Source organism: Myceligenerans crystallogenes, from assembly GCF_039529775.1.
GTDB classification, from domain to species: domain Bacteria; phylum Actinomycetota; class Actinomycetes; order Actinomycetales; family Cellulomonadaceae; genus Myceligenerans; species Myceligenerans crystallogenes.
Genome location: NZ_BAAANL010000003.1, coordinates 420,593 through 633,549, shown reverse-complemented (window position 1 = coordinate 633,549; position 212,957 = coordinate 420,593). Strand labels below are relative to the sequence as shown.

The 212,957-nt window shown below is 71.8% G+C and carries 165 protein-coding genes and 2 pseudogenes (1 of these 167 cut by a window edge); 72 read left to right on the top strand and 95 right to left on the bottom strand.

The window, feature by feature from the left end:
• Positions 1-1,094, bottom strand: a pseudogene (locus ABD208_RS10310) (hypothetical protein); the annotation flags it as partial.
• 289 nt (positions 1,095-1,383) lie between these two features.
• On the opposite strand from ABD208_RS10310, the gene ABD208_RS10305 reads away from it, so the two are divergent.
• Positions 1,384-2,877 carry a DivIVA domain-containing protein gene (locus ABD208_RS10305; RefSeq protein WP_344102258.1) on the top strand — a complete coding sequence of 498 codons (1,494 nt, stop codon included), beginning with the start codon at positions 1,384-1,386 and terminating at the stop codon, positions 2,875-2,877.
• Positions 2,878-2,985: 108 nt separating this feature from the next.
• On the opposite strand, the gene ABD208_RS10300 is transcribed toward ABD208_RS10305, so the two are convergent.
• The 3 genes from ABD208_RS10300 to ABD208_RS10290 form a co-directional block, all read right to left on the bottom strand.
• The gene (locus tag ABD208_RS10300; RefSeq protein ID WP_344102255.1) at positions 2,986-3,795 is read right to left on the bottom strand and encodes an alpha/beta fold hydrolase; all 810 of its coding nucleotides are present in this window, start codon (positions 3,793-3,795) and stop codon (positions 2,986-2,988) included.
• A gap of 163 nt (positions 3,796-3,958) precedes the next feature.
• The gene (locus tag ABD208_RS10295) at positions 3,959-4,714 is read right to left on the bottom strand and encodes an alpha/beta hydrolase (protein WP_344102253.1); all 756 of its coding nucleotides are present in this window, start codon (positions 4,712-4,714) and stop codon (positions 3,959-3,961) included.
• 181 nt (positions 4,715-4,895) lie between these two features.
• On the bottom strand, positions 4,896-5,195 hold the full coding sequence (locus ABD208_RS10290; protein WP_344102250.1) for a hypothetical protein: 300 nt from the start codon (positions 5,193-5,195) through the stop codon (positions 4,896-4,898).
• Positions 5,196-5,329: 134 nt separating this feature from the next.
• Here ABD208_RS10290 and ABD208_RS10285 point away from each other — a divergent pair, with 134 nt between their 5' ends.
• Both ABD208_RS10285 and ABD208_RS10280 read left to right on the top strand, forming a co-directional pair.
• Positions 5,330-6,373 (top strand): FKBP-type peptidyl-prolyl cis-trans isomerase, encoded by a 1,044-nt coding sequence (locus ABD208_RS10285; protein ID WP_344102248.1) that lies wholly within the window; start codon positions 5,330-5,332, stop codon positions 6,371-6,373.
• Between the two features lie 94 nt (positions 6,374-6,467).
• Positions 6,468-8,873 carry a glycosyl hydrolase family 95 catalytic domain-containing protein gene (locus ABD208_RS10280; protein ID WP_344102246.1) on the top strand — a complete coding sequence of 802 codons (2,406 nt, stop codon included), beginning with the start codon at positions 6,468-6,470 and terminating at the stop codon, positions 8,871-8,873.
• A gap of 116 nt (positions 8,874-8,989) precedes the next feature.
• Here ABD208_RS10280 and ABD208_RS10275 read toward each other — a convergent pair whose 3' ends face one another.
• Positions 8,990-9,778, bottom strand: a complete 789-nt coding sequence (locus ABD208_RS10275) for an ABC transporter permease (protein ID WP_344102243.1) — start codon at positions 9,776-9,778, stop codon at positions 8,990-8,992.
• A complete protein-coding gene (locus ABD208_RS10270) occupies positions 9,775-10,659 on the bottom strand; it encodes an ATP-binding cassette domain-containing protein (protein ID WP_344102241.1) in 885 nt (294 codons plus the stop codon). The genes ABD208_RS10275 and ABD208_RS10270 overlap by 4 nt, the downstream gene beginning before the upstream one ends.
• A gap of 133 nt (positions 10,660-10,792) precedes the next feature.
• On the opposite strand from ABD208_RS10270, the gene ABD208_RS10265 reads away from it, so the two are divergent.
• From ABD208_RS10265 to ABD208_RS10255, 3 genes are all read left to right on the top strand, one after another.
• A complete protein-coding gene (locus ABD208_RS10265) occupies positions 10,793-11,725 on the top strand; it encodes a TetR/AcrR family transcriptional regulator (protein WP_344102239.1) in 933 nt (310 codons plus the stop codon).
• A 190-nt stretch (positions 11,726-11,915) separates the two neighbouring features.
• Positions 11,916-13,313, top strand: coding sequence for a family 43 glycosylhydrolase (locus ABD208_RS10260; RefSeq protein ID WP_344102237.1), 1,398 nt, complete (start codon positions 11,916-11,918; stop codon positions 13,311-13,313).
• Entirely contained in the window at positions 13,310-14,875 is a 1,566-nt protein-coding gene (locus tag ABD208_RS10255) for a family 43 glycosylhydrolase (protein ID WP_344102235.1), read from the top strand. The genes ABD208_RS10260 and ABD208_RS10255 overlap by 4 nt, the downstream gene beginning before the upstream one ends.
• 135 nt (positions 14,876-15,010) lie before the next feature.
• Here ABD208_RS10255 and ABD208_RS10250 read toward each other — a convergent pair whose 3' ends face one another.
• On the bottom strand, positions 15,011-15,565 hold the full coding sequence (locus tag ABD208_RS10250) for a hypothetical protein (protein ID WP_344102234.1): 555 nt from the start codon (positions 15,563-15,565) through the stop codon (positions 15,011-15,013).
• A 241-nt stretch (positions 15,566-15,806) separates the two neighbouring features.
• Here ABD208_RS10250 and ABD208_RS10245 point away from each other — a divergent pair, with 241 nt between their 5' ends.
• On the top strand, positions 15,807-16,709 hold the full coding sequence (locus tag ABD208_RS10245) for a DUF2797 domain-containing protein (RefSeq protein ID WP_344102232.1): 903 nt from the start codon (positions 15,807-15,809) through the stop codon (positions 16,707-16,709).
• 34 nt (positions 16,710-16,743) lie between these two features.
• Here the strand turns inward: ABD208_RS10245 and ABD208_RS10240 are convergent, their stop codons facing one another.
• Entirely contained in the window at positions 16,744-17,040 is a 297-nt protein-coding gene (locus tag ABD208_RS10240; protein WP_344102230.1) for a hypothetical protein, read from the bottom strand.
• Between the two features lie 966 nt (positions 17,041-18,006).
• Between ABD208_RS10240 and ABD208_RS10235 the strand changes: the two genes are divergently transcribed.
• The gene (locus ABD208_RS10235) at positions 18,007-18,918 is read left to right on the top strand and encodes a DNA adenine methylase (protein WP_344102228.1); all 912 of its coding nucleotides are present in this window, start codon (positions 18,007-18,009) and stop codon (positions 18,916-18,918) included.
• Here ABD208_RS10235 and ABD208_RS10230 read toward each other — a convergent pair.
• Positions 18,884-20,401, bottom strand: a complete 1,518-nt coding sequence (locus ABD208_RS10230) for a hypothetical protein (protein WP_344102226.1) — start codon at positions 20,399-20,401, stop codon at positions 18,884-18,886. The genes ABD208_RS10235 and ABD208_RS10230 overlap by 35 nt on opposite strands.
• A gap of 370 nt (positions 20,402-20,771) precedes the next feature.
• A complete protein-coding gene (locus ABD208_RS10225) occupies positions 20,772-21,254 on the bottom strand; it encodes a hypothetical protein (protein WP_344102224.1) in 483 nt (160 codons plus the stop codon).
• A gap of 61 nt (positions 21,255-21,315) precedes the next feature.
• Between ABD208_RS10225 and ABD208_RS10220 the strand changes: the two genes are divergently transcribed.
• The 10 genes from ABD208_RS10220 to ABD208_RS10175 all read left to right on the top strand — a co-directional run bounded on the left by ABD208_RS10220 (position 21,316) and on the right by ABD208_RS10175 (position 31,560).
• Positions 21,316-22,581, top strand: coding sequence for a helix-turn-helix domain-containing protein (locus ABD208_RS10220; RefSeq protein ID WP_344102222.1), 1,266 nt, complete (start codon positions 21,316-21,318; stop codon positions 22,579-22,581).
• A 168-nt stretch (positions 22,582-22,749) separates the two neighbouring features.
• Entirely contained in the window at positions 22,750-23,610 is an 861-nt protein-coding gene (locus ABD208_RS10215; protein WP_344102220.1) for an HAD family hydrolase, read from the top strand.
• A gap of 213 nt (positions 23,611-23,823) precedes the next feature.
• Positions 23,824-24,483 (top strand): hypothetical protein, encoded by a 660-nt coding sequence (locus tag ABD208_RS10210; protein WP_344102218.1) that lies wholly within the window; start codon positions 23,824-23,826, stop codon positions 24,481-24,483.
• Positions 24,477-26,420, top strand: a complete 1,944-nt coding sequence (locus ABD208_RS10205; protein ID WP_344102216.1) for an aminotransferase class I/II-fold pyridoxal phosphate-dependent enzyme — start codon at positions 24,477-24,479, stop codon at positions 26,418-26,420. The genes ABD208_RS10210 and ABD208_RS10205 overlap by 7 nt, the downstream gene beginning before the upstream one ends.
• On the top strand, positions 26,417-27,466 hold the full coding sequence (locus ABD208_RS10200) for a phosphotransferase family protein (RefSeq protein ID WP_344102214.1): 1,050 nt from the start codon (positions 26,417-26,419) through the stop codon (positions 27,464-27,466). The genes ABD208_RS10205 and ABD208_RS10200 overlap by 4 nt, the downstream gene beginning before the upstream one ends.
• Complete coding sequence (locus ABD208_RS10195; protein ID WP_344102212.1) at positions 27,463-28,146, top strand: TylF/MycF/NovP-related O-methyltransferase; 684 nt, start codon at positions 27,463-27,465, stop codon at positions 28,144-28,146. The genes ABD208_RS10200 and ABD208_RS10195 overlap by 4 nt, the downstream gene beginning before the upstream one ends.
• Complete coding sequence (locus ABD208_RS10190) at positions 28,143-29,084, top strand: LLM class flavin-dependent oxidoreductase (RefSeq protein WP_344102210.1); 942 nt, start codon at positions 28,143-28,145, stop codon at positions 29,082-29,084. The genes ABD208_RS10195 and ABD208_RS10190 overlap by 4 nt, the downstream gene beginning before the upstream one ends.
• 183 nt (positions 29,085-29,267) lie before the next feature.
• Positions 29,268-30,380 carry a tryptophan--tRNA ligase gene (gene trpS / locus ABD208_RS10185; RefSeq protein WP_344102208.1) on the top strand — a complete coding sequence of 371 codons (1,113 nt, stop codon included), beginning with the start codon at positions 29,268-29,270 and terminating at the stop codon, positions 30,378-30,380.
• A 185-nt stretch (positions 30,381-30,565) separates the two neighbouring features.
• Positions 30,566-30,940, top strand: a complete 375-nt coding sequence (locus ABD208_RS10180) for a signal peptidase I (RefSeq protein ID WP_344102206.1) — start codon at positions 30,566-30,568, stop codon at positions 30,938-30,940.
• Positions 30,937-31,560, top strand: a complete 624-nt coding sequence (locus ABD208_RS10175) for a DUF7878 domain-containing protein (RefSeq protein WP_344102204.1) — start codon at positions 30,937-30,939, stop codon at positions 31,558-31,560. The genes ABD208_RS10180 and ABD208_RS10175 overlap by 4 nt, the downstream gene beginning before the upstream one ends.
• An 18-nt stretch (positions 31,561-31,578) precedes the next feature.
• On the opposite strand, the gene mobF is transcribed toward ABD208_RS10175, so the two are convergent.
• Positions 31,579-35,298, bottom strand: coding sequence for a MobF family relaxase (mobF, locus tag ABD208_RS10170; RefSeq protein WP_344102202.1), 3,720 nt, complete (start codon positions 35,296-35,298; stop codon positions 31,579-31,581).
• Between the two features lie 99 nt (positions 35,299-35,397).
• On the opposite strand from mobF, the gene ABD208_RS10165 reads away from it, so the two are divergent.
• Entirely contained in the window at positions 35,398-35,526 is a 129-nt protein-coding gene (locus tag ABD208_RS10165; protein WP_344102199.1) for a hypothetical protein, read from the top strand.
• Between the two features lie 613 nt (positions 35,527-36,139).
• Here the strand turns inward: ABD208_RS10165 and ABD208_RS10160 are convergent.
• The 7 genes from ABD208_RS10160 to ABD208_RS10130 all read right to left on the bottom strand — a co-directional run bounded on the left by ABD208_RS10160 (position 36,140) and on the right by ABD208_RS10130 (position 43,984).
• Entirely contained in the window at positions 36,140-36,370 is a 231-nt protein-coding gene (locus ABD208_RS10160; RefSeq protein ID WP_344102197.1) for an excisionase family DNA-binding protein, read from the bottom strand.
• A 124-nt stretch (positions 36,371-36,494) separates the two neighbouring features.
• Positions 36,495-37,787 (bottom strand): tyrosine-type recombinase/integrase, encoded by a 1,293-nt coding sequence (locus tag ABD208_RS10155; protein WP_344102195.1) that lies wholly within the window; start codon positions 37,785-37,787, stop codon positions 36,495-36,497.
• Positions 37,788-38,152: 365 nt separating this feature from the next.
• Positions 38,153-39,133 (bottom strand): class 1b ribonucleoside-diphosphate reductase subunit beta, encoded by a 981-nt coding sequence (gene nrdF, locus ABD208_RS10150; protein ID WP_344102193.1) that lies wholly within the window; start codon positions 39,131-39,133, stop codon positions 38,153-38,155.
• 62 nt (positions 39,134-39,195) lie between these two features.
• Entirely contained in the window at positions 39,196-41,301 is a 2,106-nt protein-coding gene (gene nrdE, locus ABD208_RS10145; RefSeq protein WP_344102307.1) for a class 1b ribonucleoside-diphosphate reductase subunit alpha, read from the bottom strand.
• Between the two features lie 26 nt (positions 41,302-41,327).
• Positions 41,328-41,780, bottom strand: a complete 453-nt coding sequence (gene nrdI, locus ABD208_RS10140) for a class Ib ribonucleoside-diphosphate reductase assembly flavoprotein NrdI (protein ID WP_344102190.1) — start codon at positions 41,778-41,780, stop codon at positions 41,328-41,330.
• Between the two features lie 26 nt (positions 41,781-41,806).
• Entirely contained in the window at positions 41,807-42,049 is a 243-nt protein-coding gene (nrdH, locus tag ABD208_RS10135; RefSeq protein WP_344102188.1) for a glutaredoxin-like protein NrdH, read from the bottom strand.
• A gap of 486 nt (positions 42,050-42,535) precedes the next feature.
• A complete protein-coding gene (locus ABD208_RS10130; protein WP_344102186.1) occupies positions 42,536-43,984 on the bottom strand; it encodes a GH1 family beta-glucosidase in 1,449 nt (482 codons plus the stop codon).
• Positions 43,985-44,169: 185 nt separating this feature from the next.
• Between ABD208_RS10130 and ABD208_RS10125 the strand changes: the two genes are divergently transcribed.
• Entirely contained in the window at positions 44,170-44,409 is a 240-nt protein-coding gene (locus ABD208_RS10125) for a hypothetical protein (RefSeq protein WP_344102184.1), read from the top strand.
• 82 nt (positions 44,410-44,491) lie between these two features.
• Here the strand turns inward: ABD208_RS10125 and yicI are convergent, their stop codons facing one another.
• The 5 genes from yicI to ABD208_RS10100 all read right to left on the bottom strand — a co-directional run bounded on the left by yicI (position 44,492) and on the right by ABD208_RS10100 (position 52,280).
• Positions 44,492-46,834, bottom strand: coding sequence for an alpha-xylosidase (gene yicI / locus ABD208_RS10120; protein WP_344102182.1), 2,343 nt, complete (start codon positions 46,832-46,834; stop codon positions 44,492-44,494).
• A gap of 103 nt (positions 46,835-46,937) precedes the next feature.
• Positions 46,938-47,831, bottom strand: a complete 894-nt coding sequence (locus ABD208_RS10115) for a carbohydrate ABC transporter permease (RefSeq protein WP_344102180.1) — start codon at positions 47,829-47,831, stop codon at positions 46,938-46,940.
• Positions 47,828-48,793, bottom strand: coding sequence for a carbohydrate ABC transporter permease (locus tag ABD208_RS10110; RefSeq protein ID WP_344102178.1), 966 nt, complete (start codon positions 48,791-48,793; stop codon positions 47,828-47,830). The genes ABD208_RS10115 and ABD208_RS10110 overlap by 4 nt, the downstream gene beginning before the upstream one ends.
• A gap of 1 nt (position 48,794) precedes the next feature.
• Positions 48,795-50,123, bottom strand: a complete 1,329-nt coding sequence (locus ABD208_RS10105; RefSeq protein ID WP_344102176.1) for an ABC transporter substrate-binding protein — start codon at positions 50,121-50,123, stop codon at positions 48,795-48,797.
• Complete coding sequence (locus ABD208_RS10100) at positions 50,124-52,280, bottom strand: beta-galactosidase (RefSeq protein WP_425561089.1); 2,157 nt, start codon at positions 52,278-52,280, stop codon at positions 50,124-50,126.
• Positions 52,281-52,435: 155 nt separating this feature from the next.
• Here ABD208_RS10100 and ABD208_RS10095 point away from each other — a divergent pair, with 155 nt between their 5' ends.
• From ABD208_RS10095 to ABD208_RS10080, 4 genes are all read left to right on the top strand, one after another.
• Positions 52,436-53,425 carry a LacI family DNA-binding transcriptional regulator gene (locus tag ABD208_RS10095; RefSeq protein ID WP_344102172.1) on the top strand — a complete coding sequence of 330 codons (990 nt, stop codon included), beginning with the start codon at positions 52,436-52,438 and terminating at the stop codon, positions 53,423-53,425.
• 282 nt (positions 53,426-53,707) lie between these two features.
• The gene (locus ABD208_RS10090; protein WP_344102170.1) at positions 53,708-54,751 is read left to right on the top strand and encodes an ABC transporter permease; all 1,044 of its coding nucleotides are present in this window, start codon (positions 53,708-53,710) and stop codon (positions 54,749-54,751) included.
• A gap of 16 nt (positions 54,752-54,767) precedes the next feature.
• Entirely contained in the window at positions 54,768-55,700 is a 933-nt protein-coding gene (locus tag ABD208_RS10085; RefSeq protein WP_344102167.1) for a carbohydrate ABC transporter permease, read from the top strand.
• 81 nt (positions 55,701-55,781) lie between these two features.
• Positions 55,782-57,533 (top strand): type 2 periplasmic-binding domain-containing protein, encoded by a 1,752-nt coding sequence (locus tag ABD208_RS10080; protein ID WP_344102165.1) that lies wholly within the window; start codon positions 55,782-55,784, stop codon positions 57,531-57,533.
• 157 nt (positions 57,534-57,690) lie between these two features.
• Here ABD208_RS10080 and ABD208_RS10075 read toward each other — a convergent pair whose 3' ends face one another.
• Positions 57,691-58,338 (bottom strand): DUF624 domain-containing protein, encoded by a 648-nt coding sequence (locus tag ABD208_RS10075; RefSeq protein ID WP_344102163.1) that lies wholly within the window; start codon positions 58,336-58,338, stop codon positions 57,691-57,693.
• Between the two features lie 208 nt (positions 58,339-58,546).
• Here ABD208_RS10075 and ABD208_RS10070 point away from each other — a divergent pair, with 208 nt between their 5' ends.
• Entirely contained in the window at positions 58,547-61,192 is a 2,646-nt protein-coding gene (locus ABD208_RS10070) for a glycoside hydrolase family 3 C-terminal domain-containing protein (RefSeq protein ID WP_344102161.1), read from the top strand.
• 134 nt (positions 61,193-61,326) lie between these two features.
• On the opposite strand, the gene ABD208_RS10065 is transcribed toward ABD208_RS10070, so the two are convergent.
• From ABD208_RS10065 to ABD208_RS09995, 15 genes are all read right to left on the bottom strand, one after another.
• Complete coding sequence (locus ABD208_RS10065) at positions 61,327-61,950, bottom strand: ribonuclease FAU-1 family protein (protein ID WP_344102159.1); 624 nt, start codon at positions 61,948-61,950, stop codon at positions 61,327-61,329.
• Between the two features lie 12 nt (positions 61,951-61,962).
• Entirely contained in the window at positions 61,963-63,369 is a 1,407-nt protein-coding gene (locus ABD208_RS10060) for an N-acetylglucosamine-6-phosphate deacetylase (RefSeq protein ID WP_344102157.1), read from the bottom strand.
• Between the two features lie 164 nt (positions 63,370-63,533).
• Positions 63,534-64,229 (bottom strand): endonuclease NucS, encoded by a 696-nt coding sequence (nucS, locus tag ABD208_RS10055; protein WP_344102155.1) that lies wholly within the window; start codon positions 64,227-64,229, stop codon positions 63,534-63,536.
• Positions 64,230-64,422: 193 nt separating this feature from the next.
• Positions 64,423-64,833: a DUF2550 domain-containing protein gene (locus ABD208_RS10050; protein WP_344102153.1), complete on the bottom strand. Its 411-nt coding sequence runs from the start codon at positions 64,831-64,833 to the stop codon at positions 64,423-64,425.
• Positions 64,834-64,843: 10 nt separating this feature from the next.
• Positions 64,844-65,104 (bottom strand): F0F1 ATP synthase subunit epsilon, encoded by a 261-nt coding sequence (locus ABD208_RS10045; protein ID WP_344102151.1) that lies wholly within the window; start codon positions 65,102-65,104, stop codon positions 64,844-64,846.
• 90 nt (positions 65,105-65,194) lie between these two features.
• Positions 65,195-66,667, bottom strand: a complete 1,473-nt coding sequence (atpD, locus tag ABD208_RS10040; RefSeq protein WP_344102149.1) for a F0F1 ATP synthase subunit beta — start codon at positions 66,665-66,667, stop codon at positions 65,195-65,197.
• 62 nt (positions 66,668-66,729) lie between these two features.
• Entirely contained in the window at positions 66,730-67,626 is an 897-nt protein-coding gene (locus tag ABD208_RS10035; RefSeq protein ID WP_344102147.1) for a F0F1 ATP synthase subunit gamma, read from the bottom strand.
• A 2-nt stretch (positions 67,627-67,628) separates the two neighbouring features.
• Positions 67,629-69,251, bottom strand: a complete 1,623-nt coding sequence (gene atpA / locus ABD208_RS10030) for a F0F1 ATP synthase subunit alpha (RefSeq protein ID WP_344102145.1) — start codon at positions 69,249-69,251, stop codon at positions 67,629-67,631.
• A 52-nt stretch (positions 69,252-69,303) separates the two neighbouring features.
• On the bottom strand, positions 69,304-70,116 hold the full coding sequence (locus ABD208_RS10025) for a F0F1 ATP synthase subunit delta (RefSeq protein WP_344102142.1): 813 nt from the start codon (positions 70,114-70,116) through the stop codon (positions 69,304-69,306).
• Positions 70,116-70,724, bottom strand: a complete 609-nt coding sequence (locus ABD208_RS10020) for a F0F1 ATP synthase subunit B (RefSeq protein ID WP_344102140.1) — start codon at positions 70,722-70,724, stop codon at positions 70,116-70,118. The genes ABD208_RS10025 and ABD208_RS10020 overlap by 1 nt, the downstream gene beginning before the upstream one ends.
• Complete coding sequence (locus ABD208_RS10015) at positions 70,724-70,960, bottom strand: ATP synthase F0 subunit C (RefSeq protein ID WP_192861434.1); 237 nt, start codon at positions 70,958-70,960, stop codon at positions 70,724-70,726. Before ABD208_RS10015 ends, ABD208_RS10020 begins: the two co-directional genes overlap by 1 nt.
• 162 nt (positions 70,961-71,122) lie before the next feature.
• Positions 71,123-71,872: a F0F1 ATP synthase subunit A gene (atpB, locus tag ABD208_RS10010; RefSeq protein WP_344102137.1), complete on the bottom strand. Its 750-nt coding sequence runs from the start codon at positions 71,870-71,872 to the stop codon at positions 71,123-71,125.
• A gap of 347 nt (positions 71,873-72,219) precedes the next feature.
• The gene (locus ABD208_RS10005) at positions 72,220-72,660 is read right to left on the bottom strand and encodes a Cg1360 family ATP-synthase-associated protein (protein WP_344102134.1); all 441 of its coding nucleotides are present in this window, start codon (positions 72,658-72,660) and stop codon (positions 72,220-72,222) included.
• Positions 72,653-73,897: a glycosyltransferase family 4 protein gene (locus tag ABD208_RS10000; RefSeq protein ID WP_344102131.1), complete on the bottom strand. Its 1,245-nt coding sequence runs from the start codon at positions 73,895-73,897 to the stop codon at positions 72,653-72,655. The genes ABD208_RS10005 and ABD208_RS10000 overlap by 8 nt, the downstream gene beginning before the upstream one ends.
• The gene (locus ABD208_RS09995; protein ID WP_344102129.1) at positions 73,894-74,565 is read right to left on the bottom strand and encodes an L-threonylcarbamoyladenylate synthase; all 672 of its coding nucleotides are present in this window, start codon (positions 74,563-74,565) and stop codon (positions 73,894-73,896) included. Before ABD208_RS09995 ends, ABD208_RS10000 begins: the two co-directional genes overlap by 4 nt.
• Positions 74,566-74,759: 194 nt before the next feature.
• Between ABD208_RS09995 and rpmE the strand changes: the two genes are divergently transcribed.
• From rpmE to ABD208_RS09970, 5 genes are all read left to right on the top strand, one after another.
• A complete protein-coding gene (gene rpmE, locus ABD208_RS09990; RefSeq protein WP_344102127.1) occupies positions 74,760-74,975 on the top strand; it encodes a 50S ribosomal protein L31 in 216 nt (71 codons plus the stop codon).
• 129 nt (positions 74,976-75,104) lie between these two features.
• A complete protein-coding gene (gene prfA, locus ABD208_RS09985) occupies positions 75,105-76,205 on the top strand; it encodes a peptide chain release factor 1 (protein ID WP_344102305.1) in 1,101 nt (366 codons plus the stop codon).
• A gap of 2 nt (positions 76,206-76,207) precedes the next feature.
• Positions 76,208-77,104, top strand: coding sequence for a peptide chain release factor N(5)-glutamine methyltransferase (prmC, locus tag ABD208_RS09980; RefSeq protein ID WP_344102124.1), 897 nt, complete (start codon positions 76,208-76,210; stop codon positions 77,102-77,104).
• Positions 77,105-77,155: 51 nt separating this feature from the next.
• Positions 77,156-77,515 (top strand): excisionase family DNA-binding protein, encoded by a 360-nt coding sequence (locus tag ABD208_RS09975; RefSeq protein WP_344102121.1) that lies wholly within the window; start codon positions 77,156-77,158, stop codon positions 77,513-77,515.
• Positions 77,505-78,158, top strand: a complete 654-nt coding sequence (locus tag ABD208_RS09970) for a hypothetical protein (RefSeq protein ID WP_344102117.1) — start codon at positions 77,505-77,507, stop codon at positions 78,156-78,158. The genes ABD208_RS09975 and ABD208_RS09970 overlap by 11 nt, the downstream gene beginning before the upstream one ends.
• Positions 78,159-78,354: 196 nt before the next feature.
• On the opposite strand, the gene rho is transcribed toward ABD208_RS09970, so the two are convergent.
• The 6 genes and pseudogenes from rho to secA all read right to left on the bottom strand — a co-directional run.
• On the bottom strand, positions 78,355-80,343 hold the full coding sequence (rho, locus tag ABD208_RS09965; protein ID WP_344102114.1) for a transcription termination factor Rho: 1,989 nt from the start codon (positions 80,341-80,343) through the stop codon (positions 78,355-78,357).
• A 386-nt stretch (positions 80,344-80,729) separates the two neighbouring features.
• Positions 80,730-81,683 (bottom strand): homoserine kinase, encoded by a 954-nt coding sequence (gene thrB, locus ABD208_RS09960; RefSeq protein ID WP_344102303.1) that lies wholly within the window; start codon positions 81,681-81,683, stop codon positions 80,730-80,732.
• Between the two features lie 130 nt (positions 81,684-81,813).
• Positions 81,814-82,929: a threonine synthase gene (gene thrC, locus ABD208_RS09955; protein WP_344102112.1), complete on the bottom strand. Its 1,116-nt coding sequence runs from the start codon at positions 82,927-82,929 to the stop codon at positions 81,814-81,816.
• 2 nt (positions 82,930-82,931) lie between these two features.
• Entirely contained in the window at positions 82,932-84,215 is a 1,284-nt protein-coding gene (locus tag ABD208_RS09950) for a homoserine dehydrogenase (protein WP_344102110.1), read from the bottom strand.
• 13 nt (positions 84,216-84,228) lie between these two features.
• Positions 84,229-84,492, bottom strand: a complete 264-nt coding sequence (locus ABD208_RS20460; RefSeq protein ID WP_425561094.1) for an SEC-C metal-binding domain-containing protein — start codon at positions 84,490-84,492, stop codon at positions 84,229-84,231.
• A gap of 252 nt (positions 84,493-84,744) precedes the next feature.
• Positions 84,745-87,234, bottom strand: a pseudogene (secA, locus tag ABD208_RS09945) (preprotein translocase subunit SecA); the annotation flags it as partial.
• A gap of 183 nt (positions 87,235-87,417) precedes the next feature.
• On the opposite strand from secA, the gene ABD208_RS09940 reads away from it, so the two are divergent.
• From ABD208_RS09940 to ABD208_RS09915, 6 genes are all read left to right on the top strand, one after another.
• On the top strand, positions 87,418-89,061 hold the full coding sequence (locus ABD208_RS09940) for a cation:proton antiporter domain-containing protein (RefSeq protein WP_344102106.1): 1,644 nt from the start codon (positions 87,418-87,420) through the stop codon (positions 89,059-89,061).
• Positions 89,062-89,118: 57 nt separating this feature from the next.
• On the top strand, positions 89,119-89,871 hold the full coding sequence (locus tag ABD208_RS09935; RefSeq protein ID WP_344102104.1) for a ComF family protein: 753 nt from the start codon (positions 89,119-89,121) through the stop codon (positions 89,869-89,871).
• 215 nt (positions 89,872-90,086) lie between these two features.
• Positions 90,087-90,743 (top strand): ribosome hibernation-promoting factor, HPF/YfiA family, encoded by a 657-nt coding sequence (gene hpf, locus ABD208_RS09930; protein WP_344102102.1) that lies wholly within the window; start codon positions 90,087-90,089, stop codon positions 90,741-90,743.
• Positions 90,744-90,874: 131 nt separating this feature from the next.
• Positions 90,875-91,555 (top strand): MtrAB system response regulator MtrA, encoded by a 681-nt coding sequence (mtrA, locus tag ABD208_RS09925; RefSeq protein WP_344102100.1) that lies wholly within the window; start codon positions 90,875-90,877, stop codon positions 91,553-91,555.
• Positions 91,555-93,303 (top strand): MtrAB system histidine kinase MtrB, encoded by a 1,749-nt coding sequence (mtrB, locus tag ABD208_RS09920; RefSeq protein ID WP_344102098.1) that lies wholly within the window; start codon positions 91,555-91,557, stop codon positions 93,301-93,303. Before mtrA ends, mtrB begins: the two co-directional genes overlap by 1 nt.
• Entirely contained in the window at positions 93,303-95,084 is a 1,782-nt protein-coding gene (locus ABD208_RS09915) for an LpqB family beta-propeller domain-containing protein (RefSeq protein WP_344102096.1), read from the top strand. Before mtrB ends, ABD208_RS09915 begins: the two co-directional genes overlap by 1 nt.
• 52 nt (positions 95,085-95,136) lie before the next feature.
• Here ABD208_RS09915 and ABD208_RS09910 read toward each other — a convergent pair whose 3' ends face one another.
• From ABD208_RS09910 to ABD208_RS09885, 6 genes are all read right to left on the bottom strand, one after another.
• The gene (locus ABD208_RS09910; protein ID WP_344102094.1) at positions 95,137-96,468 is read right to left on the bottom strand and encodes a DUF58 domain-containing protein; all 1,332 of its coding nucleotides are present in this window, start codon (positions 96,466-96,468) and stop codon (positions 95,137-95,139) included.
• 10 nt (positions 96,469-96,478) lie between these two features.
• Entirely contained in the window at positions 96,479-97,534 is a 1,056-nt protein-coding gene (locus ABD208_RS09905) for an AAA family ATPase (protein WP_425561093.1), read from the bottom strand.
• 137 nt (positions 97,535-97,671) lie between these two features.
• Complete coding sequence (locus ABD208_RS09900) at positions 97,672-98,946, bottom strand: DUF4350 domain-containing protein (RefSeq protein ID WP_344102092.1); 1,275 nt, start codon at positions 98,944-98,946, stop codon at positions 97,672-97,674.
• A complete protein-coding gene (locus tag ABD208_RS09895; RefSeq protein WP_344102090.1) occupies positions 98,943-99,584 on the bottom strand; it encodes a DUF4129 domain-containing protein in 642 nt (213 codons plus the stop codon). Before ABD208_RS09895 ends, ABD208_RS09900 begins: the two co-directional genes overlap by 4 nt.
• Positions 99,581-100,813: a hypothetical protein gene (locus ABD208_RS09890; protein WP_344102088.1), complete on the bottom strand. Its 1,233-nt coding sequence runs from the start codon at positions 100,811-100,813 to the stop codon at positions 99,581-99,583. Before ABD208_RS09890 ends, ABD208_RS09895 begins: the two co-directional genes overlap by 4 nt.
• Positions 100,814-101,005: 192 nt before the next feature.
• Positions 101,006-101,842 (bottom strand): RDD family protein, encoded by an 837-nt coding sequence (locus ABD208_RS09885; RefSeq protein WP_344102086.1) that lies wholly within the window; start codon positions 101,840-101,842, stop codon positions 101,006-101,008.
• A 78-nt stretch (positions 101,843-101,920) separates the two neighbouring features.
• On the opposite strand from ABD208_RS09885, the gene ABD208_RS09880 reads away from it, so the two are divergent.
• Positions 101,921-102,910, top strand: a complete 990-nt coding sequence (locus tag ABD208_RS09880; protein WP_344102085.1) for a stage II sporulation protein M — start codon at positions 101,921-101,923, stop codon at positions 102,908-102,910.
• Between the two features lie 246 nt (positions 102,911-103,156).
• Positions 103,157-104,671 carry a S8 family peptidase gene (locus ABD208_RS09875; protein WP_344102083.1) on the top strand — a complete coding sequence of 505 codons (1,515 nt, stop codon included), beginning with the start codon at positions 103,157-103,159 and terminating at the stop codon, positions 104,669-104,671.
• 90 nt (positions 104,672-104,761) lie between these two features.
• Here the strand turns inward: ABD208_RS09875 and ABD208_RS09870 are convergent, their stop codons facing one another.
• On the bottom strand, positions 104,762-106,861 hold the full coding sequence (locus ABD208_RS09870; protein WP_344102081.1) for an acyltransferase family protein: 2,100 nt from the start codon (positions 106,859-106,861) through the stop codon (positions 104,762-104,764).
• Positions 106,862-107,102: 241 nt separating this feature from the next.
• Between ABD208_RS09870 and ABD208_RS09865 the strand changes: the two genes are divergently transcribed.
• Entirely contained in the window at positions 107,103-109,355 is a 2,253-nt protein-coding gene (locus tag ABD208_RS09865; RefSeq protein ID WP_344102079.1) for a glycosyltransferase, read from the top strand.
• Positions 109,356-109,421: 66 nt separating this feature from the next.
• Here ABD208_RS09865 and ABD208_RS09860 read toward each other — a convergent pair whose 3' ends face one another.
• From ABD208_RS09860 to ABD208_RS09845, 4 genes are read right to left on the bottom strand one after another with little or no spacing between them, the layout of a single operon-like run.
• Positions 109,422-109,757 (bottom strand): hypothetical protein, encoded by a 336-nt coding sequence (locus ABD208_RS09860; RefSeq protein WP_344102077.1) that lies wholly within the window; start codon positions 109,755-109,757, stop codon positions 109,422-109,424.
• A 30-nt stretch (positions 109,758-109,787) separates the two neighbouring features.
• Positions 109,788-111,110 carry a sulfate adenylyltransferase subunit CysN gene (gene cysN, locus ABD208_RS09855; protein WP_344102076.1) on the bottom strand — a complete coding sequence of 441 codons (1,323 nt, stop codon included), beginning with the start codon at positions 111,108-111,110 and terminating at the stop codon, positions 109,788-109,790.
• Positions 111,110-112,012: a sulfate adenylyltransferase subunit CysD gene (gene cysD / locus ABD208_RS09850; protein WP_344102075.1), complete on the bottom strand. Its 903-nt coding sequence runs from the start codon at positions 112,010-112,012 to the stop codon at positions 111,110-111,112. The genes cysN and cysD overlap by 1 nt, the downstream gene beginning before the upstream one ends.
• Positions 112,013-112,015: 3 nt before the next feature.
• Positions 112,016-112,924, bottom strand: coding sequence for a 3'(2'),5'-bisphosphate nucleotidase CysQ (locus tag ABD208_RS09845; protein WP_344102073.1), 909 nt, complete (start codon positions 112,922-112,924; stop codon positions 112,016-112,018).
• 159 nt (positions 112,925-113,083) lie between these two features.
• Between ABD208_RS09845 and ABD208_RS09840 the strand changes: the two genes are divergently transcribed.
• Together ABD208_RS09840 and cysC are read left to right on the top strand one after the other, a co-directional pair.
• Complete coding sequence (locus ABD208_RS09840) at positions 113,084-114,106, top strand: sulfite exporter TauE/SafE family protein (protein WP_344102071.1); 1,023 nt, start codon at positions 113,084-113,086, stop codon at positions 114,104-114,106.
• On the top strand, positions 114,103-115,371 hold the full coding sequence (gene cysC, locus ABD208_RS09835) for an adenylyl-sulfate kinase (RefSeq protein ID WP_344102069.1): 1,269 nt from the start codon (positions 114,103-114,105) through the stop codon (positions 115,369-115,371). The genes ABD208_RS09840 and cysC overlap by 4 nt, the downstream gene beginning before the upstream one ends.
• 6 nt (positions 115,372-115,377) lie before the next feature.
• On the opposite strand, the gene ABD208_RS09830 is transcribed toward cysC, so the two are convergent.
• From ABD208_RS09830 to ABD208_RS09795, 8 genes are all read right to left on the bottom strand, one after another.
• Entirely contained in the window at positions 115,378-116,286 is a 909-nt protein-coding gene (locus tag ABD208_RS09830) for a glycosyltransferase (RefSeq protein ID WP_344102066.1), read from the bottom strand.
• Positions 116,262-118,154 (bottom strand): polysaccharide pyruvyl transferase family protein, encoded by a 1,893-nt coding sequence (locus ABD208_RS09825; RefSeq protein ID WP_344102064.1) that lies wholly within the window; start codon positions 118,152-118,154, stop codon positions 116,262-116,264. Before ABD208_RS09825 ends, ABD208_RS09830 begins: the two co-directional genes overlap by 25 nt.
• A 124-nt stretch (positions 118,155-118,278) precedes the next feature.
• Positions 118,279-119,346: a glycosyltransferase family 2 protein gene (locus ABD208_RS09820; RefSeq protein WP_344102062.1), complete on the bottom strand. Its 1,068-nt coding sequence runs from the start codon at positions 119,344-119,346 to the stop codon at positions 118,279-118,281.
• A gap of 10 nt (positions 119,347-119,356) precedes the next feature.
• Positions 119,357-120,991, bottom strand: a complete 1,635-nt coding sequence (locus tag ABD208_RS09815) for an ABC transporter ATP-binding protein (protein ID WP_344102060.1) — start codon at positions 120,989-120,991, stop codon at positions 119,357-119,359.
• Positions 120,984-121,925, bottom strand: coding sequence for an ABC transporter permease (locus ABD208_RS09810; RefSeq protein WP_344102057.1), 942 nt, complete (start codon positions 121,923-121,925; stop codon positions 120,984-120,986). Before ABD208_RS09810 ends, ABD208_RS09815 begins: the two co-directional genes overlap by 8 nt.
• 93 nt (positions 121,926-122,018) lie before the next feature.
• Positions 122,019-124,748 carry a glycosyltransferase family 8 protein gene (locus ABD208_RS09805; RefSeq protein ID WP_344102055.1) on the bottom strand — a complete coding sequence of 910 codons (2,730 nt, stop codon included), beginning with the start codon at positions 124,746-124,748 and terminating at the stop codon, positions 122,019-122,021.
• Positions 124,749-124,795: 47 nt separating this feature from the next.
• Complete coding sequence (locus tag ABD208_RS09800) at positions 124,796-125,992, bottom strand: glycosyltransferase family 2 protein (protein ID WP_344102053.1); 1,197 nt, start codon at positions 125,990-125,992, stop codon at positions 124,796-124,798.
• Positions 125,989-127,074 carry a glycosyltransferase family 2 protein gene (locus ABD208_RS09795; RefSeq protein WP_344102051.1) on the bottom strand — a complete coding sequence of 362 codons (1,086 nt, stop codon included), beginning with the start codon at positions 127,072-127,074 and terminating at the stop codon, positions 125,989-125,991. Before ABD208_RS09795 ends, ABD208_RS09800 begins: the two co-directional genes overlap by 4 nt.
• 59 nt (positions 127,075-127,133) lie before the next feature.
• On the opposite strand from ABD208_RS09795, the gene ABD208_RS09790 reads away from it, so the two are divergent.
• From ABD208_RS09790 to ABD208_RS09780, 3 genes are all read left to right on the top strand, one after another.
• Positions 127,134-128,237, top strand: a complete 1,104-nt coding sequence (locus tag ABD208_RS09790; protein WP_344102049.1) for a glycosyltransferase — start codon at positions 127,134-127,136, stop codon at positions 128,235-128,237.
• Positions 128,238-128,314: 77 nt separating this feature from the next.
• Positions 128,315-129,496: a glycosyltransferase family 4 protein gene (locus ABD208_RS09785; protein ID WP_344102047.1), complete on the top strand. Its 1,182-nt coding sequence runs from the start codon at positions 128,315-128,317 to the stop codon at positions 129,494-129,496.
• The gene (locus ABD208_RS09780; protein WP_344102045.1) at positions 129,493-131,277 is read left to right on the top strand and encodes a glycosyltransferase family 2 protein; all 1,785 of its coding nucleotides are present in this window, start codon (positions 129,493-129,495) and stop codon (positions 131,275-131,277) included. The genes ABD208_RS09785 and ABD208_RS09780 overlap by 4 nt, the downstream gene beginning before the upstream one ends.
• 98 nt (positions 131,278-131,375) lie before the next feature.
• Here the strand turns inward: ABD208_RS09780 and ABD208_RS09775 are convergent, their stop codons facing one another.
• The gene (locus tag ABD208_RS09775) at positions 131,376-132,710 is read right to left on the bottom strand and encodes a hypothetical protein (protein ID WP_344102043.1); all 1,335 of its coding nucleotides are present in this window, start codon (positions 132,708-132,710) and stop codon (positions 131,376-131,378) included.
• 156 nt (positions 132,711-132,866) lie between these two features.
• Between ABD208_RS09775 and ABD208_RS09770 the strand changes: the two genes are divergently transcribed.
• A complete protein-coding gene (locus ABD208_RS09770; protein ID WP_344102041.1) occupies positions 132,867-135,128 on the top strand; it encodes an acyltransferase family protein in 2,262 nt (753 codons plus the stop codon).
• A gap of 22 nt (positions 135,129-135,150) precedes the next feature.
• Here the strand turns inward: ABD208_RS09770 and ABD208_RS09765 are convergent, their stop codons facing one another.
• Positions 135,151-136,392 carry a hypothetical protein gene (locus tag ABD208_RS09765; RefSeq protein WP_344102040.1) on the bottom strand — a complete coding sequence of 414 codons (1,242 nt, stop codon included), beginning with the start codon at positions 136,390-136,392 and terminating at the stop codon, positions 135,151-135,153.
• A 46-nt stretch (positions 136,393-136,438) separates the two neighbouring features.
• Positions 136,439-138,658 carry an acyltransferase family protein gene (locus tag ABD208_RS09760; RefSeq protein ID WP_344102037.1) on the bottom strand — a complete coding sequence of 740 codons (2,220 nt, stop codon included), beginning with the start codon at positions 138,656-138,658 and terminating at the stop codon, positions 136,439-136,441.
• A 325-nt stretch (positions 138,659-138,983) separates the two neighbouring features.
• Here ABD208_RS09760 and ABD208_RS09755 point away from each other — a divergent pair, with 325 nt between their 5' ends.
• Complete coding sequence (locus ABD208_RS09755) at positions 138,984-139,913, top strand: ATP-grasp fold amidoligase family protein (protein WP_344102035.1); 930 nt, start codon at positions 138,984-138,986, stop codon at positions 139,911-139,913.
• 200 nt (positions 139,914-140,113) lie between these two features.
• On the opposite strand, the gene ABD208_RS09750 is transcribed toward ABD208_RS09755, so the two are convergent.
• Together ABD208_RS09750 and ABD208_RS09745 are read right to left on the bottom strand one after the other, a co-directional pair.
• Positions 140,114-140,305, bottom strand: coding sequence for a Trm112 family protein (locus tag ABD208_RS09750; protein WP_425561088.1), 192 nt, complete (start codon positions 140,303-140,305; stop codon positions 140,114-140,116).
• A 20-nt stretch (positions 140,306-140,325) separates the two neighbouring features.
• Positions 140,326-141,795 carry a phosphomannomutase/phosphoglucomutase gene (locus ABD208_RS09745; RefSeq protein WP_344102031.1) on the bottom strand — a complete coding sequence of 490 codons (1,470 nt, stop codon included), beginning with the start codon at positions 141,793-141,795 and terminating at the stop codon, positions 140,326-140,328.
• A 161-nt stretch (positions 141,796-141,956) separates the two neighbouring features.
• Here ABD208_RS09745 and ABD208_RS09740 point away from each other — a divergent pair, with 161 nt between their 5' ends.
• Positions 141,957-143,324 carry a cell wall-binding repeat-containing protein gene (locus ABD208_RS09740; protein ID WP_344102029.1) on the top strand — a complete coding sequence of 456 codons (1,368 nt, stop codon included), beginning with the start codon at positions 141,957-141,959 and terminating at the stop codon, positions 143,322-143,324.
• Positions 143,325-143,387: 63 nt separating this feature from the next.
• On the opposite strand, the gene ABD208_RS09735 is transcribed toward ABD208_RS09740, so the two are convergent.
• Positions 143,388-145,556 (bottom strand): acyltransferase family protein, encoded by a 2,169-nt coding sequence (locus tag ABD208_RS09735; protein ID WP_344102027.1) that lies wholly within the window; start codon positions 145,554-145,556, stop codon positions 143,388-143,390.
• Between the two features lie 261 nt (positions 145,557-145,817).
• Between ABD208_RS09735 and ABD208_RS09730 the strand changes: the two genes are divergently transcribed.
• The 3 genes from ABD208_RS09730 (at position 145,818) to ABD208_RS09720 (ending at position 150,312) form a co-directional block, all read left to right on the top strand.
• Positions 145,818-148,145, top strand: a complete 2,328-nt coding sequence (locus ABD208_RS09730; protein ID WP_344102025.1) for an acyltransferase family protein — start codon at positions 145,818-145,820, stop codon at positions 148,143-148,145.
• A gap of 102 nt (positions 148,146-148,247) precedes the next feature.
• On the top strand, positions 148,248-149,525 hold the full coding sequence (manA, locus tag ABD208_RS09725) for a mannose-6-phosphate isomerase, class I (protein WP_344102023.1): 1,278 nt from the start codon (positions 148,248-148,250) through the stop codon (positions 149,523-149,525).
• Positions 149,526-149,580: 55 nt separating this feature from the next.
• Entirely contained in the window at positions 149,581-150,312 is a 732-nt protein-coding gene (locus ABD208_RS09720; RefSeq protein WP_344102021.1) for a class I SAM-dependent methyltransferase, read from the top strand.
• A gap of 31 nt (positions 150,313-150,343) precedes the next feature.
• On the opposite strand, the gene ABD208_RS09715 is transcribed toward ABD208_RS09720, so the two are convergent.
• Genes ABD208_RS09715 through ABD208_RS09705 form a run of 3 tightly spaced genes read right to left on the bottom strand, consistent with a single transcriptional unit; the run spans position 150,344 to position 153,716 of the window.
• Positions 150,344-151,300, bottom strand: coding sequence for a lysylphosphatidylglycerol synthase domain-containing protein (locus ABD208_RS09715; RefSeq protein WP_344102019.1), 957 nt, complete (start codon positions 151,298-151,300; stop codon positions 150,344-150,346).
• Positions 151,297-152,619, bottom strand: coding sequence for a glycosyltransferase (locus ABD208_RS09710; RefSeq protein WP_344102017.1), 1,323 nt, complete (start codon positions 152,617-152,619; stop codon positions 151,297-151,299). The genes ABD208_RS09715 and ABD208_RS09710 overlap by 4 nt, the downstream gene beginning before the upstream one ends.
• The gene (locus ABD208_RS09705; protein WP_344102015.1) at positions 152,616-153,716 is read right to left on the bottom strand and encodes a glycosyltransferase family 2 protein; all 1,101 of its coding nucleotides are present in this window, start codon (positions 153,714-153,716) and stop codon (positions 152,616-152,618) included. The genes ABD208_RS09710 and ABD208_RS09705 overlap by 4 nt, the downstream gene beginning before the upstream one ends.
• Positions 153,717-153,977: 261 nt before the next feature.
• On the opposite strand from ABD208_RS09705, the gene ABD208_RS09700 reads away from it, so the two are divergent.
• The 4 genes from ABD208_RS09700 to ABD208_RS09685 all read left to right on the top strand — a co-directional run bounded on the left by ABD208_RS09700 (position 153,978) and on the right by ABD208_RS09685 (position 158,127).
• Positions 153,978-154,355 carry a DUF3499 domain-containing protein gene (locus ABD208_RS09700; protein ID WP_344102013.1) on the top strand — a complete coding sequence of 126 codons (378 nt, stop codon included), beginning with the start codon at positions 153,978-153,980 and terminating at the stop codon, positions 154,353-154,355.
• A 79-nt stretch (positions 154,356-154,434) separates the two neighbouring features.
• Positions 154,435-154,923: an RNA polymerase sigma factor gene (locus ABD208_RS09695; RefSeq protein ID WP_344102011.1), complete on the top strand. Its 489-nt coding sequence runs from the start codon at positions 154,435-154,437 to the stop codon at positions 154,921-154,923.
• Positions 154,924-155,024: 101 nt separating this feature from the next.
• Positions 155,025-156,218: a hypothetical protein gene (locus ABD208_RS09690; RefSeq protein ID WP_344102009.1), complete on the top strand. Its 1,194-nt coding sequence runs from the start codon at positions 155,025-155,027 to the stop codon at positions 156,216-156,218.
• Positions 156,219-156,342: 124 nt separating this feature from the next.
• Complete coding sequence (locus tag ABD208_RS09685) at positions 156,343-158,127, top strand: glycosyltransferase family 39 protein (protein ID WP_344102007.1); 1,785 nt, start codon at positions 156,343-156,345, stop codon at positions 158,125-158,127.
• 1,392 nt (positions 158,128-159,519) lie between these two features.
• On the opposite strand, the gene ABD208_RS09680 is transcribed toward ABD208_RS09685, so the two are convergent.
• Positions 159,520-161,223, bottom strand: coding sequence for a DUF2142 domain-containing protein (locus tag ABD208_RS09680; RefSeq protein WP_344102005.1), 1,704 nt, complete (start codon positions 161,221-161,223; stop codon positions 159,520-159,522).
• Between the two features lie 136 nt (positions 161,224-161,359).
• Between ABD208_RS09680 and ABD208_RS09675 the strand changes: the two genes are divergently transcribed.
• A complete protein-coding gene (locus ABD208_RS09675) occupies positions 161,360-161,818 on the top strand; it encodes a metallopeptidase family protein (protein ID WP_344102003.1) in 459 nt (152 codons plus the stop codon).
• Positions 161,819-161,866: 48 nt separating this feature from the next.
• Here the strand turns inward: ABD208_RS09675 and ABD208_RS09670 are convergent, their stop codons facing one another.
• The 7 genes from ABD208_RS09670 to ABD208_RS09640 form a co-directional block, all read right to left on the bottom strand.
• Positions 161,867-162,145, bottom strand: coding sequence for a hypothetical protein (locus tag ABD208_RS09670; RefSeq protein ID WP_344102001.1), 279 nt, complete (start codon positions 162,143-162,145; stop codon positions 161,867-161,869).
• A gap of 127 nt (positions 162,146-162,272) precedes the next feature.
• Complete coding sequence (locus tag ABD208_RS09665) at positions 162,273-163,151, bottom strand: IS1634 family transposase (protein ID WP_344101999.1); 879 nt, start codon at positions 163,149-163,151, stop codon at positions 162,273-162,275.
• 1,735 nt (positions 163,152-164,886) lie between these two features.
• A complete protein-coding gene (locus ABD208_RS09660) occupies positions 164,887-167,028 on the bottom strand; it encodes a glycoside hydrolase domain-containing protein (protein ID WP_344101997.1) in 2,142 nt (713 codons plus the stop codon).
• A gap of 235 nt (positions 167,029-167,263) precedes the next feature.
• The gene (locus tag ABD208_RS09655) at positions 167,264-167,809 is read right to left on the bottom strand and encodes a peptidoglycan-binding domain-containing protein (RefSeq protein WP_344101995.1); all 546 of its coding nucleotides are present in this window, start codon (positions 167,807-167,809) and stop codon (positions 167,264-167,266) included.
• A 217-nt stretch (positions 167,810-168,026) separates the two neighbouring features.
• Positions 168,027-169,547: an LCP family protein gene (locus tag ABD208_RS09650; protein ID WP_344101993.1), complete on the bottom strand. Its 1,521-nt coding sequence runs from the start codon at positions 169,545-169,547 to the stop codon at positions 168,027-168,029.
• A gap of 11 nt (positions 169,548-169,558) precedes the next feature.
• Entirely contained in the window at positions 169,559-170,860 is a 1,302-nt protein-coding gene (locus ABD208_RS09645) for an LCP family protein (RefSeq protein ID WP_344101990.1), read from the bottom strand.
• An 86-nt stretch (positions 170,861-170,946) separates the two neighbouring features.
• On the bottom strand, positions 170,947-171,681 hold the full coding sequence (locus ABD208_RS09640) for a TIGR03089 family protein (RefSeq protein WP_344101987.1): 735 nt from the start codon (positions 171,679-171,681) through the stop codon (positions 170,947-170,949).
• Between the two features lie 250 nt (positions 171,682-171,931).
• Here ABD208_RS09640 and ABD208_RS09635 point away from each other — a divergent pair, with 250 nt between their 5' ends.
• The 3 genes from ABD208_RS09635 (at position 171,932) to ABD208_RS09625 (ending at position 177,780) form a co-directional block, all read left to right on the top strand.
• Positions 171,932-172,258, top strand: coding sequence for a WhiB family transcriptional regulator (locus ABD208_RS09635; protein ID WP_344102298.1), 327 nt, complete (start codon positions 171,932-171,934; stop codon positions 172,256-172,258).
• Positions 172,259-172,348: 90 nt separating this feature from the next.
• Positions 172,349-176,062 carry a glycosyltransferase gene (locus tag ABD208_RS09630; RefSeq protein ID WP_344101984.1) on the top strand — a complete coding sequence of 1,238 codons (3,714 nt, stop codon included), beginning with the start codon at positions 172,349-172,351 and terminating at the stop codon, positions 176,060-176,062.
• Positions 176,059-177,780 carry a DUF5719 family protein gene (locus ABD208_RS09625; protein WP_344101982.1) on the top strand — a complete coding sequence of 574 codons (1,722 nt, stop codon included), beginning with the start codon at positions 176,059-176,061 and terminating at the stop codon, positions 177,778-177,780. The genes ABD208_RS09630 and ABD208_RS09625 overlap by 4 nt, the downstream gene beginning before the upstream one ends.
• 152 nt (positions 177,781-177,932) lie before the next feature.
• Here ABD208_RS09625 and purE read toward each other — a convergent pair whose 3' ends face one another.
• From purE to ABD208_RS09605, 4 genes are all read right to left on the bottom strand, one after another.
• The gene (gene purE, locus ABD208_RS09620; RefSeq protein WP_344101979.1) at positions 177,933-178,448 is read right to left on the bottom strand and encodes a 5-(carboxyamino)imidazole ribonucleotide mutase; all 516 of its coding nucleotides are present in this window, start codon (positions 178,446-178,448) and stop codon (positions 177,933-177,935) included.
• 138 nt (positions 178,449-178,586) lie between these two features.
• Positions 178,587-179,834, bottom strand: coding sequence for a 5-(carboxyamino)imidazole ribonucleotide synthase (locus tag ABD208_RS09615; RefSeq protein WP_344101977.1), 1,248 nt, complete (start codon positions 179,832-179,834; stop codon positions 178,587-178,589).
• Positions 179,835-179,896: 62 nt separating this feature from the next.
• Positions 179,897-180,652, bottom strand: a complete 756-nt coding sequence (locus ABD208_RS09610) for a response regulator (protein ID WP_344101974.1) — start codon at positions 180,650-180,652, stop codon at positions 179,897-179,899.
• Positions 180,649-182,040, bottom strand: a complete 1,392-nt coding sequence (locus ABD208_RS09605; RefSeq protein ID WP_344101971.1) for a sensor histidine kinase — start codon at positions 182,038-182,040, stop codon at positions 180,649-180,651. Before ABD208_RS09605 ends, ABD208_RS09610 begins: the two co-directional genes overlap by 4 nt.
• 172 nt (positions 182,041-182,212) lie before the next feature.
• Here ABD208_RS09605 and ABD208_RS09600 point away from each other — a divergent pair, with 172 nt between their 5' ends.
• Both ABD208_RS09600 and ABD208_RS09595 read left to right on the top strand, forming a co-directional pair.
• Positions 182,213-182,896, top strand: a complete 684-nt coding sequence (locus tag ABD208_RS09600; protein ID WP_344101969.1) for a response regulator transcription factor — start codon at positions 182,213-182,215, stop codon at positions 182,894-182,896.
• A gap of 4 nt (positions 182,897-182,900) precedes the next feature.
• The gene (locus tag ABD208_RS09595) at positions 182,901-184,256 is read left to right on the top strand and encodes a sensor histidine kinase (protein WP_344101967.1); all 1,356 of its coding nucleotides are present in this window, start codon (positions 182,901-182,903) and stop codon (positions 184,254-184,256) included.
• Between the two features lie 63 nt (positions 184,257-184,319).
• Here ABD208_RS09595 and ABD208_RS09590 read toward each other — a convergent pair whose 3' ends face one another.
• The 3 genes from ABD208_RS09590 to ABD208_RS09580 form a co-directional block, all read right to left on the bottom strand.
• On the bottom strand, positions 184,320-186,932 hold the full coding sequence (locus tag ABD208_RS09590; RefSeq protein WP_344101965.1) for an ABC transporter permease: 2,613 nt from the start codon (positions 186,930-186,932) through the stop codon (positions 184,320-184,322).
• The gene (locus ABD208_RS09585) at positions 186,929-187,741 is read right to left on the bottom strand and encodes an ABC transporter ATP-binding protein (RefSeq protein WP_344101962.1); all 813 of its coding nucleotides are present in this window, start codon (positions 187,739-187,741) and stop codon (positions 186,929-186,931) included. Before ABD208_RS09585 ends, ABD208_RS09590 begins: the two co-directional genes overlap by 4 nt.
• A 261-nt stretch (positions 187,742-188,002) precedes the next feature.
• Positions 188,003-189,598: a ricin-type beta-trefoil lectin domain protein gene (locus ABD208_RS09580; protein ID WP_344101959.1), complete on the bottom strand. Its 1,596-nt coding sequence runs from the start codon at positions 189,596-189,598 to the stop codon at positions 188,003-188,005.
• A gap of 459 nt (positions 189,599-190,057) precedes the next feature.
• On the opposite strand from ABD208_RS09580, the gene ABD208_RS09575 reads away from it, so the two are divergent.
• The 3 genes from ABD208_RS09575 to ABD208_RS09565 all read left to right on the top strand — a co-directional run bounded on the left by ABD208_RS09575 (position 190,058) and on the right by ABD208_RS09565 (position 193,706).
• Positions 190,058-191,353, top strand: a complete 1,296-nt coding sequence (locus tag ABD208_RS09575) for an ABC transporter substrate-binding protein (protein WP_344101957.1) — start codon at positions 190,058-190,060, stop codon at positions 191,351-191,353.
• A gap of 72 nt (positions 191,354-191,425) precedes the next feature.
• Positions 191,426-192,289 carry a carbohydrate ABC transporter permease gene (locus ABD208_RS09570; RefSeq protein ID WP_344101955.1) on the top strand — a complete coding sequence of 288 codons (864 nt, stop codon included), beginning with the start codon at positions 191,426-191,428 and terminating at the stop codon, positions 192,287-192,289.
• Positions 192,290-192,425: 136 nt separating this feature from the next.
• Positions 192,426-193,706 carry an ABC transporter substrate-binding protein gene (locus ABD208_RS09565; protein WP_344101953.1) on the top strand — a complete coding sequence of 427 codons (1,281 nt, stop codon included), beginning with the start codon at positions 192,426-192,428 and terminating at the stop codon, positions 193,704-193,706.
• 98 nt (positions 193,707-193,804) lie between these two features.
• Here ABD208_RS09565 and ABD208_RS09560 read toward each other — a convergent pair whose 3' ends face one another.
• Entirely contained in the window at positions 193,805-194,209 is a 405-nt protein-coding gene (locus ABD208_RS09560; RefSeq protein WP_344101951.1) for a hypothetical protein, read from the bottom strand.
• Between the two features lie 346 nt (positions 194,210-194,555).
• On the opposite strand from ABD208_RS09560, the gene ABD208_RS09555 reads away from it, so the two are divergent.
• Entirely contained in the window at positions 194,556-194,804 is a 249-nt protein-coding gene (locus tag ABD208_RS09555) for a WhiB family transcriptional regulator (RefSeq protein ID WP_123813288.1), read from the top strand.
• Between the two features lie 125 nt (positions 194,805-194,929).
• On the opposite strand, the gene ABD208_RS09550 is transcribed toward ABD208_RS09555, so the two are convergent.
• On the bottom strand, positions 194,930-196,420 hold the full coding sequence (locus tag ABD208_RS09550; RefSeq protein ID WP_344102296.1) for a sensor histidine kinase: 1,491 nt from the start codon (positions 196,418-196,420) through the stop codon (positions 194,930-194,932).
• A 213-nt stretch (positions 196,421-196,633) separates the two neighbouring features.
• Here ABD208_RS09550 and ABD208_RS09545 point away from each other — a divergent pair, with 213 nt between their 5' ends.
• The 3 genes from ABD208_RS09545 (at position 196,634) to ABD208_RS09535 (ending at position 200,046) form a co-directional block, all read left to right on the top strand.
• The gene (locus ABD208_RS09545) at positions 196,634-197,155 is read left to right on the top strand and encodes a DUF2505 domain-containing protein (protein ID WP_344101945.1); all 522 of its coding nucleotides are present in this window, start codon (positions 196,634-196,636) and stop codon (positions 197,153-197,155) included.
• 310 nt (positions 197,156-197,465) lie between these two features.
• Positions 197,466-199,004 carry a GH1 family beta-glucosidase gene (locus tag ABD208_RS09540; RefSeq protein WP_344101943.1) on the top strand — a complete coding sequence of 513 codons (1,539 nt, stop codon included), beginning with the start codon at positions 197,466-197,468 and terminating at the stop codon, positions 199,002-199,004.
• A gap of 25 nt (positions 199,005-199,029) precedes the next feature.
• Entirely contained in the window at positions 199,030-200,046 is a 1,017-nt protein-coding gene (locus ABD208_RS09535; RefSeq protein WP_344102294.1) for a LacI family DNA-binding transcriptional regulator, read from the top strand.
• Between the two features lie 82 nt (positions 200,047-200,128).
• On the opposite strand, the gene ABD208_RS09530 is transcribed toward ABD208_RS09535, so the two are convergent.
• Positions 200,129-204,016: a proline dehydrogenase family protein gene (locus tag ABD208_RS09530; RefSeq protein ID WP_344101941.1), complete on the bottom strand. Its 3,888-nt coding sequence runs from the start codon at positions 204,014-204,016 to the stop codon at positions 200,129-200,131.
• A gap of 274 nt (positions 204,017-204,290) precedes the next feature.
• Between ABD208_RS09530 and ABD208_RS09525 the strand changes: the two genes are divergently transcribed.
• Complete coding sequence (locus ABD208_RS09525) at positions 204,291-205,064, top strand: helix-turn-helix domain-containing protein (protein ID WP_344101939.1); 774 nt, start codon at positions 204,291-204,293, stop codon at positions 205,062-205,064.
• 158 nt (positions 205,065-205,222) lie between these two features.
• Here the strand turns inward: ABD208_RS09525 and ABD208_RS09520 are convergent, their stop codons facing one another.
• Positions 205,223-205,672, bottom strand: coding sequence for a MaoC family dehydratase (locus tag ABD208_RS09520; RefSeq protein ID WP_344101936.1), 450 nt, complete (start codon positions 205,670-205,672; stop codon positions 205,223-205,225).
• Positions 205,673-205,866: 194 nt separating this feature from the next.
• Between ABD208_RS09520 and ABD208_RS09515 the strand changes: the two genes are divergently transcribed.
• From ABD208_RS09515 to ABD208_RS09505, 3 genes are all read left to right on the top strand, one after another.
• Positions 205,867-206,484, top strand: a complete 618-nt coding sequence (locus ABD208_RS09515) for a biotin transporter BioY (protein ID WP_344101934.1) — start codon at positions 205,867-205,869, stop codon at positions 206,482-206,484.
• A gap of 484 nt (positions 206,485-206,968) precedes the next feature.
• Positions 206,969-208,273, top strand: a complete 1,305-nt coding sequence (locus ABD208_RS09510; protein ID WP_344101932.1) for a Glu/Leu/Phe/Val family dehydrogenase — start codon at positions 206,969-206,971, stop codon at positions 208,271-208,273.
• A gap of 132 nt (positions 208,274-208,405) precedes the next feature.
• Positions 208,406-209,281 carry a methyltransferase gene (locus ABD208_RS09505; protein WP_344101929.1) on the top strand — a complete coding sequence of 292 codons (876 nt, stop codon included), beginning with the start codon at positions 208,406-208,408 and terminating at the stop codon, positions 209,279-209,281.
• Between the two features lie 54 nt (positions 209,282-209,335).
• Here ABD208_RS09505 and hemQ read toward each other — a convergent pair whose 3' ends face one another.
• From hemQ to ABD208_RS09490, 3 genes are all read right to left on the bottom strand, one after another.
• Positions 209,336-210,136, bottom strand: a complete 801-nt coding sequence (hemQ, locus tag ABD208_RS09500) for a hydrogen peroxide-dependent heme synthase (RefSeq protein ID WP_425561087.1) — start codon at positions 210,134-210,136, stop codon at positions 209,336-209,338.
• Complete coding sequence (locus ABD208_RS09495) at positions 210,133-211,323, bottom strand: ferrochelatase (RefSeq protein WP_344101927.1); 1,191 nt, start codon at positions 211,321-211,323, stop codon at positions 210,133-210,135. Before ABD208_RS09495 ends, hemQ begins: the two co-directional genes overlap by 4 nt.
• 107 nt (positions 211,324-211,430) lie before the next feature.
• A complete protein-coding gene (locus tag ABD208_RS09490; RefSeq protein ID WP_344101924.1) occupies positions 211,431-212,324 on the bottom strand; it encodes a LysR family transcriptional regulator in 894 nt (297 codons plus the stop codon).
• 73 nt (positions 212,325-212,397) lie between these two features.
• Between ABD208_RS09490 and ABD208_RS09485 the strand changes: the two genes are divergently transcribed.
• Positions 212,398-212,957, top strand: partial view of an MFS transporter gene (locus ABD208_RS09485; protein WP_344101922.1) — the beginning only. 715 nt of this gene lie beyond the right edge of the window; only the first 560 of its 1,275 coding nucleotides appear in the window; it begins with the start codon at positions 212,398-212,400; its stop codon lies off the right edge, out of view.

Below are 212,957 nucleotides of genomic sequence, written 5' to 3'. Positions count from 1 at the left end.
GGGCCCGCGGGCACCGGCTGCGCGCCGGTCTGCGGCGCCGGGCCGGACGGCCCGTACGCCGCGGGACCGGAGCCCTGCTCGGGCCGGCCGGGAGCCCACGAGGCCGCGGCGGGTTCGGCCGGGAACGACGACGGCGCCGCGGCGGGAGCCTGGCCCCGGCGCCGGCCCGGCGCCGGGGCGGCGTCGGCGGGCGGGAAGACCGCGGTGCCCGGGCCCGCGCCCGGCCCGGTATCCGGGGCGGACGGGAAGGCCGCCACGCCGGGAACCGGCACGTCGCCCGCCTCGTCGCCGCGCGAGGGCGGGAACGGCGGGTCCGCCGGGTCGGTCCGGCGGGGCAGGTCGTCCTGGTGGGTGAGCGGGGCGCGCACCGTGCGTGCGGGCTTGCGGCCCTTCGCTCCCTGGGGCCCCTTGGACCTGCGCGAGCCGAGCAGGAGGAAGACACCCAGCAGCACGAGGAACACGCCGCCGATGACGCCGGGCCACAGGTACGGGGTGGTGACGGGCCGGGGCCAGGTCAGCTCGACCGTGGGGGCCTCGGCGCCCTTCCCGACGCCCGCGGCGAGCAGGCTGTAGGGACCGGGCTGCTCGGTGTAGCGCAGCGTGACGCTCGTCTCACCGCTCACCTCGGAGACCCAGAGGTCGGAGCCCGCGGGTTCCGGGCCGCTCGCGGGCTTCTCGTCCTGCTTCGCGGAGCCCTCGGCGCCGGCCTCCCCCTCCTTGCCCTCCTCGGCGGGGGCGGACGCGTCGCCGGACGGCTCCGCCACGCCGCTGCCGGGTACGACCGCGAGTCTCGTCCAGTCGGTCATGCCGGTGACGGAGTCGTACGGGTCGTCGCCGACCCAGCCGAGCACGTCGGTCTCGGTGCCGACGGCCAGGGTGACCTTCTGCCCTTCGGGGACCGAGGCGCGGACCGTCACGCTGTCGTCGACCATCCCGAGCACGCCCGGGGCCGTGACCAGCATCGTTCCGTCACCGCTCGGGGTCGCGGTCGCGACCACCGTGTCGGATTCACGGAGGATCGTCGCGGTCGCGATACCGTACCCCGCCCCGCCGAGACCGGCGAGGATCAGGAGGATCGCCAGGAAGCGTTGCACCACCCGTTCCCTTCGTAGGTGCCTGAGGACCGACAGTCCAGCATAGAGTCGTCGGCTGCCGAGGATTCCAGGGGCCGTGGCCGGGAGCGGGCACAGCGAGGATCGTCACGCATCCTTCACGCGTCGTCTTCACGACCCGCGCGGCGGGCCACCGATCCCATTGCAGCAGCGGCTATCCAGCGGCGCGCGCGACGCGTATCCTGGGCGCCGGACAGGCCGCGTATCGCGGCATCCCCTGGCTCAAACTCCAGTCCAGGGTACCCACGGTCTTGCCACGGAGGTCTGCACAGTGTCCGACGAGCGTTCGCTCTTCCCGACCGTCATGCGCGGCTACGACCGCGACCAGGTGCACAGCCACCTCGACCGGCTCAACGCCGCCCTGGAGGAGGCGCGACGGCAGGTCGAGACCTCGGACGGCAGGTCCGTGCAGCTGCAGCAGGACCTCAACGACGTCAAGCGCAAGCTGGCCGAGACCGACAAGCCCTCGTACGCGGGGCTCGGGTCCCGGATCGAGATGCTGCTGCGGTCGGCCGAGGAGCAGTCGTCCGACATCCTCACCCAGGCGAACCAGCAGGCCGCGGACATCATGGCGCGCGCGAAGCTGTCGGGCGGCCAGATCCGCTCGCGCGCCGAGTCCGAGGCCGCGGAGCTCCTGGCGAGCGCCCGCCGCGAGGCCGAGGAGATCCGTACCACGATGGCCGCCGAGGCCGAGGGCCACCTGGTCGGCGCGCAGCGCCGCGCCGAGGAGCTGGTGGGTTCGGCCGAGCGCGAGGCCGCGCTCATCACCTCCGGCATCGCCACCGAGGAGTCGGAGCGCCGCTCCAGCCTGGAGCGCGAGCTCGGCACGCTGCGGTCCACCGTCGAGCGCGAGACCACCGAGCTGCGCGTCAACACCGAGCGCGACGCCGCCCAGCTGCGCGCCAAGGTCTCGGCCGAGACCGCCGCCCAGCGCGAGTCGGCCGAGCGCGAGTCGACCGACCTGCTCGAGCGGGCCCGGCGCGAGGCGGACCAGCTCGTGGCCGACGCCAAGCGCGCCGCCGCGGAGGCCGCGAACGCCGTCACCTCGGACCTCGAGGAGCTGCGGGAGCAGGCGCGCACCGCGCTGGCCCAGGCGGACCTCGACATCGCGACCCGCAAGGAGCAGGTCGAGACCGAGCTCTCCGAGCGCCACAACAAGGCCAAGGAAGACACGGACAAGCTCGTCAAGACGGCGGAGAAGCACGCCGCCGAGGCCGAGAAGCGCGTCGCGGTCGCCCTGGAGCAGGCGGAGAAGGTGCGCTCGGAGTCCGACGTCTACGTCAAGGACCTCGTCGCCGACTCCCGCCGCACCGCCGACCGGATCGTGGCCGAGGCCCGCGAGTTCGCGGACCAGACCATCACCGACGCCCGCGAGGAGGCGGAGCTGCAGCGCGCCGCCGCCCAGAACCAGCTCGAGGACCTGACCCGCCAGCACGACTCGATCAACGGCTACCTCGAGGAGCTGCGCGGCATGCTCGGCGGCCCGGGGAACGGGTCCGGCAAGAACGAGGGCGCGTCCGGCCTGCTCCCCGCGTCCAGCGGCAGCGGCCTGACCCCCGCCCAGCAGGCGCGCTTCGGCGTCGTCGGCGCGGGCGCCGCGTCCGACGACGAGCCCGCCTCGGACGCCAAGCCGGTCGCGATCCCGCCGCGTTCGCCGAACCCGGCGCCGTCGGCCGACGAGGTCAGCACAGCGACCGTCGTCGTCCCGCAGGTCGAGGAAGACGCCGACGAGAAGGACGACGCGAAGGCCGAGGCGAAGGCCTGACCAGCGCGAACGCCTGACGACAAGGGCCCGCGACCTGACGCGCTCCGGTGACCGGAGCCGCGTCCGGGCCGCGGGCCCCGTCGTCTCGCCCGGCGGCGCGGCCCCGGCCTACGCCGCGCAGACGCGCTCGTGCAGCAGCGACAGGGCGCCGGCCACCGCGGCCGGGTCCTCGACCGGGGCCATGTGGCCGGCGTCCGGGACGGCGGTGAGCGTCACGTCGCCGCCGCCCCGCGTCGCGGCGGCGGCCATGTGCTCGGCCTGGTCGAGCGGCGCCAGCTTGTCCTCCACGCCGACGACGACGGCGACGGGCGCCTCGTACTTCTCCAGCACCGCGGTCCGGTCCGGCCGGGCCGCCATCGCGCGCTGCACCCAGGCCACCCCCGCGGGCGACTGCGCGCGGATCCACGCCTCGAGCGTCGGGACGAGCGTGCGGCGCTCGGCGAGGCTCCGCGCCGACAGCAGCGCGGCCGGCATGCCGAGCACCGCGTCGACGGTCTGGTCCCGTTCCACGGTGCCCGCGATCCGGTGCCGGTTGGCGAGCGCCTCGGTGCCGTCGGCCGTGGACTTGGTGTCCACCAGCCCGAGCCCCGCGACGAAGCCCGGGTAGAGATCGGCGAGCGCCAGGGCGACGTACCCGCCCATCGACAGCCCGACGACGATCGCGTTGCCCACGCCGAGCCCGCGGAGCGTGTCGTGCACGCGCTCGGCGCTGTGCTCCAGCGCGGGCGCGGCGCCGGGATCCAGGTCGGAGTGCCCGGCTCCCGGCAGGTCGACGCCGATCGCGCGGATCCCGGGCGCCAGCGCCGCGGCGCACGTGGCCCACATGCGCAGGTCCAGCGGGAACCCGTGCAGGAGGACCAGCGGCAGCCCGCCGCCCACCCGCAGATCGACGGTGTTCAGCGGTGTGTTGCCGGTCATCGCAGCCCCTCCTCGCACGGGGCGAGGGTCGCCCCCTTGACCCAGGTTATTCCCGGCCCCGGCGCCGGGTCACCCCCGGACGGGCGGCCGCGCCGGGCGCTGCCGCACGGTCCCGTGTCACCGCACCTTCAGGCGAGCGGCCCGGTCAGCCGCTCCGCCGCGGTCAGGCGAGCGGCCCGTCCCAGTGGGTGGGGAGCGGCAGCGGGTGGTCCGGGAGCACGTGGCCGACGATCTCGTCCAGCACCCGGCGCACCGCGGCCTCCCCCACCCAGAGGTGCTTCGCGCCGTCGACGCCGATCACCTCGGCCTGCGGCACGCGCGCGAACCGCCGGCGGGCCTCGTCGGGCCGCAGGTAGTCGTCGAGCTCGGGCACGACGACGACGAGCGGCTTGCCGAACTCCGCCCACCGGTCCAGGTCCGCGTCGGTCGCGCGGTGCAGCGGCGGCGAGAGCAGGATCGCCCCCGTGATCGCCGGGTCCGCGCCGTGCTTGAGGATCAGCTCCGTGCCGAACGACCAGCCGACCAGCCACGGGCTCGGCAGCTCGCGGAACTCCGCCAGCTCGACGGCCGCCGCGACGTCGTACCGCTCCCCCTCGCCGCCGTCGAACGCGCCCTCGCTGGTGCCGCGCGGGGAACTGGTGCCGCGCGTGTTGAACCGCAGCACCGCGAGGTCCGCCATCGCGGGCAGCCGCCAGGCGGCCTTGCGGTACACGTGGGAGTCCATGAACCCGCCGTGCGTGGGCAGCGGATGGAAGGTGAGCAGCGAGGCCGACGGTGTGCGCGGGGCGCCGTCGGGCCCCACGGGGAGCGCGAGCTCCCCGACGAGCGTCAGGCCGTCGGCGGTGTGCAGCTCGACGTCCTCCCGCTGCGCGGGCAGCACGGTCGTGGCGCGGATCTCATGCGGTGCCTGGGTGTTCATCGCGTCCATTGTCGCCGACGACGGCGCCGGGGCGGAGCCGGTCCCGGCCCGCTCCGGGCGGGGCTGCGCCAACGCGCTTCAGACGGTGCCGGCGGCGGCACAGCGGCGGCAGCGTGGCGACGGCAGCGTGCCGGCCATCGCGCGCCGGCCACCGCGCGCCGGCCACCGCGCGCCGGCCGAGTCAATGAAGCCGGGTGCGCCTGCTCCAGCAGCTCGAGTGCCAGTGGCGGCGCGCCGACAGCCCGGCGTCCGCGCCCCCGATCGCGTCCGAGCGCCAGGCGACGACGTGCGCCGTGCCCGGCGGCACGTCCTGGCGGCAGGCCGGGCAGACGTACGTCTTCTCCGAGGAACGCACCTGCTGGACCACCCATTCGCCGTCGGACGCCGACTCGCTGCGCCGGCCGCCGGACGCCCGGTCGAGGTCGAGCGGGCGGTGCTCCGTCCCGTAGGGGCGCTTGCTGGATCGGCGGCTCGAGGGCATATCCATATTCTTCCAGCTGATTCGTGGGTGAATCGTGTAGCGCCCGCGACGATCTCATTGCCTCCAGCCGTTTCCAGGTTCGGACCGTTACAGTGTGCCGGTCTGCCCCAACGGAACCGACCGAAGGACACAACGTGAAGCAGCGCACCACCGCCGGCCTGGCGGCGTTCGCCCTGGGCTCGGCCCTCGTGCTCGCCGGATGCGGGACCGGTGATTCGAGCGGCGGCGACGCCTCGGCATCGGCGTCGGGCTCCCCTGCGGCCAGCGCGTCCCCGGTGGTCGCGGGCGGTACCTGTGAGGCCCAGGAGCAGCCGGCCCCGGAGCAGCCGGCGCCGACCGACGCGGACCAGAAGGCCGTCGAGGCCATCGAGGTCGAGGGCAAGCCCGGCGAGGAGCCGGAGGACGTGAGCTTCAAGACCCCGCTCACCCTCGAGGGCGCCGGGTACAACGTCCTCGACAAGGGCGACGGAGCGGCGATCGAGGAGGGTGACGAAGTCACGTTCCACGACTACACCGTCAACGGCGCCGACGGCAAGGCGCTGCCGAGCTCGACGTGGGAGAAGGGCGCCGAGCCCACGGTCATGACCTTCGGCGACCCGACCTTCCCCCCCGTGCTCACCGAGCCGTTCACCGGCATCAACGTCGGCGCGCGCCTCGTTGTCGCCCTGGCGGGCCAGGACGGCTCCGTCCAGGTGCACGTGCTCGACGTCGTGGACGCGAAGGCCAAGGAGCCGACCCCGACGAAGGCCGAGGGCGAGCCGGTCGAGCCGGTCGAGGGCCTGCCGACGGTCGAGCTCGCCGAGGACGGCGCCCCGACCCTCACGATCGAGGACTCCTTCGAGGAGCCCTCCGAGCTCGTGGTGCAGCCGCTCATCGAGGGCGACGGCGCGAAGGTGACCAAGGAGGACGAGGTCACGGTGCAGTACCTCGGCTGCCTCATCGACGGCACGTCGTTCGACTCCTCGTGGGGCCGCGGCGCGCCGGCGTCGTTCCCGCTGAACGGCGTCATCCCCGCCTGGACCAACGGCCTGGACGGGCAGACGGTCGGCAGCCAGCTGCTGCTCGTCGCGCCCCCGGCCGACGCCTACGGCGAGGACCCCGCCGCCCACGAGCTCGGCGGCAAGACGCTGGTCTTCGTGGTCGACATCCTCTCCGCCAAGAAGGCGGCCCAGGGCTGATCGCCTGACCCGGGGCCGGCGACGCCGGGGAGTACGCGCCCAGGGCGCGCGCTCCCCGGCGTCGTCGTTCCCCGCGAGCTCCGGAAGGACACGGATGAACACCGGCCGTCACGAACTGACCTTCACCACGCCCGCCCGGGCGTGGACCGAGGCGCTCCCGCTCGGCAACGGGCACATCGGCGCCATGGTGCACGCCGCCACGCACGGGGTCCGGCTGCAGATCAACGACGACACCTGCTGGTCGGGCTCCCCCGCGGCCAACGACCGTGAGCCGCTGATCGCACCTGAGGTCGCGCGGCAGATCATGGCCTCCGCCCGCGCCGCCGTGCTGCGCGGCGACCACGCCGAGGCCGGCGCGCAGGTCCAGCGGCTCCAGCACCGTCACACGCAGAGCTATCTTCCGTTCGCGGACCTGCACGTGGAGGTCACCGCCGGGGACGGGCCGCCGTCCGCGTTCCGGCGCCGCCTCGACCTCGCCGACGCCGTCCACGAGACGCGCACGGCGGGCGACGGCTGGTCCGTCACGCAGACGACGCGGGTCAGCGCTCCCCACGACGTCCTCGTCCACGAGCTCGTCGCCTCGGCCGCGATCGACGTCGTCGTCACGCTCTCGTCGCCGCTCCGCACGATCGCCTCGGGGCGGGACGGCACGGAGCGCTCGCTCCTCGTCCGGATGCCGGACGACGTCGCGCCGTCGCACGACGACGCCGACGACGGAATCGTCTGGGCCGACGGCGAGAGCCTCCAGGGCGCGGCGGTGCTGCGCGTGATCCACGACGGGACGCCCGTGGCGGACGGCGACGGCGACGGCGACGGCAACGGCGACTGCAGGCTCGTCCTTGCGGGCGTGACCCGGCTGGCGGTGGTCTACGCGTCCGCGACGACGTTCACCGGCATCGGGCGCGCGCCCGAGGGCGACGCGCACAGTGCGTACGACGCCGCCCGGGCGCGCGTCGACCGGGCCCTGGCGGACGGGCTCGACGTCGTCCGGGAACGGCAGGCCGCCGACCACCGGTCCCTGTACGAGCGGGCCGAGCTCGTGCTCACGGGCGACGAGGACGCCACCCTGGACGCGCGCCTCACCGCCGCCAACCGCGGCGAGACCGCCGACCTCACGACCGATCCCGCCCTCGCGGCGCTGATGTTCCACTACGGGCGCTACCTGCTGATCTGCTCGTCGCGGCCGGGCACCCTCCCGGCGAACCTGCAGGGCATCTGGAACGACTCGATGCGCCCGCCGTGGAGCTCCAACTACACCACGAACATCAACCTGCAGATGAACTACTGGGCCGCCGACGTCGCCGGCCTGCCCGAGCTCGCCGAGCCCTACCTGGATCTCGTGGAGGCGCTCGCGCGGGAGGGGCGGCGCACCGCGACGGAGCTGTACGGGCTCCCGGGCTGGGCCGCGCACCACAACTCCGACGCCTGGGCGTACACCCGGCCCGTCGGCGGCGGCACCCACCACCCGAAGTGGTCGTTCTGGCCGCTCGCCGGGCTGTGGCTGTGCCGGCAGTACCTCGACGGCGCGGCCTTCCGGGGCGAGCCGGCCGACCTCCTCCGGCGAGCGTTCCCCGTGCTGCGGTCCGCGGCGGAGTTCGCTCTCGGGTGGCTCGTCGAGACCGGCGACGGCTACCTGGGGACCGCGCCGTCGTCGTCCCCCGAGAACGACTTCCTGACGCCCGACGGCGCGATCGGCGAGGTGGCGGTCTCCTCGACGCTCGACGTCACCCTCGTCGGCGATCACCTGCGGTCCCTCGTCCGGGTCGCCGCGTCGCTGGGGATCACCGGCGACGACGTCGTGGAACGCGCGCGGGAGGCCGAGAAGCGGCTGCCCGGCATCCCGGTCGGCCCGTCCGGCGCGGTGCTCGAGTGGCGCGACGCGTTCGAGCAGGCCGACCCGCACCACCGGCACGTCTCGCCCCTGCTCTTCCTCTACCCGGGCGACGGCGCGGTGACGCCGGACCAGGAGCGTGCGGCGCGGGTCTTCCTGGACGAGCGCGGCGACGACTCGACCGGATGGTCCCTCGCCTGGAAGCTCGCGCTGTGGGCGCGCCTGCGCGACGGACGACGCCTCGACGACCTGCTCGCGCTGGTCTTCCGGGACCTGACCGTGGACCGGGGCCCGGAGGTCGGCGGCGTCTACCCGAACCTGCTGGCGGCCCATCCGCCGTTCCAGATCGACGGCAACCTCGGGTTCGTCGCGGGCGTCGCCGAGGCCCTGCTGCAGTCGCACCGGGGCGAGATCGAGCTCCTGCCCGCCCTGCCGCCGTCCCTCGGGGACGGCAGGGTCCGCGGGCTCGTCGCGCGGCCGGGCGTCGGCGTCGACCTCGCCTGGGAGAACGGTCAGGTCGTCGAGGCGACCTTGACCGCGCTCCACGCCCGCGCGCTCGGCGGACACACCGTCAGGTGCTCCGGCCGCACCGCCGCCGTCGAGCTGACCGCGATCGGTGAGCCGGTGGCCGTGGAGGTACGGCAGCTGCGGCAGCCCGGGCGGGCATGACGCCCCTCCGGCCCGGGAACGACGACGGCCCTCGCGCGCCGTCGTGAGAACCGGCGCGGGGCCGGGACCGCGGATTTCTCGCCGCGGTCCCGGCCCCGTCCGTCAGCGCCCGTCCGTCAGCGCCGGCCGGCCTTGCGCCGGAACAGCCACGCGCCCCACACGGCGGCGACCAACAGGATGCCCGCGCACCAGACCACGGCCACGAACGGGTCCGATCCGGGGTCCCGGCCGAAGAGGAGCGCGCGGATGGACTCGATGACCGGCGTGACCGGCTGGTGCTCGGCGACCCCCTGCATCCAGCCGGGCATCGTGTCGATCGGCACGAACGCGCTGGACACGTACGGCAGGAACAGCAGGATGAAGCCGTAGCCGCTCGCCGCCTCCGCGGAACCCGCCGCGAGCCCGATGGCCGCGAAGAGGTACGTGATCGCGAGGATCCACAGCGCGATGACGCCGACGGCGCCGAGCCAGCCGAGCAGGTCCGCCTCCGGGCGGAACCCGATGAGCAGGGCGACGCCGAACACGACCGCCGTGGCCAGCAGGTTCCGGGCCAGGCTCGCCACGACGTGCCCGGTGAGCACCGCACCCGCCCGCAGCGGCATGGTGCGGAACCGGTCGATGATCCCGGCCTTCATGTCGCCCGCGACGAACGACGCCGTCGTCGCCGCGCCGAAGCCGGCGCACGTGAGGATCGTGCCCGGCACGATGTAGTCGACGTAGTCGCCGCTGGGGTCGATCGCCCCGCCGAACACGTAGGTGAACATCAGCATGAGCACCACGGGCAGCATGATCGACATGAGCAGCGACTCGGCGTCGCGCACGGAATGCCGCAGGCTGCGGCCGATGAAGACCAGTTCGGCGGTCAGGCCGCCGGGGGCCGGGCGGGCGAGGTCGAGGGTGGTCATGCGGCGTGCTCCTTCTCGGGGGTGGGGGCGGTCAGGGCGAGGAAGGCGTCGTCGAGGCTGGGGCGGTCGATGGCGACGACGCCGTCGAGGCCCGCGGCGTCGAGCTCGTCGAGCGCCCCGCGCAGGCCGTGGACCGTCCCGTCGGTGGGGATCTCGCGGACGAGCGTTCCGTCCGGGGCGGTCAGGCGCACGATGTCGCCGCCGACGCGGGCCTTGAGCGCGGCGGCCGTGCCGAGCGCGGCGACGCGGCCCTCGTGCAGGACGGCGATGCGATCGGCGAGCTGATCCGCCTCCTCCAGGTACTGGGTGGTGAGGAACACCGTGGTGCCGGCGTCCGCGAGCGAGGCGATGACCTGCCACAGCTCGCGCCGGCTGCGGGTGTCCAGGCCCGTCGTCGGCTCGTCGAGGAACAGCACCTGCGGCTGGACGACGAAGCTCAGAGCCAGGTCGAGCCGGCGGCGCATGCCGCCGGAGAACGTCCCCACGCGGCGCCGGGCGGCGTCGGCGAGGCCGAACCGTTCGAGCAGCTCGTCCGCGCGGGAGCGCGCGGCACGGCCGGGCACCCCGGACAGCCGGCCGAACATCACGAGGTTCTCGCGCGCGGTGAGCACCTCGTCGACGGCGGCGGCCTGGCCGGTCAGGGCGATGCGCCGTTTCACTCCGCCCGGATCACGCACGACGTCGTACCCGGCCACGCGGGCCGTTCCGGCGTCGGGCCGCACGAGCGTCGTGAGCACGTTGATCGCCGTCGTCTTGCCCGCGCCGTTGGGGCCGAGCAGCGCGAAGATCTCGCCGGGGTGGACCTGCAGGTCGAGTCCGTCGAGCACGGTGTGCGAGCCGAACCGCTTGCGCAGTCCGCGCACGTCGATGGCGTGAGTCATGGATCCGTTCCCTTCCGTGGGCGTCTGGGGTAGCTCCGGAGCGGTTCTGTGTATCGCAGAAACAGTGTATGGCCAACACTGTGTATGACAGTAACACACTGTGTATGGCGTAGACATGCCTAGGATCGTGCTCATGACCGACGACCTTGACCTGCCCCGCGGTGTCGCCCTCGCCTGGGGAATCGCCGCGAACCCGCAGCGCGGGCCGAAGCGCGAGATGAGCGTGGAGCGCATCGTGGAAGCCGCCGTCGAGCTGGCGGACGCCGACGGTCTGGGCGCGGTGTCGATGGCCGCGGTCGCCAAGAAACTCGGCTTCACGCCGATGTCCCTGTACCGGTACGTGACCGCGAAGGACGACCTGCTCCTGCTCATGCTGGAGGAGGGCACCGGCGTGCCGACGCACGCGTGGCGCGAGACCGACGGGTGGCGCGCGAAGCTGGCCGTGCTGTACCGCGAGCAGGTCGGCCTCTACCTGCGCCACCCGTGGCTGCTCGCGATCCCCGTCACGGGATCACCTGTGACGCCCAACAGCTCGGAGTGGATGGAGGCCGGGCTCACCGCGCTCGACGACACGCCGCTCACCCCCGAGGAGAAGCTCGCGGTCACGCTCGCCATGACGGGGCAGGCCCGCTGGACCGGCATCGTGCTCACCGGCTACGCCGAGGAGAGCAGGCGCTCCGGCCGGTCCGACGACGAGATCGCGGCCCGGGAACAGGCCCTCTACGAGGCGCTCATCACGCCCGAGGCCTTCCCCCGGCTGCGCGCCGCGGCCGAGACGGGGGTCTTCCGCTCCCGGTTCAACCCGTTCACGTTCGGGTTCGAGCGCACCCTCGACGGCGTCGAGTCCTACATCGCCGGCCTCGAACGCGGCGAGCCGCACCAGCGCACCGACGAGTGGATCACGCTGGACGACGCCGAGGTCGCCGACGACAAGCGCTACCGCCAGGCCGCCAAGGCCGCGGCGGAGGCCGAGAAGGCGGTGCTGCAGGCGGAGAAGGCGTTGCGCCAGGCGCGTAAGTTGCAGGCCCAGGCCCTGAAGGAGGCCCGGGCCCGGGCCGGCATCTGACCGGATCGCCCTCACGGCGCGCGGTACCGGCCGGCACCACTGCTTCCGACGGGGGCGCGAGCACGCGGCGAAATGCTTTTCGCAGCCCGCCTCGCGCCCCTCATGTTCCAACCGTGAGATGTGAGCGCTAACATGGATCATGTCCGGCAGCGAAGCCGGCCATCGCCCGCGGTCCTCGAAGGAGAGAACCATGCGACGCACCTCGATCGCCGCCCTGGTGGCGGCGGCTTTTCTTGCCCCATCCCTGCTGTTGCCCGCGGCCCAGGCGGCACCCACCACGGTGGCCCTGGGCCGGGCCTCGCTGGAGTCGGTGAACTACGCCGGGCGGTTCGTCCGGCACCAGGACTACCTCGGCCGGATGGATCCCGTCACGTCGTCGAGCGACAGCCGGCTCAGGAGTGACGCGACGTTCACGGTCGTGCCCGGCCTGGCGTCGTCGTCGTGCTACTCGTTCCAGGCGGTGAACGGCATGTTCCTGCGGCATCGCGACTACCGCGTGCGGCTGGAGACCAACGACGGGTCGGCGACCTTTCGCGCCGACGCGACGTTCTGCGCGGAGACGGGATCCGTCTCGGGGTCGACGACGTTCGCCTCGTACAACTTCCCCGCGCGCAAGCTCCGGCACAAGAACAACGAGCTGTGGATCGACCCGGCGGAGGACACCGCACTGTTCCAGGCCGACAGCTCCTTCTACCTGCGCGCGCCGTGGGTCGCGAAGAGCACCGCGAACCCCGTCGTTCCGGGGCTGTTCGCCGATCCGCACCTCACCCACGCGGGCGGGCGGTACTACCTGTACCCGACCACCGACGGCTATGCGGGCTGGTCCGGGACCGCGTACACGGCGTGGTCGTCGGCGGACCTGAAGTCGTGGACGTTCCACGGGAACATCCTCGATCTCGGACCGGGGGTCTCGTGGGCCGACAACTCGGCGTGGGCGCCCGCTGTCGTCGCGAAGAACGGCAGGTACTACCTCTACTTCAGCGGCGGGGCGGCGTCGGGCGACACCGCCAAGCAGATCGGCGTGGCCGTCTCCGACTCCCCCGCCGGGCCGTTCACGGACGCGCTCGGCAGGCCGCTCGTCGCCGCGGGCGCGTACACGGGCCAGGCCATCGACCCGATGGTCTTCACCGACACGGACGGGACGTCCTACCTGTACTGGGGTCAGGGCGCCCTGCGCGTCGTGCCGCTGAACGCGGACATGACGTCGTTCGACGCCGCCCGGGTGCGCGCGATCACGCCGTCGGGCTACAACGAGGCGCCCTTCATGTTCCGGCGCAACGGAACCTACTACCTGATGTGGTCCGAGAACGACACGCGCTCGGAGGACTACCGCGTCGCGTACGCGACGTCGTCGTCCCCCATGGGGCCGTTCACGAACCGCGGCGTGATCCTGAGCAAGAACCTCGGCCTCGGGATCAAGGGCCCGGGACACCACTCGGTCGTGAGGTCGCCGACGAGCGACACCTGGTACATCGCCTACCACCGGTTCGCGGTACCGGCCGGGAACGGCACGAACCGTGAGGTCGCGATCGACCGGCTCACCTTCAGTTCCGACGGGGCCATCGCCGTCGTCGTCCCGACGCCGTGACGACAGGGCACGTCCCGTACGACACCTACCGGCAGGAGATCGAACCGATGACTCAGGAACGACGACGACGGCGCGTCGCGCCGGCCGTGCTGGCCGCACTCGCCACCCTGGCGGCGCTTCTCGTGCTGCCCTTCGCGGGGGGCGGCGGCAACGCGGCCGCCGCACCCGGGAGCACCTTCCAGAACCCGATCGTGGGAGCGCCGAACAGCGCCGACCCGTGGCTGGGGTACCACGACGGGAACTACTACTACGCGGCGACGACGTGGACCGGGAGCATCTACCTCCGCAAGTCGCCGACGCTCGGCGGGCTGAGGACGGCGGCCGAGACGCGGGTGTTCCAGATGTCGCAGACCAACGCGACGTCGAACATGTGGGCGCCGAGCCTGCACCTGCTGAACGGGCGCTGGTACCTGTACTACTCGGCGGGGCCGAGCGCCTGCTGCGGCGGGCAGCGGCAGCACGTGCTGGAGAGCGCCGGGTCGGATCCGATGGGGCCGTACACCTACAAGGGCAAGCTCAACCTGCAGCCGAACGACGGGTGGGCGATCGACGGGTCCGTGATGACCGTGGGCGGCGCGAACTACTTCGTGTACTCGGCCTTCACGAACAACGGGAGCTTCGAGACCGGCGCGACGCAGAACCTGTACATCACGCGGCTGACGAACCCGTGGACGCCCGCCTCGACCGGGACGCTGATCTCCCAGCCGACGTACTCGTGGGAGACGCAGGGGAACCCGGTGAACGAGGGGCCGACCGTGCTGCAGCGGGACGGGCGCACGTTCCTGACCTACTCCGCGAGTTTCTGCGGGACGCCGGACTACAAGATCGGGATGCTGGAGCTGACCGGGTCCGACCCGCTGGCGCGGAGCTCGTGGGCGAAGAAGAGCACGCCGTTGTTCCGGCGCAGCGACGCGAACGGGGTGTACGGGCCGGCGCATCACACGTTCTTCAGGTCGCCGGACGGGACCGAGGACTGGATCGTCTATCACGCCAACGCATCGTCGTCCGACGGGTGCGGCACGACGCGGACCAGCCGGGCGCAGCGGATCTCGTGGAACGCTGATGGGACGCCGAACCTGGGTGTGCCGGTGTCGACGTCTACCGTGCTGGCCGGGCCGTCCGGAGAACTCGGGAACCCGGGGGCCGTGCCGGTGCGGCGGATGCAGTCGTACAACTTCCCGGACCGGTACGTGCGGCACGCGGACTTCGGCGTGCGGATCGACGCGAACGTGAGCCCGGCGCTCGACGGGCAGTTCCGGGTGGTCTCCGGGCTGGCGAACGGCGGGGCGGGATACGTGTCGTTCGAGTCGGTGAACTACCCGGGGCACTACCTGCGGCACGAGGGGTACGTGCTGAAGCTGGCGCCGAACAACGGGTCGGCGACGTTCCAGGCGGATGCGACGTTCCGGCAGGTCGCGGGACTGGCGAACTCGTCGTGGGCGTCGTTCCAGTCGTACAACTTCCCGGACCGGTACCTCCGGCATGCCGACTACGCGCTGCGGATCGACCCGATCGGGACGGATGTGGCACGGCAGGACGCGACGTTCCGGCTGGTGAACTGACGGAGCGCCGAGTGACGGCGGTTCGGCCCCGTGCCGTCGCGGTGTGGTCGGCTCCTTGTCGCATGATCGGCCGCTCGAGGAGCCGATCTTGCGACATCGAGCCGACCACACCGCGCCTTCGCGGGCCGATCTGCTTCAGCCTGCGAGGTTCACCGAAGCAGGTGTGGGGGTCGGCGGCTTCGGCCCTGCGGTCTGGGCCTGAAGGGCTTCCAGCCGGCGGATGAGGCGCAGGACGATCCAGAGGGGGATCGCGCCGAGGGTGAAGGCCAGGTCGATCAACGTCCAGCCCCACGGGATGCCGCGGATCGGGCCGCAGATGAGGGCGAGCGGGATGATGCCCGCGCAGGCGATCAGGCCGAACTGGATCACCCAGATGTTGCGGACCGGGTCGCGGTACGGGCCCCAGAAGGCGGCGGCGATGACGAGGTGTGCGAACGCGAGCCAGTCGGTGCCGTAGAGCACGAACGGATAGCTCGCGTCCGTGGCGTCGAGGCCGGCGCGGACGTGGGAGATCCACTCGGCGAACGCGGGGAACCAGTCGCCGACGTGCCAGGCCGCCAGCAGCGAGTCGAGGAGCCGGACCTCTGAAACCAGGGGAAACGCTGTGGCGCCGCTGAGCACCAGGGCCACGACGAAGAAGATCAGCCAGGCACGGATGCGGCGCAGGAGGGCGGAAGCCTCGGTATTCATGGCCGGAGGATAGCTCCGCGCCAGGGTCCTTCAGTTGTTGATGGGATCCCGCGAACTGCAGGCTGGAGGTCCCGCAAGCTGGAAGTTGCATGCCCCGCGAACTTGCATGCTGGAGGGCCTGCGAACTGGAGGTTGAACGCCGCACGAACTGTAGTCTGGAAGCCCGAAATCGCAGGATCCTGCGGTTCCCGGTGCTGCTGGGCGGGCCCTGCACGACCTGTACGACCGAGGGAGCTGCACCATGAGCCGCACTACCGCGCCCCTGTGGCGGGCAACCGGGCTCGCCTGGGCCGAGACCGGTGCGCGGATGGAATGGCTCTCGGCGACGGGTGAGGTCCGGGCCGGCGAGATCGAGCTCGGTGCTGAGCTGGGGCTCGTCGTCGGACCGGACCGCCGCTGTGTCGGCGTCTGGGCCGCGGGGCGCCGCATCCCGTGCGCGACGAACACGTCCCTCGATCCCGCGGCGACCTCGGGACAGTGCGCCTCTTGCGCGGCCATGGCACGCTCCCGGTCGGTCGCGACCGATACGCAGCTCGACGACCCACGTGAGTTCTCGGTCTACCTCGCGCACCACGGATCCGTCGTCAAGGCCGGGATCACCGCCACCGAGCGCGGCCGGACCCGGCTGCTCGAACAGGGCGCCCTCGCCGCGGCGTTCCTCTCGGCAGGCAGCCTGCTGTCGGCACGGCGCTGCGAGTCGCTGCTGACCGCGGCGCTCGGGCTGCCGCAGCAGGTCAGGACGGCGCGCAAACGCGAGGCCCGCCGCTCCCCTGGCACGGCCGAGCAACGCGGCGGGGAACTGTCCGACGTCGTCGCACGAGCCCACGCCCTCGACTGGCCCGACGGGCAGACCCTCCGTGACCCCTCACCGTTCGACCTCACCGACACCTACGGGCTCCCGCCCGACGGCGTCCGGCCAGGACACGCCGTCGCGCCGTTGTCTCCCGGTCAGGTCATCACGGGCACCGTGATCTGCCGCATCGGCCGGGACCTCTACCTCGCCACCCCCGCTGGGCTCGTCCTGCTCGACACAGGACTCCTGCAGGGCTGGACGCTCGCCCGCCCCGACGACAGGACGGGCGTCACCGCGACCCTCACGCCGATCGCCACACACGAGGAGATCGCCCCCGATGCGCTCTTCTGAATTCTGTAACGCCGATGCCACGGGATCGAGCGGCTTACCAACCCATGTCTTGCGCGACGGCCAACTGCGCTTCGTCGATCTCGGCCTGGGTCATGCCCGGCAGGTCGGTCTCCGTCTCGAATCTCGTCAGCAGATCCATCAGCGCCTGCTTCTGCGCAGAGTGAGAGATCGGAACGGTGTCCAGGTCGACCGACATGAGCCAATCGAACAGAACTACTGCGTCGGCACGCCACAGGTTCACCTGCACGACAGGCAGCTCCGGGTCCATTTCGGCATCATGACAGACGCCGGGCACAGACGAGGCGCGGCCGCGGACGTCGACGTCGCGCACGGTCAAACCGTGTATTACATCAAGCCTGCAGCGCGACGGCGCTTTGTCGCCTGGTGCTTCGCTGAGAGAGGCGTGGGCGCCCACGGGTCGGCGTCAGCGGGTCTCTTCTCGCTCAGGCCTGGGGTACGCGTGACCTGGATGGCGGCCTTGGTCTCGGCGAGGTCAAATCTCCAGCATTGGCCCACCTTCATCCCGCGAAGTTCCACGGCATGCGTCCTCACCCACTGCGGGCTTCGCTTGAGGTAGTTCGCGAGCTCGTCCGCCGTCAGGAGGGGTTCGATGGCCGATCTGGCCGCTGCCGATGTCTCCGGAACCATACGGCGACGCTATCTCGGCGGGATGCAGACGGCATATGGCGGGTGTGGCACAGAGAAACCCGTGCGTCCGCCAGGTAAGTGCTGGTCGACAAGAGTGGCGGCACGGCTGCAGACGGTATCGGCCGGGATCGCTGGAATTCCAGGGATCCCGGCCGACAGCACGGGTTGTACAGAGCTGCGTGTGCTGCCGCGCCAAGTTCAGCGCGGCAGTACACGGTCACAGCCACGGCCAGAACGACTCTCAGAAGTCCCAGTTCTTGCCCGGAGGGGCTGGGAGGGGCGGAATCCTGCGGATTCTGCGGCGGCGGACCGGCCACGCGCCTGCTGCGTGCCACTCGTGACCGAGACTGATGAGCACGGCCTGGATCCAACATACAACCCTGCATGGAACATGTATCGGAACGTCCAGCCCGAGACAGCTGACCTCGGGTGTAACGGATAGAATCCGTTACATGGTGGATCTCCACGACATCAGCGATGCAGAACTCGCGGCCCTCTCCCGCGACCTACGCCAGGAGCGCCTACGACGGCGCGGCTCATGGATGACGTGCGCGCGATGCGGCGCGCGCCGGCTGGCTCGCCGGGATGCGAAATTTTGTTCGATAAGGTGCCGTGTCGCTGCTCATCGGACGCCGAAGCAGGAGGTCGCATGACACACATCGCGACAGCGCCCAGTACGGTCAAGATCCTGGCATCGCGCCGCTATGGGACCCTCTCCCCCTTGCGCTACCCGGGAGGAAAGGCGGCACTCGCCGGACTCTTTGCCGACGTGATCTCCTCTCTGAATCTCACCTCGGCAACTTATGTCGAGCCATACGCGGGAGGCGCGGGAGCAGGTATCGCACTCCTACGCCAGGGATTGGTCGATCGGCTCGTTATCAATGACTTCGACGTCGCTGTGCACGCGTTCTGGCGCAGTATCCTCGAACAGACTGAAGAGTTCGTGGAACTCGTGCGGACAGTTCCGCTCACGATTGACGAATGGCAGGTGCAGCGCGCGAAATATCGCGCGGCTGACACCAGCGACCCACTTTCGCTCGGCTTCGCATTCTTCTATCTAAACCGCACCAACAGATCTGGCGTCCTGCGCGGCGGAGTAATCGGCGGGCAGGCGCAAACCGGCAATTACAAGATCGATGCCCGATTTAACCGGACGACCCTTGCAGAGCGAATCACCGAAATAGGCAAACTCGCGGAACATATAACCGTCAACGATCGAGACGGCAGAACAATCATCAAGCAGTATGCTAAGAATCCTTCGGCGTTCATGTACATCGATCCACCCTATGTGCGGGCAGGTTCACGCCTTTATCTCAACGCGTTCGATGCGCGCGACCACGCGGAACTAGCCAAGGTTGTGTGTGACGTCGAGCAAGCGCATTGGCTCATGACGTACGACATCGCTCCAATGATCGAGGAGCTATATGTCAACAACTTTCAATGCAGATACGAACTCAACTATTCGGCACGTCACCCCGGGCTCACCGATGAACTAATGATCGCCTCAGAAGGCGTTGCAAGGTTTCTCAAGGCGCGGATGCAGGACCAGCAACCTGCGTAATTAGAAACCCGACTAGCGGCTCGAGTTGCAGCCATGCATCGCGCACATCCTGACCCTTGACCTCAAACGCCGCATCATGGCTCGCGGTATTAAACCAGTCGGCAGATCCTCGCTGATTGCGCGCCTGTTTCACCTTGCTAAGCAGGCCAACTGCGTTTCTCACCTGCGTGTGACTTCCATAGTCCGCCACCACCGGACCCAGTACGTCGCCCAGCTGGCGCTTACCTTGGAGGCGGGCAGGTTCCAGCCGATAATGGTACTTGATCGTTGCTTCAAGGACAAGCCTCATCAGCATGGTCGACGCCACAGGAAATCGGTCAACCGCAATTGCTCGCAGTTCGCCGAAGCGCTTCTGAAGCCCGCTCGGAACCTCCGAGTAGTCGACGGATATCACCAACGTAGTCTTTGTGTCAGGGTTGTTTGGTCCTCGCATGCTCCGAGACGCGGTCGGAGGTGACGTCTCCTCTCGGCTGTGCGCTGAATCCAGCCGCTGCGTTGCCCCCTCAAGTGGAGGTGCATTCGTTTCGGAACCTGACACAGCGGGTGTTGATATCGCGCCGGCTCCGGATGGAATGGGTGTTGCTGGGGCACCGCCCGTCGGATTCCAGGCGATCTCGCCGCGCAGGTACTTACGGAGGTAATCTATCCGCTCTTGATAATCGACGTCCTTAGTCTTCCTCGGAAACGTACGGGTGTTCAGCTCACGATCCATGAACAGGCCAACCAGACGCTCAAGTGCCGAAAGCTGATCAGGCGTACTCGGCTTCGAGGTCATCCGCCCGTCTTTGTCGAATTCGAGCCCGATGATCTCCCTCACTTCTGGGCTTCCGTATGCGTATTCGAATGCCGTCATCGGCAGACTGGATCCAGACGCGTACGTCGAAATCTTCGGGTTCTCAAAAGGCGCTTCACGCAGCATCTGGCGAATCCAGTGCTGCCGCACTTTATCAAGGGGATTTTTGATGCCGGGAAGTTCCCGGCGAATCCGTTCGATGGACCAGCCAGCCTCGATCTGTGCAACGACAAATCTAGCCTGCTCATCGACGCCCCATCGCTTCTTTGAGTTTCCGATGTGCAATCGCGCAAGGATGCTCGTTGCTTCCACGCGGCTCCCAATTATCATAACCCGGATCGCGGTCGGCAAACCCTGAGCCTCCGCCTCGAACCGTGTCAGGAGCCGCTCAATTTCAGCCTGGTGCGCTGGGACGAGCGAAGGGTCGAGCAAAGTCTGCAGGGCAGTCACGCGCCGATTTCCCTCGAGGACGACGTAGACACCGTCCTCCTGTACAACGAGAGGGACCTCGATATCGATGTAGCCCTCACGCAGTATTAGGGATGCGAGTTCAGGCACATCCTGCTCAACATACAGATGGTTTCTTACCGCCTGCTCGGATGGCTGAACCTCCTCGATTCGATAGTTCGCCTTGTCCAGATGAAGATCACTGAGTTCGACTTCGACAATCGGCGGCGCCTCGTATGCCATGCATCCCCACTTCAATCGACTGCAGGTCAGATCTAGTTCATTCAAGCGCGACCGAACACAATGCCACGAAAGGCAACCATGCGCCTCGGTCGCGCGCCATGTGTCGCCTGTACAAGCACCTTGACACAGTGCAGACGCGGGGTGCTCGGGACGGCTTTGGCCAGTCCGGAATATACCGGACGCACTGGTCAACGCGCAGGTAGTTCAGACGGCGCGCCAGGAACATTCACCCGCGGATGCTGTCGCGAACCTGCGAGGCGGCTCCCTCGTCGCAGGCTCGCTCCGTCGGGAAGAGGGCTTACCAGAAATGCCCCCATGGGCCAGCCTTAGCAGACGCCCGCGGGCGCGGGCGAGACTGCAGAGCGATGTCTCATCGTGAAGAGCGTCGGTTAGCGCCATCCGGCCAGATGACAACCGTCTGCTTGCCTGCGCGCCGTGCATACTGGACCGCGTGCCCCGTGCCGCTGTCTTGGCTGCCGTCCCAGACCGCGACGAGCGTCTTGCAACGGTCAACGAGGTGACGGCTTGCCGCGTCGTAGGCCTCCCGGTTGGCGGTCTCAAACGGCATCTGTTCGGTGGCGGCAGCACGCCGAAGGTACTCGTCGCATCGCCGACGGTCGACAGGATCTGTGACCCTGTCAAAATAGTCGGCGGCAGGGACGACTACATGAAGCGCGCCCCCAACGGCGAGCACGGCGTCCGCGAACACCTGATCAGCGCCACGCGCCAAGCACGTTAGCCCGGTCAGTTCGGTACCGCTGTGGCTGCTGAGTTCCTTGTCGAGTGCCGTGCGCACGAGCGCGAGTGTCGGTTCGGTGAGGTCGGAATGCCCTGTGACACCGACAACGGTCATGGCTTCGGAACCTCTCGATCGGGCGTTGTGGATGTGACCTGCAGAGCCTACGGTCTTCAGCATGGACCAGGGTCTGGAGTCTCGTCCGTCCGCCATTCGCGTCCCGCCGTTGACGACGGGCGAACGTGTCCGCCTGCTGCGTGAGTCCCAAGGCATGACACGCCCAGTGCTCGCCGGACTCGTGGGGCGGAGTACGGACTGGCTCAAAAAGGTCGAGACCGGATCCCGCCAACTGAACTCCTTGCCGCTGCTCTTGCAGATCGCTCGCGCGTTGAACGTCCGGGACCTGGCGGAGCTGACCGGCGAGACCCAATCGGTACCGGTGGGCTCGTGGAACGACGAGACGCATCACGTCGTTCCCGCGATCAGACAGGCGATGCGAGACGTCGCCTTCCCGAGCCCGAGCAACGAACCTCCGCTTCCTCCGGCTGACCTGGAGACGAAGATTCGCCGGCTGTGGATCCTGTGGCACACCTCGCCGCGGCAGCGCACCGACGTCGGCGTCCAACTACCTGCCCTGATCCACCAGACCCACCACGCGATCCGGTCCCACCGCGGTGTCGATCGTCGCCGAGCCAAGGCGGCGGGCGGCGACCTTTACCGCCTCGTCCAGCGGCTACTGGCCCACATCTGCGAGCCCGAACTCCACGCACTCGCGGTCGAACGCGGACGCGCGCTGTCCGAAGATGCCGACGAACCAATTTCACTGGCGTTGGCCGCATGGTCGACGTCGGTCAGCCTGTGCGCTTCAGGGCACTACGACGATGCGGTACACCTGGCCGACACCGGCGCCCGATACGTCACCCCGATGGTGCAAAGCCCCGGTCCCGTCGCGGACCACGCTTGGGGCGTACTCGGCGCGCTCCAGATGGAGGCCGCGGCCGCGCATGCACTCGCGGGTCGCGACGGCGACGCACACCGGTACCTTGACCTCGCGGATCAGACCGCATCGCGGATGACTCCAGGGGCGTGGCACGAACAGTCGGGGTTCGAGCCCGCCGGCGTGCGCATCCTGTCGGTCATCGTGACCTCGTGCCTTCGGCGCCACGGAGACGCGATCAGCCAAGCAGGGCGGATCGACCCCGCATCGTCCCCGTCGGTGGTGCGCTCCTCGCGCCTGCTGCTGGAGACCGCTGACGCCCAGCGACACAAGACCGACTACGCCTCGGCGGTACAAACGTTGACGGCCGCGGCGGACATCTCGAACGAGGCCGTCGCGCTCATCCCCTGGGCGCGCGAACTTGCCGATGAACTCGCTGAGAGCACTAGCGGCACGACGCGCGCCCACGCTTCCCGTCTCGCGGGTCGCCTGAAGGCTGTGCGCTGACGTTGCACTCGTAGGGGGACAATCTGTCCCCCTCGCGGTTCCCTACGCGCCATAGCGTCACCAATCACCGGGCCGCGTAGTCCGAGACTCATCTCGGCCACGTGATCCGGCGGTCAGTGAAGCCATCGACGCAGCAAGCACTCCAACAGGAGCGCTGCCGGGGGACCTATGACGACGAATCAACAGACCAGTCCGACCGCATCACAGCCGCGGTCGGCCGGGAGCACTCCTTTCCTCATCGCGCTCGACGTCGACGGCACCCTGGCCGACGGCGCGGGCCGGATCTCACATCGAACCCGCGACGCTGTTGCCGCCGCTCGCGGCGCAGGAAACCGCGTCGTCCTCGCAACGGGCCGGTCGTTGGTGGGTCTACCCCCGATCCTCGCGCAGCTCGAACTGGCCGATGGGTGGGCGGTCGCCTCGAACGGCGCACTCCTGGTCCGGATCGATCGGACCGCGCCGAGCGGCTACTTCGTCGAGGACGTTCACCTGTTCGACCCGGGTACGGTCATCCGGAGAGCGCTGGACTTGGTGCCCCATGTCATCGTCGGTGTCGAGGACGTCGGTGTCGGCTGGAGGTTCTCCCGGCTACTTCCCGCCTCTGCCGTGAACGGCCCGCAATTTCGGGCCTCGATCGCGGACTTGTGCGCGGTGCCGGCGACGAAGGTCGCGTTCAAGGCGCCCGGCATCTACCGCTTCGCCGATGCCCTGGCCGCGACGGGCGTCACGGTCACCACCATGGGTACCGACTGGCTGGACGTCGTCGGGCCCGGCGTCTCCAAGGCATCGACGCTCGAAACCGTCCGTAGCCATCTCGGTGTGCCGAGCACTGCGACGATCGCTGTCGGCGACGGCGCGAATGACGTCGCCATGTTCCGATGGGCCGCCACGTCGTTCGCCATGGGTCAGGCCCCGGCTGCTGTGAAGCAGGCGGCCACGGCCATCTGCCCCTCGATCGCCGACGACGGCGCTGCTGACGTACTGCTCTCCCTTGTCCCAACGAGCGCGCCGATGCCGTCGTTGCCCTGACTCGCGTACCGCCGACCGAGGAGAACCATGACGCTCCACGAAACGCACGACGCATCTATGACCGCGATCAGCCCAGTGTTCATGAGCAGGATCCCCGAGATCGTTTCCACCATCTCCGGCGCCGTGGCCGACGTCCCGCATGGTGGCCGCCAGTGGGTCTTCTACGGCAGCCTCCCACTCGGAGCAGGAACCGCGGCGAGTGACCTCGACGCGATGCTGCTGCACGACGACGTCGCAGGCGGGTCTCCGCAGCGTCGCGACGCCACGTGGGACGGGCGCCCGGTGACGGTGTACGTCCTGTCCCGACAGGATCTCGCCGACGACGCCACGACGCGGAAGTTCGGCGGGTACTTCGCGCTCAAGCTGTTCTCGCCGTTCTGCACCGACGTGCACGGCGGCACGGAGAGACTGATGGAGGTACCGGCACGGTTCCTGGGACAGCTGAGCATCAGCGACGCGTCCGCTGCGGGGCCGTGGACGGCAGACCAGCTTCTCGCCCGCGCGTACCTCGCGTTCGTGGCGCTGTACCCGGACTTTGGCAGCTACGTTGCCCGGCTGATCCGCGAGCCCGAACTGATGCGGCAGGTCTGGTCACACCAACGGGACGCCTACGTCACAGCTCTGCAGGCAGCCGGACTCGTCGAACCGATCCCCGGCGGCATGTGGGAGTACACCGGCCCGGCCGAGGAAGTCAACGAAGTCCGTGACCGCTGTACTGCCCGCTTCTGGGCCTTCGGAGCGGTCTGCCACGGTTCGGACATCGGGTTCCCCGACCTGTACTTCGCCAAGGCTGACGTCCGAGCAGACCGGTCCGAGCAGGATGCCGCCATCGGGTTCCTGCACGCGATCGCAGCGGCAGGTGCATCATGCTGACGACGGTCGAGGAGTGGCACGCCGCGTGCAATTCATCAACGGCACGCGACGAGTCCGCACGGGTACGCCAGTTCGGCCTACGGCCGGTCGCCTCCCACGACTCCCCGGCATTCCCGGGCGAGGTGTGGGCCTGGCAACGGACCACACCGAGCGACGCCCGGCCGTCGGGAACAGTTCGCGTCGGGTTCGCCGGCCGTCGACTGCACCTGGGGCACCTCGGTCTTGCCCGCTCGGTCGCCGAACTGGTCTCCGACGGCGGGCGGGTGCTCTTGTTCGATGCCTCCTCAGGCGCGGCCGCGCCAATCGATGCGTTCGAGCACCTGCTCGACAAGTTCGGAGCGGACAGGGCCCAAATCGACGTGGCCGACGCCGGCGCTGCACTGCGGCAGACCGAACGCGCCGCTCTCGCGACCCTGTCGCTGCGAAAACTCGAGCGGGTCTACGGGTGGGACGAGCACACGACCGGCGGCATGCTCACCGACCTGTCCGCCATGCTGGGTTTCTTCCTCCACGATTCCAGCACCGACGGCGTTCCAGACATAGCGTTCATCGATGCCAAGCAGGCGCCGCACTCGGTGGCACTCGCCCGCGCGAGTCGTGCCCTGGACCTGGCTGCCCCGGTACTGCTGTACCGTCGCCTGTTCCCGAGCCTGCGGAGCGCTACCGGCCGAGGCTCGGTGAAGAACCCGGACTCGACGATCTTCCTCGACGACGCACAAGAAACCGCCCGAGCCAAGTTCCTCAAGGCCACCACCGGCGGACGCGCAAGCACCGACGAGCAACGCCAACTCGGCGGTGAGCCCGCGCGATGTGCGGTCTTCTCCACCGTCGAACTCCTCGCCGGATCGACCGCCGTCCGCGAGACGCTCGCCGGGTGCCAGAGCGGCACGCTGCTGTGCGGCGACTGCAAGACGCGCAACGTCGAGCCAGTCCTCGCTCGCCTGGACGAACTGCGCAGCCGTCCACAGCGCGCCAGACAATCACCGGGCGTGGTGCTCGCGGTGACGGAGGCCGCGCGTGACCTGCACGCACCGCCGCCTCGTGACCCTCTCGCTCTGGAGGCAGCCATCGCGGCCGACCAAGGCGTCGAACCGGCGCAGGTCGTCGTCGGGAACGGCACGACCGAGGTCATCAACCACGCCTTCCGGATCGCGAAAGGACGCCGGGTCATCGCGACCTCGCCGACGTTCGAGCTCTACGCCGACCTCGCCGAGCACCACGGCCTCGACTACACGCCCGTGCCATGGAACGGCCGATTCGGCCACGACCCGTCCGTGCTCCAGAAGGCGGTCGGCGACGATCCGGCGGTCTGCGTCATCGACGTGCCCCACTCGGTCTCGGGCGTCGTCACGCCGGTCCAAAACCTCCAGGAGATCGCGGCCGCGCTCCCGGCTGATGCGCTCTTGCTGCTCGACCTCGTCTACGCCGACTACACACGAGAGCCGCTGCCCAGCACGGCCGAACTGCTGCAGCTACATCCGAACACCCTGGTGTGCCGGTCGTTCTCCAAGACCCACTGCCTGCTCGGAGCCCGCATCGGATACGGCGTCGCGCGGCGAGACCTTGCGAATCGCCTGCGCGCCGAACGCCTGCCGTACGCCCTGAGCGCCATGACCCTCGCGGCCGCGCATGCGGCACTTGACGACGCCGGCTCGATACAGCGCACGATCTCGGCGAGCCACGCCGCCCGAACGCTCCTGACCGGCACGCTGCACCGGCTCGGACTGCAGTACGCGCCGACCGAGGCCAACTTCCTACTCTTCGACCTCGGGCGCCACCACGGCCCGGTGACTCGACTGTTGCGTGATCGGTCCTTCCGGTACCGAGACGGGGACCCGTGGGGCCTGCCGGGGTGGATCCAGGTCCACCTCATCGACGAACTCACGCTCGCACCGCTCCTCGATGTGCTGGAGGCGCTGGAGGTGGAGGCGCCATGACCATCGCCGCTCCGCCAGACTCGCTCGCTACTCCGCAGATCGACCGCATCGTCCGGACCGGAAGCTCGGGAGCCGTCGTCGTCCTGGTCAACATCGGCGGGGCCATGCGGGCAGTCAAGACGTCCCACCGTCCCCGCGTGACGGCCGCGCAGCAAGCCCACGCACGCGCCCTGATCGCTCAATGGTTTCCGGGCCGGCTACCGGAAGTCCTGTTCGCCGGCCCCGCTCACAACCGAGACGTGCTGGTCACCCGATGCCCGTCCCCAGACACCCTCGCCGATCTGACCGCTACCGACCCGACGACGGCGCTCGACGTGTGGTCCGACATCGTCGACCACCTGACCGAGGTCTGGCAGGCCAGCGCCCGACAAGGCTTCGACCCTCGGGCAGCGACCCGCAGCCACGCGACCCGATGGGAACGAGGACGCGCGGGCCTGCAGTGGAGCCTCGCCCAGGTCGGCGTCGGCTCGATCGCAGGCCGTCGCCTCGTGGTCAACGACGTCGACCTCGGAAACCTCGACGCGCTCCTACAGCGCCTCCGAAACTTCCCATTGCCGCGGGCCCGCGTAGCTTGCCAAGGAGACCCCCAGCCACGGAACGTTCTCGTCGACCAAAACCACAGATGGCACCTCATCGACTGGGAGTGGGCCGGAACGCACCACGACTGGCGCATGCTGGTTAGCCACCTGCTCGGTTGGTGGCAGATCGAAACACTGCTGGCCACCGCCCACGGGACTATCACGACGACCCCGCGCGGTGACCTGAGCGTCGCCTACGAACAACCCGACGACGGCTCGGAGAGAGCGTTCGCGTCCGGCGCCCGAGCGTTCGACACCATGACGGCCACAGCGGACCGCGACAGAGACCTGACCGCGCTGGCCCGCCATCTCGCCATGCTCCACCTGCGAGAGATCCCGAAAGTCGCCAGAACCATGCCCTGGCGCGTCGCGCCACTGCTCGGACAAGCGGCTCATCTTGCCGCTGGCCCCACCGACGACCTACTTCAGCTCCTCACGCCGTCCAAGACCGACAGGAGACCTCGATGATCACGCTGCCGGACCCCACCGACGCCTTCCAGCACGAGCAGGACTTCCTGCTCACGTGCTCCCCGAGCCGGATCGGGAAAATCCTCGCCCTGCACCACCTCTACCAGCAGATCCTCACCATTCCCGGAGCAATCGTCGAGTGCGGCGTGTTCCGTGGCGGCTCGTTCACCACCTGGGCGATCCTGCGGAACCTCCTGGAGTCCGAGCACGTCCGCCCACTGATCGGCTTCGACACCTTCGACGGCATCCCCGCCGCCACGACTGCCGCCGACGGCAAACTGCTCGACCACTACGGTGACCTCGCCGGCACGAACTGCATCGGCGCTGACCAACTCCACCAGACCCTCGCCGACCGCGGCCGGGGCCTGGAGACGAACACGACCCTCGTACCCGGCGACATCTGCGCCACCGTGCCCAAGTACGTCCACGAGCACTCTGAACTGGCCATTGCGCTCCTGCTCATCGACACCAACCAGTACGAGCCCGGGACCACCTGCTTCGAGCATCTGGTCCCGCTCGTTTCGCCCGGCGGCATCGTGATCGTCGACAATTTCGGCACCTTCCCCGGCGAGACCCGCGCCGTCCGCGAATACCTCGCTGAACACCCCGACGTCGTCCTGGAACGCGCACCCCACACGGGCCACTTCACCTACTTCCGACCGGGCCCAGCTCGCTCATGACGACGTACGGACTCGCACTACCGCATTACGACGGACTCTTCCCCGATGCATCGACCTGGGGTGCCCGACGTACGCAGGCCACGCTCGCCTACGCGCGCCGCGCCGAGGACCTCGGCTTCGCGGAAGTCTGGGTCTCCGACCACCTGACACTCACGCTCGACGGCGGACCACGACGACGATCACCAGACTGCTGGACGCTCCTGGGAGCCATCGCCCAGCGGACCGACTCGATCCGACTTGGCTCCCTCGTGAGCAACGCGAGCCTGCGGCCTCCGGCCCTACTCGCGCATCAGGTCGCCACGGTCATCGACCTGGCGGGCACTCGCGTCGATGTTGGACTCGGTGCAGGGTGGAACGCGCAGGAGTACGTGTCGGCAGGGATCGCCTTCCCGGACGCAGGAGAACGTCTCGCTGCCGTTCAGCGCACTGCCGACGCGGTGCGGCAAGCCGCCGGCGAGGCCACGCCGCCGCTATGGATCGGCGGGAAACGGTCCGGCGCCCTCGCTATGGCCGGGAAGATCGGCGACGGATGGAACCTCGCCTGGGACCCCAACCCAGCCGCCTTCGATACACGCCGCGCCCAGGTGAACGCGGCCGCTGAAGCCGCGGGCAGACCCGCCCCGCGTGTGTCAGTCGGGCTCACGACCCTCGTCGGACAGGACGAGCCCGACCTCCGCCGCCGATGGGAACTACTACGCCGCCGGGTACCCGACGGCTACCTCGACCGCGTCACCTTCGACCAGTGGCGCACCAAAGGACTCATCGGGACTGTCGACGATCTCTCCGCCCGAGCCCGAACCTGGACCGACCGCGACGTCGACCACATCATCTGCGCCTTCGGCATGCCCTTCGCCCTGTTCGACGACGACCAGCTCAACCTCACGCGCCAAGCACTGAGCATCCGCCGATCATCCGAACAGGAGCCCACCGCGCTGTAGTGACGCGAAGCCGACCGCAGGCTATGCTCACCGGCATGACCCTGAGGCGAAACTGGTGGTGGCTGCACACGCAGCCGTGACCAGACGCGCCCACGCCGTCCCGAGCTGCTTGCCGCAGCCGGGACGTTCCCATTTCCAGGGAGTCTGACGGCGGTGGCAGGCCCGAACTTTCCAGGAGCCACCATGAACGCCAACCCCACCACCACGCCTGACCGCGAGCAGGTCCACTCGACCGAGTCCGTCCGCACCGCCCGCGAACGTTCCACCATCCTGGAACAGCGGATCGCCACTGATCCGAGCCGCTTCCGCGTCCTGACCGGCGAGCGCCCCACCGGCGCCCTGCATCTGGGTCACCTGATCGCTACGCTCGACAACCGTGTCCGCCTCCAGGCTCGCGGGGTGGAGATCTTCCTGATCGTGGCCGACTACCAGGTCATCACCGACCGCGACGTCGCCGGCGACCTGCCTGCCGTCGTCCGTGAGGTGCTGCTGGACTATCTCGCCGCCGGGATCGACCCTGACGCCGCGACGATCTTCACGCACTCCGCCGTCCCGGCCCTGAACCAGCTCCTGCTGCCGTTCCTGTCCCTGGTCACTGTCTCTGAACTGGAGCGCAACCCCACCGTCAAGGCCGAGACCGCTGCGGCGGAGAAGCGCGGCCGGCGCGGGATGTCGGGTCTGATGTTCACCTACCCGGTGCACCAGGCCGCCGACATCCTGTTCTGCCACGCCAACCTCGTCCCGGTGGGACAGGACCAGCTCCCGCACCTGGAGATCAGCCGCACGATCGCCCGCCGGTTCAACAACCGGTACTCCGCCGACCAGCAGTACTTCCCCGAGCCGGACGCGCTCATCGTCCCGACCCCGACGATCCTGGGGAACGACGGCGCGAAGATGTCGAAGTCCGCGGGCAACGCCCTGGAGATCCGAGCCTCCGAGGACGACACGGTGCGGTTCGTCAAGCGCGCCAAGACCGACTCCGAACGCCACATCACCTACGAGCCCGACCGCCGCCCCGAAATCGCCAACCTCCTGACCATCGGCGCCCACTTCGCCGGAACGACACCGGAAGCCCTGGCCGAGGAAGTCGGCGCGGCTGGCGCAGGACGGCTCAAGCAGGTCGTCACCGAAGCCCTCGTCGAAGGGCTCCGTCCGATGCGAACCCGCCGCGCTGAGGCAGCCGAGCGTGGACCCGATTACTTGCGAGACCTGCTGGCCCGCGGTAACGAGCGAGCCAACGAGATCGCCGACCGCACGCTGGACGACGTCCGCGGGCTCATGCAGATGCGTTACTGAACGCTGTCCCTCCTGCGGGCCCTCGTGGCCGGCTCGCAGGAGGTTCGCGTCGAACTCATGGTGGATAAGCTCACCCACGACGCGGCCCGCAGAGCAGGACCGTTCGCTCTGATCCAATGCCTACGCCGCCGCGCCGCCACCGGCGGGCACCGCGTCGATACCCCCGACATCGAAGTGGACCTGCGATGACAGACACCTGGTACGCCAGCAACGCCAACGACGACGCCGGCCAACACCGCGGCTGGCTCCTCGGCCACTTCATCGCTCCCGAAACACCCGGCTCCGCCGTCCGCAACACCGGCGACCTCGAAATCAAGTGGGGCATCCACCCCGCCGGACAGCAGCGCCCCGAATGGACCGCCGACGACCAGCGCACGACGCTGGTCCTGCTCGTCTCTGGTCGCTTCCGCCTCGACCTCACGGTTGGCTCCACCACGCTGCAGAAGCAGGGCGACTACGTCGTCTGGGGTCCCGGCATCGACCACTCCTGGCAAGCCGAAGAAGACTCCGTCGTCGTCACGGTCCGGTGGCCGTCGATCGCGCTCGTGAAGACGCCATGACCGAGGCAACCGGGGCTGCCGATCCCAGTGCGTGGCTTCACCTCGGTGCGCCGGATCTCACCGACCTGCGCGCCTTCCACACGACGGGCCGCCGGATCACTCCAGCCGAGCTCTTGCTCTATGTCGAGGCTGATCTCCAGATCCGCGACGGCGACGCAGTCCTTTTCAATGAGCCGCGGTTCGAGGTCGCCGAGCTGGCCGCGGAACTGGTCGCCTGGGTCGGTGACGGTTCCAAGCCAGCTGAGGGCTTCGTGCACAGTCCTGATGCGTATGCAGAGCCCGGCGTCATCCGGATCACACAGACCCGCCACGGATGGGTCGCAGGATCGTGCTTCACCACGGCGACGACAGCACCGCGCGACTGGGAGACCGTGAGGGATTCCATCGGCACGTTCATGGCCGAGGTTCGCGTGCTCACCGCGCGGTCGATGCTCGACGCCGGATGGTCACTCATCGAGACGATCGCGGCGCTGTGCCGGGGATTCGGGCTCTCGATCCCCGAGTCACGATCGATTGTTCTCCCCGTCAGCGGCCGAGAACGAGAGTTCTGGGACTTCCAGGAGCGGTTCTGGGACGCGGTGGAGACGTTCGGCGCCAAGGACGATCCGAAGAAGGCGTGATTTCACGCATCTGGGTAGTCACAAGCGAGGGCCGCTGTGCCCGTGCCGCTGCGACTCGTGGCGGACTCGCGGAACGTCACCGGTCACCAGGACGTTGCGGAGCTTGGATGCGAGGCGGCGCGCGTCGCGGCGCTGCGCGATGCTCGTTGGCTGGTCTCCAAGGGGTCGGTCAGTGGTGACACCGTAAACGTCGCGATAGGCAGCCACGGCAACAACCTGCTCCCGCCATGCCCGCTCCTCGCTGTAGGGCCGACGCGGCAGCTGCCGGGTCCAGGGCTCTCCGTGGCGGACGGCTTGCTCTGCGAGGTCGCGAGCACGACGTTCGATCAGTTCCGCACGCACGTCAAGGGCGTGGCGGACGTCGTCGGGCAGGTCTCCGCGCGCTTCAGGGATCAGGCCGGCGATGCGGGCCGGACGCCGTGTGGCGGGCTGGCGGGTGGCGTGAGCGAGGCGGTGGTGCAGGACGGCGACGACGTCGTCCGCATCTCCCAGGCTCCTGTCCGCGGCGACGTGAGGTAGGAGTTGGTCGACGTCGTGTCCGTCGGCTTCGGCGCGGCGGAGTTCTGCGCGCAGCGGTCCGAACGCTTCGGACGCCAGCGCTCCGGCGATGTCGCGATCGGGGAATCCCTGGCTGCGGAGCGTGGCAGTGACGAGGCGGGTCCAACGGGGTCGTTGGGCGTGCTGGGCGATGGTCTCGTACTCTGCGGCGATCCGGGCGATGGAACCGTACTGTTCCTGTTCCTCGCGGCGGGACTGGCGGGCGGACGTCTCGGCGCCGGTGCGGGCGAGGACGCCAGCGAGGATCGCCCTGGCGAGCACGGGCGGCGGGACGACTTCGTCGGGTGCCTGGCCGACGGCGTGCTCGTGATTTCCATCGCGGTCAGGTTGGTCGACAGGCAAGTAGAAGATGTTGTTGTCGGTGCCGCGGGTGGCGCCGACGTACGCCGCCTCCCGGGTCATGACCGGGGTGATGAGCACGTGCCCGGCGTGGGTGGTGATGCCTTCTGCCTTGTGGATCGTGGACGCGTAGCCCAGGTCGACGTGCTCGGCCACGTACGCGGCCGGTAGTCGCACCTGGCGCGGTTTCACCGATGCGGTTCCAATCGGGGTGTTTCCGCTGGTGCGCGTTTTGCGATCGTCGTGCTCGGGATCGAGGCGGCGGACCGTCAGCGACCTGTCGCCGTGGACCTCCTGGATCGTCCACAGGTTCCCGTTGCGCACCCATCCGTCTCGCCCGTAGCGCAGTCGCCGGTCGTTGCGGCGGGTCAGGATCACGTCACCCGCGGAGGCTTCGACGTCGTGGGAGAGGTGGACGGAGCGGCCGTCGTCCACCGTGCCGTTGAGGAGGAGTTCGGTGCGTGCGCGGCGGTTGAGGTCCGTGACGGTGGCGCCGTCGGCGGCCATGAGGATCGAGGTGCGCCCGGCCCGCTTGTCGGCCTTCCATGCCTGGTAGGCGGCCTCCTGCACCTCCTCAGTCGTACCGGCCACGATCCGGTTGTGCTCCTCGTACTCGGTCAGCACGCGAATGTCACCAGCGCGCAGGCGCAGGCTCGCGTTCTTCTCCCACTCGGCTCGGAACCGGTGGACCTCCACGAGTTCGGGTACGTCTGCCGTGGTGCGGTGGCGTTCGGTCACGAGGAGGTTGAACGCTCCACCGGCCTCGACCGCGGAGAGCTGGCCAGGGTCGCCGACGAGGAGCACCTTGGCGCCCATCTCCGCGGCATGAGCGCTGATGGCGTTGAGGGTGTGGGTGCCAGCCATCGAGGCTTCGTCGAGGATGATGAGCTGACCGGGCAGGAACATGGCGTGGCCGTCACGGTAGTCCCAGAGCCACTTGGCCGTGTTCTCGCACCCGATCCGCAGTTCGCCGGCCAGCACTTCCGCAGCCGCAGCGGACGGCGCCAGGCCGACGACGGAACCGGCGCCGTGGGCGTTCTCCCACGCAGCGCGTAGCAGGCGCATGGTGGTGGTCTTCCCGGTTCCAGCCGGACCCACCAGCACATCGACCACCCGCCCCGAGGTCGCGATCGAGACGACGGCGCCGGCCTGGGAACGCGAGACGATCCGCTGCGCGACCGCGTCATCGGCGACCTGGCCCAGCAGGCTCCCCGTGACGGCCGGACCGCTGGTGTCGGCGGCCAGAGTCAGGAGGTTCTCCTCGGCGCGCAGCACCGCCTCCGAGGTGAAGACCGTGGCATGCCGGGGGCGGAGCATCGACGTCCCGTCCGCACGCAGCAGGAACTCCGGGGTCGGTGCGAGGTCCGGCGGAGTCAGGGCAACGCTGGCGCCCTCCGCCGCTTTGACGACGGCCGAGACGACGGCGATGCGGTCTTCGGAGGTGGCGAATCGCCAGGTCTGCGTCTGACGTTCGGCTTCCGCCCGCAGATTCGCGTGCCGCCACGTGGACCGCTTGTCTCCCACCGCCTTCAGCACAATCGCGGCAGCTTCCTCGATCACCTCCGCCGGAACGTCGGTGGCCGCGTACAGGTGCTCTTTACCGGTGCCTGCGGTGTGGGCAACGTTGGCGAGCAAATCACGAACCCACTGGTCGGAATCGCATCCCAGGACGCTTGTGGCACGCTCGCGCCACGAGGTCGTGAGTTCCCCGAGAGACTTGAGGGTCTTGGGCGGGCGGGTCATCAGCGTCGCCTGCGCGCGGAGCTTCACCACCGTCCGCTTCGACGGCTCGCGACCATGCGTCCGCCGGTAGTCCTCGATCAGCACGTCCGCGCAGTGCTCGATCTCCGCCGACCGTGACGAGAACTCGGTCAGGAGGTCGTCAGGGACGCCGTCGATCTCCATCTGCGCCGTCCTGCCCTCGCCCCGCTCGCGACGTGACCACGTGACGCCGAGCGTCGCGGTGAGACGGTCGGCCAGGGCCGCGTTGTAGAACTCGCTGAACGCGACGTTCGCGTTGAACAGCGCCCGCGAATCCAGAGTCCGCCACTTCCCGTCAACCAGTGCTTTCGCCTTGTTCGCGACCACGACGTGGGTGTGTACCTGCGGGTCGTGAGCACGGGAGTCCCAGTGGTCGTACGCCATCGCCACGAGGCCTGTGACCTCGCCGAAGCAGATCGACCCGTCGCCGGCATCGGCGCCCGTCCGGGTCGCGGCGAACAGGTTCTCGATCAGTCCCAGCGTCTCGGCTGTCGCTTGGTGATGGGCGGCCAGGACGAGCGCCTGGGTGGTGCGATCGGAGAGTGCCCACAGCACCGACACGGACTTGGGAACGGAGAAGGTCAGGTCGAATCCGGCCGTGGCGTGCTTGTCGCCGACTCTGGCCTCATCGGCGGTGATCGTGTCCACCGCGGCCTGCCGCTCCGTCGGCGACAGGCCCGGGTCGAGCTGGGCAACGCGGTCCGCGATCCGTTCAGCGGTGGGCTTGTACTTCGGGTAGCGGCGACCCAGCGGCTTTCCCGTGATCGGGTCGAGTCCTTCGCCGAGCAGTCGTTCCAAGTGCTTCGTCGTCACCGCGTCGCCTGGGGCGAGTCCACCGTTGCCGAGGTCGGGCACGCCCCGACCGAGCCAGAACCCCGGCGGGGTGCCCGCCGCCGCGTAGTAGGCCGCGACCGGGTCGACCCACGATGCCTCTCGCTCTCGATCCTGCCCGCGCCCGCCCGGCTGATGGCCGGGCCTCGCGGGCCTGGACTGCGGGGCGTCCATGTCGGCGTTCCGCACGGAGTTGAGGAGGTACTTGTACCCGTCGCCCGCGCTCATCTTCCGCATCGAGACCGTCACGCCGGACCACCTCCGGCGCGGCGTGCGGCGGCGGTTCCGAGGGCGGTGACATCCGCTGCGACACCGACGGGCGCCACAACTGCCTGAGGTGTGCTGCCGGTGAGAAGAGAGGAGATGGAGGACGAGAAGGTGGAGGTGGAGGTGGAGGCGGAGGCGGAGGCGGAGGTGGACGAGCATCTCGATGAGGAGGCGAGCGAGGCGAGGTCGGACGAGAGAAGGACGGGATAGGCGGATGAAGGGACGGGGCGGGCGGGAGCGGACTTGAGCGAAGGGAGAGACCGGCTGAGGACGAAGCGAGTGGCGTGGAGAACAGAGGCGACGGCGGGGCCGCTGTGGGCAGTCGAGGCGGGGCCGGCCGGTGCGTTGTCGGGCAAGGAGCCGGACCCCGCATTGAGGCGAGCGGGCTGGAGCTGGTACCACTCGTCGCTCCGACACGCCGCCACCAAGAACTCCGGATATTCCGCCAGTGCTACAGTCGAAGGACTTCCGCGCAGAGCGGCGGTACACGGCGCCTTCGCCCACCAACACGAAGAGCCGATTCCGGCGGATTCGGTCAACGTGGGAGCCGTTGAGCCAACGGGACGGGACGATCTGGTCATCCTGGGTTCTGTTGAGTCAACATCACCGGAGGCATCGGGCAAGCCGCCCACGATGGGTGCGGTCCCGTTGACTCCGCAGGAGAAAACGGGCGCCACTCTTCCCGCCCGGCTCCGGAACGAAACGGAATTCTGTGGTTCCGGCAAATAGCCGGGGCGGGAGCCTCCAGGCGAACCGGGCACGCCAACGAGAGCCTGCGGCCACGCGGCGCTGCCGCCGCGCGAACCGGGCTCTCGCGCGGTCATCACACCGTCGGGATCTCAACGACCAGCGCGTCACGCACCTCGTCGAGGTCGACCCGCACCAGGCGCCCGACCCGGTACCCGCGAACGCTGCCGTCCGCGATCCTGCGTCGCAGCGTCTTGACCGACACGCTCAACGCCTCGGCCGCTACATCGAGCGCGACCAGACGCCCCTCACCGACCGTGCGGCCATCATGTACCTCGCGACGTGCCGCGCTTGTTCGAACAGCCATGATGCGCCTCCTGAGTGCAGCCCTCGTCACTCAGGTGTGCAGCGCTCCCCGGCAGCCCTCGTTACGCCCTCCGTTGGTGTGCCCGGCGGAGAACTACCGGGCACACCAACGGATCGCACAGCACTCAGGCGGCAGGGCCCTCGTCGGCGGCCGCGATCTTCGCCGCCGCCCGATCGCTCATCCGGTCCGCCAGCTCGCGGTCCCGCTCCATCGTGGCGTGCTGGTACCGGAGCACGACCTGGATGTCTGAGTGCCCGCCACGACGCATCAGCTCGGCAAGCGTCGCACCCTCCTGCGCGAAGATCGTCAGCCCGGTGTGCCGCAGGTCGTGGAACCGGAACCCCTTCGGCAGCCCGGCGACGGCGTCGCGAGCGTCGCTCCACGCGTATCCCCACCGCGTGTTCGACAGCGGCACACTGCCGCGCGACGACGTCGGGACGACGGGCGCCTTCGCCTCGGGCGCCACGTGGTCCCGCAGGTGCTCCTTCAACCGGTCCCGCATGATCTTCGGGACGCTGAGCGAGCGGTTGCCAGCGTCGCTCTTCGGCCCGGTGTAGTCCCCGGTGTTCGCGTTGAGCTGGCGGCTCACGTGCAGGGTCGCGGTGCCGTCGTCGTGCCACTCGATGTCCCGGCGCTGGAGTCCCAGCACCTCGCCGCGCCGGAGCTGGCACCACGCGGCCAGCAGGATCCCGATGGCGTAGGGCTGCGCCGTCGCCCGCCACAGCTCCTCGACCTTCTGAGGCTCCACCACGTCCTCACCGGGACGGTGGTCCGGCCCGTGCCGCACGGGCTTCTGCGCCGGGACCGAGACGGTCGGCACGGCCGCGATGACGCCGTCGCGCGCGGCCTGCCGCAGGATCATCATCAGGACAATGATCACCGGCCGGGTCACCCCGTTGTTCGGCGAGCGCAGGTTCGCGACCGCGGGGATCGCATCCAGGCGCGCCTTCAGCTTCTTGATCCGGTCGGCGTCGATGTCGCGGACCAGCGTGTCGCCGAACTCGGGCTCCAGGTAGCCGTCGATCTTGCTCCGGTAGGACCGGAGCGTGCCCGCCGCCCGCATCTTCCCGCTCCGGTTCGGCTGCTCGCGCACCATCGCGAGCCAGCGCTGCGCGTACTCGCGGAAGCCGATCGCACGCGCCTCCTCGGCGGCCCTCTCCGCCCGACGACGCTCGGCGGCGACGGCGGGCGGCTCCCACTCGTTGCGGGCGATCTTCGTGTGCATGGCGGAGAGCCAGACGCGAGCATCGGTCTTCGTCTCGAAGGTCAGCGGCTTGTCGTCCTCGGTCCGCGCCGAGTAGGTCTCGCCGTCGGGCGCCGTGTACCGCGCCTGCCAGCGGCCGGACGGGAGCTTGCGCAGCCTCCCCCATGCCTCGCGCCGGACGGCGGCCTTCTGCGGCTTCTTAGCGGTGCTCATCGCGACCTCCCGTGGACACGGCGGGCCCCTCGTGGACCGTCGTGCCCCTCCGTGCCCCTTGCGGTGCACGAGCGGCGGAATCCGCAGAATCCTGCGGCTCCCGCGCCCTCCGTGAGCCCGCGAGGGGCACGAAGGGGCACGGCCTCGGCGGTACCGCGGACCCGAATTCCGGTCCGCAGCACGCTTCGCGCTCCCCTGTCAGGTGCGCGCGTGCCCCCGGCGTGCCCCACCGGCTGGGTTCTGGTGTCCATCTCCGACCTCCTGTGTCCTACGGATGTCGGCACGCAGAAAGGCCCGGAACCGCAGAATCCTGCGGTTCCGGGCCCCTCACCAGCCCTACCGGGCTACGGGCTCCGAGAGAACTCTCAGAAGTCCCAGTCGTCGTCCTGTGTCTCTACCGCCTTGCCGATGACGTAGCTGGAGCCCGAGCCGCTGAAGAAGTCGTGGTTCTCGTCGGCGTTGGGGCTCAGGGCCGCCAGGATGGCCGGGTTGACGTCCGTGTCCTCCTTGGGGAACAGCGCCTCGTAGCCCAGGTTCATCAGGGCCTTGTTGGCGTTGTAGCGCAGGAACGCCTTGACGTCGTCGACCAGGCCGAGCTCGCCGTAGAGCGACTCGGTGTAGCCCACCTCGTTCTCGTACAGCTCGAAGAGCAGCTCGAACGTGTAGCCCTTGAGCTCGTCCCGCTCGGCCTGGCTGACCAGCTCCAGGCCCTTCTGGTACTTGTAGCCGATGTAGTACCCGTGCACGGCCTCGTCGCGGATGATGAGGCGGATCAGGTCGGCCGTGTTCGTGAGCTTCGCCCGCGAGGACCAGTACATCGGCGCGTAGAAGCCCGAGTAGAAGAGGAACGACTCCAGCATCGTGCTGGCGACCTTCCGCTTCAGCGGCTCGTCGCCCCGGTAGTACTTGAGGACGATCTCGGCCTTCTTCTGCAGGTGCGGGCTGCTCTCCGACCAGGCGAACGCGTCGTCGATCTCCTTGGTGGACAGCAGGGTCGAGAAGATCGACGAGTAGCTCTTCGCGTGCACCGACTCCATGAACGCGATGTTCGTGTACACCGCCTCCTCGTGCGGCGTCAGCGCGTCCGGGATGAGCGACACCGCGCCGACCGTCCCCTGGATCGTGTCCAGCAGCGTCAGCCCGGTGAACACCCGGGTGGTCATGACCTTCTCGGGCTCGCTCAGCGTGTGCCACGACTGGATGTCGTTCGACACCGGCACCTTCTCCGGCAGCCAGAAGTTCCCGACGAGTCGGTCCCAGACCTCAAGGTCCTTCTCGTCCTGCAGCCGGTTCCAGTTGATCGCGCTGACGCGATCGATGAGCTTGAGCTTTCCTGTGGGTGCCATGGTGCTTCTTCTTCCAGGTGTCCGACGACAATCGTGGCGGGGTCAGGCGGTAGAACCGCGGGTCACAGCATGCAGCTGACGCAGTTCTCCACCTCGGTGCCCTCGAGTGCCATCTGCCGCAGGCGGATGTAGTAGAGGGTCTTGATGCCCTTCCTCCAGGCGTAGATCTGCGCCTTGTTCACGTCACGCGTGGTGACCGTGTCCGGGAAGAACAGGGTGAGGCTGAGGCCCTGGTCCACGTGCTGGGTCGCCGCCGCGTACGTGTCGATGATCTTCTCGTAGCCGATCTCGTACGCGTCCTGGTAGTACTCCAGGTTGTCGTTCGTCATGTACGGCGCCGGGTAGTAGACGCGGCCGAGCTTGCCTTCCTTGCGGATCTCGACCTTGGCCGGCACCGGGTGGATCGACGACGTCGAGTTGTTGATGTAGCTGATCGAGCCCGTCGGCGGGACGGCCTGGAGGTTCTGGTTGTACAGGCCGTGCTCCATCACCGACGTCTTGAGGGCCTTCCAGTCCTCCTGGGTCGGGATCGCCACGCCGGCATCCGCGAACAGCCGCGCCACGCGCTCGGTCGCGGGCTTCCACTCCTGGTTCGTGTACTTGTCGAAGTACTCGCCCGTGGCGTACTTCGACTCCTCGAACCCGCCGAACGTCTGGCCGCGCTCCGTGGCCAGGCGGTTCGACGCCGCGATCGCGTGGTACGCGACCGTGTAGAAGTAGATGTTGGTGAAGTCGACGCCCTCCTCGGAGCCGTAGAAGATCCGCTCGCGCGCCAGGTAGCCGTGCAGGTTCATCTGCCCCAGGCCGATCGCGTGCCCCAGCTCGTTCGCGAGCTTCACGGACGGGACCGACTCGATCGACGTCTGGTCGCTGACCGCGGTCAGCGCGCGGATCGCGGTGTCGATCGTCGCCCCGAAGTCCGGCGAGTCCATCGCCTTGGCGATGTTCAGCGAACCCAGGTTGCAGGAGATGTCGCGGCCGACCTCGCTGTACGAGAGGTCCTCGTTGAACGACGACGCCGTCGAGACCTGCAGGATCTCCGAGCACAGGTTCGAGTGCGTGATGCGGCCCGCGATCGGGTTCGCCTTGTTCACCGTGTCCTCGAACATGATGTACGGGTACCCGGACTCGAACTGCAGCTCGGCGAGCGTCTGGAAGAAGTCGCGCGCGTTGATCGTCGTCTTGCGGATGCGCTCGTCCGCCACGAGCTCGTCGTACTTCTCGGAGATCGAGACGTCCGCGAACGGCTTGCCGTACACGCGCTCGACGTCGTACGGGCTGAACAGGTGCATGTCCTTGTTCTGCTTCGCCAGCTCGAACGTGATGTCCGGGATGACGACGCCGAGCGAGAGCGTCTTGATGCGGATCTTCTCGTCCGCGTTCTCCCGCTTGGTGTCCAGGAACCGCATGATGTCGGGGTGGTGCGCGTGCAGGTACACCGCGCCCGCGCCCTGGCGCGCGCCGAGCTGGTTGGCGTAGCTGAAGGAGTCCTCCAGGAGCTTCATCACGGGGATGACGCCCGAGGACTGGTTCTCGATGTGCTTGATCGGCGCGCCGTGCTCGCGGACGTTGCTGAGCAGCAGCGCCACGCCGCCGCCCCGCTTGGAGAGCTGCAGCGCGGAGTTGATCCCCCGCGCGATCGACTCCATGTTGTCCTCGATGCGCAGCAGGAAGCAGGACACCGGCTCCCCGCGCTGGGCCTTGCCCACGTTGAGGAACGTCGGTGTGGCCGGCTGGAAGCGGCCCGCGATCACCTCGTCGACGATCTTCTCGGCCAGCTGCTCGTCGCCGTCGGCCAGGCCGAGGGCGACCATGCTGACGCGGTCCTCGAAGCGCTCCAGGTACTTCTTGCCGTCGAACGTCTTGAGCGTGTACGACGTGTAGTACTTGAACGCGCCGAGGAAGGTCTCGAACCGGAAGTCCATGGCGTACGCCCGCTGGAACAGCGTCTTGACGAACGCGGGCGAGTACTTCGCGAGCACCGCCGGGTCGTAGTACTTGTTCTCGACGAGGTGGTCCAGCTTGGCCTCGAGGGTGTCGAACTCGACGGTGTTCGGCAGCACGTGCTGCAGGAAGTACTGCCGCGCGGCCTCACGGTCCTTGTCGAACTGGATCTTCCCGTCGGCGCCGTACAGGTTCAGCATCGCGTTGAGCGCGTGGTAGTCCATCGGCGCGCTCAGGGGTGCTCCCACGGTCAGGCCGAGAGCGGTACCTGCCGGGGCGGGGTGTGTGGTTGCTGTTGCCAAAATCGTGCCAATCCGTTGCGGACGCGTGTGACGTCCTGCGCTGTGCCCAGGAGCTCGAACGCGTACAGGTACGGGACGTCGCACTTGGCAGCGATGATGTCCCCGGCGATGCAGTACGCAGCCCCGAAGTTGGTGTTGCCTGCGGCGATCACGCCGCGGATGAACGACCGGTTGTGCTCGTCGTTCAGGAACCTGCGAACCTGGCGCGGGACCGAGCCACCCTCGTTGCCCCCGCCGTAGGTGGGGACCACGAGGACGTACGGTTCGTCGACGCGCAGGAAGCCGTCGGCCGGGCGCACGGGGATCCGGTGCACCGGGATGCCGAGCTCCTCGAGCCCGAGGCGCTGCACGAACCGGTGCGTGTTCTCCGAGACGCTGGAGAAATAAACCAGGGATCCCATCGTTCCGCCCCTGCCTTCGCTAGCTGTCAGGCGACGACCACCGGGGCAGCCGCGAGCGCCATGACCTTGTCCGGCCGGAAGCCCGACCAGTGCTCGTCGCCGGCCACGACGACCGGTGCCTGGAGGTACCCGAGGCCGCGCACCATCTCGAGCGCGTCGGCGTCCTGCGTGATGTCCACGACCGTGTACTCGATGCCCTTGCGGTCGAGCGCGCGGTACGTTGCGTCGCACTGGACGCACGCCGGCTTGCTGTAGACGGTGACGCTCATGTCCGCCCTCCCCTGGGTAGGTGTGACCTCGAAGAACATCGGTGGAACTACACCGATGTGGTTGCCGCGGGCGTCTCATCCACCCGCTGATCAAAACACTACACCTAGTGTCTGACACTCGCTCGGCAACGACATGTTGTGGTCGGCGGGTGTGACGCACCCGACGCACCGGCCGCGCGAGAGGGCCGGGCCAGGCTCGCGGACCATGCTGCCACGCCGGTACGACACTCTCCGGGAGGCGCGTCCGGACGGGCTGCGAGACGCGCGTCCACGCCCGTCACGTGCCTCACGAATGCCACCGGCGCGCCCTGTCCGACATAGCCTTGAAGTCGCCCGCGGCCGCCGTCGGACACGAGCCGACGACGACCGCGAGGCTGTCTGGAAAGCGGACGAACCACCCGCCAACTTCATGCGAACCCGAGTTGAACTCCCGGCGTGTCGCGACCGGTTGGGCGTGTCATCCGGAGCCTGGTCACCGGCTCGCGATCACCGGGGTCCGGCCTCGGTCACCTCCGGGAGCACGCCCGTCGTCGCGAGTCGGCGGTACCAGTGCGCGGAGTCCTTCCAGGTGCGCTCCTGCGTGTCGTAGTCCACGCGGATGATGCCGAACCGGCGGTCGTACCCGTACGCCCACTCGAAGTTGTCCAGGAGCGACCAGGCGAAGTACCCGCGCACGTCGGCGCCCTTGTCGCGGGCCCGGCCCAGGGCCTCGACGTGGTCGTGCAGGTACTGCACGCGGCGCGGGTCGTGCACCCGCTTGACGCCGTCGGTCTCGGTGACCTCGTCGTCGAACGCGGCGCCGTTCTCGGTGACCATCATGGGCAGGTCCGGGTACCGCTCGTGCAGCTCGAGCAGCAGGTCGGTGAGGCCGGCGGGCTCGATGTTCCAGCCCATCGCGGTGTGCGGGCCGGGCTGGGGCAGGAACTCGATGTCCTCGGCGCCGATCCACGGGCTGCCCGCGGAGTCCTTGTGGCCGTCCGCCTGCTGCCGTTCGCCCTCGCCGGACCAGGCGCGCACCCGCGCGGTCGAGTAGTAGTTCACCCCGAGCACGCCAAGCGGCTGCCGGATGAGCTCCAGGTCGCCGTCCCGCACGAAGGACCAGTCGGTGACCGACGCGGTGCGCTTGAGCAGGCCGGCCGGGTACGCGCCCTCCAGCAGGGGGCCGAGGAACGACTCGTTGGCGATCTCGTCGGCCTTGCGCTTGGCCTCGAGGTCGGCGTCCGACGACGGGTCGTCGGCGCGCACGACGTGCAGGTTCAGCGTGATCGAGGTCTTCGCGGACTCGCCGAGCACGTCCCGGATCGCCGTGACCGCCAGGCCGTGGGCCAGGTTCAGGTGGTGGATGGCCGCGAGCGCCGTGGCCGCGTCGGTGACGCCCGGCGCGTGCACGCCGGAGGCGTAGCCCAGGAGCGAGCTGCACCAGGGCTCGTTGAGGGTGGTCCAGACGTCGACGCGGTCGCCGAGCTCCTCGGCCATGCGGCGGGCGTAGACGGCGAAGGCCTCGGCGGTGGCGCGGTTGGCCCAGCCGCCGGCGTCCTCGAGCTCCTGCGGGAGGTCCCAGTGGTAGAGCGTTACCACGGGCTTGACGCCGGCGGCCAGCAGGGCGTCCAGCAGGTCGGAGTAGAACCGGATGCCCTCGGCGTTGAAGTCGCCGGTGCCGCCGGGCTGCACCCGGGGCCAGGCGATCGAGAGGCGGTAGGCGCCGAGGCCCAGGTTCTTGATGTGCTCGACGTCCTCGGGCCAGCGGTGGTAGTGGTCGTCCGCCACGTCGCCGGTGTCGCCGTTGAGGGTCTTGCCGGGGGTGTGGGAGAAGGTGTCCCAGATCGACGGGCCACGTCCGCCTTCGGTCGCGCCTCCCTCGATCTGGTACGACGCCGTCGCCGACCCCCACACGAAGTCGTCGGGGAACGTGCGGGCGTCACTCGTGGTCGTCATGCGAGCCTCCATGGAATCGATTCGACGGACGTCTGGTGAACGCCGTCGAGGTGCTGGGATCAGTGTCGGTGAGCGGGTCTATGGTCGCTCGTGGCGACCGGGTCGTGGAATGACCGGTGGCGGTTGTGGTGGGTGGGGGTTAGGATCGAACGTACGTGCTAATGACGGAGACGGAGGTGCACGGGATGTCTGCAACGGAAGCGGCCCTGGCCGCGGCGATCGACGCGGTGCTCACCACGCCGAGGATCACATACCGGCGCACGGATGCGACGCATCCCGTGCGGTCGGAGTTCGGCACCCGGTACGACGTCGTGGTGCGCCCTGCCGTGCTGCACGTGCCCGCCGGCCCGCCCCGCCCGGCGGGCACGCCGTCCGGCGCCGCGGTGCTGCACGGCGGCGCGGACCTGGACGCGCCTCCGTCCTGAGCCCCCCGGCGGGCCCGGCGAGCTCGGCCGCCCCCTGGTGGCCGAGTTCGCCGGACCCGCGGTCCAGCGGCCCGAGGTGGGTTCAGTCGCCCAAGGTGATCGCCACCTCGCCCGCGCCCGCGGCCCGGGCGGTACGCCCGGAAACCTCGACGCCCCAGCCGGCCGGCGCGTCGGTGGTGCTCACCCGCACGGTGTCGCCGGTGCGCCGCACCGTGAACGTCGCGGGTTCCCCGGTACCACCGGGGACGACGACGTCGCGCTCGTACCCGTCCGGGAGCTCGAAGCACCGCAGCGTCACGCCGTCGGCCCAGGCGTAGTCCGGCCGGTCGTCACGCGACCCCACCGGGATCACCGAACCGGGCCGCGCCAGCAGGGGAAGGGAGTCGAAGCCATGTTCCTCGGTCACCCAGCGGGAGCCCGGCACGGCCGGCCCGCCCGGCTGCAGCAGCCGGGTCCACTCCCCCGCCGGGAGGTAGTAGTCCACCCTGCCGTCGGCGCGGAAGACCGGCGCCACCAGCAGCGAGTCGCCCAGCATGTACTGGGTGTCGAGGGTGTGCACCGCCCGGTCGCCCGGGAACTCCAGCAGCATCGCGCGCATCATCGGCGTCCCGTCGGACCGCACCTGCTCGGCGGCACCCGCCAGGTACGGCATCAGCGACATCTTCAGGTGCGTGAACTTCCGCACCACGTCGACGGCCTCGTCGTCGAACGCCCACGGCACGCGATAGGACTGCGAGCCGTGCAGCCGGGAGTGCGAGGACAGCAGCCCGAACGCCGCCCAGCGCTTGAAGACCGCCGGATCCGGCGTGTTCTCGAAGCCGCCGATGTCGTGGCTCCAGTACCCGAACCCGCACAGGCCCAGCGACAGCCCGCCGCGCAGGGACTCGCCCATGGCCGCGAAGGTCGAGTCGCAGTCGCCGCCCCAGTGGACGGGCATCGTCTGGCCGCCCGCGGTCGCCGACCGGGCGAACACGACGGCGTCCTCGGCCCCGCGGCGCTCGACCAGCAGCCCGTGCACCGCCTCGTTGTACAGCTGGGCGTAGTAGTTGTGCATCTTGTGCGGGTCGGAGCCGTCGTGCCAGACCACGCCGTCCACCGGGACGCGCTCCCCGAAGTCCGACTTGAAGCAGTCCACGCCCTGGTCCAGCAGCCGGGCGAGCTTCGACCGGTACCACGCCGTCGCGTCCGGGTTGGTGAAGTCCACCAGCCCCATCCCGGCCTGCCACAGGTCCCACTGCCACACGCCGCCGTCGGCCGTCCTGACCAGGTAACCCGCCGCACGCGCCTCCTCGAACAGCGCGGAGCGCTGCGCTATGTACGGGTTGATCCAGGCGCACACCTTCAGCCCGCGCTCGTGCAGCCGCGCCAGCATGCCCTCCGGATCGGGGAACACCCGGGGGTCCCACTCGAAGTCGCTCCACTGGTACTCGCGCATCCAGAAGCAGTCGAAGTGGAAGACGCTCAGCGGGATGTCCCGCTGCGCCATCCCGTCCACGAACTCGTTCACGGTGGCCTCGTCGTAGTCGGTCGTGAACGACGTCGACAGCCACAGGCCGAACGACCACGCGGGCACCGCGGGCGGCCGCCCGGTGAGCGCGGTGTACCGCCGCAGCACGTCCTTCGGCTCCGGCCCGGCGATCACGTGGTACTCCAGCGACTGCCCCGCCACCGAGAACTGCACGCGGGTGTTCACCTCGGAGGCCACCTCGAACGACACCCGCTCCGGGTGCGCCACGAACACGCCGTACCCCTTGCTGGTCAGGTAGAACGGCACGTTCTTGTAGGCCAGCTCGCTGGCCGTGCCGCCGTCCTCGTTCCAGATGTCCACCACCTGGCCGTTCTTGACGAACGGCCCGAACCGCTCGCCGAGCCCGTAGACCTGCTCACCGGGTTCGAGCGTGAGCTGCTCGTGCACCCACGACGTCACGCCGTCGGGCCCGAGACCCGTGAGGCCCCGCGCGACGGCCGTGTCCGTGCGGTGCGCCCGCCCGGCCACGTGCATCACGCCCACCGACTTGGGCAGGCTCGCCGTCAGGTCCCGGCCCTCGCACGTGAACGCGGCGTTCCACGGCCCGCCGCGGCTCACCCGGACCGTGAGGTTGCCCGACGTCAGCTCACCGGCGTCGTCGTCGAGCTTCACGGCGGGGCGGAACCCCTCCTCGCCCGTGACGGCGAACTCCGGGCCGCGGCGCGCCCCGCCGCTCCAGTGCTCGACCTTCACGGTGACGACGCCCGGCGCGGGCGACGAGTACGTGACGGTGATCAGCGGCCGGTTGAGGGTGTCACCGCGGCCGCGGATCGTCGTCGTCGGCGCGTAGACCGTCATCGTCCCGGCGGCCTCGTCGACGCGGATGTCGTCCACCTCGACCGCGTACAACGCGTCGACCTCGGGGCGGGTGTGCCAGTAACCGTCTGTGAACTTCATGTAAGCCTCTCCCTCAGGACGACGACGCCGATGCCGCCGACGGTTGCTCTCATGGCCTCGTGGGCACGTGCACGCCTGCGCGCCCGGTCTCCCGCCCGGCCGCTCACTTCACCGCTCCCGCCGCCACGCCCCGGGTCAGGGTCCGCTGGAACACCAGGAAGAACAGCACCGCGGGGATCAGCGACACGAGCGCCCCCGCGTTGGTGGTCGGCGCATCCATCATCCGGTCGCCCTGCAGGGACGCGAGCGCGATGGGGATGGTCTGCGTGTCGTTGGTCGTGAGCATCACCAGCGGGATGAAGAACTCGTTCCAGGTCCAGACGAAGAAGAAGATCATCAGGACCGCGAGCGTGGGCCGCACCATCGGCACGACGACGCTCCACAGGATGCGCCAGCGCCCCGCCCCGTCCAGCCGCGCGGCCTCCAGCACCGACGGCGGGAACGTCCCCAGCACCGAGGCCAGCAGGTACGTGCCGAACGCCGACTGGATGACGGTGAAGATGATGATCACCGACCACTGCGAGTTGGACAGCCCGACGGACTGCGCCACCGCGAACAGCGGGTAGACCAGCACCTCCTGCGGCAGCATGTTCGCCAGCAGGAACACGGTCACGATCCACATCCGCCCCTGCACCCGCCCCACGCCGATCGCGTACGCGTTGAGCAGCGACAGCAGCGTGCCCGCGAGCGCCACGACCCCGGAGATGAACACGGAGTTCCACAGCTTGACGGGGAACTCGGTGCGTTCCCAGAAGGCGACGACGCCGTCCAGGTACAGCGACGTGGGCCAGGCCAGCGGCCCGTTGGCGGAGTAGTCCGCGGGGGACTTGAACGCGTTCAGGAGCATGATCCCGAACGGCGCGAGCACGGCCAGCGCCACGAGCACGGCGGCGGCGAGCACGAACCAGCGGGTCACGCCGCGGCGGTACCGGTTCCCGGTCACGGCCGCCGGACCCGGGGCCGCAACCGGAGCCGGGGCGGTGGTCGTCGTCGTCATCGGATCTCCTCCGCCCGCTCGGCCCGCGCCTGCAGCGCGAGGATCACCACGGCCACCACGACGATCACCGCGGTCAGCACGGTCGCCACGGCGGCCCCGTACCCCACCTGCGACTTGTCGAAGAAGTTCAGGTACGAGTAGTAGCTGGGCACCAGCGTCGAGCTCTCGGGCCCGCCGCGCGTGAGCACGTAGATCGGCCCGAACACCTTCAGGGCGGCGACGGTGCAGGTGAGCGTCACGACGAAGGTCTCCGGCCGGATCTGCGGCACGGTGATGTACCGGAACCGCCGCGACCACCCGGCGCCGTCGAGCTCGGCGGCCTCGTACAGCTCGGGATCCACCCGCTGCAGCGCCGCCATGAAGATGACCACGGGATACCCGATCTGCACCCAGATCAGCACGAGCATCACCGAGGGCAGCGCGGTCGAGGGGTCACCGAGCCAGTTGGGCGGGTCCTCGATCCCCGCCCCGCGCAGGATCGCGTTGAGCGCCCCGGACTGCGAGTTGAGGATCCAGTTCCACAGCACGCCCGCCACGGCGACGGGCAGGATCTGCGGCAGGTAGTAGGTCGCCCGCAGCACGGACGCCACCCGCGCCCCGAACCGCCGCCCGAGGTAGTCGAACAGCACGGCGGCGAGCACCAGCCCGATCAGCGTGGGCACCACCACCATCGCCACGACCATGGCCACGGAGTTCCCGAAGGACGTCCAGAAGTCGCCGTCGCCCAGGAGCTCGGCGTAGTTGCCCAGCCCGGTCCAGCGCAGCGGCGACAACCCGCCGCGCCACTCGAACAGGCTGAAGTACACGTTGGTCACGAGCGGGTACCCGATGACGGCGCCGAACGCCACCGCCCCGGGCAGCAGGTACAGCAGGTATCCCCGCTGCTCCGCCCGCCGCCGGCGGGCCCGGCGACGGCGAGCGCCGTCGTCGCCGGGCACGCCGGCGGCCGGATCACGGTTCATGTCACTCACCGACCAGATCCGCCTTGCCCTCGTCGTACGCCTCCTGCAGCCCGGTCAGGACCTCGTCGGGCGTCTTGGACTCGTTGACCAGCGACTGCAGCTCGCTCACGAGCACGTCGTAGAACCCGGCCACGGGCCAGTCGGGGTAGAAGGCGAGCCCGTCGTCCTCGACGATCTGCTGGAAGTTCTCGGTCAGCTCGCGCGTCCGCTCGTCCTCGATCGCCGACGCGTCCCCGGCCACGGGCAGCCCGCCCTCCCGAGCGAGCACCTCCTGCACCTCGGGCCGCAGCGTGACGTCGATGAACTCCTCGGCCAGGCCCGGTGAGCCGGCGTTCGCGGGCACCACCCAGAGGTTGCCCGACGAGCCCGGGTGGAGCTCGTTGCCGGGGAAGTTGAACTGCCCCCAGTCGTGCTTCGCCTCGGTGGCCAGCCGCCCGAACCACCAGGAACCGGAGACCATCATCGGGTAGGTCCCGTCGATGAACGACACGCCCATGTCCTCGGCCGTGAGCCCCGCGGAGTCACCCGCGACGTACCCCTTGCCGATCCAGTCGGCGAGCTTCTCGGTGGCCTGGGTCATGGCCTCGTTCCGGAAATCGATGTCGTTCGCGAACAGCTGGTAGTCGTCCACGAGCTGCCGGTCGCCGTAGGCGAGCACCAGCTCGTACCAGAGCTGCCCCAGCGGGTACTCGGCGCCGGCCTCGGCGAGCGGGGTCACGCCCTGGTTCGCGAAGGCCGCGAGCACGTCCTCGAACTCCTCGAGCGTGGTGGGCTCCTCGAGGCCGTACTCCGCGAACATCTCCTTGTTGTAGTAGACGCCCACGAACTCGCCGTAGTTCGGCACCCCGTACCAGTCGCCGGAGCCCATCAGCCCGTCGGCGTCGTACCGGCCGGTCGTCGCGAGCGACCCGGTCACCGTCCGGTCCCACCCGCGCTCGGCGGCGGCGTCGGTCAGCGGGGCGATCAGGCCCTGCGCGGCCAGCTGCCCGGCGGTCGCGTTGCCCTTGTTGAACTCCATGACGTCGGGCACGTCGTCGCCGGTGAGCACGATCTTGGCGTTCTTCTGGATCTGCTCGAAGGTCTGCTTCTCGACCTCGACCGTGACCTCGGGGTTCTCCTCCTCGAAGATCTCCACGGCCGTGGCCCAGGCCTGGCCCATCGCGGACTCCTCGGACTCGAAGTGCCAGACGGTCAGCGTGTCGGTGTCGGAGTCCTCGCCGCCGGCGGTGCCGCCGGCCACCGGCTGCCCGGTGCAGCCCGTGAGGAACCCCGCGGTCAGGAGCAGCGCGGTTCCCGCCGCCGCTCCGCGGGTCGTCGTCGTCGCCTTCATCTATCTTCCTTTCTCGACGAGGACGACGGCGCCGCCGGGCGCCACCGTGACCTCGCCTGTCACTGACTCACCCGTGAGCAGGTCCGTCCACGAGCCCGGCACGACCACGTGCGCGGGCTCCCCGGGCGCGCCGTCGGCGCCCGAATGGTTCAGCAGGAACAGCGCGTCGCCGCGCTGCACGGCCTCGACCTCGGTGCCGGTGCGCCGCGTCGCGTTCAGCTCCCGCAGTTCCGGCACGACGCCGCCCACGCCGGCCCGTCCCACGGCGTCGCGCAGCACGGTCGCCAGCAGCGCGTCGTCGGGCACGCACCCGAGGTACGACGCCGTCCCGCCGCCCGGCGTCCGGCCGTTGCCCGGCGCCGGGGCGGCTCCCGCGGCATCGACCACGCGGCGCGTCACCGCGGGCGACCCGGCAAGGTGTCCCTCCGCGAACGACACCAGCACGTCGGCGTCGTCGGCGCGCAGCCGCTCGCCGAGGATCTCCGCGCGGTGGCCGCCGGAGAGCCGCACGCCGTCGTCCGGCAACGGCGCCCATTCCTCGCCGCTGACGCCGAGCACGCCGCTGAGCAGCGCCGGGAACCGCCCGGTCCGCACCTGCGCGTCGCCGTCGACCACCCCGGTGAACGGGCCGACGACGAGGCTGCCGCCGCGGGCGACCACGTCGCGCAGCCGGTCCGCCGTCGTCGGCTCCATGAGGAAGAGGTTCGGCACGAGGACGACGTCGTACCCGTCGAGCCACGTGCCCGGGCGCACCAGGTCGACGGCCACGCCGTCCCGCCACAGCACGCGGTACCAGCGGCGCAGCTGGTCGAGCGGGTCGAGCCGGCCGGTGGGCAGCGCCGGCTCCGTGGCGGCCCACCACGACGGCCAGTCCCACAGCATGGCCACGCGCGCCGGGACGCGGCCGCCGGCGACCGGGCGCAGGCGCGCGAGGTCCGCGCCGAGGCGGCGCACGCCCTGGTGCACCATGGTCTCGGGGCCGGCGTGCGGCAGCATCGCCGAGTGGAAGCGCTCGGCGCCCGCGCGCGACGCGCGCCACTGGAAGAAGCACACGCCGTCGGCGCCGCGCGCCACCGCCTGCAGCGACTCCAGCCGCGACCGCTCGGGGGATTTCGGCAGGTTGTGCGGGCGCCACGAGACGGCGCTCGTCGCGGACTCCATGAGGAACCACGGCTCGCCGCCGCGCAGCGAGCGCATCAGGTCGCGCACGAGCGCGGTGTCGGCGGGCGCGTGCGGATCCGCGGGGTCGGGGTACGTGTCGTCGGCGACGACGTCGAGGTCCGCGGCCCAGGACCAGGCGTCCACCAGCGGGAAGAAGCCCATGAAGTTCGTGGTCACCGGGCGCGCGTCGTCGTACTCGCGGATGACCGCGAGCTGCTCTCGGTACAGGTCGCGCAGCAGGTCGGAGCCGTAGCGGCGCCAGTCCAGGTGCTGGGCGGGGTTGACGTGGTACGGCATGCGGCGGGGCGGCACGATCTCGGCGAAGTCGTCGTAGTGCTGCGACCAGACCGCCGTGCCCCAGGCGTCGTTCAGCGCGCCGATGCTGCCGTACCGGGCGCGCAGCCAGCCGCGGAAACGCTCCGCGGACTCCTCGCCGTGACACACCTGACCGAACTCGTTGCCGACGTGCCACATCCGCACCGCCGGATGCTCACCGAAGCGTTCGACCAGGTCACGGGTGATGTCCAGCGCGTGGTCGCGGTAGACCTGCGAGGCCGGGCTGAAGTGGTTGCGCGAGCCGGCCACGAGGCGGACGCCGTCCGCGTCGACGGGCAGCGTCTCGGGGAACTCCCGGCCCAGCCAGGCCGGGGGCGACGCCGTCGGCGTGGCGAGATCGACGGCGACGCCGTGCTCGTGGAGCAGGTCGAGCACCTCCTCGAGCCAGTCGAAGTCGCGGATGCCCGGGCTCGGCTCGTAGCGCGCCCACGAGAACACGCCGACGGTCACGAGGTTGACGCCCGCCTCCCGCATGAGGAACGCGTCCTCCTTCCAGACCGTCGCGGACCCCCGGCCCGTGTCCGGGCCGTCGGCGGCGCCGAGGTCCGGGAAGTCCGCGCGGCGCACCGTGTCCCACTGCTCGGGGTTGTAGTCGCCGCCGTAGCAGAGGCCGAGATCCGCGGTGAGCGCTGTGAAACGATCCGGCACGCGTTCCTCCATTGGACGGCGGGGGACGATCACATCGATGCGATCGTCGAAGCGGTTCAATAACCTAACGGCTTCACCGCGCCGTTGTCCAGAGCCCGACTCCAATCGAAGCGCTTACGGACGCGCCGCGTCGCGATCCGGGTGAAAGGTCGGCGATGATAGGACGCGTGAAGCGAACGGTGACCATCGACGACGTGGCGCGCGAGGCGAAGGTCTCGACGTCGACCGTGTCCTACGTGCTGTCCGGCAAGCGCCCCATCTCCGCCCCGACGCGCAAGCGCGTCGAGCAGGCGATCGCCGAGCTGGGCTACCGGCCGCACGCGGGGGCGCGCGCCCTGGCGTCGTCGCGCACCAACACGATCGCGCTCATGGTGCCGCTGCGGGTGGGCGTGAACGTGCACGTCATCATGGAGTTCGTGGGCGGGGTCGTGGCGCGCGCGCGGGACTTCTCGCACGACGTCCTGCTGCTCACGCAGGACGACGTCTCGGGCCTCGACCGCGTGACCAGCGGATCGATCGTGGACGCCCTGGTGATGATGGACGTCGAGGCCGACGACCCGCGCGTGCCCGTCGTGGCCGCGGCCGACCAGCCGTCGGTCCTGATCGGCCTCCCCGCCGACCCGGAGGGTCTGAGCTGCGTGGACCTGGACTTCGAGGCGGCCGGCCGGCTCGCCGTCCGGCACCTGGCGGCGGCCGGCCACCAGGAGATCGGCCTGATCGGCGCGCCGCCGGAGGTCATGGCCCGGCACACCTCCTACGCCGACCGCCTGCTGCGCGGCTTCCGCACGCAGGCGGAGCTCGCGGGCGTCGCCATCCGGGTGGAACCGTGCGAGGCGAGCCCGGCGGGCGGGCGGGCGGCGGTGGACCGCCTGCTCGCGAAGGCACCGGGGACGACGGGCCTGCTGGTGCACAACGAGGGCGCGCTCCCCCACGTCCTGGCGCGCCTCGCCGAGACCGGCAGGCAGCCGGACGTCGTCGCCCTCTGCCCGGCCGACGTCGCCGCGGCCCAGACCGTACCGCTCGCCCACATCGAGCTGCCCGCCGAGGCGATCGGCCGCACGGCGGTCGACATGGTCATGGCCCGCCTCGAGGGCGAGGTCCCCGCGGAGACCCGGCTCCTGGCCCCCGCCCTCATCCAGCCGCGCCCCGCGAGCTAGGCCCTCCGGCCGCGGCGTCGTGCGCACGGCCCGGAGATAGGCCCGCGCGGCCGCGCGGTGCCCCGCGCCGTACGCCCTCGGACCGGAGCGTCGTGCGCGCGGTAGGGCGCCGGCTCCCGAGCAAGCGCTTCCCGGCCGGACCTCGGCCGTTGTCAAACCGTGAACAGATGGTCATTGCACGGCAAGGTGAACCTCTGGTATCAATGTCGAAGCGCTTCGACGTAGCTGCGTCGCAGCAGGTCGAGCGCGCACATGTCGACACTGATCACGAGGGAGTGACAGGTGAGTCTCACTCAGGGAGCGCCACAGGCGCTCGGCGCGGGCGCGCCGCCGGGCGGCAGCACGCCGGGCGCCGGGGCCCGCGGCCCGCGGGGTGACCGCCCGCCCGGCGCGGGCCGTGCCGGGGGACGCCGCCGGCCACCGGAGAACCGCAAGACGTCGCGGGCGATGTTCCTGGCCATCCTGCCGTTCCTCGTGCTGATCCTTCTCTTCTCGTACCTGCCGCTGCTCGGCTGGGTGACGGCGCTCTACGACTACAAGCCCGCGCTCGGCCTGGACGGCAGCGAGTTCGTCGGGCTGCAGTGGTTCGAGATGCTCGTGTCGTCCGAGACCCAGCTGCGGCAGATCGGCCAGGTCCTGCTGAACACGCTCGCCATGAGCTTCCTCGGCATCGCGACCTCGCTGCTGCCGGTGTTCTTCGCGATCCTGCTCAACGAGATCCGGGCCACCTGGTTCCGGAACACGGTGCAGACCCTCACGACGCTCCCCAACTTCATCTCGTGGGTGCTCGTGTACATGATCGCGTTCTCGCTCTTCTCGACGTCGGGCCTGGTGAACACCACCCTGCACGACTGGGGCCTGATCACGGTCCCGATCAAGTTCCTCGACACCGACCAGAACGTCTGGCTCACGATGCTCGCCTGGAGCCTGTGGAAGGGCCTGGGCTGGGGCGCGATCATGTACCTCGCGGCCATCGCCGCGATCGATCCGGCGCTGTACGAGTCGGCGCGGATCGACGGCGCGAGCCGCTTCCAGATCATGCGGTACATCACGTTCCCGCACCTCATGCCGACCTTCGTGGTGCTGCTGATCCTGTCGATCGCGAACATCCTCAACAACGGCATGGAGCAGTACTACGTCTTCCAGAACGCGTTCAACCGCGAACACATCCAGGTGCTCGACCTCTACGTCTACAACGTCGGCGTGACCGGGAACTCGCTGTCGATGGGGACGGCGCTGTCGATGCTGAAGAGCCTCGTCTCCCTCGTGCTCCTGGTCTCCGCCAACGCGATCGCCAGGCGCGCCCGTGGCACGTCGATCATCTAGGGAAAGGACCGACGTCGTGACGACCACGGATCTCAGGACCACCGCGCCCCGGTTCCGGCCCTCGCGCGGGGACCTCCCGTTCGCCGTGCTGAACTACGCGGGCTTCACGCTCTTCGCGCTGGTGTGCGGCTACCCGTTCTACTACCTCATCATCAACTCCGTCAGCGCGAACGACGTCGCCGCGCTGGGCGACGTCCGCCTCTGGCCCGTCGGCGTGCACCTGGAGAACTACACCCAGATCCTGGGGCTGCCGGGCCTGGCGAGCTCCACGCTGGTCTCGGTCGCCCGCACGGTCATCGGCACCGCGGCGACGGTGCTGGCCTCGGCGTTCCTCGGGTTCATGTTCACCCAGGAGCGCCTGTGGAAGCGTTCCCTGTGGTACCGGCTGGTCATCTTCACGATGTACTTCAACGCCGGCCTGATCCCCGTCTACCTGACGATCAAGAGCCTCGGCCTGACGAACAACTTCTGGGTCTACATCCTCCCGGCGGTCGTGCAGCCGTTCAACATCATCCTCGTCAAGACATACGTGGAGTCGCTGCCCCGCTCGCTGCAGGAGGCCGCCGAGCTCGACGGCGCCGGCATCGTGAAGATCTTCTTCCGGATCATGCTGCCGAACATGACGCCGATCCTGGCCACGGTCGCGATCTTCTCGGCCGTCGCGCAGTGGAACTCGTTCCAGGACACGCTGCTGTACGTCACGGACCAGAACCTCTACCCCCTGCAGTACACGCTCTACACCTACCTCAACCAGGCCAACAGCCTGGCGCAGGCGGCGCAGAACGCGCAGGGGGCGCTGGGGGCGATCGCGTCGGCGGCGACGTCGCAGACGCCGACGTCGATCCGCGTGACCGTGGCGGTGATCGTGGTGCTGCCGATCATCTTCGTCTACCCGCTGTTCCAGCGGTACTTCGTCAAGGGCATCATGCTCGGCGCCGTCAAGGGCTGAGCGGTTCGCCTCGCTGAGGCGTCGTCGTCCGGCGACGCCTCCCGCACCTCAGGTTCGCACGTCCACACACGAAGGAGTGTCATGAGATCACGCAAGGCCATCGCGCTGCTGGTGGCTCCGCTGCTGGGAGCCATGTCCCTGGCGGCCTGCACGACCGCGGGAGGAGCCGACGACGGCGAGCCCGTGTCGGTCGACCAGGACTGGTCGAAGGCCGATCCGATCACCGTCGACGTCTTCGACGGGCTGGCCAACTACCAGGGCATGCAGGGTGGCTGGTTCGGCAAGATCGTCGAGGAGAAGTTCAACATGAAGCTGAACATCATCGCCCCCAACGTGGCGGGCGGTGGTGACACGCTGTACAACACCCGCGTGTCGGGCGGCGACCTCGGCGACCTGATCGTCGTCGACCGGGGCGAGAAGATGGACGAGCTCGTCGAGGGCGGGCTGCTGGCGGACATGTCGCCGTACGTCGGCTCGATGAAGAACGTCGGCAGGTACGACGCCGCCGTCGACTACCTCAACGAGGGCAAGGAGGGCGTGTACGGCATCCCGACCCAGCTCTCCGAGGTGAAGCCGACCGAGCCGTCCGAGGGCGTCGACCCGACGTTCGGGCCGTTCCTGCGGTGGGACTACTACGCCGAGCTCGGCTACCCCGAGATCGACACCCTCGAGGACCTGCTGCCGATCCTCAAGGACATGCAGGACGCCCACCCGGAGGCCGACAACGGCAAGCCCGCCTACGCCATCTCCCTGTTCAAGGACTGGGACGGCAACATGATGGTGATGGGCAAGCAGCCCACCACCCTCTACGGCTACGACGAGCTGGGCTTCGTGCTGGCCAAGGCCGACGGGTCCGACTACCAGTCGATCATCGACTCCGACTCGGAGTACGTGCGGGCGCTGCGCTTCTACCACGAGGCGAACCAGCTGGGCATCGTCGACCCGGAGTCGACCACGCAGAACTACGACACGATGTTCTCCAAGTACCAGAACGGCCAGGTGCTGCTGTCCTGGTGGCCGTGGCTCGGGCAGTCGGCGTACAACACCGAGCAGAACATGGCCGACGGCAAGGGCTTCATGATCGCCCCGCTGCAGGACCAGCAGGTCTTCTCCTACGGCGCCGCCGTGTACGGCGCCAAGCAGATCGTCGGCATCGGCTCCAAGGCCGAGGACCCGGCCCGCCTCGCCGCGTTCATCGACTGGCTGTACTCGCCCGAGGGCGTGCAGGCGAGCGCGTCGGAGACGATGGGCGCCGCCGGGCCGGAGGGCCTGACCTGGGAGAAGGGCGAGAACGGGCCCGAGTTCACGGAGTTCGGCCGCGAGGCGATCCTGGAGGGCGGCGCGGACGTGCCGGCCGAGTGGGGCGGCGGCAGCTACAAGGACGGGGTCTCGACGCTGAACTTCTCCGCGGTGCTGCCGATCGACGAGGACCCGGACACGGGCGTGCCGTACAACTACAAGTTCTGGCCGAGCTACCAGGAGAGCGCCTCGAACCCGCTCACCGAGGACTGGTCGGAGAAGATGGGCGGCGCGCCGACGACGATGGAGTACCTCCGGTCGAACGACATGCTCCTGGTGGCCCCGGGGTCGAGCTACGCCGCCCCGGCGGACCCGTCCGAGATCGAGACCATCCGTAACCAGGTCAAGGCCAGCATCGTGGAGTACTCCTGGAAGATGTCGTTCGCCAAGGACGACGCGGAGTTCGAGTCCCTGCTCGCCGAGATGCAGGAGACCGCGAAGGGGCTGGGCTACGACCAGGTCCTGGAGTTCGACATGGCCAACGCGGAGGCCCAGAACGCCGCCCGCGTGGAGGTCGCCGAGAACTTCGGCTGACCGGCCGGACGTGCGGTGACGACGGACGGCAGAGGGCCGGCGGGAGATCCCCGCCGGCCCTTCGCCGCCGTGCGGCCGCGGTCGGCGGGCGGCCGGCGGCGGTTCGTCGCCGTCCGGGGCCGGCATCAAGGTGCCCGACGCCGCGGGCCCCCGCCGGTCACTCGCCGGAGTGCGGGCTCACCGGGTCCAGGGCCGTCGGGTCGCCGCCGCGGCGGCGGTAGACGCCGTGCAGGATCAGCGCGTCGAGGTACGCGCCCACCGAGAACCCGATCGTCGCCAGCAGCACGACGGCCGGCGGGAACACGTACCACAGGCTCACCGTGGCGACGGGCCGCAGCAGCAGGGCGCCGGTGCGCAGCGGCTCGGCGACCGGGAGCAGCAGGGCGTTGCGCAGGACGCGGCCGACGGCGTCGTCGTACCGGCCCGCGAGCGCCAGGCCGTGCACCAGGGCACCCGAGAAGTACACGGTGAACAGCACGGCGACGACGCCGGCCGCGGTGCCCAGCGCGCTGCCGGTGGCCAGCCAGAACGCCGCGGCGAACCCGGCCGCGGCCGCCGGCGTGCCGCAGGCCAGCAGGACCATGGTCCCGCGCAGCAGGTTCCGGCGCAGGCCCACCAGGAAGCCCCGGATCAGGTACCCGCGCTCCTCGTCCGCGTAGCGCAGCATCACCTCGTACAGCGCCGCGGTCGCGGCGCCGGCGGTGACCAGGGGCAGGCACGCGATCAGGTACAGCACGTTGAGCGCGACGAGGTGCAGGAAGGTCGTCAGCCCCTGCAGGTTCCTGCTTTCCGGGTCGATCCCCACGTGCTCTCCCTGCCCTGGCGGCCTCGCGCGGCCGGGCGGCCGCGCGTCGATCGAGCGACAGGGTACCGAGATGCCGAACTCCGGTACGCTGATCGTCGAAGCGCTTCAACACGCTACAGGCCCCGCGCGACAAGGGGTAGTACGTGGAGTTGCGCGCTTCCCGCTATCCTCGCCGTTGAACCGATTCGAGCGGAAGGAGCACGACGCCGTGCCTACCTCGCCCCAGTTCCGGGACCCCCGTCGCCCCCTGACCGACCGCGCCCGCGCCCTCCTGGTGCAGCTCACCCCCGAGGAACGCCTCTCCCTCCTGCACCAGCGTCAGCCCGCGATCGACCGCCTGGGCCTCGCCGAGTTCCACACCGGCAACGAGGCCCTGCACGGCCAGGCCTGGCAGGGCACGGCGACCGTGTTCCCGCAGCCCGTGGGCATGGGCGCCACCTGGGACGCCGACCTGATCCGCCGCATCGGCGACGTCGTGGCCACGGAGGTGCGCGCCAAGCACGCCGGGGACTCCGACATCAGCCTGAACGTGTGGGCACCCGTGGTGAACCCGCTGCGGCACCCCGCGTGGGGGCGCACCGAGGAGGGCTACAGCGAGGAGCCGTGGCTGGTCGCGGCGCTCGGCACGGCCTACTGCCGCGGCCTGCGCGGGGACCACGCGCGGGTGTGGAAGACCGTGCCCACGCTCAAGCACTTCCTCGGGTACGGGAACGAGACGGACCGGTCGGCGACGTCGTCGAACCTCGACCCGCGCAGCCTGCACGAGTACGAGCTGCCCTGCTACACCGGGCCGGTCGCGGCGGGCGTCGCGGGCGCGGTCATGCCGTCGTACAACCGGGTGAACGGGGTGCCGGCGCACACCTCAGCCGAGCTGATCTCGCTGCTGCGGGACGCCGCGCCGGGGTCGCTGGCGTTCGTGTCCGACGCCGGCGCGCCGACGTTCCTGGTGACCGTGCAGCGCGAGTTCGCCACGCACGCCGAGGGGCATGCCGCGATGCTGCGCGCGGGCGTCGACTCGTTCACGGACAACGACGCCGACGCGTCGATCTCGCTCGGCCGCCTCCGCGAGGCGCTGGAGCAAGGGCTCCTCACGCAGGAGGACGTCGACCGGGCCGCGCTGCGCCTGTTGGAGCTGCGGCTCCGCACCGGGGAGCTCGACGGGGACGGCGGCGAGGACGGCAGCGGCGCGGTGGCGCGCGGCGCGGTCGTGTCGGACGACGGCGCGTCCGGCGACGGCGCGTCCGGCGACGGCGCGTCCGGCGACGGCATGGTCGGCGACGGCATGGTCGGCGACGACGTCGACCCCTACGGCGGGATCGGCCCCGAGGCGATCGACCTGCCGGAGCACCGCGTCCTGGCCCGCGAGGCGGCGGCGAGGTCGGTGGTGCTGCTCGCGAACGACGGCCTGCTCCCGCTGACGGGCGAGCCGCGGCGGATCGCCGTCGTCGGCCCGCACGCGGACCAGGTGTGCACGGACTGGTACTCCGGGACGCTGCCGTACCGCGTGACGCTCTCCGACGCCGTCCGCGAGCGCTGGCTCGGCGCGACCGTCGACGTCGTCCCGGGCGCGGACCGCGTCGCGCTGCGCACGCTCGACACGGACGCCTGGGTCTGCGTGGACCCGGACGGAACGGTGACGGCCCGCGGTCCAGAACCGGCGCAGAGGGCACTGGAGTCGCTCGCGGCCGCGACGTCGTCGGACACGCACGAACTGGAGACGCCGGCGGATACGCCGTCGGACGTGCCGCCCACGGACACCTGGCTCGACGTGACCGACTGGGGCGAGGGCCTGCTGACGATCCGCGCGGCGGCGTCCGGCAAGCTGCTCACGGGCGCCGGGTGGATCGTGCGGGCCGACGCCGAGCGCGTGGGCGGCTGGATCGTGCAGGAGTCGTTCCGGCGCGTGGCGACCGGCGGCGGCTGGGCGCTGCAGCACGTGGGGAGCGGACGGTGGCTGCACGTGCAGCGGGACATCGGCGGCATCGTCACCGAGGCCACGCGGCCCGAGGACGCGACGGTCTTCGCGTGGGAGGTCATCCGTTCCGGGGCCGACGACGTCGCGCGGGCTGCCGCTGGAGCCGACGCCGTCCTGGTGACCGTCGGGAACGACCCCCACCTGCTGGGCCGCGAGACCGAGGACCGCCCGTCGCTGCTCCTGCCGGAGCCGATGCGGAACCTGTGGCGCGCGGCCCGCGACGCGAACGACGCGTCGGTGCTGGTCGTGGTGTCGAGCTACCCGTACGTCCTGACCGAGGACTGCGCCGATGCGCGGGCCGTGGTCTGGTCGAGCCACGGCGGCCAGGAGCTCGGCCACGGCCTCGTCGACGTGCTGTCCGGCGACACGGAACCGTACGGCCGCCTCGCCCAGACCTGGCCGTCGTCGGAGGCTCAGGCAGGCGACCTCTTCGACTACGACGTCCGTAGGGCCGGCCAGACCTACCGCTGGCTCCGCGACGAACCCACGTTCTGGTTCGGCCACGGCCTCACGTACGGGCGGGTCGAGTACTTCGGCCTCGAGGTGGCCGACGACGCCGCGGGCGCCGACGCGCCGTCGGCCACCGTCACCGTCCGGAACGACGGCGACCGCCCGGCGGACGAACTCGTCCAGCTCTACTCCCTGGGCCTGCCCGGCGCCCCGATCGAGACCCCCCGCCGCCTGCTCCTGGGCCACACTCGGGTGCGGCTGGCCCCGGGCGAGACCCGCGCCGTCGTCGTGCCCCTGGAGACGGACCGCCTCGCGGTCTGGGACGACGCGGCCCGGGCGTTGCGGGTGCAGCCGGGCGGGTACACCCTGGCGGCCGGACCGTCGGCGGGTACCGCGGCGCTGCAGGCGGTGGTCGCCGTCGGCGGGTGACATGTCGCGAGCAACATCGCCCCGGGCGGGCGAGGTCGCCGGGCGGGCGGTCTCGCCAGGCAGGCGGTCTCGCCGAGCGGGCGGCGTCGCCGGCGCGGGCGACATCGCCGGCCCAGCCGGCGGGACGCTGCTCGTCAGCGCGCGTCGAACGGGAGCTGGTGCCAGTCGGCGCGGAGCGGGCGGGCGGTCCAGGCCGGGTCCGGGGTCCAGTCGGCCCAGGACTTGTCCCACCAGGTCTGGCCCGCGTCGAGGAGGGCGGCGATGCGGTCGCCCTCCGCGCGGATGGCTTCCATGCGGCCCGGGTAGCGGGCCGGGCCGGTGCGCTCGAAGTCCTCGACGTCCTTGAACTCGTAGGTCTCGGCGTCGGCGGCCCACCAGACGTCGAGCTCGTGGTCCAGGGTGTCGAAGCCCATCGGGGTGCGGCGGGGCGCGTCCTCCAGGTTGAAGTACCAGCCCTGGAAGGCGCGGTCCTCGCCCGCCCAGAACAGGAAGAGCGAGTGCTCGACGCCGGTCCAGTGCAGCTCGAGGCGGCCGTGACCGTGCCAGTGGGTCGAGCCCTTGACCTTCCAGGGATGCGGGCCGATCGGGAACTCGCCCTCGCCGTCCGGCAGGTACCCGAACTCCGCGCCCGTCGGCGTGTAGGTCACCAGCAGGTCGCCGTCGTCCCGCACGCAGATCTGCGGTATCGCGATCCAGGGCTCACCCCGCATGATCTCGCGCCGGACCACGGTCTCACCAGGTGCGAAAAGCCTCGTCATGCTCGGACCGTATCAATCCCGCCCGCCGACCTCGGTGCCCGCTCTCAGGACCCGCAGCGGGCGGAGGCTCTCGTCGGCGACGACGACGTCGGCGCGCAGGCCCCGGGTGAGGGTGCCCAGTTCGCGGTCCAGGCCCAGGACGCGGGCCGGGACCGCCGAGGCCGCCCGGACCGCCTCCGTCAGCGGGACGCCGGCCTCGACCGTCCGGCGGACGACGTCGATCAGGTGGGAGGTGCCGCCCGCGATCGCACCGCCGCCCGGGTGGTCCGGGTCGGTGAGGCGCGCGACGCCGTCGCGGACCGTGACCCGCAGCGGGCCGAGGTCGTAGGGGCCGTCCGCGACCCCGGCCGCCGCCATCGCGTCCGTGACCAGCGCGACCTGGTTCGCTCCGGCCATGCCGAACACCGTGCGGACCGTCGCCGGGTCCAGGTGGACGCCGTCCCCGATCAGCTCCACCACCAGGTCGCCGCGCACCGCCGCCGCGAGGCACGCGGCGATCGGGCCGGGTGCGCGGTGGTGCAGGGGGCGCATCCCGTTGAAGAGGTGGGTCGCGGTCATCTCGCGGCGGCGGAGCACCGGGAGGGCGCTCGCGACCCCGCCCGCGGCGCGACCCTCGGCACCCCCACCGGGGCGGGTGCTGGTGCGGGTGCTCGCGTGGGTGCTGGTGCCGACATCGGTGGGGATGCCGGTGCCGGGCACCGGGAACGTGGTCCCGGACGTCCCGGCCAGCTCCGCCACCATGCGCAGGCTCCCCGAGACCTGGGCGATCAGGGCCTCGGCCTGCTCGGTGGTGCCGTCGGTGTGGCCGAGGGACGGGATCGCGCCCGCCTCGACGAGCGCCGTCGCGACGCCGCCCGGGCCGGCCACGCCCGGGACCTCGGGGGCGATCGTCATGGAGGCCAGATGCCCGCGGGCGGCCTTCGCGAGCTCGCGGACCAGGTCCGCGTCGCCCTCGCGCAGGTCGGCCGGGTTGTGGGCGCCGCGCCGCTCGTGGGAGAGGAACGGGCCCTCGGCGTGGATGCCGGCGATCTCCCCCGCGTCGGCGAGGTCCGCGAGCATCGCGGCGCGGGTCAGCAGGATGTCCGGGGAGGCCGAGACCAGGGAAGCCAGCATCGTCGTCGTCCCGTGGCGGCGATGCTCCAGGACGGCGGTCATCGCCTCGTCCGCGCTGGTCGCGTCGGGGAAGCCGACGCCGCCGCCGCCGTGGTTGTGCAGGTCGACGAGGCCCGGCAGGAGGTAGTCGTACGACGGCGGCGCGCTGTCCACCTGCGCGTCGAGGCCCGCGTCGCGTGCCTGCCGTGCCGTGCCCACGAAGACCAGGCGACCGCCCCGGGCCACCACAACGCCGTCGTCCACCACCGCGTCCGGAAGAACGATCCGTCCACGCAGGACGACCGCCCCGGAAGTTCTCTCCGTCACGCCCCCTATCCTGCCCGACCCCCAGGGCCCCTCCGGCCCAAACGGCCCCGCCCCGGCCCCACTCACCGGCTGGAGGGCGATTCAGTAGCATCTCAGCACCGAAAACCCGCCGGTCGAATGGATTTGATGTGCTACTGACGACACGGGTAGCCCCGGGTGTCGGGTTAGAAGAGGCGGGAGGTTGGGTCGTCTGCGCCTCGCATCGCGTCGTAGTCCAGGGTTAGGCACTGCATGCCTCGGTCGGTGGCCAGGACGCGGGCCTGGGGCTTGATCTCCTGGGCGGCGAAGACGCCGCGGACGGGGGCCAGCAGCGGGTCGCGGTTCAGCAGCTCCAGGTAGCGGGTGAGCTGCTCGACGCCGTCGATCTCGCCGCGGCGCTTGATCTCCACGGCGACCGTGGCGCCCGTGGCGTCGCGGGCCAGGATGTCCACCGGGCCGATCGCGGTCATGTACTCGCGGCGGATCAGCGTGCTGCCCGCGCCGAGCAGGCTGATCTGCTCCGCGAGCAGCTCCTGCAGGTGCGCCTCCACGCCGTCCTTCACCAGGCCGGGGTCGATGCCGAGGTCGTGGGCGGAGTCGTGGTGCACCTCGTGCAGCTCGATCTCCAGGCGGTCGTCGCTCTTCTTGTGCTGCACCGTCCAGAGCTGGGTGACGCCGCGCTCGGCGGCCTCCGCGCCCGGCAGGCCCTCCGTCATCGTGCAGGGCGGGCTCATCCAGTTCAGCGGCTTGTACGACCCGCCGTCGGAGTGGAGCAGCACGCTCCCGTCGGCCTTGACCACGATGAGCCGCTTGGCGAGCGGCAGATGAGCGGTCAGGCGCCCGGTGTAGCGGGCGGAACAGTCGGCGACGACGAGACGCAAGGAAGCTCCTACTGGGTCGGGCGGCGGAACGAGACGGCTGGGCCGGGCGGAACGACGGCCCCTGGACCGGGCCGTCCGCCCTGCGCCCCGGCAGACGAACGCCGAGGCAGCAGGCTCCACGGGGAAGCTACTACCTCGGCTCGGGTCGTGCGAACGTTGCGGCCGGTCAGACGGCTCGGACCACTCGGACAGCTCAGATGACGAGATCCTGCCGCCCGGGCGGCGCGGCCTCCAGCCAGGAGGCGAGGCCGAAGTAGTCGCCCGACGCGAGGTCCAGCTCGATGTCACCGCCGTCGTAGCGGCAGCGCACGAGGTAGTGCGCCGGGCCGTCGTCGTCGAACTCCTCGCGCCCGATCAGCTCCAGCCGTTCGCGGTACCAGGTGCGGGCCGGGCGCGGCGACAGCGACCAGACCCGCCACCAGTCGATCCTCCCGACCGCGTACTGCGCGATCCCGGCCGTCCACGACTCGGTGCCGGCCGCCCGCGCGCTGCACGCGAAGGATCCGACCCGGCGGGACAGGGTGCGCGCACGGCTCGCGCCCACGCCGAGGACCAATGCGATCGCGGCAACGATCGCCAGCGCGACCCAGACGACGCCCGGCACCCGTCCCTCCTCAGACCAGGGTGATCTCGTCGACGACGATCGTCACGAGGTTCTCGTCCACGGACACGAACCCTCCGGTGACGTCCGCCTCCACGGCCGTACCCGTCGCGGTGCGCACCGTGATCTTGCCCGGGCGCAGCACCGCGAGGAGCGGCGTGTGATTCGCCAGGATCCCGATCTGGCCGTCCACCGACGGCGCACTCACCTCTTTGGCGACCCCGGACCAGACCTTGCGGTCCGTGGCCACGAGGTCCACGCTCAGCTCAGCCACTGCGGGCCTCCCTCTTGAAAAGTACGGGGTCACGGTACGTCGCCGGACACGAAGCTCGTCCGACGACGTACCGCGGGGGAACTACGAGGCTCAGGCCCCGTACTCCTTCTGGATCCGGGCCCAGTTCTCCTCGAGCATCTCGAGGCCACCGATGTTGTAGAAGGCCTGCTCGGCGATGTGGTCGAACTCGCCGTTCGCGATCAGCTTGAACGCCTCGATGGTCTCGGCCAGCGGGACGGTCGAGCCCTCGACGCCCGTGAACTTCTTGGCCATGTAGGTGTTCTGCGAGAGGAACTGCTCGATGCGGCGCGCACGCGCGACGACGGTCTTGTCCTCTTCCGAGAGCTCGTCGACACCCATGATCGCGATGATGTCCTGGAGCTCCTTGTTGCGCTGCAGGATCGACTTCACCTGCGTCGCCACGTCGTAGTGCTCCTGGCCCACGTAGCGCGGGTCGAGGATGCGCGAGGTCGAGGACAGCGGGTCGATCGCCGGGTACAGACCCTTCGACGCGATGGCACGGGAGAGCTCCGTGGTGGCGTCGAGGTGGGCGAACGTCGTGGCCGGGGCCGGGTCGGTGTAGTCGTCCGCGGGCACGTAGATGGCCTGCAGCGACGTGATGGAGTGACCGCGCGTCGAGGTGATGCGCTCCTGGAGGAGACCCATCTCGTCGGCGAGGTTCGGCTGGTAGCCCACGGCGGACGGCATGCGGCCGAGCAGCGTGGAGACCTCGGAACCCGCCTGCGTGAAGCGGAAGATGTTGTCGATGAAGAGCAGCACGTCCTGCTTCTTCACGTCGCGGAAGTACTCCGCCATCGTCAGGGCCGACAGGGCCACGCGCAGACGCGTGCCCGGCGGCTCGTCCATCTGGCCGAAGACGAGGGCCGTCTTGTCGAAGACGCCCGCCTCCTCCATCTCGCCGATGAGGTCGTTGCCCTCACGCGTGCGCTCGCCGACGCCGGCGAACACGGACACGCCGCCGTGGTCCTGCGCCACGCGCTGGATCATCTCCTGGATGAGGACCGTCTTGCCGACGCCCGCACCACCGAAGAGGCCGATCTTGCCACCCTGCACGTACGGGGTGAGCAGGTCGATCGACTTGATGCCCGTCTCGAACATCTGGGTCTTCGACTCGAGCTGGTCGAACGACGGGGGCTTGCGGTGGATCGGCCAGCGCTCGGTGACCTCGTACTTCTCGCCCTCGGTGAGGTTCAGGACCTCACCGGTGACGTTGAAGACCCTGCCCTTGGTGACGTCGCCGACGGGCACGCTGATCGGCTCGCCCGTGTCGGTCACCACGGCGCCGCGCACGAGGCCGTCGGTCGGCTTCAGCGCGATGGCGCGGACCAGGGAGTCGCCGAGGTGCTGCTCGACCTCGAGCATCAGGGTGAAGGGCTCCTCGCCCTGGCCCAGGTCGATCTGGACGGAGAGGGCGTTGTAGATCTCGGGGATCGCGTCCTCGGGGAACTCGATGTCGACGACGGGGCCGATCACCCGGGCGACCCTGCCGGTCGCCGGGGCGGTCGAACCCGCGCCGGGCGCTTCCACGGTAGTGGCGGTCATTGCTTGCCTCGCTTCGGTGGGCCGGAGGGTCCCTCCGGCGAGTGTCGGTTGTCAGTCAGGCGTCAGGACGCCAGGGCATCGGCACCCGAGACGATCTCGCTGATCTCCTGGGTGATGTCGGCCTGTCGTGCCTGGTTGGCCAGGCGGGTGTAGGTACGGATCAGCTCTTCCGCGTTGTCCGTCGCCGTGTGCATCGCGCGCTGGCGGGCGGCCAGCTCGGAGGCGGCGGCGTCCAGCAGCGCGGCATAGATGCGCAGCTCGACGTACCGCGGCAGCAGGGTGTCCAGCACGGCCTCGGGCGAGGGCTCGAAGTCGTACAGCGGCATCGTCCTGCCGTCGTCGGCCGGGGCCACGCCCTCGACGACCTCGAGCGGCAGCATCCGGACCACGCGCACCTTCTGCGTGACCATGTTGACGAACTGCGTGGAGACCACGTGCAGCTCCGAGACGCCGCCCTCGTCCTCCGCCGCCAGGAACCGCTCCAGGAGGGTCCGGGCGATCTCGTGCGCGACCTCGGTCGTCGGGTTCTCCGAGCCGTACGTCCACGAACCCGCGATCTCACGGCCGCGGTACGAGTAGTACCCGATGGCGCGGCGGCCGGTGACGTAGAGGGAGACCTCCTTGCCCTCGGCGCGCAGCTGGTCCGTGAGGCGCTCGGCCTCCCGGACGATGCTCGCCGGGTAGGCGCCGGCCTGCCCGCGGTCGGACGAGATCACCAGCACGGCGACCTTCGTGCCGCCGGCCTCCTCACGCGTGAGGGGGTGGTCGACGTCGGTGTGGGTCGCCACCGCCGACACCGCGCGCGTGACCGCCTGCGCGTACGGGGCAGCCGCCGCCGTGCGCGCACGAGCCTTCGGCAGCCGCGAGGCCGCCATCATCTCCTGCGCGCGGAACATCTTCTTCAGCGACTGCGTCGACTTGATCCGCGCCTTGTAGACGCGCTGCATTCCTCCGGCCATGGTCAGGCCCTCTTCTGGACGACGATCTGCTCCTGCTCGACGTCGACCGGCTCGCCGTCGGACGCGCCGACCAGGGCCTCGCCGTCACCCTTCACGAAGCCCGCGCGGAAGTCGTCGATGCCCGAGGCGAGAGCGGCCTCGATGTCGTCGCCCCACTTGCTCTCCGCGATCTTGGACAGGACGTCGGACTTGCGGCGCAGGTGGTCCAGCATCTCGGACTCGAAGCGCAGCACGTCCGACACCGGGACGTCGTCCAGCTTGCCCTTGGTGCCCGCCCACACGGCCGCGACCTGGTCCTCGACCGCGTACGGCGAGTACTGCGGCTGCTTGAGCAGCTCGGTCAGGACCGCGCCGCGGCGCAGCTGCGCGCGGGAGGCGGCGTCGAGGTCGGACGCGAACAGCGCGAACGCCTCGAGCGACCGGTACTGCGCCAGCTCCAGCTTGAGCGTGCCGGAGACCTTCTTCATGGGCTTGAGCTGCGCGTCACCACCGACACGGGACACCGAGACACCGACGTCGACCGCCGGGCGCTGGTCCGCGTTGAACAGGTCGGACTGCAGGAAGATCTGGCCGTCCGTGATGGAGATGACGTTCGTCGGGATGTACGCCGAGACGTCGTTCGCCTTGGTCTCGATGATCGGCAGGCCGGTCATCGAGCCCGCGCCCAGCTCGTCGCTCAGCTTGGCGCAACGCTCCAGCAGGCGGGAGTGCAGGTAGAAGACGTCACCCGGGTAGGCCTCGCGGCCCGGCGGGCGGCGCAGCAGCAGCGACACGGCGCGGTAGGCCTCGGCCTGCTTCGACAGGTCGTCGAACACGATCAGGACGTGCTTGCCCTGGTACATCCAGTGCTGGCCGATGGCCGAGCCGGTGTACGGGGCCAGGTACTTGAAGCCCGCCGGGTCCGAGGCCGGGGCCGCGACGATCGTCGTGTACTCCAGGGCACCGGCCTCCTCGAGCGCGCCGCGCACCGAGGCGATCGTCGAGCCCTTCTGGCCGATGGCGACGTAGATGCAGCGCACCTGCTTGCTCGGGTCGCCCGACTCCCAGTTGGCCTTCTGGTTGATGATCGTGTCGACCGCGATCGCCGTCTTGCCGGTCTGGCGGTCACCGATGATCAGCTGGCGCTGGCCGCGGCCGATCGGGATCATCGAGTCGATGGCCTTGATGCCGGTCTGCATCGGCTCGTGGACCGACTTGCGCTCCATGACGCCGGCGGCCTGCAGCTCCAGGGCGCGGCGGGCGTCCGTGGCGATCTCGCCGAGACCGTCGATCGGGTTGCCCAGCGGGTCGACGACGCGGCCGAGGTAGCCCTCGCCCACGGGGACCGAGAGGACCTCGCCCGTCCGGCGGACCTCCTGGCCCTCCTCGATGCCGGTGAACTCACCGAGCACCACGACACCGATCTCGCGGACGTCCAGGTTCAGCGCGAGGCCGAGCGTGCCGTCCTCGAAACGCAGCAGCTCGTTCGCCATCGCACCGGGCAGGCCCTCGACGCGGGCGATGCCGTCGGCGGCGTAGACGACCAGGCCCACCTCCTCGGACGCCGCGGCGTCGGGCTCGTAGGACTGCACGAAGCTGTCCAGCGCGGACCGGATCTCGTCCGGCCGGATCGTCAGCTCAGCCATTGCTCTTCTCCTGTCGTGCCGCGGTGGGCGCGGCGGAAGGTCTTGTTCATGATCAGCCGGCCAGGCGACGCTGCGCGTCGGCCAGGCGCGAGAGGACTGTGGAGTCGACGACGTCGGCGCCGACCTGGATGCGCAGGCCTCCGACGACCGCGGGGTCCACGGTGACGTTCAGCTGCACGGCACGGCCGTACGACCGCTCGAGGATCGCCGCGAGGCGCTCCTCCTGGGCCTGGCTCAGGACCGTGGCCGACGTCACCGTGGCCACGAGGCGCTTGCGGCGCTCGGCCGCGACCTCGCCGAACCAGGTGAGCGCCGGCACGAAGCGCCGGCCGCGCGGGTACAGCGTCGCGCGCAGTGCCAGGGCGTGCGTCACCGCGTCGGCCTTGCCGCCGAGCAGCGCGTCGACCAGGGCACGACGGCGCGCCGGGGCGGACGTCCCGTCCGACAGCGCCTGCCGCGCCTCCCGCTGGCCGGCGAGCGCCCGGGTGAACCGGAACAGCTCGTCCTCGACCGTCTCCAGCGTGCCGCGCGACTCGGCCGAGGCCAGCGTCGCGTCCACGGCGAGGCGCTCGACGGCGTCCACGAGGTCGCCCTCGCTCGCCCACCGGGACCGGACCATGCCGGACACCAGGTCGACCACGCGCTCGTCGAAACGGCCGAGCAGACCGGCCACCAGGCCGGCCTTGTCCTCGCCGCCCCGGGACGGGTCGGAGAGCGAACGGCGCAGCGCGCCCGACTCGTCCAGCGCCTCGACGACGGCGAACAGCTGCTCGCCGATCGTCAGGGCATCCGCGCCCGCGGCCAGCAGGACCGGCTCGAACCGTTCCCGGGCCGCTTCCAGCGATGCTCCGCTCGTTCCCCGCATCACGCCTCCTTTGAGCCCGGCACTGCGCCAGCCGCCGCGTTCGCCACCACACCCTGGGTCGCCTCGAGCTCGTCGAGGAACCGGTCCACGACGCGCGACTGACGCGCGGAGTCCTGGAGCGACTCGCCGACGATCTTCGACGCGAGGTCCGTGGCCAGCGTGCCGACCTCGGCGCGCAGCGAGACCGCGGCCTGCTGGCGCTCGGCCTCGATCTGCCGGTGCGCGGTCTCGGCGATCCGCGCCGCTTCCTCGTTGGCCTTGGCCTTGAGGTCGTTGACGATGACCTTGCCCTCGGCGCGCGCTTCCTCGCGGACCTGCGCGGCCTCCTGACGGGCCTCGGCGAGCAGGCGCTCCTGCTCGGCCAGGTTCTGGTCGGCCAGAGCCTGGGCCTCCTCGGCCTTCTTGATGCCGCCCTCGATCTGCGCGGCGCGCTCGTCGAGCACCTTGTTCATCGGGGGCAGCACGAACTTGTAGAAGACGACCGCGATGATGACCAGCACCACCGCCGACCAGAACAGGTCGTACCCGGCCGGCAGGAACAGTTCGATGCCTTCCGGCTCTTCCGTCTGCGCCGTCACGATTCCGCCGGCGCCCGAGAGCGCCGACATCACGCGGCCGGGAAGAGGAAGCCGGCGACGAGCCCGAGCAGGGCAAGCACCTCGACGAACGCGACACCGAGGAACATGGTGGCGCGGAGCTGGCCGGCGACCTCGGGCTGGCGGGCCATGCCCTCGATGGTCTTGCCGATGAGAATACCGAGACCGATGCCCGGGCCGGTGGCGGCGAGGCCGTAGCCGACCGCGTTCAGGTTACCGGTGACCTCGGCGAGAGTAATGGCGTCCACTTACGTCTTCCTTCCGTTGGGCGCCGAGACCGATCAGGCCCGACGTCGCGTGGTTGCGAATAGACGCACAGCGCGCCCATCGCCGTTCATTCAGTTGGAAAGTTCAGGTGTCACTGGGATGCGGGTACCGCGAGGGAGCGGGACGGGCCGGAGCCCGTCGTCTCAGTGCTCCTCCTCCAGCGACATGTTGATGTAGACCGCGGCCAGGAGGGCGAAGATGTACGCCTGCAGGAACGCGACCAAGACCTCGAACAGCGTCACGAAGATGCCGGCCGGCAGCGTCAGCAGGCCGAAGGCCATCAGGCCCGAGCCCGCCGAGTCGATGACGAAGAACTGCGTCGCCGCGAAGCAGAGCACCAGCATGATGTGACCGGCGACCATGTTCGCCACGAGCCGGACCATCAGCGAACCAGGCCGGATGACCAGGATCTGCAGCAGTTCGATCGGCGTCAGGATGAAGTAGATCGGCCACGGCACCCCGGGCGGGAAGAGGTTCGCCTTCAGGTAGCCGCCCAGACCGTGCTTCTGGATGCCCGCGTACCAGTAGGTGACGAAGACCCAGAGCGCGAGGAGCAGCGGGACGCCGATCCGGGAGGAGGCGGCCAGGTTCAGCCCGGGGATGACACCCGTGAGGTTGAAGGCCAGGATCGTGAAGAAGATCGTGGTCAGCATGGGGATGTAGCGCTTGGCGCGCTCCTTCCCCATGATCTCCTCGCCGATCTGCACGCGGACGAAGCCGAGCAGGTACTCGACCCCGGCCTGGAACCGGCCCGGTACGACCTTCGCGCGGCGCGCCGCGATCACGAAGACCGTCAGCAGCGCGATCGTGGCGATGATGCGGATGATCCAGAGCCGGTCGATCTGGAAGACGGTGTCGCCGAACGCGATGGCTTCCGGGAAGAAGTCAGACAACGACGGCGTGTGGAAGCCGCCCGCGTCCTCGTGACCGTCTTCGGCGGCGGCAAGGACAATGGACGTCGCTAGCGTGGACAGGAGAGCTCCCAAGGTTGGTCAGAGGCCCGGCGCGCGGTACCGGCTGGCGGAACGGGCGCACCATCGGGCCTGGCCGTCATGGATTCGCGAGTAGCCTAACGCATGTCTGGCCCGTTCAGGGCTTCCGAGACCAATGATCCGGCCCCTTGTGACGAATTGCGCAATGGCGTGTCAGGTCGATGCGGCCCGGGGCCGCCACCTGATGGTTCCGGTGCCGGACGTGTCAGCTTCCGGCAGCTTCCGGCCAGGTACAGGTCAACCGGCCGTCAGCTGCCGACGTACGGCAACCGGCCGCCCCGCACGGCCCGGTAGTCGAGCAGCGCGGAGCCGACGGCCCCGATCAGGAGCACGACGAACAGCACCACGCGGTCGTAGAAGTCCTGCCCGCGCAGGAGCACGAGCACCACGACGAGCACGACCATCTTGCCGATCCAGCTGCCCATCACGACGGCGCCCGTCGTCGTCGGATCCTTCCCGACGGTCCGGGCCACCGACCACACCGTCACGCCCGAGAAGAACGCGGCGAGCGCGGCCCCGAGGAGCGCGCCCCAGAGCCCCGGGAGACCCGCCACGAGGAAGCCCACGATCGAGCCCGCCACGGCGAGCGCCGCCACGAGCAGGCCGCTGTAGCGCAAGGCGGTGCGCAGCACCGCGCGCTCGGCGCCGTGGGTCTCGGCGGGGCCGGGGGCGGCCGGGGTCTCAGACATTGCTCTCCTCGGATCTCGGGGTGGGTGCGGCCGCGGGCGTCGCGACCACTGCCGGCCGGGCCGCGGCGGCCCCGGCCTGCGGGAGCGCGCCCGTGACGGCGTCGGCGGCGCGATCCGTCCCGGCCAGCGCGACGTCGTCGTCCAGGAAACGGCCGCGGTTGCGCAGCGGCCCCATCGTCACGACGACGGCCACGACGACGGCGACGGCGCTGCACGCGAGCACGATCCGCCAGTTCCATTCGACGAGCGCCGCGGCGCTGAACGCGAACACCGCGGTCCAGACGTAGAGGATGAGCACGGCGCGGCGGTGCGAGTGGCCGACGGCGAGCATCCGGTGGTGCAGGTGCAGGCGGTCCGGCGCCATCGGCGACTTCCCGGCGGCGAGCCGGCGGACGACGGCCATCACCATGTCGGTCAGGGGCAGCATGATGACCGCGACGGGCAGCAGCAGCGGGCCGAGCGCGGGGATGGCCGCGACGCCCGTCATGACCTCCGGGTCCACCTTGCCGGTGACGGTGATCGCGGCGCCGGCCATGACCAGGCCCAGCATCATGGACCCGCTGTCGCCCATGAACAGGCGCGACGGGAAGAAGTTGTGCGGCAGGAACCCGAGGCACACGCCCACCAGCACCGCCATCATGAGCGTGGCGAGGGACGCGTAGTTCTCCGGGGTGTCCTCGGCGGTGAGGCGGTACGTGTACAGGAAGAACGCGGTGCCGCCGATGGCGATGATCCCGGCGGCCAGGCCGTCCAGCCCGTCCACGAAGTTCACCGCGTTCATCGCGACGACGACCACCAGCACGGTGACCAGCAGCGAGAGGCGCGAGGACGGGATGGTCAGGCCGCCCGGCGTCGGGAAGGTGAAGAGCTGGACCTGCTGCAGCGCCATGAAGCCGGCGGCGAGGATCTGGCCGGCGAGCTTGGTCAGCCAGTCGAGGTCCCAGATGTCGTCGGCCCAGCCGAGCAGGCACACGATGAGCGCGCCGCCGACGATGCCGAACGCCTGCGGCCCGTCGAAGACGCCCTCCAGGAACGGCATGCGCGAGCCGAGCAGCACGGCCACGACCAGCCCGGTCATCATCGCCAGCCCGCCGGCGCGCGGTGTGGGCACGCTGTGCACGTCGCGCTTGCGCACGGCCGAGATGGCCCCGGTGCGCAGCGCGATCCAGCGGGCGGCGGGCGTCGTCACGAACGTGACCGCCGCGGCCACGAGCATCAGCAGCAGGTACACCCTCACGCGTCGTCCTCCGCGTCCTCCGGGCCCTGGACGGGCGCCACCTCCCGCAGGGCCTCCAGCCCGATGGCGCCGGACCGTACCACGCGCAGCTGATCGCCGGTGGCGTCGACGATGGTGGACGCCGTCCCGCCGGGCGCGGTCCCGCCGTCCAGGTAGACGGCGACGGAGTCGCCGAGCTGCTCGGCGGCGGCCGCGACGTCGGTCGCGGCGGGCCTGCTGGTGCGGTTGGCGCTCGACACCGCGAGCGGGCCGGTGCGGCGCAGCAGCTGGAGCGCGGCGGGGTGATCGGGCATGCGCAGGGCGACGGTGCCCTGCGTCTCGCCGAGGTCCCACTGCAGGGACGGCTGGGCACGCAGGATGATCGTCAGGCCGCCGGGCCAGAACGCGTCCGCGAGCGCGCGGGCGTCGTCGGGCACCTGGGTGGCGAGGCCGTCGAGCGTGAAGACGTCGCCGATCAGGACGGGCGGCGGCATCTGCCGCCTGCGGCCCTTGGCCGCGAGCAGCGCGGCGACCGCGTCCTTGTCGAAGGCGTCGGCGGCGATGCCGTAGACGGTGTCGGTGGGCAGCACCACGAGGCCGCCACGCGAGATCGCGTTGACCCCCTCGTCGATCGCGGGCCCCCAGGTCTGCGGGTCCGTGGCATCGAGCACGGTTGCGGGATCGGTCACGGGCTTCAGTCTTCCACGAATCGGGTGAGGGGAGCTCAGCAGGCGATTGCGCCGTTCCGCCGGTCGGGGTCTCGGACGTCACATGCCGCGGCTGTGACGCCTCCGGCGACGTCTGGCAGAATGGACTGTCGCCTGCCGGTTCACGGCCCGCTGTCCGCGGGGCGACCCGGCGGCATCAGATGCAAGGAGCATTCATGAAGCAGGGTATCCACCCCGAGTACGTCGTCACCGAAGTGACCTGCACCTGCGGGAACACCTTCGTGACGCGCAGCACGGAGACGTCCGGCAAGATCAGCGCCGACGTGTGCAGCGCCTGCCACCCGTTCTACACGGGCAAGCAGAAGATCCTCGACACCGGTGGTCGCGTGGCGCGCTTCCAGGCCCGCTACGGCAAGAAGACCGCCAAGTAGCACCGTCGCAGCGCCGGCGGGTTCGCGCCGACAACCTCTCCAGGGGCAGTCGGGACGCGGATCCGCCGGCGCTGCTGCTTTGTCCGCACGTCAGCCCCGCCAGCCCGCGACCCACCTGAGGTGACCAGAGTGACCGAGCAGTACTCCGCCGTCGGCCCGCTGCTCGAGGAGCACGCGGAGATCGAGCGGTCGCTCGCCGATCCGTCCGTGCACGCGGACCCGGGCCGCGCGCGCAGCCTCGGGCGCCGGTACGCGGAGCTGAACCAGGTCGTGGCGGCGCACCGGGCCTGGGAGGGCGCGCGCGAGGAGCGCGAGACCGCCGAGGAACTCGCCGGCCTGGACGACGACGGCGGCGAGTACGCCGACGCCCTCCCGGCCCTGCGGGAGGCCGAGGCGAAGGCCTCCGACCGCCTGCGCCGCGTCCTGATCCCCCGCGACCCCGACGACGGCCGCGACGTCATCCTGGAGATCAAGGCCGGCGAGGGCGGCGACGAGTCCGCCCTGTTCGCGGGCGACCTGCTGCGCATGTACCTGCGCTACGCCGAGCGCCGCGGCTGGGCCACCCAGCTCCTCGACGAGAACCGCACCGAGTTGGGCGGCTTCAAGGACGTCCAGGTCGCGATCAAGGCGAAATCCCTGGAAGATCCCTCCGAAGGCGTCTGGGCCAACCTCAAGTACGAGGGCGGCGTGCACCGCGTGCAGCGGGTCCCGGTCACGGAGTCGCAGGGCCGCATCCACACCTCGGCGGCGGGTGTCCTGGTGTTCCCCGAGGTCGACGACCCGGGCGAGATCGAGATCGACCAGAACGACCTGCGCATCGACGTCTTCCGCTCGTCCGGCCCGGGCGGTCAGTCCGTGAACACGACCGACTCCGCCGTCCGCATCACGCACGTCCCCACGGGCATCGTCGTCTCGATGCAGAACGAGAAGTCCCAGCTGCAGAACCGCGAGGCCGCCATGCGCGTGCTCCGCGCCCGCCTGCTCGCCGCGCGCCAGGAGGCCGCCGCGGCCGAGGCCGCGGACATGCGCCGCTCCCAGATCCGCACCGTGGACCGCTCGGAGCGCATCCGCACGTACAACTTCCCGGAGAACCGCATCGCGGACCACCGCACCGGCTACAAGGCCTACAACCTGGACCAGGTCCTGGACGGCGACCTGGCCCCGGTCATCGACTCCGCGATCGAGGCCGACGAGGCCGCGCGCCTCGCGGCGGCCGGCGAGGAAGCCTGACGATGACTCCGTCGTCGGCCGCGGCGCCGGGCGGTGGCTCGCTCCGCGATGCCGCCGCCCTCATCCGGCAGGCAACGCTCACGTTGTCCGACGCCGGTGTGCCCTCCCCGCGAGTCGACGCCGAACTCCTCCTGGCGCACGTCCTCGCCGTCGACCCCGGAGAGGTCCGACGCCGCGCCGTCATGGGCGCACCCGTGTCCGACGACGACGCCGCCCGCTTCGCAACCCTGCTCACCCGCAGGGCGGCTCGCGAACCCCTCCAGCACCTCACGGGCGAGGCCCACTTCCGGCACCTGACCCTGGCGGTGGGCCCGGGCGTCTTCGTCCCCCGCCCGGAGACGGAGCAGGTGGCCCAGACAGCCATTGACGAAGCCCTCCGCCTCCCTGCGAGCGTCGTCGTCGATCTGTGTACCGGGTCCGGGGCCATTGCCCTGGCCGTGGCGACCGAGGTTCCCTCTGCGCGGGTGTATGCCGTGGAGCTCGACGCGGGCGCCCATGAGTGGGCCGCCCGGAACGTCGCCGCGGTCGGCGCGCCCGTGCATCTCGTCAAGGGGGACGCGCGGACCGCGCTGCGGGAACTCGACGGAACCACCGACGTCGTCGTCTCCAATCCGCCTTACGTGCCGCCTGACGCCGTGCCCCGGGACCCCGAGGTCGCGGAGCACGACCCGGCCATCGCGCTGTACGGGCTCGGCGCGGACGGGCTGGAGGTCCCGCGCGGGATCGCGGCCGCGGCCGCGCGGCTACTCAGGCCGGGTGGTCTCTTCGTGATGGAGCACGCTGAGGTCCAGGCGGCGTCGGCCCGGGCCGTGGTCGACGCGACAGGGAGCTTCGAGCCGGCGGAGACCCGGGACGACCTGACCGGCCGCCCTCGCATGGTCATCGCACGCCGTTGCTGACGATGCGCAGATAGAAGTGCCGCATCCGCGCATGAGGCGTACCCTGAATCCATGGCGGATCTCATGTCCCTGGAACCCGACGAGGTCACGGGCAGCACGACTGACCCCGCACTTCCCGACTGGGCGCTCCTGTTGGTGAGCCGGGCCCGTCAAGCGGCGGAGTCAGGCCAGACGGTCACGCTGTCTGCCGAGGAACGCATGCTCACACCCGAACAGATGGGCAGGCGGATGGGGATGCATCGCTCCACGGTCGTGAGGAAGATCGAATCCGGCGAGATCCGGGCGGTCATGGTCGGCACGCACCACCGCATCCCCTACTCGGAATTCCTGAGGTTCCGGGAGGAAAGCCTCAACCGCATGACTCAGCTTGTCGCCCCAGAGATCGAGCAGGAGCTCTTCGGTGACGAGTGAGATGCCACCGGTTGTTCTCCTAGATGCCAACGTTCTCGTCAAGCCTGTAACGCGCACACTGCTCATGCGCTGCGCACCGAGTGGCTACGTCGTGGTGTGGAGCCAGGCCGCGGAAATTGAGGCCAGCCGGCACATGTCCGGTCGGCAGACCCCGCTCGCGACCGTCCGCGACATGGCGAACCTTGACCTGTCCGCTTCGGGAACCGGCGCCGAACGGTTCAAGGACACACCACTGACAGACAGGCAGATTCTCGCCGACGCCGAAGCCGCCGGAGCCACGTTTCTCATCACCGAGGACGTCGACGACTTCGCCGCAGAGGATCTGCGCATGGCGGGCGTGACCGCAGTGAACCCAGACCTGTTCCTGGCCGAGAGAACGGATCGTGGGGTATACCGGAAAACCCTTGAGGTCATGGCGGCTGGGATGAAAAACCCACCGCTGACGACTGCCGGACTTCACGCGGCGATCGCGAGGCAACACCCGAACCTCTTCGGACGGCATGCTGATCTGTTCGAGGCGATCGCCCAGTCAACCGGTCACAACCCGCCGCGGATCCAGTTCCGCGGCACGACATGCCTCGCCTGCCTCGGATCGTTCGCCGATCCGTCACCGGTAGGATTCTGCGCCAACTGCGCCACATAACGGCATGGCCCTAGCTCTGGACAAAGGGAAAGAGGAAGAGCGCCAGGCCCCATTCGGGCCGGGCGCTCTTCCTGCACCTCACTGCTGAGACTGATCGGCCACGGTCGTGGCGCGATGGCTGAGGTAGCAGACCCGGTCCGCTACGCAGCCATCGACACCGTGGACGAACGTGGTGCGTCGCCAGTAAAACGCAAGCTCAGACCGTCTCGCCCGGGCGTTCGTCCGCGAGGGCGCCCGGGGTGGTCTTCTGGACCTCCATGAGGAACTCCACGTTGGACTTGTGCTCCTTGAGCTTGCCCAGGAGGAGTTCGGTGGCCTGCTGGGTGTCGAGGGCGCCCATGACGCGGCGGAGCTTGTAGACGATGCCCAGCTCCTCCTTGGACATGAGGATCTCCTCGCGGCGCGTGCTCGACGCGTTGACGTCGATCGCCGGGAAGATGCGCTTCTCGGCCAGGGACCGCGACAGGCGCAGCTCCATGTTGCCGGTGCCCTTGAACTCCTCGAAGATGACCTCGTCCATCTTGGAGCCGGTCTCCACCAGCGCCGTGGCGAGGATCGTCAGCGAGCCGCCGTTCTCGATGTTGCGCGCCGCGCCGAAGAACTTCTTCGGCGGGTACAGCGCGGCGGCGTCGACACCACCGGACAGGATGCGCCCGGAGGCCGGGGCGGCCAGGTTGTAGGCGCGCGACAGGCGCGTGATGCCGTCCAGGAGGACGACGACGTCCTGACCGAGCTCCACGAGCCGCTTCGCCCGTTCGATGGCGAGCTCCGCGACCAGCGTGTGGTCCGAGGCGTGCCGGTCGAACGTCGAGGAGATGACCTCGCCCTGCACCGAGCGCGAGAAGTCGGTGACCTCCTCGGGCCGCTCGTCCACGAGCACCACCATGAGGTGGACCTCGGGGTTGTTCGCGGTGATCGAGTTCGCGATCTGCTGCATCATCAGCGTCTTGCCGGCCTTGGGCGGCGCGACGATGAGGCCGCGCTGGCCCTTGCCGATCGGCGCGACGATGTCGATGACGCGCGGCGTGAGCTTCGTGGCGCCGGGGTTCTCCAGGCGCAGCCGCTCCTGCGGGTACAGCGGCGTCAGCTCGTGGAACACCGGGCGGCCCTTGGCGTCGTCGGGCGTCATGCCGTTGACGGTGTCGAGCCGGACCAGGGCGTTGAACTTGTTGGTCCGCGCGTTCTTGCCCGACGACGACACAGCCTGCTGCTGCTCCTCGCCCTCGCGCGGCTGGCGCACCGCGCCGGTGATCGCGTCACCGCGGCGCAGGCCGGACTTCTTGACCTGGTTCAGCGACACGTACACGTCGTTGGGGCCGGGCAGGTAGCCCGACGTCCGCACGAACGCGTAGTTGTCGAGCACGTCGAGCACGCCGGCCACGGGCAGCAGCACGTCGTCGTCGGAGACCTCCACGGCCTCCAGCTCGACGTCCGGGCCCTGACGGCCGCGGCGCTTGCGGTCCCGGCCGCGCTCGCGACCACGGCGGCGGGACGAGCGGTCGTCCTCGCGGCTGCCGCCGCGCGGGCCGTTGTCCCGCTGGCCGCCGTCGCGCGGGCCCGCCTCGCGGGATCCGGCGTTGTCGCGCTGCTGGCGGTTGCCGTCCCGGCGGCCCTCGGCCCGGTTGCCACCGGCCTCGCCGCGGGCGTCCCGGCCGCCGTCACGGGCGGAACCGGTGCGCTCGTTCTGGTCCTGACGGGCCGCGCCGGGCTCACCGGCCGGGGCGACGCCGTTGTCGTCGCCCTGGGCCGGGCCCTGCTGACGGCCCGCGCGCCGCGACCGCGGCTGCGCGACGGCCTCGGCGAGCTCCGCGAGCCGCGCGGCGCGCTCGGCCTCGCCCGACGTCGCCGGCGCGCTGCCGTTGGACCCGGCGGCCATCCCGGCCGGCTCGGAGGCGACCGCGGTCGCGCTCGTGGCGGGCTGCACCGCGGTGGCGGCCTGCGCGGCCGCGACGGGAAGCTGCTCCTGCTGGGCGACCTTCGCCTGGCGGACCGGACCGCGGCGCGCCGTTGCGCCACCGGACACCGGCTCACCGGTGGTGGATCGGATGGCCTCGACGAGATCGCTCTTGCGCATCTTCGAGATGCCCTTGACGCCGAGCTCGGAGGCGAGTGCCTGCAGCTCCGCCAGGCGCATGGCGCTGAGCGCGCCGCTGGCCGGCTTGGCGTTATCGGTGGTGTCTGTCACGAAGGACCCTTCCCCCTCGAAACTGCGGCCGTTGGAATGGCCACATCGGCGGTGCGTCCAAAGAGAGCGGACGCTGAAAACCTCGCATCAATGGGTACGACGTCGGCTGACGGGGGCAGATTGTCGGCCTAGATGCGGCAACCGAACGAGCTCGCGCACACGAACACAGTGTGGACTGCTGATGGTTCGGCCTGCTCACGGGGTACTTGCGGCGTGATCGCTGAGAACAGTCACTGCGTGACGCCACTTTCTGTCCCGAAAGGCTCACTGCATCCTACCACCTCGTCAATGCTTGTCACGGGCGCCCCGCCGGGCCGCCGGCCGGTGACGACGGCACCCGCGGGAGGGACGAGCCGAGGACGACGGAGCCCGCCGCCCGGCGGGAATTATCGTGCGGACCTTAACGCATCCGGATGGCCGGAAAGCCTCCGCGCCCTGGCGCCCGCGGTGTCGATGCCGGGCCGGAGCACCCGCCAGCCCGCCGCTCCGCCGACGAGCGAGGTGAGCACCGCGTCCCGTCGTGCGGCGTCGTCCCTGGTCGAGAGTACGAGAACCGAGGGTCCCGCACCCGACACCGTCGCGGCGAGCCGTTCCGCGCGCAGCGAACGCAGCAGTTCGCTCGAGGCCCCCAGGACCTTGCCCCGGAACGGCTGGTGCAGCCGGTCCTCGGTCGCCTCGAAGAGCAGCTCGGGCCGCCGCGCCAGCGCCTCCACGAGCAGCGCGGCCCGCCCGGCCGTGAACGCGGCGTCCTCGTGGGCGACCTGCGCGGGCAGGGCCTCGCGCGCGGCCGACGTCGCCAGGCGCGCGTCGGGCACGAGCACCGTCGCCTCGATCGACGGGTCCACCTCCAGGTCGACGGCGCGCGGCCCGGTGTCGTCGACCCACGCGACGGTGGCGCCGCCGGCGATGGCCGGCGCGGCGTTGTCCGGGTGGCCCTCGAACTCGGTCGCGAGCCGCAGCACGGTCGCGGCGTCGACCGCCCGCGGATCCGCGAGCAGCGCACGCGCCGCCACGATCCCGGCGACGACGGCGGCCGACGACGAGCCCATCCCCCGCCCGTGCGGGATCACGTTGCGGCACGTCATGTGGATCCCGGTCGGCGTCGCACCCGCGAGGTCGAGCGTGCGGCGCAGGGCCCGGACCACGAGGTGGTCCTCGCCGAGCGGCACCTCGCCGGCGCCCTCGCCCTCCACCTCGACGATCACCTCGTCCGCCGCGACGAGGCGCACCTCCACCTCGTCGTGGACGGCGAGCGCGAGGCCCAGGGCGTCGTAGCCCGGGCCGAGGTTGGCGCTCGTCGCGGGCACCCGGACCACCACGTGGTCGGCACCGAGCTGCATCTGGTCTGCCTTCTGGGTCATGGCGGTTCTTGCTCACGGGTTCGGCGGAGCGCTGGCGCTCACGGGCGGATCGGGGCGGTACGACGACGTCGTGCGAGACCGGGCGTCGCGCGGGAGCACGCGGGACGGGTCAGCCGAGGCCGAGCGCCGTGGCGATGGAGACGACGTCGGCGCCGACCTTGGTCGGGGTCACCTCGCCGCCGTCCGCGCCGCGCAGCGCCCAGGACGGGTCCTTGAGCCCGTGGCCCGTCACCGTGATCACGATGCGCGCGCCGGCGGGCACGAGCCCGGCCTCGCCGCGCTTGAGCACGCCGGCCACCCCGGCCGCGGAGGCGGGTTCCACGAACACGCCGACCTCCGCCGACAGGATCCGGTGCGCGGCGAGGATCTCGTCGTCGGTCACGGCCTCGATGACGCCGCCCGACGTGTCCCGCGCCTCCTCGGCCTGCTGCCAGGACGCGGGGTTGCCGATGCGGATCGCCGTGGCGATGGTCTCCGGCTGGTCCACCGGGTGGCCCTTGACGATCGGGGCGGCGCCGGCCGCCTGGAAGCCCCACATCGCGGGGGTCCGCGACGCGCGCACCGCGCCGAAGGCCGGGTCCGCGTACTCGGTGTAGCCCTTCCAGTACGCGGTGATGTTCCCCGCGTTGCCGACGGGCAGCGCGTGGATGTCGGGCGCGTCGCCGAGCGCGTCGACGATCTCGAACGCGGCGGTCTTCTGGCCCTCGATGCGGTCCGGGTTCACGGAGTTCACCAGCTCGACCGGGTACGCCTCGGCCAGCTTGCGGGCCGCGACCAGGCAGTCGTCGAAGTTGCCGTCCACCTGCAGCAGGTGCGCGCCGTGCGCGATGGCCTGGCTGAGCTTGCCCATCGCGATCTTGCCGTCCGGCACGAGCACCGCGCAGGTCATCCCGGCGCGGGTGGCGTACGCGGCGGCCGACGCCGACGTGTTCCCCGTCGAGGCGCACACCACGGCCTTCGCGCCCCGGGCCGCCGCGGCGGAGATCGCCGTCGTCATGCCGCGGTCCTTGAAGGAGCCGGTCGGGTTCATGCCCTCGTACTTGACGTACACCTCGGCGCCCACGCGGTCGCCGATCGCCGGGGCGGGGATCAGGGGCGTGCCGCCCTCGCCCAGCGTCACGACGTGCGTCGTGAGGTGCTCCGGCAGGCGCTCCGCGTACTCGGTGATCACACCCCGCCACTGGTGGGCGGCGGGTGCTGTGGTGTTCGGGGCAGCGACTGACATTTCTATCCCTCGACTCGCAGGACGGACACGATCCGGCGGACGGACTCCAGCCCGTCGGCCGCGGCGACCGTGGCCGCCAGGGAGGCCTCACGCGCGGCGTGCGTCGTGAGGACGAGTGTGGCGCTGCCGTTGGTGGCGGCGGTCTGGCGCACGGTGTCGATGGAGACGCCGTGGTCGCCGAGCACGCCCGCGACCTCGGCCAGGCCGCCCGGCCGGTCCGCGACCTCCAGGCGCACCTGGTAGCGCGTGACGGCGGCGTCCTGCGGCAGCACGGGCAGCGCGGCGTACGTGGACTCCTGCGGCCCCTTCCCGCCGAGCACGCGGTGGCGGCCGGCCGAGACGATGTCCCCGAGCACGGCCGACGACGTCGGGCGGCCGCCCGCGCCCTGGCCGTAGAACATCAGGGGGCCCGCGGCGTCGGCCTCGACGAAGACCGCGTTGAACGCGCCGCGCACGTTCGCCAGCGGGTGGTCGGACGGCACGAGCGCCGGGTGCACGCGGGCGGAGACGCCCTCCGAGGTGCGCTCCGCGATCGCCAGCAGCTTGACGCTGTACCCGGTCGCGGCCGCCCACTGGACGTCCTCCTTGGTGACCCCCGTGATGCCCTCGCACGCGACGTCCTTCATCCGCACGCGCGTGTGGAAGGCGAGGCTCGCGAGGATGGCGGCCTTGGCCGCGGCGTCGTACCCCTCGATGTCCGCGGTGGGATCCGCCTCGGCGTAGCCGAGCTCCTGCGCCTGCCGCAGGGCCACCTCGAGCTCCAGGCCGTTGGTGGCCATCTGGTCGAGGATGTAGTTCGTGGTGCCGTTGACGATGCCGAGCACGCGCGTGATGTCGTCGCCCGCGAGCGACTCGCGCAGCGGGCGCACGATCGGGATCGCGCCCGCGACCGCGGCCTCGCCGTGGATGTCGACGCCCGCGGCGTCGGCCGCCTGGTAGAGCGACGGGCCGTCATCGGCGAGCAGCGCCTTGTTCGCGGTGACGACGGCGGCGCCGCCCTCGATCGCCCGCAGCAGCAGCGTGCGGGCGGGCTCGAGCCCGCCCATCAGCTCGACGACGACGTCGGCGGAGTCCACCAGCGCCTCGGCGTCGGTGGTGAACAGCTCACGCGGCAGGGCGACGTCGCGCGGTGTGTCGAGGTTCCGGACCGCGATGCCGGCGACCTCCAGCGGCGCGCCGACGCGGGCCGACAGGTCGGCCTGGTCGTACAGCAGCGTCTTGGCGACCTGCGTACCGACGACTCCGCAACCGAGCAGGGCGACGCGCAACGGTCGGGGTCCGGTCATCGGTACTTTCTCCTCACACGTCGTTCTGGCCGTGACACACCTTGTACTTCTTCCCGGAGCCGCACGGGCACTGCGCGTTGCGCGGCGTGCCCGGGTAGGTCTGGCCGTCGGCGGGACCGTCCGTGGCCTGGCCCGGGACCTCACCGCCGGTGCGGCGGGCCCGGCGGCTACCGGGGCCCTGGACGAAGGCAGCCCCGCTGCCGTCGTCACTGGGCGCACTGTACGTCAACGGCGTGCGCTGCGGCGCCTCGAGTCCACGCGCCCGGAGCACGGGCATCGGCTCGGTCGGCTCCGGGTCGGGCCGGCCGGTGCCGAGGCGGTTGCCGCGCGGCGGCACGTACTCGTCGCGGCCGACCGTGGACATCGCGCTCGTCAGGCCCGAGGCGCCCGGCACCCCGGCGGCGTTCCCCGCCTGGCCCGGCATCACGACCGGCGTCGCCTGGGTCGGGGCGTCGTCGGGCAGCGCCTGCGCGGCGGCACCCACCGGCTCGCGCAGACCGTCCGGCTGGCCGTCCGGCTGCTGCACGGACACCTCGAGGTTGAACAGGAAGCCGACCGACTGCTCCCGGATGGCGTCCTTCATGGCCTCGAAGAGCTGGAAGCCCTCGCGCTGGTACTCGACCAGGGGGTCGCGCTGCGCCATCGCGCGCAGGCCGATGCCCTCCTTGAGGTAGTCCATCTCGTAGAGGTGCTCGCGCCAGTTGCGGTCCGTCACGGACAGCACGACGCGGCGCTCCAGCTCGCGCATCGCCTGGGAGCCCAGCTCCTCCTCGCGGGCCGCATACGCCACGCGCGCGTCGGAGAGGACCTCCTCCAGCAGCATCTCGCGGGTCAGGCCGGCGGGGCCGCCCGCCTCCGTGACGACGTCCTCGACGGTGATGGACACCGGGTAGACGTTGCGCAGCGCGGTCCACAGCGCGTCCAGGTCCCACTCCTCCGGGGCACCCTCGGACGCGGCGCCGTCGACGTAGTCCTTGATGACGTCGTGCACGAAGTGCTGCACCTGCTCGTGCAGGTCCTCGCCGTCGAGCACCTTGCGCCGCTCGGCGTAGATGATGTCGCGCTGGCGGGACAGGACGTCGTCGTACTTGAGGACGTTCTTGCGGATCTCGAAGTTGCGCGACTCGACCTGGCCCTGCGCGGACTGGATGCCGCGCGTGACCATCTTGGACTCCAGCGGCATGTCGTCCGGGAACCCGGCGCGGTGCATCATCGCCTCGGCCAGACCCGAGTTGAACAGGCGCATCAGGTCGTCCTGCATGGACAGGTAGAAGCGCGACTCGCCCGGGTCGCCCTGACGGCCGGAACGGCCGCGCAGCTGGTTGTCGATGCGGCGCGACTCGTGGCGCTCGGTGCCCAGCACGTACAGGCCGCCGAGCTGGACCACCTCGTCGTGCTCGGCCGCGACCGCGTGCTGCGCCTGCTCGAGCGCCTGCGGCCAGGCCGCCTCGTACTCCTCCGGGGTCTCGACCGGGTCGAGACCCTTCTCCGCGAGCGCCGCCACGGCGATGTGCTCGGCATTGCCGCCGAGCATGATGTCGGTGCCGCGGCCGGCCATGTTGGTGGCGACGGTGACGGCGCCCTTGCGGCCCGCCATGGCCACGACCTGCGCCTCCTTCTCGTGCTCCTTGGCGTTCAGCACGCTGTGGGGCACGCCGGCCTTCTTGAGCAGGCCGGACAGGAGCTCGGACTTCTCGACGCTGGTGGTACCCACGAGGACGGGCTGCCCGACGGCGTGGCGCTCGACGATGTCGGCGACGACGGCGTTGAACTTGCCCTCCTCGTTCTTGTACACGAGGTCGGGCTCGTCGAGGCGCCGCGGCGGCTTGTTCGTGGGGATGGGGACGACGCCGAGCTTGTACGTGCCCTGGAACTCGGCGGCCTCGGTCTCGGCCGTACCGGTCATGCCGCCGAGCTTGTCGTACTTGCGGAAGTAGTTCTGCAGCGTGATCGTGGCGAGCGTCTGGTTCTCGGCCTTGATCTCGACGCCTTCCTTGGCCTCGATCGCCTGGTGCATGCCCTCGTTGTAGCGGCGGCCGGCGAGGATACGGCCGGTGTGCTCGTCGACGATCATGACCTCGCCGTTGAGCACGACGTAGTCCTTGTCGCGCTTGAACAGCTCCTTGGCCTTGATGGCGTTGTTGAGGAAGCCGATCAGCGGCGTGTTGAGGGACTCGTAGAGGTTGTCGATGCCGAGGTAGTCCTCGATCTTCGCGATGCCGGGCTCGAGCACGCCGACGGTGCGCTTCTTCTCGTCGACCTCGTAGTCCTGGGTGGGCACGAGGCGGCGCACGACCTTGGCGAACTCGACGTACCAGCGGTTGGCGTCGCCGGAGCCGGGGCCGGAGATGATGAGCGGGGTGCGGGCCTCGTCGATGAGGATGGAGTCGACCTCGTCCACGACGGCGAAGTGGTGGCCGCGCTGCACCAGGTCGGCGGGCGCCCAGGCCATGTTGTCCCGCAGGAAGTCGAAGCCGAACTCGTTGTTGGTGCCGTAGGTGATGTCGGCGGCGTACTGCTCGCGGCGCTCGGCGGGGGCCTGGCCGGACAGGATGATGCCGGTGGACATGCCGAGGAAGCGGTACACGCGGCCCATCAGCTCGCCCTGGTACTTGGCGAGGTAGTCGTTCGTGGTGACGACGTGGACGCCCTTGCCCTCGAGGGCGTTGAAGTAGGCGGCCGTGGTGGCCACGAGGGTCTTGCCCTCACCGGTGCGCATCTCGGCGATGTTCCCGAGGTCGAGCGCGGCGCCGCCCATGATCTGGACGTCGAAGTGCCGCTGGCCGAGCGTGCGGCGCGACGCCTCGCGGACCGCCGCGAAGGCCTCGGCGCGGAGCTCCTCGCGCGGCGTCCCTGCCGCGAGCCGCTCCTTGAACCGCTCGGTCTCCTCGCGCAGCTCGGTGTCGCTCAGCTCGGCGAAACTGGGCTCGAGCCGGTTCACCTGCTCTGCGATGGACTGCAGCTTCTTCAGCGTCCGGCCCTCGCCGAAGCGCAGGACCTTCTCGAGCATGGAGGGCACGCGGGTTCTCCCGGATCGGTCGGTGTGATACTGCCCACGCATGGGGCATGCTGGCCCCATCGTAGGCGGTATCGCGGGGTGTACGGGAAGAAGAACGTCGTACGGCCCCGTGGTTGTTGCGGGGTTCGCTCACGGAATAATCAGCGGAACACCGTCGAAACGATTGGTGCCTAGGATCGGGCCATGGTGACCGCCGCGACGCTTCTGGTAGTGACGACCGCGCTGGGCCTGGGTGCCTACCTCTTACGGCTGCCACCACTCGTGGGCTTTCTCGTGGCGGGTTTCGTGCTGCACGCCGCGGGTCTGGCGGAACCGGCCTATCTGGACACGATCGCGGACCTCGGCGTCACCCTGCTGCTGTTCGGGATCGGGCTGAAGCTCGACCTCAAGACGCTGCTGCGCAAGGAGGTCTGGCTCACCACGGGTGCCCACCTGGTGATCAGCGTCGCCGTCGCCGTCGGCTTCCTCGGGGTGTTCGGGCTGATCGGGCTGCCGCTCCTGGCGGGCAAGGACCTGGGCACGCTGGCGCTGATCGGCCTGGCGCTGTCGTTCTCCTCGACCGTGTTCGTGATCAAGGTGCTCGACGGGCGCTCCGACCAGAGCGCGCTGTACGGCCGGATCGCGATCGGCGTGCTGGTCATGCAGGACCTCATCGCCGTCGTCTTCCTGTCCGTCGCCAAGGGCGACCCGCCGAGCCCGTGGGCGCTGGCGCTGGTGCTGCTCGTGCCGGGGGCCTGGCTGCTGCGCAAGGCGTGGTCCCGGATGGGCCACGGCGAGCTCCAGGCCCTGTTCGGCATCGCCGCCGCGCTCGGTCCCGGGTACGCGCTGTTCGACGCCGTCGGGCTGAAGGGCGACCTCGGCGCGCTCGTGATGGGCGTGCTGCTCGCCGGGCACACCAACGCGACCGAGCTGAGCCGCCACCTGTTCACGCTCAAGGAACTGCTGCTGGTCGGGTTCTTCGTCTCGATCGGCTTCGCGGGCACGCCCACGGGCGCGACGGTCGCCGTGGGCCTGCTGGTGCTGCTCATGCTCCCCCTGCAGGCACTCTGCACCGCGCTGCTGCTGCGCGTGGTCCGGCTGCGCAAGCGCACCGCGATCCTCTCGGCCCTGGTGCTGGCGAACTACTCGGAGTTCGGGCTGATCGTCGTCGACGTCGGCGTGGACGCCGGGCTGCTGCACACGGACTGGGTCGTCGTGATGGCGGTCGCCGTGGCCGTGAGCTTCGTGATCTCGTCGGCGGTGAACACCCGCGGCAACGAGATCGCCATCGCGCTGGCGAAGCGGTTCCGGTCCAAGCCGAACGAGTGGCTGCACCCGGAGGAGCGGCTCATCGACGTGGCCGGCGCCAAGGCGCTCGTGCTCGGCATGGGCCGGGTCGGGCGCGGCGCGTTCGGCCAGCTCTGCGACGACTACGGGATGAACGTGCTCGGCGTCGAGCACGACCCCGCGCGGGTCAAGGCGCTGCGCGCCCAGGGGTACGAGGTCGTCCAGGCCGACGCCACCGACATCGAGTTCTGGGCCCGGGTCCGCAACGCCGGGAGCGTCGAGCTCGCGATCCTGGCGATGCCGTTCCACCAGGCCAATCTCATCGCGCTGGGCCAGCTGCGCGCCGGGGAGTTCAACGGCACGGTCGCCGCCGTCGCGCGGTACGACGACGACGCGGAGGAGCTGCGGCGCCACGGCGCGGACGCGGTGTTCCACCTGTACGGCACGGCCGGCCTCGCCCTCGCGGACCAGGCGGCCGAGGCCGCCCTGGGCTACGCGGGCGCGGAGGCCCTCCGTGACGCCCAGGCCCAGGCGAGCGGGAAGTCGGACTCTCCCCGGTAGCCCGGCAGACCCTGTGGACAAGCAGCGGGGCCGGGATCCGGGCGGCACGCTGGAGGCATGCCAGGTTCCCGGGCGCCGGTGCGGCCGCTCACCGAGCTGTCGCGGTTGCTGCTGCCCGTGGCGTGCCCGTGCGGCGTGCCCGACGTGCGCTGGTGCGCGCGCTGCGCGGCGCGGTTCGCCGCCGCGCCCGTCCGGGTCGAGCACGGGGCCGGGCGGCTGGACCGGGTCGACGCCGTCGCGCCGCTGCCCGTGTGGGCGCTGACGGCGTACACCGGGCGCGTGCGCGACGTCGTCGTCCACTGGAAGGACCGCGGACGCGCGGACCTCGACCGGCCGCTCGGCGCCGCGGCCCGCCGCGGCGCGGCGCGCCTCGCGCCGCTGCTCGCGGCGGCCCTCGCGGAGCTCGGGCCGGCGACGTCGCTCGCCGTCGTCCCCGTGCCGGCCAGCGCCGCCGCACGACGACGGCGCGGGCGGGACCCCGTGGCCGCGCTGGCTGGCGGGGTCGCGGCCGGGCTGCGCGCCGGCGGCGTCCGGGCGCGGGTCGCGCCCGTGCTGCGCCGGCGTGCCACCCGGGATCAGGTCGGCCTGGGGGCGCGGGCGCGCGGGCGGAACCTCGCGTCGGCGGTGCGCGCCGTCCACCCGCTGGACGCTCTGGTCTGCCTGCTGGTCGACGACGTCCTGACGTCCGGGGCGACTCTCGCTACGAGCGAACGCGCCCTGGAAACGGCGGGCGCCTCGGTGCTCGGGGCAACTGTGCTGGCAGCGACCCCGCCGCCCGGCGCCACCACCGGAGATGAACGGATGTGCTGACGATCTCGACCGAACCTGTCGTTTTGTTTACCTGCCGTTGGGCCTGTCGCCAACTCATGGTCCGGGGTTAGCCTGGGTTCTCCGAGGGGCTCTCGCGAGGACGGAGCAGCCCTTCCGAACGCGACGGGGGAGGTGGTTCCCGGCACCGGCAAGTGCCAGGCAAGACGGAGCACCAGGCGCGACAGGCGCCCACGACCCGGAGCGGAGAGAACAACATGGAGATCGTCGTCGTCGGCAGGCACACGGTGGTGGCGGACAGGTTCCGTCAGCAGGTGGAGGACAAGCTCTCCAAGGTCGAACTCCTGGCCCCTACGGCCATGCGGGTGGACGTGGAGGTCACGCACGAGAACAACCCGCGGATGTCGGAGAAGCGCGAGCGCGTCGAGCTCACGGTCCGGGCGAAGGGGCCCGTGATCCGCGCCGAGGCCTCCGCGGAGGACCGCGTCGGCGCCCTCGACCTCGCGGTCGACAAGCTCAACGAGCGCCTGCGGCGCGCCCGCGACAAGCGCAAGCCGCACCGGAACCACACCAGCAAGCACGGCGCCGCAGCCGCCCCCCTGCCGATCGAGGACAACGTGCTCGCCCCTGACGAGGAGGCCGAGCCCCAGGTCGCGGCGCCCGCCGCGCTCACCGAGCCGGGGGACTCGGTGGAGACCTCGATGGGCGACTCCCCCGTCGTCATCCGGCAGAAGCTGCACGAGGCCGAGCCGATGACCCTCGACGACGCGGTCTACGAGATGGAGATGGTGGGCCACGACTTCTACCTCTTCGTGGACAAGGAGACCGCCCGGCCGTCCGTCCTGTACAAGCGCAAGGGCTGGTCGTTCGGCGTCGTCCAGCTGGACGACGCCTGCGCCGGTGCCGTGAAGTAGCCGGCCGGCCGGCCGCGAGGTGAGATGCGGGCCGGCCGGGACGCGAACCGTTTCGGCCGGCCACGCATTTCACCTCGCGCCACGGACGCAGGTGCCCGGCGCACACCTCGCGACCTGGCACACTGGAATCCATGAAATCGCGTGTCCTGGTCGTCGACGACGACACCGCCCTGGCTGAGATGATCGGCATCGTCCTGCGGGGCGAGGGCCTCGAACCGATCTTCTGCACGGACGGTGACGGCGCCCTGCCCATGGCCCGCACCCACCAGCCGGACCTGATCCTGCTGGACGTGATGCTGCCCGGCAAGGACGGCGTACAGGTGTGCCGCGAGATCCGCGCGGAATCGGGCGTGCCGATCATCATGCTGACCGCCAAGTCGGACACCGTCGACGTGGTGCTGGGCCTGGAGTCCGGCGCCGACGACTACATCTCGAAGCCCTTCAAGCCGAAGGAGCTCGTCGCCCGCGTCAAGGCCCGCCTCCGCCGCACGGAGGACCCGGGCCCCGAGCGGCTGCAGGTCGGCGACATCGACGTCGACGTCACGGGCCACACGGTCACGCGCGCCGGCGAGAAGATCGCCCTGACGCCGCTCGAGTTCGACCTGCTCGTGGAGCTCGCACGCAAGCCGTGGCAGGTGTTCACGCGCGAGGTGCTGCTCGAACGCGTCTGGGGCTACCGGCACAGCGCCGACACCCGGCTGGTCAACGTCCACGTCCAGCGCCTGCGCTCGAAGATCGAGCGCGACCCGGAGAACCCGGAGATCGTGCTGACCGTCCGCGGCGTCGGCTACAAGGCGGGCACGCCCCAGTAATGCCCGGGCTCTCGTCGCTCGGCTCCTCGCTCGCCGGAACGCTCCGCCGGAAGGCAGCGAAGGTCCGCCTCGTCCTGATCCGCCTGGCCCGCCGCGCCACCCATGCGTTCCGCGCGTCGCTGAGGCTGCGGATCATGACCTCGGCGCTGGTCATGGGCGTCCTGGCGGTGGCGGCGCTGGGGCTGTACCTGTCGACCTCGGTCCGCGACGGGATGGTCGAGCGCAGGCTCGAGGCCATCGACAGCGAGAGCGCCGCCCTGACGGCCAACGCCGAGGAGCAGTTCCAGAGCTCGGTGGTCATGGACGAGCAACAGGCGCAGCAGCTGATGAGCTCGGTCGCCGCGCGGATCCTGCAGAGCGCGTCCACCGTCGAAGCGGTGTTCCTGGTGCACCCGACCGGAACGCAGCCGCAGGTCAGCGACGTCATCATCCCGGACAGCATGGGCACCCAGCAGCGCGAGCTGCTCACGGACGAGCTGCGCCGGGAGAACTCGGAGCTGCGCGAGCGCGAGGCGACGAACGAGCAGGTCATGCAGTTCACCGAGGTGCGCGACCCGGTGCGGGACGAGGTCACCCCCGGCGTCGTCGTCGGGACGTCCGTGCAGATCCCCCAGGCCGGGCCGTACGAGATCTACTACGTGTACTCCCTGCAGCCCGAGCAGGAGATCCTGACGTTCATGCACCGCGTGCTCGGCACGGGCGCCGCGTTCGTGCTGCTGCTCATCGGCCTGATCACCGCGATGGTGAGCCGCCAGACCGTGGCCCCCGTGACCCGGGCGGCCGCCGTCGCCGAACGCCTCGCGGACGGGCACCTGGACGAGCGCCTGCCCGGCGCGACCGGGATCGACGAGATGTCCACCCTGTCGCGCTCGTTCAACGCGATGGCCGACAGCCTCCAGCAGCAGATCCAGCAGATGGAGGAGCTGTCCAAGGCGCAGCGGCAGTTCGTCTCGGACGTGTCCCACGAGCTGCGCACGCCGCTGACCACGATCCGCATGGCCGGCGACGTCATCCACGCCGCGCGCGACCAGCTCGACCCCGCCGCGAGCCGCTCCGCGGAACTCCTGTCGGACCAGGTGGAACGGTTCGAGATCCTGCTCGCCGACCTGCTGGAGATCAGCCGGTTCGACGCCGGCGCCGCGGTGCTCGACGCCGAGCAGCAGGATCTCGGCGACGTGGTCACCTCGGTGGTCCAGATGGCCCAGCCGCTCGCCGAGAACAAGGCCGTCCCGATCTCGGTGGACCTGCAGCGGCCGGGCAACTCGGTCGCCGACTTCGACCCGCGGCGCATCGAGCGGATCGTGCGCAACCTCGTGGTCAACGCGATCGAGCACGCCGAGGGCCGCCCGGTCGAGGTGACCGTCGCGCACGACGCGCACGCGGTGGCCGTCGTCGTGCGCGACTACGGCGTGGGGATGACGGTGCAGGAGGTCGAGCACGTCTTCGACCGCTTCTGGCGCGCCGACCCGGCCCGGACCCGCACCACGGGCGGGACCGGGCTCGGGCTCGCGATCGCCCACGAGGACGCGCGCCTGCACGCCGGCCGCCTCGAGGCGTGGGGCAGGCCTGGGCGGGGCGCGAGCTTCCGCCTGACGCTGCCGCGCCGCGCGGGCATCACCCTCAACTCCTCGCCCGTGCCGCTCGTGCCCGATTCCCACGAGCCCGCCGTGACCACCGACCAGATTCCCGTGGTGCACCCGCCCACCGGCCCCCAGCCCACGAACATCCCCGACCTGGAGATCCACTGATGCGTGTCCGTACGCCGGCGGGCGCGGCGCCGGTGCGCCGGCGCCGCACGGCCGCCGTGATCGCTGCCCTCCTGGGCCTGGCCGGCGTGGCCGGGTGCGCGTCCGTCCCGTCGTCGGGCCCGGTCATGTACCGCGTCGCGAACGCGGACGACGACGACGCCGTGGGCCTCGTCCCGCCGGGTCCCGTCGACGACGCCGACCCCGAGTCGCTGGTCAGCGCGTTCCTGCTCGCGAGCGGGTCCGGCGCCGCGGCCCCCAACCAGTTCGAGACCGCCAAGCTCTACCTGACCGGCGACGCCGCCGGGCAGTGGGCGCCGACCGGCGACGTCGTCGTCTACGAGGGCAGCCCGACGGTCACGCAGTCCGTCGAGGGGCCCGGCCGGGTCCGCGTGTCGATCCTCGTCGACGCCGTCGCGCGCGTCGACGCGCACGGCGCGTACGCCGAGGCGTCCCAGGCCTCGCCGTACACCACCAGCTTCGAGCTGGTGCAGGGCGACGACGAGCAGTGGCGCATCGACGAGCTCGACGACGGCGTCATCGTCCGGGAAGGGCAGTTCGCGGACCAGTTCCGGGCCACGCCGTTGTACTTCCCGTCCGCCGACCAGCGCTCCTGGGTCCCCGACCAGCGCTGGTTCCCGCGCAGCTCGTGGCGGACCAACGCCGTCGACGAGGTCCTCGACGGGCCGTCCGAATGGCTGCTGGGCGCCGTCGGCGAGGGCCCGGCGCCCGAGGGCACCGAGCTCGCCGTCCCGACCGTCACGGCCGACGGCGACGGCGCGTACCAGGTGAGCCTCGGGCCGGAGATCGCGGGTCTCACCGAGGCCCGGCTCGCGCTGCTGTACGCGCAGCTCGCCGCGACCCTGTCCGACGGCGGCGTCGAGCCCGAGATCGCGCTCTACTCCGAGGACGGGCTGCTGACCGAGCCGCCGCAGTCGCAGCAGCCGTCCCTGCCCGCCACCCTCGGGTCGCCCGTCGCGCTCGCGGAGGACGGCGAGCTGTACTCGGTGTCCGACGGCGAGCTCACGGACTTCCAGCGCACGGTGCACCTGCAGGACCTGACGCCGACGGCGATCGCGCTCGGCCCGGGCGCGTCCCCCGTGGTGGTGCTGGACGGCGACGAGCGCATCGTGCGCGTGGCCGACGTCCCGAGCGAGTCCGGGCAGCAGGAGCTCCTGCGCGGGGACGAGCTCGTGGCGCCGTCCGTCGACCCCCACGGCTTCGTCTGGTCCAGCGCGGATCCCGGCCGGGACATCGCGGCGGACGAGGCGGGTGAACTGCTCGTGGCGCACGAGTCCGGCACGACGCTCGAGCTCGGCGCGCCCTGGCTGGAGGGCCGCGGCGTCGTCGGCGTACGGGTCGCGCCGGACGGGACGCGGGTGGCGATCGTCACCGAGGCCGCGGGCGGGACGCGGGTCCACGTGGCCGCCGTCGTCCGCGACGAGAACCACGTGCCGCAGGAGCTCACGAAGGGCATCGAGGTGGCCGCGTCCGTGTCCGGCGTCGTCGTCGCGCAGTGGTCCGGCCAGACGTCGCTCCTGCTGCTCGCCGAGGACGGCGACGGCACGACCTCGATGCACCAGACCGGCGTCGGCGGGCTGCCGGACGACAGCGGGAGCACCGCGGCCGTGCAGGAGCTGTACGACGTCGACGCCGTCACCGCCGGGGTCGCCGACTCCGGCGCGCTGGCGCTGACCTCGGCCGGTGAGCTGTACGAGGAGCACCCGACGGGATGGGGCGAGCCGATCGCCGAGAAGATCGACGCGATCGGCTATCCGGGCTGATCCGGGCCCGCGCACCGCGGGCCCGCACGGGGCGGGCCCGCGGGCGCCCGGGTCAGAGGCGGCCCGCCGCCTTGAGGGCCAGGTAGGTGTCGGCGAGGCGGGGCGCCAGGTCGTCCGGGAGGGCGTCGACCACCTCGGCGCCGTAGCGGCGCAGCATCGTGGTCGCGGCGACGCGCTCGAGGTCGCCGCGGGCGGCCGCGGCGGCGTCGTACACCTCGTGGGAGGACTCGCGGCCGCGGCTCATCTCGGCGACCTCCTCGTCCGCGACCGACGCGACCACCACCTGGTGGCGGCGCGTGAGCTGGTCGATCACCGGGAGCAGGCCGTTCTCGACGGCGGCCGGGTCGAGCGTGGTGAGCAGGACGACGAGCGCCCGCTGCGACATCCGCTCGCGGACCTGGGTGACCACGCCGGGCCAGTCCGTCTCCAGCAGCACGGGGCCGACGACGCTCAGGGCCTCCGCCATGGCGGGCATCAGGCGCGGACCGGCCGCGCCCTGGACGCGGGCGCGCACGGCGCGGTCGTAGGCGACGAGCTCGACCCGGTCCCCCGCGCGGCCCGCGAGCGCGGACAGCAGCAGCGCCGCCTCGATGCTCGCGTCCACGCGCGGCGCGCCGATCTGGCTGCCGATCGCGCCGACGCGCGCGGCCGACGTGCGGCCCGTGTCCAGCACGATCAGCACGCGCCGGTCGCGCTCCGGCCGCCAGGTACGCACGACGACGTCACCGCGACGGGCCGTGGCGCGCCAATCGATGGAGCGGACGTCGTCGCCCACCACGTACTCCCGCAGCGAGTCGAACTCGGTGCCCTCGCCGCGCACCTGCACGGCGGCGCGGCCGTCCAGCTCGCGCAGGCGCGCCAGGCGCGAGGGCAGGTGCTTGCGGCTGGAGAACTCCGGCAGGACGCGGAGCCTGCCCGGCACGGGCAGGGTGTGCTGCCGCCCGGCGATGCCCAGCGGGCCCACCGTGCGGATCGTGACGCCGCCCGCGAACCGGTCCCCGCGCCGGATCGGGCGCAGCGTGGTCGCGAGCCGGACGGCCTCGTGGCGCGGCAGGTCGACGGCGTGCCGGCCCGGGCCGCCGGGCAGCGACGCCGTGCGCGCGCCGGCCGCGGGCGGCCAGGCGTCCCGGACGACGCCGCGCAGGCGCCGCCCGCCGACGTTCCGGACGATCAGCTCCGACGTCGCGGGCTCCCCCAGCCGGACCGACGCGGGCACGCGGCGCTGCACCTCGACGCGGTGCGCGGAGGCCGCGAACGCGATGTCGGCGCAGACCACGAGGATCACCAGCAGGGTCCAGGCGATCACCGTCCCGGCGCTGGGCCAGAGCAGCACGGGGAGCACACCCGCCGCCATGAGCGCGGCGGCCCGCCAGGTCAGGGCCATGCAGCCCGCCTCAGCGCGGGACCGGCACGGAGGCCAGTACCGCGTCGAGCACGCTCTCGGCGGTCACGCCCTCCAGCTCCGCCTCGGCACGCAGCTGGATGCGGTGCCGCAGCGTCGGGTGGGCGAGCGCCTTGACGTCGTCGGGCGTCACGAACGAGCGGCCGGACAGCCACGCCCACGCACGCGACGTGCGCAGCAGCGCCGTCGCGCCACGCGGGGAGACGCCGAGCGAGAGCGACGGCGAGAACCGCGTGGCGCGGCACACATCGACCGCGTAGCCGAGCACCTCGCGCGAGACCTGGACGCGGCCCACCTCCGCGCGGGCGCGGGCGAGCACGTCGGCGTCGGCGACGGGGCGCAGGCCCGCACCGCGCAGGTCGCGCGGGTCGAACCCGGCCGCGTGCCGGGCGAGGACCTCGACCTCCTGCTCGCGTTCGGGCAGGTTCAGGACGAGCTTGAGCAGGAAGCGGTCGAGCTGGGCCTCGGGCAGCGGGTAGGTGCCCTCGTACTCGACGGGGTTCTGCGTCGCGATGACGACGAACGGGTCCGGGAGCATCCGCGGCTCGCCGTCGACCGACACCTGCCGCTCCTCCATCGCCTCCAGGAGGGACGCCTGGGTCTTGGGGGGCGTGCGGTTGATCTCGTCCGCGAGCATGAGGTTCGTGAAGACCGGGCCCGGGCGGAACGAGAACTGGGACGTCTTGGCGTCGTAGATCAGGGAGCCGGTGACGTCACCGGGCATGAGGTCCGGCGTGAACTGGACGCGCTTGGTGTCCAGGGACAGCGCGGCCGCGAGGGAGCGCACCAGGAGCGTCTTGGCGACACCGGGCACGCCCTCCAGGAGCACGTGGCCGTGGCACAGGAGCGCGATGAGCAGGCTCGTCACCGCCGAGTCCTGGCCGACGACGGCCTTGCCGACCTCGGCGCGCACGCCGGCCAGCGCGGCACGCAGCTCCTGCGACGGCGCGGGCGGCACGGGAGCGCCGGCCTGCGGGGCGGCGGCCTCCGGGACGCCGACCGGCTGCGGGGCGGCGGCCTGCGGAGCGGCGGCATGCGGCGCGCCGATCTGCGGGCCGGCGGCTAGCTGGGCACCGGCCTGCTGGGGGGCGGCGGCCTCCTGGGCCGGCGGTTGCGGGGCGGCCGGTTGCGGGACCGGCGGTTGCGGGGCGGCTGCCTGAGGGGTGCCGGTGAAAATGGGTTCGGTCACGATCGGTGGACCTCGCTCTCCAGGGTGTCGAGACTCCGGGCGAGCTCGGTGAGCTGGCCGTCGTCGGCGGGCGGGGGCCCGTACAGCAGGTGCGCGACCTGCTCGGTCGATCTGCCGGTGGCGGCGGCCACGGCGTCGGTCACGGTGGTGGCATCGGCGGACCGGGTCAGGCCGAGGCGGAGCGCCATGCGATGCGCCGCGGACGCCCGCAGGCCCGCCGCCGCGTGGCCGCGGGCCCGGACCGCACGGTACAGGCGGGCGCGGCCGCGCATGGTCTCGGCGGACCGCACCAGCACCGGAAGCGGCTCGGTGACCAACGGCCCGAGGCGGCGTCCGCGCCAGATCGCCAGGAACAGCGCGGTCAGCAGGAAGATCCAGGCGGCAGGCTCCATGGCACGGGGCAGTGGGTCGACCGCGCTGCCGGCCTCCCCGGCGCCGCCCTCACCGCCCTCGCCCGAACCGTCGGGGCCCTCGATCATGGAGGTGTCGAACAGGTCGGGGACGAACCAGGTGAGCTGCTCGCGAGCGCCGAGGGTCCAGAGGGCGAGCGCGGCGTTGCCCTCGTCGGTCACGGTGTCGTTGCGGACGAGCGAGGCGTCGTGGATCACATGGATCCAGCGCCCGCCGTCCTTGATCCGGACGTAGGCGAACCCGGATCCGTCGCCGGCGGGCCAGCACTTCTCGGCCTGGCCCGTCACGACGTTCAGCCCGGCGCCGAGCCGGATCTCCCCCGCCGCCCGCGCCGCCGGGGCACCGCACTGCGGGGCCGTCCGCCCCTCGCGGTTGCCCCAGGCCTCGACGCGTCCGCCGGTCAGCTCGTCGAGCGTGTCGGTGGACGGGGCGAGCAGCACGAGGTCCGACTTCACCTGCGCCAGCGCGTCGAGCTGGCCCGGCTCGAAGTAGCCGGGGTGGGGCGCCACGACCAGCGTCTCCCCCGCCGCGGCGGCGTCGTACGCCTCCTGGACGCTGTCCACCTCCGTGACCTCGACCCCGTGATCGCCGAGCACCTGCGCGACGGCGCGGGCACCCTCCGGGTCGGGGTTGTCGGGCGAGTAGGGGGTGTCCGACCCTGCGGGCCGCGTGAAGGCGAGCACGAAGACCAGCAGCGCGACAAGGACCAGGATGAGCGCGGTCCAGCCCACGGGCTTCCAGGGGAAACCGCGCCGTACAGGGCGGCCGACGACGACGGGCGCCCCCCCTCCCGCACCGCCGGCGGGGGGCGGGGCGACGACGGGCGCGTCCGGTACGGGAGGAGCGACGGGCGAGCTCATGAGACGGTCGCCTCCTCACGGACCACGCGGGCCGCGGCGACGGCGTCGTCGAGCTGCCGCAGGGTGGCGTCGTCCGCCCCGGAGGCCTCCAGCCCGCCGTACTCCACCTGGTCGAACAGCCCCGCGCCGAGCTGCAGCCGGGCCGCGAGCGCGGGCAGCTGCGCCCCGGCGTCGTTCGCCGCCTCCTGGGCCGTACGGCCCGGCCGGGGATCGATGATCGCGCGTTCCTCGCACGACCGCACCACGGCCCGGAAGCGCTCGACGACCGCGGCGGACCAGTCGCCGCCGCGGGCGGCGGCGTCGGCGGCGGCGCGCATCTGCGCCGCGGTCCGGTCGTCGTCCTTCTCGACGACGACGTCGGACTGCCGCGCGCGCCGCTCCCGGCGGACGGGACCCGCGACGAACCACGCGACGGCCAGCACGATCACCACCACGACCACGATCCCGATCGCGAGCTGGTTCCCCGGGACCCCGGCGCCCTGCAGGTTCAGGCTGTCCAGCCACGCCAGGACGGCGTCCAGGAGCTGCTGCAGGAGGCTGCGGTCGTCGGCGTACTCGGCCCGCTGCAGCTCGGTCTCGAGCCAGTCACGGGCCTCGTCGCGGCCCGGTGCGACCGGGGGTTCGGCGAGCAGAGTCATCGGTCCGCGGCCGCCGCCGCGAGCTGGACGTCCAGGCCCTCCCGGCGCATCCGCGTGTCGATGTACAGCAGCGCGACGACTGCGCCCAGGAAGATCGTCGTCAGCAGGGTCGAGACGAGCATCGTCAGGACATAGGTGATCTGCATCAGGATCGGGTCCGCCGTGATCATCACGAAGCCCATGAGGAAGCCGACCGGGGCGGAGATGATCTGGCTCAGGAAGTACAGGATGAAGTTGGTGAGCAGGTAGATCCCGAGGGTGCGCCAGAACACCCCCTTCGTCAGCTGCCAGCCCCGCCCCGCCGTGGCCCAGAACCCCTGGCGCTCGAGCACCAGCGCGGGCGCGATGAGCAGCAGCTTGGTGGTGAACCAGGCCACGAACACGATCCAGCCGATCATGGCCAGGACGACGCCGAGCACACCGACGCCCGTGTCGATCGCGAACATCCCGACGACCAGGGCGACGAGGGCGGCCAGCACCAGGAGGGTCGCGAGACCTTGCAGCAGGCCCAGCCCGACGAGGAACAACCAGCGCGGCCCCACGCGCCGCCATGCCTCGGCCAGCGTGAGCTTGCGGCCGATCGCCGACTCGCTGACCGCCACGGCCACGCCGCCCTGCGCGAGGGGAGCGGCGAGCACGTAGGTGAACAGCGTCCCGAACATGGACCCGTAGAGGCCCGGGATCAGCCCGGTCATGCCCTGCAGCGTCGCGAGGTCCTCGGGGCTCGACGAGGGATCGTTCGCCGCGACATCGGCGAGGTCACCCCAGAGGTCCGCGAAGATCGAGGTGAGAGGCAGGCTGATCACCGCGCCGATCACGGAGGCGATGGTCAGGACCAGCGTCGTGAACCCGATGACCACGCCGGGGTTGTGCCGCACCGCCTGGAACGCGCCGTCGTAGATCTCCCCGAGCGAGAGCGGGCGCAGCGGGATGATCCCGGGCTTGTCCGTGGGGAGCGTGAACACGGCGTGCTGCTGCCCGTTCCCGGGCTGCCCGCCGTTCTGCGGCTGCCCGCCCGGCTGCCGGCCGTACTGCGGCTGACCGTACTGTCCTTGGCCGTACTGACCCTGACCGTACTGGCCCTGTCCGTACTGCGGGGAGGGCGCCGACTGCGGCGCCGCGGGCTCGTCCGCGCCGTATCCGGGCGCGTACTGGCCGTAGCGCGGCGGCTCGCCCCACCCGTGCTGGGCAGGCGTACCCGAGCCATCGGGGTTGGCAGGCGTCGTCACAGGCGTGTCTCCCGGGTCTCGGTAGGGCTCCGGCACAGCATTTCCCAGCACATCACGGCGCGTCGTCCGGCGCGCGGTCGCAACACTACAACGCGCCACTGACAGGGAGGACAAAACCCGACACAGTCCGGCCTTTGCGCAGGAAATTCACCCACCGGATGCGCGCGGGGCGGGCAGGGAACGACGGCGGGGTCAGTCCCGCAGATCGGGCACGGCGTACGGCAGCCGGTGCAGCAGGCCCGCGTGCTCCTCGGCCCGCGCCTGGCGCAGCCGCGCCGCCTCCCGCTCGCGTTCGCGCCGCTCGGAGAGCACCGCGTGCAGGAACATCTCCGGCGGCGTCCCCTGCGGCGGCCCGGGCGCCACGTACGGCTCGATCCGCCCCGCGAGATCGTCCGCCAGCCGCAGCCGGGACGGCGGCGCCAGCTTGTGCGCCCGCCCGAGGAACTGCCGCGCGGCAAGCGCCAGGCCGTCCGGCAGCCGGCGCATGTCGCTCGCGCCCGCCCAGGCCTCCAGCTCGCGCGGCATGACGATCGGGGCCGACGGCGGGTGCCCGCCCCGCACCCGCACCACGTACGTCCCGGCGGCGAGGTCCCCGAGCCGCTTCCCGCGCCGGTTGATCAGCGAGGTGATCAGCGCGAGGGCGCCTCCGGAGAGCCAGATGTCGAAGATCCCCACCAGCGCGCGGACGAAGGCCTGCCGGAAGCGGACGGGCCCGCCGTCGTCCCGCACGACACGGATCCCGGCGGCGAGCTTGCCCACGGAGCGCCCCCGGGTCATGGTCTCGACGGCCGTCGGGATCCCGACCCAGACGACGACCACCACGACGACGTTGGCGATCATCAGCGCGTCGTAGCCGGCGTCGCCCCGCACGAACTGCTCGCCCAGCCACGCGGCGGCCAGCCAGAAGGCGCCGATCAGCACCACGCCGAGGATGATCACGTCGAGCAGGATCGCGAGCGCCCGCGAGAGGAAGCCCGCGGGGCGCGCGTCGAGCATCACGCCCTCGCCGATGACGATGCCGTCGTACACGTGCTCTCCTCGCTCACGGACTCTGGGGGCCAACGCAGAATCTACGGGACTCCCCGACCGTGCGGCAGACTATCGGCCGTGGACATCGACGCCTTCATCGCCGTGCACTCGCCCGAGTGGGACCGCCTGGACGAGCTGTCGCGCCGCCGGCGGCTCGACGGCGCGGAGGCGGACGAGCTGGTGCGGCTCTACCAGGCCGTCGCGACGCACCTGTCCACGGCGCGCTCGGCGGCGCCGGATCCGGCGCTCGTCACGCGCCTGTCGGAGGTCCTGGTGCGGGCCCGCACCAAGATCGCCGGGGCGCACGAGCCGGCCTGGCGCGGCGTCGTCCGCTTCGCGACGGTCTCCGCGCCCGCCGCCCTGTACCGGATCCGCTGGTGGACGCATGCGGTCACGGTGGGATTCCTGGTGGTGGCCGTCGTCTCCGGGGTGCACGTCGCACTGAACGAGGACGTGCTGAACTCGTTCATGTCCCCGAGCGCCCAGGAGAAGTACGTCGACTACGAGTTCGAGGACTACTACGAGCCCGGGCCCGGTTTCACCGGCCTGGTCTGGACGAACAACTTCTGGATCACCTGGCAGTGCATCGGCGGCGGGATCACGGGGTTCTTCCCGTTGTACGTGCTGTGGCAGAACGCGATCGGCGTCGGGTCCACGGGCGGCATGATGGCGGCGCACGGCGAGCTGGACCGCTTCCTCAGCCTCATCGCCCCGCACGGCCTGCTCGAGCTGACCTGCATCTTCGTCGCCGGCGCCGCGGGCCTCCGCCTCTTCTGGAGCTGGATCGACCCCGGCCCCCTCAAGCGTTCGACGTCGCTCGCCCGCGAGGGCCGCGCCCTGGTCACCGTCGCCGTCGTGCTCATGGTGGCCCTGGGCGTCTCGGGCCTCGTCGAGGGCTTCGTCACGGGCTCGGACCTGTTCTGGTGGCTGAAGATCCTCATCGGCATGGTCGCGCTCGCCGCGTTCTGGACCTACACGTACGTCCTCGGCGGCCGCGCGGTGCGCGACGGCGAGACGGGCGACCTCTCCGCCGACGAGGCGGGCGCCTACGCGGTCACCGCCGGCTGACCCGAGGCGGGGCGCCCTGGCCGCCGGCCGACCCGGGGCCGGGCGCCGTCACCGCGAGCCGGCCCGAGGGCGGAGCTCTGTCACCGCCGCGTCACCGCCGCCCGCCACCCGGCCCCCTGGCGCGAAAGCGTCAGCCGCCTCGCAAATGGCGGAATTCCGCCACTTCCAGTACTCCCGATGTGGGCGTAAGTTGCCTGTGAGTCCCGGACCACAGGGACTCGTTCCAATCCCAAGGGAGCTACCCACATGCGTATGCGTTTCCCCCGCCACGCACGCGGCCTCGCCGCCGCGTCCGTGGCGGCAATCGCCGCCCTGTCGCTCGGCGTCCCCGCGAGCGCCGGCGCCGCGGACGAGCCGCCGTCGACGCCCGTCCCGATCGTCACGCCCGACGGCGAGACGTTCTCGTACGTGGTCAACGCCACGGGCGCGACGCACGGCCTGACCGACCGGGTCAAGAAGGCCGTCAAGGCGGCCGACGGCGTCGTCGTGCAGGCCTGGCCGCAGATCGGCGTCGTCGTCGCGCACTCCACGAACGGGTCGTTCCGGGACGACGTCGTCTCGGGGCCGCACCAGTCCGCGATCGAGTCGGTCGGTGCGACACGGACCGCCACCGTGTCCGAGGGCACGCCCGAGTCCGTGCTGCCGTCGTCGAGCGCGCTCCGGAGCGCGACGTCCGACGACGCCACCTCCGCCGCGACGGCGGACGCGTCGACGGACGAGGAGTTCGCCGCGATGGTCGACGTCGACCCGCGCGAGTCCGAGCAGTGGGACATGGCGATGATCAAGGCCGACGAGGCGCACGAGATCACGGACGGCCGGCGTGACGTCGTCGTCGGCGTGCTGGACTCCGGCATCGAGGCGGACCACCCCGACCTCGTCGGCCAGGTCGCCGCGGACCTGTCCGTCAACTGCACCGACGCGGGCCGCGTCGACCGCTCCGCCACGGGCTGGCTGCCGACGACGTCGTCGCACGGCACGCACGTGGCCGGGACGGTCGCGGCCGCGCGCAACGGCGTGGGCATCGTGGGCGTGGCGCCGGGTGTGACCATGGCGTCGGTCAAGGTCGTGAACGACGACGGGTACATCTACCCCGAGTACGCGATCTGCGGCTTCGTGTGGTCCGGCCTGAAGGGCATGGACGTGACGAACAACAGCTACTACGTCGACCCGTTCATGTACTGGTGCTCGGACCAGCCGGACGAGGCCGCGGCCAAGGAGGCCGTTACCCGCGCGGTGGACTTCGCCACGCACCGCGGCGTCGTCCACGCCGCTGCCGCCGGCAACGCCGCGACCGACCTGTCGAACAACACGACGGACGCCTCCAGCCCGAACGACTCGACCGCGGTCGAGCGGGTCATCAACTCGGGCTGCGAGGACATCCCGACGGAGCTGGACGGTGTCGTGACGGTGTCGGCGATCGACAGCGCCGCGAACCTGGCGGCGTTCTCGAACCGCGGTCTCGGCGAGATCGACGTCGCCGCCCCCGGCGCGCAGATCCTGTCGACGGTCACAGGCCACGGCTACGCGCTGTACAACGGCACGTCGATGGCGTCCCCGCACGTCGCGGGCGTGCTCGCGCTGATGAAGTCGGCGCACCCGGACTGGTCGCCGGAGCGGATGGAGCGCAAGATCCGCTCCCAGGCCGACGACCACGAGTGCGGTCCGGTGACCCGCGGCCCCGCCTGCGTGGGTGACCTGGACGAGAACTCGTTCTACGGCGACGGCATCACCGACGCCCTGGACGCGGTCCAGCGCCGCTGACCGACCTGACGGACGCGGAACGGCCTGGCGGGTCACCCCGCCAGGCCGTTCCGTGTTCCGGGACCGGTCGTTCCCGGACCGGTTCCGGCACTACTTGAGGGTGCCGCCCAGCAGACGCTCCCTGAGGATCGGCAGGGCCGTCATGACGTAGGTGTTCGTCACGTGCGAGCCCTGGCGGTAGACCAGGACGTCGCCGATCACGGCCGGGCAGACCTGCTCGTTGCACATGAAGTCGGCCACCTTGACGAACTTCACCGCGGGCACCTTCTTGACCGCGGCGAGCTGGGCGGGCGTGCCGCTGCCCGCCGTCCCCTTCGCGCGGTCGAACGCGCAGGCCGAGAGCTGGTCCAGGTGCTCGGCGACGCACTCGTACACGTCGCCGTCGACGCCGACGGGCGCCGGGTTGTCCTGCAGCGCGACCACCTTGATGCCAGCGCCTACGAGGCGCTGCCAGGCCCGGACCGTGCCGTCCACCATGGTGGCCTGCGACAGCTTGCCCGTCGCGGGGTCGATGGCCTGGCTGTGCCGCTGGGACACGATCACCGCCGTGGGCTTCATCTCGACCAGCTCGTCGAGCAGCGCCGTGTTGTATGTCTGGCAGTCGGGGTACGGGCGCCCCTCGAGCTCCGGCATCGCGTCGTACAGCCCGCACGACGACTTGGTGGCCACCAGCAGGCGCCAGCCCTTCTCCCGGGCGATCGCGTCGATCGCGTCGACCCACTGCAGGGCCTTGGAGTCCCCGGCGAGGACGACCGTCCTGGTGCCGTCCGGATCCCCGAACTCGCAGTAGTTCGGCACGACGGCGTCGAAGGGCGCCTGGCAGTCGTGCGCGTAGGCGCCGGGCACGTCGTCGGGCGCGTCCACCGGCTGCGGCGCCATGGCGTCGACCGACTCCACCACCTCGATGCCCTGCAGCTGGCCGTCACCGCCCTTCTTCAGGGCGGCGGCGCCGTCGACCTCCTCCTGCGAGACCGTCTCGACCTGCGGCACCGCGCGCGTGAGCGCGTAGCCCGCCGCGCCGCCCACCAGCGAGAGCACCAGCGCCATCGTCATCGTCCGGGCCACCGACCGCGCGAACGCCGGGGAGTGCCGGATCGGGTTCTCGACCAGCTTCAGCGACAACCACGACGGGATGATCGCCGCGACGACGACGAGCGTCCCGGTGAGCGCGTCCGGCTTGCCCCACAGGTTCGCCGCGCCGATCAGCAGCGGCCAGTGCCACAGGTACAGCGAGTACGACATCCCGCCGATCCACACCATGGGCTTCCAGGACAGCAGGCCCGGCGAGCCGCCCGACGAGCCGGCGATGATCACGGCCGCGGTGCCGAGCGTCGGCAGGAGCGCGAGGGATCCGGGCCAGGCCACCGTCTTGTGCAGCACGAGCGCGCTGCCGACGATGACCGCCAGGCCGCCCCACCCCAGGACGTACGCGGCCACCCGCGGGATCTTCGTCCACAGCGCCGCCCCGACCGCGACGAACGCGCCGATCGCGAGCTCCCACAGCCGCGTCGTGGTGACGAAGTAGGCCTGCGCGGGCAGGTTCGCCGTCGCCACGATCGACCAGACCAGGGACGGCACGGCCACGAACGACAGCCCCACCGCCATGGCCGGCCGGAGCTTCGCGCCGGTGTACCGCACGACCAGCAGCACCAGCAGCAGCACCAGCGGCCAGACGATGTAGAACTGCTCCTCCACCGCCAGGGACCAGAAGTGCTGCACCGGGGACTGCGAGGTCCCCTCGGCCAGGTAGTCCACCGAGCGGTCGGCGAGGCGCCAGTTCACGAGGTAGATCGCGGCGGCCACGATGTCGCCGCCGAACGTCTCGAACTCGACCACGGCGCCGGTGAGCCAGGTGATCAGCGCCGTCACCACGAGGACCAGCGCCGCGGCGGGCAGCAGCCGCTTCGCGCGGCGCGAGTAGAAGTTCGGCAGCGAGATCCGCCCGGTGTTCTCCGCCTCCCGGATCAGCAGGCCGGTGATGAGGAACCCCGACAGCACGAAGAACACGTCGACACCGACGAAGCCGCCCGGGATCACCGTGATTCCCGCGTGGTACAGGAGCACGAGGCCGACGGCGACCGCGCGCAGTCCCTCGATGTCGGGACGGAACCCCGTCTTCGCCGGGGCCGCGACCCGCCCTTCCGGCAACGTCGAGGTCGAGTCTGTCGACAGAGAATTCGTCAGTGTCATCGTTCTCCAGGATGCGCCACGGGCGGGCTCGTTCGCATGTTCCGAGGGCGAGGGGTCTGCGCCACCTCGCATACAAAACCCCGAGCGTATCGGGAGGTCCGGCCAGGACGAAAACGCGCGCGCCCGCCCGGCCCCGAACCGCGCGCCCGGGGACGCCCGGCGCCCGGCCGCCCGGCCCGCGGCACGGCCCGATAGGATGACACGTCGCCGCACGACGTCAGAAACGGATCCGAAGTCACTCATGAGCAGTGCACGCACCGACCTCCCTGCCCTCGCCGACGCGATCCTCGCGCTGCGCGTCCCTCCGGCCGGCGTCGTCGGCTCGGCCCTGCGCTCGGAGTCCGACGACCACCGCGAGCTCCTCGCCCGGATCCGCGACCGCGCCGAGAACTGGGCCCGCCCCAGCTGGGCGGCCGCCCACGCCCACTCGTTCTCCGGCCTGGCGATGACCGACGCCGAGCGCGACGCGGCGCTCACGGAACTCCTCGAGGTGGCCCGGCGCAAGCCGAAGGCGCTGAACGGCACGCAGGCGACCCTGCTGGCGGAACTGCTCGTCGAGTCCGGCCGCACCGGCGAGCTGGCGGGCCTGCTGGGCAAGCTGCCGCTGGACGCCCGCGCCCTGCTGCGGATCCGCGCGGACCTGGCCAACCCGTGGGTCGACGCCACCTCGACCGAGGAGGCATGGACCGAGCAGTTCACCGCCCTGCTCTCCGGCCTCACCCCGATCACGCTGGCGCCCGCCGACGGCGCGGACACGCCGTTCGACCGCCTCCGCGGCACCGCGGTCCCCGGGAGCGTGCACGGCGAGCTCGTCAGCGTCGTCGTCAGCTCCTTCCGGCCCGGCCCGGACCTCCTGACCGCGGTGCGCTCGCTCGCGGACCAGACGTGGGCCGAGCTGGAGATCCTCGTGGTCGACGACGCCTCGGGCCCGGAGTACGCCGCGATCTACGCCCAGGCCGAGGCCCTGGACCCGCGCGTGCGCGTCCTCACGCAGGACCCGAACGCCGGCACGTACGCCGCCCGCAACCTCTCCGTCGACCAGGCTCGCGGCGCGTACGTCACCTTCCACGACTCGGACGACTGGGCCCACCCCGAGCGCATCGAACGCCAGGTCGCGCTCCTGGAGAGCTCTCCCGACATCTCCGCGGTCCGCACGGGCGCCTTCAAGCTCACCGAGGACCTGGTCCTCGCCCGGCGCCGCAACCTCAACGAGATGCCCGGCCCGCCCACCCTGATGTTCCGCCGCGCGCAGGTGTGGCCGCTGCTCGGCGCGTTCGACACGGTCCGCAAGGCCGCCGACACCGAGTTCCAGCTCCGCATCGAGAGCGCCGTCCCGGGCGAGCTCGCCGACGTCGCCGAGCCGCTGCTCTTCATGCGCATGGGCGCGGGCTCGCTCTCCCGCGACGACTTCCGGCACGGCTGGCGCCACTCGGCCCGCCTCGTCTACCAGTCCGCCGCACGCGCCTGGCACCGCGAGATCCGGGCCGGCGCGGCCTCCCCGTTCATCGACCGCGACGGCCCGCGGACCTTCCCGAGCCCGCGCAAGTTCCTCCGGGCCCCGGAGCCGGCCGCGCCGTTCGACGCCGTCGTCCTCGCCGACTGGCGTCACGACGGCCCGCGCGAACGTGACGCCCTGACCTGGATCGAGCGCCTCGCCGACGCCGGGCACCGCATCGGCCTCGTCAACGTCGAGGGCGTCAACCTCGACGGCGGCGGCGCCCAGGAGCTCCTGCGCCCGGCCCAGCGCCTCGTCGCCCGCGGCGCCGTCGAGCACCTCCCCTGGGACGAGGAGATCACGGCGGCCGCGGCGGTCGCCGCCGACCCCACCGCCCTCTCGTTCCTCCCCCGCACGCCCCCGGGCCTGCGGACCACCCGGATGGTCGTCCTGACCGACCGGCTCCCGGAAACCCCCGGCGCCGCCCTGTCCACGTACGACCCGGCCCACGTCGCCGCGGCGGCGGCCCGCTTCGGCGCCACCGAGGTCGCCTGGACCCGCCGCGGCACGATCGGCCTCCCGGCGGAGCTCCGGGGCACGGCCGCCACGCTCCCGGTCGCCTTCACCCCGGCCCCCGCCCCGGCGCTGCGCAAGCCGTCCCCGGTCACCGCGGTCGTCGTCGTGGACGACGACGCCGCCGGCCTGGACGCCACCACCGCCGCGATCCGGGCCCTCCTGGACGACGGCCGCGACGTCCGCCTCCGCGTCACCCCGCACCAGCGCCGCACCCTCGTCCCCGCGCTCGCCGGCGCGGCGGCCGGCCCGGTCCTCTTCGCGCCCAAGGACATCGCGTTCCCCACGCTCCTGGCCACGGCCACCGACGTCGTCCTCCTGGGCACGACGACGCCGACCGCCTGCCACCGCCTCGCCGCCGAGGCCCGGGCGGCGGGCGCCACGGTCACGGCCCCGGCCGGCACGCCGGCGGGAGCCCTGACGTCCCCGGACGAGGAGTCGGCGGCCCTGAAGACCTGGTTCGCCGAGATCACCGCCACCAGCTGAACCCATGAACCGAGCAAGGGGGTGACTTCCGAAGAAGTCACCCCCTGAGCGCCGTCGTTCCCCCGGCTACGGGCGAGCCCGCTCCGCGGCCTCGAACCGGGCCGCGTCGATCGAGGACAGGATGCGCCGCTCCATCATCTCCACCCGCTTGTCCAGCTCCTTGAGCCGGGCGTCGGTCTCCCCGGAGGCCGCGGACGACGCGACCCCGCTGGGCACGCGAGCAGGCTGCCGCCGCGCCCCGCGCCGGTCGGCCAGGACCACCACGACCACGAACAGCACCACGGTGAGGGCGAGCAGCGCCAGCGCGACGCCGGAGGCCCCGGTCAGCGCGACCACCGCCGCCACCAGCCCGACGACCGCGGTCGCGGCCGCCGCCAGATGGAACTTCGACAACTTCTGCATCAGTGCCCAGATCCCCTCGGAAAGCCCGGTTCAGAACGAGTGCGGCAGCCCGCCGACCATGCCGGCCGCGACCGTCTTGTTGGTCGCCTCGTCCACGAGGATAAAGGAGCCCGTCAGGCGGTTCGCCTGGTAGGTGTCCACGAACAGCGGCTGGGTCACGCGCAGCTTGACGCGCGCGATCTCGTTGAGCTTGATCTCCGTGGCGTCCTCGTCCCGGTGCAGCGTGTTCACGTCCACCCGGTAGTTGATGCCCTTGACCATCGCCCGCGCCCAGCGCGTGGTGTGCTTGATGGCGTACTTCTTGCCCTGCGCCAGCGACGCGGACTCGTCCATCCAGCAGATCTGCGCGTCCACGTCCTGCGTGACCGTCGGCGCGTTGTTCGGGCGGCAGATCATGTCGCCGCGCGAGATGTCGATCTCGTCGGTCAGCCGCACCGTCACCGACATGGGCGGGAACGCCTCGTCGACGGGGCCGTCGGCCGTGTCGATCGACAGGATCGTGCTCTCCAGGCCCGCCGGGAGGGCGAGCACCTTGTCGCCCGGCTTCATCACGCCGGACGCGACGGTGCCCGCGTAGCCGCGGTAGTCGCGCGCGTCGTTCTGCTGCGGCCGGATGACGTACTGCACCGGGAAGCGGACGTCGACCAGGTTGCGGTCCGAGGCGACGTGCAGGTTCTCCAGGTGGTTCAGCAGCGTGGTGCCCTGGTACCAGTCCATGTGCTCCGACCGGTCCACCACGTTGTCGCCCTTGAGGGCCGACACCGGGATGAACGTCATGTCGGGCACGCGCAGGCGGGCCGCGAAGTCCGTGAACTCCTTGCGGATGGTCTCGAAGACCTCCTCCGCGTAGTCCACGAGGTCCATCTTGTTCACGCACACCACGATGTGCGGCACGCCGAGCAGCGTGGCCAGGAACGTGTGCCGGCGCGACTGCTCGATGACGCCCTTGCGCGCGTCCACGAGGATCAGCGCGACGTCGGCCGTCGAGGCGCCCGTGACCATGTTCCGCGTGTACTGGATGTGGCCGGGCGTGTCGGCGATGATGAACTTGCGCTTCGGGGTCGCGAAGTAGCGGTACGCCACGTCGATCGTGATGCCCTGCTCGCGCTCGGAGCGCAGGCCGTCCGTGAGGAGGGCCAGGTCCGTGTAGTCGTTGCCGCGGTCCTTGCTGACCTGCTCCACCGACTCGAGCTGGTCCTCGAAGATCGTCTTGGAGTCGAACAGCAGGCGGCCGATCAGGGTCGACTTGCCGTCGTCCACCGAACCGGCGGTCGCGAACCGCAGGAGGTCCGTCGAGCCGGCCTCGTACACGCCGGGCTGCTCGGAGGCGGGGGTCTCAGTCGCCGTCGTCATCAGAAGTAGCCTTCCTTCTTGCGGTCCTCCATGGCGGCCTCGCTGACCTTGTCGTCGCCGCGGGTCGCGCCGCGTTCCGTCAGGCGGACGGCGGCGACCTCCTCGACGACGTCGCGCAGCGTGCCCGCGGTCGACTCGACGCACGCGGTGAGGTTCGCGTCACCGACGGTGCGGTAGCGGGTCCACATGGACTTCGCGGTCTCGCCGTCCTTGAGCGGCGTGAACTCGTTGACCTCGTACAGCATGCCGTTGCGCTCCACGACCTCGCGCTCGCGCGCCAGGTACAGGTCCGGCAGGTCCATGTCCTCGGCCTCGATGTACGACCAGATGTCGAGCTCGGTCCAGTTGGACAGGGGGAAGACCCGGATCGACTCGCCCTGGTGGACGCGGCCGTTGTACAGGTTCCAGATCTCGGGGCGCTGGTTCTTCGGGTCCCACTGGCCGAAGTCGTCGCGGAAGGAGAACACGCGCTCCTTGGCGCGGGCCTTCTCCTCGTCGCGGCGACCACCACCGAACGCGGCGTCGAAACCGTGCTTCTCCAGGGCCTCCAGGAGCACCGGCGTCTGGATGCGGTTGCGGGAGCCGTTGGGCTCCTCCTGCACCAGGCCGCGGTCGATCGCCTCCGGGACGGAGGCCACCACGAGCTGCACGCCGAGCCGCTCGGCCCAGCGGTCACGGGTGTCCAGGACCGTCTGGAAGTTCAGGCCCGTGTCCACGTGCATGATCGGGAACGGGATGCGGGCCGGCGCGAAGGCCTTGGCCGCGAGGTGCAGCATGACGATGGAGTCCTTGCCGCCGGAGAACAGCAGCACGGGGCGCTGCATCTCCGCGACGACCTCGCGCATGATGTGGATGCTCTCGGCCTCCAGGCTGCGCAACTGGCTCAGGACGTGACTCTTCACTCCTCAAGCACCTTCCTTGCTCGTTGATACGACAGATGCGACGGCCTCGGTGGTCGATGCGACGGACGAAACCCCGACGGAGTCGAGCAGCTCGCGGAGCCGCGGCGCGAGCGCCGCGTGACACACGAACAGGTCGGGGAGCCAGGGGCTCTCCCGGTTGTACTCGAGCGGCGACCCGTCGAGACGGGTGCACACCAGCCCACGGGCCTGGGCGACCGCGACCGGGGCCGCGGAATCCCACTCGTACTGCCCGCCGCCGTGGACGTAGGCGTCAACGGTACCCCCTGCGACCGAGATCACCTTGACCCCGGCCGAACCCATGGGCACCAGCTCGACGTCGTCCCGCTCGGCGAGAGCCGCCACGAACTCCGGCGGGCGGCTCCGGCTCGCCGCGATCCGCAGCGGGCGGTCACCGGCGAGCACGGCCTCCGGGTCGGCGGGGCCGCCCGGCGTCGTGTCCGCGGTGGTCAGGACGGCGCCCCGGCCGGGCAGGCCGACGGCGCCGACGGTCAGCCCGGAGCCGCGCTCCCAGAGCGCGACGTGCACGGCGAAGTCGTCGCGCCAGGTGCCCGCTTCCCCGTCCGTGCCCGTGTGGCGCTCCGCGAACTCGCGCGTGCCGTCGAGCGGGTCGATGATCCACACACGATCTGCACCCGTACGCGACGCGTCGTCCTTCGCCTCCTCGGACAGGACGGCGTCACCGGGCCGGGCGGCGCCCAGCGCGCGGGCGAGCCAGTCCTGGGCGGCGGCGTCGCCGGCGTCCTTGAAGGCCTTCGGGTCGAAGTCACCGCCCGCGGCGTCGACCTCGGCGCGCAGCGCGAGCAACACCTCCGCGGCTCCTTCGGCCAGGGCTTGCGCCAGTCCCGTGTCGTCCAGCGACACCTCGGGAAGTCGGGGTGAGGGCGAATTCATCAGTCTCCAGCCGGAATCCGGGATGTGGTGACGCCCCGGGATCAACGCGCCGATGACAGCTGGGTGAAACTCCGAGGTCGCGCTGAGGCTACCATTCGTAGGTCGGTGGCGCTGAAGGCAGTCGAATGATCGGTAATTCCGGCCGGAAAGGTAGGATTAATGGAGCTGGATATCCCCCTGATTCTCGGGGGCCTCATGGTCGGTTTCGTCGTCGGTCTGACCGGTATGGGCGGCGGCGCCCTGATGACGCCGATGCTGATCTTCGTCTTCCGCGTGGACCCCCTCATGGCGGTCTCGTCCGACGTCGTGGCCAGCCTCTTCATGAAGCCTGCCGGCGCCTTCGTGCACCTGCGCCGCAAGACCGTCAACCTGCCGCTGGTCGGCTGGCTCTGCCTGGGCTCGGTCCCCGCCGCCTTCTCCGGCGCACTCCTGATCAAGTTCATCCCCTTCGGCGACGAGGTCGACACGATCCTCAAGCAGTTCCTCGGCGTCGCGCTGCTGCTCGCGTCGCTCGGCCTCGTCGTGCGGGCCGTGCTGCAGATGGTCCGGGAGCGGTCCGCCCTCGGCGAAGGCCCGGTCGCTCCCAGCGCCCCCGATCTCGTGGTCCGCCCGCTGCCCACCGTCCTGCTCGGCGCCGTCGCCGGCCTCATGGTCGGGCTGACCTCGGTGGGCGCCGGATCGATCGTCATCGTGATCCTGCTGATGATGTACCCGGCCCTCAAGGCGTCCCAGATCGTGGGCACCGACCTGGTGCAGGCCATCCCGCTCGTGGCGGCCGCGTCCGCCGGGCACCTGCTCTACGGCGACTTCTCCCTCGGCCTGACGGTCTCCCTGCTCATCGGCGCGATCCCGGGCGCCTGGCTCGGCGCCCAGGTCTCCAGCCGTGCGCCCGGCGGGATCATCCGCCGCGCCCTGGCGATCCTGCTGCTCGCGTCCGGCCTCAAGCTGCTCGGCGCGGAGCTGTGGGTCGTGCTCACCGCCGCCGGTACGGCGCTCGTGGGCGGTAACCTCGTGTGGATCTGGGTACGACGACGCTTCGGCACGCCCGACGGCACCCGGCGGCCCGCCGCGACCGCGGCGCCACTGACGACCGGGGCGACGACGACGCGCGGCCCGGACGCCCCCGCCGGCACCGGCGGGCCCGCCAGAACCGACGAACCCGAATCGAGCCGCCCTTCATGACCAGCTCTCCCGCACGCGTCCTGACCGACGACGAGCTCGACCTGCTCGAGCTCGCCCTCGGCGGCGCGATCGACCGCCTGCCCTACGCCCCGGCCGGCCCGCTCACCCTCACGGACACCGAGAACACCCCGCTGGCGGAGGTCGCCGCGGACGGCACCCTCACGCCGCTCAAGCCGGTCGCCCGGGCGCTCGGCCCGCAGTGGGACGAGTCGCTGCGCCTCGCGGCGCGCGACGTCGCCGCGGAATCCGTTCCGGGGACGACGGCGATGTGGCTGGCCGAGGCGCCCACGGTGGAGGACGGCAGCGTGGTGACCGAGGCCGCGGCCGCCGGCGCCGTGCTGCTCCTGGTCCCCGCCTCGCGGCACACCGAGCCGGGGACGGTCGGCGCCGCGGGCCTGACCCGGGCGGCGCAGGGGCTCGTGGAGTGGATCCGGGACATGCTGCGCGACGTGAGCGGAGAGGCCGGGGCGCGGGAGGCGGAGGCCCAGGCCGCCGCCGAGGCGATCGAGGACGCGCTGCGCGTCGTCGTCGTCCCGTATCCGCGCGGGGGGCAGGCTCCCGCGCCGGCGGACGTCGCGGCCGCCTACGGCGCGGAACGCGTCGTCGTGCCGGCGGACCTGCGGTCCTCGCCGGCCGGCGAGCTGCTCGAGCGCTTCGCGACCGCGCGCTCGAACACGCTGCGCGCGATGTATCCCGAGGCGTCCGCGCGCGAGGTCGAGCGTGCCGCCGCGGCCGGGCACCGGCAGGGCACGGTCGTGTTCTTCACGGGGCTGTCGGGGTCGGGGAAGTCCACGGTCGCGCGGGCGCTGGCCGCGGAGCTGGACGACGACGGCCTGGGCGCCACGCTGCTCGACGGCGACGCGGTGCGGCACCACCTGTCCAAGGGGCTCGGGTTCGACCGCGAGTCGCGGGAGACGAACGTGGAGCGGATCGGGTACGTCGCCTCGCTGGTCGCCAAGCACGGCGGGATCGCCGTGGCCGCCCCGATCGCGCCCTTCGAGTCGAGCCGCGCCAAGGTCCGGCAGCTCGCGGAGTCCGCGGGCGCGCGCTTCCTCCTGGTGCACGTCAGCACGCCCCTGGAGGTCTGCGAGGCCCGCGACCGCAAGGGCCTCTACGCCAAGGCCCGCGCGGGCGAGATCCCGGACTTCACGGGCATCAGCTCCCCCTACGAGACCCCGGCGAACGCGGAACTGGTGATCGACACGAGCCAGGTCTCCGTGAAGGACGCGGTCGCCCTGGTCCGCAAGACCCTGGACGCCGCCTGACGCTCGTCAGGCGCCGGCTCGCGGCGGGCGGGATCCGTTCAGCGCGAATCTCGCCGCCGCCGGCCAGCCGCCCAGCTTCTCGCGGGAGCGGAGGGCGAAGGCGAGCCGGACCGGCGCCGCGCGCCGGCCGAAGACCCGGTTGAGGACGACGGCGCGGGCGTGGGCGTCGCGGCCGCCCCAGCGGGAGCCGGAGCTCTCCACGGGGTGGACGCCGTAGGTGAAGGGGACGGCGTCGCCCGCGAGGCCCGCGCGGATCATGTCGGCGATGAGGATGTACTCGTCGCCGAGGTAGAGCTCGGCGCCGGCGCCGAAGCGCTCGTCGAACCGGACGTCCCGCGCGCGGAGCTGCCAGGCGTCGACCAGCATCTCGTAGGTGGCGGCCTTGGCGGAGTTGAACAGGGTCAGCGGCGTGATCCGCTCGGCGTAGTTCTTGCGGAACGCGCCGTCGGCGCCGAGGCCCCGGCCGAGCGCGATCGCCTTGCCGGTCTCCGTCAGGTGCTCGACGCCGCGCCGGACGCCGTCGAGGTCCACCCGGACGTCGTCGTCGCAGAACAGCAGGTAACGGCCGCGGGCGTGGTCGATCGAGGCGTTGCGGCTCTTGGCGACGCCGCGGCCGGGCACCCGCACGACGCGCACGCCGGCGGGCGCGGCGAACCCGTCCGGCAGGTCGCCCTGCACGCACAGCAGCAGGTCGAGGTCCTCGCCCGCGGGCCACTCGATGTCCGGCGCCCGCTCGGCGAGCGACGAGAACGCGATCGTCAGGACGGCCTTGCCCGCGCCGTCCGGCACGCCCGCGGCGTCGTCGTCCGCGACAGCCTCCGCACCTGCACGGCGGGCGTCGTCGTCCGCGGGACCGTCCGCGCCGCGCGCGGCGCCGTCGCCCGAGGACATCAGCGGGCCGTGGCGGCGGACCACAGCTCGACCGCCTGACGGACGGCTGCCTCCACCTCGTCGAGCTTGGCCTCGCTGACCTGCTCCGTCGCGAGCAGCCCCGGCAGGTCGACGCCGTTCAGGTCGAGCGGCACGCTGACCGGCTCGTACGTGCGGCTCAGGCCGGCGCCCAGGGAGTAGTCGCGGTACTTCACGCCGTTGCCGTGCACCGTGCCCTCCATCCCGGAGAACACGACCAGCGCGCACGGGATCCCGTACGAGTGGCACGCGATCATGACGTGCATCGCGGAGGTGACGACGGCGTCGTACTCCCCCAGCCTCGCCACGAACGCCCGCACGTCCTCGGGCGCGGACATGAGCACCGACAGCTCGTCCCAGTCGTCCGGCAGCACCACGGGCAGGTTCGCGTGCGTGAAGTGCCGCACCAGCGCGACCCGGCCGTTCGTGGCGGCCGCGTCGCGATCCACCGGGTAGATCCGCGACAGCAGCAGCCCCGGGTCGCCGAACGACGTCACGTCGGGCCCGCCCGACTCGCGCACCCGCTCGGCCGTGATCGGCCCGCGCAGGGAGACGTAGGTGGCCTTCGGCTCCAGCGTGATGTCGTCGCTGGAGATCCCGGTCCCCACCACGATCGACCGCGGCTTGATGAACCGCCCGATCGACCCGACCGACAACAGGTGCGGCCGGCTCACCGGCGCGGCCGGCTCCAGGAACTGCAGCGGGTGCCCGCCGTAGTGCCGCAGCACGAGCGGCGACAGCCAGTCGCCGAAGTTGCCCGGGTAGGGCCGCGGCCACCAGGCCAGCGGGATCGGCGCGCCCTCGCCGGTGGTCCGGAAGTGCACGAACGTGTCGGCGGCGGCCTTCGCGTCGCGCTCGGCGTCGTCGACGGGCCCCATCTGCTCCAGCCGCGACCACAGCTCGGCGACCTTGTCGGCGCGTCCCGCCTGACCCTCGCGGACCAGCCGGTTCGCGATCCGGATGCGCCGCCCCGACCCGCTGAAGCCCTCCTTGAGGCCGTGCGTCAGCACGTGCGTGACGCCCACGCGGTCGGCCACGAGCCGCAGCGAGTTGCGCGCGTCGCCCGGGAGCTTGCGCTCGACCTTCTTCAGCACGTCCAGGACGCGGCGGCGCATCGGCACGCCGGCCGACGCCGACCCGCCCGGCAGCCCCGCGCGCCCGTGCTGCACGACCTTGCCCTTGAACTCCTCGACGTTGCCGCTGGAGCCGAACAGGAAGAACGGCGTCACGCCCGAGGCCGGCTTCGCCTTCGAGAACACCGCGACGGACGGGATGATCTGGAACGACAGCGACTCGGCGTTCTTGCGCCACGCCTCCTCGAAGAAGTAGTCGTCCGTCGCCTTGATGTCCCGGCCCGCCTCCTCGGCGGCCGCGGCGTCGGTCACGAACCGGCGCGCGGCGGCCGTCGTGTTGACGCCCCAGAACGCCGGCTCCCAGAACCGCGTGCGGTTCGCGTAGCCGATCGACAGCGGCGAGGAGAACCCGCGCTGGAAGCCGATGATGTCGGCGGAGAAGTCCGCGATCAGCGAGGGGAACTCCGACAGCGAGCAGTCGACGTCGATCCAGTACACCTTCTTGTCCGGGTGCGCCGCGCACACCTCGGCCAGGAACGGCACCTTCCGGCGCGTCACGTCGGCCCAGTCCAGCCCTTCCGGGATCTCGATCTCACGCAGCTCGTGGGCCACGCCGATGCGGTCGAGCGTGGTGCGGAGGCGTTCGCCGTGGCCGCGGTAGTAGTCGTCGGCGGTGTAGAACGAGCAGACGATCACGTCGTCGCGAGGGGTCATCGGTTCGTTCGACGCGGTCGACACGTTCGGCTCGGTCTCCGTCTCGCCGGCGACGACGTCGCCCGGCGTGCTGATCTCGGTAGTCATACAACTTTCCGTGGCCTGGCCGCGCGGGCGCGGTCGATGGATGGCGGATTCTCCGCCACGAGGGTATCCGAACCCGGCGGGATCAACGGTGAGCCGGCGCCGCCGGCGAGCGGCCGGCCGGGGTTCAGCGGGCTTCCGGGCCGCGCAGGAAGCCCGCGCCCCAGGACATGTGCATGGTCGCGAGCACCGGCGGCAGGAGCAGCCGGGACCGCGCCGGAAGGCCGCGGCCTTCCCTCAGGGAGCCGACGACGACGCCGAGCACGTACCCGCCGGGCACCACGAGGCCCGCCAGCAGCCACGGCGCGGCGGCGGCACCGGCGCCGCCCAGGGCGGCCAGCACCGCCCCCGCGATCCCGGCCGCCAGCCCCGCCGCGATGGCGCACACCGCGGCCGGCGGCGCGAGGTACCGCACGCTCGCCGTGTCGGGGTACTGCCGCATCACGTGGTTCCGCCACCGGCCGGACCGGAAGAACTGGGTGGCGAGCTGCTTCCACGAGCCCCGCGGCCGGTACCCCACCCGCAGCGACGGGTCGAACCACACCGTGTGCCCGGCCTGCCGCAGCCGGTAGTTCAGCTCCCAGTCCTGCGCGCGCAGGAAGGTCTCGTCGTACAGCCCGACCGCCTCCAGCGCGTCCCGGCGGAACGCCCCCAGGTAGACCGACGCCGCGGGCCCCGCCTCGCCGCCGGTGTGGAACGGCGCCGAGCCGATGCCGAGCGGCGAGCTCATCGCGGTGGCCACGGCCTGCTCGAAGGCGGTGCGCCCCTCGGGCACCATGATCCCGCCCACGTTCGCCGCGCCGGTCGAGCGCAGCACGCCGACCACGCGGGACACGTAGTCCGCCGCGATGTGGCTGTGCCCGTCCACCCGCACCAGGTAGTCGTGCCGGGCGCCGCGGATCGCCGCGTTCAGCCCGGCCGGGGTCCAGCCGGCGGGGTTGTCCACGACCTTCAGGCGCGGTTCCTCGGCGGCGAGCTTCTCCGCGATCTCGGCGGTGTTGTCGCGACTCGGGCCGACGGCGAGCACCACCTCGAACGGACCGGGGTAGTCCTGGTCCAGGATCCGCCCCATCGCCTCGGCGAGGTCCCGCTCCTCGTTGCGGACCGTGAGGAACACGGAGACGCCCGGCGGCTCCGGGTGCGGAGCCGCGGGCAGGTCCGCGGGGTCCGCGGCGTCGTCGGGGGCAGCAGGCATGCCGGACATGCTAACCACCCTGTCCGTTACGCGGATCGGTCAGCTTCACGACGGGGATCGCCTCGGTCTCCGGCGCGGGCTCGACGCTCCTGCCCCGCCGCTGGCCGACCCAGCTGCGCCGCCGGGCCGGCGCGTCGCCGTCCCCGGACGCGCCGTTCGCGGATCCGTTGTTCGACGACGGCACGGGCCGGGCCGGGCGCCGCGGCGGCTCCGGCTCCATGACCGGGGTGGTCTCCGGGACCCCGCCCCAGTCGGGCTCGGGGAACGGGGAGCGCGCCGGGCGGGTGTCGTCCCACGTGAGCCTGCGCAGCGTGCCGGGCGACGGCGTCGTGTCGTCCCGCGTCACCCGGCGCATCGTGCCGGTCGCCGGGCGCACGTCGTCCGGGGTGACCCGGCGGACCGAACCCGTCGCGGGGCGCGAGCCCGCGTTCGTCGGGCCGGCCACGGGCCGCAGGTCGTCCGGGCTGACGCGGCGGATCGAGCCGGTGGCCGGGCGTCCGTCCGCGCTCGCGACCCGGCGGATCGACCCGGTTCCCGGGCGCACGTCGTCCGGGGTGACCCGGCGGACGGAACCGGTGGCCGGGCGCAGGTCGACCTTCCGGATCGCCCCGGTGGCGGGACGCGCGGCGTCGGCCGGCCGCGCCTGCTGCTTGTGCTGCCCGGCGACCTTGACGGTGGGCTTGCCCTTGCCCTGCCCCTGGCCCGGCTTGCGCTGGCCCGGCTTGCCGGCCTTGCCCTTGCCGCGGGTCGCGGGGCCGATCTTGCCGCCCGCCTTGGCGTTGCCCTTCTTGGACTGGATGAACTTCTGGTAGGCGTCGCACACGGTGTCGACGTCGCCGTCCATGCGGACCTGACCCTGGTCGAGCCAGATCACGCGCGTGCACATGGCGCGCACCGACGCGATCGAGTGGCTGACCAGGAAGACGGTGCCCGCCTCCGCGCGGATCTTCTCGATGCGCTCCTTGGACTTCTTGCGGAAGGCGGCGTCGCCGGTGGCCAGCGCCTCGTCCACCATGAGGATGTCGGGCGTGACGATCGTGGAGATCGCGAAGCGCAGGCGCGCGGCCATGCCCGAGGAGTAGGCGTTCATCGGCAGGTACACGAAGTCGCCGAGATCGGCGAAGTCCGCGATGTCCTGCACCTTGGCGGCGACCTCCTGCTGGGACATGCCGAGGGCCAGGCCGCCGATGGTGATGTTCCGCTCGCCCGAGAGGTCCTTGAGCAGCGCGGCGTTGACGCCGAGCAGCGACGGCTCGCCGGAGATGTAGACGCGGCCCTGGGTGGGCGGGTGCAGGCCGGCGACGGCGCGCAGCAGGGTGGACTTGCCGGACCCGTTGGTGCCGACGATGCCGATCGCCTCGCCGTGGTAGGCCACGAACGACACGCCGCGCACGGCGCGCACCTGCGTGATCGCTCCCACGCTCTGCCGGGTGCGGCCCACGAGCCGGTTGAACAGCGAGTTGTTCCCCGCGTCGCTGACCGGCTTGCCGCCGAAGACCCGGTAGGTCACGTGGACGTCGTCGACGATGATCGACGGCGGGCCGAGCTCGGTCCGCACGGCGCGGTCGGGCAGGTCCTCGGGGTCGATCTCGAAGTCGATCTCGGCTTCCGGGCGTACCGAGGACGCCACAGGGTTGTCAGACACGCCCGTACCTTTCCTCGGCGGCCCAGAAGTAGACGAAACCGAACCCCAGGATCAGCAGCGCCCAGCCGCCGGCCCAGGCCCACAGCCAGGGGTCGTAGGGAATCTTGGCGTCGTCCATCATGATCATCCGGAACAGCTCCAGGAAGACCGCCACCGGCTGGTACTCCAGGATCGCCCGCAGCACCACCTGCACCTGGTCCTGCCCGTCGACGAACCTCGTGATCGGGAACAGCACGCCGGAGCCGTACATCAGCAGGCGCGTGATGAACGGCAGCACCTGCATCAGGTCGGGCTTGCCGTACGCGTAGCGCGCCATGACCAGGCTGATGCCGGTGTTCAGCACGGTGAGCAGCGCGATCGCGGGGACGATCTCCAGCCAGTGCCACGTGGGAACGATCACCTTGAGGTCGCCGGGCAGGTACCCGGAGACGAGGGTGAACAGGCACATCACACCGACCGTCGGGACGAACAGCGTCAGGCTCGTGATGACGGAGGCCAGCGGAAGCACCGCGCGCGGGAAGCGCAGGGACCTGACGAGCTGCATGTTCCCGTCGATCGCCCGGGCGCCGCTGGTGATGGCGTTGTCGATCAGGCGGAAGACGAACACCCCGATCACGATGAACGCGACCAGGTTCTCCACACCGCGGTCGGCCTTGAGCAGGAACCCGAAGATCACCGTGTAGATGATCGCGTTCAGCGTCGGGTTCAGCGTCGCCCACATCTGCCCCAGGAAGGAGCCCTGGTGCTTCGCGTAGGCCTTGGACGTGGAGAAGACGCGGATGAAGTCGCGGCGCGACCACAGCTGCTTCAGGTAGGCGCCGATGCTCGGGCGGACGCCGGCCTCCGCGAGGCCGTGCTGCTCGGCGAGCGCCCTCGCCTCCGCCGAGGTCAACGCCTTCGGCGCCGACTTTCGGCCGTTCTCGGTGACGGTCACGGACTCCTCGTTCTCTCGTCGGCCGGTCGTTTCCGGACGCACCAGGGGTCTTGATCGGTGCCCCAGTCTAATCGGGCACCACGCTGGAATCGGTCAGCGGGCGGCTGCCGCCGCGCGCTCGGCGAGCCGCTCCTCGGCCGCCTGCCAGTGCTCCTGGCAGGTCGAGTACTCCGCGCTCCAGGGCTTGCGGTGACCGGCCCAGTGGATGAGCTTCGGGTCGACGACGTCCTCCTGGGCGGGGAACGCGTTCCACTCCGGCCCCAGCACCACGCGGCTGTTGCCCGCGTAGAGGTTCAGGAGCTGCTGGTCGTTGAGCCCGTACATGCCGGCCCAGGGCAGGAAGTTCTCGGCGAACCCGTCGGCGCGCATCCGGTCGAGGTTGAGCACCATGATCCCGGCGTTGAACGCGACGTAGTCGTAGGTCTGGTGCGCGGACATCCGGCGCAGGAACTCGTTGGCGACCTCGGCCCCGCCCGGCATCTTCTTCGTGGTGACCCACGTGTTGCGGAAGCCGGACAGGAAGTAGCGCCCCGCGGCGTCGCGCGCCGCGAGCGGCGCGTCGCCGAGCTCGGTGTCGTACAGCTCGGCGATGTCGGTCAGCAGCACGGCGTCGATGTCGTGGTAGATCACCTTGCCCACGTCCGGCAGCAGGTACGGCAGCAGCAGCCGGTCCATCGTGGCGACGGTGATGTGCGACAGCATCCCGGAGATGTCGCCGTACCCGATGCCGTCGCACGGCAGCCAGTGGATCTCCAGCTCGGGGAACAGCGCGTTGAACGCGTCGATGTCGGCCTGCGAGTGGTCGCGGCACTGCACGTACAGCACCACGGGGCGCGAGGTCGAGTGGTCCGCGAGCGCCGTCGCGACCACCTTGGCCTGCTCCTTGAGGTTGCCGTCCATGGCGATGGACACGTGCACGGCGTCGCCGTCCCGCGTCAGGGCGGAGGGCTTCACCTGCTCGCGGGCGAGCACGCGGGCGACGACGTCGTCCAGGTCGAAGGGCAGCGGGTCGTTGGACGACGGCGCCGCGAGCCGCGCACGCGCCGCCTCCACCTCCGGGGCGCACGCCTCGGCCCAGGCCGCGTAGACCTCCTCGGGCTTCTTCCCGGCGAGGATCTCGGTGAACGCCACGTCGAGCAGGCGGGTGATGCGGCTCTGCATGGCCCGCCGGTCGGCCTCGGTCGCGTCGAGGAGGCCGTTGAAGCGGATGTCGCCGGCGCGCTTGGGCCGGAACTCGACGTCGGCGCCGATGGCCCAGGTGGGCAGGAAGCAGTGCAGGCGCGAGGTGACGATCCGGGAGTAGTCGGTCTGGTAGCCGGACAGCAGCCGGACCGCCTCGTCGATGTTCTCCGCGAGCGAGCGGTCGCGGACGGCGTCGTACTCCTGCGCGATCGTGGCCGCGCCGCGCGGCGCGGGCGTGTCCACGTAGACGGCGGGCTTGCCGGTGGCACGACGCGGCTCGAAGAGCTGGTTGACCGTGGTGGTCAGGCAGCCGGAGAAGAACGCGGGGACGCCCGCGGCGAGCAGCAGGTAGACGGTGTTCCAGTCGCGGCAGCCGACGGGCCCGTGCGCCTTGAGGTACTCGACCGCCTCCGGGGTCAGCAGCTCCAGCCGGTTGACGTGGAAGGAGACGAGGATCGGGTGCAGGTTCGGGTGGAACGGGAAGTCCGGGAGCAGCCCGAAGGCCGAGTTCATGTACCAGCCGAAGCCGAGCGTCCAGGTGTCCTGCGGGATCGGGTCCGACGACGACGCGTCGCGGTTCAGCTCCACGAGGTGGATCTCGCGCTCCGGCCCGCCCGCCAGGCGGTGCTCGGCGGGGACGCGCGCGGCCAGCTTCTCGAAGCTCGCAGCGAGGTCCGGCTGCCCGGTGAACGTCAGGCCGCCGCGCCGCACCAGGTGCGACGACGCCGCGATGGTCTGCACGTAGTCGCCGATGTTCTGGGTGGTCATCCTGCGGTCCGGCGTGCGGTAACCCATCACCGCGAAGGGGATCGCGCCGTCCGCGACCGGGGCCGGGTCGGCGGGCTCGGCCTCGCGGCGCACCCACTCGGCCAGCCAGTCCAGGCGCGCGGCCAGGCCGGAGGAGGCGGGGGCCGCAGGCCTCGCGGCGGCGTCGGGCCCTGCCGGGACCTCGGCGGCCAGCCGCTCGTACAGGCGCGCGGCGATCTTGCCGCGGTGGGTGACCAGCGCGGCCTCCAGCACGCCGAGCGCGCCGTCTGCATCGAAGTCCGCCTCGCCCTGGGCCAGGACGACGTCGGCCAGCGCGTCCAGCGCGGACGGGTCCTTGCGGGCCGCGACCCGCGCGTACTCCCGCGCCGCCCACCGGGCGGCCGTCTCCAGCGGGACCTCGTTGAACCGGGTCCACGCCAGGTTGTCGAAGCTGTAGTACTCGGCCGCGACGGCCTCGCCGAGCGCGCCGGCCACGCGCGTGGCGTCGTCGCGCATCAGGGACTGGTTGAGGCTGCGCATCGACACGTCGTCGCGCGCGGCGATGAGGCCGCGCACCCCGGCCACGACGGCGCCCTCCAGGGGCAGGCCGCGCTCGAGGGCGCGCGCCAGGTCCGCCTTGGCGACGGTGGCCCGGGCCCGGCGGCGGTTGTCCAGCTCCTGCTCGGCGGTCAGCGTCAGCGGCGGGATCGCGCCGACCGAGCGGCGGGCGTGCAGGTTGGTCTCCCCGCCGAGGATCGCGACGATCCTGTCGTAGGCGAGCACGTAACGGCGCAGGGCCTTGGCCTTCTCGGCCGGAGCGGTCCCGGCGAGACGGGACAGCGCGGGACGCGCGACGGACGCGGCGGTCCGGCGCAGGCGTTGCGAGAGGCTCATCGTCGTCTTTCCGTGAGGGGGAGATGCGGATGAAATGCTACCGGCGCTCAGGGCGTCATCACGTGGCGGCGGGCCCGGACCAGGACGCGGGCGGCCAGGAGGGCCGCGCGGCGCGTCAGACGGTCCGCGGCCTCCACGAGACGATCACCGCGCGTCGGGAACTCCGCGCGCCGCAGGGCCTCCCGGGCCGCCGGGAGATCGCCCGCGCCCGCGAGCGTGAACACCTGACGGCGGGCCCGGGGCAAGGATGCGAAGGTTTCCGGGCTGAGGCCGCGCAGGATCCCGGCGAGCGGCTCGGCGAGGCGCTCGCGGAGCTCGGCCGCGCGCTCCGGCGCGGCCCAGTCCGGGTCGGCGAGGACCGTCGAGACGACGCCCCACAGGTAGGAGCGCAGCAGCATGCCCGAGTACACGGTGCGCACGCGCGGGCCCGCGCCCGTCAGGACCGGGGCGCACAGGCGCTCCTGGGCCAGGTAGACCAGCTTGGCCTCGCTCGTGGCGCCGAAGGTGGACATCGAGCCGTTGCCGAACCGCTGCCGGTAGCGGTAGACGACGTCGGGCACCAGGTCGGTGCGGGCCGCGACGGTGGCGCGGGCCATGGCCACGATGTCGTTCGACCGGCTGGAGTCCTCGAAGCGGAGGTCGTGCGCCTGCCAGAAGGAGCGCCGGAACACGCGGTTCCAGCAGGCGCGGTTCCGGATCAGCCCGGGCTCGTCAGCGACGGTCACGCCGGTGCGCGCCCGGGTGACGTGCCGGGTCTGCCGCTCGGCGCCGGCGTCCGGGTCCGGGCCGGCGGTCCCGGCCGCCGCGGGCCCGGCGTCGTCGTCGGGCACCTGATCGCCGTCCCGGAACCGCACGAAGTTGCCGACCGACATGTCCGAGCCGGACTCCCGCAGCGTGCGCAGCAGCACCGCGTACGCGCCGGGCGGGACGACGTCGTCTCCGTCGGCGAAGGCGAGGTACTCGCCGCGCGCGAGCGCGGCGCCCTGGTTGCGGGCCGGTCCGCCGCCCGGGCGGTCCGCCGGGACGAGCCGGACGCGCGGGTCCCCCACCGCCGCGACGACGGCGGGCGTGCCGTCGGCGGAGCCGTCGTCGACGACGACGACCTCCAGGTCGACGCCCTGGGAGAGGATGCTGCGCAGGCACTCCTCGATCCAGTCCGCGACGTCGTGCACGGGGACGACGACGGTGAGCTCGGGGGTTCCTCCGGTGGACAACGGCCCGCCGTTCGACACCGGGGCGTTCACCGGCCCGCCCCGGCCAGACCGCGCAGCAGGGCCTCCGCGGCGCCCAGCGCCGACAGGCCCGCGGTCGTCACGCGGGCGCCCAGCCTGCCCGCGGGGGTCGCCGGACGGCGGGGCCGCAGGGCCGACGCCGCGACGCTCCAGCGGCGGTGCAGCAGCGGGACGTAGCCGCGCAGGCGGTCCGCCGGGAGCCCGCGCCACACCGACGCCGGGGCCGCCCGGACGATCCGGGCCGCGCCCTCCCGGGCCGCGCCGAGTCCCGCGTCCGCGAGCGCCTCGGGCCCCAGCAGCGCGGGCAGGTGGGGCCACAGTCCCGTGCGCAGCACCTCGCCGGCCCAGCGGTCCAGCAGGCCGGGGTCCGCACGCAGCTCGGCGAGGCAGGCGAGCTCCGCGGCGACGTAGTTCGCGGCGCGGGCCTCCCGGGCACGGCGGGGCTCGCCCACGCGCGCGCGGCGGATCTGGACGGCGCAGGCGCCGTCGTCCGTGGTCACGCGGCGCAGCGCGCGGTCGGTGCGGAGCGCGGCGAGCGCGCCGTCGTCGTCCGACGACGCGCCGCCGTCGCAGGTCAGGCCCGCCGCGTGCCACGCGGACCGGTCGATCAGCCGGTTCCACAGGGCCCGGCCCGTGCCGGGCGCCGGGGCGGGGTGCGTGGTGAGGCGGCGCGGCTCGAACCGCACGTGCCCGCCGACCACCAGCTCCGCCGCCGTCTCGCGGGCGCGCGCGACGACGCTCGCGCAGGCGTGCTCGGGGAGGGTGCCGTCGGCGTCGGCGAACATCAGGTAGGTGCCGCGGGCCCGCGCGACGCCGAGGTCGAGGGCGGCGCCGCGGCTCGCTCCGGCGGCCTCGAGCACGGTGACCCGCGGGTCGGACGCGGCGGCGGCGAGGATCCGGGGGGTGTCGTCGGACGAGCCGCGGTCGACGGCGATCAGCTCGATCCCGGCCAGGGACTGGTTCAGCACGGACCAGACGGTCTCGGCCACGCGGTCGTCGTCGTCCATCGTGGCGAGGACCACCGAGACCAACGGCACGTCCGGCGCCCTGACCTGCCCGGGACGGGTGGCCTGACCGGCCTGGGGTTCGTGCACCGTTCGCCCTCCGTAGACTGTGGCGGTCACATTGAAACACACACGTCACGAGGTCCCCGATGCCCGATCGCCGGCGCCCCGAACACGGCGCGCGACGCATCCAGACGTTCCCCTACTGGACGTCCAACCCGTTCGTGCAGATGCTGTACGCCGAGGCCACCGCGCGCGGCGTCGTCGTGACCGGCAACGCGAGCACCCGCCTGACCGTCGCGGCGCTGCGCGACCCGGACGCCACCGGGCTGGTGCACCTGCAGTGGCCGAGCCCGGTGACGGACGAGGCGTCCGGCGCCGCCGACGCGGAGCGGCGCGTGGACGAGTTCCTCGACGCGGTCCGCGTCGCCAAGGAGAACGGGCGCCCCGTGCTGTGGACGGTGCACAACTCCCTGCCGCACGACACCACGCACGCCGCCGCGGCGCGGCGGCTGCACCAGGGGCTCGCCGACGCCGCCGACGTCGTCCACGTGCTGCGGGCCGCGACCGTGGACGCGGTGCGCGACGACTACCGGATCGACCCGGGGCGGACCGTGGTGATCCCGCACTCCAGCTATCACGGCGTGTACGGGCCGCGGCTGGCCGCGGCCGAGGCGCGCGCGGCGCTGGGCGTCCCGGAAGGGCCCGTGACCGTGCTGTTCTTCGGGCACCTGCGGCCGTACAAGGGGCTCGGCGCCCTGTTCGACGCGATGCGCGCGGCGACCGCACGGGGCACCGAGGTGCGGCTGCTGCTCGCGGGCAAGCCGTCGGGCGACGTCGCGGAGCAGGTCGGCGCGCTGGCGCGCGACGGCGTGGCGGTCACCCCCGCGCTGCGGTTCATCGCCGACGACGAGGTCGCGACCTGGTTCTCCGCGGCCGATGTCGCCGTGCTGCCCTACGAGAAGATCCTCAACTCCGGGACGATGCACCTGGCCGCCACCTACGGGGTTCCCGTGATCCTGCCCGGGGAGCCGCATCTGACGGCGGATTTCGGTGACGAGAAATGGGTGAAGTTCTTCGATACCGGCCGGACCTCCACCAGATCCGCCGATTCCATCGCGGAACTCCTGGACAGCACGTGGTTCCTCGATCCCGGCGCCCGTGAGGCCGCCGTGCGGCACGCGCGAATCTTCACCCCCTCGGCGATGTCACGCGCCTTCGCCGAACTCGCCGACCGTATGCTTGCCCGGTAGTCAGAGTCGGGCGAGAGACTTTCGCCGACACCGCGACACCGGAACGGCAGGACGTGACGAGACAGAAAGAATCCCTGATGCCGGCCGAGGCCACGGAGGAGGAGGCCGGAACACGCGAACAGGATGACCGGACGGCCACCCGGCGCCCTCAGCTCCTCGTCTTCCCTCGATGGAGCGACAACCCGTACCTCTCGATGCTCTACCTCGCGGCCGAGGCCGACGGGTGGCGGATCCGCGGCACCACCAAGCTCCAGGGTTTCGAGCAGTGGGCGGCCGACCGCCTGAAGCCCGGCGACGTGGCCCACGTGCACTGGACCAACCCCGTGCTGGCCGGATGCGAGTCCGAGGAGGAGGCCCGCGTCCACCTCGAACGGTTCCGCACCGCCCTGCGCACCCTGCGGGAGCGCGGCGCCCACCTGCTGTGGACCGTGCACAACGAGCTGGCACACGACGCGCGGTTCCCCGACATCGAGAGGGAACTCGCCCAGGCGCTCGCCGAGCACGCGTCGGCGATCATCCAGCTGCACGAGCGCACCGCGGAGGCGGTCGCGGGCTCCTACGAGCTGCCCGCCGACAAGCTCGTGACGGTGGCGCACTCCAGCTACTCCGGCATCTACCCCGACCCGTGGTCGCGCGAGCGCGCCCGCCAGGACCTGGGCGTGCCGCAGGACGCGTTCACCGTCGGGTTCATCGGCAGGATCCGCCCGTACAAGGGCGTCGACGTCCTGTGCGCCGCCGTCGAGCGGGCCGCCGAGCGCATCCCGGGCATCACCCTGCTGCTCGCCGGGTACGCGAGCCCGGCCGACCAGGCCGCCGTCGAAGAGGTGCTGCCGAAGTCGGCGCGGGTCGTCAAGCGGCTGTCGTTCGTGCCCGACGAGGAGCTCGGCCTCTGGCTGCGGGCCTCGGACATCATGGCCCTGCCGTACCAGCGCATCCTGAACTCGGGCAGCGCCATGCTGGCCTGCTCGTTCGACACGCCGGTGATCATCCCCGGCCCCTCGACCCTGGCCGACGTCTACGCCGGCGAGGACTGGGTCCGTACCTACGGGGCCACCGGCGACCAGGCGGCGAACCTCGCGGACGCGCTCGTGGCCGCGCACTCCGGCCTCGACGGCGCGGCGCGCTCCGCCACCCGCTACGCCCGCACGCACACGCCGTGGACGATGTCCCGGGACTTCCTCGCCGTGCTGGAGCGGCTGGGCCGGCGGGTACCGGCAACGACCGCGGCGGCCGCCGCCAGGACCGAGGAGCTCCAGTGAGCAGCGCGACGACCGTGACGACCGATGCGACCGCGAACCCCGGGGTCACGCCCGGCGTCACCCCCGAGATCTCGGTGATCGTCCCGGTGCACGACGTCGCGCCGTGGGTCACCGACTGCCTCTCGTCGATCCTCACGGACCAGGACGTGAACCACGAGGTGATCGTCATCGACGACGCCTCCACGGACGACACCTGGGAGATCGTCTCGGAGTTCGCCCGGCGGGACGCGCGCGTGCGCGCCGTCCGCAACACGGGCAAGGGCGGCGCCCAGGCCCGCAACTACGGCGTCGAGCTGGCGCGCGGCGAGTACATCGCGTTCGCCGACGGCGACGACATCGTCCCGCGCGCCGCCTACGGCCGCATGCTGGCCGCCGCGCGCGAGGACCGCGCGGACATGGTGGTGGGCGGCTTCCTGAAGTTCTACACGACCCGCACCTGGCACCCGACCGCCTCCTGGGGCGCGTGGTCCAGGCGCCGCAGCGGGACGACGCTGGCCAAGAGCCCGTCGCTCATCCGCAACCGCGCCTGCTGGAACCGGCTGTTCCGGCGCGACTTCTGGCTCGGGCAGCAGATCGAGTACCCGACCGTCCCACGCTCGAACGACGTCGTCCCCATGACGAAGGCGCTGGTCGGCGCGAAGAGCATCACCGTGCTGCCCGATGTCGTGTACCTCTACCGGAACCGCCCCGGCGGCACCTCGATGAGCTCGCGCGCGTCCGGGCTGGCGGGCTTCGAGTCCTACCTGCGCCAGGAGCTCGCCTCGAGCGAGCTCGCCAGGGCCGTCGGCAGCGACGGCCTGAACCGCGAGTACGACGAGCTGGTCCTCCTGCGCGACGGCTGGGTGCATCTGCGGGGCTTCCTGGAGAACGTGGCGTCCGGCGGCAAGCTGGACGACGAGGAGCTCACCGCACCGCTCGCCACGCTCACCTCGCTCATCGACCAGCTCCTGGGGAACCTCACCGAGCGGGCGGAGAAGCGGGTCAGCTCGCGCTCCAAGTGGGTGTGGGCGCTGGCCCGCGCCGGGCTCTGGGAGGAGGCGATGCTGCTGGTGACCGACCCGGTCGCCGTGCTCGTCACCGACGAGCCGCTGACGTTCCCCGCCCTCGCCGGCGGCACGAGCGCCCCGGTGGACGAGAAGGACCACCGCCGCGCGCTGAGCTCGCTGCTGGTGGAACTCACCGAGGCGAGCGAGCCGCCGTCGGACGACACGGTCGAGCGGCTCGTGAAGCACGCCGAGCTGTTCCGCCGCCTGTACCCCACCACCGTGCTGCACTGGCACTCGGCGGCGGTCCAGGAACTCGTCCTCGCCGTCCAGACCGGCAGCGCGGACACGGTGCGCCGGGTGCTGGCCGACAAGCCCGTGACGATCACCGACCCGCAGCTCACCGTGCGGGACAAGGTCGTGACGTTCAGCGCCACGGTCAGCCCGGCCGGTCGGATCACCGAGGCCACGGTGCAGACGGCGCAGGGCAGCTCGCGGGCGCCGTTCGAGTGGACCGGGCTCGACCCGCACACCGGGCAGGTCGAGGCGACCGCCGAGGTCGGGCACCTGCCCGTGGGGCGGGCGTTCGTCCGGCTGCGGGTGCGGCACGAGCTGGGGATGCTCGACGTCGTCGTCGACCCGACGATCGCCGACGACGACGCGACGCGACGGGTGTTCCGCGGCGAGACCAACCGCCAGGTGCACATCAACCCCGGGTTGATGAAGCGGGCGCTCGAGCTGCCGCGCAAGGCGGGGCGGGTGGCCCGGAACACCGTGCGGAGGCTCGTGCGGTCCTGAGCACGAGATGAGACCGATCGCGCACCGCCCTGGTACCGGGGCGGTGCGCGACTCCGTTTACGGGCGGCGGCTCGTGGGGCGGCCGGCCCCGCGGATGGTCAGCGCGGGGCGACCACCTGGCGGGCGCGTTGCGCCGCGCGCCGCGCGAGCGTGGCGACGAGGGTCCGGGCCGGGACCGCGCCGAGAACCTCCTCCGGGGTCTGGGCCGAGGTCGCGGCCGGTACCGGGGCCGACGTCGGGACCGGGACCGGGGCCGGGGGTTCGACCGGCCGCGTCTCCTGGGCCGCCTCCTTCGCCGCCTGCTTCCGCGCCGACTTCTTCTCCGCGCGGCGCCTGGTGTGCCGCCAGTTCCAGCCGGTCGCCACGGCGAACATCCCGCTGAGCGCCTCCAGCGCGACGTCGGACGGGATCATGGCGGGAAGCTCGGTCGGATCCGCCTCGCTCGACGGCCCGACCCGGGTCAGCTCACCGAGGTCGCCGATCACGCGGATGCCCGATTCCCGCACGGAGTCCGCGAGCTGACCCCCGACCTCGGCGGCCGCCTCGACCGCCCACCGGGGAGCGAGGATCTTCTCCTCGCCCGGCCCCGGCGTCCGCGCGCCGAGCAGCCTCATCGCGGCCCCGCGGAACACCAGGTCGATCGCCTTGTGCCGGTGGACCCCCCACTCGGTCTGGACCCGCCGGTTCAGCGCCATCACGAGCGCGGCCTCCGCCGTCGACAGGCCGCGGTTCGCGCCGTCCTCGGGCACCGGCGAGTTCACGAGCATCCGGTCCGGCAGGCCCAGCAGCTGCTCCAGGGTCGCCAGCAGCCGGTCGGGGTCCTCCTTCTCGAGCACGACCACCGTCAGGTTCTCCGGGCCGCCGAGCGCCTCGACCCAGCGTTCGACCAGGCCCAGGCCGTCACGACGGTGGAAGGGCGGGCCGACCGCCGCGCCGGTCGGGTCGGAGAACGCCCGGCGGAGGTACTCGTCCAGCCCCTGGAGGTTCCCCGTCTTGAGGTTCTGCTGCCAGGCCGACGGCGCGTAGGACCCGAGGTTGCGCAGCACGAGGAGGCCGTGGGCGGGCTGGCCCAGGCTGTCGACGACGTTGCGCGCCGCGTCGATGTCGGCCCAGGAGATGCGCTCGTTGCTGAACAGGATGCGCTTGTCGTCCGCGTCCTCGATCTGCCGGCGCACCGAGTCCCACCATTCGGGGCGGGGCCCGGGGTCCGCGGTGAAGGGCACCGGCTCACCGATCAGCCAGCCCGCCGCCCGGATGTGGTTGACCTCGTTGCCCGGGTAGAGCACGCCCGCCTTGCGCAGCTGGGGCCGGAGCGCCGAGGCCGCCTCCTGGATGGTCGACGAACCCGACTTCGGGAGGCCGATGTGGATCAGCCGTGTGCGCTCCGGGAGCAGCAGATCCCGCTCGTGGCCCTGGCCCTGAACCGTCGTCACCCTTGTGCCCTCTCCATCGTGATGTGGTACCGCTACCGGCGGCCACCCGCTGATCCTAGGGTGCGCCGCGGGACACCGTCGAAACCAGGTGATGCGCGGGCGCCCGCCCCGCTCCCGGTGATCATGCCGCAGGCCCTGGCGGTAAACTCGGCGGACGTGCCATACTCCGTCTCCGCCTCCGCCGATTCGATGAGCCGGGCCGCCTCCCGGCACCGCGAACCGGCCGGCTCACCAGCGCCGGCGAAGAGGAAGCGGCAGGAGATCGAGGGCCTGCGCACCCTGGCCGCGCTGCTCGTGGCCGTCTACCACATCTGGTTCAACAAGGTGTCGGGCGGCGTCGACGTCTTCTTCGTCGTCACCGGCTTCCTCATCACCCTCACGCTCGTGGGGCACGTACGGCGCGAGGGACGGATCCGCCCGTTCCTGTACCTGGGGCGGATCGCGCGCCGCGTCTGGCCGATGGCCGCCGTCGTCCTGCTCCTCGTGCTCGGGATGACGGTCACGATCACCCCCGAGGCGCTGCGGGCACGGAACTTCGAGGAGGTCCTCGCCTCGGCCCTCTACCTCGAGAACTGGTTCCTGGCGAACAACGCGGTCGACTACCTCAACAAGGAGGACCCGCACACCCCCGTCCAGCACTTCTGGGCCATGTCCCTGCAGGGGCAGTTCTACGTGCTGTGGCTCGTCGTGGCGCTGATCGCGCTGCTCCTGGTCGTGGCCCGGCGGACGGAGGGCGCGTTCAGGATCGCGTTCGGCATCCTGATCGCCCTGGTGGGGGCGGCCAGCTTCTGGTGGAACCTCGTGCAGACCGCCGACGACCAGCCGTTCGCCTACTTCTCGTCGCTCACCCGGTTCTGGGAGTTCTCGGTCGGCGGGCTGCTCGCCCTGGCGGGCAGCAGGCTCACCCTGCGCGGCCCGGCGGCCGGCCTGATGTCGTGGGTCAGCGTGCTCGGGCTCGTCGCATGCGGCATGGTGCTGCCGGTCCAGGGCGTGTTCCCCGGCACCGCGGCGCTCTGGCCCGTGGGCTGCGCCGTGCTGCTCCTGCTCTCGACGCGCGAGAACGAGGTGCCCTGGGCCGCGACCCGCCTGCTGTCCAACCGGGTCATGGCCTGGCTCGGCGGCGTCGCCTTCGGCATCTACCTGTGGCACTTCCCGATCCTCGTCGGGTACCGCTACCTGTACGGCGAGGAGGCCGTGCCGTCGGTCCCCGTCGGGATCGGCATGATCGCCGCCGCGATCGGCCTGGCCGTCGCGGGCCACTACCTGTTCGAGCGACCCGTGGCCAAGGGCTGGGACGTCACCTGGGCGAAGCCCGTCATCGCGGTGCTGCTCATCGGGTCGCTCGCCACGATCGCCGTCCTGGCGCAGCGCGGCGTGGCCGCCGCCGCGGCCGCCGCGGAGCACCTCGAGGAGGAGGCCGCGGCCGCCGAGGCCACCCTCGGGGACTGCTACGGCTACGCGGCGCTGGTGACGGGCGACGCCTGCGACGCCGTGCTGGGGTCGACGGCGATCGTGCCGGACCGCAACGCGCTGAAGGCCGACGTCGGGAACGCCTACGAGTGCTACACGGGGGCCGGGGCCAAGGACGTCGACGCCTGCACCCTCGGCGAGGGCCCCCTGCGCATCGCGCTGATCGGCAACTCCCACGCCGCCCTGTTCAACCCGGTCCTCGAGGACGCGGCCGCGCGGTACGGCTGGCAGCTGACCACCCTGTCGGGCAACGGCTGTGTCTGGTCACCGCTCCGCGCCGACGACCCGGAGCTGTCCGTGCGCTGCCAGCAGCGCATCCAGCAGCAGGAGGACCTGCTCTTCGGCGGGGAACCGTACGACGCGGTGATCTTCGCCGGGGGCCGCGGGCGGCTCGGCGGGCTCGACAACCCGGAGCGCACGGTCCGCAACTGGACGGCGCTGCGGGATCGCGGCACCAAGCTCGTGGTCATCGAGGACAACCCCCGCATCGGCGACGAGGCCGAGCAGTGCATCATCGAGTCGACGGAACAGGAACTGCGCGACGGGCTGTGCGACGTCCCCCGCGAGGCGGCCACCGGCGATCCCGACGGGTTCGTGGTCATCGCGGGCATGGCAGGCGTGCCGGTGGTGCGGACCCTGGACTTCTACTGCGACGAGACCACCTGCCCGGCGGCGGTCGGCAGCGTGATCCCCTACCGCGACGCGCACCACCTGTCGATGACCTACATCCGCACGTTCGAGGACACGCTGCTGCAGCGGCTGACGAAGCACGTCCCGGTCTCGCGGCCCGTGGTGGGCCCGACGCGGAAGGCCGGCCCCCCGCATCCGTCGCCGGGGCCGGAGCAGCCCCGGCCGGAGCGGACCGGGATCGAACAGAGCGGGCCCGAACGGACCGGGCCGGCGCAGACCGGCCCGTCCGCGCAGGCGCAGCCCGCGCCGGCGCCTTGACCCGGGCCGGCCGCGCCGGCCGTCAGCGACGCAGGCCCGCGCGCAGCAGCGCGCGGTAGCGTCCGCCGCGGCTCTTCGTCGCACGGAGCTCGCGCAGCTCGGCGGTGAGGCGGGCGATCTCCTCCTTCGCCCCGGCCAGCTGCTCGGTGAGCTCCTCGGCGGTCGGGCCCCTGCGGATCATCTTCTTGTGGGAGGCGTCCCAGCCCGTCGCCCCGGCGTACATGCCGAGCAGCGACTCCAGGGCGACGTCGAACGGGATCTGCTCGGGCGGCACGGAGACGTCCTCCTCCGTGTACTTCGCGGTGCGCTCGAGCTCGGCCAGGTCACCGACCACCCGCACGCCCGCCTCCCGCACGGACTCCGCCAGCAGGAACCCCGCTTCGGCGCAGGCGTCGGCGGCCCAGTGCGGGATCATCAGGCGCCCCTCGGCCGCCGTCGGCTCCCGGTTCGCCAGCAGCCGGTTGACCGCGCCCTTGAACACCAGCGCGCGGTGCTCGTCCTCCGGCGCCTTCCACTTGGCCAGGATCATGCGGTTCAGCTTGAGGACGAGCGCGGCCTCGGCGGGCGTCATCCCCCGGTTGGCCTCGACGCCGCGCGGCTCGGCCTCGTGCAGGATGCCCGCCGGCAGGGCGAGCAGGTTCTCGAAGGTGTCGAGCAGCCGGGTGGGGTGCTCCTTCTCGAGCACGATGACGCTCAGGTTCTCGGGGCCGACGACGCCGGCCCACCGTTCGATCAGGCCCATCCCGTCACGCCGGTGGAACGCGCCCGACGACGCCACGGCCGCCGGGTCCGCCAGCGCCCGGCGCAGGTACTCGTCGAGCGTCCTGGTCTTCCCGCGCTTGAGGCTCTCCTGCCAGTACGACGGGACGAAGCCGCCGAGGTTCCGCATCACGAGGACCACGTGCACGGGCCGGTCGCCCTGGGCCCCCACCGCGTCGACCGTGGCGGCTGCGCCGGCGGCGTCGGTGGTGCAGGTCATCTCGAACGACAGCAGCGCCCGGTGCCCGGGGAACCGGCCGAGCTCGCGGTCCAGGGCCCGCCACCAGGGGGCCCGCGGTACCGGATCCTTGAGGTAGTCGACCTTCAGCCCCGCGAGCCACGAGAGGCCCCGGTGATGGTTCTCGGCCTTGCCCGGGTAGACCACGCCCTCCTCGCGAAGCCTCAGCCTCTGGGTCATGGCGGCGTGCTGCAGGGCGGTCGAACCTGTCTTCGGCAGACCGATGTGCAGCAGCCGCGTCGTTTCCGGGAGGGGCTCGGTCGTCATGCGCACGCAGTGTATTCCAACATTCACCCGCCCCGGACGGCGGGGCTCACCAGCCCGTCGCGTCACGCACGAAGCGCTCCGCGACGGGCGCGAGCGTGGCCGCGTAGGTGGCGGTCAGATGCGAGGCGTCCCGGTACACGAGCACGTTCCCCTGGACCGCCGAGCAGGTCTCCTTCGGGCAGATCAGCGGGACGAAGCTGCGGAACGTCACCCCGGACGGCAGATCCGGGTAGTGACTCGCGATCGTCGACGAGCCGCGCAGCCCCGGCGCCGGCCGGTCGCACAGGCCGGGCCCGCGGAGCTGCGCGCACTCGAGCATGTTCGAGGGCAGCCGCGGGATGTCCTCCAGCGCCAGGATCCTCGAGCCGGCCCCGGTCAGGTCGTCCCAGCGTGCGGCGAACCCGTCCGGGTACGTCTCCTGGTCCACCAGCCGTCGCGAGCCGAGGGTGATCACGAGGTCCGGCGGATCGGCCGTCAGGTACCGGTGCGCGGCCTTGTTCCAGTCCGCGCACCCGGCCTCCTCGGGATCGGCGGACGAGCCCGAGGAGGATGCCGGCCCGGACGTGGCCCGGTCCGGCGCGCTCCCGCCAGCGTCCGCGGCGTACTGGCAGCCGTGCCGGGTCAGCGTGACCATCCTCCAGCCGTTCCGCGCCGCGGCGGCGTCGAACGCGTCGTAGTAGTGCTCCGCCCGCGACGACCCCACCAGCGCGATGGTCCTGTCCCCCGCCGGATCGCCGGACTCGCAGACCTCCAGGCCGGGGCCGGCCGGCCGCAGCAGGCACTCGCCGTTCGCCACGGCCGGCAGGTCGTCCTGCGGCAGGATCGCCGGGATCCACGGCAGCTGCGGCATGTCGCGGTGCAGTTCCGGGTCCACGAGCGCGCCGGCCCCGGGGTAGCGCCCCGCGTCGGAGGCGAGGAAGGCCTCCCGCTCGGCCGCGCGCTGGTCCGCGATCGCCACCTGCTGCTGCAGGTACAGGCCGCCCGCCAGCGCCGGGACCACCCACACCAGCGCGTACGCGAAGTGCGTGAACGAGCGCCGCGCCTTCCTCGGCACCCGCAGCCCGGGCACCTTGAGCAGGGCGGTGGTGAGCCCGGCGAGCGCGAGGGAGATCGCGACGACGACGGCGCCGCCGAGCGCGTCCGCGGAGCTCACCCCCCGGTGGTTCAGGTAGAGCACCAGGACGGGCCAGTGCCACAGGTACAACGCGTACGACCAGTCCGCCAGGACCGCGAACGGCCGCGACGCCAGCAGGCCGTCGACCGCCCCCGGCACCCGGGTGTGCCCCGCGACGAGCACGAGCGCGGCGGCCAGCACCGGCCACAGGGCGATGTACCCGGGGAACAAGGTCGAGACGTCCACGAGCGCGCCCAGGGAGACCAGCGCGAGGAGCCCGGACCACCCCAGCACGACCCGGAACCAGCGGGGCAGCCGGAACCGGTCGATCGTGAGGGCCAGCACGCCACCCACGGCGAACTCCCACAACCGCGCCCCGGTGTCGAAGTAGGCCCAGACCTGGTTCGTCGCCGTCAGCTCGACCGAGTAGTAGAGGGACGCCGCGCCGACGAGGAGCATCAGCACCAGGACCGGCCCGCGGACGCGAACCGGGCGCGAGCGCCGCCGGAAGACGGTGGCGACCAGGAGCCCCACCGCGACGACCACCAGCCACACGAGGTAGAACTGCCCCTGGATGGACAGCGACCAGAAGTGCTGCAGCAGGCTGGAGCCCTCGTCGCGCGAGTTGTAGTCCACGGCGCGCAGCGCGAGGTGCCAGTTCTCGTGGTAGGTCAGCGAGGCGAGCGCCTGGTCGATCGTCTCCAGCAGCCGCCCGCGCGGCATCAGGTAGAACGCGGCGGCCACGGTCGCGGCCAGCACGATCGCCACCGGCGGCAGCAGGCGCGCGGCGAGGCGCGCGAGGAACGTGAACGGCCGCACCCGCCCGGTCCGCTCCACCATCCGCACGAGCGAACCCGTGATGAGGAACCCGGTGAGGAACAGGAAGACGTCCACGCCGCCGGACACCCGCCCGAACCACACGTGGTAGGCGACGACGAGCAGCACCGCGACGGCGCGCAGGCCCTGCAGCTCGGGGCGGAATCCGCCGCGATCACCGCGGGCGCCGGCGTCGCCGCGGGGACGCCGGCCGGCTCCGGTATCGGGCACCGGCTGGGGGAAGGGCGACGGATCGAGACCCGCGAGCCCGCTCGGGGCAGGTAAGGACGCACCGGGCGCGGACAGGGGCTCGCTGAGCGTCGGGGGGCTGGTCATCGGCCCTCTCGGTCAAATCGGACGATGGCTGCAACATCGTAGCCGCCGACGCCGGGGCAACCATCGTTTCCCCACAACATTTTCCCAGGTGAGGGAAGAGATTCACCGGCCGGTCAGGCGGCCGCATGACGGTCAGGTGAAACCTTGCCCGGTGCCCAACCTTTTGCCCGCCGTGGACGTCCTCCGTGTCACGATCACAGCGCTCAGCTGCGGGTTCCGAGCCGGCTGACGCATCCCCCAGAAGTTGTGCCGACCCGGAGTGAGGCTGAAGATGGAAATCCTCGCAGGTGTACGCCGCCGTGCCCTGGTAGTGAAGAAGGTCGTCATGGGAAAACCGCTCGAACGCAGTCTTCCTCGGCCGTCGTTCCGCCGGTTTCTCGAGGCGGAGCGGCGTACCAGCGCGCGCTGGCACGAGGTCTTCCCCGAACGCGGGAGGTCCCGGCCGGACCACGCGGACGACCCCCGCCACGCGTTGATCCACAAGCTGCGCGGGAAGGCGCTCGCGCAGGCCACGGGGATCGCCATGCCGGCCGTGTACCGGATCTGGGACGGGCCCGGCAGCATCGACCTGGCCGGCCTGCCCGGGCGCTTCGTGGTCAAGTCCGCCGGAGGGGCGTCGTCACAGGGCGTGCTGCCGCTGGTCCGCGAGGGTGACGCGTTCCGGGTGATCAGCACGGACAAGGTCCTGACCGAGCCCGAGATCGTCGAGTACTTCCGGCACAAGCGCGAGCTGAAGAAGGCCCGCCCGCCCTACTTCGCCGAGGAGTTCCTGGTCGGCGTCCACGGCAACGAGATCCTCGAGGACGTCAAGATCTACGCCTTCTACGGCGAGATCGGGCAGGTGCTGCTGCGCTCGGTCGGGTCGCACGGCGACCCGGGGTCGGTGCGGTACCGCTACCTGGACGAGGAGGGCGCCGACCTCGGCGCGGTCTCGAGGCAGCACGCCGTCGACCCGGCCATCCCCGTCCCCCGGTGCCTGCCCGAGATGGTCAAGCGGGCCCGCGAGCTGTCGGTCGCGGCCGGGATCCCGTTCCTCCGCGTGGACCTGTACGAGACCGACCGCGGCGTCGTCTTCGGCGAGTTCACGCCCCGCCCCGGCGGGGACCAGGAGTACGTCTGGAAGCACGACAGGCACCTCGGGGAGCTGTGGGAGCGGGCGCGGCTGCGCCTCGACGTGCACATCTCCGAGCAGCTCAAGGTGGTTCCCGACGTGGACACCGCGCGGCGGATCATCCTGGGCGCCGGAGCCGCCTGAGCCACCCGAACGGCCCGCGCGGCCGCGCGCCGTGGCGCCGGTGCGTGCCCGGACCGCGGGTCCGCACCGGCCACGCCGTCGGCCACGGAACGCCGTCGGCCACGGGACGCCGTCGGCCACGGGACGCCGTCCGCCGCGAGACGCCGTCGGCCGCGTCCCGCGATCGACGGCGGAACGCCGCCGACGGCAGGACCGCCGCCTCAGAGCGCCCGCGCGTCCGATTCCAGGAGCACCGGGATCCCGTCCCGCACCGGGTAGGCGAGGGGCCGGTCCGGGTCCGTGGAGTGCAGCTCCGGCTCGCCGTCCGGGCCGACGCCGTCGACCAGCGTCGCGTGCGTGACCGGGCAGCGCAGGATGTCCCGCACCCAGCCCGCGAGCTCGAGGTCGTTCACCGTGGTTCCTTCCGCCGTGCTCATGCCTGCTCCGGGTCCTGCGCGCGCACGAGGGCGAGCACGTCGTCGCGCACCTTGTCGAGCATGTCCTGGTCCGCGGCCTCGACGTTGAGCCGCAGCAGCGGCTCCGTGTTCGACGCGCGCAGGTTGAACCACCACTGCGGGGTGTCGTTCCAGTGCGAGACGGTCAGGCCGTCGAGCTCGTCGACCTCGACCTTGCCCGCACCCTCCTGCGTCACGTACGCCTCGTGGACCCGGGCGCGGGCGGCGGGCACGTCCGAGACGCGCGAGTTGATCTCGCCCGAGGACACGTACGGCTCGTACATCTCGCCCAGCGCGCTGAGCGGGTTGTCCTGCCCGCCGAGGGCCGCGAGCACGTGCATCGCGGCGAGCATGCCGGTGTCCGCGAAGAAGAAGTCGCGGAAGTAGTAGTGGGCGCTGTGCTCGCCGCCGAACACCGCCTTGTGCTCGGCCATCTGCGCCTTGATGAACGAGTGGCCCACCCGGGTCCGCACGGTCGTCGCGCCCGCCGCGGTCAGGAAGTCCGGCACCGCGCGCGAGGTGATGAGGTTGTGGATGACCGTGGACTCGCGGCCCTCGGCCGTCTCCTTCTCCACCTCGCGCAGCCCGACGAGCGCCGTGACGGCCGACGGCGACACGGCCGCGCCCCGCTCGTCGATGACGAAGCAGCGGTCGGCGTCGCCGTCGAACGCGAGCCCGATGTCCGCGCCGTGCTCGACGACGGCGGCCTGCAGGTCCAGCAGGTTCTTCGGCTCCAGCGGGTTGGCCTCGTGGTTCGGGAACGACCCGTCCAGCTCGAAGTACAGGGGCACGATCTCCAGCGGCAGCTCCGGCAGGCCCGCGCCCGTGCCCAGGACCGCCGGAACGGTGTACCCGCCCATGCCGTTCCCGGCGTCGACCACGACCTTGAGCGGGCGGATGCCGGACAGGTCGACCAGGCCGCGCAGGAAGGCCGCGTAGTCGGCGAGCATGTCGCGCTCGGTCACGGTGCCGGCCTCGGCGGCGGGCTCGGGCAGCTCGCCGTCGAGGTAGCCCTGGGCGAGCTCGCGCACCTCGGCGAGGCCGGTCTCCTGCCCCACGGGCGCGGCGCCCGCGCGGCACAGCTTGATGCCGTTGTACTCGGCGGGGTTGTGGCTGGCCGTGAACATCGCGCCGGGCAGGTTGAGCACGCCGGACGCGTGGTACAGCCCGTCGGTCGAGCACAGCCCGATGTTCGTGACGTCGGCGCCGGCGTCGGTCAGCCCCTGCGCGAACGCGGCGACGAGCTCCGGCCCGGACTCCCGCATGTCATGCCCGACGACGACGCCGGGCCGGGTTGCCGCGTCGGCGGCCCCGCCGCCGGCGGCACGCAGCACCACGACCCGCGCGAACGCGGCCCCGATGGCCCGGGCCACCTCGGGCGAGAACTGGTCCGGCACCGTCCCGCGGACGTCATACGCCTTGATGATCTGAGTGAGGTCGATTGCCACGCCGAAAGCCTATTGCACGGCCACCCGTCCGCGTCCGCACGCCCGCGGTCGCCTCGGCTATTCGCCGTGCTCGCGGGTGAACTCCAGGAAATACGGCATCTTGCAGAGCGAACCTCCAATAACATCGGGCCCGATATCCCCCATCTCCCCAGAGGACACGCATGTCTCGACGTCCCAGCCTGCACAGAACCAGCAGAATCACCCGCCCGCTGGCCCTGGCAGCAATCATCGGGCTCGTCGCCGTCCCTGCCTCGGGCACGGCGAACGCAACCGAGGAATCCGACTACCTGGACTCGGTCGCCCCGGTCACCTCGGTCTCTGTCAGCACATCCGACGCCGGCACGGTTTCGGTGAGCAGCGACGCCACGGACTTGTCCGGGCCTGGGGAAGGCAGTCCGAGCGGAGTCAGGTCGATCGCCGTCGAACGTGGCACTGTGTCGGACGGCACGACCACCTGGACCTCGGTCGGGACGATCTACGACTCGGAGGGCACCATCACGAAGCCGATGCCCGCCGCTCAGACGAAGCTGTGCTGGCGTGCCCGCGCCACCGACCACGCAGGAAACGTGGGCAGCTGGAAGACGGCGTGCACCAGGCTCGGAAGGATCGAGCGGCTCGCCGGCACCGAACCTCATCTCACGGCCGTCGCCGTGTCCCGGCGGGCCTTCCCCGATGGCGTGCCTTCGCTGTACGTGGCCACCAGTGCGAACGCCCGGGAAGCCACGGCCGCTGCCGCTGCAGCTGGGTACAAGGGCCGCCCGGTCCTGCTGGTCGGCAAGGATTCGGTGTCGACGACCGTCGCGACCGAGATCGAACGGCTCGCGCCGTCAAGGATCTACCTGATCGGCCGGACGAGCGTCGTCTCCTCGTCCGTCGCCAGGAAGCTCGCCGAGCTCGCCCCGGTCACGAGGATCGGCGGCGCGAACATGTACGAGACATCCGCGCTGGTCTCCAAGGCGACGTACGGATCGCTCGCCGACGACCCGGGCGTATCCGTGCAGGTCGCCAACGCCGGGAACGGCGTCCACCTGCTCGCCGTCGCGGCGTCGGAGATCAATTACGGTGAGCCGAACCCGCTCCTCCTGACGAAGCGGGACTACGTGCCCGGCGCCGTTCTCACCGAGGTCCGGCGGCTCGATCCCCCGGGCGGATGCGTCGTCGGCGGGCTGCAGGATGTGTCGGACCACGCCTTCCTCCAGCTGCACGAGATCATCTCGCAGGGGTACAACGGAGTCTGCCGGTGGAGCGGTGGTGACTACAAGGTCGCTGCCTATCTGGCCGCCTACACGAACCGCGGCCCGAAGGAAGAGATCTACGTCGCCAGCGGGAGCAGCATCCCGGACGCCATCGCCGCCACCACCGCCGCCCGCAAGGCTCATGTGCCACTGGTCCTCGTCACGAAGTGGTCCATCCCCGAGGCCTCGAAGAGGCTCCTCGAGGAGGCCGAGGTGGGCACCATCCGGATCGTCGGGGACACCGACGCGATCTCCTGGTCCGTGGCCGAGGACTTGAAGCGGTACCTGGACTGATCCGGGCACGGCGTCCGGCCGCCTCCCCGCGGGAGCGGGCGGCCGGACGCCGGCGGGCACGGCTCAGCGCGCCTGCGGCACGTCGCCTGCCTTGCCCGCCGCGCGGACCGAACCGCGCTGCTCGGCGTAGGCCTCCTGGATCCCGGTCGCCACGTACGGCCCGATCGTCGCCGACCAGGTGCCCGTGAGGTGCCCCGCCGTGTCGCGGTAGACCTGGACGTTGCCGATCACGCCGGGGCAGGACGCCGCGTCGCAGTAGAACTCGTTCAGGTCGACGACGGCGGCGCCGCGGTCGAGACCCGCGGCCGCCTCGGCCGGGCCGTCGGCCTCGGCCAGGGCCGCCGGCCGCGTCGTCGCGCAGCCGTCCGAGACCGAGAAGGTCACGCTGGTCAGGCAGGCCATGTGGGGTTCGTCGGGCGTCGGGTTGTCGGCGAGGGCGACGACGACGGTGCCCGCCGCGACGATCTTGCGCATCATCGTGCGGTAGTCCTCGACGGAGGTCCCCGTACCCCGCCGGGACTGGACGACGACGACGTCGAACTCGCCCGAGGTGAGCCGCTCGTTGAAGACCGCCCGGTGCGGGGCGCAGCTGGCGTGCTCCGAGGGCGCCAGCCGGCACCCGCGGCCGACCAGCATGGTCAGGCGCCAGCCGAGGCTCTTGAGCTGCGGCTTGAGCATCGGCAGCACGGAGGCGGCGTGGCTGTCCCCCGTGACGGCCACCCGCAGGACCGTGTCCTTCTTGTCGCTGCCGTAGCTGCACGGCGTGAACGTCCCGCCCGGCGCCGCGTAGCAGCCGAACGACCCGCCGGTGTCGGCGTGGGCGTCCGCGGGCAGGGGCAGGATCGAGTTGCCGGTGTTGAGCTCGGGGCAGTCGTGCGCCGGGTCCATGGCCGCGGCGCCGAAGCAGTTCGCCGGGTCCTGCACAGCCTGACCGGCGGTCACGACCGGCGCCGCGGTCGCCTGCTCCGGCGCCATCGAGTCCACCGCGACGCGGGCGCCCTGGCCCGCGAGCGCCAGGACCACGACGAACACCGCGAGCCGGTACCAGCCCGCCGGGACGCCTCCCCCGAACCTCGCGGGCGCGGTGGCGACCCGCCGTTCCCGGCGGAACCAGTTCGCGTGCCGGGCGGGTTCCTCGACGAACCGGTAGGACAGCGCGGAGAGCGCCAGGGTCAGGGTGAGCGCGATCGCGAGGTACCAGCCGCCGCGCTCCGGCAGGAGCGTCACGAGCAGGACGGCGATCGGCCAGTGCCAGAGGTACAGGCTGTACGAGATCCGGCCCAGGTACTGGCTCACGCGGTTGCGGAGCACCGGGTCGTACGTCGGGCCGCCCTCGCCCGCGGCGATCACGGCCACCGCCGAGAGCACCGGGAGGAGGCCCCAGGGCGCGGGGAACGCGTTGTCGGCGGAGACCGTGAGGCACGAGACCACGATGCCGGCCAGGCCCGCCCAGGCCAGGAGCGTGCGGCCCCAGATCCCCGGGATCCGCAGCCAGGGCGCGAGGACCGCGACGAGGGCGCCGATCCCCAGCTCCCAGGTCCGGGAGAACGTGGAGAAGTACGCCCAGGTCGGCGCCTCCGCGGTCTCCTTCAGGGCCCAGGCCAGCGAGGCGACGGTGATCACGGCGACGGCGCAGCCCGCGACGGTCCGTGCGTGCTCGCGGCGCCACCCGAGGAACCTCGTGCCGAACAGCAGCAGCCCGAGCAGCAGCCAGGGCCAGACCATGTAGTACTGCTCCTCGACCGCGAGCGACCAGAAGTGCTGCAGCGGGGAGGGCGGGATGTCCTGCTGGAAGTAGTCCGTCCCGACGACGGCGAACCGCCAGTTCCCGACGAACAGCGCGCTCGCGACCGTGTCCAGCACGACGGCGCGGAACGCGTCCCGCCCCAGCAACGCGTACGAGGCCGCGACGGTCGCCAGCAGCACCACGAGCGCCACGGGGACGATGCGCTTCACGCGCCGCACGTAGAAGCCGCGGAAGGAGACCCGGCCGGTGCGCTCGTGCTCCCGGAGCAGGAGCCCGGTGATGAGGTAGCCGGAGATGACGAAGAACACGTCCACGCCGACGAACCCGCCCCGCGGCCAGTGCAGCACGTGATCGGCGATCACCGCGAGCACGGCGACCGCCCGGAGTCCCTGGATGTCGGTCCGGAAACCGGCCGCGGGCCGTGGTGACGGCTCCGGCGGGGCGGTGGTGCTCCGAGGGACGCTGGCGACGGCTGCTCCGGACATGGACTCGCTTTCCTGAATGTTCTTCGCACCGCCGGGTTCGGCGGGTTCACGGGGCACGCGGGACCAGAGACTACCGGGGTTCCGCGGGCGGGCGGCGCATGCCACGGCGGCGCGCACGCTGACCTCGCACGTCACCTTCACCTCGGATTCGCGTCGGGCGATTACGATGACCTCGCCCCAGCTCGTCGTGAAGCCTCGCCCCAGGTCTGGCGCACTTGATGGCTGACAGTTAGGTGTTTCCAGGTCTTAAGGTGTGATTTCGTGACTTCCCTCCTGCAGGATGCCACTTCCGCGACGATCGCGCCGAGGCACGGCCGGTCGGCCGGGACCGCCTCCCGGGCCGGCGGCCAGATCCCGGAGATCCACGGCCTGCGCGGCCTGGCCCTCGTCCTCGTGGTGGTGTTCCACCTGTTCGGCGCCGGCCGGGTGTCGGGCGGCGTCGACGTGTTCCTCGTCGTGTCCGGGTTCGTCGTGACCCGTTCTCTCGCCCGGCGCGCCGCGGAGGGGCGGCTGCGGATCACGGAGAACTGGGCGCGTACCGCCGGCCGGCTCGTCCCGTCGGGCCTGATCGTGCTGATCGCCGTCGCGGCCGCGGCCTGGTGGCTGATGCCGGCGGGCCGGCTCACCGAGGTCGGCCGCGAGATCGCCGCCTCCGCGCTCTACTACGAGAACTGGGAGCTGATCAACTCGCAGCTCCAGTACGGGGCCGCGGGCCCGATGGCCAGCCCGCTGCAGCACTTCTGGTCGCTGGCGGTCCAGGGGCAGTTCCTCCTGGTCTGGCCGCTGGTGGTGGGGGCGCTGGTGGGCATGGCGCGCGGCGCGATCCGGCGCGGCCGGTCCGGCACCTGGCCGCTGGCCGTCTTCCTCGTGCTCACCACGGCGGCGTCGTTCGCGTACGCGATGTGGCTGGTCGGCGTGAGCCAGCCCGTCGCCTACTTCCACTCCCTGTCGCGGTTCTGGGAGATCGGCCTGGGCGCGCTCTTCGCGCTGCTGGTCCCGGCCCTCCCGGTCCCGCACTGGCTGCGGGCGCTGGTCGCGTGGCTCGGGCTCGGCCTCGTGGCGTCGTCGGGATTCCTGTTCGACGGCGCCGCGCTCTTCCCCGGTGTCCAGGCGCTGTGGCCGGTGGGCGGCGCGCTGCTCGTGCTGATCGGCGCGGGCACCCGGGCGGGTTGGGGGCCCCGCGGGTTCCTGGGCCTGCCGCCGCTGCGCTTCCTGGCCGACATCTCCTACGAGCTGTACCTCTGGCACTGGCCGATCCTCGTGTTCCTGCTCGTGTACACGGGACAGGCGACGGTGACCCCGCTGCAGGCCGCGGGCATCCTGGCCGCCTCGGTGCTGCTCGCCTGGCTGACGAACCTCGCGGTCGCGACGCCGTTGCGCAAGGCGGTCGGCAAGGCCCGCTTCCCGTCGCTGGCCTTCGCGGGGCTCGGCGTCGCCGCCGCCCTGGTCGCCGTCCCGGTGACGTGGTACGTGGTCCAGGAGGAGGCCGAGCAGCAGGCGCAGCTGGCCGCCCTGGAGGAGGCCGCGGCCCGCCGCGACGCCCTCGCGGCCGACCAGAGCCAGCTCGCGTGGAAGCCTCGTCCGGGGTACCCGGGTCCGTTCGTCCTGGGCCGGGGCGCCACGCTGCCCACCACCCGCGGGTCGGCCCCGATCCCCGGCGTCGACCTCGCCCTGGCGGACATGCCCCGCTCGCTGGCCGAGCGGTGCACCCAGGAGTCCGGCGACGGCGACGGCTACGAGAAGGTGACCGTCTGCCCGGTGGTGGAGCCCGAGGACCCCGCCCGGACCGTGGTGATCCTCGGCGCGTCGCACGAGTACCAGTGGGAGCCCGCGCTGGAACGCATCGCGAAGGTGCACGACTGGCGCCTGATCACGATCGGCAAGGGCGCCTGCCGGATCGAGGTCCGTGACCCCGCCGACGTGAGCGACTGCGCCGTCTGGTCCCGCGCCGCCGTGCAGAAGGTCATCGGCATGCGGCCCGACGCCGTCGTCGTCAACAGCACGCGCACCTCCCCGCGCGGGATGTACGAGCGGGTCGTCCCCGGCCAGCTCGCGGCGTGGAAGAAGCTGCAGGCCGCCGGGGTGCGCACGATCGGCATCCGCGACAACCCGCGGTACCGCGACGACCCCCTGGAGTGCATCGCGGAGTACGGCTCGTCCGCCAGGGCCTGCAACGAGAAGACGCGCGGCAGCGTCCTGGCGCCCGTCAACCCCGTGGCGAAGCTGAAGGGCGGCGTCCCGGCGGCCTCGATCGACATGTCGGACTGGCTGTGCACGGCGGACGTCTGCCCGCTCGTCGTCGGCAACATCATGGTGTACCGCGACCGCGGCCACCTCACCTCGACCTACGCGCGAGAACTCGCCCCGATGCTCGAACGCCAGCTCCAGGCGCGCGCCGCCTGGATGTTCGACGACGCCGCGAAGGCCCGGCCGCTCACCCCGCAGCACCCGAGGAAGCCCGGCCCCGCCGGCCCGGGCCCGGCCCAGCCCGGCCCGAAGGGATCACCCGAGCCGGCCCCGAGCGTCTCGCCCTCGCCCTCGCCCCCACCGGAAGGCTTCGTCTCCGCGGCCCGGCCCGCCACCGGGTGAGGCAGCGCGGCGAGGGCACGCTCACGGCACCTTCGCCCGACCATCACAGGTACGGCTGCTCCCGGCACCCGTGCGTGTGACGCGCCCGATAAACTCGCCCGGGTGCATGCCATCGACGCTCCGTTCCGTCTGAGGAACACGGTCCAGACGTACGACTGGGGCGCCTTCGACGCCATCCCGCGGCTGCTCGGCGCCGAGCCCGACGGGACGCCGAACGCGGAGCTGTGGCTCGGCGCCCACCCGAGCGCTCCGTCGCGCACGAGCCCGGCGGGCGCCGTCGTCGGCCCTGATGCGGCCGCCCTGCAGGCCGCCGCACCCGGCTCCGGGACCCCCGCCACGCTCGACGCCCTGATCCGGTCCGCGCCCGACGCCATGCTGGGCAAGCGCGTCGCGGACGAGTACGGGCCGCGCCTGCCGTACCTGCTCAAGGTGCTCGCCGCGCGGCGAGCGCTGTCGCTGCAGGTCCACCCCAAGCCGCACACCGCCCGCGAGGGGTACAACCGCGAGAACCGGCTCGGGCTCCCGGCCGGTTCCCCCAAGCGGTCCTTCCACGACGACCAGCACAAGCCGGAGATGCTCGTCGCGCTCACGCAGTTCGAGGGCCTCGCCGGGCTGCGCGGGACGCGCGCCGCGCTGGGGCTGCTGGACGGGCTGCAGGGCAAGCTGGTCGACGGCGTGGTGGGCGCGCTGCGCGCCGACCGGTCGGCGGCCGGGATGCGCGCCGCGTTCGAGGTGCTCATCGCGGCGCGGGCCGACACCGGCTGCCGGGCGGACATCGAGAAGACCGTGGACTCCGTGCGGGAGCGCCTGGCGGGCGGCTCGCCGTTCGAGCGGGCCGACCGCACCGTCGTCGACCTGGCGGAGCAGCACCCCGGGGACCCCGGCGCCATCGCGTCGCTGCTGATGAACAGGTTCACGCTGGAGCCGGGCGAGGCGCTGTTCACCCCCGCCGGCGAGCTGCACGCGTACCTGCACGGCGTCGGCGCGGAGATCATGGCGTCGTCGGACAACGTGCTGCGCGCGGGGCTCACCACGAAGCTCGTGGACGCCGAGGCGCTGATGGAGTGCGCGTCGTTCGCGGCGCGGCCGCCGGTGCTGCCGGAGGTGGCGACGGCGGGCGGGCGCGGGCAGGTGGCCACGTACCGCGCGCCGGTGCCGGAGTTCGCGCTCACGCTGGCCGACGTCGACCCCGGCGAGGACGTGGCGCTGCCGGACGAGGGGCCGCGGATCGTGCTGTGCCTCGACGGCGAGACCACGCTGTCGTGCGGCAGCGGTACGACGACGACGCTCGGGCGCGGCGACTCGGTGTTCGTGCCCGACGCCGCCGGGGCCCTCACGATCAGCGGCGCAGGTCACGTGGTCTGCGCCTGGACCCCCTGACCGTTCGGCCACGTCCGATACCCTGCGTCCAGATCACCCGACCGCTGGAGAGATGATGCCCCACCCGCCGCTCACGCCGATGGCCCGCCTGCGCTGGGACCTGGTGCGCCGGTTGCTTCCCGCCGAACGATCCCGCGTGCTGGAGGTGGGCTGCGGCCAGGGCGCCGTGGGCGTGCGGCTCGCGGAACGGCACGTCTACACGGGGGTGGAGCTCGACGAGGCGAGCGTCGGGGTCGCGCGCGAGCGGATGTCACAGGCCGGGCTGTCCGGGCGGCTGATCCACGGACCGGTCGAGGACCTGGCCGACGACGAGCAGTTCGACCTGCTGTGCGCGTTCGAGGTGCTGGAGCACATCGAGGACGACACGGGCGCGCTGAAGTCCTGGCTGTCGCGCGTGCAGCCGGGCGGCAAGGTGCTGTTCTCGGTGCCGGCGTGGCAGTCGCGGTTCGGGCCGATGGACGAGGCCGTGGGCCACTTCCGGCGCTACTCCCCCGACGAGCTGACGACGGTGCTGCACGACGCCGGCGTCACCGACGTGCGCACGCAGCTGTACGGGATGCCGCTCGGGTACGCCCTGGAGGCGGTGCGCAACCAGATCGCGCGGCGCAAGGCGGGCATCCGCGAGGACACGGTCGAGGACCGGACGGCGAAGTCGGGGCGGCTGTTCCAGCCGTCGGACCTGGTGGGCCCGGTCGTGATGGTCGGCACCTGGCCGTTCCAGCAGATCCAGCGCGCCTTCCCGCGCACCGGCACGGGCCTGGTCGCCTGGGGGCGGGTGCCTGCCTGACGGGCGGATGCCGGCCGCGGGTCCGACGACCTCAGCTCGCCTGCCGCGCCAGCGCTGCGGCGGTCCGGCGCCTGGCCAGGAGCAGGCCCACGCCCGCGAAGACGGCGTCGACCACCGTGAAGACGACCCGGGCGACCAGGACGGCGAGCGGGGCGGCCGCGCCCGGGAGGCTTCCGGCGAGGACGCCGGCCAGGACCACCTCGCGGACGCCGACGCCCGCCGGGACCACCACGGCCAGGAAACCGACCGTCCAGGCCAGCGCCCAGCCACCCACGGCCAGCGCGAACGTGTAGCCCGACGGTTCCATGCCCAGGCCCGTCGTCAGCGCCCAGATCTGCGTGCCCGCGACGAGCCAGCCCACCACGGACCACGCCGTGGCGCGGGCCAGGCCGCCCCAGGTCAGGGGCTGCGCGAGCGGCTCGCGGCGGCCCAGCCGCAGCGCGAGGCCGATCAGCCGGTTCAGCACGGGAGGCAGGAGCACGACGGCGATCACGGGCGCCGCCCAGACCAGCCGGCCCCAGGGACCGAGCGCCCCCGCCGAGACGAACGGCAGGGCGACCGCGCCCACCGCCGCGCCCGACACCACCGAGACCAGCAGCGCGACCCCCATCGAGGCGACCGAGCGATGGCGCGGGACGGCATGGTCGGCGCCGATCTCGGCGGCCGCGACCACGTTCCACACCCCGCCGGGGATGTACTTGCCGAGCTGGCTCAGCCCGAACACGCTCAGGGCGTCACGCAGCGCCAGATGCGACCCGAGATCGGTCAGCACGGCCCGCCACGCGAGCATCGTGCACCAGATGTAGACGAACCCGAGGACGACGACGACCGTCACGGTCCAGGCCGACAGCTGCGCCGCCGCCTGGGCGAGCTCGGCCCGCGAGCCGGCGACGTACCAGGCCGCCAGCCCGAGCGCGATCACCAGGAAGGCCCACTTGACCACGGGAGACCGCAGCGCGCCGAGCACGCGAGCGAGGAGGCGCTTCACGCGGCGCCGCCCTGACCACGGCCGGAAGCGATCCCGTTGCCACCTGATCCGTTCGCGCTCCGACCGCGCAATGCTGCCGGGCAACGCGTGTCGAGAACGTCGGCAAGTGGTTCGACGACGGCGCCAGGCCGGATGCGGTCGCGGCCGGATGCCGCGCGGGCCCGGGCTTCGGCCAGCCGGTCCGGGTCGGTGAGTTCGGTGAGCTTCTTGGCCAGCGCGTCGGCGTCGGCAGGCGGCACGAGTTCCGTGACGTCACCGACGGCACGCCGCTGCGGCGGCGTGTCCGAGGTGACGACGACGCAGCCCGCGGCAAGCCCTTGGTAGACCTTGTTCGGCACGACCCGCAACCCCTTGGGCGTGTCACTGAAGATGCCGAGGCAGACGTCGTGGGCGCCGACGATCGCGGGCAAGTCCCCGGGCTCGACCCAGTCGTGCCAGGTGACGCCAGGCATGTCGCCGAGGATCTCGCGGGTGGTATCCAGTTCCTGCCCGGATCCGATCATCGTCACGTCGAACCGCGCGCCCTGTCCGATCGCGGCCCGGATCCCCTCGGCGATCACAGGCGCACCCTGCAGAGGCGTGTACAACCCGAAGAACACCACTGACAGCCGACCCGCGCCCACTGACCCCGGGCCTCCACCCGCCGCCGCCCCGTCGACCACGAGGTTCGGTTGGTCGGCACGAGGTTTCCGTTGACCCCACTCGGGCGATGCCCGCAAAGCTCGTGGTCGCCCACCGAACCTCGTGGGCGACGGCGGTGTGTGGGCAGGGTCGGCCGAATTCACCTCGAACCAGGTCGCCGGCGCGCCCACCAAGGCCGTCACGCCCTTGCGCCGCGCGGCGGCGGGCAGCATCTCGCGGTGCTCGTCCGTGTCCGTGACGACCACGTCCGCGCAGGCGATCGCCAGGCGGTCCAGGCCGTTCAGGAGCCGGACGCGTAGCCCGGCGGCCCCGCGGTCCGACGCCGTGTCCCCCGCGAAGATCAGGTGGTCCAGCACGACCACCGAGCGCGGGAACAGCACCCGCGCCAGCACCACGTCGAAGTGCCCCAGGTATCCCACCAGCACCGCCGCGGGCCGTCCGTGCGCACGCCGGAACCGCGCCGCCCCCGCCGTCAGCCCCGCCCAGCAGGCCAGCAGCCGCACCACGAGCAGCGGCAGCCGCCAGGGCTGCTGCAGCATCCGCACGCGCTCGGCCGTGGAGAAGCCGAGCGGCCGGTTGAGCTCGGCGACGTCGGCCCCGTGGGCCCGCAGGCCGTCGGCGAGGATGGCGACACGGGGGTGGCGTCCGGCGTCGTACGTGCCGAACGTCAGGATCACGAGACGCCCGCCGGTTCCTCCGCGCGGTCGCCCGTCGCGTCGTCGAAGAGGTCGCGGGCGCTCACCTCGAGCGGGTCCTCGGCACGCGAGCCGCCCTCGCCCGCCGGAGCCGTGGCCGCGTCCGGCGTCGTCGCGCCCGGCGTCGTCGTGCCCGGGGTGCCCGCGTACTGGACCTCCTTGAGACGCTCCAGCGTCTCCTCCATCAGCGAGCGGTTCGTCTTCTGCAGGTCCGCGATCACCAGCAGCGCGAACGACAGCAGCGCCCCCACCAGCAGCGACGACCCCAGGATCAGCGACTGGACGTGCGCCCCGGTGTCCCCGAGGAGCTTGAGGATCAGGTACCGCACGAACGGCACCAGCGCGCCGACACCGAAGACCAGCCCGAGCGTCACGAACACCACGTGCGGCTTGTACATGACGTACGACTTGAGGATCGCCTGCGCGGACTTGCGGATGTGCTGCCCCATGCTCTTGAACAGGCGGGACTCGCGGGTCTTGGGGTTGGTCGTGATCGGCACGCTGGCGATCCGCATCCGCTTGTTGCCCGCCTGGATGATGGTCTCCATGCAGTAGCTGAACTGCGTGACCACGTTCAGGCGCATCAGCGAGGCGCGCGAGTAGGCGCGGAAGCCGGAGGCGGCGTCGGGCAGGTCGGTCTCCGCGGCAAAGTTGACCACCTCGCTGCCGACCTTCTGCAGCACCTTCTTCAACGGCGAGAAGTGCTCGATGGTGGCGGTCTGGCGGTCGCCGATGGCGATGTCCGCCTCGCCGGCGGCGACCGGCGCGACCAGGTCGCCGATGCGCTCGGACGGGTACTGGTTGTCGCCGTCGGTGTTGACGACGACGTCGGCCCCGTGGCGCAGCGCGTAGTCGACGCCGTCGCGGAACGAACGGGCCAGGCCCATCGTGCGCGTGTGGCGGACGATGTGGCGCACCCCGAGCCGGCGCGCGATCTCCGCGGTGCCGTCGGTCGAGCCGTCGTCGATCACGAGGATCTCGACCTCGTCGACCCCGGGGATCTCGCGAGGGATCGTCGCCAGGACGAGCGGGAGCGTCTCCGCCTCGTTGAGGCAGGGAATCTGCACGAACACCTTCATGGGGAGGAACTCCGCCTCGAACCAGGGCCAGGGGACGTTCCCATGATACGGAGGCCCGCTGACAGACGACGCTTTGCCCGAGACCTCCACATCGCCTGCTGGCAGAACTCACGGAAAACTCCGGACAGCTCCCGGTCAGGATCGGGTTTCGGCTCCGCCTGCCCGCCCGCTGCCGTGCGGAACACGCCCGGGTGAACGGCGCTCGACGAGATTCGGCGTGTTCGGGCGTCCCTGCCGGTCACGGGGCGTACAGTTCGGGCCGTGAGATCGGTGAGACAGTGTTCGAGGTCGGCCTGCACGCAGGCCGCGGTCGCGACACTTACCTATGTGTACGCGGACTCGACGGCGGTGCTGGGCCCGCTCGCCCATCTCGCCGAGCCCCACAGCTACGATCTCTGCTCCGAGCACGCCGAGGGCCTGACCGCACCGCGCGGCTGGGAGGTGGTGCGCCTGGTGAACGAGTTCCCCGCGGAACCGGCCCCGTCCCCGGACGACCTCTCCGCCCTGGCCGACGCCGTCCGCGAGGCGGGCCGCGGCCGCAAGGCCCCGGACCCGGCGGCATCCGCGCCCACCCAGGAACCGGGCGTCACGGAAACGGCCCGCCGGGGCCACCTCCGCGTCCTGCGCGCGGAGGACTAGGCAGCCCGCGCCGGCGGTCCACGCTCCATCGACTTCTCGAGCCGCTGTTACCCCGGCGATCGAGCGGACATTACCTGGTGTGAACAAACTACGAGGGCTGCCCGGCGGCGACCCGCCACCGGACGACGATCGCGTCACCACCTTGTGGCGCGACCACGCCTGGCGCGTCCAGGCCTACGCGATGCGGCACGCCGATCCGCACGACGCGCAGGAGGTGGTGGCCGAGACGTACCTCGTGGCCATCCGCCGCCTCGACGACGTACCCGCCGATCCGTTGGCATGGCTCCTGGTCGTGGCCCGGAACATCCTGCGCAACCAGCAGCGTGCCGCCGGACGACGCCGCTCGGCCGAGGCAGCGCTGGCCGGCCTGGCTCGGGTGGCGCGCACGGACGGCGCCGACGAGGTCGTCTCGCAGCGCGACGCGCTGCTGACCGCGCTGAGCCGGCTCGCGCCGAAGGAGCGCGAGGCGCTCCTGCTGACCGGCTGGGACGGACTCGCCCCGGACGACGCCGCCCGCGTGGCGGGCTGCACCAAGGCCGCGTTCAAGATGCGGCTGTCCCGCGCATGACGCCAGCTCACCGTGCTGGCCGGCGGCTACACGATCATCCGCGAGGCGGGCACCGTCAAGGGTGGTCCCGTGTGCGAGGCGACAGCAGCGAGGAGGGCATGATGAACCGCGAGACCCACGAGATCCTGAACGGACTTGCGCCGACCGGATCGCCCGACCCGACCGGGTTGGAGACGGCCCGCGCGGCTTTCGAACGTGGTCGGTCCGGAGCGCACGCCACGCACTCGGTCGACATCGCCAGCCCCGCCCTGGTTCGCAGCCGAAGCTGGGGTGTGCGGCACGCTGTCGCGTTCGGCGTGGTCGGCCTGCTGCTCATCGGGACGGGCGCGGCCGCGGCGGTCATCGGCGCGGACCGCTCCGGCGATGACCTCCCCGCGCAGCCGGGCACGGCAACCCCATGGGACGATCACGACGACAGCGCGCGAGGCGACGAGCAGCGCGACAGCGATGGATCCCCTGAGCCGGAGTGCGGGCAGTACTTCTCCCCGTCATTTGTCACGCCCGTACCGCGTGACGAGTGGGACGAACTGCTGGAGCACCCGGTCACCCGACCCGACGTGCCGATCACCGCACCTCCCAGTTTCGGGGTCGTCGAGCTCGATTGCCCGGACGGTCCTTACGACGACAGGTTCGTGGATCGGGAAGGCCGCCGTGCGATCACCGTCGACCGAGGGATCACGCTGTACTACGGCCAGCCCGGAAGCGAAGAGACCGGCGACGACTCGCGTCCCGTCGAGGTCCGGGACACGAACGGTCGGCTGGCCTCCTCGGCGGCCGGCTTCCACGTCGTCGAGTGGACCGAGGACGGCGAGAACTGGCGTGCCCGATTCGACGGCACGACCGCGGACGAGGCTCTGGCACAGCTCGATGAACTGCAGCTTGGATCCGACGGCGTATCCCCTCACTCCGTGCCCGAGGCGTACGAGCGGGTCACGTTCCCCGAGATCGAGCCGGGTACGAAGCAGTACCACTGGTACCTCTGGCAGGGCACCGTGCGAGACGGGCGCCTGGCGTCCGGGTGGCCCTACGTGGAAGTGGTGTGGCCGGCGGTGGCTCCGCTGGAGAGCAGGGCCTTTGGCGACCTGGGTCTGGTGGACTTCGACGGGACGACGGCCGTCTACCGTCCGGCCGCCGCATCGGCCGCCGCGAGCTTCACGTGGATCGACGACGGCGTCATGTACGGCATCTCGGACTCCGACGCGGACCTGGCAACGATGAAACAGATCGCGCGTGACCTGGAACCCGTCGACATCGACGACCCGCGTCTCCGCCTCGACGAGTGGAACTACGACTGATCCTGCGAACGGTCGGGAAGCAAGCGTTGACGGACAGGGTCAGTCGAGTGGCTCTGTCCGTCGACGCTCGTGCAGGCACGCTTCGTCCGGACTGCCTTCACCGCCCACCGATTACGCTTGCGACGTGACCAGCAACCCGCCTCGGCTCGGCCCCACCGTCCGGCGCTCGGTACCCGTCGTCATCTGGCTGATCACCGGGCTGTTCGTCGCGGCCGGTCTCGTGCAGACCGCGGTGTTCCCCAACGTCCGCTCGCCCGACGAGCTGCGGCACGTCGATCTGGTGGTGCAGGTCGAGCAGGGCCGGGCGTGGCCGTGGCCGGACCCGGGCACCTCGTTCGTGTCCGTGGGCACCGACGCCGGGCACTTCCTGTTCGAGGACCGGCTCCCCGGCCCGCAGCACCTCACCGACCGCGTCGAGGACGCCCCCGGCTCCGCCGGTCACGTACCGCCCCGCGGCGAGCGCGCGTCCTTCGACGAGGCGGGCGCGTTCGAGACCCTGCACGACGACCGCGACGACGACGGCCTCCAGGAACCCGTCCTCAACCAGCTCGTCCAGCACCCGCCGCTCTACTACGTGCTCGGCGCGGGTCTGCTGCGCCTCGTGCCGGACTGGACCGCGGCGCCCATGGACCAGGTGTGGCTCTGGCTGCGCTGGCTGAACGTCCTGCTCGCGGCGCCCCTGCCGATCCTGCTCTGGGCCTCGGCGCGGCGGCTGCGGCTGCCCGAGCCGCTGCCGGTGGCGGCCGCGCTCGCACCGCTCGCCGTCCCGGAGATGTCTCACCTGCTCACCGCCGTCAACAACGACAACCTGCTGGTGTCGCTCGGCGCGGCGCTCACCTACCTGCTCGTGCGGGTGATGACGGGTGACCTGACGCGACGCACGGCGCTCCTGGTCGGTCTCGTGACCACCGCGGGCATGCTGACCAAGGGCTTCGCCCTGATGTTCCCCGCGCTGATCCTGCTGGCCTACGGCGTCGCTGCCCTCCGCTCCCGCCCCCGGTGGAAGGCGGCGGCCGGCTCGCTGCTCGTCGCCGCGGCCGCCTGCGTACCCGGCGCCCTGTGGTGGGTCCGGAACCTCGTGCTGTACGGGGCGATCCAGCCGCACGGCACGCACACCACCATGCCGGACCTCACGCCCGTCTACGGCTGGTCCGACGGCGGCTGGCGCTGGCTGAGCCGCATGCTCGAACGCTTCGTGACGACGTTCTTCGTGCAGGACCACGCCTCGGCCCGGCAGCTCGACCCGTCCGTGATCGCGGCCTGGGTGGTGTTCCTCGGGATCCTCACGGCGATCGTGTTCGCGCTGGTGCGCCGGACCATCCCGCGGGCGACCGCCGTCGTCCTGCTGGCGGGCGCCCCGCTGCTCGGGGCGATCGTGGCCAAGGGATCGTGGGAGCAGTTCGCCGCGTTCGCCAACGACCACGCGGCGCAGCAGGGACGCTACCTCTACACCGGGTTCGCCGGGGTGGCCCTCGTCGCGATCGCGGGAACGGCCGCGCTGCCCGCGGTCTGGCGGCGCCGCGTTCCTGCCGTGGTGCTGGGGCTCGCGCTCGTGCTGCACGTGACGTTCCAGTACGACACCTGGAACCTGTACTGGATGCCGCGCGGCGCGGACGGTCCGGACGCGGTGTTCCGGGCCGCGGCGGCCATGGCGTACTGGTACCCGTGGAACCCGTGGATACTGCTCGCCGTGATCGCCGCGGGGATCGCGACGGCGGCGGGTGTCACCTGGCAGGTCGTCCGCGCGGCGCGCACCACCGACGGCGTCGGCCCTGACAACGGCGTCGGCCCTGCCGCCGGCGTCGGCCCTGACGCCGCCCCCGAGGCCGGCACCGGCGCCCCCGCGGGACCGCGGGACGCCACCGCACCCCACGACCCGCTCGGCGCCGATCCGGAGCCCGCCAGGTGAACCCCCGTATCCTTGCCGCGTGATCCGCAACATCGCACGGTACGCGGCGGACCCCCTGCGCAGCGAGGCCGTCGCCGCCGGGACTGCGGCTCTCGCCGCCCTGCTGCTGTCGCTGACCGTGCTGCTCGCGGACCCGCCGTACGCGACCGGCGACGAGCTGCCCCACGTCGACTACGCGGTGCAGGTCTGGCACGGTGAGCTGCCGGTCTTCGAGGAGGGCCTGGAGCTCCGCCCCGGCGGGGCCTGGGCCGCTCCCGTGCAGTGGACGGCCCAGCACCCGCCGCTGTACTACCTCCTCGTCGCGCCGCTGGCAGGCCCCTTGGCCGACTCCGGGCACCCCGTCGCCGCCGTCTACGCCGCACGCGCGGTGAACACCCTGCTGGCGGGCCTGCTCGTACTGGCCGCCTGGTGGAGCGCGGGCCGGATCTGCCGGCCGGGCAGCCCGCTCCCCGGCCTGGTGTCCCTCGTGGCGGGTCTCGCGGCCGCCGTCGCCCACGCGGGCGGCTCCGCGTACAACGACCTGCTCGCGACGCTGCTCGTGACCACCATGTTCGGTGTCAGCGCGACCGCGATCCGGCGCGGGCTGGACGCCCGCCTCGTCGTCGTCCTGTGCGCCCTGGCGGCGGGATGCGCGCTCACGCGCCTGTCGACGGCGCTGATCGCCGTCGTCGTCGCGGCGTTCGCCGTGGCTGCCGGGGCGGTGCGCGCGGCGCAGGGCCGCGGCCGCTGGGCGCCCGTCGTCTGGCTCGCGGTCGGTGGGCCGACGACGGCGCTGGCGGCCGCCGGGTGGTTCTACGCCCGGAACCTGGCCCGCACCGGGAACATCCAGGGCTCGCACTTCGAGTGGGCGCTGGAGCACCAGAACCGGGTCGTGCGGCCGGTGTGGCAGGTACTGGCGGACCCCGTCACCTGGGCCCGGATGCCGGACCTGTTCTGGTGGGCCGGCCGCCTGCCCCCGCGCACGGTGTACTCCGTCACGACGCTGGTGGTCACGGCGTTGCTGCTGCTCTGGGTTCCCCTCGCGATCGCCGCCGTGACCCGGCTCCGTGCCAGGTCGCGCGCGGCCGCCGCCCGCCGGGGCAGCGATCCGGCCCGAGCCGCCACCACTGCCCCGGCAGCCCACGGAGCGACCGGCCTCGACGACAGGCTCGTGGCGCTGCTGCCGTGGGTCGCGACCGGCGTCGCCGTCGGCGTGCAGGTCGTGTACGGGGCGAGCGGCGGCGGGGTGTACCCGCGATACCTGCTGCCCGTGGCACTGCCCGTCTTCCTCGGCGTGGCGGCCGGCCTGGCCTGGCGGCCGCGGATCCTCGTGCCGGTGTGGTCCGCCGTCGCGACGGCGGACCTCGTCGCATGGCTCGTCGTCGAGCTGACGACGCCGTCGGCGCCCGGGCGCTACTCCGAGCCGGTGATCCTCGCCGCCGGGGCGGGCGTCCTGGCCGTCGCGGGAGCGGCGGTAGCGGTCGCGGCGACGCTCCGCGCGTACCGGATGCAGGCGACGACGGTCGCGACGGCGAGCCCCGCGAGCCCCAGCAGCACCACCGCCAGCTGAGCCCCCGTGAGCGGGCTCCACCCGGCCCAGCGCTCCAGCGCCACGCCGAGCGGTTCGCCGGGGCCCCGGTAGAACCCGCCCAGGCCCATGAGCAGCGCCGACCCCGCGGCCGTGGCCCCGGCCGCCACGACGGCCGGCAGCACCCACGCCGAGGCCGTGGCCTCCAGGCGGAAGTCGTCGCTGCGGCGGTCCCGCGCGAGCCATGTCACCAGGAACCACACCCCCGCCGCGACGCCGGCCGCGAACCCGACGATGCCGCCGAACATGTAGCGGCCCTGCACCGCGACCACCCATCCCGTCTCGTTGTACGTGGCCCAGGCGTTGGCCACCACCGCGCACCAGAGCAGCGCGGGCTGCATCACGAGCACGAGGAGCGCGGGCCGGCTGCCACGCCGGAAGAACGCGACGAGGCACAGCACCGCCACCACGGCCGCGGCCGTCCAGAAGGCGAACTTGGGCAGCCGCACCTCGTAGAACCCGAAGTTCCCGAAGAAGGTCCACGTCAGCGACTGCAGCACCGCCCCCGCGAAGCGCCACAGGCTCCGGTCCTCGACCGGTTCGAACCGCTCGGGCATCCCGACCGGCTGCACCGCGCCGTACTCGATCAGGTTCCGCAGCCACCACCAGCCGCCGACGGCGAACGCCAGCCCCAGCACGCACGCCGCCTGTCCCAGCCGCCGCCACCGCCACCGCGCCGACGCGGACATCCCAATCGATCCCTGCGGCCGGGCCAGGAGATAGGCGAGGACGACGACCGGCACGGTGAACGCCGCCATCACCTTCGTGAACAACCCGAGGCCGACGACGACGCCGAGGGCGACCGCGGTCACCCAGCGCAGGTCACCGGTGACCACCCGGGCGCAGAGATAGGCCGCCGCGGCCCCGGTGAGCACCACGAGCGAGTCGTTGGTGATGCTGCCCATGATGTGCCCGAGCTGCGGTACGAACAGCGGGAACGACGCCGCGACCAGCCCGATCGACCGGGAACCGGTCGCGAGCCGCGCGGCGCCCGCGGCCAGCGCCGGGACGGGCAGCAACAGCAGCGCGTCCAGCAGGCGCAGCGCGAGGATCTGCTGGTCCCAGCGGGCCACCGCGGTCCCGGTCAGGTGCATCCAGTTCGCGGCGACCGCGTAGTACAGGGGCGGGTGCTGCGTCATCTGGTCGACCTCGGCGGCCTCCCACGCGCTCGTGTCGACGCCCGGCGGGACGGGAGCGATCAGCCCGTTGCCCGGCCCGATCACGGTGCGCCCGCTGTCCGCGGGCGGCACGACCGCGACGTACTGACCCCACTCGGGGCGGTCCCACCAGCGTCCGGGGGCGTCGTAGTCCACGGCCGCCTCGTCCCACGCCTGGTCGACCCCGGGACTCACCAGGGCATCCCCCGGCTCCGGCCAGCCGCCGCCGTGGGCCAGGCGAAGCGTGCTGTTGAGGTGCTTCGCCTCGTCCGGTGCCCGGAACGCCGGCGTCAGCAGCGCCCAGCAGGCGGACGACGCCGCCACGAGGAGCGTGATGAGAACAAGAGCGAGGCGATACCTGTCGTCGCGCACTTCCTCAGGGTATGCCACGAGTGTGACGCCCGGGACAACAAAACGGTAGCGACCTGCGCAGGGAGGGTCTCGGTTGGGTCACGGGCCCGCGCGTCGGTGGTCCGGGGGGACGCCGCGGGCGGCGTATTGTCGTGCTGTGGCCTCGGAGTTCTCCTCACCGACGACGTCGGAGCAGGGCCGGGCTCGCGCCCGGCGGCGGGATCGGCGTGGCCGGGGCCTGCGCGGGCCGCTCTTCCCGCCCGGTTCCCCCGCGCACCGCACGCGTGCGGAGCAGTTCGACGACCTCGTGCTCGACGTCGCGCGGTCGCTCGACAAGAAGTGGTCCGAGCCGCTGGGCGGCGCGCAGTTCGCGGTCGAGGACGTGCCGCCGTCGGACCCGGCGCCCTGGGAGGACGGCCGCGTGCCGCTGGGCCGCTACTTCCCGGCCGAGGGACGCCGGCCCGCGCGGATCGTCGTCTACCGCCGCCCGGTCGAGACCCGCGCCACCGACGAGGACGACCTGGCCGACCTGATCCGCGACGTCGTCGTCGAGCAGGTCGCCCACATGCTGGCCCGCGAGCCGGAGGAGATCGACCCCCGCTTCGGCGAACGCTGAACGATCACCGATGCCCCGAACTGGCTCAAGTTTGCGGCCCGAGTTGGCTCATGTTTGGTCGCGCCCTCCCGCATCCAGAGCTCTATCTTGCAGGATTGGGCCGATCGTAATGGTTGATTCTTCTTGACGGGCGCCGTTTGTGTGTGTGGTCCTCGATGCCTTCGATGGCTTGGCGGGGTCGTCGGGGAGCGGGTTTTCGGCGATGAAGTCGTTGCCGTCGATGTTGAGGGTGATCGTGCGGTGCTGGCGTGCGGTGGTGACGAAGCGGCGCAAGGACCAACTGGTGGTGTCCTCGATCCAGCGGCCGACGGCCAGGGCGGCGATCATGATGTTGAGGTGGGCGCGGATGGAGTCCTCGCGTCGGGCCTAGATGGGCCGGGCTGCGAGGTCGCGCATGGACATCCGGAACGCCTTCTCGATCTGGAACAGGCGGTGGTACGCGGTGATCACGAACTCAGGGCAGGCCTGGCCGGATGGCAAGTTCGTGACATAGGCCCTGATGCCAGCCAGGGCGCGTGTCTTCTCGATGAGCGGCCGGGTTCAGTGACTTCGCGGCGCCGGACAGCTTGACGAACCGGTTGCGTTTGACTGGGATTTCGCCCGCAACGGCCTTCTCCGCCTTAGCGATCTGTTCGTCGATGCCGCGCAGGGTCCGGTGGGCCCGGTCGGCGGAGTGCCGGTAGCAGTACCAGTAGTCCTTGCGCTGGCCGATTGGGCTGGCGGGCCAGGGCCGGGCGAAAAACTGCCCGTGCTCGTACTCCTTGCCAGGGTTGTACTTCTTCCAGCTGGCGGTGCAGTACGGGATCTCGGGCATCCACGCCCCGAGGATGAACCCGAGCCCGGCCGCGTCCAGGAGTTTCATGTTGTCCTCGGACACCATCCCGGCGCCCGCGACGACGATGACGTTCTTGACGGGTAAGCGGCCCGAAACTCGTTGATCACCGGCAGCATGGTGAGTTTCTCGGCCGCGTTGCCCTCGAACGCCTCGACCCAGCAGCGGACGCCCGGCATCGTCAGTCAGCAGCTCGACGGTGATCTGCGGGTCCAGCCGCCGCTTCTTGCTGCGGCCTGGTCTGCGCAGGTCATCAGCCTGATCCGTCTCGAAGTAGAGGGTACTGACGTCGAACAGAACCAGCGAGGAGGGCCCGAGCGAGGCGCGCAAAGCCAGGGCGTGGGTGAGCTGGTCAGGAAACGCCGCAGGCGTGAACGTCTTCAGGTGACGCTTGAGCGTGGGATACGAGACAGCTTCCAGGCCGGCCTCGGCCAGCACGCGCAGGCCGTCCTGTTTCGAGGTGGGTTCGATGATCCGGGCCAGGACCAGCTGCCGGAACACCTCTTTCTGGCCGGTGGCTTCGTCCAGGCCCGAGTGCGTCGAAGGCCGCGTCCAGCGCGTCGGCCAGGACCGCGGTCCGCGAGGACATGATCGGCACGCTCGCCGACCGCACCTGCCGCGACCTGCGCGGCGACCGCGCCACCGCCGCGTCGTGCAGGTCCAGGCCGAGATCGAGTTCGTCCTGCCCGGCCGCCATCCGCTGCGCGGCCGCGGCCCGCAACAGCGCGAGTCCCTCACCGTCATGCGCCGACCCGGTATAGTCAGCTCCACCTTCCCGCCACTTTTGCCATAAACAACCTGCACCGCAGTCGCACCAAAGCTGTCATCACAGTCCGAATGTACGGAGCCGTCAACCCGGCCCTACACCATCCCGTTTGTGCGCACATCCACCACCAGAATCCCGCAACACCCCAGGCCAGCGAGCCGCCCCAGCCGCGAACCATGAGCCAACTTGGGTCATGGTTTGCGGCTCAGAAGCCTTGACGTTGCCGACATTGGATACTGCAAACACAACCAGGCCGGGTATTGCAAATCAGGGCGGCAATCGCGGGAACAATATGTGCGATTCAGAACGAAAAAGCATTCTATCGCGATCCCACCCAGACGTCCTTCGCGAACCCGACAGCCGCTAGCATTGCCAGGCCGAACAGGGCAATGCAGAGAATGTTCGACGCACCCTCTGGAAATCGCTCTGTTGCGCCCAGCACCGCACCAATTGCACCACAGGATGCGACGAGCAAAGACGGGGCCGGCCACGAAATTCCCGACCGATAGAGTATCGGCACGCAGAGACCCAATCCAATCAAAATCGGCACAACCCCCGCCGTCGCACCGTGAAGCCACAAGCCCGCCGAATCCGCGTAAGAATACGAACTCCCGCCCATCTGCTCATCAGTCCACATCCACGAGAACAAATTGGCGAATACGGCCGTCAACAATGCATCCGGGAGCACTAGAGTAGCGCGAAGAATCCGCCCAGACGTTAGTGATCGACTAACAGGTCTCATGTGAGAATTCTAGCAGCGCTGATTCCACTGCACGCTATCGGACGACCCAGCGTAGCGCAATACGGCTCCCCGCGCCGAATCCCGGCTTGTCGAATCCAGAGCGAATCTCGGACTCAAGGTTTTGCAGCTGCCCGTTCGAGGGGTTAGCCGAGATCCAGAACAATGATTCGTCTGGTTCCTTCTCGTCTCCACCCCACGCAACCAGACCATCCAATTCATCGAGAATCCGTCGCAACGATGCGAGCTCTGCGGGGAAAAGCCCTCCACCAGTGCCAGTCGGAAAGTGACCGGGACGAATCTGTACCGCAGTCCCTGAAGACAAGTTGGAATGTGGTCCTGCGCCGACATTTGACCGGGGGGCCTTCCAGCCCATGAGGTCACCCTCATGCAGAGGTGCGACTTCGTAGTGGTACCTCTGAATGAGATGAGTCAGGACCGATTCGACGACACCCAGACGCACATCATAGGACAAAACAGTACCAACTACAGAAGAATTCCACACGGCCATACCATATCCCGTGCTTTCCACAATGGCCCAGCCGTTCTCTGACACCGGAATACCTTCAGGCACGGCGCGCGGCCCCCCTGATGTGGCAAGTGCCGGCGGTGTGACCAGGTCTGAACACAGAGCAGCGATGCTTACCAGCGCAGTGCCCGCGATAACAGTTCGCCTCGAAACAGTCATCTTAGATTCCTCCAATTTTGGGCCGGAGCAACGGCGAAGCACCTTATGCTTCGCGAACAGCACGATGATAGCGCTCGAGGACCTCATAAAGACCACCAACATCGCGGCCATACTGCGCTGCGGCCTCATTTGTGCCGTTGTAGCGGGCGATTATCTTCTGAACGTCAGCGAATCCGGTGTTAACGGTTGGTCGCGGAAGGCCGATCTGGTATGCATTCAAGAGTGTCAGATACGCGACGGACTTCACATTGTAGTGAATGTCACCGTACAGCTTATCCCAGACCGCCTTAAGATCAGCAGCCGGATCTAACACTGACCCACTAATGATTCCCCGAGTTACGCAGTAGTTACGCGCCTCAATGGCCACTCGAGCAAATATTTGGCCTATGCCGGTGCTGCAATCATCGTCCAGGCCAGCCTTGACTGCCTCATCTGCAGCGAGGTCCGCAGGGTTCCATTTGCGCATCTCCCATAGCACCGGTGCCTGGATTAGCGCCTTCCGAATTCGCAATTCCCGAGCCAACCCGGTGAAAAGCCAATCTAGACCGATAGCAACCATCTCAAATGATCTGGTGCTGGAGTTTCCACCAAGTGTCGCCCAGTCCTTATCAGCCGTCCATCCTTCGCCGCCCGTCTCCGGGACCCCGACGCTCTCGAGGTACGCCCGCACGTCCGCGAGCGCAGCATCATGCAGCGATACGTCAAACTCGTCGTCGAGATTTTCGACATAGTCCGGTTCGTTGAACACTACCTGACCGGAATCGCGACCAGAAGCAACGTTGTTATCGATCTCAATAAGTCCGTCACCACTCCCGACGGTGATCGTCGAAATCTGATCGAATGCCCAGTTCGTCGGCAAAGGGTAGCCAAGGTTTCCCGAGAACCCGCTTGACATGTCACAGACGAAACTTCGGTCCGCATATCCAGCGTCAGAGACACGCTGACAAACGTTCCGAGCTCCATAGATGCCGACCTTGTACCCCGAGGCCTCAGACACAGTCTCGTATACACCCTGGAAGTACGGCAGTACGTTCGATGTCACCTCACCGTCAAGGGCATCGTAATCCACAGCAAAGTAGATTCGAGTATTCGGCATAAAGCCGTGACGCCGCGCCCATTCCATCGCGTCGAACGCATCACTCACCCCGCGATTGCGGTCGAAGTACGATGCCCCACGACCATAGGTCTGGTAGATGGGGAAACATCCGAGCCCGCTGCTTCCGATTGCCGCCAACTCGCCCGGCTTGATGGCCTTGTCGAGCGTACTACCTGGAACGTTGCGAAGGTAGCGGCCAACGTGCCGGTAACCCGCGGAGTACAATGTCTGGGCTCTGGCAGCTGTAACAGTCGTAACGCAGTCGGCGGCCGCGCCGCGCCTACTCTGGTCGCCGTAAGAAACCAGCAACGACGCCCACGTGGCGAAATTGGCTGTACCAGTCACTGGGAGAGCGGAGAAACTTTGGAAATCCGCCGTCGCCGTTGACAGTGCTGTACCAAAGTTCGACGTGAACGCCGAGCCCCGCTTGTTGAGTATCAACGCTGCGCTGAACAGAGAAACCCAGACTCCCGAACTTCCCGGTCCCAACGGGCGCTCTCGGAGCTTATCTTGCGTGGTCGGTCCAAACACACCGTTAGCGACACCATCCGCCAAACCAGCCTCGTACTGGATCGCAAAGAGCATCGACTTCGCTACGCTTCGCGAGTGGTGTCCGTCACACGGGATGATGAAGAAGTCCCGCCGGATAATGTAGCGACCATTCAGCCAGCGCTGGATCGCCTGAATCGACTCGCTACCTTTAGCGGAACCGTAATTCACGAGGATATACGGGTCCATGTTCAAGAGCCCTTTGTACACTTTCGGAGTAAGATCACTCCCTGGGTAAACGCCGCTCACACCCATATGTTCCTTGAGCATGATGATCGATGCAGCGACCCGATCATTGAATACTCCATCGATCTCGCCGCCATCGTACCCCTTGCAATAGAGCGCGGCCTGAATGATGCGGGTAAAATTCCCGCTTCGCGTTGTCGATGCATTAATCGCCGGATACTTCGCCTGAAGGGCACTCAGCGTGGCAGGGCCGAAACTGTCTGAGAGGGTTGTGATTCCCAGTTCGAACTGCAGGGCTCGAGTCAAAGCATAGATCGTCTCCCACCCGGTTTTGCCATTCTCCTCAACCGTCATCCCCGTGATTGAAGAATATTGGGAGTTCACAAATCTCTGCGCTCGAAGAACAAGCTCGTCCACGGATCCGCCTCTGGTCGTCTGAAAGCTAGCTACGAAAACAGGAGTGCTTGACACTCGGTGTCAACAAAGGACTGGCATCCTGGCATATCAATCCATGCTCCCCAAAGTAGAACTCGCATATCCGCACGAGTTCTATTTTGGGAAAACTTGTGCCCCCGGGTCGCTCGGGGCCCTAGCAATCACTTGAGACATCGGTATACGAAGCCTGGATGAGGGGAGCTTGATCGCTCCGGCGCCAGTAGTAGTCACCAGTGCTCTCGATCAGCCGAATGAGCCTGCCGTCCGCTCCGCCGATCGCATTATACCTGACATATCGGGCAGTATCGCTGAAGTAGTCGCCTAGCACCAGTCGGTTATCGATACGGTTCCAGGTTGCCGGCCCGACAACACCGTCAACATCGCTGCCCGTGAATCCCAGTCTCTTCTGGTACTCCTTCACCCAATACGTCGTGTCACCGCCGTACGCACAGTCCATCGAAATCTGTCCAATAAACTCACGGCTTAGAATATATTGCACAAGCCCCGACGCATTGCTGTGCCAGTACCTGCTTCCCGACCAGAGTGTTGCCTCGTCGCTGAAATCATCCGTCACACCGCCTGTACCGGTGATCTTTCCCTGACCCTCACTTGCGCTCGCCGGGGCCACAGATCCGAACAACGCGGACATCGTGAGCAGTACAGCGAGGGTGTTATGCATGTTACGGGCTGAAATCTTCACGGTAGATGCACACTCCTATTTTCGGATGGGATCGCTTCCAACGAACATCTTGGACTGAAAGTAGGGATGTGTCAAGAGTGAGGAACCGAGCATTCACAGAACGATCACGCATATGCCATCCGCCGCCCATCACGGCGGTCCGAGCGTGCTGCTCTTACATGCGCGGAGTAGATGGATGGCCACATTGGACGGCATCCACCTACTCGCGCCGCACGGTCTATTGCGTGAGCGAATTCACCTCTCCCGGCGGGAGCTTCCCTTCGCGGAGATCGGTCCAGAACTTGGCGACCGCGTCTTCAGGACCCAGAAGTACCGTGGAACCCGCACCGTTGCCCGGGTCGTAGCCCAAACTCGCGATCGGCGGCGTCCCGGTGACCCCGTCCTCTCCGTTGGCGCTCTGGAAGGCGAGGGCCAGCCCTGCGAGATCGATGATGTCAGTGTCGTTGTCGACTGTCAGCGAGCCGAGGCCTGCGTTGACGACAGCGACCTGCCTGAACGGGTTGACTATCAGACCCGGGTCCTTGATCGCCTGGCCGACCTTGCCGATCACCTGGCGCTGCCGCTTGGCGCGGCCGATGTCGCCCTCGCGATCGGAGTAGCGCATGCGCGCGAACGCGAGCGCCGTCTGCCCGTCGGCCTCGTGGCAGCCGCCCGGCCACTTCAGCTTCGAGCGCCAGTCGTCGACCTTCTCCTTGTAGCAGAGCTCGACGCCGCCCACGGCGTCGACGATGTCGCTGACGCCACCGAACCCGACCTCCGCGTAGTGGTCGACGGTCAGCCCGCTGAGGTTCTCGACCGTCTTGACGAGCAGGGGCGCCCCGCCGAACGAGAACGCCGCGTTGAGCTTGTTCGCCCCCACGCCCTCGATCTCGGCGAGGGTGTCACGCGGCAGCGAGATGAGCGCCGTCGGCCCGGACTGCGGCTTGTGCAGCAGCAGGATCGTGTCCGTGCGCGCACCGGTCGTCATGTCGTTGACGCCGCCCGACCCACGCGCGTCGGAGCCGGCGAGCAGGTACGTCGTACCGGGGGTGTCCTCGGCGCCGGACAGCGCCTCGACGTGCTGGATCTTCCCGTTCGCCCAGATCAGCAGGCCGATCGGCCAGGCGATCAGGGCGAGCAGCACGAGGATCGCGATGAACTTCAGCGGCACCTTGCGCCGCGGCCGCCCCGCGGGGGACGACAGCTGCGGGCGCCCGTATCCGGGCCCGGCGGGCGGCGGCGCCTGCGGCCCCCGCGGGCCGGCCGGCCCGGGCCGCACGGGCGCGGCTGGCTGGTGGTGCTGCGAGCCGGGCCGGATGGTCCCCGGCCGGGCCTGCCCCGGGCGCGGCTGCGCCGGGACCCGCGCGGCGTTCATGCCGGACGCGCGCCCGGTGGTGCTGCGCGGCGGGATGGACTGCGGTGGCTGGTTGCCGCGCGGCGGCACCGGCCGCGGCGGTATGGGTGGTGGGGTACTTCCACCGGACACTGGGACCTCCCGTGAGGACTGACGTCTGATGCGTGGTTCGCTGATTCGTTCGCCCACAGGAATACCAGTTCCAGGGGTCGCGACGGGAATTCCCGACGCGTCCGGGTTGGCCGACGAGACGCCGGGCGCGGCGTCGCCCACGGCGATCGCGCCGTCGGCCCCCGGCCGGTCTCCCGCCTGCTGCGGCGTGAAGCTCGGGGGGATCGGCGGGGCGACCCGTGCGGCGTCGTTCGCGACGCGGGTGGCGTCGTCGTCGGTCTTGGGATCAGGCATATCTCTCTCCGTCAGCCGCAGACGGCAGTCGTGTCGGCACCGGTGAACGCTTCCTTGCCGGGTTCCTTGACGTCGTCGGCGCTTGCGGACGCCGTGGAGTCGATGTTCTCCCCCGCCGGCGTCGTCGGCGCGTCCGACGCGCCGGACTCGGCCGAGGTGCCCGCGACGTCGCCCTGCTCGCCTTCCGCCGCGGCGGGCGCGGTGGAGGCGGCGGCCGGGTCGTGGCCGACCGGGCGGTCCTGCTGGATGTTCTCCCAGAGCAGCGCGGCCTCGTCGGTCCACACCACGTTGCTGGAGTTGTAGGGGTCCGAGCCCCACGGCACGGTCACGAACGTCACCGTCTCGGGCCGCAGCCCGCGCAGGCTGTAGGCGAGCCCGGTCAGGTAGTCGATCCGCGCGGTCTGCTCGTCCATCGTCATGGAGCTGGTCACGGCGTCGACGAACCGCAGGGTCTTGGCCGGGTCGGCGAGCGTCTCCGCGCTGAACACCGTCCGCACGAGTGAGGCGAGCAGCTCCTGCTGCCGCCCGATGCGGCTCGTGTCGCTCCCGTCGCCGACGCCGTAGCGCGCCCGCGCGAAGTCGAGCGCCGTGCTCCCGTCGAGCGTGTGCAGGCCGGCCGTGAGGTGCAGGTCGTTCGCCTTGGGGGCGTAGATCTCCTCCTCGACGCAGATCTCGACCCCGCCGACCGCGTCGATCATCCGCTGGAACCCCTGGAAGTCGATCACGACGAACCCGTCGAGGTACACCCCGGTCAGCGCCTCGACGGTCTGCATCGCGCACAGCGCGCCGGACGCCGTGTCGCCGCCCACGCTCGCCCCGATCGCGAACGCCCCGTTGAACTTCCCGTACGACGGCGCCGTCGACTCCCCGCCCGTCGTGACGCACGAGGGGATCTCGACGGTGGAGTCCCGCGGGATGGAGATCGCCTCGATGCGCGACCGGTCCGCGGAGACGTGCAGCAGGATCGTCGTGTCGGAACGCTGGCCGCCCGACGTCGTCCCGCCGATGTTCCCGTTCTCACCCTCGCGCGAGTCGCTGCCCATGACGAGCAGGTTCACGGGTTCACCCTCGCTCGGGTCCGGGATTACCTTCTCCGGGCGGTTGGTCAGCCCGGAGGTCGAGGCGCGGTCGATGTTCATGCCCCACCGCGCCACCGCGGCCCAGGCCCCCGCGACCCCCAGCACCAGCACCGCCGTGACGGCCAGCGCGACGACCCGCGAAGTGCCTCCTGCCCTGCTCAGCACCCGCGCGTGGGCGGGACCGGACTCAGGGTCCTGGCCCGCTCCGGGCGTACTGAAGTCGGGAAAGGTCACAACTTCAGAGCATAGGCGAGCGCTCTTGCCCAGGAGCAGAGGCCGCACAGAGGGACAGTAGAGGGTTCGTGGAGACCCCCGGTGGCTCAGCGCGCGGCAACCTTTTCCATGGCGACAAGCCGGTCGAGCCGGTCGGAATCGGCGTCGAGCGCCGCCGCGGTCGCCGGACTCGTCAGCACCACGGAACCGCCGCCGGCCCAGGCCCGCAGCGCCTCGCGCAGCACCTCACCGACGGCGCCCCGCCCGTCGACGAGCATCCGCGAACCGGCGCCGCCCTCCGGAACGAGCTCGGCATGCCCGACGACGGCGTCGGTGGCCAGGTCCGTCAGCGCCGCGCGGTCCGCCTCGGGCTCGGGCGCGTAGATGATCTGGTCCGCATACGTCATGACGGCCGACGCCGCGTCCATCGCCCCGGGCGGCAGCTCGCCGTCGTACCGCCGCGCGAGGGCGGGCAGGCTGACGACGACGAGGTCGGCGGGTGTCCCCGCCCAGCGCCCGGGCGCGTGGGTGACGACGACGTCGAGGTCCGGGACCCCTCCCGCGCCCGGCGTGGCACCGTCGGGGGCGACCACCACCGTCGCCCCCACCCGCCAGGCCGCGAGCGCCCAGGTGACCGTCCGCCAGTGCACCGGAAGATCGACCCCAACGTTTGTGCCGGGCCGTGCGTCGTACTCCTCGACGAGCAGGTTCGTGGTCTTCGCCACCCAGTTGGCGAGGACCGCGCCGGAGAGTTCGACGCGTTCGCCGTCGTCGCCGTACCAGGTGAGGCGGGGGCGGCCGGGATCGGACTGCAGACCATCGAGAAGAGTCGAGACGAGCATGGAACCGAGCCTATGCGGCAGGCGGCGGCGTCCGCGAGCACCTCGCCGTTGTTGCGGGCACGTGACCGTCCGTCGAGGTGGGGGCGATTTTCTTGTGAAGCCCCGTGCCGATAGCACACTTCCGCTTGACGACTCCACACGACACGCGTGTAATTCCATGTATGCAGTTTTCGTAGCCGGCAGGTGGTGCGGACTTGCACAACACGACGCCGCACAAGACATAGAGTCCGACGGCATGGAGGGGCACATCATGTGGAACATGCTGGAACCGGGCGGGGGAATTCCGTCCGACACCGAACGTCCGAGCGAGAAGATGGCGGACGTCCTGTCCCTCTTCGATTCCGACGCCGACGACGCCCTGATGAGCTGGCAGGAACGCGCGCTGTGCGCCCAGACGGACCCCGAGGCCTTCTTCCCGGAGAAGGGCGGCTCGACGCGTGAGGCCAAGAAGGTGTGCCAGGGCTGCGAGGTCAAGGCCGAGTGCCTCGACTACGCCCTCGCGAACGACGAGCGCTTCGGCATCTGGGGCGGCCTGTCCGAGCGCGAGCGCCGCAAGCTGAAGCGCCGCGCTGTCTGACATAACGCTCGTCCCGTCCCAGGGGCGACACGCCGCTGATGTCCCCTCGGACTGCGGATCCGGCGCACGATGCGCATGATGGGTCGCGAGATGACCTCGTCACCCACGGGCCTCGGGCCCGCCCGGAGCACCGACACCGCGCTCGACGCGGTCAGGTCGGTCACGGGAGCTGTCCCGGCCGTGGTCACCGTCACCGCGGTGGTCGTCACCCGCGGCAGGAGCCCGCACCTCGAGGCCACCCTCGCCGCGCTCCGCACGCAGAGCCACGCTCCCCACGCGATCGTCGTCGTCGACGTCGACACCGCCCCCTCCACCGCCGCCCACCGCGGGCTCACGCTGAACGGCGCACGTTATGTCGCCGCGAGCCGCTCCCGCTCGTTCGGCGACGCGGTGAACGCCGCGCTCGCGGATCTCGCCGCGGAGCACGACGCCGCCGGCGGACCCGCGACCGAGAGCGCGGGCGGCACCCTGCGCGGCACCACCACGGACCCCGGCGGTGTGAGCCGCACCCCGCACGTCATCCCCACGGACCCCGGCGGCGTACGCGGTACCCCGCGCGCCATCCCCAGCGGCTCGGGCAGCACGAACGACATGACGTCCCGCGACCGGGCCCCCGACTGGCTCTGGCTGCTGCACGACGACTCCGCCCCCGAGCCCGGCGCGCTCGCCGCGCTCGTCAGGTCGGTCGAGCACAGCGCCACGGTCGCGGTCGCCGGCCCCAAGCAGCGCCTGTGGGAGTCCGACGACGACGGCACGCCGCTCGACCCGGCCGCCCCCGGCCGCGGCCTGCTGCTCCAGGTCGGCTACACCGTCTCGCCGAGCGGCCGCCGGATGACCGGCCTCGACGACACCGAGATCGACCAGGGCCAGCACGACGCGCGCGAGGACGTCCTGGCCGTGGGCCTCGCCGGTGCGCTCGTGAAGCACGCGGTCTGGCGCGAGCTGGGCGGTACCGACGCGGAGTACGGGCCGTTCGGCGACTCGCTGGAGTTCTGCCGCCGCGTCCACCTGGCGGGGCACCGGGTGATCGTGGTGCCGTCCGCGGTGGTGCGGCACGCCCAGGTCTCCCTGCGGGACCCGGCCACGCGCAGCCGCCGGCGCCGCGCCCAGCTGCGGTACCGCCTCGTGGCGGCCGCGCCCTGGCTGCTCGGCTGGGTGATGCTCGCCGTCGTCGCCGGGGCACCCTTCCTCGCGGCCTACCGGCTCGCGGTGAAGCAGCCCGCGGCCGCCCGCGACGAGCTCGCGGCCCCGGCCTGGATGCTGCTCGGGCTGGGCAGCGTGCTGCGCGCCCGGCGCCGCGCGGCGCGCACCGCGACCCAGCCGCGCCGGGTGCTGCGCCCGCTGCTCGGCACCTGGCGGCAGTCGGTGCGGGAGTTCCGCGAGCGCCGCCTGGCCCGCGCCGACGCCCGCGCGCAGGCCCCGGACGACCTGGACCACGCCGACCTGCGCCGGCTGGCCGCGCGGCGCCGCACGGTCCTGACGCTCGTCCTGCTCGTGGCGACTGGCTTCGCCGCCGCCGTCTTCGGCCCGGTCCTCGGCACGCTGGCCGACGGCGGCCGGCTGGTGGGCGGGTCCCTGCTCCCGGCGTCGGCCGACACGGGCCAGGTCTGGACGGCGGCGACGTCCGGCTGGATCCGGACGGGGCTCGGCCAGGCCGGGCCGGGCGATCCGCTGCTGCTGACCCTGACCGTCCTGGCCACGCTCGCCGCGGGTTCCCTGCAGGCGGGTGTGAACGCCCTGTTCGTCGCGGCCCTGCCGCTCGCGGCGCTCGGCGGCTGGGCGGCGTCCGGCGCGCTGACCCGGTCGGTCGGCGTACGGGCGGTCGCAGCGCTCGCCTGGGCGGCCGCTCCCCCGCTGCTCGGCGCCCTGTCGGACGGGCTGCTCGGCGCCGTCGTCGCGCACCTCGCCCTGCCCTGGGCGGCCCTCGCCCTCGTGCGATCGGTGGGCGCGCAGCGCACCGACGTCCCGGCCCGGGTCAGCGTGGAGGACATCCACGAGCAGCCCCTGCTCCTGAGCGCCTCCCGCGCCGCGTCGCTGACGGAGAACCGCGGCCGCCGCCTCGGCGCGGCAGGCGCCGCGGGCCTGGTCCTGGCAGCAGCGGTGAGCGGCGCGCCGGCCCTGCTGCCGGTGGCGCTGCTGGTGCTGGCCGCCGCGGCCTGCGCCGTACGGCCCCGCCGCAGGCCGCACCTGGGCCTGGCACTGCTGCCCGCGCTGGCGGTCGCCGCCCCGCTGCTGCTGCACGTGGTCCGCACGCGCGACGTCACGCTGCTCCTCGCGGACCCGCTCGCCCTCCCCGGCTCCGTCGTCGCCCCCGACGTGCCCGGCTGGCAGGCGCTGCTCGGCCTGACCGGGCGCCCGAACGCCTGGTTCGGCGGCGTCCTGCCGGGCCTCGGATACGGCCCCTACCTGCTGGGCGGCCTGCTGGTCGTGACGGCGCTGATCGCGCTCGCCGGCCCGCGCGCCGCGGGCGCGCGCCTCGGCTGGTTCACCGCGGCGTGCGGTCTCGCGCTGGTCGTGCTGTCCGACGACGGCGCGGCGGGCCTGCTGGACCGGCTCGGGTTCAGCGGCCTCGCGGCGGGCGCCACGGGCTCAGGTGCGGCGGCGGCGTCCCTCGTGCTGCTCGGGCTGGGCGGCGCCGCCCTGTGCGCCACGCGCTCGGCCCGGCCGCGCCGCCCGGCCCGCGCCTTCGCGGCGCTGCGAGCGCTGGGGGTCGCGACTCCCGTCCTCCTCGGCCTGATCGCCGCGGCCGGGCTCACCTCCTGGTACCTGGCGGGCCCCCTGTCGGCCGACGGCCTGCACGCCACCGCGGAGCCCGCCGTCCCCGCCGTCGGACAGCAGATGCAGGCCCCGCCCCGCCAGTCGCGCGTGCTCCAGCTCGGCGTCACCGACGACGGCGTCGTCGAGCACGCCCTCCTGCGCGCCGGCGGCACGCAGCTCACCGACGCGTCGGTCAGCGCCTCGGCGGCCCGGACCGACGCGATCGACGACATCGCCGCCCGGCTCGCCGCCGGAACCGACCCGGACGTCGCCGCCCGCCTGGCGGAGCTCGGCATCGGCGCCGTCCAGGTACCGACGCCGCACGCGGGCGGGCCCGCGGAGGACGCGGGATCCACCGGGAACGCGGGATCCACCGGGGACACGGGGGCCACCGGGGACACGGGGTTCGCGGGGGACACGGGGGCCACCGGGGACACAGGGTTCGCGGGCAACACAGGGTCCGCCGGGGACACGAGCGCGGCCCGGGGCGACGCGGCCGACGCCCCCGGCGGCGCCCTGCGCAACGCCGAGCTGACCGCGGCCCTCGACATGGTGCCGGGGGTCGAGCGGATCACGCAGGGCCAGCCGGTCACGCTCTGGCGGGTCCGGGACGCCGGCGGAGCCGTCCCCGGCTGGGCGCGGATCGACCAGGGCGACCGGGCAGAGCCCGGCACCGCCGCCGGGCCGAGCAGCGCCGAAACCCGGGGCGAGAGCGCCGACGGCGCGGAGAGCGCGGCGACGCCCCTCCCCTCCGGCGGCGCGAGCGTCCGCACCGACGTGCCCCCCGGGGACGCGGGCCGGCGCGTGGTCCTCGCCGAGACCGCCGCACCCGGGTGGACCGCGACCCTCGACGGACGGCGCCTGACGCCGATCGAGGTCGAGGCTGCCGGAGCGACCCTGCAGGGCTTCGAGCTCGGGCCGGACGGCGGCAGGCTCGTCGTCGGCTACGACCTGCCGCACCGGGCGACCTGGCTCGTCGCCCTGGGCCTGATCGGCGTGGTGTTCCTGCTGCTCGCACTGCCCGTCGGCGGACGGAGGCGGTCATGAGAGCCCCGCGGTTGCGCAGCGCCTGGACGACGACGCGGAAGGTGGGCGCCCACGTGCTGGGGGCGGCCTGCGTCGTCGCCGTGGCCCTGCTCGCACAGCACGCACCGGACGGCCCGGAGCCCGAGGCGGCACCTCGCGCGGTCGACGTCGACCCCGGGGAGACCACGCTGGTGTGCCCGTCCCCGGCGCGGCTCGTCCAGGAGGACGTCGGTGACGACGAGTTCGACGCCACCCCGGTCGAGACGGAATCAGGCCTGCGGATCACCGCCGCGGAGCCCGTCGTCACCGGCCTGATCGGCAGCGACGAGGGCGACGACGGCACCGCAGGCAGCGAAGGCGACGCCACCGTCGACGACAGCACCATCGACGGTGGCGAGAGCGACAGCGACGGCGACGACGACGGCGACGACGACGGCGACGACGACGGCGACGGCGACGACGGCGAGAGCGACAGCACCGGGGACGGCGACGCCGACAGCACCGGCGACGGCAGTGAGAGCGAGAGCGACAGCGAGAACGAGAGCCTGAGCGCGCCGGACCCCGCACAGGTCGTGCGCGCGGCGCCCGGCGAGTTCGCGGCGGCGACAGCGACCTCGGTCACCACCGAAGGCGACCTGCGCGGGCTCGTGGCCGGCGCGTGCCGGGAGCCGGCGATCGAGCACTGGCTCGTGGGCGGTTCCACCGACATCGGATCGAGCGCGCGGCTCGTGCTGCAGAACCCGGGGCGAACCGCGGCGTCGGTGTCCCTCGCCGTCTGGGGGCCGGCCGGTCCGGTGACGCTGGGCGGCAAGGCCCTCGTGGTCGTCCCGCCGGGCGAGCAGGTCGAGACCACGCTGGAGGCGATCGCCCCCGGGCAGCCACGCATCGCCGTCCACGCGACGAGTCAGGGCGGACGCATCAACGCCTACGTCCAGCACCACCGGATCGACGGCCTGGTGCCGCAGGGCGCGGACCTGATCGCGCCGGGCACCGCGCCGTCGTCGTCCCAGACGGTGACCGGTATCGTGAGCGACGGCGAGTCGATGGACGACCCGCACGCTCCCCAGCTGCGGCTGCTGGCCCCCGGGGAGCGCGACGGGTCGGCGCGCATCAGCATCTACGGAGCCGACGGCCAGACCTGGCTGCGTGGCGTGGAGGACGTCGCCCTCCAGGCCGGAGCGGTCACCGACGTCCCCCTGGGCGGCCTCCCGGAGGGCGGGTACACGCTCGCGGTGGACGCGACCGTCCCGGTGGTGAGCGCCGGTGTGACCCACAGCCCGGGCGAGACGACGGGCGACCCGGTGATCGACGAGACCCCGTACGACACCGCCTGGATCCCCGCCCGGCCGATCACCGCCGAACCCGCCGGCCCGCTCGCGGTCCCGGAGAACACGTCGTGGTCGCTGAGCATCGCGGCACTCCCCGAGGACCGCTCGGACGACACCCGCCCCGCCGGCACGGCAGACGTCACGATCACGGGCTACGCCCCGGACGGATCGGCAACGGGAACGTCCGGCCTGGCCCTCCCCGCAGGCGAGGCCGCCCGGCTGACCCCCGACGACCTCGTGCCCCTGGGCGACGACGTCGCCGCCGTCGCGGTCACCTCGGCGTCCGGCACGCCGGTCGCCTGGTCCCTCCACCTGGCGGCCGACGACGACTCGCTGGTCGCCGTCCTGGCACCACCGGAACCCGGCACCACCGCGGGCCGAACCCAGGTCCGGAGCATCGTCGCCGAGTGACACGCCCGGCCGTAGCGCCGGGCGGCCACGTCACTCGCGCCAGGCGAGCGGATCGTCGTCGTACCGCTCCGCCACGCGAAGCCCCAGGCCACGGCCCACAGGCCTCGGCCCGCCGCCCACGGCCGCGCGCGAGCCGGCCGCTGGCGGAACGCCTACTCCGCGAGCTCGGCGCGGAGCTTCTCGCCCTTGGCCTGGGCCACGGCGCGCAGGTCGTCCTGGAAGGTGAGCATGCGGTCCCGCAGGGCCGCCGACGCCTCGTCAGTTCCCGAGGCGAGGATGCGTGCCGCCAGAAGGCCCGCGTTGCGGGCACCGCCGATGGAGACCGTGGCGACCGGGACCCCGGCCGGCATCTGGACGATGGAGAGCAGGGAGTCCATCCCGTCCAGGTATTTGAGCGGGACCGGGACGCCGATCACCGGCAGCGGGGTGACCGCGGCTAGCATCCCCGGCAGGTGGGCCGCGCCGCCCGCGCCCGCGATGATCACGCGGATCCCGCGCCCGGCGGCCTCGCGGCCGTAGTCGATCATCTCGGCGGGCATGCGGTGCGCGGACACGACACCGACCTCGACCAGGACGTCGAACTCGGCCAGGGCCTCGGCCGCCGACTTCATCACCGGCCAGTCGGAGTCGGACCCCATGACGATGCCGACCTGCGCTCCACTGCTCATACCAACTCCTAGTCCCTGCTGCTCGAAACCATCGTCGGCCCCCTGTCGAGCGGTCGGCCGGATGTCAGTGCGGTCGGCCCCCCGGGGAACCGACTGCTCGCCATCGGACCGACCTCGAGCTACAACCGACCGACCACACTAGGCCAACTCGACGTGTTCCACGTCCTTGCCCATCAGGAGCGCCGCGGCCCCCCGGGCAGCCGCCCGGACCTCGTCGAGGTCCGTGCCGCTCACGTTCACGTGGCCCAGCTTGCGGCCGGGGCGGATGTCCTTGCCGTACAGGTTGACGCGCGCGGTGTCGTAGCGCTCCAGCACCTCCGGCAGCGCGCCCGCGAGGTCCGGCCGCGCGGAGCCCAGCACGTTCACCATCACGGTCCACGGCGCCACCGCCGCCGTCGACCCGAGCGGCAGGTCGAGCACGGCGCGCAGGTGCTGCTCGAACTGGCTCGTCGCCGAGCCGTCGATCGTCCAGTGCCCCGAGTTGTGCGGGCGCATCGCGAGCTCGTTCACCAGCACCGTCGTCGGCCCCGCGGGATCGGCCGGGTCGGCCGGCACCTCGAACAGCTCGACCGCCAGCACGCCCGTGACGTCCAGCCCTTCCGCGACCGCCACCGCGATCTCGCGGGCGCGCGCGCCGACGTCGCCGGACAACCCCGGCGCGGGCGCGATCACCTCGGCGCAGACACCGTCGCGCTGGATCGACTCCACCACCGGCCACGTCCGCACCTCGCCCGACGGCCGCCGCGCGACCAGCACCGCGAGCTCCCGCCGGAACGGCACCTTCTCCTCGGCCAGCACGAGCGGCCCGCCCTGCCCGGCGCCGACCAGCCAGTCGTCGGCCTCACCCGCGCCGGACACCACGCGGACGCCCTTGCCGTCGTATCCCCCGCGCGCGAGCTTCACGACCGCCTGCCCGCCGACGTCGGCGAGGAACTCCTCGAGCGCGACGGTCCCCTCCTCGACCGACGGCGGCAGCGCCCGCCACCGGGGGCACGGCACGCCGAGCGCGCCGAGCCGGGTGCGCATCACGATCTTGTCCTGCGCCGCGACGAGCGCGTGCGGCCCGGGGCGCACGGGCGTGCCGTGCTCGATCAGGTCCGCGAGCAGCGCGTTGGGCACGTGCTCGTGCTCGAACGTCAGGACGGACGCGGGGGCGCCGCCGTCGCGCGGGGCGATGAGGTCGCGGATCGCGTCGTCGTCCGACGCCGCCCCGACGGGCGCGTCCGTGACGACCTGCGCGGCGGCCGACGCCGCGTCCTCGACGAGCACCCGCAGCCGCACGCCCAGCTCCGAGGCCGGGGGCGCCATCATCCGGGCGAGCTGCCCGCCGCCGACGACGGCGATGACGGGCGGGCCGGGCGGTGCGGATGGCGCAGGAGATGTCACGTGGGCCAAGAATACCGGCCGGGCCCCGCGGGCGAGCAGCCCGGCCCCCGGACCCGCAGGGGTCAGCTGCCCGGGCGGACCAGTCCCGTCTCGTACGCGATCACCACGGCCTGCACCCGGTCGCGGGCGCCCAGCTTCGCCAGGACCCGGCCGACGTGCGTCTTCACCGTCGCCTCCGCGACGAACAGCTCCGCCGCGATCTCCTGGTTGGCCCGGCCGCGGGCCATGAGCACGAGCACCTCGCGCTCGCGCCCCGTCAGCCGCCCGAGCGCCGCGTGCGACTCCGCGCCCTGCGGGTCGTTCGCGGGCAGGGCCGTCACGAGGTGCTCCAGCAGGCGCCGCGTCGACGACGGCGCGATCACCGCGTCCCCGCGGTGCACCGTCCGGATCGCGGTGAGCAGCTCCTCGGGCGGCGCGTCCTTGAGGAGGAACCCGCTCGCACCGACGCGGATCGCCTCCAGGACGTACTCGTCCAGGTCGAAGGTGGTCAGGACGACGACGCGCGGCACGCCGTCCTCGCCGGGCGTCACGCCGTCGGCGCCGAGCAGTCGCTCCGTGGCCTGCAGGCCGTTGAGGTGCGGCATGCGCACGTCCATGAGGACGACGTCGGCCCGCGTACCCGCGAGCAGGCGGAGCGCCTGGACCCCGTCCCCGGCCTCCCCCACGACGGTGAGGTCGGGCTGGGAGTCGATGACCATGCGCAGGCCCGCTCGGACGAGCTGCTGGTCGTCGACGAGGACGACGCGGGTCGGGGCGGCGGGCTCGGGCTCCGCGTACGGGCCGGGGTCCGGGGCGGCGTTGGGGGCGGTGTCGGTCATGACTCCTCGTCGGTGGGATCGGCGGGATCGGCGGGTGCGGTACGGGGAAGAGGTACTACCAGGCGCACCTTGAAGCCGCCGCCCGGCTTGGGCCCCGCGGCGAGGGACCCGCCGAGGAGCTCGGCGCGTTCGCGCATGCCGAGCAGGCCGTAGCCGGAGCCCGGCGCCGTCGGTTCGCCCGACGACGCGAGCCCGCGGCCGTCGTCGGACACCACCAGCTCGACCTCCCGTTCGCCCCAGCGGACCAGCACCGTCACGTGCGGGCCCGGGCCCGCGTGCTTGCGGACGTTCGTCAGCGACTCCTGGGCGACACGGTAGATGTTGAGCCCGATCCCGGGCGGGAGCCGGCGTTCGTCGCCGACCCGCGCGTAGGAGACGCGCATCCCCTCCGACCGGGTCTGCTCGACGAGCGCCTCGATCTGCGTCACGTCGGGCTGAGGAGCCAGCGGCCGCACCTCCGACCCCGCGTCGGGAGAGCCGGAGCCGGTGGCCTCCGGCGCGGCTCCGTGCGGGCCGGCGGCCGGCACCAGGTGGCGCCCCGACGGCGACACCACGCCGGGCCCCGCGGCCCCGCCGGGGACCCCCTCGGACGGGCCCGTGCGCAGCACGCCGAGGATCTTGCGCATGTCGGCCAGCGCGGCCCGGCCTGTCTCGGCGATGGTCTTCAGGGAGCGCTCGGCCGCCGCCGGGTCGTGCGCGGCGGCGTAGCGTCCGCCGTCGGCCTGCGCGATGACGATCGAGAGCGAGTGGGCGACGATGTCGTGCATCTCGCGGGCGATCCGGGCGCGTTCGGCGGCCGAGGCGATCTCCGCCTGCTGGTCGCGTTCGAGCTGCAGGCGCCCGGCGCGGTCGCGGAGCGCGTCCAGCATGGTGCGGCGCGCCCGCCGGAAGAGGCCGAGCGCCCAGGAGGTGAGGAAGACGAAGTAGGCGAAGACCGCCACCATGACCGCGAACGGGTCCCCCGCGTAGTGCGCGAGCAGCGATCCGCCGAACGCCAGGCAGCCCACCGTCGCGAGGACGATCGTAGCCCGCGGCGCCCAGCGCGGGCCGTGGGCCGTCAGCCCGTACGCCGCGTACGGCAGCAGGAGGTCGACCGGGAGGAGCAGAGGCGCACCGATCGCGAGGTGCCCCACGGCGAGCAGGAACAGGCAGAAGGCGGGCACGACGGGCCGTGTCCGGACCCAGACGAAGGGAACCGTCATCACCCCCGCCCAGGCCGCCATGAGCAATCCGGGCATCTCCGGCATGCCGTAGGCGACCATCCGGGCGCTCGCGTAGCCGCCCGGGATCGTGACGAACGCGGCGGCCGCCGCGACGATCAGGTCGACGGCGAAGCGGTGCCGTTCGAACCATTCGGTCACGCGCTCGTACAGGCTGGGACGTTCCACGACCGCCACAGTACGGCGCGCCGTTGACCGGTGCGTCATACCGTGGTAGCAATTCCCTGGGCAGGGGAGAATTTGCACGGTTCGCGTCGGGCGACCGAACCGTTTCGGGCCTTCACGATCCGTACCACGTCCGTTGGCAGCCACGACGCGTGTTATGCCCTACCATGGCGGAATGACTCACGTACTCCTAGCTGAGGACGACCCGGCCATTGCCGAGCCGTTGGCGCGTGCGCTCACCCGTGAGGGTTATGACGTCGTCGTGCAAGGAACCGGCAAAGGCGCGATCGAGCACGCGAGCGGGGCGGACATCGTCGTCCTCGATCTAGGCCTGCCCGATATGGACGGTCTGGACGTGGCGCGGGAGATTCGCGGCAGCGGCCTGACCGTGCCGGTCCTGGTGCTGACCGCACGAGCAGACGAGGTCGACCTCGTCGTCGGCCTGGACGCCGGCGCCGACGACTATGTGACCAAGCCGTTCCGCCTGGCCGAGCTGCTCGCGCGCGTGCGGGCCCTCCTGCGCCGCACGCACGGCGAGACCGGCGAGGAGGAGGAGCTGCACGCCCAGGACGTGCGCGTGGACGTCTCCGCCCACCGCGCCTTCCAGGGCGACCGCGAGCTCCACCTGACCACCAAGGAGTTCGACCTGCTGCGGGTGCTCGTGCAGAACGCCGGCTCCGTCGTCGTCCGCGACACGCTGATGCGTGACGTGTGGGGCTCCGACCCGGTCGGCTCCACCAAGACCCTCGACATGCACGTCTCGTGGCTGCGCCGCAAGCTCGGCGACGACGCCAACGCGCCGCGCTACGTCTCCACGGTGCGCGGTCTCGGGTTCCGCTTCGAGATCGGGGCGAGCTAGCCACATGCGCCACCGCATCGTCCAAGCGACGATGGTCGCGGTCGCTGTCGCGGTTCTGCTGCTCGGTGTGCCCTTCGCGATCTTCGGTGCCCGGTTCGTCTACGACACCGAGGTCCAGCGCATCGAGCAGCGGGCCACCCGGTTCGTCGAAGAGGTCACCCAGGAGGTGTCCCGGTCGAGCAGCGAGGGGCAGCTCTCGGAGGACCTCCTGGAGCACCACGTGCAGCCGGGCGCGACCGAGACCCCGGCCTACATCACGGTCAGCCTGCCGAACGGCACGCTGATCGCCCGCGGTGAGGAGCCTGCCGGCCCCACCATCAGCGCGGCGGCGACCAACACGACCTCACCCCTGGTGGGCGTGACCATCGAGGTCTCCGCCTGGCCCGCGTACATCAAGTCCGGGCAGCTCGTCTTCCTCATGCTCATCGGCAGCGCCGCGGCGTTCGCCGCCGGCTCGGTGACCGCCGCCTGGCAGGCCGAGCGCCTGGCCCGGCCGTTCGTCTACCTCTCCGGCGCCGCCGAGCAGCTGGGTGCGGGCCAGGTGCGGCCGCGCCTGGAGGAGTCGGGCGTGGAGGAGATCGACCTGGTCGCCGCCGAGATCGCCCGCAGCTCCGACCGGCTGGCCGCGCGGCTCGCCGTCGAGCGGCAGTTCACCTCCGACGCGTCCCACCAGCTCCGCACGCCGCTCACGGCGCTCACCATGCGCCTGGAGGAGATCACGCTGATGTCCTCCGAGCCGGACGTGCAGGAGGAGGCCCGGATCTCGCTCGAGCAGGTCGAGCGGCTCGTCGGCGTCGTCGACGATCTGCTCGCCCGCTCGCGCAAGGCGCAGGGCGGCACCACCGAGTCCGTGGATCTCTCCGTGGTCTTCCGGCAGCAGCGCGAGGAGTGGCGCGACACGTTCGAGGCAGCGGGCCGCTCGCTCGTCGTCGAGGAGCCCGAGGACGAGCGCGTGCTGGCCACGCCGGGCGCCCTCGCGCAGGCGCTGTCGACCCTGCTGGAGAACTCCCTCAAGCACGGCGACGGGACGACGACGCTGCGGGCGCGACCCTCCGGCACGCGCGGCATGGTCGCCGTCGAGGTCACCGACGAGGGCGAGGGCGTGCCCGAGGACATGGTGGGCCAGATCTTCGAGCGCGGCGTGACCTCCGGCAACGGCACGGGCCTGGGCCTCGCGCTGGCCCGGGACCTGGTCACGGCCGACGGCGGCCGCCTGGAGCTGAGCCAGCGCACGCCGCCGGTCTTCTCGGTCTTCCTGGCCGGTGTCCCGCGCAGCTACGACCCGCAGGCCGTCCTCCCGGTCGGCTCGACGGTCTCGTCGATGGAACCCGCCAAACGCCGGCGCTGGGGCCTGCGCTGACCGGTCCCGGAACAGCGTGAGGTGGTGCCCGACGGCGTCGGGCACCACCTCACGGCAGCCGGGTCACTCCGCGGCCAGGGCCTCCACCGGGGACGCCCGCAGGGCGTTCCGGGCCGGGGCGACCGAGGCGATCAGGCCCGCGACCAGGGACACGGCCAGCACCACGGCCAGGTCCACCCACGGGACCGGGTAGGTCACCTCGCCCATGACCGACAGCGCGGTCGCCGCACCCGCCCAGCCGTACACGAGCCCCAGCACGATGCCGAGCACCGCGCCGACCCCCGCGATGAGCATGCCCTCGACCGCGAGCATGCCCCGCAGCTGGGACTTGCTCAGGCCGATCGCCCGCAGCGTGGCCGACTCACGGCGTCGTTCGATGACCGACAGCGACAGCGTGTTGGTCACGCCGATCACCGCGATCACGACGGCCACCGCCAGCAGGCCCACGACGATCCCGAGCATCAGGTTGATCACCTGCTCGAACTGGGCGCGCTGGGCCGCGAGCCCCAGCACCATCAGGCCGTCGTCGTTCAGGGCCTCCTGGACCTCCGCGAGGCCCGAGGCCGGATCGGCGTCGTCGGCCAGCGAGGCCCAGACCTGGGTCAGCTCCGCCTCCGGGGCGACCTTCGCCAGGTCGGCCTCGGTCACGAACCCGGTGAACGCCTCGCTCTCGGTGACCACGATCGTGAGGGGCAGCTTCCCGCCGGGACCCTTGACCTCGATCCGCTCGCCGGCCTCCACGCCCCACTCCTTCAGGGCGGTCGGCGAGAAGAGGATGCTGCCCGGCTGGATCGCGTCGACCTCGCCGGCGTCGCGCACGGCGCCGCGGAGCGCGTCCGGAGCGGCCGCGCTGAGGGTCACGTAGCCGTTGTCGCTGAACGTGCCGTCGGCCGTGCGGATCTCCGCGACGGCGTCCACGCTCGCGGCGTCCGCGACGCGGCTCGCCGTGTCGCCCGGCACGTCCGTCGCACCGGCGCCGACCATGACGTCCATCGGGAACTGCAGGTCCAGCGCGGTCGTGGCCGTGGCCCGGGCGGCCGCCGCCCCGGTCGCCATCGTCACGATCAGCGTGACGCCGATGAGCAGCGCGGTCGCCGTGGCCGACGTGCGGCGCGGGTTGCGCAGCGTGTTCGCGGCGGCCAGCTTGGCCGCCGGTCCGCTCGCCCCGGTCAGCCGGCCGAAGAACGCGGCGACCTTCGGCAGCCAGAACACGGCCCCGACGATCACGCCGACGAGCGACAGCGCGCCGCCGGCCACCGCGACCAGCAGGCCGTACTCCGGGTCGTCGTGCAGGACCAGGACCGCCAGCGCCAGCAGCCCGGCCCCGCCGAGCGTGAACAGCAGCGCGAACACCGCCCGCACCCGGCCCGCGCCCTGGCGCAGGCTCGGCGCGGCGGCCGGCCGCAGCGCCGCGAGCGGCGCGACGCGGGTCGCGTTCATGGCCGGGGCCAGCGCGGCCAGGATCGTCACGACGACGCCGACGGCCAGCGGCAGCAGCACCACCTGCGGGGTCGGCTCCACGACGGACGGCAGCGGGACCCCGAGGTCGAACCGCGGCGCGACCCACAGCGCGATCTGCGCCAGCAGCGCACCCGTCACGACGCCGCCGAGCGACGCCAGCGCGCCGAGCACGAACGCCTCGAAGAGCACCGACCGGTAGAGCTGCCCGCGTCCGGCGCCGATGCAGCGCAGCAGCGCCAGCGTGCGCGTCCGCTGCGCGACGAGCACCTGGAAGGTGTTCGCGATGACCAGACCCGCCACCACGAGGGCGACGGCGGCGAACGTCAGGACGAACACGAGGAACACGAGGTCCTCGCCGCCGGTCTGCTCGGCGCTGATCTCCGCGGCGTGCTCGTCGACGGACAGCACCTCGGGCCGGCCGTCGCTGACGACGGCGGCGGCCAGGGCTTCCCGGATCGCCGCGGTCGGCTCGCCGTCGGACATCACCGACGGGTCGAGGACGGCCATGACCTCGAAGACCTCGCCCACCTCGGGCGGGTCGGACCACTTGACCATGTCCTGGGGCATCGCGACCACGGCGCCGCCGCTGGCGGCGTACGCCTTGAACAGGTCCTCGGTGATGCCGCTGACCGTGACCTCCTCGGTGGTCTCCTCGCCCTCGCCGGTCTCGGGGTCGGTGACCTCCCAGCCGTGGACGGTGACCGTGTCGCCCACGCCGATCTCGAGTCGCTCGGCGATCTGCTCGGGCACCGCGATCTCGCCGCGCGCGGCGGGCCAGGCGCCGTCGGTGATGCGCAGCGGGCTGAGCCGCTCGTCGTCCGGGAGCGCGAACGCCTCGCCGTAGGAGCGGCCGCCGCCGGCGCTGAGATCGAGGTATCCGGTCAGGACGGGCTGTGCCGCCATGACGCCGTCGACGGCGCGCACGGCCTCGACGTCCTGCTGCCAGCTGTCGGCGCCGGTCTTGACGACGACGTCGGCGTCGGCGTACCGCGCGGCGACCGTGTCGTACGTGGTGCGGGTGATCACGTTGCCCGCGATCAGGGTGACGGCCACGAACGCGGTCCCGATGAGGATCGCGATCCCGGCCGCGGTGAGCCGCCCGGCGCTGCGGCGCATCTGGGCGAGCGTGTACCGGATGGTGGGCAGGTCGTTGCGGGGCGGCGTCGCGCCCGCGGCCGGCGACGTGCGCGCCGGCGCCGTGGCGGTCGTCGTCATCGCAGGCCTGCCTCGGGGACGACCGGGGTGGTGCCGGTGGCGACGGAGGGCTCGAGTGTGCGCAGGGCGTCCAGGCCCGCGAGCACGGATTCCGGGGTGGGGTCGGAGATGTCACCGGCGATGCGGCCGTCGGCGAGCAGGACGACGCGGTCGGCGTAGGCAGCGGCCGCGGGGTCGTGCGTGACCATGATGATGGTGCGGCCCAGCTCGCGGACGGAGCGGCGCAGGAAGCTGAGCACTTCGGCGCCGGAGCGGGAGTCGAGGTTACCGGTGGGCTCGTCGGCGAAGACGACGTCGGGCTGCGCGATGAGGGCGCGGGCGATGGCGACGCGCTGCTGCTGGCCGCCGGACATCTCGGCGGGGCGGTGCGTGAGACGCTCGGTCAGGCCCAGGGTCCGCACCAGCGTGCCGAACCACTCGCGGTCCACGGTGCCGCCCGCGAGCTGCACCGGGAGCGTGATGTTCTGCTCGGCGGTGAACATCGGCAGCAGGTTGAACTGCTGGAACACGAAACCGACGCGGTCCCGGCGCAACGTGGTCAGGCCCTTGTCGTTGAGCGCGGTCACATCGGTGGTGCCGACGAACGCCTGGCCGGCGGTCGCGGTGTCCAGCCCGGCGAGCAGATGCATCAGCGTCGACTTGCCCGAACCGGACGGTCCCATGATCGCGGTGAACTGACCGGCGGCGAAGTCGACGTCCACGCCGTCCAGCGCATGGACCGCGGCCTCGCCGGCGCCGTAGGTCTTGGTCAGGGCGCGCGCCCGGACGGCGCGGGTGCCGTCGGCCGGGACGTACACGGTGGTGTCCACGAAAGGTCTCCTCGAGACGAAGTGTGTGTTGCGAACACCGGAAAATCTACGGAGCGCCGGGCCCCGAGTCGTCAGGCGAAGGGATGGTCCTGGGCCCGGGCCGGGTCATACCCAGGTCGTACGGGAGGCAGGGGGGATCCACCCAGGCAGGTACGCCGGCGGGCCCGGAACCCTCAGGGTCCCGGGCCCGCCGTTCAAGCACCTCACCGCCGCGCGGCGCCGCTGCCGTCCGCGTCGGAGCTCACCCCGCCGCACCAACCGCTAGCCGAGCCACCACTTCTGGTTCGCCCCGCCCGTGCACTCCCAGATGTGCAGCTTCGTACCGTCGTCGCCGTTCCAGCCCGCCACGTCGACGCACTTGTTCACGGCCACGGACACCAGGTCGCCCGCCCCCGAGAGCACCCACCGCTGCGCCACGTTCCCGTTGCAGTTCACCAGCTGCACCGCGGTGCCGTTCGCCGCGTTGCCCCAGGCCAGGTCCATGCACATCCCGCCCGCGCGGACCGTGCCGTCCGGGTGGAAGGTCCACCGCTGCGCGGCCGTCCCGTTGCAGGTCCAGATCTGGAGCTGGACGCCGTCGGCGAAGCTGCTGTTCGGCACGTCGACGCACTTGTTGTTGTAGCCGACGATCGGCCGGCCACCCCCGCCGGTCGTCGTCAGGCTGAGGCCGTAGTTCGACAGGATCGGGTTGATCGGCTGGTAGATGAACCGCCCGCCGTTCGAGCAGTCCCCGATCCGCCCGGAGGTGACGCCCTGCGCCTGGTTCCCGGAGATCACCGCGCCCCCGGAGTCGCCGCCCTCGGCGCACGCCGAGCCCGTGGCCATGCCCGGGATGTCGCCGCTGCCGTAGTTGATGGTGACGTTCTTCTCCTGGATGACGCCGCACCGCCAGCCGGTCGTCCGCCCCGAACGGCACACCGCGGCCCCGACCGGCATCTCGTTCGACCCCGCCACCGCGACGGTGCCGCCCGCGTAGTTGTTCACCGCCGGCTGCGGCGTCCAGCCGGCGTTCGTCCGCACCCACGCCCAGTCGTGGCCCGGGAACTGCGAGCCGGCGTACGTCCCGAGCGCGGCGCCGTCGGACGCCGTGACCGCGTTGCCCGTGGCCCCGCAGTGACCGGCCGTCACGAACCCGCCCTGCACGGCGAAGCCGATCGAGCACAGCACGTACCCGCCGCCCGTGGGGCGGCGGAACTCGTCGCCGCCGCGGATGTCGCGCGCGGGCACGGGCGCGACACCGGACCGCTCGACGCGCACGACGCCGGCAGGCACCCCCGCCCGCTCCGCCAGCGCCCGCGCCGCGCGTACGTCGGCGGCCCGCACCACCAGCTCGTTCGTGGCCGGATCCGCGAACCACGCGTGCACGGAGTCCGGCGCGTTCGCGTCGTCCAGCGCCTCCTTCCACGCGGTCAGCTCGCCGAGCCCGTGCCGCACGACGACGGCCTCGGCCCCCGCCGCGCGCGCCTGCCGCGCGGCGGCCCTGGTCGTGACGGCGACGCGCACGGCGTCGGCGTCCTGGGTGACCCAGGTCCCGGCGTAGGCGTCACCGAACTGCCTCTCGAACCGCGCCTCCATCCCGGCGGCCCGCGCGTCGAGCGCGAGGCGGGCGGGGATCTCCCCCTCCTCCAGGCCGAGGTCGCGCTCGAACGCCCGGACCTGCCCGTCGGGCAGGCCCGGACCCGGCGCGGGGGTGTCCGACGACGCCGGCCGCGATCCGGGCTCCGCCCCCGCCGGCGGCCCCACCAGGGCCACCCCGGCCAGCGTGCTGCCGGCCGCCAGCGCGATCGACGCCCAGGTGCTCACCACGCGCCGGTGCGGTCGCCTCCGCCGGTACGGCGCCTTCGATGATCCGGTCATGTCTGCTCCCTCTCTGCCTCGGGTTCCGTGGGACGGAGGCAGGGAGGGAACGACGACGCCGTCGTGCCAGCACCTGCCGACGGCGCGCACCACGTCGTGCGTGCCGGACGAGATCCATGGCGATGCTAGAAGGAGCACCCCCCGTTACTGAACAGTTACCAAGGAACGGTGTGGGAAGTACCTAGCGGCCGGGCGCCCGCACCACACTCTCGGACGGAAGCCTCGACGGCATGGATTCAGTGCGCGAAACGTATGGCTACGTCATGCTCCGGTCACGTATATCCCGTTCCGATTGACACCCCTGGGAGGGCGTCGTTGCATGGTGACGAGGCCGCTGACCGCCGTCGCGCGCTCCCCGGCCCTCGCCGCCCCACGACGGCGAACGTGGCGACACCGGCCGCGCGCCCCGCGCGGCCCGGTCCCACGTCCCCGATCGACCAGGAAGGTTCAGGACCCGACATGCGAGTGACGAGGAAGTCGGCAGGAAGGGCAGCAGCCACGGCGCTGGTCCTCATGCTCGGGCTGACGCCGGCGGCATGCGGCGCCGGCTCCCAGGGCGGTGACGCCACGGGCGGGGGCGGCGGCTCCCGGGTCGAGGTGTTCACCTGGTGGGCAGCCGGCTCGGAGAAGGCCGGCCTGGACGCGCTGGTCGGCGTCTTCCAGGAGCAGCACCCGGACATCGAGTTCGTGAACGGCGCGGTCGCCGGCGGCGCGGGCTCGGCGGCGAAGGACCTGCTGCAGACGCGCCTGCAGGCGCAGGACCCGCCGGACACGTTCCAGGCCCACGCGGGCGCGGAGCTGCAGGACTACATCGACGCCGCCCAGATCGAGGACGTCTCCGCCCTCTACGAGGAGTTCGGCCTCACGGACGCGTTCCCGCCGGACCTGGTGGAGCGCCTGACCTCGCAGGACGGCGCGATCTACTCGATCCCGTCGAACATCCACCGCGCGAACGTGCTGTGGGCGAACCCGGCGGTGCTGGAGGAGGCGGGGCTGGACCCCGCCGCCGAGTACGCCGACCTGGACGCGTTCGTCGCGGACCTCGAGAAGCTGGACAAGGCCGGCGTGACGCCGCTGTCGGTCGCCACCACCTGGACCCAGGTCCACCTGCTGGAGACGGTGCTGCTGGCCGACCTCGGCCCCGAGGCGTACTCCGGCCTGTGGGACGGCTCCACCGACTGGGCCTCGCCCGAGGTCACCACGGCCCTCGAGCACTTCGAGACGCTCATGTCCTTCACCAACGACGACCGGGACGGCCTGGACTGGCCGGAGGCCACGCAGCAGGTGATCGACGGCACCGCAGCGTTCAACGTCATGGGCGACTGGGCCGTCGCCGCGTTCGAGGAGCAGGACAAGCAGCTCGGCACCGACTTCGTGGCCGTGCCGTCGCCGGGCACGGACGGCACGTTCGACTTCCTGGCGGACTCCTTCACCATGCCCGTCGGCGCCGAGAACCCCGAGGGCACCGAGGCGTGGCTCGAGACCGTGGGCTCGCTGGAGGGGCAGGTCGCGTTCAACAAGGCCAAGGGCTCCATCCCGGCCCGCACCGACGCCGATCCGGCGGAGTTCTCGGAGTACCAGCAGGGCGCGATCGACTCGTTCGGCCAGGACACGATCGTGTCCTCCCTGGCCCACGGTGCCGCCGCCCCCGTGGCGACCCTGAACGCCGTCAGCGACGCCACGAGCAAGTTCACGACGGGCGCCTCGGATCTACCCACCTTCCAGGACGAACTGGCCGCGGCCACCGCGAGCTGACCGGCCCGGCGCCGGGAGCTCAGATCCGCCGATTCGACGTGGGGTGAACGGATGACGGTCCTTCTGGAACCGATGAGCAGGAAGGCCCCCAGAAGGTTCGACGCCGTCTCACCCGGGCGCTACGCCGCCCGGCGCACGCTGCGCTACGGCCTGATCCTGGCGTTCGCGGTCCTGGTGCTCATCCCGGTGTACGTGCTGTTCGTGACCAGTTTCAAGGGCTCGGGCGACGCCACCCCGGCGCGCGCCTGGTCGATCCCCGAGGTGTGGACCACCGAGAACTGGCGGGCGGCCTGGACCTCGCTCTCCCCCTCGATCTGGCGCACGGTGCAGATGGTGGTGCCGTCCACCGTCGTCTCCGCGTTCCTCGGTTCCCTGAACGGCTTCGTCCTCGCGCGCTGGCGGTTCCCGGGCGCCGACACCGTCTTCGCGCTGATCCTGTTCGGCATGTTCATCCCCTATCAGGCCGTGATGATCCCGCTGAACCAGCTCGTGCTGGACCTGAGGGTCCCGAACGGCATCCCGAGCCTGATCCTGCTGCACGTCGTCTTCGGCCTGCCGATCACCACCCTGATCTTCCGCGGCTTCTACCGGAGCGTGCCCGCCGAGCTCGTCGAGGCCGCGCGGGTCGACGGCGCCGGCCCGCTGCGCACCTACTGGTCGGTGGTGCTGCCGATCTCGGTCCCGAGCTTCGCCGTCGTCCTCATCTGGCAGTTCACGAACGGCTGGAACGACTACCTGTTCGCCGTCTTCTTCTCGTCCAGCCAGAACGGCCCGGTGACCATCGCCCTCAACAACCTCGCCAACGGCGCGCTGCTCCAGAACTACGGCGTGAGCATGGCCGGAGCTCTCCTGGCGTCGCTGCCGACCCTGCTGGTCTACGTCGTCCTGGGCAGGTACTTCGTGGGCGGCCTCATGTCGGGGTCGGTCAAGGGATGAACTGACCGCGCCCGCCGTTCGCTATGCTCCAGGGCAACCATCGCCCCCGTCTACCGCGGGGCGGCTACACGCAAGGAGCCGGATGCCTGCCGCGGACGGCGGCGCTCCGGCGGCAACGGAAAGTTCAGGGCGTCAGATGCGATTCACTCGGAGGACCACCACGGCGCTGGCGACGGCGGCCGCTCTCGGCACGATCCTCGCCGGCTGCGCCACCGGGGCGGGCAGCTCGGCCCCCGCCGTCAGATCCCACGACGACGTGACGGTCTACACCTGGTGGGCCGAGGGCGTCGAGCAGCAGGGTCTGAACGCCCTGGCCACAGCGTTCGAAGAGCAAAATCCTGGCATCGAGTTCGTCGACGACGGGATCACCGGCGGCGGCGGCTCCGCCGCCAAGGAGCACCTGCAGACCCGCCTCGAGACCCAGGACCCGCCGGACAGCTTCCTCGCCCACGCGGGCGCCGAGCTGCAGGACTACATCGACGGGAAGTACATCCAGGACCTGTCCCCCCTCTACCAGGAGCTCGGCCTGACGAACGCCTTCCCCGAGGACCTCATCGAGCGGCTGTCCACCGACGGCAAGATCTACTCGGTGCCCTCGAACATCCACCGCGCCAACGTGATGTGGGTCAACCCGGCGGTGCTGCAGCAGCACGGCCTCGACCCCTCGGGCGAGTACGCGGACCTCGACGGCTTCATCGCCGACCTGGAGACGCTCAAGGCCGCGGGGGTCAGCGCGCCGCTGTCGGTCGGCACCACCTGGGCCCAGGTGCACCTGCTCGAGACGGTGCTGCTGGCGGATCTCGGCCCGGCCGCCTACAACGGGCTCTGGAGCGGCGAGACCGACTGGAGCGGCCCCGAGGTGACCACCGCGCTCGAGCACTACCGGACGCTCCTGAGCTACTCCAACCCCGACCGCGACGACATCGACTGGCAGCCCGCCACGGAGAAGGTCATCGCGGGCGAGTCCGCGTTCAACGTCATGGGCGACTGGGCCCTGACCGCGTTCGAGTCGCAGGGCAAGAAGCTCGGCACCGACTTCCTGGCGGTCCCCTCGCCGGGCACGAGCGGCGAGTTCGACTTCCTCGCCGACTCGTTCACCATGTCGACGGGGATCCTCGACGAGGAGAGCGCGAAGGCCTGGCTGAAGACCATCGGCTCCAAGGAGGGCCAGGTCCGGTTCAACAAGATCAAGGGCTCGATCCCGGCCCGGGAGGACGTCGACGCCGGGCAGTTCACCCCGTACCAGCAGATGGCGATCAAGTCCTTCCGGCAGGACACGATCGTCTCCTCGCTGGCGCACGGCGCCGCGGTGCCCGTCTCGCACCTGGACCAGATCACCGCCGCCACGGCGGCGTTCTCCAGGGACCTCGACGTCGCCGCGTTCCAGTCGGCGCTCGTCGCCGCGGCCGCGGGCTGACGCCGGATCGTGCTCCGCACGGGCGGCGTCGTCCCCGGCGACGCCGCCCGCCGGCTGAGAGAAACCTTTGCGTCAACCGTCCGCCGGGTTTGAACGGACTAATCCTCTTGGACGCTCGTCCTAGTCGTTTGTTCAATGACTGGTGGCAGCATCATCAGCACCACGGCTGCCACTGCGATCAGGACGGCCGTCCAGCCGCAGATCACCACCCAGGCCGGGCCGCCGCCGAGAGCCGCCATCAAACCGGCGAGGACCTGGAACAACTGCCAGGTGATGATCGCGCCGCGGGCGACCCGCCCGCCACGGAACAGGGACCGGCCGGCCGCGACGAGCCCCCAGGCCGCGCCCGCGAGCGCCAGGACGAGGAAGATCGAGACCCCGACGGACCCGGAACGGCCCGAGATCAGCTCACCCAGTACTGCCAGCGCGAACGCGGCCGCGGCCCCTGCCTCTACCACAAGGAGCGCCAGAAGTGAACGCAGTAACGGCAAAGCTTTGCTCACAGTATCGCTTTCATGTTGGAAGTTGACGGGCCGGATCAGCAATGAAGTGGACTTTCACATTAGTGTGACCGAAACCTCACCAGCTGTAACGCAGAAAATTTGGCGCGACCCCTTGTGCCGGGCTTCACGAGATGTAAACCTAGTACCAGCAAGCCCAACCCCCCGAACACACGAACCGTTCGAGCGCCATCAGCGCACTGCGGCCGAAAACGTTGCACAGTCGCCCGTCCACACCGGGACGCAGTGCAGACAGGCCCGTCAGCGGCCCAGGACGCATGACGAAGGCGAGCGCCACTTCGGCAACGCCCGGACGAGACGTGATGTTCCACCACAAGGAGTATCCGACATGGACTGGCGCCACCGTGCAGCGTGCCTCGAAGAAGACCCTGAACTGTTTTTCCCCATCGGTAACACCGGCCCTGCCCTGCTGCAGATCGAAGAGGCCAAGGCCGTGTGCCGCCGTTGTGACGTCGTCGACACCTGCCTGAAGTGGGCGATCGACTCCGGGCAGGACTCGGGCGTCTGGGGCGGCATGAGCGAGGACGAGCGTCGCGCGCTGAAGCGTCGTACCGCTCGCGCCCGCCGCGCAGGCTGACGCGAACACAGGACTACCCCCGATAAGTCACGCACCCCCCGTATGCGAGCGAGACGCCCGGACACCCCCCATCGTCCGGGCGTCTCGCCGTACCAGGACGCCGTCGTCCCAGGACGCCCGTGGTCTCAGGACGTCCGTCCCCCGCCGTCGCGCAGGCGCAGCCGCAGTTCGACCTGCGTGCCCCCGCCCTCCCGCGCCGCCCAGTCGATCGTCCCGCCCAGCTCGTTCTGCACGAGCGTCCGCACGATCTGCGTTCCGAGCCCGCTGCCCGGCCCGCCCCCGCCGGGCGTGCCGTCGTCGGCCGGTCCCAGCCCCACGCCGTCGTCGGACACCGTGATGCGCAGGTCGCTGCCGCTGCGCTCGACGTCGATCCCGACCGTCCCGGAGGGACGTCCCGGGAAGCCGTGCTCGACGGCGTTCGTCACCAGCTCGGTCAGCACCAGCGCGAGCGGCGTCGCGTCCTGCGCGGGCACCAGCCCGAACGAACCGTTGCGGACCATGCGGACCTGGGTCTGCGCGGACGCGACGTCGGCCGTGAGGCGCAGCGCCCGGCCCACCATGTCGTCGAGCTCGACGACCTCGTCCAGCGTCTGGGACAGCGACTCGTGCACGAGCGCGATGGTCGCCACGCGCCGCATCGCCTCCTCCAGGGCCTCCCGCGCCTCGGGCACGTCCATGCGCCGCGCCTGGAGGCGCAGCAGCGCCGCCACGGTCTGCAGGTTGTTCTTCACGCGGTGATGGATCTCGCGGATCGTCGCGTCCTTGGTGATCAGCTCGCGCTCGCGACGGCGGAGCTCCGAGACGTCACGGCACAGCAGCACCGCGCCGATCCGCTGCCCGTGATCCGTCAGCGGCATCGCGCGCAGCGACAGCGCCACGCCCCGCGCCTCGATGTCGGTGCGCCACGGCGCGCGGCCCATGACCACGAGCGGCAGGGACTCGTCCACCGGGTTGGCCTGGCGCTCCACGACCCGCGCCACGACCTCCACCAGCGGCTGCCCGCCGAGCGGCCCGATCACGCCGAGCCGGTGGAAGCAGGACAGCGCGTTGGGGCTCGCGTACAGCACCTCGCCCTCGGAGTTCAGGCGGATGAGCCCGTCCCCGACGCGCGGCGCGCCGCGGCGCGGGCCGGTCGCCGCGTTGGGCAGCGGGAACTCCCCGCGCGCGATCATCGCGACCAGGTCGTCGGCGGCCTCGACGTAGTTCAGCTCGAGGCGCGACGGCGTGCGGCCGGACCCGAGGTTCGTCTGCCGGGAGACGACGGCGATCGCGCGGCCCTTGTGCACCACCGGCACCGCCTCCTCGCGCACCGCGTAGGCGCCGAACCAGCGCGGCTCCCGCGCCCGCTGCGCGCGGGTCTCCTCGATCGCCCGCTGGAGCTGCGGGCGCTGCCCCTCGGGCGCGTACGAGGCCACGATGTCGTCGTAGTGGACGGTGGAGCCCGTCGACGGCCGGCACTGGGCGAGGGCGACGAAGCGACCGTCCGCCGTCGGCAGCCACAGCACCAGGTCGGCGAAGGCGAGGTCGGAGATGACCTGCCAGTCGCCCACCAGGAGATGCAGCCACTCGACGTCGGCCGGTTCCAGCTCGGCGTGCTCGAGGATCAGGTCACTCATCGCGGACACCGCACCAGGGTAAGTTGTGAGCGGTAGAGCACGCTGTTCCGGTCCAACCCAGCCGGTCCCCGGCCGGCGGAAGCGCAGCGACGGCGCCCGCAGGCGAGGTACGAGCCGAGGACGACGGAGCCCGGCGGCCCGGGAGAACAGAGAAACCGCGGGCAACCCCCACGCGTTACAGTTCTGAACACCGGCGCACCCCGAGGAGAGCACGTGCACCTGACGGTCGACCTGACGTACCCCGCCGGCCTCGACGACGTCTCGGCGATGCTCGCCGACGAACGCTTCGTCCGCTGGCGCACCGAGCAGACCGTCCGGGCCGGGGCCCCGGACGGCGGAACCGTCGAGCAGGCGGACGTGACCGGGTCGGTCGAGGGCGGGTTCACCGTCGTCGTCCGCCGGACGCTCCCCACCGACCAGATCCCCGCGCAGGTGCGCAGCTTCGTGGGCAACACCCTGGAGGTCCGCCAGGCGGAGGCCTGGGAGAGCCAGGACGGCGGCCGGCGCGTGGGCACCCTCTCGGTCGAGATCCTCGGCGCGCCCGTGCGCATCACCGGGACGGTCCGGCTCGAGCAGCTGCCCGACGGCGGCACCCGCCAGACGTACGACGGCGACGTGCGGGCCACGGTCCCGCTGTTCGGCACCGTGGTGGAGGACGCCGCCGCGCGGGCCGTGCGCACGACGCTGGAGGCCGAGGCGGCGGCGGGCCGCACATGGCTGGCGCAGCGTCCGTAGCGCGGTCCTGAGCGCGGTCCTGACGGGGCGTCGCGGGGGCTCGCCGGGGCGGCAGCGCGGGCCCCGTGAGCAGGTGGGCCGGTGTTAACCGGTTCACACCTGCCGGACCTCTCGACACGTCGCGCGATGGTACCGGACACTCCACAGGCCGTGTGACGCCGGTGGGGAAACCCTTTCCCAGCTTGACACGACACCTGTGATGGCACGACCATCGTCGGGCATGGGAGCGCTACCACAGGGACGTGACCACAAGCGCTCCCGGATCTTCACGGGTCGCACGGCCGCACCCGCACACGTCGAAGGGAACACAATGGACGTCGAGACCGCAGCAGCGACCGGACTGGCGGGCGGCAGCACCCTCGCCGCGCCCGGCACGGCGCTGCCCTACACGCCGATCCCCCCGCGCCCGCCACAGGGCGCGAACGGGACCGGGCGCGTGGCCTTCCCGCAAGGATTTCTCTGGGGAGCGGCGACAGCGGCCTACCAGGTCGAGGGGGCTGCCCACACCGACGGACGCGAGGATTCCATCTGGGACGTGTTCGCGAAGGTGCCCGGCGCCGTCGTGAACCAGGAGGACGGCGCGGTCGCCTGCGACCAGTACCACCGCTACCCGGCCGACGTCGCGCTGATGAAACGGCTCGGGATCAAGGCCTACCGGTTCTCCACGTCCTGGGCCCGCATCCAGCCCGGCGGCCGGGAGTTCAACGCGGCCGGCCTGGGCTACTACGACCGCCTCGTGGACGAGCTCCTCGGCGCGGACATCCTGCCGTGGCTCACCCTGTACCACTGGGACCTGCCGCAGGGCATCGAGGACGACGGCGGCTGGCCGGCGCGCGACACCGCCTACCGGTTCCGCGACTACGCCGTGGCGACGCACGAGCGCCTCGGCGACCGGGTCGGCGTGTGGACCACGCTCAACGAGCCGTGGTGCGCCGCGTTCCTCGGCTACACCGGCGGCCAGCACGCGCCCGGGCGCCAGTCCCGCGAGGACGGCCTCGCCGCCGCGCACCACCTGATGCTCGGCCACGGCCTGGCGATCCAGGCCCTGCGCGAGCGGGCGCCTGAGGCGAACCTCGGCATCACGCTGAACTTCGAGGTCGAGGACCCGCTGGACCCCGAGAACCCGGCCGACGTGGACGCCGCCCGCAAGCTCGACGGCGGCTTCACGCGGATCTTCGCCGACCCGATCCTGCGCGGCGCGTACCCGCAGGACGTGCTGGACGACGTCGAGCCGTACGGGCTGCAGAAGTACATCCAGGACGGCGACCTCGAGATCATCTCGACGCCGATCGACACCCTGGGCGTGAACTACTACCACGGCAACGCCGTGGCGGCGACGCCCGCCGAGCGCGAGCTCCAGGGCAGCCCGGTGCTGCCCCGCGAGACCTCGTCCCCGTTCCCGGCCGGCGACGGCGTGTACGTGCACCCGCGCGACCTGCCCGTCACCGACCAGGACTGGGAGATCCACCCCGAGGGCCTGACCCGGCTCCTGCTGCGCCTGCAGCAGGACTACACGGGCCCGCGCGGCATCGCGATGTACGTCACGGAGAACGGCTGCGCGTACGACGACGTCGCCGACGCGGACGGCTTCGTCCAGGACGACAAGCGCATCGAGTTCATCGACGGCCACCTGCGCGCCATCAAGGACGCGATCGACGAGGGCGCCGACGTCAGGGGCTACTTCGGCTGGTCGCTGCTGGACAACTACGAGTGGGCGTGGGGCTACGGCAAGCGGTTCGGTCTCGTCCGCGTCGACTACGAGACACAGGAACGCGTCGTCAAGGCGTCCGGACGCTGGTACGGTCAGGTCGCAACAGACAACTCGGTGCCCGAGCTGTCCACGACGTAACCGGTAGCCGACGAGGGAGTGCGTGCTGACGAACGACGGACCCCCGACGCTGGACGACGTCGCGCGCACCGCCGGGGTCTCCCGGTCGACCGCGTCGCGCGCGATCAACGGCGGCCTGCGTGTCTCTCCGGAGGCGCAGGCCGCCGTCGACGACGCCGTCGCACGCCTCGGGTACTCACCGAACCGTGCCGCCCGGTCGCTCGTGACCCGGCGCACGGACTCGATCGCGCTCGTGGTGCCCGAGCCGGACGGGCGGATCCTCACGGACCCGTTCCTCGCGGGCACGCTGCGCGGCGTCTCCGACGCCCTGGCTGGCACGGATCTGCAGCTCGTGCTGCTGCTGGCCCGGCCCGGTGAGCATCCCGGGCAGATGGCCCGCTACCTGCGCAGCGGGCACGTCGACGGCGTCATCGTCACCTCGCACCACCGCGGGGACCACCTCGAGGCCGAGCTGGCCGGCGGCAAGCTGCCCGCGGTCTTCGTCGGCCGCCCGTTCGCGTCCGACGACGCCGGGCTCCACTGGGTCGACGTGGACAACGTCACGGGTGGCCGGCTCGCCACCCGGCGGCTCATCGAACGCGGCTGCCGCCGGATCGCCACGGTCACGGGCCCGCTTGACATGACGGCGGCCGTGGACCGGTTCGCGGGCTGGCGCGAGGAGATGGCCGCCACCGGGCTGCCGGACGACGCCTACGTCGAGGGCGACTTCACGGTCTCCGGCGGCACGGCCGCGACGCAGCACCTGCTCGACGAGCACCCGGACGTGGACGCGATCTTCATCGCCTCCGACCTGATGGCGGAGGGCGCCCTGCACGCCCTGGCCGCCCGCGGCATCTCCGTCCCGGGCGACATCGCCGTGACGGGCTTCGACGACCTGGGCATCGCGGCGTCGGCCACCCCGCGCCTGACCACGGTCCGCAACCCGGTGGTCGAGATGGTCAACGCGGCCACCAGCACACTGCTGACCATGCTCGCCGGCGAACAGGTCCCCTCGGCCCCCCTCATCATGGACGCCGTCCTGATAGAGGGCGCCTCGGCCTGAACCCCGTGCGGGCCGGCAGGCGGAAATCGCGCGAGAAAGCGCTCTCATGCGCGATTTCCGCCTGCCAGCCGGCCACGCCCTCCTACCGCGGGTCGCGGGTGTGGCCGTAGCGGTGCGTGGTGCGGCTGATCGCCTGTTCGCGGAGCATCGTCAGGAGCTCGCGGCGGCCGCTCGCCAGGACCGGCGCGTCCAGGACGGTCACCGTGGCGGCCCGGGTCGCGGCCGCCGCCCGCAGGCCAGGGGCCGCGCCGATGACCCGGATCCGGCCCGTCACCGTGCCGTCCGCGACGGCGGCGGCGAACCGCTGGTGGGTCAGGTGCCCGACGACGACGCCGGGTGCATCAGGCGCCAGGGTCGCCTCCGCGCCGGGCGTCGCCGCCTCGGTTCCAGCAGGCACCGCGTCGCTTCCGGCAGGCGTCGGGGTGTCGCTCCCCGCAGGCACCGCGGCGGCCTGCCCCGCAGGGAGCGGCCTCGACACCGTGACCGGGACGCCCGCCCGCCTCGCCGCGGCGAGGACGCGCTCGACCTCGATCTCCAGGGCACCCTCGCCGACGCGGACGGTCAGCGCGGGGACCGGGCGGTAGCGGAACACGTTCGACTCGGCCTCCAGGCCCGCCGGGTCGTGGTCGGCGCCGAACTCACCGGCCCACCAGGCGTCGTCGTCGGACATCGCCCAGGCGAGCCAGCCGGACGGGTCGTCGTGCCGGGACGGCACGGGGGCTGCGTCGGACCAGCGGCCGAGCTGCGCGACGTAGTTCGGGCCGCCGGCCTTGGCGCCCGGGCCCACCGACGACGCCTTCCAGCCGCCGAACGACTGCCGCTGCACGATCGCGCCGGTGATGTGCCGGTTCACGTACGCGTTGCCGACCTCGACGCGGTCGAGCCAGTGGTCGATCTCGGCGTCGTCCAGGGAGTGCAGGCCGCCCGTGAGGCCGAAGGAGACCGCGTTCTGCAGGTCGATCGCCTCGTCGAGCGTGCGCGCGGTCATGATGCCGAGCACCGGGCCGAAGACCTCGGTGAGGTGGAAGAACGAGCCCGGCCGGACGCCGTCGCGCACGCCCGGCGTCCACAGCCGGCCCGGCTCCAGGCCCGCGGCGCTGGCCGTGCTCGGGTCGACGCTCCTCCGGCTGTGCTCCGGGAACGTGTGTCGTTCCTCGTCCCGCAGCCTCCGCTCGCCCTCCGTCACGTCGTCGTCGAGCCGGCGCGGCTCGACGAGCCACGACTCGCCGTCGTCCAGGGTGGTCAGCGCGCGCAGCAGCTTGCCCTGCGCGGGCTCCGTCAGCGGGCCCATGGTCGTCGACAGAGACGTGGCCGGGCCCACCGCGAGCGAGCGGGCGGCGTCGGCCAGCTGGCGGCGGAAGCGCCCACCGGTCGGCGACGACGGGTCGGCCACCGAGCCGACGAGGATCACGAGCGACGCCGCCGAGCACTTCTGCCCGGCATGCCCGAACGCGGAGCGGATCACGTCGGCGACCGCCAGGTCCAGGTCGGCCGACGGCGTGACCACCAGCGCGTTCTTGCCGCTCGTCTCGGCGAGCACCTGCAGCTCCGGACGCCAGGAGGCGAACATCTGCGCGGTCTCGATCGCGCCGGTGAGCAGCACGCGGGCGACGCCGTCGTGCGTGACCAGGCGGCGGCCGAGGTCGCCGTCGGGCACGCGGACGTACTGGACGACGTCGCGCGCCGCGGCCGGGTCCAGCCCGATCTCCGGGGCCACCTCGTCCAGCGCGGCGTGGACGGCGTCCACGGCGAGCTCGTAGCAGCGTGGCGTGGGCGGCGCGGGCTTCGCGATGACGGGAGACCCGGCGGCGAGCGCGGCCAGCACGCCCCCGATCGGGATCGCGACCGGGAAGTTCCACGGCGGGGTCACCAGCGTGACGCCGTCCGGGTGGAACCCGGCGCCGGGGCAGGCGCCCGCGGCGGGGTCGAGAAGCTCGGCACTCGCCGCGTAGTAGCCGGCGAAGTCCACCGCCTCGCTGATCTCCGGGTCGGCCTCCGCGACGGTCTTGCCGGCCTCGTGCACGGCGGCCGCGATCAGGTCGGCGCGGGCCGCCTCGAGGTGCCGCGCGGCGGCCCGGAGCACGCGGGCGCGGTCGGCAGGGGCGACGGCGGACCACACGGCCGCGGCCCGCTGCGCGCGGTCGACGACGTCGTCGACCTGTTCGGCGGTGGTGAGCGGCGCGGTGATCGCGGGCACGAAGCCCGAGCCGGGACCGACGATGCGCGCGGCCCATTCGCGCGAGGCGGCGACGGCGGGGTCGGTGTCGGGGCAGTTCTCGAAGACGGGGGCGGCATCGCCGCGCGGATCGCCGACGACGTCACCGCGGGGCTCGTCCGCGCGGTCCCCGCGAGCATCGTCGGTGCCGGGGGCTCGACCGGGGTCGTCGTCGCGGCCTCCGGCCAGGCGCCCGCTGCGGCCGGCGTCGTCGCCTCCGACCAGGTGTGCACCGTGCGCACCAACCCTGGGCTCACCGCGCGGGACCCGGCGCGGTGCCACGTCGGCCGGGGTGTAGTGGATCCCGGCCGTGACCGACTCCCGGAACGCCGCTTCCTGGCCCGTCATCGGGTCGGCCGACGCGGCGCCGTCGTCCCCCTGCAGGTCCGCGAACATCGCGTGCACGAAGTTCTGCGTCGCCGCGTTCTCCTCCAGGCGCCGCACCAGGTACGAGATCGCGACGTCGAAGTCCTCGTTCCGCACCACCGGCGTGTAGAGCACCACGCGCCCGCCGCCGGCCCGGATCTCGTCGCGGACGGCCGCCGACTCCGCGGGCGCCATGCCCTGCAGCATCTCGATGTCGAGGCCTTCGGCGACGCCGCGGGCGCGCGCCAGCAGCACGGCGAGGGCCACGTGGAACAGGTTGTGCGACGCCGCGCCGATCCGGACGGCGGCCGTCCGGTCCGGCCGGAGCGCATGGTCCAGCAGCCGCACGTAGTTCGCGTCGACGCCGGGCTTGTCCGGGTACGGCGCCTGCGGCCAGCCGTGCAGCGCGGCCTCGACGCGCTCCATCGACAGGTTCGCGCCCTTGACCAGGCGCACCTTGATGCGGGCGCCACCCGCGGCGACGCGGCGCGTGGCGAAGGCCGTGAGGTCGTCGAGCGCGCCCAGCGCGTCCGGGAGGTAGGCCTGCAGCACGATGCCGGCCTCCAGCCCGCGGAACTCGTCGCGGTCCAGGACGGTCTGGAAGACCGCGGTGGTCAGCGCCAGGTCGCGGTACTCCTCCATGTCCAGGTTCACGAACACGCCGTGGTCGCGCGCCGCGCGGTACAGCGGCAGCAGCCGCTCGACGACGCGGTCGCGCGAACCCGCGAGGTCCCACGTGACGAGCTGGGCCGCGACGCTGGAGACCTTGACGGACACGTAGTCGACGTCGGGCCGCTTCACGAGCGCGATCGTCCGCTCCAGGCGCGCGGCCGCCTCGGCCTCACCGAGCACCGCCTCGCCGAGCAGGTTGACGTTGAGCGTGTACCCCTGGGCGCGCGTCCGTGCGAGGTGGGCGGCGAGCCCGGGCCCGGCGTCGGCCACGAGGTGCCCGACGAGCTGCCGCAGCCGCGCCCGCGCGGCGGGCACGACGACGGCGGGCGCGACCGGCGCGGCCAGCGCGCCCGCGCGGAACAGGAACCTGTCGACCGGGCTCAGGAACGACGCCGAACCCGCCCGCGACCCGAGCCTGGCCAGCGCCTTCGCGGCCACGCGGGCGTCCTGGGGGCGGGCGACGTCGTCGACGAAGCTCATCGCGAGCTCGAGGCCCGCGGGGTCGGAGACGAGCGCGCCGAGCGCCCGGGAGGCGCGCGCGGCGGTGCGGTCCTCCGGTGAGGGGCGGGCGGCCCGCTGCTCGCTCGCGCCGATCCAGCGGCGGGCGAGCGCGACGGCGTCGTCGGTCAGGGCCTCGGGCGAGACGGCGGCGCTCGTGGCGCCGTCCGGCACGTCGGTGTGCGGTGCAGCCTGGTGGTGCTGCGCGGAACTCTTCATGCCTCCAGGGTGCACCCGGCCTCCGGCCGCGGTCTTGTCGCTGCTTCCCGCCGACGCCGCGGGTTCCGGACAAGGCCGGACGCAGGACGAGCGAGGGCCGGCGGACGGCCCGGCGGGTGCGGGGGTGGCCGACGCCGACGCCGACGCCGGCGGGCGCGGGCCGGCACCGGCGAGCGGGCCCGGACGGCCCGGCGGGGGTGGGCGTGGGCCGGCTGGCCGGACGGCCCCGGTCCGGCGCCAGCGCCGGCGGGCGGGCGGGCGTGAGAATGGGGCGATGAACGTGTCCGACGACGCCGGGTGGCCCGAGGCGAAGGCCCTGCTGGACGCCCTGAGCCCCGCCATGGTCGCCCTGATGGACGAGCTGACCGGCGTCATGTTCTGCGCGAAGGACGCGGCGGGCCGGTACGTCCTGGTCAACGAGGTCTTCGTGGCGCGCACGCGGGAGCGTTCGCGGCGTGACGTCGTCGGCCGTCGCGCGCCGGACCTCTTCGTCGCGGAGCTGGCCGAACGCTACGAGGAGCAGGACGACCGCGTTCGCGGCACCGGCCGCCCCCTGCGCGGCGAGCTCGAGCTCATCCGGCACGCCGGCGGCGCGCCCGGCTGGTTCCTCACGTCGAAGCTGCCGGTGTCCGACGACGACGGCCGGTTCGTGGGCCTGGTCTCCGTCTCGCAGGACCTGCGCTCGGGCGACGCCGACGACGCGACGATCCGCGACATGGCCCGGCTCCGCCACGAGATCGAAGCCCGTCTCGAGCTCGGCGACGTGCCGACGGCGGGCGACCTGGCCGCGCTGTCCGGCTACGAGCCGGGCGCCCTGGAACGCCGGGTGCGCCGGGTCTTCGGGATCTCCCCGCGTCAGCTCGTCCTTCGCCTGCGGCTGGACCGCGCGACCCACCTGCTGACCTCCACGACGGTCCCGCTGGCCCAGATCGCCACCGCCGCGGGGTTCGCCGACCAGCCCTCCTTCACGCGCACCTTCGCCCGCGTCACCGGCGAGACCCCGGCCGCCTTCCGCCGCCGCAGCACGGCGGCCAGGCCGCCCGCCTGACGACCCGCCAGGCCGCCCGGCCGCCCGCCTGACGACCGCGTGTGCCCCGGTCGCCCCGCAGGCGGAAATCGCGGATCAGGCTGAATTCGCGCGGGATGGCGCTTACCTGAGCGAATTCAGCCTGATCCGCGATCTCTGCCTGCCGGTTTTGCGAGGGTCTAGGCCGGGACGTGGAGGGCGATGGCCCGGGCCACCAGCGCCGGCTTCTCCTCGCCCTCGATCTCGACCGTGACGTCGGACTCGACCCGGGTGCCGCGGGCGGCCGGGGTGACCGCGGCGACCACCGCCGTCGCCCGCACGCGGCTGCCCGATCTCACCGGGGTCAGGAAGCGGACCTTGTCGGACCCCGCGTTGACCACCATCGCCACGCCCTCGACCTCCAGGAGCCCGCGCATCAGGCGCGGCAGGAGCGACAGCGTGAGGTAGCCGTGGGCGATCGTCGCGCCGAACAGGCCCGACGCCGCCCGCTCGGCGTCGAGGTGGATCCACTGCGGGTCCTCGGTCGCCTCGGCGAACAGCGCGATCCGTTCCTGGGTGACCTCGACCCAGTCACCCGGGCCGAGCTCGGTCCCGGTCAGCCCTGCGAGCTCTCCGTACGTGGTCTGCATCACTGCGATCCTCCCAGGTCAGCGGGCGCGACGGCGGTGTCGCGCGTGAGCAGTAGTCTGCATCAAAATCGAGAATGTTGTAAACCGCCCGGACCTCGGGATCCTCACCTTGTCGGAATCCCACAAGCTGGACGCGCTATCACCAGCACCCCGTCCTGACGACGACGCTCCCCGGGCGCACGTACTGTCGGAACATGACAACTCTCGCGTTCCCCCTCGTCCCGCGGACGAACCCGCGTCAGGTTCTCGCTGACCTGATCCCCGCGGAGGGCAGCCGCGCCAGGGCCGTCACCCGCGACGTGGTCCTCGTCGTCGCGGTCGCCGCGCTCACGGCCCTCGCCGCCCAGGTCCGCGTCCCGCTCCCCTTCACCCCCGTGCCGATCTCCGGCCAGACCTTCGCCGTGCTGCTCGGCGCCGCCGCCCTCGGCCCGGTGCGCGGCGCGGCCGCCCAGGCGCTGTACGTGGCCGTCGGCCTGATCGGCGTGCCGGTGTTCACCGACGGCACCTCCGGCACCGCGGTGCTCTTCGGCGCCACCGGCGGTTACCTCGTCGGCTTCGTCGCGGCGGCCGTCGTCGTCGGCGCGCTGGCCCGGCGCGGCCTGGACCGCGGCGTGCTCGGCACGGTGCTGGCGTACGCGGCCGGCTCGCTCGTGATCTACGCGATCGGCATGCCGTGGCTCGCCGCGGTCGCCGGCCTGAACGCCGGCGAGGCCTTCGCGATGGGCGTCGCGCCGTTCCTGATCGGCGACGCGATCAAGGCGGCCGTCGCGGGCGCCCTCCTCCCGTCGGCCTGGCGCCTGACGCGCCGCTGACCCGGCCGCCCTCCCGGCGGACGACGACGGCACCCGGCCGCCGTCGTCCGCCAGGAACCACCGGATCTCCCGGCGATCCGCGCACCGCACGCCGGATGCCACACACCGGACGCCCGACACCGCACGCCGGGCGCCCGACACCGCACGCCGGACGCTGCACGCCGGATGCCGGACGCCGGACGCCGGACGCCGGACGCCACACACCGGACGCCCGACACCGCACGCCGGATGCTGGATGCCGGACGCCCGACACCGGACACCGCCCGGCGGGCGGCGCCCGCTCCCCGACCCGACCCGCACCGGCGAACCGTGATCACAGCAGTATGTTTGCCGGATCGTCACGATTCGATCCGGATCACATCCTGCTGTTGCGGCCGCCCGAGGGATACATTGAAGTTGGGTCGCAGATCCCGCGACCCTGACGACCGCGCCGCCGCCCCACAAGGGCAGGCGCCTGTTCTCCCCGGAGGACCATGTGACAACGATGTCCGCCACCGAGGCCGCCGAGGCCGCCCCGGTCGCACCCCCCAGCACGGGCGCCCCCGCCAAGGGCTCGGCGCTCGAGACGGCCCACGCCCAGCTCGCCGCCGCCGTCGGCATCCTCGGCTACGACGACGGCCTGCACACCATGCTCCGCATGCCGCGCCGCGAGATGCACGTGGCGGTGCCCCTGCGCCGCGACAACGGCACCACCGAGGTGCTGCACGGCTTCCGGGTCCAGCACAACGTCAGCCTGGGGCCGGGCAAGGGCGGCCTGCGCTACCACCCGGACGTGGAGATCGACGAGGTCCGCGCCCTGGCGATGTGGATGACCTGGAAGTGCGGCGTCGTCAACCTGCCGTACGGCGGCGCCAAGGGCGGCGTCGCGATCGACCCGCGCCAGTACTCCAAGGGCGAGCTGGAGCGCGTCACGCGCCGCTACACGTCCGAGATCATGCCGATGATCGGCCCGGACAACGACATCATGGCGCCCGACATGGGCACCGACGCCCAGACCATGGCCTGGGTCATGGACACCTACTCGGTCGCCAAGGGCTACACGATCCCCGCCGTGGTCACCGGCAAGCCGCTCGCCGTGGGCGGGTCGCTCGGGCGCGGCACGGCGACGTCGGCCGGGCTCGTGCACGTGACCGCCGCCGCGCTGGCCGACGCCGGGGTCCCCCTGGAGGGCACCACCGTCGCGATCCAGGGCTTCGGCAAGGTCGGCGGGCACGCCGCGGAGATCTTCGCGGAGCGCGGCGCGAAGGTGGTCGCCGTCAGCGACCAGTACGGCGGCATCCGGAACGACGGCGGCCTCGACGTCAAGCGGCTCATGGAGCACGTCGGGCAGACCGGTTCGGTGGTCGGGTTCGACGACGCCGACGCGATCAGCAACACCGAGCTCCTCGCGCTCGACGTCGACGTGCTGGCCCCGTCCGCGATCGAGGGCGTGCTCGACGAGCACACCTCCGGCACGGTCCGCGCCCGCTGGGTCGTCGAGGGCGCCAACGGCCCGACGACGGCGGCAGGTGACACGATCCTCGCCGAGAAGGGCGTCACGGTGGTCCCGGACGTGCTGGCCAACGCGGGCGGCGTCGTCGTCTCCTACTTCGAGTGGGTGCAGGCGAACCAGACGTACTGGTGGACCGAGCAGGAGATCGCCGAGAAGCTCGAGGACCGCATGCACCGCGCCTACCGCGACGTGGCCGACCTCGCCCGCCGCGAGCACCTGTCGCTGCGCGACGCCGCGATCACCATCGGCGTCCAGCGCGTCGCCGAGGCCCACCAGATCCGAGGCCTCTACCCGTGACGATCGGGTAGGGCCTCAGGACGAACGGCCCGCAGGGGGTCGCGGCCACCGCTGTCGCGACCCCCTGCACGCCGTCCCCGCCCCGCGCGAATTCCGGTGCGCCCGGCCTGCCCACCGGCCTATGCTCGGGCGGTGCCTCAGGAATCCGAACTGGTCGCGCGGCTGCGGGCCGCAGGGTGTGTGTTCGCGGAGGACGAGGCCGCGCTGCTGGTCGAGGCCGCCGGGGACGACGCCGCCCGCCTCGAGCGGATGGCGGCCGCGCGCATCGCCGGCGCGCCGCTCGAGCAGGTGCTCGGCTGGGCCGAGCTCTGGGAGCGGCGCTGGATCGTGGCGCCGGGCGTCTTCGTGCCCCGCCGCCGCTCCGAGCTGCTCGTCCGTGAGGCGCTGGAGGCGGTGCGGCCAGAACGGTTCGTCCCGGGCGGCACGAGCGGCGACAGCGGTCGCGGCCTCGGTGGTGACCGCCGCGCCGGCGCCGGTCGCGGCCGCGTCGTCGTCGTCGACCTGTGCTGCGGCTGCGGTGCCCTGGGCGGTTCCGTCGCCCTCGACCTGGTGGCCTCGGGGCACGACGTCGAGCTCCACGCGGCCGACGCCGACCCCGCCGCCACGGCCTGCGCCCGCGCGAACCTCGCCGCGATCCCGGGCGCGCACGTCCACGACGGCGACCTCGACGCCCCGCTCCCGGATGCCCTCCGCGGCCGGGCGGACATCCTGCTGTGCAACGCCCCGTACGTCCCGAGCGACGCGATCGCCCTCATGCCCCGCGAGGCCCGCGACCACGAACCCCGCCTGGCCCTGGACGGCGGCCGGGACGGCCTCGACATCCTCCGCCGCGCGATCACCGCGGCCCCCGGCTGGCTCCGCCCGGGCGGCACTCTCCTGTTCGAGACCGGCCACGACCAGGCCGACGCCGCGAGCGCCGCGGCGGAGGCCGCGGGCCTCGTCCCGCGCGTCGTGGCCGACGACGACCTCGGCGCCACGGCCGTCCTGGCCCGCCTCCCCGCGAGGTAGTGCCTCCGCACTGACGGAGGCACCACCCCGCGGACGGGCAGGTCAGCACCGGGTTCAGCTCAGGGGCTGGCGCGCCGCCCAGTCCGTGAGGGTGGTGCGGGGGCCCGTGAAGAACGGGATCTCCTCGCGGACGTGGCGGCGGGCCTCCGTGGCGCGCAGGTCGCGCATGAGGTCGACGATGCGGTGCAGCTCGTCGGCCTCGAAGGCCAGGATCCACTCGTAGTCGCCCAGCGCGAACGCCGAGACCGTGTTGGCCCGCACGTCCTTGTAGCCCGCGGCGGCCATGCCGTGGTCGCGCAGCATGGTGCGGCGCTCGCCCTCGGGCAGCAGGTACCAGTCGTACGAGCGCACGAACGGGTACACGCAGATGTAGTCCCGCGGCCGCTCGCCCGCCAGGAACGCCGGCACGTGACCGCGGTTGAACTCCGCGGGCCGGTGCATCGCGGCGACCGACCACACCGGCTCCAGCGAGCGCCCCAGCGTGGACGCGCGCAGCCGCTGGTAGGCGCCCTGCACGGCCTCGACGGACGGCCCGTGCGTCCACAGCATCAGGTCGGCGTCGGAGCGCAGGCCGCCGATGTCGTACCAGCCGCGCGCCACCAGGTCGCCGTCGGCCCGGGCCGCGTCGCGCCCGGCGTCCGTCGTCGTCCCACCGTCCCCCCAGGCCGCGTCCTCGGCCTCCGCGACGAGCGCCTGGCGCTCGTCGCCGTCCTCGGGGAGCGTCTCGGTGAGGGAGAACACCGAGAACATCGTGTAGCGGATCGACGCGTTGATCGCGTCGGCGTCGATCGCGTGGCCGGTGTCGCCGTGGACGTGGTGGCCGTCCGACGACGCGGGGCGGGTGGTGTCGCTCACTGGTGCATGTCCTCCGAGCAGAGTGCGGGGATGCCGCTGGGCTCCTCGTGGCGCCGCAGGCAGCAGTTCGGGGCTGTGACCGACGCGAGCGCCGGCAGGTCCCCCACCGTAGCCTCCGCGACGTCGTCGCCGCGTGCCAGGCCGGCGCGTTCCAGCACCAGGTCGACGAGCCCGCGCACGAACGGCTCGCGCGTGCCGACCGTCCCGGCGCGGACCGCGGTGACGCCCAGTTCGGCGGCGGTGGCCAGGGCCTCGGTGTCGAGGTCGTAGGCGACCTCCATGTGGTCGCTGACGAAGCCGATCGGGGAGATGACGACGTCGCGCACGCCCTGGGCGGCCAGCGCCGCCAGGTGGTCGTTGACGTCGGGCTCCAGCCACGGCTGGCTCGGCGGGCCGGAGCGCGAGCAGTACGTCAGGTCCCACTCGACGTCGTGCCCGAGCCGCTCCCCCACGGCCGCGGCGACCAGCCGCGCGACCGACAGGTGCTGCTCGGAGTACGACGCGTGCCCGACGGCGGACGCCGCCTCCATCGTGTCGGGGATCGAGTGCGTCACGAACACGAGGCGCGCGGCGGCGCCGTCGCCCCCGGCCTCCGCGAGCGCGGCGTACCCGTCGACGACGGCGTCGACGTTGGCCCGCACGAAGCCCGGGTGGTTGAAGTAGGGGCGGATCTTGTCGAACTGGATGCCGGTGGAGCCGTCCGGCCCGAGCTGCCCGCGCCCGTCCAGGACCGTCGCGAGGTCCTCGCGGTACTGGCGGCAGCCGGAGTAGCTGCTGTACGCGGAGGTCACGAGCGCGACGACGCGCCTGGCCCCCAGCTGCTCCAGCTCGTCGACCGCGTCGTTCGTGTACGGCGCCCAGTTGCGGTTGCCCCACACGACCGGCAGGTCGACGCCGCGCCGCGCGAGCTCCGCCTCGAGCGCGGCCTTGAGCGCGAGGTTCTGCTCGTTGATGGGGCTCTTGCCGCCGAACCGGTAGTAGTGCTCGCCGACCTCCTCGAGCCGCGCGTCCGGGATGCCCTTCCCCGCGGTCACGTTGCGCAGGAAGGGCACGACGTCCTCGGGCTTGTCGGGCCCGCCGAACGAGTACAGGAACAGGGCGTCATAGGGTGCGACGGCGGCCGCCGGGCTCGCGACGATCGGTTCCGCGGGCTCCGCCACGGTCGTGGACTGGAGGGAAGGGGGCATGCTCCCCATCTTCCCACCAGCACCGGAGCTGGATCACATCATCAGGGACATCCGCGACGTGACATCGACGGCACGGATTGTCAGATCGGCGCGGGACCACGAGCCGGTCAGGAGGCCGGTGGCGGCTGCCGGGCGTGGACGCTGCCGCGGGTCAGGCGTTCGCTGAGGAACGGCAGGACGGCGAGGAGGTCCGACGGCGCCGGGCTGCGGCTCACCATCGAGACCGTCAGGCGGCCGCGGATCGGGGGCGGGGCGATCCGGTCGCGCGGGGCCGCGTACCAGCGGGCGACCAGGTCCGGGAGGACGACGGCGCAGCGCCGCTCCCGCCCGATGCGGACCGCCGCCTCCGCGGTGGCGCCGGGGCGCGCGCGGGCGCCCTTCTCGGTGAGACTGCGTTGCAGCGCCTCGGCCGACAGGTCGAGCGCGCAGTACACGACGGTCTGCCCGGCGAACGGCCGCCGGCCCGTGCCGGGTTCCGGGGCGCCCTCCGGCAGCAGCGTGACCAGGTCGTACCGGCCGACCTCGGTCGCGACCAGCCCGCGCGCGAGCGGCACCTGACCCGCGATCGTCACGAAGGCGGCGTCGAGCGTGCCGCGTTCCACCCATTCCAGCAGGCGCGGTCCGTGCTCCACCTCCGGGTGGACCACGACGTCGTCGGACAGCACGTCGAGGGCCGCGAACAGGGTTCCGGCCAGGCTCGGGAACGTGCCGACCGTGAGCGTGCGCGACCGCGCCGCGGCGAGCGACCGCCCGGAGATGCCGCGCAGGTGGTCCAGGACGTGCGCGGCCTGCACGCAGAACTCGCGCCCGGCGGGCGTGGCGCGGGCGCCGGTGGTGTCGCGCTCGAACAGCCGCGTGCCGATCCGGCGCTCCAGCGCGGCGAGCCGCTGGCTGGCCGACGGCTGCGTGATCAGCAGTTCGCGCGCGGCCGCGCCGAGCGAGCCGTGCCGCACGACCGCGTCGGCCAGGCGCAGGTCCTCGACGCTGGGCAATGAGCTCATAGCCATACTCTATGAGCCGGCGTGCTTGCCCGGCGTCTACCGCCGGCCGCGCGGGCCGAGCAGCATCGCCGGTGTGCAGCGAAGTCTTCTCACCCTCACCGCCACGACGTTCGTCACGTGGACCGGCCAGCGGATCACCGCCGTCGCGCTCCCGCTCGTCGCCCTCGACCAGACCGGCGACGCCTGGACCACCGGCCTGGTCGGCGGGTTCGCCGGGCTGCCCCTGCTCACGTCGGCCTGGTGGGGACGGCCGTTCCGGCACCTGCTGACGTCCGGCCGTACGCTCGCGTTGCTGCTGCTGATCCAGGTGGGCGGCCTGATCCTGGTGCCGGCCGCGGCATCGGCCGACGCGGTGAACGCCGTCGTGCTGTGCGCGACGGGCCTGATCACGGGCGCGACGGGCGCGCTGCTCGCGCCCGCGCAGCGATCCCTCACGGCCGACCTCGCCGACGCCGCCGGCTCCGGTACGGGCCTCGGCGCCAGGTCGCTCGCCTGGCAGGACATGGCGCACCGCTCCTCGATGATCTTCGCGCCGCCGCTCGGCGCCTGGCTCCTCGTCCAGTGGGGCGCGGTCCCGCTCCTGTGGTGCGAGGCCGCCGCCGTCGGCCTCGCGGCGATCGCCCTGGCGACGGT

What these genes read in the sequence shown, in the direction of transcription:
- ABD208_RS10300 (WP_344102255.1), bottom strand. Translation starts at nt 3,795, where the DNA reads ATGACCGGCAACACACCGCTGAACACCGTCGATCTGCGGGTGGGCGGC.
- ABD208_RS10295 (WP_344102253.1), bottom strand. Translation starts at nt 4,714, where the DNA reads ATGAACACCCAGGCACCGCATGAGATCCGCGCCACGACCGTGCTGCCC.
- ABD208_RS10290 (WP_344102250.1), bottom strand. Translation starts at nt 5,195, where the DNA reads ATGCCCTCGAGCCGCCGATCCAGCAAGCGCCCCTACGGGACGGAGCAC.
- ABD208_RS10280 (WP_344102246.1), top strand. Translation starts at nt 6,468, where the DNA reads ATGAACACCGGCCGTCACGAACTGACCTTCACCACGCCCGCCCGGGCG.
- ABD208_RS10275 (WP_344102243.1), bottom strand. Translation starts at nt 9,778, where the DNA reads ATGACCACCCTCGACCTCGCCCGCCCGGCCCCCGGCGGCCTGACCGCC.
- ABD208_RS10270 (WP_344102241.1), bottom strand. Translation starts at nt 10,659, where the DNA reads ATGACTCACGCCATCGACGTGCGCGGACTGCGCAAGCGGTTCGGCTCG.
- ABD208_RS10265 (WP_344102239.1), top strand. Translation starts at nt 10,793, where the DNA reads ATGACCGACGACCTTGACCTGCCCCGCGGTGTCGCCCTCGCCTGGGGA.
- ABD208_RS10260 (WP_344102237.1), top strand. Translation starts at nt 11,916, where the DNA reads ATGCGACGCACCTCGATCGCCGCCCTGGTGGCGGCGGCTTTTCTTGCC.
- ABD208_RS10250 (WP_344102234.1), bottom strand. Translation starts at nt 15,565, where the DNA reads ATGAATACCGAGGCTTCCGCCCTCCTGCGCCGCATCCGTGCCTGGCTG.
- ABD208_RS10245 (WP_344102232.1), top strand. Translation starts at nt 15,807, where the DNA reads ATGAGCCGCACTACCGCGCCCCTGTGGCGGGCAACCGGGCTCGCCTGG.
- ABD208_RS10235 (WP_344102228.1), top strand. Translation starts at nt 18,007, where the DNA reads ATGACACACATCGCGACAGCGCCCAGTACGGTCAAGATCCTGGCATCG.
- ABD208_RS10230 (WP_344102226.1), bottom strand. Translation starts at nt 20,401, where the DNA reads ATGGCATACGAGGCGCCGCCGATTGTCGAAGTCGAACTCAGTGATCTT.
- ABD208_RS10225 (WP_344102224.1), bottom strand. Translation starts at nt 21,254, where the DNA reads ATGACCGTTGTCGGTGTCACAGGGCATTCCGACCTCACCGAACCGACA.
- ABD208_RS10220 (WP_344102222.1), top strand. Translation starts at nt 21,316, where the DNA reads ATGGACCAGGGTCTGGAGTCTCGTCCGTCCGCCATTCGCGTCCCGCCG.
- ABD208_RS10215 (WP_344102220.1), top strand. Translation starts at nt 22,750, where the DNA reads ATGACGACGAATCAACAGACCAGTCCGACCGCATCACAGCCGCGGTCG.
- ABD208_RS10210 (WP_344102218.1), top strand. Translation starts at nt 23,824, where the DNA reads ATGCTGCTGCACGACGACGTCGCAGGCGGGTCTCCGCAGCGTCGCGAC.
- ABD208_RS10205 (WP_344102216.1), top strand. Translation starts at nt 24,477, where the DNA reads ATGCTGACGACGGTCGAGGAGTGGCACGCCGCGTGCAATTCATCAACG.
- ABD208_RS10200 (WP_344102214.1), top strand. Translation starts at nt 26,417, where the DNA reads ATGACCATCGCCGCTCCGCCAGACTCGCTCGCTACTCCGCAGATCGAC.
- ABD208_RS10195 (WP_344102212.1), top strand. Translation starts at nt 27,463, where the DNA reads ATGATCACGCTGCCGGACCCCACCGACGCCTTCCAGCACGAGCAGGAC.
- ABD208_RS10190 (WP_344102210.1), top strand. Translation starts at nt 28,143, where the DNA reads ATGACGACGTACGGACTCGCACTACCGCATTACGACGGACTCTTCCCC.
- trpS (WP_344102208.1), top strand. Translation starts at nt 29,268, where the DNA reads ATGAACGCCAACCCCACCACCACGCCTGACCGCGAGCAGGTCCACTCG.
- ABD208_RS10180 (WP_344102206.1), top strand. Translation starts at nt 30,566, where the DNA reads ATGACAGACACCTGGTACGCCAGCAACGCCAACGACGACGCCGGCCAA.
- ABD208_RS10175 (WP_344102204.1), top strand. Translation starts at nt 30,937, where the DNA reads ATGACCGAGGCAACCGGGGCTGCCGATCCCAGTGCGTGGCTTCACCTC.
- ABD208_RS10160 (WP_344102197.1), bottom strand. Translation starts at nt 36,370, where the DNA reads ATGGCTGTTCGAACAAGCGCGGCACGTCGCGAGGTACATGATGGCCGC.
- ABD208_RS10155 (WP_344102195.1), bottom strand. Translation starts at nt 37,787, where the DNA reads ATGAGCACCGCTAAGAAGCCGCAGAAGGCCGCCGTCCGGCGCGAGGCA.
- nrdF (WP_344102193.1), bottom strand. Translation starts at nt 39,133, where the DNA reads ATGGCACCCACAGGAAAGCTCAAGCTCATCGATCGCGTCAGCGCGATC.
- nrdE (WP_344102307.1), bottom strand. Translation starts at nt 41,301, where the DNA reads ATGGACTACCACGCGCTCAACGCGATGCTGAACCTGTACGGCGCCGAC.
- nrdI (WP_344102190.1), bottom strand. Translation starts at nt 41,780, where the DNA reads ATGGGATCCCTGGTTTATTTCTCCAGCGTCTCGGAGAACACGCACCGG.
- nrdH (WP_344102188.1), bottom strand. Translation starts at nt 42,049, where the DNA reads ATGAGCGTCACCGTCTACAGCAAGCCGGCGTGCGTCCAGTGCGACGCA.
- ABD208_RS10130 (WP_344102186.1), bottom strand. Translation starts at nt 43,984, where the DNA reads ATGACGACCACGAGTGACGCCCGCACGTTCCCCGACGACTTCGTGTGG.
- ABD208_RS10125 (WP_344102184.1), top strand. Translation starts at nt 44,170, where the DNA reads ATGTCTGCAACGGAAGCGGCCCTGGCCGCGGCGATCGACGCGGTGCTC.
- yicI (WP_344102182.1), bottom strand. Translation starts at nt 46,834, where the DNA reads ATGAAGTTCACAGACGGTTACTGGCACACCCGCCCCGAGGTCGACGCG.
- ABD208_RS10115 (WP_344102180.1), bottom strand. Translation starts at nt 47,831, where the DNA reads ATGACGACGACGACCACCGCCCCGGCTCCGGTTGCGGCCCCGGGTCCG.
- ABD208_RS10110 (WP_344102178.1), bottom strand. Translation starts at nt 48,793, where the DNA reads ATGAACCGTGATCCGGCCGCCGGCGTGCCCGGCGACGACGGCGCTCGC.
- ABD208_RS10105 (WP_344102176.1), bottom strand. Translation starts at nt 50,123, where the DNA reads ATGAAGGCGACGACGACGACCCGCGGAGCGGCGGCGGGAACCGCGCTG.
- ABD208_RS10100 (WP_425561089.1), bottom strand. Translation starts at nt 52,280, where the DNA reads ATGGAGGAACGCGTGCCGGATCGTTTCACAGCGCTCACCGCGGATCTC.
- ABD208_RS10080 (WP_344102165.1), top strand. Translation starts at nt 55,782, where the DNA reads ATGAGATCACGCAAGGCCATCGCGCTGCTGGTGGCTCCGCTGCTGGGA.
- ABD208_RS10065 (WP_344102159.1), bottom strand. Translation starts at nt 61,950, where the DNA reads ATGACGAGGCTTTTCGCACCTGGTGAGACCGTGGTCCGGCGCGAGATC.
- atpD (WP_344102149.1), bottom strand. Translation starts at nt 66,667, where the DNA reads ATGACCGCCACTACCGTGGAAGCGCCCGGCGCGGGTTCGACCGCCCCG.
- ABD208_RS10035 (WP_344102147.1), bottom strand. Translation starts at nt 67,626, where the DNA reads ATGGCCGGAGGAATGCAGCGCGTCTACAAGGCGCGGATCAAGTCGACG.
- atpA (WP_344102145.1), bottom strand. Translation starts at nt 69,251, where the DNA reads ATGGCTGAGCTGACGATCCGGCCGGACGAGATCCGGTCCGCGCTGGAC.
- ABD208_RS10025 (WP_344102142.1), bottom strand. Translation starts at nt 70,116, where the DNA reads ATGCGGGGAACGAGCGGAGCATCGCTGGAAGCGGCCCGGGAACGGTTC.
- ABD208_RS10020 (WP_344102140.1), bottom strand. Translation starts at nt 70,724, where the DNA reads ATGTCGGCGCTCTCGGGCGCCGGCGGAATCGTGACGGCGCAGACGGAA.
- ABD208_RS10005 (WP_344102134.1), bottom strand. Translation starts at nt 72,660, where the DNA reads ATGTCTGAGACCCCGGCCGCCCCCGGCCCCGCCGAGACCCACGGCGCC.
- rpmE (WP_344102127.1), top strand. Translation starts at nt 74,760, where the DNA reads ATGAAGCAGGGTATCCACCCCGAGTACGTCGTCACCGAAGTGACCTGC.
- prmC (WP_344102124.1), top strand. Translation starts at nt 76,208, where the DNA reads ATGACTCCGTCGTCGGCCGCGGCGCCGGGCGGTGGCTCGCTCCGCGAT.
- ABD208_RS09975 (WP_344102121.1), top strand. Translation starts at nt 77,156, where the DNA reads ATGGCGGATCTCATGTCCCTGGAACCCGACGAGGTCACGGGCAGCACG.
- thrB (WP_344102303.1), bottom strand. Translation starts at nt 81,683, where the DNA reads ATGCAGCTCGGTGCCGACCACGTGGTGGTCCGGGTGCCCGCGACGAGC.
- thrC (WP_344102112.1), bottom strand. Translation starts at nt 82,929, where the DNA reads ATGTCAGTCGCTGCCCCGAACACCACAGCACCCGCCGCCCACCAGTGG.
- ABD208_RS09950 (WP_344102110.1), bottom strand. Translation starts at nt 84,215, where the DNA reads ATGACCGGACCCCGACCGTTGCGCGTCGCCCTGCTCGGTTGCGGAGTC.
- ABD208_RS20460 (WP_425561094.1), bottom strand. Translation starts at nt 84,492, where the DNA reads ATGCCCGTGCTCCGGGCGCGTGGACTCGAGGCGCCGCAGCGCACGCCG.
- ABD208_RS09940 (WP_344102106.1), top strand. Translation starts at nt 87,418, where the DNA reads ATGGTGACCGCCGCGACGCTTCTGGTAGTGACGACCGCGCTGGGCCTG.
- ABD208_RS09935 (WP_344102104.1), top strand. Translation starts at nt 89,119, where the DNA reads ATGCCAGGTTCCCGGGCGCCGGTGCGGCCGCTCACCGAGCTGTCGCGG.
- hpf (WP_344102102.1), top strand. Translation starts at nt 90,087, where the DNA reads ATGGAGATCGTCGTCGTCGGCAGGCACACGGTGGTGGCGGACAGGTTC.
- mtrA (WP_344102100.1), top strand. Translation starts at nt 90,875, where the DNA reads ATGAAATCGCGTGTCCTGGTCGTCGACGACGACACCGCCCTGGCTGAG.
- mtrB (WP_344102098.1), top strand. Translation starts at nt 91,555, where the DNA reads ATGCCCGGGCTCTCGTCGCTCGGCTCCTCGCTCGCCGGAACGCTCCGC.
- ABD208_RS09915 (WP_344102096.1), top strand. Translation starts at nt 93,303, where the DNA reads ATGCGTGTCCGTACGCCGGCGGGCGCGGCGCCGGTGCGCCGGCGCCGC.
- ABD208_RS09910 (WP_344102094.1), bottom strand. Translation starts at nt 96,468, where the DNA reads ATGGCCCTGACCTGGCGGGCCGCCGCGCTCATGGCGGCGGGTGTGCTC.
- ABD208_RS09900 (WP_344102092.1), bottom strand. Translation starts at nt 98,946, where the DNA reads ATGAGCTCGCCCGTCGCTCCTCCCGTACCGGACGCGCCCGTCGTCGCC.
- ABD208_RS09895 (WP_344102090.1), bottom strand. Translation starts at nt 99,584, where the DNA reads ATGACTCTGCTCGCCGAACCCCCGGTCGCACCGGGCCGCGACGAGGCC.
- ABD208_RS09875 (WP_344102083.1), top strand. Translation starts at nt 103,157, where the DNA reads ATGCGTATGCGTTTCCCCCGCCACGCACGCGGCCTCGCCGCCGCGTCC.
- ABD208_RS09870 (WP_344102081.1), bottom strand. Translation starts at nt 106,861, where the DNA reads ATGACACTGACGAATTCTCTGTCGACAGACTCGACCTCGACGTTGCCG.
- ABD208_RS09865 (WP_344102079.1), top strand. Translation starts at nt 107,103, where the DNA reads ATGAGCAGTGCACGCACCGACCTCCCTGCCCTCGCCGACGCGATCCTC.
- ABD208_RS09860 (WP_344102077.1), bottom strand. Translation starts at nt 109,757, where the DNA reads ATGCAGAAGTTGTCGAAGTTCCATCTGGCGGCGGCCGCGACCGCGGTC.
- cysN (WP_344102076.1), bottom strand. Translation starts at nt 111,110, where the DNA reads ATGACGACGGCGACTGAGACCCCCGCCTCCGAGCAGCCCGGCGTGTAC.
- ABD208_RS09845 (WP_344102073.1), bottom strand. Translation starts at nt 112,924, where the DNA reads ATGAATTCGCCCTCACCCCGACTTCCCGAGGTGTCGCTGGACGACACG.
- ABD208_RS09840 (WP_344102071.1), top strand. Translation starts at nt 113,084, where the DNA reads ATGGAGCTGGATATCCCCCTGATTCTCGGGGGCCTCATGGTCGGTTTC.
- cysC (WP_344102069.1), top strand. Translation starts at nt 114,103, where the DNA reads ATGACCAGCTCTCCCGCACGCGTCCTGACCGACGACGAGCTCGACCTG.
- ABD208_RS09825 (WP_344102064.1), bottom strand. Translation starts at nt 118,154, where the DNA reads ATGACTACCGAGATCAGCACGCCGGGCGACGTCGTCGCCGGCGAGACG.
- ABD208_RS09820 (WP_344102062.1), bottom strand. Translation starts at nt 119,346, where the DNA reads ATGCCTGCTGCCCCCGACGACGCCGCGGACCCCGCGGACCTGCCCGCG.
- ABD208_RS09805 (WP_344102055.1), bottom strand. Translation starts at nt 124,748, where the DNA reads ATGAGCCTCTCGCAACGCCTGCGCCGGACCGCCGCGTCCGTCGCGCGT.
- ABD208_RS09790 (WP_344102049.1), top strand. Translation starts at nt 127,134, where the DNA reads ATGCCCGATCGCCGGCGCCCCGAACACGGCGCGCGACGCATCCAGACG.
- ABD208_RS09785 (WP_344102047.1), top strand. Translation starts at nt 128,315, where the DNA reads ATGCCGGCCGAGGCCACGGAGGAGGAGGCCGGAACACGCGAACAGGAT.
- ABD208_RS09765 (WP_344102040.1), bottom strand. Translation starts at nt 136,392, where the DNA reads ATGACGACCGAGCCCCTCCCGGAAACGACGCGGCTGCTGCACATCGGT.
- ABD208_RS09760 (WP_344102037.1), bottom strand. Translation starts at nt 138,658, where the DNA reads ATGACCAGCCCCCCGACGCTCAGCGAGCCCCTGTCCGCGCCCGGTGCG.
- ABD208_RS09755 (WP_344102035.1), top strand. Translation starts at nt 138,984, where the DNA reads ATGGGAAAACCGCTCGAACGCAGTCTTCCTCGGCCGTCGTTCCGCCGG.
- ABD208_RS09740 (WP_344102029.1), top strand. Translation starts at nt 141,957, where the DNA reads ATGTCTCGACGTCCCAGCCTGCACAGAACCAGCAGAATCACCCGCCCG.
- ABD208_RS09735 (WP_344102027.1), bottom strand. Translation starts at nt 145,556, where the DNA reads ATGTCCGGAGCAGCCGTCGCCAGCGTCCCTCGGAGCACCACCGCCCCG.
- ABD208_RS09720 (WP_344102021.1), top strand. Translation starts at nt 149,581, where the DNA reads ATGCCCCACCCGCCGCTCACGCCGATGGCCCGCCTGCGCTGGGACCTG.
- ABD208_RS09705 (WP_344102015.1), bottom strand. Translation starts at nt 153,716, where the DNA reads ATGAAGGTGTTCGTGCAGATTCCCTGCCTCAACGAGGCGGAGACGCTC.
- ABD208_RS09690 (WP_344102009.1), top strand. Translation starts at nt 155,025, where the DNA reads ATGAACCGCGAGACCCACGAGATCCTGAACGGACTTGCGCCGACCGGA.
- ABD208_RS09670 (WP_344102001.1), bottom strand. Translation starts at nt 162,145, where the DNA reads ATGATCGCCGCCCTGGCCGTCGGCCGCTGGATCGAGGACACCACCAGT.
- ABD208_RS09660 (WP_344101997.1), bottom strand. Translation starts at nt 167,028, where the DNA reads ATGACGGTTGAGGAGAATGGCAAAACCGGGTGGGAGACGATCTATGCT.
- ABD208_RS09650 (WP_344101993.1), bottom strand. Translation starts at nt 169,547, where the DNA reads ATGCCTGATCCCAAGACCGACGACGACGCCACCCGCGTCGCGAACGAC.
- ABD208_RS09640 (WP_344101987.1), bottom strand. Translation starts at nt 171,681, where the DNA reads ATGCTCGTCTCGACTCTTCTCGATGGTCTGCAGTCCGATCCCGGCCGC.
- ABD208_RS09635 (WP_344102298.1), top strand. Translation starts at nt 171,932, where the DNA reads ATGTGGAACATGCTGGAACCGGGCGGGGGAATTCCGTCCGACACCGAA.
- ABD208_RS09630 (WP_344101984.1), top strand. Translation starts at nt 172,349, where the DNA reads ATGACCTCGTCACCCACGGGCCTCGGGCCCGCCCGGAGCACCGACACC.
- ABD208_RS09625 (WP_344101982.1), top strand. Translation starts at nt 176,059, where the DNA reads ATGAGAGCCCCGCGGTTGCGCAGCGCCTGGACGACGACGCGGAAGGTG.
- purE (WP_344101979.1), bottom strand. Translation starts at nt 178,448, where the DNA reads ATGAGCAGTGGAGCGCAGGTCGGCATCGTCATGGGGTCCGACTCCGAC.
- ABD208_RS09610 (WP_344101974.1), bottom strand. Translation starts at nt 180,652, where the DNA reads ATGACCGACACCGCCCCCAACGCCGCCCCGGACCCCGGCCCGTACGCG.
- ABD208_RS09600 (WP_344101969.1), top strand. Translation starts at nt 182,213, where the DNA reads ATGACTCACGTACTCCTAGCTGAGGACGACCCGGCCATTGCCGAGCCG.
- ABD208_RS09595 (WP_344101967.1), top strand. Translation starts at nt 182,901, where the DNA reads ATGCGCCACCGCATCGTCCAAGCGACGATGGTCGCGGTCGCTGTCGCG.
- ABD208_RS09590 (WP_344101965.1), bottom strand. Translation starts at nt 186,932, where the DNA reads ATGACGACGACCGCCACGGCGCCGGCGCGCACGTCGCCGGCCGCGGGC.
- ABD208_RS09580 (WP_344101959.1), bottom strand. Translation starts at nt 189,598, where the DNA reads ATGACCGGATCATCGAAGGCGCCGTACCGGCGGAGGCGACCGCACCGG.
- ABD208_RS09575 (WP_344101957.1), top strand. Translation starts at nt 190,058, where the DNA reads ATGCGAGTGACGAGGAAGTCGGCAGGAAGGGCAGCAGCCACGGCGCTG.
- ABD208_RS09570 (WP_344101955.1), top strand. Translation starts at nt 191,426, where the DNA reads ATGAGCAGGAAGGCCCCCAGAAGGTTCGACGCCGTCTCACCCGGGCGC.
- ABD208_RS09565 (WP_344101953.1), top strand. Translation starts at nt 192,426, where the DNA reads ATGCGATTCACTCGGAGGACCACCACGGCGCTGGCGACGGCGGCCGCT.
- ABD208_RS09555 (WP_123813288.1), top strand. Translation starts at nt 194,556, where the DNA reads ATGGACTGGCGCCACCGTGCAGCGTGCCTCGAAGAAGACCCTGAACTG.
- ABD208_RS09550 (WP_344102296.1), bottom strand. Translation starts at nt 196,420, where the DNA reads ATGAGTGACCTGATCCTCGAGCACGCCGAGCTGGAACCGGCCGACGTC.
- ABD208_RS09540 (WP_344101943.1), top strand. Translation starts at nt 197,466, where the DNA reads ATGGACGTCGAGACCGCAGCAGCGACCGGACTGGCGGGCGGCAGCACC.
- ABD208_RS09530 (WP_344101941.1), bottom strand. Translation starts at nt 204,016, where the DNA reads ATGAAGAGTTCCGCGCAGCACCACCAGGCTGCACCGCACACCGACGTG.
- ABD208_RS09525 (WP_344101939.1), top strand. Translation starts at nt 204,291, where the DNA reads ATGAACGTGTCCGACGACGCCGGGTGGCCCGAGGCGAAGGCCCTGCTG.
- ABD208_RS09520 (WP_344101936.1), bottom strand. Translation starts at nt 205,672, where the DNA reads ATGCAGACCACGTACGGAGAGCTCGCAGGGCTGACCGGGACCGAGCTC.
- ABD208_RS09515 (WP_344101934.1), top strand. Translation starts at nt 205,867, where the DNA reads ATGACAACTCTCGCGTTCCCCCTCGTCCCGCGGACGAACCCGCGTCAG.
- ABD208_RS09510 (WP_344101932.1), top strand. Translation starts at nt 206,969, where the DNA reads ATGTCCGCCACCGAGGCCGCCGAGGCCGCCCCGGTCGCACCCCCCAGC.
- ABD208_RS09495 (WP_344101927.1), bottom strand. Translation starts at nt 211,323, where the DNA reads ATGCCCCCTTCCCTCCAGTCCACGACCGTGGCGGAGCCCGCGGAACCG.
- ABD208_RS09490 (WP_344101924.1), bottom strand. Translation starts at nt 212,324, where the DNA reads ATGAGCTCATTGCCCAGCGTCGAGGACCTGCGCCTGGCCGACGCGGTC.